The organism is Williamsia sp. Y721 (assembly GCF_059683565.1).
Genome location: NZ_JCASNH010000002.1, coordinates 744754 through 972776 on the forward strand (window position 1 = coordinate 744754; position 228023 = coordinate 972776).

Below are 228023 nucleotides of genomic sequence, written 5' to 3' on the forward strand. Positions count from 1 at the left end.
CATCTGGCATTCGTTTGTCGATGTGGAGATCTACCGCCACAAGGCGCAGGTCCTGGCCGGGCACTGCGCCGCAATCGGACGCGATCCGAACGAGATCGTCCGGTCGAGCGAGTTGTCCGCGGCCGAAAACCCCGAGGCCGCCATCGCGCTGGCCGAGAGCCTCGCCGATGAGGGCGTCACACTGTTCACCATCGGAGTGAACGGCCCGGATTACGATCTGTCGCTGGCCACCAAGATGTGTGCGTGGCGAGATCGGCGCAACGGCGCGTAGCGTCGGCAAACCCCGCAAGTCGATTGCCCACCCCGGTCATGCCGCGGGTGGGCATTCTTCGGCGATAATGGTCGACAAACGTCAGATGAGGATGCCGCTGCGGCATCTCAAATGGCCCGGCAAGTCAGGTAGCGAGGTGGGTTTGCGGTGACGTACTGGTCGACATCGCAGGCTCGCCTGTTGCCTGAAGCCGAGTTCATCGCCGCCATCGGGCAGTCTGTCCAGGCCGCGGCGCCTCCCGGGGCCGTCGGCGCGAGGATCTGTTTCAGCTTCGCCGGAACCGCGACGCGGTACACGCTCACCTACTTCGGTCAGGTGCCGCCAACCCCGGTTCCGGCGCCGCCGGTTGCGCTGGAACTGGCCCGAGATCTGCGGGTGGGCCGCTACCAGGCCGGGCACGACGCGGCGCTCACCATGGAGATCACGCTGAGCGCCGCCCCACCGGTGGTTCACTACGATCACGGTGAGATGGGACCCATCGATGCGGGCCTGATCTTCGACCCGGACTCCTATCGGGATGATCTGCTCCGATACCCACGGACCGCGCCGCAATGGCTGATCGATTACGTCGGTGGCATATCGTTGGCGCAGTTGTTGTCAGGGACGTACTTTCCGTTCCCTGCCCCGGGTTCGGTGCCTACGCACGCGACCGATCCTGCGTCTGCGGTGGCCATCGCACTCGATTTCATTCGCGCACGGCGGGTGAACTTTGTCGGCCACAATCTGTATTCCCTGACCGCGCAACGCATTCAGGCGGGCTGGCGGGTCTTCACCCAGGCGCCCTCCGACCCGGCTCGGGCCGGCGGCCAGATGCGACTGATCTTCCTCGTCGCCGATGACGGATTTGTCGAGATCCCCACGCCGGCAATGACTCCCGACGCGAACGAGTTGGCCTTCACCCAACGTGCATTCCAGCGCGCACATCAGGCGAACCAGGTGCCCTCCGCGCCGACCCCGGTGCAGTACGGCGGTATTGCGGTCGCGAATCGAGGCGAACCGGAGTCCACCGCGGATGTGCCGGGTGCACGCGAGGCCCAAACGGCCCGAGACAACCTGTGGCGCAGCGTCGGGCACGTGTACGAGTCGCTGCTCGCGCCGCTTGACGCCGGAGGTGTGCTCTGGCCGGGCGGTACCCGGGCCTTCCGGGCGGTGCGGCGCGATCGAACCACGCTGCTCGCCACCGACGGACTGTCGGCACCAAGTCTGACCGGCGGTGGAACCAGTACCGCTTATGGCCCGGTGGCGGGTGGCTCGATGCTCGGTGTGGGAGCGGAGTTCTTCCTGGAGTCGATCGAACCGGGGCTCCGGGCCGACGAGAGTGCCCGTGAGCACTGGCTTTTCGGGGTGCTGTCGGCGGTTGCGGAACGGGCGGCCACCGATGGTTCCGATTTCGTCCGCTCGATCACGGCCGCACCCGAGGCGGTGTACGTGGAACTACCGGGCCTGACGGGCCCGCGGGAATGGCTGGTGAACGGCACCGCCGGCGTCCTTCTGGGCAACAAGGGGTGGGGCGCGCCAAGCGGTTTCGACACCCCGCTCGGCCACGTCGCGCTGATCACCGTGACGGTCCTGCGGGCCAGTGAATCGGTGACCACGTCGGCCTGGCCGTCGGCGGCCGGTGAGATCTTCCGACAACTCAATGCCCGTCGGGTCGGGCACTATTTCGACCCGGACCGCGTCGCGATCTATTAGGCGCGCACCCCCCGGGACGTCAACGCACTGGCGTGAGGCGCCCGTCGATCATCTCGACGACCCGATCGCAGTGGGAGAGGACGTCGTGATCGTGGGTCACCATGATGGTGGCAACGTTTGCGCGGTGCGTCTCTTCGGCGAGCACCTGCACCACCTCGTGGCTGCGCTTACGGTCGAGCGCGGCGGTCGGTTCGTCGACGAGTAGCAACGACGGCTCGGTGACGAGTGCCCGGGCGATACCCACCCGCTGTCGTTCGCCACCGGACAACTGACCGGGCCGCTTGTCGAGGCGGTGACTCATACCGACGGCCTCCAGCAGCGGGAGGGGATCGCGACCGGGACGCCCGGTGATCGTGGGCATCAGTCGCAGTTGATCGAGCGTGGTCAGCGACGGCACCAGGTTGGCGGTCTGGAATACGAACCCGATGTGGTCGCGGCGGATCTTCGTCAGCTTCTTCGCCGGAACCGTGCTCAGGTCGGTACCGGCCAGGTGAACCGAACCCGTGGTGGGTACCGTCAGCCCGCCGGCAACCGCGAGCAGGGTCGACTTGCCGGACCCGGAAGGCCCGACAATCGCAACCAGCTCGCCGGGTGTGACCTGTAGGTTCACGTTGTTCAGGGCGGTGATCGAACTGTCGCCGTCGCCGAATGTCAATGTGACGTCACGGAGTTCGAGGCCTGCGGTGCGAGTGGTGGTCATCGGTTTTCCCCCAGGGCGGTGAGTGGATTGATGCGGGCGACTCGGATCACTGCGACGGCCGCGCCGAGTAGACCCAGGACGATCAGCAGGACAGCGCCCTGGAGAATGGGCCCGGTTTGCATGGAGAAGGGCATCCCGGTTCCGCTGAGGCCGGATCCGAACCCGACCCCGATGCCGACTCCCACGGCGACAGAGCCGAGAAGGACAAATGTTGCCTGCAGGATGCTGTCCCTGAGCAGGTACGGCGTCGAGGCACCGAGTGCGCGTAGGAGCGCAAGTTCTCGCGTACGTTGCACGGTCCAGATCGTGAAGAAGGCGCCGACCACCAGCGCGGAGATCGCGTAGAGGAACACGGTGATCATCGACATGGTCATCGTCTCCGCCGCGTATCCGGGTGAAGAATCGAACGAGTCCTCGAGGCTCTTTGACGACGTGCCGGCCGCGGTGTCACCGGAAGCCAAGTCGGGCAGCTGGTTCGAGGTTCCTTCGATCGCGACCACACTGGCCTCGTCGTAGATTCGAGGGTCGAAAGAGCCGTCGCTGTTGGCGCCGCCGCTGTTGATCTCCTGCCAGGTGGTCAGGGGGACATAGGCGATGTCGACGTGGCCGAATGTGCGCTTGTCCGAGGTGAATCCAACAACATTGAGCTCGGTGCCGATGCGATCGATCGTGATGCGGTCGCCGATCTCGACACCCTCGTCGCGGGCAGTTGAGCTGACGATGATGTCGTTTGGTCCGGCGATGGCGGTGCCCTCGGCGGCGTCGGGTTCGAGAAACGAACCGGGAGTCACGCCGAACAGTGTCAGGTCGACGGGCGTGCCATCACTGTTGTGCGCATTGACAATCGAGTTGCCCATCAGTTCGGCGTGTTCGACATCGGGCTGCTGCGCCCACGTCTCGGCCTGCGTCCGGGTGACAACCGACCGGGAGAACGCCGAGTCGGCCTTCGTGCCCTGGGCGAATGCAAATGCCTGTACCGGGCTGCGCTGAAGGCCGGAGACACCATCGTCGACCAGGCCCGTGGACAATCCGGAAAGAATCACCATGAGGACCGAGATCAACGCGACGACCGCCCCCATCAACAAGAACCGGGTCCGGGCGTAGATCAGTTCGCGAATTGCGAGGAACATCGGAAAACTCCTTGCGGGTGAGCACCGACAAACGGCGGCTCATATTGCCGTCGACCAGTCGGGTGACGTGGGCAGTCGGAGCAGTCCGTCCGGGGCCCTTCCCGCACTGTCGATCCGAGAACGCGGCGTCCGAATTGTTCCGTCGAGCCACCCTACTACGGGCGGTAGTACTCGCTGGGGCCGGTTCTACCGTTCACTCGTCGGACGGTTTCGACCGGTCGCGGGTACGGAGTGCCTCGCGGATGGCGTCGGTCTGGGCGGCCAAGAAGTCTCGGGCGACGCGGGCGCGGTTGGCGACCATGTCGAATCCGTGGAACGCGCCAGGGATCACGATGAACGTGCAGGGCACCCCGGCTTCTCGCAACCGCTCGGCATAGGTTTCGTCTTCCTCGAGGAAGAGATCGAGTGATCCGACGCCGATCCACGCCGGGGCCAGACCGGTCAGGTCAGTGCGGCGGGCGGGGACCGCAATCTCGGGTGAGGCGTCGCCGAGGTAACTGTCCCAGCCGTACCGGTTGCTCGTCGCGTCCCAGAGCCGGTGGTTCTCATCGGGCGTGACCGAGCGGTTGTCGAGCATCGGGTAGACCAGCAACTGCAGCATCGGGGTGATCCCGCCGCGGTCACGGGCAAAGGCCGCAACCGTCGCGGCCAATCCGCCACCGGCGCTGGCACCGGCGACCACGATCCGGTCGGCGTCGACCTCGGGTCGTTCGGCAAGCCATCGGAGCGCGGCGTAACAGTCTTCCGCGGGGATGGGATAGGGGTGCTCCGGGGCGAGCCGGTACTCGACAGATGCCACCGTCGCGCCAACGGCGTCGGCGAAATGTCTGCAGGTGGCATCGTCCTGGGCCGCGGTGCCGATCACCATGCCGCCGCCGTGGATCCACAGGACACCCGGTCCCGGGACCGCGGCCGGTTTTGTCGGCCGGAACAACCGCACGCTCACACCCGGTGCAATCTGGTGGACGGTGGCGGCGGAACTGCCGCGGATCAGTTTGGACAACCACCGGATCGCCGGAACCGTCCGGGGCCCGACCAGGTGCTGCGGTACCAACAACGAGTGCAGGCGCAGGTCAGGGTCGAATGCCTCGCGATTTCGGATCCGGTTGATCATCATGTCGGATGCTATCCGGGCTCGGCCTCCGAACGTCTCGGTTTCGGCGTAACCCCCGTGACCGTCGACGCGGCAACGCCTAAAGTCGTGGGCATGACCATCCAGACCCCCGAAGCCAATCGCGACCTGATCAGCGTGGACGTCCCGACACACTGGTACAACCTGGCAGCGGAGTTGCCCGAGCCGATTCCGTCGCATCTGCATCCCGGCACGAAGGAGCCGGTGGGCCCCGACGATCTCGCGCCGTTGTTCCCGTCGGGACTCATCGCGCAGGAGGTGTCGACGGAGACCTACATCGAGATCCCCGAGCCGGTTCGCGAGATCTACAAGATGTGGCGGCCCTCGCCGCTGATCAGGGCCCGGCGTTTCGAGGAGGCGCTGAACACCAAGGCTAGGATCTACGTGAAGTACGAGGGCGTGAGCCCGGTCGGTAGTCACAAGACCAACTCCGCAGTGGCCCAGGCCTATTACAACTCGGTGGACGGCGTCACCCGCCTGACCACCGAAACCGGTGCCGGTCAGTGGGGTAGCGCGTTGGCTTTCGCGGGCGCGCTGTTCGGCATCGACGTCGAGGTGTGGCAGGTCCGGGCCTCCTATGAGTCGAAGCCCTACCGCGGTTACCTCATCGAGACGTACGGCGGGACACTGCATTCGAGCCCATCGGAGCTGACCGAGGCCGGCCGCGCAATCCTGAAGGCGACACCCGATACCACCGGCAGTCTCGGGATGGCGGTCAGTGAGGCAGTCGAGGCGGCGGTGAAGGATCCCGGTGCGCGGTATGCGCTCGGTAGCGTTCTCAATCATGTTGTGCTGCATCAGAGTGTGATCGGGCTCGAAGCCGTCGATCAGCTCGCCCTGGTGGAGTCCGGCGGCGCCGACTACGTCTTCGGTTGTGCCGGTGGTGGTTCCAACCTGGCCGGCCTGGCGTTCCCGTTCATCCGCGAGCAGATCCACGGCCGGTCGAATCCGAAGATCATCGCCGCGGAGCCGTCCGCCTGCCCGTCGATCACCAAGGGTGAATACCGCTACGACCACGGCGATGTCGCGGGTCTGACGCCGCTGCTGAAGATGCATACGCTGGGTATGGACTTCGTGCCCGATCCCATCCATGCCGGCGGCCTGCGCTATCACGGGATGTCACCGGCACTGAGCCACACCGTCGAACTCGGATTCGTCGATGGCATCGCGATCGAGCAGAAGGACGCGTTCGCCGCAGGCGTTCTGTTTGCCCGGACGCAAGGCATCGTGCCCGCACCGGAATCGACCCACGCGATCGCCGCAGCCGTTGACCGCGTGCGTGATTCGGACAGAGAAGAGGTCATCGTCATCGGGCTGAGCGGACACGGCCAACTCGACCTGCCCGCCTACTCGGCGTTCTTGAACGGAACGATGTAGCAATCTGGTGGTCCGCGGGCGGGGCTACCGGGTCGGAACGACCACACCCCGTCCGCGGATCTTGCCTGCGTGGAGTCGTTCGTACGCGACAGGTGCGTCGGCCATGGAGAACTCCTCCACCGCGATCTCGATCGCGCCCCGACGAGCCAGTTCGACGACTTCGATCAGTTCGGGCCTCGTGCCCCAATTGACCACCCGCACCGAGACATCGAAGGGAACGGTGAGGTAGCCGACCGGTACTGCGCCGGTGCTCACGCCGACCATCGCGATCTCGCCGTCAACGGCTATCGATGCCTGCGCGAGGTCGGCGGTGACCTGTGCACCGACGAAATCGAAGGCGGCGTCGACCCCGCGTCCACCGGTGATGTCGCGGATGCGGCCGGCGGCCGCGGCGTCCGATGCGAAGGCGTGGTCGGCTCCGAGTTGCACTGCGTGCTCGATACTCTCGGGGGCGATATCGACCGCGATGATCCTCGCTTGTGTGAGCGCTTTGAGGAGTTGTACACCCACGTGGCCGAGTCCGCCGACACCGATGACGAGCGCTGTGGTGCCCGGTACCAGCTTCGAGATCGTCGGTTTCACAGCGTGATACGGCGTCAATCCGGCATCGGTGAGCGAGACGCTGGAGATGGGATCGAGTTCGCCCAGCGGCACCAGATGACGGCTGTCGTCGACAATCATGTATTCGGCCATTGCGCCAGGCCGGTAGATACCGGGTGCCTTGATGCCGTGAATGCAGTTGTTCTCGCTGCCCTGCGAACACGGATAGCACAGTCCGCAGCCCCAGGGTCCGTAGACGAGTACGGATTGCCCCACTTCGACCCCGGTGGCCCCCGGCCCGAGTGCTTCGACGATTCCGGCGCCCTCATGTCCGAGTGTCAGCGGAAGTGGTTGAAACGCATACTGATCCGCAGGAGTCGACATGATGAACTCATCGGAGTGACAGGCTCCGGCGGCGGTCATCCGCAGGAGTACCTCGCCGGCGCCCGGTAATGGCTTGTCGATCTCGACGACTTCGGGCCGGGCTCCGATTTCACGGTATTGCAAGGCTTGCATGGTCGTAGACCTCTCAGTCGACTTCCTCGCCGATCCACTTGACGAGCAAGTGTTGGATATGCCGGAATCTGACTTCCTGGTACCGGGCCAACAGGCGTTTACCTGGATCTACGCCGACTTCAAGGCCTTGGTGCACCTTCGACATATTGTAGGCGTCTGGTCGCACCATTCGATTGTGTTCGACAAAGGTCAAACGCCAAGAGCCGCACACCTTCGAAAAGGTGTGCGGCTCTTGGTTTGTGTCAGTTGCCGACCGGGTCTGGTGACCTCAGATCAGGCGTCTGCACCGATCCCGATTCTGCTTGTCAGGAATCGGCCCCGATGATGAAGGCTTCGAGCTGCTCGCGCGCGACGTCGTCGGCGAGCTGCTCCGGCGGGCTCTTCATCAGGTAGGCCGAAGCCGGCAGGATCGGTCCACCGATGCCACGGTCCTTGGCGATCTTGGCGGCGCGCACGGCGTCGATGATGATGCCTGCCGAGTTGGGGGAGTCCCAGACCTCGAGCTTGTACTCGAGGCTCAGCGGAACGTCACCGAAGGCGCGGCCTTCGAGGCGGACGTAGGCCCACTTGCGGTCATCGAGCCACGCGACGTGGTCCGAAGGTCCGATGTGGACGTTCTTGTCCTCGATCTTGTTGGCCAGGGCACCGGTCAGGTTGGAGGTCACAGCCTGCGTCTTCGAGACCTTCTTGGACTCCAGGCGCTCACGCTCGAGCATGTTCTTGAAGTCCATGTTGCCGCCGACGTTCAGCTGGTACGTGCGATCGAGCGTGACGCCACGATCTTCGAACAGCTTCGCCATGACGCGGTGGGTGATGGTGGCACCAACCTGGCTCTTGATGTCGTCGCCGACGATCGGAACACCGGCGTCGGTGAACTTCTTGGCCCAGACCGGGTCGCTGGCGATGAAGACGGGCAGTGCGTTGACGAACGCGACGTTGGCGTCGATGCAGCACTGTGCGTAGAACTTGTCGGCCTGTTCGGATCCGACCGGCAGGTACGAGACGAGTACGTCGACCTTGTTGTCCTTGAGGACCTGGACCACGTCGACGCCGTCGCCGTCAGCCTCGGTGATGGTCTCGCGGTAGTACTTGCCGAGTCCGTCCAGGGTGTGCCCGCGCAGGACGTTGACGCCGGTCGGCGGCACGTCAGCGATCTTGATGGTGTTGTTCTCGCTGGAGAAGATGGCGTCCGAGAGGTCGAAGCCGACCTTCTTGGCGTCCACGTCGAACGCGGCGACAAAGTTGACGTCGCGGACGTGGTACTTACCGAACTTCACATGCATGAGGCCGGGAACGTTGGCGTTCTCGTCGGCATCCTTGTAGTACTGCACGCCCTGGACCAGGGATGAGGCGCAGTTTCCCACGCCAACAATCGCCACGCGAATTGAATTGTTGTCACCCATGGTCGGGTTCCCCTTCTTTGTGTGGTGTTACTGAGGTTGTTTCGGGTTCTGCAAAGACCGTTTCCGAAGGCAACGGTCCGGGATTCCTCGACGTCTCAGTCGAATCCTCGGTCCGTTCCGAGCCCTCGGCGGCGATGAGCTCGTTGAGCCAGCGGACTTCTCGTTCGCTCGACTCGAGACTCAACTGATGGAGCTGCTTGGTGTAACGATCGACTGTGCGGTTCGAACGACCGACAGCCTCTCGGAGACCCTCGCGGCGTTCTTCCACTTGCCGGCGCCGACCCTCGAGGATTCGCATGCGAGCCTCGGCGGGAGTCCGGCTGAAGAATGCGAGGTGCACTCCGAAGCCATCGTCGGTGTAGTTCTGCGGGCCGGTGTCTGCGAGCAGTTCGGCGAACCGCTCCCGTCCCTTCGGGGTCAATGCGTAGACGCGACGAGCGCGTCGCTTCAGAGTTCCCGGTGCGCCCGAATCCTCAGCGATCAAACCGTCTGCCTGCATTCGGCGCAGCGACGGGTACAGCGATCCATACGAAAACGCGCGGAATGCGCCGAGCAGGCCGGTGAGCCGCTTGCGCAGCTCGTAGCCGTGCATCGGAGACTCGAGGAGCAAGCCGAGTACTGCGAGTTCGAGCATATTCGGTCACACCTCCATCCGACGTGTTTCAGAAACCTGTAAGCCTGATGCTACACACGTATGTATCGCGCCGATATAACCGGTACCCTAAAGTGTGCTGACCTGCGCAATCGTGTGTGGAACCGGCCTCCGAGCGGGCCGAGACCATCGCGGAAACGGACAAGTTCGGCACGGTCGACGACTATTTCGGACCGCTCGATGAACAGACCGTGGACTGCACTGAAAGTGACATCGCCGGACAACCACGACCGCGTGCTGGTCGGAGCCACGTACTCTTGACGAGTGCCGATGCAGCGACAGGTGGTGGACTACGCGTTACAGCGGAAGTCCCGGCTGGCCGAGGTCTACGCCGGGCGTACCGGTGTGGCCGAGGTCTGCGATGCCAGCCCCTATCTGCTGCGGGCGGCCAAGTTTCATGGGCTGACCAGCTCGGAACGATGCCCGATCTGCCGAAAAGAGCAGGTCACGATCGTTTCGTGGGTGTTCGGCGAGAAACTTGGACAGGTTTCAGGTTCGGCCCGTACAAATGAAGAGATTCAGCGCCTGGCAGCGAGCCAGGAAGAATTTTCGGTACATGTGGTGGAGGTGTGCCGCACGTGCAGCTGGAACCATCTGGTCCAGTCGTACGTGTCGGGATTGCCACCGCGACCGCCCGTACGGCGGACCCGTCGGGTTGCCGGCGGACGGGCATCGAACGACACGACTACCGGTGGATCCGCGAAGGCGGACGCCGATAAAGGCCCAGCAGGAATGGGCACTGAAGGTATGGAGAAGTATCTGTGAGCAACGGCCCTGACGGACCGAATCGATCTGGTTGGACCACCGGCAACGGTGACGCCAGGCAATCTGCGTCCCCCGGTCGGAGTCCGGTGCAGAAGAAGCGCGCGTGGCAGAAAGCCGTCGCGTGGATCCTCGGGCTCGGTGGTGCACTGGTGCCCGGCTTCGCGCTGGTGATGGGGGCAGTGTTCCTTGTCACCTATGCCGATGTGGCGGTGCCCGCCCCTGGTGACATCAAGCAGAGTCAGATCGCGACGGTGGTCGATACCAACGGGGGCGAGATCGCCAGGATCGTGCCGGCCGAGGGCAATCGCACCGATGTCCCCATCGAGGACATCCCGCTGGTGCTCCAGCAGGCCGTCATCGCCGCCGAGGACCGCGAGTTCGAAGAGAACGCGGGTTTCTCGATCAGCGGATACGGCCGTGCCGCGCTCGGCAAGATCACCGGCAACGAGAGTGCAGGCGGTGGGTCGACGATCACCCAGCAGTACGTGAAGAACGTGCTCACCGGCGACGAGGCCAGCTACCAGCGCAAGTTCCGTGAGTTGGCGATCTCCACCAAGATGGCCAACGAGTGGTCCAAGCCCGAGATCATGGCCGCCTACCTCAACACCATCTACTTCGGTCGTGGCGCCTACGGTGTCGCAGCGGCGTCAAAGGCTTACTTCAACAAGGACATCCGTGACATCACGTTGTCCGAGTCGGCAGTGCTCGCCAGCTCGATCCGGTCCCCTTCGTACTACGACCCGGCCACCAATCTCGAAGCAGCGCAGGTCCGCTGGCAGTACGTGCTCGACGGAATGGTCACCACCAAGGCGATCACCAAGGACGAGGCTGCCGCCCAGCAGTACCCGAACGTGGTCGAGCAGCAGGCGCAAACCGGTGATCCGGCCAGCGATGGACCCAACGGGCTCATCAAACGGCAGGTACTCGCCGAATTGGGTGGCCTCGACATCTCCGAAGACGAGATCCGTACCGGCGGCCTGAAGATCAGCACGACCATCGACCCGCAGGTGCAGGCCGCAAACGTCGACGCGGCCAACGGTTCGCTGGACGGTGAACCGAAGGATCTGCGGACCGCGGTGGTATCGGTCGATCCTCGAACCGGCGCTGTGCGGGGCTACTTCGGTGGCAACGACGGCAACGGATTCGACTACGCGCAGGCTGATCTGCAAACGGGTTCGTCGTTCAAGGTCTTCGCGATGGTGGCCGCCCTCGAACAGGGCATCCCGCTGTCGAAGACATACAGTTCGGCGCCGTTCGAGTCCGGCGGTGTCACCATCAACAACTCTGATGGCACGTCCTGCGGTACCTGCAACCTGGCCACCGCGATGAAGATGTCACTCAACACGGTCTTCTATCGGCTGATGATGGACCTCAACGGCGGACCGAGTGCTGTCGCCGATGCCGCCCACCGCGCCGGTATCCCGGAGACCCGGCCCGACGGCACCCCGACTTTGGAGAACCAGGACGGCACCGGCGTCGAAGGCGGTGTGGTGCTGGGACAATACGACTCACGTGTCATCGACATGGCATCGGCGTATGCGACCCTGGCGGCATCGGGGATGTACCACACACCCCACTTCGTGCAGAAGGTCGAGAACTCGCAGGGCGACGTGCTCTTCGAGCGCACCGACGATCAGGGTGAACGCCGACTTCCAGCCGAGGTCGCCGACAACACCACGGCCGCACTCGAACCCGTCGCCGCTTACTCCAACGGCAATGCGCTCGATGGTGGTTCGCGGCCGTCGGCCGCGAAGACCGGCACCACACAGCTCGGTGACACCGGCATGAACAAGGACGCCTGGATGGTCGGCTACACGCCGCAGCTGTCCACCGCGGTCTGGGTCGGCACCGACGCCGGCACCGAGTTGGTGAACTACAACGGCTCCACGATCTACGGTTCGGGACTGCCCGCGCAGATCTGGCGCACAGCCATGAACGCCGCGCTCGACGGCCAGCCGATCGAGGACTTCCCGAAGCCGGCTGCGGTGGGTGGCATTTCGGGCATTCCGTATGAGGCCCCGCCGACGTCCTCGGCGGCCACCTCCACCCGCAGTACGGCTCCGACGACCACGGAGCCGGAGACGACGACGTCTCGGCCGGGTGTGACGTTGGCGCCGGGCATCGTGATCCCGCTGCCCGGTGGCGGTGAGGCCAGTGAAGAAACCGAGACCGAACCCGAACCCGAATCCGAGGCGGAACCCGAGTTGCCGTCTGAAGAGGCCGGGCCGCCCACCAGGAATCCGTAGGCGGGGGTCCGTGGCTACCGACGGGGATCCGGGGGGCTCTGCGGTGCCGACGGAACATCAGGGGCCGGAGCAGGACACACACGCCCAAGACGTGGACCTCGCCGACGCGAAGACGACGGAAGCGTTGAACCTGTTCGATGCACCTGCGGAGCCGGCGACGGATCGCCGTGAGGTGACCACCCGCGAGCTGCCCAGCCGCACCGATCCCATCGTCGCGCCGGGCAGCATGGTGATCGGTGGCCCGATCGGCCTGCACGCGGTTGTCGGCCGGAGCCGAACCTGGACCCCGGTTCGGGTGTTGATGTTGATCGCTCTGGTGTTCCTGGCGCTCGGTTGGTACGCCAAAGCCGGTTGCCTGCAGCAGGCCCCGGACTCCGAGACCGGGGTCATGGGCCTGGACTGGGACAACCACCGGCAATACACCGCAATGTGTTACGCCGACACGATTCCGCTGTACAGCGCCGAGCGACTCGACGAGGGCGCGTTCCCGTACAAGACATCCTGGTATGAGGATGACGGGTCCGGCGGTCAGCAGCAGCGGTTCATGGAGTATCCGGTCCTGACCGGCATGTTCATGTACGCAGCGGCGCAGACCGCGCACGGTTGGGATTGGGCGCACGACAACTGGGGTGTTCCCGGGGCTCTGAATGTGGTCCTGTTCTTCAACCTGGTGGCGCTGGGCTTGGCCCTGTGCTGGTTGGTGACCATCTGGGCGACGGCCCTGACTGCGCAGCGACGGGTGTGGGCTGCGGCGCTGGCCGCGGCATCGCCGCTGGTGATCGTGCACATCTTCACCAATTTCGACGCCATTGCCATCGCCGCGCTTTCGGTTGCGATGCTGGCGTGGTCACGGCGAAACCCTTGGCTCACAGGCATTTTCCTGGGCATCGGCATGTCGGCGAAGCTGTATCCGGCGTTGTTGCTGATCCCGTTGCTGGTGCTGTGTCTGCGCGCGGGCAAAGTGCGCGACTTCCTGGTGACCGCGGCGTTGACCGTGGCGACGTGGCTGTTGATCAATCTGCCGATCATGATCACCCACTTCCGCGGCTGGACCGAGTTCTACCGGTACAACTCGGACCGCGGTACCGACCCCGACACCCTGTTCAATGTCATCTCCGCGATCACCGGCTATCAGTGGGGCAATCAGCCCGGCCAGTCGCCGACTCTGCTCAACGCCATCAGCATGGGCCTGTTCATCCTGGTCTGTCTTGTGGTGGTGTTCATCGGATTCCAGGCCCCGATGCGTCCGCGCCTGGCGCAGTTGATGTTCCTGACGGTGGCCGGGTTCCTGTTGGTGAACAAGGTCTGGAGTCCGCAGTACTCACTGTGGCTGGTGCCGCTGGCGGTGCTGGCTCTGCCGCACACCCGAATCCTGTTGGGCTGGATGCTGATCGACGCTCTGGTGTGGGTGCCCCGGATGATGTGGTACCTGTACAAGGAAACCGATGACGGGCTGCCCGAACAGTGGTTCCTGTCGGCGGTGGTGATCCGCGATATTGCCGTGATCGCCCTCTGCGCGATGGTGATCTGGCAGATCTATCACCCAACCGCAGACCTGGTTCGACGTGGCCGTGGCTGGCGCAGCGTCGTGGTCGACGATCCCGGCGGCGGCGTTCTGGACAACGCGCCGGATCGGATGCCGTGGCCACGCAAGCCGAGCAAAATGGCTGCCCAAGAAAGTGATCCGCCCACCGAAGCGTTCGAGGTTTCGCGGGCTTGACCGCGGCGGCGTCATCCCAGGACGCGTTGCTCCAGAACCTTCTTGGCCGCGGGCCAATCCTCGTCGGTCATCGCGTATTGGGCCGTGGTGCGCCACAACGACGGCCGCGGTCCGTTCGAGCGGGTTTCCTCGGCGGGTCCCGGCAGCGGCCGGTGTTTGCGTAGCAGCCCTTCAAAGGTGGTACCCAGTTTCGCGATCCCGGCCCGCGACTGGGCGTTTCGTTCGTCGGTGTGCCAGACCACCCGGACCGCACCGAGTTCCTCGAAGGCCCGTTGCAGCAGCAGGAGTTTGGCCTCCGGGTTGACCGCTGTGCCCTGGACCGCAGTCGAATACCAGGTGTGGCCGATGGCGAGCGTCCAATTTGCGGGCTCGACGGCGTAGAAACTGGTGGATCCGACGATCCGGTCAGAGTCTTGGCCGATCACAGCGAACGGCACCCGATCGGGGGTGTCGAGCGCGGTCTGGATGTATCGGGTGGCGCTGTCGGTGTCGGTCGGGACCGTCGTCCATCGGTAGGCTTCCGGGCGATCGACGGCCGCATACAGCGCGGCCGCGTCCGACAATGTCAACGGGCGCAGGGTGACCCGGGTTCCGGTCAGGGTGGGTGTCGCGAACCAGCTCATGCCGGAACGGTAGTCTCCGGGACCTTCTCAGGTGAAGTGATTTTCGGCGGCACCCGCAAGGGCGCTCCGACAAAGTGGTAGATCAGGATCAGCAGACACAGCGCATGCGACCAGACACCGAGCTGCACGCCACCCATCACCCACCAGGTCATGTCGTCGCCGCGGGTGAGGATGCCGAACATCCGGAAGATGGTGAGATCGAGTGCGACATCGCCGATCAGATAGAGAACGATGATCCGCCAGTCGACGGCGAGCAACACGAAGAAGGGCAAGATCCACAGTGTGTACTGCGGCGAGTGCACCTTATGGAAGAGCATGAACGCGGCCAGCATTGCCGCGCTGGTCCCGATCCATGGGAAGACGTTGCCGCGCTGCCAGTGCCGGACACCGAACCACACGGCCGCCGCCATCCCGACGATGATCAGCAATGGTGAGGCCACGCCGACGAGCGAGTTGTAGAGACTGTCCGGATCGTTGGGTCCGTCGCCGGTCAGATGTCGAAGGCCCCAGTACCAAATGGAGTTGGTGTCCACGTCGGCCTTGCGCTTGCCCTGGAACGACAGCGAGGCCTTCCAGCCTTCGAAGCCCGCGACCATGAACGGCAACTGGACGGCGACAACCGTCGCGATCGCCACCCCGACCACGCCGCCTGCGCCCTTCCAATCGAGATCGGCCTTGGCTGACTGTTTGGCACCGATCGCCCGGGTCAGCACGAAGATGGCCAGCGGTAAGACAAACAGTCCGGGATAGATCTTGAGACAGAACCCGATCGACAGGACAAACGACGTCCACAAGGCGCTGGTCCGCAGCGACAGCCACGGCAGTCCGGTACGGGGATTGATCCGCGCGCCGAAGATCATGATCGCCACCGCGACCACGGTGGTGGCGACGACCGGCAGCTCCCAGTTGTGGAACGCGTAGAGAATCAGTGCGGGTGTTGCAGCCCACAGCAGCACCCACCAGCGCGCCAGCAGGGCGAGAAGGATGACGATCAGGACACCGAACGGTGCGATGAGCAGAGCCGACTGGAGGAGGAAGTCGGTATCGGTGTGTGCGCCGCTGGCGCCGATGTACATCAGCAGGCCCGACAGCACCGGGTATTCGACAACGCCGCCGTACAGCACGCCGTTCTCGGTGATGCCGCCGTGGATGAACGGGAAGATGTGGTTGTTGATGTCGCGGCCGACCCAGAGGAATTGCAGGTCGGAGTAGCACGGCATGAGGATTTCGCCGGTCCCCACCGGCCAGTGGGCGCTGCGTCCGGACGCGTCAAACGGCGCTCCGCCGCAGGTGGCCTTGCCCAGATAGCCGAGCCACATGAACAGCGAGCTGATCACCAGCGAGATGAGCAGGATCAAAACCAGTTCGCCGCGACCCGAACTCAGGCGCACGCGCCAGGATGGTTTTTCGGGGGTCGTCAGCTCCCATGTTGAAGGGACCGGCGGCGAAGGCATGGGCTACAGGGTAGGAGATGGGGTGCCGCGTTGCCGTTGCCACCCATGGGGGTCGGGAGGATTTCGCTGGTCAGCGTCATCTGGGGTACCCTGGCTCGGTTGCCGACGCAGGCGACCCTCCTGCCACGGAACGTCCGTGGCCTACCTAGTCCATAGGAGGTGATGAGGTCTTATGCGTCATTACGAATTGATGGTCATTCTTGACCCCAACCTGGATGAGCGAACTGTTGCTCCATCGTTGGATACTTTCCTCAATGTGATTCGCCAGGATGGCGGAAATGTTGCAGGCGTCGATGTCTGGGGCAAGCGCCGTCTTGCTTACGAAATCCTCAAGCACACCGAGGGTATCTACGCAGTCGTCGATCTGAACGCGGAACCGGCCACGGTTACCGAGCTCGATCGCCAGCTCAAGCTGAACGAATCGGTGCTCCGCACCAAGGTGATGCGCGTGGACGAAAAGGCCAAGGTGCGACGGGCGAAGATTGCTGCCAAGTTCGCTGCCAAGGCTGCGGCCAAGCCGCCGAAGGTAGCCAAGTAGCTACCTGGTGTTCCAAGAGAACCAAAAGTTCTCCGCGAACGTCCTAGTGCGTGTCGGTGCCGAGTTCTAGGCTCCCCTCAACAAGGGGCTCGCTCGGTGCACATCGACCCCAAACCACTGCGCAACCGCAACTGATCTCGGGAGATACACATGGCTGGCGATACCGTCATCACCGTCGTTGGAAACCTGACAGCCGATCCGGAACTACGGTTCACACCGTCCGGTGCCGCTGTCGCGAACTTCACCGTGGCTTCGACGCCGCGGACGTTTGACCGGCAGACCAATGACTGGAAAGACGGCGAAGCGCTGTTCATGCGGTGCAACATTTGGCGCGATGCCGCGGAAAATGTTGCCGAGTCTCTCACCAAGGGTTCGCGGGTGATCGTGTCCGGCCGGCTCAAGCAGCGGTCGTACGAAACCCGTGAGGGTGAGAAGCGAACGATAGTGGAACTAGAGGTCGACGAGATCGGTCCCTCACTTCGCTACGCCACCGCAAAGGTCAATCGGGCCTCGCGCGGCGGCGGCACAGGCGGAGGTGGCGGCAACTTCGGGTCCGGCGGCAGCGGCGGCGGTGGAAACCGTGGCAGTGGCGGCGGAGGTAACTCGAGTGCAGCTGCATCGAACGACGATCCGTGGGGCAGTGCTCCCGCGAGCGGATCGTTTGGTGGCGGGGACGACGAACCACCGTTCTGACGAACATTTCCAGACACCCATCGGGATGAAACCCGAGCCGTCTGAACATTTTTTGGAGTAAGTACACATGGCTGGAAAAGCTAAAGGCGGACGGAAGGTCCGTGGCGCAGAAAAGGTTGTCAAGGCCAAGGCCTGCACCTTCTGCAAAGAGAAGAACCTACTGATCGACTACAAGGACACCGCGCTGCTGCGTCGTTTCCTGTCGGACCGTGGCAAGATCCGCTCGCGTCGGGTCACCGGTAACTGCGTCCAGCATCAGCGTGACGTGGCCATCGCGGTGAAGAACTCGCGTGAAGTTGCCTTGCTGCCCTTCACTTCGACCTCTCGATAAGCGGAAAGGACCAAGAATATGAAACTGATCCTCACCGCAGAGGTTGAGAACCTGGGCGTCCCCGGCGACACCGTCGAGGTCAAGGATGGCTACGGCCGTAACTTCCTGCTCCCGCGTGGACTGGCGATCGCTGCCACCAAGGGTGCAGAGAAGCAGGTCGAAGGCATCCGTCGTTCACGGGCTGCCCGCGAAGTTCGTGGCGTCGAGCACGCCAACGAGATCAAGCAGGCCATCGAAGGGCTTTCCGAGGTCAAGCTGGGCGTCAAGACCCACGACTCCGGCAAGCTGTTCGGTTCGGTGACCGCCAACGATGTTGTCGGCGCCATCAAGACCGCTGGTGGACCGTCGCTCGACAAGCGGACCATCGCACTGCCCAAGGGGCACATCAAGGCCACCGGTAAGTACCCGGTTGTGGTCAGCCTTCACAACGACATCGTTGCGAAGTTCGACCTGACCGTGGCTGCTGCCGAGTAGTCAGCTTCTGTCTACGACAAACCCCCGGCCCTTTGGGTCGGGGGTTTGTCGTATCTCCGGGTATTGCGACTACGGGATCAGACGGTGCAGAGCGGCCGGATCTCGTTCGAGCCACCGGTGGTCGGTGAGGTCAGGATCAGGCAGGCGTTATAGCCGTCGTCCTCGGCGACCTTACGGATCTGCTTCCAGCCGTCGGCGCTGATGTTCGGTTCCCGGGACAAGACGAAGGCCGACGTGCGCGACGGGTTGCCGACAAACGCCCACGAGTAGTCGTCGGCGATATGGGAGACAACGTAGTTGGTGGGTCCGCTCTTCGACTCCTGCGTCGGCACACCGGGGAAGCTGACATGCAGCTGCGCGCCGGTGACGGGATCGTTGACGCGGGCGTTGCCGACGATCCGGTTGTCGCCGCCGGTCCAGGTGATGCAGGTGTTCTCGACCCGGATGTTCGATGCGTCGATCAGTTGGTAGTTGGCCTTGGTGTCGCGGGCACAGATGAGGTTGAACGGCTGTGGGAGTGCGGCGACCTGATTCCAGGTGCCGAGGTAGCGGGCGGTGTCGAGTTTGGCCACGGGCTTCAACGGCGGCGGCACGGAGCTGATGTCTGCGGAGGCCGGTGCGGCGAGGGCGAGGGCAAATCCCACTGCCAGGGCGCCTGCCACGAGTTGAGTGATGCGACGAGTCGAGAACGTCATGGTTGTCGTCTCCTACTTCGGTTGCGGTTCTGACACAGGTTGTGGACGCGCTTGTGTATCCACATTGCCGGGCCACCAGATTCGAGGCCCGATCAGACTGAAGAGCGCCGGGATGACCACCGTGCGCACGAGGAAGGTATCGAGCAGGATGCCGATGCCGACGATGATGCCGAGCTGGGTGAGTGTGATCAGCGGGAGGATGCCCAGCACGCAGAACACGGCTGCCAAAACGATTCCGGCACTGGTGATCACGGCACCGGTGGAGGCCACCGCGCGGATGATGGCGTCGCGGGTCCCGTGCCCGGGGGTCTCCTCGCGGGCTCGGATCACCAGGAACATCGTGTAGTCGATGCCGAGTGCGACCAGGAAGAGGAACGAGTACAGCGGCACGTTGTCGTCCAGGGCGGGGAAGCCGAAGACGTGCTCACTGATGAGACTGCCCAGACCGATCGCGGCGACGGTGCTCAGGACCGTGGTGGCCACCAGGACCACCGGCGCCACGAGGGCTCGCAGGAACACGATGAGGATGACGAACACCACGGCGAGGATCAGCGGAATGATCAGGAAGCGGTCATCTTCCGCGGCATTGCGGGTGTCGAGTGCCTGGGCATCGGAGCCGCCGACCAGCGCATCGGAGTCCGGGACGTCAGCGGTGGCCGAACGTAGATCGTCGATGATGTCGAAGGCCTGCTGGGATGCCGGTGCGGCATCGATCACCACCGACCACTTGGTCCATCCGGTCTCGGACCGGCCGTCCTCGGACGCCGACACCACACCGTCGGTGGCATCGAGAACACCCTGGATCTGTTGCGCAGTAGCGGTTTTCGCCACGACTGTCGTCGGGTCGGCCTCGCCTGCCGGAAAGTGTTGCGCGAGTGCGTCGAATCCTTCGACAGAGTCGGCACTCACCCGGAACTGCTCGGTCTGCGACAGACCGATCTGGGCGCCGGCCAGACCCAGTGAGCAGGCGATGAGCACGGTCAGGGCGACCGCCAACACCTTTATCGGGTGGCGGGAGACGCCGCCTGCGATCCGGAACCACAGACCACCCTCGGTCGGAATCGGGTCGCCGACCTTGGGGATGAATGGCCAGAACAGCCGAGTTCCGCAGAGCGCCAACAGCGGTGGCAGTACCAGGAGCGCGAAGAGAACAGCGACCACCAGGCCTGCAGCGGCCAGGGCGCCGAGGCTGCGGGTGCTCGGCAGGGTGGCGAGCAGCAGGGTCAACAACGCCAACACAACGGTGGCGTTGGATGCCAGGATCGCCGGGCCCGCGTGACGGACGGCGTGGTGCAGGGCCACCCGGTGATCGGGTTCGGTGCGGAGTTCTTCGCGGTACCGAGATATCAACAGCAGGGCGTAGTTGGTACCGGCACCGAAGACGAGCACGCTGGTGATCCCGGCGGTGGATCCGTCGAACGACAGGCCGGTGAGTTCGGCCAAGCCGGTGCCGATCGAGTTGGCCACACGGTCGGCGAAGGCGACGACGATCAGCGGTATCAGCCACAGGATCGGTGAGCGATAGGTGGCGATGAGCAGTATCGCGACCACCAACGCGGTCACGGCCAGCAGGGTGATGTTTGCGCCTGAGAAGGCGTTGGCGGTGTCGGCACCGAAGGCCGGGCCGCCGGTGACATAGGTCTTGAGGTCGGCAGGCAGGCCGTTGTCGGCCGCACTGCGGAGTTCATCGACGAGGTCGGTGAGTTTGAAGCCGCTCAAGTCGGTGTTGACCGGGACGATGGAGATCGCGGCCATCCCGTCGGGTGAGGTGATCACCGGCGGACCGGCCGGGGTATCGGCAGGTACGGAACGGTCGATGGCGAGCATGCGCTGGTGTGCAGCCGCCACAGCTTGCTGATCGGCGGGGGTGAGGGGTGCGCCGTCCGAGCGCACTGTCACCAGGACCGCGGGCGCCACATTGGAGTCGGGGAACTCTTCGAGGAGATCTTTGACCTGCGCCGAATCGGCTGAGGTCGGCAGCGACGTCGGCGCCTCTTCGGCCGAATCGTTACCGCCGATCAAACCCATCGCGCCACCGGCAAGGATCAACACGACCAGCGCGACCAACCACGACCGGCGACCGGTCACGAGGGCAGCGAAGTGGTCCCAGCGGGTGCCAGAATGGATGGACTTGTCGATAATCGCCATTGCAAAACCGTCTCATATGTTCAACTATTGAGCAACTAAAGTATCTCGTGTCGAGATGCTTTGACCGGAAGAAGGAACTTGTGTCCGAGCAACCGCCATCTGAGGATCCGCGTGCTGCGCTGGAAACTCAGATGTCCTCTGACCTGCGGCTGCTCAACGCCGAATCGGACCGGATCACCAGGGTTTTCGCCGGGCAGAACGATCTCAGCGCCAACGACTTCCGGGCATTGCTGCACGTGATGGTCGCCGACGCTGACGGTGAGCCGCTGACCGCCGGGGCGCTGGGCAAGCGGATGCAGGTGTCCGGGGGCGCGGTGACGCACCTCGTCGAGAGAATGATCGCGACCCAACACATCCGGCGGGCACCGCATGAAAGCGATCGACGGAAAGTGATGCTGCACTACGACGATCACGGCATGTCCGTCGCACGGGAGTTCTTTGCGCCACTCGGCCGGCACATGCGGGACGCGTTCGCGGAGTTGCCCGACGCCGATCTCGAGGCCGCACATCGGGTCTTCGCGGCGATGGTCGCTGCCATGGAGGCCTATCAAGATGACCTCGAAGATCCGAAATAGGCTGGTGCGCTCGCTATTTGAGAAAATATTGTCAGCGTTGGTCTGCCGGTAGGAAGCGCGGATCGGAGTTCTTGTCATGGCGAGTGTCACCTGCCGGGTAGACGAACTTGAACCAGGTCTGCGTGACCGTGAACGCGCGGGGACCTGCGACGCAGGTGACACCGACAGGGCTCACGGCGCAGGTTGATCCCTCGACGGTGATCGACTGGCCGATGTCGAGGAGTGGCGCGCGGAACCCGCCGGTTGGCGTGGTTCGGTAACTGGTGTCGGCCGGGACCCAGTAGGGGCCTTCTTGCCCGCCGGAGATGGCCACCCCGACATTCCCCGGGGGTGCGGTTCGCGGATGTCCGCTGCAGCCGTTGAATCCGTAGCCCGGGCCCATCGCACACGTGCGACCGCTGGGGGTGACAAAGAAGGTGCGCCCGTTGTCGTTGTAGTCGGGGGATCGGTACGGCGATGGATCGATCGCTGCGTAGCCGGAGAGGTCCGGCACTTGGTGATAGTCGGAAGATGGGGCGGCCGATGCCGTCGAACCCGTTGTCAGTAGTACCGCTGTCGCGGCGCCTGCGATGATTGCTCCCAGTATTTTCCGCACGAGCGCCTCCCCTTGAATGAACCCCGACACCTCATTCCACCACTATTGGGCTGGTCACGTGGCCAGGTTCGGCGGCAAGCAAAAACGATCGTGAAGATCACTTTTGATAGGACGCAAAACCTGTCGGGTGTTTGCACCACAGTGGCTTCCGCTTCATCTGTGATTCATCGTGAGCTAAACCGAACACGCCCGAAATCGGACATCTCGGGACACGCCGCGAGAACGCTATCCACAGTAACTAAAAGTATTGAACAGCCCCTGAGCTGCGATGATCGCAAATCCGATCTCAGTTATCCACAAGTTCCACACAGGGCGCTAACAAGATGTGGCGGATGGTGCACAGCTGGCTAACAGGCTGATCCACAGGTGCATTTGGCCGGATCCGCACCAGCCCTTAGTGTCTGCCGGAGTGTGTCGAATCGAGTCGGCTTCGGCATGGCAGATCCGGGATGTCGGAGCGGCCTGCGAGACTTGAACCGAACAAACTAGCGAAGGGGTGGCATCTTGGCCGTCGTTGATGACCGCGGATATGCTCAACCTCAGGATCAGGCGCCACCGACCGAAGATTTTGGTCGTCAACCCCCGCAGGACATGGCTGCGGAACAGTCCGTTCTGGGCGGAATGATGCTCTCGAAGGACGCCATTGCCGATGTCCTCGAGAAGCTGCGCCCGGGTGATTTCTACAAGCCTGCGCATCAGGCCGTGTACGACGCGATCCTCGACCTGTACGGCAAAGGTGAGCCGGCCGACGCGGTGACCGTGGCCGGCCAGCTGGACCGAATGGGTGAACTACGTCGAGTGGGCGGTGCGCCGTACCTGCACACGCTGATCTCCACGGTTCCGACCGCCGCCAATGCCGGCTATTACGCCGAGATCGTCGCCGAGAAGTCGATCCTGCGCCGACTCGTCGAGGCAGGCACACGCATCGTGCAGTTCGGTTATGCCGGCTCCGATGGCCAGGATGTCGCCGAAGTGGTCGACCGTGCGCAGGCCGAGATCTACGAGGTGACCGAGCGCCGCACCACCGAAGACTATGTCCCGTTGGAAGAGTTGCTGCAGCCGACGATGGACGAGATCGACTCCATCGCGTCGGCAGGCGGAATGTCGAAGGGCGTGCCGACCGGGTTCCACGATCTCGACGAGCTGACCAATGGGCTTCATCCCGGCCAGATGATCATCGTCGCGGCACGACCCGGTGTCGGTAAATCAACGCTCGCCATGGACTTCTTGCGGTCGTGCTCGATCAAGCACGGCATGGCCAGTGCCATGTTCTCCCTGGAAATGAGCAAAACCGAGATCGTGATGCGGTTGCTCTCCGCCGAAGCGAAGATCAAGCTCGGCGACATGCGCGCCGGCCGGATGAGTGACGACGACTGGACGCGGCTGGCTCGCCGGATGGGTGAAATCTCCGAGGCGCCCCTGTTCATCGACGACTCGCCCAACCTGACGATGATGGAAATCCGCGCCAAGGCAAGGCGGATGAAGCAGAAGCACGATCTCAAGCTTGTGGTCATCGACTACATGCAGCTGATGTCGTCGGGTAAGAAAGTCGAATCCCGCCAGCAGGAAGTTTCCGAATTCTCCCGAAGCATCAAGCTTTTGGCGAAGGAGATCGAAGTTCCGGTGGTCGCGATCAGCCAGCTGAACCGTGGTCCTGAGCAACGTACCGACAAGCGGCCGCAGGTTTCCGACCTTCGTGAATCGGGATCGCTGGAGCAGGACGCCGACATGGTCATCCTGCTGCACCGGCCCGACGCCTTTGAACGCGACGATCCACGTGCCGGTGAAGCGGATATCATTGTGGGCAAACACCGTAACGGTCCGACGGCCACAATCACCGTCGCTCACCAGCTGCACCTCAGCAAGTTCGTGGATATGGCGCGCGGCTGATTGTTGCCGCCATCGGGAAGTGTTGAGACCGAATAACGCAAACTGGTAAATGTTGAGACTGTGGGCCGGTGTCAAGTCGATTGTTGAGACTAGTGCAGGCGTGTCGCGCAGGGTGTGTCGCGTTAGTAGACCCCGCTGGACCGGATCTGATTGAAGCGAATCGTCAACGCCGTCTCCCTCACAGCGACTCATACGATGGTGCATTCGGCGGGACGGCTGGCCTCTAGCGATGAGGGTGCGCTGTCGCTCCGGTGATGATCAGCTTGTCGAGTTGCGACCGTCGGCAGGAATTTGGCCGGCAATCCGCACGGTGTGTTCCTGCCGTACTTGCCGATACTGCCGCGGACCTGACTCCAGCATCGGTGTTGGATAACGGCTGCGGCGAAGGCAGGGAAGCACTCTGGCCCGCAGGTGGGGGATGGGCGGTCACAGCCGTCGATGTCTCCGCCACGGTGCTCGAACGCGCCCGCACCCAAGCTGCCGAACGTGGCCTGACCGCAAACGTGACCTTCGAGAAATGTGATGTTGCACAGTCTTTTCCGGAAGGACCTTTCGATCTGGTGTCCGCCCAGTACTTCTACACCACGATCGACATCCCGAGAGAACGGGTCCTTCGCAGAGCAGCAGCGACCGTCGCACTGCACGGAGTGCTAGTGATCGTCGATCATGCCCCGACTGCCCCTGGTCATGGAACCAAGACCGCGACATTCATTCCCCGACAGCGCAAGACACTCTGACAGAGCTCGCCCTCGTCGACGATCACCGGCAGCCGGTTCGCGTCGAAGCAGCACAGCGAGTCGCATCAGGACCTAGCGGGCAGACGGCGGCCACCGTAACTGACAACATCATTGCGCTCCGCCGTAGCGATCGTCAGAACTTCAGTCTCACAATCGATTTCTGAAAATACCGAAAGGAAGTGAAGCGGTCGCCGCCCGCGGCGGCGTGGCATGGTTTCGCGATGTGTGCAGGCGGATCTGTAGCGGGCGCAGTCATCGTGACGCGCCCGCAGTCGCGACGAGGATGCCATGGTGATGTTGCGTCGCTGATTGCGTGCGTCATTCCCAAGGGGTGGTCGCCCATCCCTGTGGCGTCCCCGCCGCAGTTGTCAGGCGGGAGCGGGAGAATCCTCATCTATCTTCACAGCGCGCTCGAATGCTACGTAGCGAGCGAAGTCTGTGCCGACCCGCTTGGTAGAGGCCTCGTCAGGCTCGACGTACGCCCACGCAACGTCCGTCGGACCGTCGACAAGCGAGTAATACTCGGCCTGCCCTTTCCATGGGCAGGTGTGCGTTGTCTTGCTGACTTCCAGCACCGACCAGTCAATGGAGTCGGGGGGAAGATATGGGTTCCCCTCGATCGTCACAACGGCGCTGTTGTCGGCTGTCGCGATGATCTGATCACCAAGTGTTGCTCTCAATTGTTTTTCCTCATCAATCGAGTGCGTGTTTCAGGCCTGAACGAACTGTTGGCGGTCCACAGAAGATGGTTCGACCCACATATCGTGGGGATATCCCAAGGTGGGTGCGCTGACCCTGTCCAGCACTTCGAGGTGATGTGCCGGAATTTCGAGACTGCTGGCCGCGAGATTGGAGGTGAGTTGGCTCACGTTCCTCGGGCCGACGATGGGGATCACGCCCTTGGACATAGACCACCGGATCGCCACCTGCTCAGGCGTTGTATCGACTTCCCTCGCCACGACCTCAATAGCATCGAGGATGCTGCTCGTCGTGGAGTCATCCTCGGTGTGTAGAAACTGGCTGATCGAGCTTTGTGCTCGGCCAGTACCGCCGCGGCGGTACTTACCCGTGAGCAGCCCGCCACCAAGAGGCGAATAGCCGAGTACGCCCAGCCCGAAAGCCTCCGCCATAGGCATCAGCTCTCGGTCGGCGCTACGTTCGACCAGGCTGTACTCAGCCTGGATTGCGACTAGCGGAGCCCAACCATGTTGTTGCGCAATGGTCATCCCGGTGGCGACGCGCCAGGCAGGGAAACTGGAGAGCCCTGCGTACAAAATCTTGCCGGCTCTCGTCAGGTCGTCGAATGCACGCAGTATCTCTTCGATCGGTGTGGATGTGTCGGAAACATGCGCCCAGAGCACATCTACGCGATCGGTGCCGAGACGCCGAAGGCTGTGCTCGAGCGACTGAACCATTGCCTTTCTGCTGTTGCCGGTCAATTGCAGGCCGCTACTAGCGGAGGAACCCATGGTGTATTTGGTGGCCAGAACCACGTCCTCGCGATCGGATGCGATGATGTCGGACAAGAACTCTTCGGCTTCGCCTGCCTGGTAGTTCGAAGCGCTGTCGATGAAGTTGCCACCCGCTTCCCGATATTTGTCATACATCGCCTTGGCCTCCGGTGCATCAGCACCGTGGCCCCAGCCCGTGCCGAAGTTGCCCGTCCCTAGCGACACCTCCGAGACACGCAACCCAGATCTTCCGAGAAATCGGTATCGCATACTTTGTCCACTCCTCACTCCGATCGATGCGTGGGTGTTCCCCGCACGCATGGCGGCTTGTGCCGCACTCATGTCAATCATCGGAGCCGTCTGTCGTAGTGTCTATAATGTGCAGTCCAGTAATCGTTACCAATCGTCCGGCAGCGAGGTCGCCCTCGATATCCACGACCCGATCAGAGATGTCCTAGCGCTTGCGCGGCCGCAGACCGTGGTACCCGTCCCGCTCCACGCCAAGGCGCCATGGGGGGCTCGCTTCTCTCCGTTTCCGCACATCAAGCTGGGAGTGGTCGTCGAAGGAAATTGCTGGTTGTGTGTCGACGGTCTGGATCCGGTATTTCTGGCCGAGGGGGATTTCTATCTTCTCGGCAATCCGCCGACGTACGGTATCGGAAGTTCTGCCGAGGCAGCTCAAGCTGTCGGGTCGCCTCTTTCACTGCGCGGAAACTCGGAGGCTACCCGACTGGAAGTCGGTCAACGGGATATCACGTACACATGCAGTGTCAACTTCGAATTTCGTGAGACCGACCCGTCGATGTTGTTTGCATCGCTCCCGCCAATCGTAGTTGTCAGAGCGAATGAATCGGACGGGAAGTTGCTGTGGAATATTGCAACCCTCCTTGTGAACGAAATCGAGCTGCACAAGGCCGGACGGCCTCTTGTGCTCGACAACCTGGCACAGATCCTCTTGGTGTACATGCTCAGGGCCCACGCCGGTACGTCTCACAACCCTTTGGGATGGCTTGCAGCTGTTGGTGAAGACGGCATTGGGGCCACATTGCGTGCAATGCACGCGGATCCGAGCCGCCGCTGGTCGCTGGAAGATCTCGCCGAGGTCGCAACGATGTCGCGCTCGTCTTTCGCCGAGACTTTCAAGGCGAAGGTTGGCGCCCCGCCATTGACTTACCTGATTGAGTGGCGGATGCAGTTGGCGCGCTCGGCACTACGCACAGAGGAATCACTGTCGTCGATAGCCGCGGCCATCGGCTATCAATCAGAAAGTGCCTTCAGTACCGCTTTTAGTCGTACCGTCGGCACATCACCTCGTGCCTTCCGGAACGCGTTGCGTGCAAACCCAAAGACGGCAGCCGGAGACAGCGTGCTCCATTGAGCTCTCTGTCGCTGCAGTGGGAACCTGGGGATGCAGTGAACCTGCCAAGACAATGCCGATCTTTCTGTCTAACAATCTTTTCCGTGCCGCGGCGGGTCCGAGCAGTACACGTCATGTGGTCCGTTCAGGAGGCAGGAGAAGCGGCGTCGTCGGCCGAGTCGATCCAGGGTGTTTCCCGGGCTGGATTTGGTGGCGGATCCTATTGTGGCTGTGGTCTCGCACTTGGCTTCTCGCTGAAAGGCGGCGGCTCAAGCGTTGCTGCGATTCTCGGGGTCATACGGTATCGGGTCGCGCGAACCGGCCAAACGTCGGACGTCACATAAAGATTCGGACTCCACATTATGGACCGCACCGACTGTCTCGGCGTCTGACGCTAACCGTCGGGGTGGGAGCGTGGCGATGTGTCAGCCCGCACGTGCGCGCGCATTCCCTGCGGACCGAACAGGATGAGCAACTCGACAACACCGCCGTCGGCAGTGCCCAGCCAGTGGGGCACGGACGTGTCGAACTCGGCCGCCTCACCGGCCGGCACCACCATGTCGCGATCGCCGAGCACCAATCGCAGTCGGCCATTGAGGACATAGAGCCATTCGGATCCGTCGTGAGTCTGTGGTGTTGGTTCACTCGGGGTCGACTCGGCCGGGATGATCATCTTGAACGCCTGCACCCCTCCCGGACGCCGGGACAAAGGTACGAAGGTCATTCCGAAGCGGCGGATCGGTTTGAGATGGATCCGGGGGTCGCCGATGCGCGGTCCTCCGACGAGGTCGTCGAGCGGGACGTCGTAAGTACGCGCAAGCGGTAGGAGCAGGTCCAACGTCACCCGGCGCTGGCCATTCTCGAGACGAGACAGCGTGCTCTCCGACACGCCCGTCCTGATCGCGAGGTCGGCCAGGGTGATGCCACGATCCCGTCGCAGCGCGCGCAACCGCGGTGCCACCGAGTCGAGTACGTCGTCCGTTTCGCTGTTCATGCTTGCATCTTGCCAAAGCTGCAAGATCTCGTGCCAGTTCGTGATCGTTCCGGTGAGACTGGAGGCCCATAACGAAGGAGTCATGATGAGCGCCTCCGATGCGACATCTTTCTGGGACGGCGTCTACGCTCGCCGATTGGCAGTGAACGACCCAGAGCCCAATGTTCAACTCAAGCAAATAGTTTCGGGACTCGTGCCGGGATCGGCATTGGATCTCGGCAGCGGCAACGGTGGCGACACACTGTGGCTTGCCCGCCAGGGGTGGCGCGTAACCGCCGTGGACATCTCGGCTGTCGCGGTCGCGCGCCTTGTCCAGCTGGCGGTATCGCACGGCGTCGGTGACCGGGTCAGTGCCGAGCGACATGACCTGTACGAGTCATTCCCTCAGGGAACGTTCGATCTGATCACCGCTCACTACCTGCACACCTCGTTCGATCTCGACCGGGCGAAAGTCTTCCGCGTTGCCGCGCAAGCGTTGCGTCCAGGTGGGCGGCTCCTGGTCGTCGACCATGGCTCGACAGCGCCGTGGTCGTGGAACCAAGAACCCGGTCAGCAGTATCCGAGCCCGAGCGAGGTGGCAGCGAGTATCGATCTGGATCCGGCCGGGTGGACGGTCGAGCGAGCTGCCGCACACCGCCGGATCGCAACAGGACCGGACGGGAACAAGGCAGAGGTCACCGACCATGTCCTTCTCATCCGCTGCACGTCGTGATCTCGTCAAAACGCTTTGAAAGAAAGAAGTCAATGAACGCCGTTCGACCAACACCATTGCACCGCCCCTCTCGAGCCGCGCGCGTCGTGGCGGGCCTCGTTTTGTCCCTTCTGCTCGCGATCAGCACCGCGGCGTGCTCCGCATCGGCTGACGATGGAGTCGCACCTCACGCTGCTGTGACCCAGGGCGACCCGGAGTTCGAGAAGGCCTTCCGGCACGAGTTCGCGGACGTCGACGGCGTCCGAATGCACTACGTCACCGGTGGCAGCGGCACCCCCGTCGTGCTCATCCACGGCTGGCCGCAGACCTGGTACGGCTGGTGGGACATCATGCCCGCGCTCGCTGAGCACCACACCGTCTACGCAATCGACCTCCCCGGCCTCGGTGACAGCACCGGCTCACCGAGGGGCTATGACAAAGCGACGCTGGCCCAGTACGTGCACACACTGATCGCCGATCAATTGGGAGTGCGCGATGCCCGCGTCATAGGCCACGACATGGGTGCCGCGGTCGCATTCCAATACGCCGCCCAATTCCCTGATGACACAGCGAAACTCGGCTACCTTGATCTTCCGCTACCCGGTCCCGCGATCGACGGACAGACTTACCGCTCGTTGAGCTGGCACATCGCTTTTCACAATCAGCCACGAGTCCCTGAGGCGGTGGTCGACGACGATGTCCGCGACTACCTCGCCTTGTTCTATCCGCAGGTTTCTTTCGGGGGCTCGGCCTTCGGTGGTACCGCCGATCGATCTCCCTTCTCCGACAGCGAGATCGACGAGTACGCGCGTACCTACAGTAGGCCAGGTGTTCTGACAGGCGGCTTCGAGTTGTATCGGGCGTTGGACCGAGATGTCAGCGACACCATGGCGGCAACACCCACGCAGGTTCCCACTCTGATCATGGCCGCCCAAGGCCAGATCGACGCGATTCGGGCCACCGCGTCCGCGCGGATGAGCAACATCGTGCACGCAGTGGACGTACCGAACGCAGGCCACTGGCTCGCCGAGGAGAACCCCCAGTTCGTCACCGAGGAACTGCTCCGCTTTCTCGCCGGGTGAGAGTGATCGCGCATCCGGCCACCTGGATACTGTCAGGTGGCCGGATGGCTACCGGCCCTCCAGCTCCTGGCCGGCCAAGCTGGACCCGATGGTGTCTTGAAGCGAATCGCAAGCGGCCACCGCGCCTTGACTACGAAGCGGCGGCGTTGTCAGCTCTTCGGAAGAATGACCCGTTGGTCGTACTCTCGACTGCAGTGCGGCTTCGGTCGTAAATTGCCTGTGCGGCAACTTGTTCGGCCCGGTCACTCAGTGTCGGCGGCAGCCGCCCGGCCTCCGGTGCTACCCGTCGATCACGTCGAATTCGTTGCCCTCGGGGTCGGCGAGCGTCGCCCACCGGATACCCAGGTCGACATCGTTCAGTTTGGTTGCGCCGAGGGAGATGAGTCTGGCGATTTCGGTGTCGAAGTCGGTGGTGGTGAGGTCGAGGTGCATCCGGTTCTTCACGGATTTGCCTTCGGGGACTCGGTGGAAGCTCATCCGCGGGCGGTTCGTTCCTGGTTCGGTCGGGAGTGAGGCGTGGTCTGCGCTGGCTCCATCGGCGACGGCACATTGCAGGACTTCGCCCCAGAAGGTGGCGATTGCGTAGGCGTCGTGGGCGTCGAAGCTGACACCGAGTACGTTGCTGGACATAATATTTGGTTTCCTATCGCGAGTTCTGTCGGTTAGAGCACGGGGATCAGGGGCGTGTCGAGCGTGGTGCGGTCACCGTCGTAGCCGCCCGCGAGTGCGGCCGTCACATCTTCGTGTGGTGTCCCGAGCCGGACAGCGCTGACGTCGTCGAGGCGCTGATAGTGCTCTTCGCTCAACTCCAAGTCGAGCGAGTCGAGGTATGCCTGCAGCTGTGACAGGGAGCGTGGGCCGATGATCGGAATCAGTGCGGTGTTCGCCAGTGTGGACCGACGGCGTAGCCACGACATGGACACCTGAAGGGCGGTGCTGCCAATCTCGTCGGCGATGGCCAGCACGGCGTCGAGTACTGCCGCGTTGTGCCCTTTGTCCTCGACTCCACCGGCCTGAGCATTGAGCCGACCTGTCTCGCCGCGTCGGTATTTGCCGGTGAGTAGTCCACCCGCCAACGGTGAATAGAGCAGCGCGCCAAGGCCGTGGGCCTGGGTCATCGGCAGTAGTTCCCGCTCGGCAGATCGTTCGGCGAGGCTGTATTCGGTCTCGATGCCGATCAAGGGTGCATGATTCTTCAGTTCGGATCGTGTTGCGGCCCCGGCTATCCGCCAGGCAGGGAAGTTGGAAAGCCCGCCGTGCAGGATCTTTCCGGATCGGATCAAGTCGTCAAAGGTATCGAGGATCTCGGCGACCGGCGTGACACCGTCCGGGAAGTGCGGCATGAACACGTCTACGTAGTCCGTCTGGAGTCGGCGAAGACTGGCCTCCAGAGAGCGGATCATGGTTTTCCGGCTGTTTCCAGTTGTGCCGGGGCCGGAATGGTCTTGTCGGAGACCTGTGTATTTGGTGATCACCACGAAATCGTCTCTATCGGGACCAAGCAGTTCGCCGAGGACGGATTCGGCCCGCCCGCCCTGGTAGACGTCGGAGGAGTCGAACGTGGTGCCGCCCGCAGAGACGAAGGCGTCGAAGATCGTGCGGGAGGCATCGGGTCGGTCAAGGGTCTCGACTGCACCGAAGGTCGAGGTGCCGAGGGCATATTCAGACACCCGAAGGCCGCTGTGTCGAGAAAAGGCTTTGTAGCGCATGGTGGGCTCCAGATGGTGTTCGGTACGATCTGATCAACGTACCAAAATAAAACGAGGGGTCACTCTTTTATGCCGAAGGTCACCCAAGCGCACCTCGACGCGCGACGTCAACAGATAGTGGACGCCGCCCGCGTTCGGTTCGCCAGCCATGGGTTTGCGCGAACGTCGATGGCAGACATCGTCGCTGAGACCGGCCTGTCCAACGGGGCGATCTACCGCTACTTCCGAAGCAAAGACGAGATCGTCATTGCAGTCTGTGAACAGGCGAGTGGCGCACTTCCGGACGCACTCACCGCCGAGGCGGTGCGGGAGCTCCTCGAGCACATGCGGACAATGTCTCGAGAGACCGGCCATGCCCGACTGGTCGCCCAGATTTACGCCGAAGCCGCGCTGTCGCCGGCATTGGCGGACGTGGTTCGTGCCCAACTCGATGAGCTGCGGACGGCGATCGCTGAACTCATCCCTGACAATCACCCGGGTGATCCGGCTCAGATCGCCGAAGCTTTTGTCGCAGTTCTCGTCGGCTACAGCGAACAACTAGCTGTCCGAGGCGATGTCGGCTCTGAGCCTTTCGGCGCCGCATTGATGGCGATTCTCGAGCACGGTACGTCTTGAACCCTGAGGAGGCAATCGAACTGATGGCGGTCACTGAACCCAACCTGGTCGCCGGGTTCACCGATGTCACATTTCGTTGGTACAGCGATGTTCCCGTGGTCGTCTCGCTTCATCTGACCGGTTATCCCGGCACCACCATCCACGGTGGCATCGGACTGACGCTCACCGAGCCGGGCGTATATGCGACGACGGTCCGACTTCCGGACGACGCGTGTGTGAGTTACGGTTTCCTGATCTTCGAATCCGTTGAAGCGCAGCAAGAAATGTCGATCTATCAGGTCCTCGACAACCTTGTCTGCGACCCGAGTAATCCTGATGTGATTCGCCGTCCATTCGGTATGCTCGGCTCGTCGTCGGTGCTGGAATTGCCGGGTGCGATCAAACACCCGGCTTGGTCGGCCTCTGCTAGCGACGGTGGGACCGAGGGTGAATCGGTCTATTCCATAGTCGAATCGGGTCGGGCGCTGACGATTCTTCCCGGTGATGTGGATGGACCACTCTTGGTGATGTTCGACGGAGACCTGTGGGCCGACTCCGAATTCGGCTATCGCAGCGCAATGACCCAGCGCAACAAGGATGCAACCGGACCATCGCCGACCGCCATCCTCGTCAGCACACCCGACCGGCGCATTCTCGACAAGCGTGCGTTGATGACGCAATTGTTGACGCGGGAAGTACTTCCGGCACTCGAACGAGCCGGAATCAGATGGAAAGGGATCATCGTCGCCGGCCAAAGCTACGGTGGCCTGGCTGCGGCTGGTCTTCTCATCGACCTCCCCGACCTCGTCGACGCTGCGATCGTACAGTCGGGGTCCTTCTGGTTCGACGAAGAGAGCGAAACACGCGACTACGAGCGACCCGGGACGCTCACTCGGTCGCTCAAACGCATGGCCGGTACCCGCACTTTCACCAATCGCGTTGTGGTGCAGGTCGGAAACATCGAGGGCGCGATGGTCGATCAGTCACGGTGGTTCGCGGACGCGGCGAAGAACGCCGGAGGTGATGTGCACTTCGAAACCTACTCCGGTGGACACGATTACGCGTGGTATCGCCACGCAATCCTCGACGCGATCGACCGTCTGTGCCCATGACCGCACCGGTCACCGAGGCAGCGGTGTGAGACCGATCATCCGGCGGTCCGACGAGAAGATCCACCCGTCGTCGTACCGTTCGGTCGCACTACCCGAGAGGAATGTTTCGGGATCGGGGTCGATGGCTGTGAACGGCGCGGTCCACACCACCTTGCCGGTGCTGACGTCGAAAGCCGTCAACGCGATCCCATCGGTACCGACGATCACACTGCCGCCGGCCGCAGTCGGGTTGAAGTGTTGGGAAGTATCGTTGTGCCACAACTGTTTTCCTGTTCGCAGGTCGATACCCGTTTCCGTCTCGACTTCGCCCGACGTGTCACGGAGGTAGGCGATGTCGCCGACGACGGCTTTCGCGGTTCCGTACGCGCCCTGGCCGTTGGCTACGAGATCAACGTTGGTCCAGAGTCGATCGCCGGTGGAACGGTCGTACGCGGAATCGCCCAGCAGAATCGGGGCATCGGAGCCTGACGTGTGTTCGAGGATTGGGCTCTGCAGGGCGGAGGTCGTCGCGGTGGCGAGTACCTCTCCGTCGGGGCCTCTGAGTAGCTGCTCGGAAATGGTGTCGTAGGACTCGCAATCGGTGTTCGCCTGCGCCACAACACCACCGGATTCGAGACTCGCGGCGTACACGCAGTTGTCGCCGTTGCTCCACAGCTCGCTACCCGACTCGGCATCGAATTGCGCCATCGTGTTGCTGATCCGCACGAGGCCGACGCCGTCCGTCACAATCAGCGTGTCGGGACCGAACACGTCCTCCCATCCGCCTCCGATGTCGAAGCTTTGCGACCAGTTGGCGGAAACGTCATCGAACGTACCTGAATGGACCCGCACATCGTTCTCCTCGGGACTGCCTTCGACGATGAAGAGGGTGTCCGAGGTGGTGGTGAGACCAAAGATCGATTCCTCGATTGATCGCCTGGCCGTCTCGCCGGATCCGGTGTCATAGCTGACGAGCTCGTACCCATCATCCATTGCATAGCAATAGATCTTGCCGCCGAGCGGTTCCTCGCTGCATTGCTGGAGATCGGCGGCGGGAGCCTCCCAGCGGACGGTCCCATCGTCGGGGTCGACGCCTATCATGACGGCTTCGTCGAGGGTGTATCCGTCGTTGGGGATGCCGGCAATGGTCACCAGGGTGCCTCCCGCAAGGATGAATCCAAGGAGACCGGAGTCGTACGAGGATCCCCCGCGCGGGTCGGAGAAGTCGGCAAACGGCCGGCCGAGATACTCGGCGGCATCGAGGGACCAGGCGAGTCCGGGCGTTTGCGCGGTCGTCCCGGTGATCTTCTTGACCGATGCCTGCGTGTGGTGGTCCACCAGCACAAACCCCGCTGCGGTGAGGGTCACGACGGCAGCCGCGGCGGCAGCAACGAGTTGCCAGGTGCTCTTGTCGGGCACGTCTACAGTTCCAATCCTGGTGTGAGTGCGATGGATTCGAGCTCATTGAACGAGAGCACCTGATCGGATGTTGCCGCACTGGAACTGACTGAGATCCTCGTCCCGGCAGGTCGCGTCACGATGACCGAACTCGACATCTGCATCGTGGATTCCTCTGGCTTGTTCATCGGGGAGGCTGAATGGAAGGACCGCTCGGTCTGTACAACGGTCCCGTCAGCGAGTGTTCGCAGCGTCTTCTGGGAATCGGAACCCGGAACCGGGCGCTCTTCGACGGGAAGCGGCTGACCTCCGGCGAATGAAATCTCGAGTCCCGCATCGGGATCCGCAGTGCACAGGGTGTCGTTCCCGCCGGGTTGCAAGGGTCTCAGCTTCGGCCCGCCTAGATCGATTGTCGCGAGGATGGCGTCGAGCTTGCGTGCCTGCTCACGAGTAACGGCGGGGCCGTTGGCCTCGGAGTAGCCATAACATTCCTCCGGCGGGGCCAGGGTCCCAGGCGGAACGACAGTGCTGATACGGAGCCGCGGATCGCTGACGATACGTACCAGATCATCTGTGGTCAAGGGGATTTTGCCGCTGTGCTCCTGTTGTGTCGCTCCGGAGTTGTCGGTGGAGCTCGCGTGGATCAGCGACCCGTCCGCCACGTATGCCTGCGCCGACCGACTGAGGGTACGAACACCATTCACTTCCCACCAGGTGTCGTGCACATCGACCACCACGCCGTCAGGCAAGGTGCGACGCTCGTCGAGATACCCTGCCACACAGGATGGAATCGGCGCTGAGCCTTGCTGCACTTGGACGGTCAGGCTGCCCCTGGCATCATCGTTGACCACCGATCCCGATGCAATGGTGCTCCCTTTGGGTTCGGCGTCAGAGTCACCGAAGTCCATGATCGGTTGAAAGACGAGCGACCGTTCCGGACTCGCGAACTCGATCTCTGCACTGTCAGGCAATGTCTCGGCCACCGCGTTCGACATCGCGGTCGCCTTCGGGCCGTTGAACCAAGGAAATTTGGGGTTGTCATAGGTCTGCTCGTCGACTGAGGAGACCGAGAACGCGCTGTAGCCACCGGACTCGTCAGGTTGTTCGACGACGTCGCATCCAGGGATCTGTGCCGTCAGGTCGACAGGTTCTTCCACCATGTCGTACTCGACGGGCGCAGTGGGTTCGGCCTCTGTGGTCGACGTGGGCGGAGCCGTCGTCAATTCCGGTTCGCGCTCAGGTTGCAGAAATCCTGCCAACACGATCCCTAGCGCGAGGACGGACACGATGACCAGCGCGAAGGTCCACGCTTCCTTCCTACGCGAAGAACTCTCGTCGTCCATCGGTCTCCCCCCGATCGTGGCCGCTACAGAAGCCATGTCGTCCAGACCAGCACGTTCGTTACTCGACGCCAGATCGGCGGGTTGAAGGGCGTCAGTCGAGTAGCCGACTACACGCGCTTTGGGTGGCGTGCAATGTCAGTCTGGGAATGGAAGCCCGCCAGGCGGCGCCAGTGAACTTGCCGCACACAGAAGTGCATGGAGGACAGATGCCCGATCCCAGCCACACCTCGACCACCACTGCCCCGCCGAGGGACGTCTCCAACGCTGAACTCGTCCGGTGGTCATTGGGCCGCCTCAATGCCCAGGACATCGAAAGCCTGCGTGGTTTCTGGACCACCGACACCCTCGTGGAGTTCCCAACCGGCACGTGTCGTGGAGCCGACGTCATTGCCGCCTACTTCGAGCAGGTCTTCGCGGCCGTGCACGACTTCGACATGGAGGTCGTGTCGATCGCCGAGGCCGGCAAAGATGTTCTGGTCCACTGGCATTTGACCGGTCGTCACGTTGGTACCTTCGTCGGAGTGGCCGGAACCGGGCGGTCAATCGACTTGGAGGGTTTCGACCACTTTGTCATCGCAGATGGGAAGGTCGTCACCAACACGGTGCGCTACGACCAGATGGAGTTTGCTCGCCAGATCAAGATGATGCCGCCCGATGGATCGATCGCGGATCGCGCGATGAAGGCCGCCTTCAACGCCAAAACTCGTGTGTCGGGAATGGTTCGTCGTCGCTGACCGCGATCGCAGCAGCCTTCACCTGGGTCATGGCACTGGTTTCGGAAAGTGCTGCGGTGGAACAGGGTCGGATCGACACAGGAGTGGGCGTCGTCGCTGTATACGATGTTGACCCGCATCACCGCGATGTTGTGGTCGCCAGCGAGAACGTCCTGATCGATCAACACGTTCATCCAGACCACGCCAATTCGGGTGCGGTGGTGGTGCGAGCGGGGGTTACATTCTTGCCCCTGTGCGGATGAGCGGAATTCGATTGGCGCGGGACCTCGACGGCGCGGTGGAGTTACATCACCTCCGCTACTTTCGGATTATGTTCTGCGGGTGGTCGATTCGCAATAAGTCCAGTCTTGGGATTGACGCCTGACATTGGGAAGTAACCCGACTAGACGAGCTGGAGCTCGTCCTGACACAGTTAGTTCGCGAGAAACGTTCGACTTCGCCGCATCGGAATTGATAAAATTGTTCGGATGACTGGGCGGTGGCCATTGACCGGCCGTGCTGAGGAGCTCGAAACGATCAGTGCGGCGATGCGGCGTGCGCGTGGTGGTGGGGTGGTTCTGGCCGGGTCACCTGGCGTCGGCAAGACGAGGCTGGCAGACGAGCTTCTGACCATGTCAGAGCGGCGGCAGATCGTTCGCCGGGTAGTTGCCACCGAGTCCGCACGATCTCTCCCGCTAGGTGCCTTCGCCGAGTGGTTGCCGACTGACACGTCCGACTCCATGCATGCTGCCCGTGCTGTGATCGAGGTCTTGGTGGGGCGGAACCGAGGCCCGTCGGTCGTGGTCGGGGTGGACGATGCGCACCTCCTCGATGACCTGTCTGCCTTCGTGGTACATCAACTTGTGTCGCGGCGACTTGCCACGGTGGTCCTCACCATCAGAAGTGGCAAATTAGCGCCGGACGCTGTTTCCTCCTTGTGGAAAGACGGATACCTAGACCGGTTTGATGTGCAACCGCTGTCGAGAGCAGAAACGATCCGCCTTCTTGAATCCGTGTTGGGTGGTTCGCTTGATCCCAGTGCTGCTCAACAGATGTGGCGAATTACATGCGGGAATGTTCTCTATCTACGTCACTTGGTTGAGCAGGAAGTCGATGGGGGACGCTTGCGCCTGACCTCTGGTGGATGGAGTTGGGAGGGGGGTATCACTGTCGCCGCGAGTGTGAGCGACTTGATCGTCAGCGAGATGGGCACGTTACCTCCGGACATGGTCGACTTGATCGACATCCTGGCCGTTGCTGAGCCACTGAACATCGCGCTGCTGATTCGCCTGGTGGATGCCGAGGTAGTGGAACAGGCCGAAGAGCGTGGTCTCGCCACTATAGAACATGGGCAGTCAGGCGACGCCGTGCGACTTTCGCACCCAATGTATGGAGAGGTCCGTCGCGCTCGCGCCGGCACCTTGCGGCTACGACGCATACGAGGGCGGATTGCGGAACTCCTGGAAAGCTCTGAGGACAGCGGGTTCGATGACATCCTGCGGTTTGCGTTGTTGATGTTGGAGTCGGACCGAAAACCTGATCCCGCGATCAGTTTGGAGGCCGCAACTGAAGCGATACTGGTTTCGGACTATCATCTCGCCGAGCGCTTTTCGCGCTCGGCTGGAACAGGCTATGACGCCAAAATGGTCCACTTGCTCGCATTGATGCAACTCTGGCGAGCGGAGGATGTTGAGAATGAGGTCGTACATTTCGAATCGTCGGATTTGAGTGACGATCAACGTGCACATCTCGCAGTCCTCCGCGCGCTCAATCTTCTTCTGATGCTCGGCCGCCCGACGGAAGCGCGCGCGGTGCTGGATGGCGCCGTAGTCCAGGGCAATAGCGCCGAGGCAGAGGGAGCGCTAACTGCGGTTCATGCGCTTCTCCATGCGACGCAGGCCCGGCCGGGCGAGGCAATCGAGACTGCAAACGCCGCGCTGGTGTTACCGCAACCATTCGCGTCGAACGGGATCGTGGCGTTGTGCGGGCTTCTCACAGGCCTCGGGGATCGCGGCCGGATGAGTGAAATGCGCAGTGCTGCAATGCGTGGCTACGAGATCGGCCAACATTATTGGCTTGCGGCATCACTGCGTTTCTATCTCGCGGATCTGCACATACGGTATCTGCTCTACGCGGGGTACACCGCGGAGTTGGAGGAGGTGATCGGCCGGATCTCCGGTCAATTCGTGGATGTACCTGGCAATGTGCAGGTCTGGACGGCCACCTACCGGGCGCACGCGGCACTCGGTAGAGGTCGTCTGGATTCAGCGCGAAGGTTATTCGGACAGGTCCTTGCGGGTCGGCAGGCGAGCGGAGGCTGGGAGTACCGGTACCAACATGAACTGGCTCAGACGTTGGCAATGTTAGGGGAGAGTTCTGATGCGATAGAGATGCTGAGGAGCTGCACAGAGGAGTTCCCGCAGTCGTCGGTGGTCGCGGCGCCGCAGTTCCTATTGTCTGAAGCTTGGGTGACCGCCTCGGCTGGGATGGTCACCGAGGCAATCGGAATTGCGCGTTCTGCTGGGGAATTGGCGCGTAAAAGCACTCAGATCGCACCCGAGGTGGTTTGCCTGCAAACCGCGACCCAATTCGGCGACGCTACTACCGCCGAGCGGTTGGCGGAATTGGCAACGCTGGTCGAAGGGCCGCGAGCGCCCATCGCTGCCGCGTACGCGGCAGCGATGGGCGCCGACGATGCTGAGGCCCTGAACGCTATATCCGTACGCTTCGAGGAGATGGGCGACCGGGTGGCGGCGGCAGATGCCGCAGCCCAAGCTGGCACAGTCTTCGTCCGGGTAAACCGACGAGGATCGGCGACCATTTGTCTCGAACGCGCGCGACGACTGGCAAGCGAGTGCGGTGGCGCGAACACACCTGCGCTGCGTCATGCGGGAGCTCCACCGAACCTGACTTCGCGGCAACGAGAGATCATCCACCTCGTGAATGAGGGTTTCACGAACAAACAGATCGCAGACCGCGTGCACCTGTCAGTCCGAACGGTCGAGGGACACCTCTACCGCGCCGGGATCAAGACCGGCGCAGGCAGCCGGATTGAGCTGGGCCACACCCTGAGGGGTGATTGATCGAATCAGGATCTGTTCTGATCCAGCCGCATGCGAGGGCTGGCAGCTACCGTCCCGCAGTCTCGTTCGAAACCGATTGGAGCTCAACCGAACCACATGTGGAGCAATGACCTTCGACGATTCACACTGACGACGCCGGATTGGGCGACCCCAACCGGTTGATGCCCGGTGTGTCGTAGGTTGTTGCGATCAGCAAGGCGCATGTGGTTATCAAGACTGACGCTGACTCCGAGATCAAACCTGTTCTGCAGGCGGTGAATGCCTCCAAGTTACTTGCACCGCTCGTGCGGACTGCCGGATTGGCAGGTCGGTTCCGACGGCGTCCTGGGGATATTTCCTGATCGTCGGAAATGTCTGGTGGCTGGGTTTGCGAAGCAGGTGCGACCCCAGCTCTACCGGTGCAGACTCGATTCAGGCAGACGACAGGAGTTCGGCAGCGCATATGGACGTGATCAACGAATTCATCAGCGCTCAGGCCAGCGCGCTATGGGTGTATCCGGTGCTGTTCGCGTTGTGCGTCATCGACGGGTTCTTTCCGCCGCTACCGAGCGAATCGGTCTTGACGACCCTGGCGTCGTTGTCCGGATCCACGGGCCGGCCATATCTATGGTTGATCATCCTCCTTGCTGCCTTGGGCGCGATCATCGGCGACAACATCGCCTACACGATCGGCCGACGGGTCGGCGTGGATCGCTTCTCGTGGATGCGCAAACCCAAGGTGCGTGAGGCCCTCGGCAGGGCGCGTCACGGGCTCGACAAGCGCGGCGCGGTGATCATACTGACGGCCCGATATGTTCCGGTTGGTCGCGTTGCTGCCAATATGACCGCAGGTGCGACGCACTACCCCCGGAAGAAGTTTGTGCCCCTGAGCATCATCGCGGGTACCACGTGGGCGTTGTATTCGGGGCTGATGGGCCGGTTTGTCGGTGACCTTTTTGACAAACAGCCGCTGCTCGGTGCGGTCGTGTCGATCTGCGTCGCGTTGGCGGTGGGCGTGGTCCTTGATCGCGTGATCAGGAAGATTCGCCAGTGGCGCAATCCTGAACCCACCGAATCCGATGTCGAGCACCCCCACAAAGGCTCCGGCTGACCCGAACAGGGCCCAGATGGAACATGGCCCGGTTTCGATGCGTGGTACTCGCGGAGTGTCCCGTTGAGCTGAATTTATGTGGTCCCCGCCACATCCTGGTTCCTAGTCTCGGTTCATCCGAGGAAGGGATCCGGAAAATTGCAGTCTCTCGCCTGCCATACCTGTGACGCTCGCGTGTCCATCGCGAAGTACAGCCCCGCTCACACGAGCCTTCAATGGACCGCCGAGGCCTCCCAGACGTGCCGGGAGATGGCCGCGGCCGCTTCCGTCGATTCCGGTGGCTATCTGCTGCGCTGTGAAGCCCTCGACCGCACGGTCGACGAAGCAGTGAAAGAAGGCAAGATTCCGATGACCACGCGATCTGAGCCGCCGGTCTTGCCCCTTGCCGCAGAAGAAGTCTTCACCCGCCTCCGGTGACCACCGTTCCCGTTCTGCCTGTTTGACCTCCCTACACACCCCATTTGGAGAACCTCATGACCGTCGAGCAAGAACGTATCGAGATCCGAAACATCGACACCGGCACCAATCCGACACGTTTCGCGCGTGGCTGGCATTGCATCGGATTGGCAAAAGACTTCCGAGACGGAAAGCCACACCAGGTCAAGGTCTTTGGTACTGATCTGGTCGTATTCGCCGACTCCACCGGCAAGATCAACGTGCTCGACGCCTTCTGTCGACACATGGGTGGCAACCTCGCCCGGGGTGAGATCAAGGGTGACGCGATCGCCTGCCCGTTCCACGACTGGCGCTGGAACGGCAAGGGCCGTTGCGAGTCGGTTCCTTACGCTCGTCGCACCCCCAAGGTTGCCCGGACGAAGACCTGGACCACGATGGAACGCAACGGCGTTCTGATGGTCTGGAACTGCCCGCAGGGTTCCGAACCGCCTGCAGAGCTGTCGATTCCGGAGATCGAGGGCTACGAGGACGGACAGTGGAGCGACTGGACGTGGACGACGATCCACGTCGAGGGATCACACTGTCGTGAGATCGTCGACAACGTCGTCGACATGGCCCACTTCTTCTACGTGCACTACCAGATGCCGGAATACTTCAAGAACGTCTTCGACGGACACGTGGCCGGACAGCACATGCGCTCGTACGGCCGTGACGACATCAAGACCGGTGTGCAGATGGATCTCCCTGAGGCGCAGACGATCTCAGACGCCTTCTACTACGGCCCCTCATTCATGCTCGACACGATCTACACCGTCGCCGATGGCTCCACCATCGAGTCCAAGCTGATCAACTGCCACTACCCGGTCACCTCGAACTCGTTTGTCCTTCAGTTCGGCACCATCGTCAAGAAGATCGACGGGATGACCGACCAGCAGATGGCCGACATGGCAACGCTGTTCACCGACGGTCTCGAAGAGCAGTTCGGGCAGGACATCGAGATCTGGAAGCACAAGACGCGTATCGAGAACCCGCTCCTCACCGAGGAGGACGGGCCCGTGTATCAGCTCCGTAGGTGGTACAGCCAGTTCTACGTCGACATCGAAGATGTCACCCCAGACATGACCGAGCGCTTCGAGTTCGAGGTCGACACCACTCGTGCACTGGAGAACTGGCACAAAGAAGTCGAGGAAAACCTCGCAGCTCCCCAGGAGTGATGCCACGCCTGTCGGCCCTGCCACCGGATGGTGGCATGGCCGACAGGTCAGTTGACGCGGTGGCGCATCCCGTCGACGAACACGGTGATCACGGTGCGGGCGAGATCGGCCAAGGTCTGCTCGGGGCTCGGCCGAAACCAGCGTGAGGCGTGCCAGAACGAGTCGTAGAGAAGTTCTTGAAAGACCTTGGGGTCGATGTCGGTGCGCAGGTCACCGGCGGCAACGCCTTCGGTGATGGCATCACGCCAAGCAACCTCCATGGTGTCGGCGGTCGCCGCCATATCGGCCTCGACCACGCGTTCACGCATGTACTCGCCTTCACGTCGCCAGATCGACGTGGCGCCGTGGTACTGCTCGCTGGTCTCGAGCGCGATCACACCGAGCGCCACCAGGCGCTCGACAGGCGGTAGCTCGCGCGCCAGTACGTCATTGCATCGTGCCGACAGATCTTCGATGTACTCGCGGATGAGCTCGGTGACGATTGCTTCCTTGGAGGGGAAGTAGTGGTACAGCGCGCCCGAATAGACACCCACCGCTTCGGCGATCTCGCGAATGGTGGTTGCGGACACACCTTTTCGAGCGAAGATCTCGGCCGAGCGGTCGAGTATCAGCTTCCTGCGTTCTTGCGGATCCACGGTGGTACCCCTGTCGGATTCGGGCGTCGGGTGCCCATGGCGCTGATTGTGCCATAGCCATTGATCAAACGATCAATGGCTCCGGTTGTCCAAGTGTTCTGAAGGAGTATGCATGACTACTTCTACTGGTGGTCGTCCTTTACAGCCGGCCGTATTGGACGGCCAAACCGCCATCGTCACCGGTGCCGGGCAGGGGATCGGGCGTGGCATCGCTCTTGCGTTGGCAGCGGCCGGAGCGCAGGTGGCGGTGGTCGGCCGCACGGAAGCCACCATCGGTGCCGTGTCGGAGGAGATCATCTCCCGCGGCGGTCGAGCGGCGGCGTTTGTCTGCGATGTGACCGACGGTGGCGCAATCGAAGCACTGGTGCCTGCGGTCGCCGAAGAGTTCGGTGGAATCACGTTGCTGGTCAACAACGCTCAGAGTCCGGCACCGGGATTGCTGCTGGACATCGACGAGGCGACGTATCGAGAGGGCATGGAATCCGGTCCGACCGCGACGTGGCTCATGATGCGGGCCTGCCATCGATATCTGAAGGGTGGCGGTTCGATCGTCAACCTTGGATCAGCGGCCGGTATTCGGTGGAATCCTTCCGGTACCGGTGCCTACGCGGCGGCGAAAGAGGCGGTGCGGGTGTTGACCCGGACCGCGGCGTGCGAATGGGCGTCCGACGGAATCCGTGTCAATGCGCTTCTGCCGCTGGCCAATTCCCAGACGATGGAACAGTGGGCGCAGCACGAACCCGAAGCTGCCGCGGAATATCTCCGCACGGTCCCGCTCGGGCGGTTGGGGGATCCAGAGGACGACATCGGTCCTGCCGCGGTGTTCCTGTGCAGCGACGCCGCCCGATACATCACCGGTCATACCCTGGCCGTCGACGGCGGGCAGGCGCTCGTTCGCTGACGGCGTGTGGCCGGGCCGCTCATCCGGCTTGTCGTACAGATCCGTTCTCGCCCAGGGCCTGCCAGATTGCCCGCGCTGCTGCCCGAACGGGAGTCGCCAGGGTGACGGTGTCGACTCTGTTGACGGGCCCGGTGACCGACAGGGCGCCCACGCAGGTCCGGGCGTTGCCGATCGGGGCGGCCACGCACGCAACGCCGGGCACCGAATCTTCGCGTTCGTGTGCCACGTTGCGCTGCCGAATGTGGGCGATCTCGTGGCGTAGCCCGACGCTGGTGCCCGCCGCCTTCAAGGACGCCACTGCCGATCGATTGCGCATCGGATCAACGCCGGAGTGTGCGATGAGCGCTTTGCCCAGTGCGGTGCGCAGAGCGGGTTGCCGCCCACCGATCCGGGACGGGAGTGCAACCGGGCCACAGCCGACTTTGTCGAGGTAGCGGACGTCATTGCCGTCGAGGACCGCGAGGTGAACGACGAGCCCGGTGGTGGCGTGAAGTTCATGCAGAACCGGGTGCGCGGCCCGGTGCAGGCTGTCTTGCTGTTGGGCGAGCGCGCCCCACTCGAACATCGTGCGGCTCAGAACGTACGACTGCCCGCGCCTGCTCACCCAGCCGAATTCGACCAGTTGGGACAGCAGCCTGTGAGCCGACGAGCGCGGTAGGCCTGTGCGACAGGACAACTGGGACAAGGTGAGCTCGTTACCGTCACGGAACTCATCGAGCAGACCTGCCACACGGTCGATGACAGCCGGGGAAAAGTCGTCGCCGTTTCTCACGTAAACCTCCATCGGTCAGCAGGCCGGGGCTGTGGCCTACAAGCGCGTGGCAATCGTATTGATCAAGCGCTCAATCAATGTGGATATGACGATAGCAGGACTGTGACGTGGGTCAAACTGAATTGGTGATGTGCGTCTCCACCCATGCGCTTTCGGGTGCGGATTTGTGACGCGCGGGGCTCAGATGGAGAGCGTCGAGGCCACCAGGTCGGCGGCCCGGGTCAGGTCGCGGACGGCACCTTCCGGTGTTCGTCCGACCCGTCCGGTCAAAGAAAGCGCGGCGATCTCGCCGTGGTGCGCATCGAAGGCGACGGCAACACTATGCACTTGCTCGCCCCCGATACCGTCGAAGATGCGTTCTTCAGCGGCGGGCTCACGGCCGTCGCGGTAGGCCAAGAGGGCGACGCCCTCGGTGGTTTCGTGTGCGGGCCGGCGTTGCCCGACATGGGTGGGAAGGGCGCTCGCCGCCCATCTGCCGCCGATCTTTTCGAGGTAGAGCAGATCGTCGCCCTCGAGAACTGCCAGGTGAACTGCCATTCGGGTGTGCTTGTGCAGTTGGTACATGCTCGCGCGGGCGGCCTGGTGGATCCGGTCATGACGCTGCGCCAGGGATCCGAGTTCGGTCAGCTTCGGGCCCAGGTGATAGCTGGTTCCACTGCGACTTATCCAGCCGACCTCTACGAGTTGCAAGAGCATTCGGTGGGTCGACGATCGCGGAAACCCGGTGCGTTCGGCCAGTTCGGTGAGCGTCAAGCTGTCGGATTCTCGAAACGGCTCGAGCAGCAGAAGTACTCGCCCCATCACGGTCTGGGGTCGTTCGTGGTCTGTGGGGGGCAAGGGCGCTCCGAGGCAAGAGGTACTCATTGATTGATCGGACAATCAATGACGGATGGTACTGCAACGCTGTTTGAGCGGCGAAAGGGTTCTTCGCTCTCAGGTGGGCGGATGAACGCAGAGAAGCACCGCGACGAGTGTCCCGGTGCTTCTCTGTTGAATGGGTTCTGACCTGCGGTGAGAGGGGGTCAGCCGGCTGTCGGGACGAAGGCTTTCAGCGGCTCGGAGCCGGACTGATCATGGCCCCAGTAGGCGTCGGCGGTGATCTCCTCGGACGTGTAGAACCGTTCGTCGACGAGCATGCCTTCGGTACCGAACTCGAGATCCCAGCCGCCCGGAGCCCGGACGTAGAAGGAGATCATCTTGTCGTTGGTGTGGCGACCCAGCGTCGACGAGATCGAGAACTTTTGCAGGTTGACCCGATCGAGCGCCTGGCCGACTGCGTCAAGGGTGTCGACCTCGGTCATCAGGTGTACCAGGCCAGGCGCTTCGGTCGGCGGGGCCGGACACAGCGCGAGGCTGTGGTGGCGCTGGTTGATGCCGAGGAATCGCACCCGGGCCAATCCCTCCTCGTCGAGCCGGATCGAGCCGCGGGGCAGGAATCCGAGTACCTGCGTGTAGAACTCGTACGACTCGGCGAACTTCGCGGTCGGCAGCACCACGTGGCCGAGGCCGTGTCCGCCGGTCACCCAGCGGCCGGCAAACGGCGTCACCACCGGGCTGTGGTCGAGAACGGGACCGTAGAACACTTCGAGGCGGGTTCCGGCCGGGTCGTCGAACGCGATGACCTGTTCGGCATCGAGATACGAACTCTCCTTGCGCGACAACATCTCAACGGTGCGCCCGGACTTCTCGACGGCCTGCTGTACCCGCTCGAGTGCGAACTCGTCACGCACCTCCCAGCCGACGGCCAGTGCCTTGTCGGAATCGCCGGGGAGCACCGAGATGCGCGAACGCCGTTCGTCGACTCGGGCATACAGCGCGTCCGGCTCGGGGCCGCTGCCGACGGCCATGCCGAGGCCGTCGATGAGCAGTTCGCGCCAGCGCGCCAGGTCCTGCGTCTGGATTCTGAGGTAACCGAGACCCCGAAGTTCTGTCATGGCTTCCGTCCTTGAAATATGAAGAGGGTCAGATCATTGCGCGGTATGCGCCCTGCGGGTCGCCACCGAGCTGGGCGAGTGCGGCAGCGTGGTAGGTCATGCCGGGTACGTGGATGGCATGGGTGAGACCGACATGCGCATCCCGCCAGAACCGTTGCATCGGGGTCTTCGTATGCACCGCTGCGCCACCGGCACGTGCGAATACCTCGTCCATCGCACGCACCGCACGCCATGCGGCCGCGATCTGGGTACGTCGGCCGATTGCGCGTTCCTCGAAACCGATTTCTTCGCCGCGGTCCGTCTTGTCCCAGAACCGGTCCACCGTCTCGAGCAGAGACAGCCGGGCAGCGGAGATCTCGGATGCCGCCTCGCTGATCGCGAACAGGACGTACGGGTCTTCCTTGATGGGGACGCCGGTGACCTGGACGCGTTCCTTCTGCGCTGCGATGTAGCAGGCCAGCGCGCCCTCGGTCATGCCGATCAGTGATGACGTGATGCCCAGGGGGAAGATGCAGGAGAACGGGAAGCGGTACAGGGTCTCGTCGTGTCCCGCGTGGCGCCACCCGTTGCCGCTGAGCACGATGTCGGCGTCGAGCGTTCGGTACTCCGGTAGGAACGCATCCTTGACGATCAAATCCTTTGAGCCGGTGCCCCGCAGGCCGATGACGTTCCAGCTGTCCTGGTCGATCTCGTAGTCCGAACGCGGCAGCACGACGTGCAGAACCTTGTCGGTGCGGTTGCCGTCCTTGTCGCCGACGGCAGCACCGATCATCACCCAGCCGCAGTGGTCGGTGCCGGACGAGAACGACCAGCGTCCGTTGAGGATGTACCCACCGTCAACCGGGACCGCGACACCCATGGGCGCGTACGGCGACGCCATCCACATGTCGTTGTCCTCGCCCCAGATCTCTTCCTGGGCTTTGGGATCGAAGAATGCGAGTTCCCACGGATGGACGCCAACGATGCCGGCGACCCAGCCCGTCGCACCGTCCAGAGCGCCGAGTGCCATGGTGGTTTCGGCAGCCTCACGCGGGTGCCCCTCGAAGCCGCCGTATTCCTTCGGCTGGAACATGCGGATGATGCCGGAATCTCGCAGGTGCTTCGCGGTCGTGTCGGTGAGCCGCATCAGCGACTCGCCTTCGGCGGCGCCCGCGCGGATCTCGTCCGCGTGCTGCATGATTCTGTCCAATACCTGGCCCATGGCGTGACTCTTCCTGGAAATTCGGCCCATGACGAGCCGGAGATTGCGTGGGGATTTCTCCACGGAACTGACAAGACCTGCACGCATTGTGCGGGTGTGGTGTGACCAACATTCCCAGCGAGACAGTGATGGTGCACCTACGTTTCCGTTGAGCGGGACGCCTGGGGTGCGGTCGGGTCGATACCGGTAGAACGAGATGTACCGGCATCACCTGTGGATGCCTGCATCTTCCGGAAGGACTGACATGACCGACACCGCAGACCTGGTGGCTTCCCTGCTCGAGCGCGTGCAGACCCTCGAAGACAAGGCGGCGATCCACGAAGTGCTCACCGCCTACGGCCCGGCTGTCGACGCCGGTGACGCCGATGCGGTCGGTCGCCTGTGGGCGGACGATGCCGTCTACGACATCGACATCCGGGTGATGGAAGGACGCGACGCGATCACCGAGATGGTGCGCACCAGGCCCCACCAGGACTACATCAACGAGGGCTGCGGCCATCTTCTCGATCCCGTCCATATCCGCGTCGACGGCGACACCGCGGTTGCGACGTGCCACTCGCTGCTTCTGCGCCGCAATGTTGGCGAGGATTCGTTTCGGGTCTGGCGTGTCACCGCGAACCGCTTCGACCTCGGACGAATCGATGGTCGGTGGCTGATCCGTCGCCGCACTGCGCGATTGCTCGACGGCAGTGCCGGGGCCCGCGAGTTGCTTGCCCGCGCTTCGCAGGGATGAGCTCGCGGAAGTAGACCATCCGACCTCCACTCAGTGGAAGCTGTTGGTACACACCGATTTGTTGCTGATCTGACATCTCGTTCAGCGGAATCGTTGCTGTGGACGGTGGTAGCGCCCTGGCAACGTCATGGCCCATGACTGCAGACGTGAGCTACGAACAGAGCCGACAGGAACTCGAGACGAGCCTCGGAGTCCTTCGCTACCACGAGGCCGGTGACGGACCGCCGCTGTTACTGCTCCACGGATCGGGCCCCGGGGTCACCGGATGGCGCAACTACCGCGGAGTGCTCGCCGAGCTGGCGGAGCATTTTCGTTGCCTGGTACTGGAATTCCCCGGTTTCGGTGTGAGTGACCCGGTCGACGGACACCCGATGGTGATGGCCGAATCGGCTGTCGGTGTGTTCCTGGACGGACTCGGTCTCGGGGCCGTCGACATCATCGGCAACTCGATGGGTGGCATCGTCGCAACGAAGGTCGCGATCTCCGAACCCGAGCGGGTCGGCAAGCTGGTCACCATCGGCGGTATGGGCAAGAACATCTTCTCGTCGGGACCCAGCGAGGGCATCAAACTGCTGATGGAGTTCACCGACAACCCGACGCGGGAGGGCCTGATCCGCTGGCTCCTGTCGATGGTTCATGATCGCGGACTGGTGACGCCGGAACTGATCGACGAGCGCTGGGAGCTTGCGACCGAGCCCACCACGTTGGAGATCGCCCGACGGATGTACAGCAGCAAGGCATTTGCCGCGACGATCGCGGCGAACAACTCCGCCGACGCGGTGCCGTACTGGGCGCAGCTGCAGAAAGTGAAGGCCCCGACTCTGCTGACCTGGGGCCGCGACGACCGGGTCAGCCCGGTGGACATGGCCGTCCTACCGATGCGCGACATCCCAAACGCCGAACTTCACGTGTTCCCGAACTGCGGGCACTGGACGATGATCGAGGCCCGCGAGGCCTGGCTCTTTGCCGTGCTGGCCTTCCTGACACGGGCGTAGGCGTTCGTCCTAGGTGCCGAAACCTGTTGCAGCTACCCCTGATCGAACTATCGATCAGGGGTAGCGGCGTTGTACCTGGAAGCAGTGACCGTTCTCAAAACGGTAGTGCCCAGCAGGAGGACCCGAAATCGTGGCCGACTGCAACGTCGACCGGTTCGACCTGTGTAGGTTGCATCCCCTGGAATGCCCGAATCTCATGCGGTCCCGGGCCCAGCGGTGTCCACAGGATTTCGACGGTCCTGTCAGCCGGTACCGGCGAGAGGCGGCTGAAGGCTGCAGGGGCACTGTCCCAGAAATAGACGAGGTCGGTACCGGGGTCCGCGGCGATTGTGACCTTGTAGGTGCAGCCGGAGCCGTGCTGCGCCGATGTACCGAAGCTCGGGCCCGGCGCGACGGTGATCGCGCGAACGTCAGCTTGCGCGTCCGGTGCGGCCAGAGCCAGTCCGCCTACCGCAATTCCTATCGCAGCGATGCTGATCCATGCGTTGCGGCGACGTGCTGTGTCGGTACTCAATTGTGTTGTGGTAGAGGCATTTCCTGTAGCCATGATGATCGCCTTTTCGGATAGTCGTTCTGCGGTCGTTTGATTCGCAGTACGTCAAGGCTCGGGGTGGCCTCCCCGGAAACCGCGAGTAGTCGACTACCTCAATTTTGCGATCGTTCGTATCTTCGCTGGGCGCAGGGTGTTTCGCCTCAGTCGAGTACCGACAGGTCTGCCCTTTCAGGATTGCCTGAAAGGGCAGACTTTGTGTTCACCGGTGGCGAACGCAACACCGTGTGGAAATGCTCTAGTCGACGTTCTGAACCAGAGCGATCGCGAATCCATCCCAGCCCTTGACGCCCACCGTCTGTAGCGCGGTGGCATCAAGCCGAGGGTCGGTGGCAAGGAGATCGAGTACCTCACGACTGGCCACCACCCGTTCGTCGTCCTGGGTCGGATCGGCGATGGCGCCATCACGGACGACGTTGTCGATGACGATGACCGTGCCCGGCCGCGACAACCGCAGCGCGGCACGCACGTAATTGCTGTTGTTGGGTTTGTCGGCGTCGATGAACACCAGATCGAACGGGGCGTCCGCGGGGAGCGTGGGCAGGATGTCCAACGCTGCGCCGACCTTGATCTCTACACGTTCGCCCACCAGTGCCCGGTCGACGTTGGCCCGGGCCACCTCGGCGTGGTGGGGCTCGTATTCGAGTGTGAGGACGCGTCCGCTGCCGCCAACTGCCCGCGCCAACCAGACGGTGCTGTATCCGCCGAGTGTGCCGATCTCGAGAATTCGCCGGGCACCGATCGCTCGTGCGAGCAGATGCAGGAACTTGCCCTGGACGGGTGCGACATCAATCGTCGGTAGCTGTGCGTCGGCATTGGCTTCGATGACGGCGTCGAGGGCCGGATCATCTCCGATCAGGACATTGCTCAAGTACAGGTCGGCGAGGGCCCAGTTCTCGGTCATGTTTTCAGTGTGCCGCTTCACGAAAGGGTTTGCCCATACTTCTGGCCAGACTGCGCGTAGGTGTACCAATCGCTGAACTAGGGTTGGCAACAAGTTCCTGGGAGGTGCGCATTGTCGGACTCGGCGAATGAGAATCCCGCTGCTGCGCGCCGGGGGCGCCCCGCACGGATCAGCCGTGAGGTCATCATCCGAGCCGCACGCACCCTGCCGTTGGACACCATGACGATGCAGGCAGTTGCCGACGTGTTGGGCGTCGATCGCAAAGCTCTCAGCTACCACGTGAACGATCTCAACGGCTTGCGTGAGCTGGTCGCGTTCGATGTGTTCGAGTCTGAATTGAGTGGGGTGGAACTGCCGACCGGCGCCGACTGGCGCGAAGTGATCCGCCGGTATGCCAGTGCCGTGCGCGACGCGGTTGTCACGGTGGGTGCGCTGGCGATGTACATCCGACTACCCGGCTCCGGCGGTGTGCGCACCTTGGCTCCGATCGAGCGGGTCTTGCTGAGTCTGGTCGATGCTGGTTTCGGTCTCGATGAGGCGGGCCGGATCCTCGCGTTGTTGACCGAGGTGGCCTACTCGACCGGACGGGATACGTTGCAGGCCACCGACAGCAAGATCCATCCCGACGTACCCGATGTGGCCCGCACCTTGATGAGCGCCCCGGACACGGATTTTCCGGTGCTGCGCAGTCTGGTCGCGGCGAGGCAGAGTGCGGGATCCGACGACGGCCAACTCGAGTTCGATCTGGCCGTGATCATCGCGGGTCTGGAGAGCCGCCTGGCTGCGATCGGTTCCTCCGCCTGACCCAGTTTTCCCCGGCCGGGAAAAAGTTTCGGAAAAGACGCCGCGACGTGTCTCATGCCGTGTAGGCATAGGGAAACCGCCGGACCTGAATCGAGGCAGCTATGCCACAGAAGAACGCCACACCGCACCGCGTGGTCCAGTGGACCACCGGAAACGTCGGACTCGAAGCCGCGAAGGCGATCGCCGCAAACCCCACACTCGAACTCATCGGCTGTTTCGCCTGGTCCCCGGACAAAGTGGGCCGCGATGTCGGCGAACTCTGCGGGATCGGGTCGTTGGGAGTCACGGCAACAAGCGACGTCGAGCAGCTGTTGGCGCTGAAGCCGGACGTCGTGGTCTACAACCCCATGTGGATCAACGTCGACGAACTGGTCACGATCCTGTCGTCCGGCGCCAACGTCGTCACCTCGGCGTCGTTCATCACCGGACACAATCTCGGGGAGGGCAGGGACCGGATCCTGGAGGCCTGCGAGGTCGGCGGATCGACGATCTTCGGCTCCGGTGTGAGTCCGGGCTTTGCTGAACTCCTGGCGATTGTCGCGACGAATGCCTGCGATCGGGTCGACAAGGTCACCATTGCCGAAGCCGCGGACACAACCTTCTACGACTCACCCGACACGGAACGGCCGGTGGGATTCGGCACCCCGATCGACGATCCGAATCTGGCGCCGATGGCCGCCAACGGAACCGCGGTCTTTGCCGAGGCGGTCCGTCTGGTTGCCGACTCGCTCGGCGTCGAACTCGACGAAATCGTCTGTGAGGCGGAGTATGCGCACACCACGGCCGACGTGGATCTGGGTTCGTGGACGATCCCGGCGGGATGCGTTGCCGGCGTGTATGTGAGTTGGCAAGGGCGCGTGGGTGATACGACATTGATCGACGTAAACGTGAGGTGGCGCAAGGGCCAGACCCTCGAACCGGACTGGCAGATGGGCGCCGAGAGCTGGAAGATCACCATCGACGGTCGTCCGACGGTGAACATGAGTATCGGATTCCTGCCGCCGCCGTACTACGAAGCCGAAACCATGGCCGACTTCCTCAAGCTCGGGCACATCATGACCGCGTTGCCGCCCATCCATGCGATTTCTGCCGTTGTCGCCGCTGCCCCGGGGATCGCCACCTACAACGATCTCCCGTTGACTCTTGCCCGCGGTGTGGTGCCGCGCAACGTCACCGCGTGAACCGATTCGCCGACCCGCGCGTGAGCAACTACTCTATTCTGGTAACAGATGTAGTCAGATAAGGGGTGGGGCGGATGGGGACCAGTGACCGGCGGATGTCGCGCGACGAGATGGACCGGATCGACAGCAGCTTTTTCGGCAAGTCGCTGCTGTCGATGGGGCGGACGATGAGTACGGCCAACGTGATCATGCAGCTGGCCAATCCGGCCGTGGGTTACGGCGTTGCCCGTAGCAAGGTCGAGAGTGGCCGGCTCGATCTGCATCCGGTCAAGCGGGCGCGCACCACGGGGGCCTATCTGGCAGTGGCCGTATTCGGGAATGCCGACGACCGCAGGCGCTTTCGGCAGGCGGTCAATCGTCAGCACGTGCAGGTCCGTTCGGATGACAGCAGTCCCGTCGAATACAACGCAATGAACGTCGACCTGCAATTGTGGGTCGCGGCCTGTCTGTATGTCGGATGGGAGGACATTTACGAGAGAGTTCACGGTCCCTTGACCGGCGTGGACCTCGAGACGTTCTACCAGCAGGGCAAGGTCTGCGGCACCACGCTGCAGATGCCGGCAGAGGTGTGGCCACCGACCCGGCAGGCGTTCGAGGAATTCTGGCACCGGCGATCGGCTGAGATCTCGATATCCGACGAGGTCCGCGAGTTCCTCCTCGGCATCGCGAACTTCGACTATGCGCATCCCGCGATCAAAAAACGTTATGGCCAGGTCAAATACCGGCGCACCATCGGATACCTACCACCGCTATTCCGTGAGGCGATGAGGGTTACGTGGACGGCTGCGGATCAGGAGTGGTTCGACGGCTACATCGACGATCTCGTAGAGCGTGAGCGACGTAAACCATTGTGGCTGTCCCAGTTGGGCTTTCGCCTACTTCTCTGGGATGCGCGGGTGCGGTGCCGTTTCGGGCGCCCGCTGGTCTAGGAAAGATGGGTTCTCGTCCGATGACGTAGGGCGGTCCGGACGTCGGGGGTACGTTGGCGGGTAGGACTGTTCGACGTCGACGGGAGTGCCGGAAATGCGTTCGATTGTCAGAACCGCCAGCGCGGTCACCATCACGGCTGTGGTCGGCTCGATTGCATCGAAAGACACCGACTCGCGTTGGTATCGCCGATTGTCGAAGCCGGCGTTTCAGCCCCCGGCGGTGGTGTTCCCGATCGCGTGGACGGCTCTGTATGCCGATGTTGCGATCAGTTCGGCGGCCACGATTGATGCGCTGAACGACGATATGCGCCACATCGACGCCGCTGCCTTCGAACGCGCGCTGGTCGCCAATCTGATACTGAACGGCGCCTGGACCTGGGTGTTCTTCAAGGCGCACCGCACCGGTGCCGCGACCCTGACTGCCGCGGCACTTGCCGCGAGCAGTGCAGACCTGGTCCGCCGTGCGGCGCCGGCATCGTCAACGGCGGCGGTCGCACTGGCGCCTTATGCCGGATGGTGCGGCTTTGCGACAGTGCTGTCCGCCGCGATCTGGCGCCTCAACCGCTGAAGCTCCGGGCCGGAGCTCAGATGAGGCCTTGCGCGATCATCGCGTCGGCAACATGTGTGAATCCGGCGATGTTCGCCCCGGTTGCGTAGTTTCCGGGGACGCCGTAGTCATCGGCGGTGTGCAGGCACGTGTCGTGGATATTGCGCATGATCGCGGCAAGACGCGCCTCGGTGTGCTCGAACGACCATGAGTCCCGCGACGCGTTCTGCTGCATCTCGAGCGCACTGGTCGACACACCACCGGCATTGGCGGCCTTGCCCGGCGCGAACCGGACGCCGGAGTCGGCAAACAAGCGGATCGCCTCGGGTGTGGTGGGCATGTTTGCGCCCTCTGCGACGATGGAGCAACCGCCGGTGATGAGTGCCTTCGCGTCGTCGGCCTGGAGCTCATTCTGGGTTGCGCAAGGCAGGGCAATATCGACCGGCACATTCCAGATGGTGCCGTTGGTGCTGAATGTGGTTCCGCTGCCACGGGTTTCGGCGTACTCGGCAATACGCCCACGCTGATTCTGCTTGATGTCTTTGAGGAGGTCGAGGTCGATGCCCTTGTCGTCGACGACGTATCCACTCGAATCCGAGCACGCGACCACGGTGCCGCCGAGCTGGTGGATCTTCTCGATGGCATAGATGGCGACGTTGCCCGACCCGGACACTGCAACACGCTTCCCGTCGAACGACTCACCCGCGGCCTTCAGCATCTCTCCGACGAAGAACACGGCGCCGTACCCCGTGGCCTCGGTACGCACCTGAGAACCGCCCCACGACAAGCCCTTACCGGTCAGGACGCCCGATTCATACCGATTGGTGATGCGCTTGTATTGGCCGAAGAGGTAGCCGATCTCGCGGCCGCCCACTCCGATGTCGCCGGCGGGGACATCGGTGTGTTCGCCGATGTGCCGGTAGAGCTCGGTCATGAACGACTGGCAGAACCGCATGACCTCGGCGTCCGACCGGCCCTTCGGGTCGAAGTCTGAACCTCCCTTGCCGCCGCCGATCGGTAGGCCGGTGAGGGCGTTTTTGAAGATCTGTTCGAACCCGAGGAATTTGACGATGCCCAGGTAGACGCTGGGATGAAACCGCAGACCACCCTTGTACGGCCCGAGTGCGGAGTTGAACTCGACCCGGAAGCCGCGGTTGATCTGGACCTGCCCGGCGTCGTCGGTCCAGGGCACGCGAAAGATGATCTGGCGTTCGGGCTCGCAGAGCCGCTTGATGATGGCGGAGTCGGTGTACTGCGGATGCCTGGCAACCACGGGGCCGAGACTGTCGAGTACCTCTTTGACGGCTTGGTGGAACTCGCGCTCGCCCGGGTTGCGGGCGATCACTTCGTCGTAGAGATCCTGCAGTTTCGTGTCGATCATCGGAATCGTCTGGCTCCTTCGTGCTCCGAGCACCGCGAGATGTTCGCCCGCGGTGTCAGTAGCCGTCAACAGTCAGACGGCACCGCCCGTCAGCCTATCGATCGACAGATAAGCGGCGGCCGGGGGTGACGGATCAGACAACTCCTGGTCAGGGCGCGATGAAGCCTCCGACACCGGGAAGTGATGGCTGACCTGCGTTGGGATAAGCCCACGATCCGGTGATGGCCGCGGAGATCACCACCGCGCCCGAGCCGGTGTAGACGGTTGATTCGACAGGTGTCGGATCAAGGAAGTACGGGCACAGCTTGACCGTCGTGGTGCCTGCGGCGCCGGTGCCCAGGTTCCGGTAGGTGACCCGGACCAGGGATCCGGCTGCGTTGGTCGAGCAGGTCGAGGGGCTACCCGGTGCGCTGAAGGTGGTCTGGCCGGGTGCCGGAGAAGACGCGTTGACCGATACGAACAGGGGGCCGGGCACTGCCAGTCCGCTGACCTGTAGTCCGAGCGCGGGGATCTGGTAGACGGACACGGGAGCTGCGGTCAGGGTGGGGCCGGCAGGTGCGGCCGATGCGGCAGGAGCCCCGGCCACGGCTAGTCCGGCAGCGGCGAGCGCTGCGCCTGTCAACATCGATATTCGTTTCGCAATGCGCATGATGTTCCCCTTCGGATAGTTGGCTTTATCCTCCTATCGAAAAGGTGATTCGGTTGTGTTACGGGCGACAAGGATTCCGTTATCGCGGGAAATAGACGACCTGATTGGAAAACAGGGAATCGGGGACAGAGATATGGTTTGCCGCCGCGACAACTCCGATCCAGGTATCCAGATTCGCGCTGCCGTATTCGGTCTCGCACAGAGTGTGGAGCGTGTCGCCGGCAACATGGGCGCGCCGGTTCAGCCCGGGCCTGATCAGCACCTGGCCGAGGGTGAGAGTTGCATTGAGCGGCAACTGATTTGCATGTGCCAGCATGATTCGCAAGTGGTCGTCGCCATACCAGCGGAATGCGAGCTCGTGCAGGGTGTCGCCGGTGACAACCGTGTGGTGGCCGGAATTGGCGAGGTCGGGTATGAGTAGCCATGACCCCGGCTGAATCTGCCGTTGCGCGACACCGTTGATCATCTCCCAGATCAATTGTGTGCCGGTGTCGGTGGTGCCGTAGTAATGCTGCGTGATCGCCTGCCGGGCGGCGGAGCTGTCGGGGGTCGAGAACCGGTGGCGAAAAGTCAGGTAGGGAACCTCTAGTTGTTGCCCGATGCTGATGGCGTTCGGGTCGGCGAGATGATTCTGGCGGGCGATCACCGGGTACAGGGTGCCGTCGCCGTACTCGTGCTGCGCAATGGCGAAGAGGGTGTCACCGGGTTGGACGTTGTAGGTCTTCATGGTTTCCTCGCTCGTCGGCGTGTTGTGGGTCCGGATGGGCCTGATGACAACTCTCGTCGCAGGGACTCGGCGTGTCATGCGTACTCGACTTTCCGATTCGGTCACCTCTGGTAGAGGGCTCCTCTCGCAAATGAGAATGACGTTCTGATAGCCTGCAGCAAGTTGCGCATCACTACGTCGAAGGGCTTTGCGAACCATGTCGGACAATCAGCTGGAGTCGTTGGCCTCCAATGCCTTCGAGAACCGCACCGTGCTCATGTCCGGTGGCAGCCGCGGTATCGGTTTGGCAATTCTGCTCGCGCTGGCCGCGCGGGGCGCCAACATCGTGCTGCTGGCCAAGACCGATGTGCCACATCCCAAGTTGCCGGGAACCATCCACACGGCGGTCGACGAGATCACTGCGGCAGGCGGAAAAGCCGTCGGAGTGGTCGGTGACGTACGTGTCGATGACGACGTGCAGCGCGCGGTGGCAGCTGCTGTCGAGACCTTCGGTGGCATCGACATCCTCATCCACAACGCCAGCGTCATCAACGAGGCCGGGACCGCTGACCTGCCGCTCAAGCGTTACGACCTGATGCAGGGCGTCAATGTCCGCGGAATGTTCTCGCTGACCCAGGCGGCCCTGCCGCATCTGGCCAAGTCGCCGAATGCGCAGATCCTGTCCATCGCGCCCCCGCTCAACATGTCGCCGCACTGGCTGGGCAAGTTCCCCGCGTACACGCTCTCGAAGTATGGGATGACGGTGTTGGCTCTCGGCTTCGCGGCGGAGTTCGCAGATCAGAAGATCGCCAGCAACTGCCTGTGGCCAGAGACGACCATCGCCACCGCCGCGGTCAAGAACCTCCAGGCAGATCCCGAGGCCGCACTGCACGCGCGTGAGCCCGAGGTCATGGCCGATGCCGCCACGCTGATCTTGGCGCGGCCGCCGCAGGCCACCGGTGAAGTCCTGATCGACGCCGACGTCCTCAAGGGCGCGGGGGTCACAGACCTTTCAACATACGGCGGCACCGAACCCCTCGACCTGGACTTCTACATCGACGCCTGAGTGGCGGACGGCTGAGCCGACTCAACCGACAACGATCCGCGCGATCTCGGTCGCCTGCTCCTGCAGGGTCTCCCGGAGTTCTTGCGGGCCTTCGATCTCGACAGCGATCAGGGCATCGTCCACACACACGGTGAGCTCACCTTCGGCATCGGTCGAGTTCCCGAAATCGCCTGGCTGCCACCAGGCTTGATTGCCGAGGCCGGCGACGGGGGTCACCGGGTGGATGTGGTCGGACGGCTCGATACATTGCACTGTGTTGTCGCTGAACTGTTCTGCAAACGACAGGTCCAGATCGACTTCGATCGTGTTGGCATCGGTTTCTGATTCGACGGATTCGAAGCTACACCCGACGGTTTGGTAGTTGATGTCGTCGATGGTGCTGTTCGCGCCGCTCGACGGTACCGGCGTGTCGAACTCGGTACCGAAGATCTGCGTCAGATCGTCGGAGGTCAGACCCGCGCAGTCGGCGCGAAGGTTGCCCTCGCTGACGGGAGCCGCGGTCGCGTCGGCGGATTCCGGCATCGGTGGCGGCGATTCGGTCGTCGTCGACTGGATCGGTGATTCGGTCGTACTTCGGTCCGACGATTCGTCGGAGTCGTCGGAACACCCGGCCAGCAGGGACACCATGACCCCGGCCGCGAATATCGCTGCCACACTTCGTCGCATGCCACGCTCCTCACGTCCGGTTCCTTCGTCGGCCTATGCGCCTGCGACATTAGGCGAGCGCGGCGGCGGTGGGAACGCAAATCGCACGATGTCCGGCATACGCACGACGTGCGGGTAACCTCGCCCTATTTCGCCGCTCGCGTATCGGGCGTCCGGAATCACGTTGGGCGCGTGGGTCTGGAAGATCTGGTCGTCGGCAAGCCCACTGAGACGTCGAGCCAATAGATCTCGGTCAGACCTTTTCGAAGACCGCGGCCAGACCTTGGCCGCCGCCGATGCACATGGTCTCCAGGCCGTACCGGGCGTCGCGACGCTGCATCTCGCGGGCCAGTGTTGCCAGCATCCGGCCGCCGGTCGCGCCGACGGGATGGCCGAGCGAGATACCCGAACCATGCACATTGGTGCGCTGATGATCGTCTGCGCCGAACTTCCATTCCCGCATCACGGCGAGCGCCTGTGCGGCGAATGCCTCGTTCAGTTCGATGAGGTCGATGTCGGAAAGCGTGAGTCCCGCTTTCGCGAGCGCCTTCTCGGTTGCCGGGACCGGCCCGATGCCCATCACCTTCGGTTCCACGCCGGCCACACCCCACGACACCAGCTTGACCAAGGGGGTCAGACCCAATTCGGCAGCCTTTTCGGCGGTGGTCACGATGCTCAGTGACGCGGCGTCGTTCTGACCGCTGGCATTGCCCGCCGTGACAGTGGCATCGGGATCCTGCTTGCCCATGAGGGGGCGCAGCTTGGACAGCGACTCGACGGTGGTGTCGGCGCGCGGATGCTCGTCGGTGTCGATCAGCTGCTCACCGGATCGGGACGGAACCGACACCGGCACGATCTCTTCGGCCAGGATGCCGGCCTGCTGTGCGGCGACGGCTCGGGTGTGCGAAGCGACCGCGAGTTCGTCCTGTTCGAGTCGGCTGATGCCGTATTCGCGGCGCAGGTTCTCGGCGGTCTCGATCATGCCGCCTGGCACCGGGTAGAAGCGACCACCCGCGGTCGAACGGGCCCGAACCAGGCTGTCGTGCATCGAAATACCGGACCGTGCGCCGCCCCAACGCATGTCCACGGAGTAGAACGAGGCGTTGCTCATCGATTCGGTGCCGCCGGCCACGACGAGTTCGTTGTCACCATTTCCGACCTGGAACGCCGCCTGGATGACAGCCTGCAGGCCCGATCCGCAACGACGGTCGATGTGCATGCCGGGAACCGTGACCGGCAGGCCCGCGTCCAAGGCCACCACCCGGCCGATCGCCGGCGCCTCACTGTTGCCGTTGCAGTGACCGAGGATGACGTCGTTGATCTCGCCCGGTGCGATTCCGGTCCGCTCCAGCAGACCCTTCATCGCGGCAACACCGAGATCGACTGCCGTGAGCGACTTGAACATTCCGCCGTAGCGGCCGATCGGGGTGCGAATCGGCTCGCAGACAACAACCTCGCGCATGTGCTTTCCCTTCCCCTTTTCAGACCCATAATGCAAGGTGGACCCATGACCTTCTGCACTGTGCCTACCGCCCGATGAGCCCGGAGAGCAAACCCCAGGCGTTACCGTTGGCGGGTTTACGAATCATAGAGGTATCCAGCTTCGTCGCAGCACCCCTTGCCGGAATGACCTTGGGATCGCTTGGTGCCGAAGTGATCCGCGTCGACCCGATCGGCGGTGCCGCGGACTACCGGCGCTGGCCGGTGACCGAGGACGGCGAGTCGATCTACTGGGCGAACCTGAATCAGGGAAAACGGTCGCTGGCCGCGAACTTTCGTGATCCCGAGGCGACCGCGCTGATCCGGGAACTCATTCTCGAAGCGGGAATTGTGGTCACCAACGCGGCGGGGCGGGACTGGCTCGACTACGACGAGTTGGCGCGGGCCCGGCCCGATCTGATCCACGTACAGGTGCTCGGTCGCGCGGACGGGCGCGGCGCAGTCGACTACACGGTCAACGCGGCGATGGGCTTTCCGCTCGTCACCGGCCCGACTGCCCTGGGAGCACCGGTCAACCATGTACTGCCGGCATGGGATGTGGCCTGCGGGTTGTATGCGGCCCTCTCGGTGACGGCAGCGGTGCATCGGCGTGCGAGCACCGGAGAGGGGGCGCAGATCGTGTTGCCCCTCGAGGACGTCGCGTTGGCGACGATCGGTCACCTCGGCTACTTGGCCGAGGTGCAACTCGGTGGACCGGACCGGCCCCGGGTGGGCAATTCTGTGTACGGCACCTACGGAAGCGATTTCCGCACCGCTGACGGCGAAACGATCATGGTTGTCGCGGTGACGCCGCGACACTTCCGCGACCTCGCCGAGGTCACCGGAACCGCCGACGCCGTAGCCGCATTGGAAACGGCACTGGGCGTGGACTTTCGCGAAGACAGTGATCGATTCCGCCATCGCGACGTCTTGAGTGGTCTGTTCTCGATCTGGTTCCGGGATCGGACCATCGATCAGGTGGAGAAGGAGCTGAGCGCTACCGCCGTGCTCTACGAGCGCTACCTGACGTTCGCGCAGATCGCGGCCGATCCCCGCGTCACCGACAATCCGATGTTCCAGCAGGTCGATCAGCCGCGTATCGGCTCTTATCTCGCGCCGACGACGCCGATGTCGATCGACGGACGGTACCCGGCGGCCCGGCCTGCCCCTGCCAACGGGGATGACACCGCCTCCGTGCTCATCGAGTGTCTTGGTCTGAGCGAGAACACAATTGCAGACCTCGAGACCCGCGGGGCCATCCGCGTGTCGACACCCATCACCCAGAAGGAAACGTAGATGACGCGCCTGGCGCAGACGCACGACCTCACTGAGGTGCAGGCCGATATCCTGTCCACCGTCCGCGATTTCGTGGAGCGCGACATCATCCCGAATGCGCAGGCCCTCGAACAGTCCGACACCTATCCACAGGCGATCGTCGACACGATGCGCGAGATGGGCCTTTTCGGGCTCATGATCCCGGAAGAGTATGGCGGACTGGGTGAGTCGCTGCTGACCTATGCGCTGTGCGTCGAGGAGCTGGCGCGGGGTTGGATGAGCGTGTCCGGCGTGATCAATACCCACTTCATCGTGGCCTACATGATCCGACAGCACGGAACACCGGAGCAGAAGGCGCATTTCCTTCCTCGGATGGCGACCGGTGAAGTGCGCGGGGCTTTTTCGATGTCTGAACCCGAGCTCGGCTCAGATGTGGCCGCGATCCGTACCCGCGCCCAGCGATCCGGCGACGACTACGTCATCAACGGCCAGAAGATGTGGCTCACCAACGGTGGTAGCTCCACCCTGGTTGCGGCGCTCGTCCGCACCGACGAGGGTGCCGCGAAGTCACACGAGAATCTGACGACCTTCCTGATCGAGAAGCCCGCCGGATTCGGTGAGGTGTCACCGGGTCTCACGATTCCCGGCAAGATCGACAAGATGGGATACAAGGGGATCGACACCACGGAGCTGTTGTTCGACGACTACCGGATCTCCGCCGACATGGTCCTCGGCGAGAAGCCGGGCCGCGGCTTTTATCAGATGATGGACGGTGTCGAAGTTGGCCGGGTCAATGTGTCGGCCCGCGCCTGCGGGGTGGCGATCAGGGCTTTCGAGCTGGCCGCAAGGTATGCCCAGCAGCGCAGCACCTTCGGCAAACCCATCGCCCAGCACCAGGCGATCTCGTTCTCCCTGGCGGAAATGGCCACCAAAGTCGAAGCGGCCCATCTGATGATGGTCAACGCGGCCCGGCTGAAGGACTCCGGTGAACGTAACGACGTGGCCGCGGGGATGGCGAAATACCTGACGAGCGAGTACTGCTCCGAGGTGACGCAGGCCAGCTTCCGTATCCACGGCGGCTACGGATACTCGAAGGAGTACGAGATCGAACGCCTGATGCGGGAGGCGCCGTTCCTGCTGATCGGTGAAGGCACCAGTGAGATCCAGAAGACGATCATCAGCAAAGGTGTGATGCGCAGCTACGCGTTATAGGGGTCAGTGCGCGTCAGCGAGCTCTCGGTGGGCTGCCCTCCGGATCCGTCGTCGGCCCACAACCAACCGATACGTTTTCTCCAACAACGATGTTCGGGTCCGCTCGGGATCCATCAGCTCGTTCTCGGCGAAGGGGCTGTCCTCGCCGTCGACGATGTCGTGATCGAACTCGACCAGGGTCTTGCCGTCGCCGCGCATTGCGTCGATGGCGGCGCCGAGTCCGGAATGGTTGTCGATCGCAGCCTGGAGTTCGTCGACGTCGATGTCGAGGTGTTCGCTCAGCAGCCGATCCCGGACCCCGCGGATCGCGATGCGGTTCTCATTCGATTCGGGAAGGTCGGGATCGATCTCGACGGCGAGGTCACATTCGCTGTCGAAGCCCATCGACCGGTTGTTGAGATTGGACGACCCCACGCGCAGGAGACGGTCATCCATCACCAGGACCTTGGCGTGCACGTATATCGGCTCCCCGCCCGCGGTCACCGGATGGTATGCGCGAAAACGCTTTTCGGTGTCGGCCTGCCACAGGAACTGGAGGAGGCGCTGGCGGGCACCGTCCATCGCCTGCTGTTCGAGCCAGCTGTCGGCATGTCGGGGCAGGACGATCACGATCTCGGGCCCCCCGCTTTCGCGCAGGCGCTTCTCCAGGGCCTCGGCGATGGTCCGGGACGCGAGGTACTGACTCTCGATGTAGAGGTAGTCCCGAGCGGCGGCTATGGCTGCGAGATAGAGAGATTCGATCTCGCGCACCTCGTCCCGGCCCGGGATCTCCGGCAATGTCCGCGCCACGGCCACGTCGACCGATTCCATGGTCGGGATCAGTGTGTCGGGCCAATAGTTGTCCCCGACGTCGGTGACCTGTTCGAGGGTGCGCCCGGTTGCTGCCAACCATCGGGCCCGTGCCATCTCGCCGACCACCCGGGCCGCGTCCCCGTCAACAGCGGTGGTCGCGTCGTGCCAGGGCCCATACGTCTTGCCGTTGGGCTGGGTGCGCCGATCGTTCTGATCGAGGTGGTCGGAGGTGTCCCATCGGTCGACGGTCATGTCGATGCCGCCACAGAACGCGATCTGATCGTCGATCACCAGGATCTTTTGATGATGTGCCGCGCCAACCGGGTGCACCAGATCGTTCTCGAACTGCAGTGCGGGGTCGGTGAGCCAGTTCTGAATGAAAACCGGCGCCATCCCCCTGTTGATCGCACCCAACCCCAAACTCCACTTGAGGAGGTTGATATTGAGCCCGGGTCGGTTCTGCGGCAACCACTTCAGGAAATCGCCGAGAGCATTGGGACCGTCGAGGGTCTGCCCTTCGGGCTCGAACTGGATCCGGGTGTCAAAGTCCCATCCGATCAGAATGATTCGGCTGCGTGCCTGTAACATCGCGGCCTTTGCATGCCTGAAGTAGTCGGCCGCGTCGACGATCACCGCGAGTCGATCGGCCTCGGCGATCTTCCAGCAGGTCTCATCGGGCACAAGCACCGGCTTGTCACTGCTCACGGGGGACCCTCGGCTTCTTCGACGGATTAGCGTTCTAGAAAGTAGCACGTTGGGTTGTACGCGCTGATTAGTCGAACAAACATTCGACATGCGGCGGCATCGCAGGTAGACTCATGGCAAGATTTCGATCAGATGTGCTGGGGGGCATGATGACTGACGATCCATCTGATGACGTGACGGTTGATTCTTCTTCGGTTCCGGTGTTGGTGGCCATGTATCTCGAGTTGGAGTTGTTGCTCGCTGATATCAATGATTGTTCCTCGTCGGATATGTCTGACAGTGAGCTCAATGAGCTTGTGCGGGTGCATGAACGGATCTCCCGCAAGGTCGAGTTCACCGGTGTGCGGAATTTGCTGCGGGTGTCGGACCGCTCGTCGTTTACCAAGGCGGGGTATTCGTCGTTGTTCGGTTTCGTGCGGCAAGAGTTGCGGTTGACCAAAGGGCAAACCTCCTCCCGGATCCGTGGACTGGAGGCCGTCGGACGGTTTCATACGATACAGGGGCAGGAGTTGGCGCCGAAATGTCCTGCCGCTGAACAGGCCTGGTCGAGAGGTTTGATCGGGGCAGCGCATATGGATGTGATGTTGGATGTGCGCAAACACATCCCGTCTGCTTCCGATCCGGCGGTGTATGACGTGGTTGATCACTGGATGACCGAAGAAGCGGTCGGTCAGGACCCGACGCAGTTGGTTGCGTCGGGCCGGCAAGTCCTGGCGCGGGTCGATCCCGATGGCCGGTTGACCGACGACAGCGATCGAGCCCGCAAACGTTCAGTGGGAATCGGCGATCAGGGTGTGGACTTGATGGCGAAAATCTCGGGCACGCTAGATCCGGAAACCTTGGCGTTGTTCAAGACCGTGATGGACGTCTGGGCCGCGCCCGGGATGAACAATCCGGCCGACCCGAACTCGCCGACCGGCGCGAGCGATGATCCGAAACAAGATGCCGAGTTGATCAAGGCCGCGGCCGAGCGCGATACCCGTTCGACGAGCCAGCAACATCACGATGCGTTGAAAGCAATTCTGAAAACCATTCTGGCGTGCAACCTGCTCGGTAAGTCCCATCGGGGTTTGCCGGCTCAACTGATCATCACGATGACCAAAGAGCAGCTCGACGACTGCGCGGGTATCGCGAAAACGGCTTCAGGGGTGGATATTCCGGTCAAGGAAGCGTTGAACCTGTCGGCCCGCTCCGACAAATACCTCGCCGTCTTCGCCAACCACAGCGCCGAGGTGCTGTATTTCGCCCGGGCCAAACGCACCGCGCAGAAAGGCCAGCGTTTGGCGATGTTCGCCCGGGATCGCGGTTGCTCGCACCCGGGGTGCACCAATCCGGCGACCTGGGCGGAGATCCATCACCTGATTGCCTGGATCAACGGTGGTCTGACCGACATCGATCTGATGGGATCAGCCTGCCCGCCGCATCACAAGCTCGTCGGCGATGGCCCGGGCCAGTGGCAGACGGTGATGATCACCGAAGGGCCCGACAAGGGCAGGGTCGGGTGGATACCCCCGGCAAGTGTGGATCCGGAACGCAAACCGAGAGTCAACCGTGCCCAGCATGTCAACGAAACCTTCGCAGCGGCCTGGCAAAAAGTCCTCGGCGACCGCCAGGCGGTGTTGGCCGAAAAGTTGGCGGAACTGACCAGCGACGTATCTGACCTCCCACCTGATTCTGGCACCGACGATCCCGAGTCCGTCGAATAGCATTGCAGGTAAGTGTGTTCAGAGATCAGTGGTCGCGTATGGCCGCGGATCGAGCCTGCGTTCAGCGCTCGCTGTCGAGCATCGCCATATGGGCTTCGTCGTAGCGCCCGCCGGCAGCGGCGTCAGCAGGGACGGCGGCCTCGATGGTGTCGAGTTCCGCCTTGGTGAGGTTGAAGTCAAGGGCGGCAAGGGAATCGTGCAACCGTGTCACCTTCTGGGTGCCGATGATCGGGACGATGTCGTCACCCTGGGCGAGTACCCAGGCGATCGCGAGTTGTGCGACGCTGACACCGCGCCGGTCGGCGATCGTCGCGAGTGCATCGACGAGTTCGAGGTTCTTGGTCAGGTTGTCGCCCTGAAAACGTGGGGTGTGCGCTCGATAGTCGTTGGGGGCGAATGTGGTTCCGGCCCCGACCGAGTTGCTCAGCAGGCCGCGCGCCAACACGCCGTAGGCGGTGATTCCGATACCGAGTTCACGGGTGGTCGACAGTATTCCGGATTCGATACCGCGGGACATCAGCGAGTACTCGATCTGCAGGTCGACGATGGGATGCACTGCCGCAGCGCGGCGAATCGTGTCGATACCCACCTCGGACAGGCCGATGTGGCGGACATAACCGGCGTCGACCATCTCGGCGATGGCGCCGATGGTCTCCTCGATCGGGACGGCCGGGTCGAGGCGGGCCGGGCGGTAGATGTCGATGTGATCTACCCCGAGCCGGGTGAGCGAATACGTGAGGAAGTTCTTCATCGCAGCCGGTCGGGTATCGAACCCGACGAATTCGCCGTCGGGAGAACGGAGTCCGCCGAACTTCACACTGAGCTGCACGTCGTCGCGATCACGTTCGCGCAACGCCCGGCCGATCAGCATCTCGTTGTGACCGCTTCCGTAGAAGTCGCCGGTGTCGATGAGGTTCACACCTTCATCGATCGCGGCGTGAATGGTGGCGATGGACGACGCGTCGTCGCTGGGGCCGTACATACTGGACATGCCCATCGCACCGAGGCCGATGCGGGAGACCGATGGTCCTGTTTTGCCGAGGGTTACCTGTTGAATGTTCATGAGCTCAGCCTGGACGGTTTGTGCGGCCGGTGGCAGAGACCGGTTATCGGGGGATCGCCGGTCCCTGGCTCGCGAGGCCGCGAACGGGCAGAGTTGTCCTCGTGAGCACACGTATGGACCGCGACGAGCTGGCCGACTTCCTGCGTCGCCGCCGCGCGGCGCTCGTCCCCCGTGACGTGGGACTGCCCGAAGGCGTTCGCCGTCGCACACCGGGACTTCGTCGTGACGAGGTGGCCGTCCTGGCCGGCATGTCGACCGACTACTACACCCGGCTGGAGCAGGCCCGCGGCCCGCACCCGTCGACGCAGATCGTCGCGTCGATGGCGCGCGCTCTGCGACTCACCGACGACGAACGAGATCACCTCTACCTGCTGTGCGGACATGCGCCGCCGCCCCGCGTCGGTGGCGATTCCCATGTCGGTCCCGGTCTGTTGTACCTACTCGACAAGCTCGACGACATCCCGGCCTGCGTGATCTCAGAACTCGGCGAGACGCTGGCACAGAACCGGATGAACGTGCTGCTTGCCGGCGATCGATCGGCAGTGACCGGACTGGACCGCTTCTTCACCTGGCGTTGGTTCACCGATCCGCAGGCCCGCCGGCGTTTCCACCCGGAGGACTGGCAGATGATGGGTCGCAAGCACGTCAGTGACCTGCGCGCGATCGCCGCCAAACGGGGCGACGACGCGGTGGTGATGGAACTGGTGGGGGCACTGCAGGCCGGTAGTGAAGAGTTCGTCGAGCTGTGGTCGGAACATCGGGTGGAAATCCGGACCAGTGCCGTGAAAAGGTTCATCCACCCCGAGATCGGTGAGATCGCCGTGCAATGCGAAACGCTGGTCACCCAGAACGCGGACCAACATCTGCTTGTCTACTTCCCACAGCCGGGCACGCCTGCCCGTGAACGTCTCGAATTGTTGTCGGTGATCGGCACCCAGGCCATGACCGGAGGCCGTTGACGCCGGTTTGTCGCATTTCTTCAAGACGCGGCCGCTGATCGTGGAGAAGACTCGATGGCATGACCAACTCAACTGTTGACCTACTCCGGCCGGTCCTGGCCGATCTCGCGATCGTCGTCGCGAACACCGACGGCCACGACACCGCACCTACGCCGTGTACCGAACTCGATGTCGCACAGCTGCGCAACCACGTTGCGGGCTGGCTGACCACGTTCGCGGCCGGATTCGCCGATGCCGATGGCCGGGCACAAGCCGGCGGTGCCGAGGTTCCACAGGCTGCGGTGCCTGCCGCCGAGGTGATCGGTTCGGCGGCAGCACAACTCGACGCAGCCGTGCGAGCAGGCGCCGACCAGCGTCCGCTCTACCTCGGCGAGAGCCCGATGCCGGGGGACATGGCGATGTCGATGATCCTGTGGGAGTACGTGGTTCATGGCTGGGACCTCGCGGTGGCAACGGGACAGACATGGGACCCCGCACCCGAGGCCGCGGCCGCGTCGGCGGCCTTTGCGCCCAACATGCTGACCCCGGACTATCAGGGTCCCGGCAAGACTTTCGGCCCGCGGGTCCCGACGGCCGACGATGCTTCGGACCTCGATCGACTACTGGGACTCTCGGGCCGCGACCCCTCCTGGCAACCACCGCGCTGAGCGTGCGGACATCCGGGCCGCTGACCGGGCGGCGGTAGAGTCCTGGGGGTGAGTACCCCATTGACTGCACCTGTTGTTGCCGCCGGACTCGTCGGCGGATACGCCACCGCCCGATACAGCGGGCGTCGTGAACTCGGCGGCGTCGTGCTCGCCGCGGCAGGCGGCTGGTGCGCCACCCGGTGGTACCAGGAGAAAGGCCCGGTCGTGGCCGGATCGCTGCTGGCCGGCTACCTGGTCGCCTTTGGTGCGTCGCATCCGCTGGCCAAGAAGATCGGTGCCTGGCCGTCGGTGTTCGCCGTGACCGCAGCGGCCGCAGGCGCGGCCTACGCTGTCGCCGATCGCTGAGCAGACCCACCGACAACGTGATGAGCCGCTGATGTCGGGCATCACGATCGCCGTTGTTGTCATTGCAGTACTGGTGCTGGCGATTGCCGTTGTGGCGCTGCGGGTTCGGACCCGCCCGACCCTGACGACACCCGCCGAGCGGGCAGTACACGCGACCCTGCACACCGCGTCACTGGCAGCCCGGCCCTTGCGGCGCGGTTTGAATGCCGACTCGGCCGCGGAGGCCGCGCCGCATCTGCAGAGTCTGACCGCTGCCGACGCACTGGGCATTGCCGACGCCGACGGTGTGGTCCTGGCCTGGACCGGATCTCACGAGCGGCTGGCAACCGAGTTCGCAGACGCTGCAGTTCGAGCCGCGGCCGAAGGGCGCCGGATCCTCATCAAGGCCTCTGAACTCGACGAACCCGGTGTCCGGGCGCTGATCGTGCAGCCGATGCCTGCCGACGGCACCGGATCGGTGGGTGTGATCGGTGTGGTCACCAGAAACCAGCCGGGACCGGGCATGCTGTCGGCGATCACCGAAGTGGCCCACTACGCAGGTAACCAGATCGAGTTGGCCGACCTCGATGCCTCTCGTGCCCGTCTGGACCGGGCCGAGGTACGTGCGTTGCGGGCTCAGATCAGTCCGCATTTCATCTACAACGCGTTGGGCACCGTGGCGTCGTTTGTGCGGACCGACCCCGATCAGGCCCGCGAGCTCATCCTGGAGTTCGCCGACTTCACCCGGTACTCGTTCCGCGCTGCCGGGGAGTACACCCTGCTTGCCGACGAACTACGCAACATCGACCGTTATCTGACGCTGGAACGGGCCAGGTTCGGGGGGTCGCTGTCGGTCAAACTGCAGGTCTCTCCCGAGGTCCTCAACGTGGTATTGCCCTTCTTGGCGTTGCAGCCGCTGGTGGAAAACGCGGTACGGCACGGTATTTCGAGTAAGCCGGAAGGCGGGACGGTCACCATCGTCGCGGCCGACGAGGGTACCGATTGCGTGATCAGCGTCGAGGACGACGGCATCGGGATGGATCCGGAAATCTTGCGGTCCGGTGATCTCGACGCGATCGTCACCGGGACCGGCGGACCCAGCGCCACCGAGAACGCACACGTGGGTCTGGCCAACGTCGATGACCGGTTGCGCGCGGCGTTCGGTAACGACTACGGACTGGTGGTCGAAACCGCGCCCGGCGCCGGAACCAAGGTGAGCATGCGGGTACCGAAGTTCCGGCCGGGGATCTCGGTCTGAATTCGCGCCCAACCTCGGGGTTGACTTCGAGTGCGCTCTAACTCTTACGCTGCGTTCTATGAAGAACGACGAAGCGTCGACCGACGTTGATCCCCAAAGTCTGACGGTCGCCCAGATGGCGCTGGTGACCGGTGTATCGGCGCATACCCTTCGCTACTACGAACGTGCCGGGCTGATCGAATCCGTCGGCCGAAATCCTGGGAATCAGCGCCGGTATTCGGAGGCGGATGTGGAGTGGGTGAAATTCCTGCTCCGACTCCGTGAAACCGGGATGGCGATCTCACGGATGCGTGTGTACGCCGAGCTGCGTGCGCAAGGCGCCGGGACTGTCGCGACCCGGCTCGAGTTGCTCGAAGTCCACCAAGCGGGCCTGCGAGAACAGATTGCGACCCTGCGGCAGCACGAGAAGGCACTCGAATCAAAAATCGCGATCTACCGCAACGACCTGGCCGCCGCGTCCGGCGACCGAAACGACAACGATGCAGGAGACACCCATGAATGACACCACCACGCGCGAACAACGGTACGACCATGGACGATCGGTGCTCGACGCGATCGACGGACAAGCCGGTGTGAACGTGATCGATTCCCTGAAAGATGTTGCACCAGAACTCGCACACCAGGTCGTGGCATGGGGGTTCGGTGACATCTACTCGCGACCCGGTCTCGAACCGCGCGACCGCCAGCTCGTCACCCTCGGCATGCTCACCGCGCTCGGCGGATGCGAGCCGCAGCTCGACGTCCACATCAATGCATCACTCAACGTCGGTCTGTCGCCGCACCAGATCATCGAGGCGCTGCTGCATTCGGCTGTCTACTGCGGATTTCCGCGCGCGCTGAACGCCACCCTCACTGCGAAGAAGGTCTTTGCCGAACGTGGACTACTGCCGATCTCCTGATCGAGTCGGATCCGATGTCAGCTCGAGACACTGGATGTTTCGCTCGTTTGGTTGCGCTCGGCCACGATCTTCCTGATCGCAGCCTTCTGGACCTTGCCGCTGGGCGTGCGGGGGAACTCGTCGAGTTGGTGAAGCTCCTCGGGCCACTTCTGTTTTGCCAGACCGGATGTGGTGAAGTGCGCCCGTAGGTCGTCCAGCGTGGGCATCGCCGCGCCCGGCTTGAGTCGCAATACCGCGGCGGTGTGTTCACCGAGTCGGGCATCGGGTGCGGAGACCGCCGCTGCTTCGGCGACACCGGGTAGTCCGAGAAGCTCCTCTTCGACCTCTTGCGCGCTGATGTTCTCGCCACCGCGGATGATGACGTCGTTCTTGCGGTCGGTGATCGTCAGACTGCCGTTCTCATCGAGGATCCCGATATCGCCGGTGTGATACCAGCCGTCGGAGTCAAAAGCGTTGGCCGTCAACACGTCATCGGTGTATCCGATGCAGAGATCGGGGCCGCGGGAGAGTATCTCGCCGTCGGGTGCGATCTTCAGCTCCACGCCTTCGAGCGCGCTGCCGTCGGTCTCCGTACGTTTGGTGACCGAGTCGGTCGTTTTCGATCCGGTGATGGAGGGGTGTTCGGTGCTGCCGTAGGAGCGGTAGGCGGTGACGCCGAGTTCGGTCAGCCGGCGGGTGAAGGTCAACGGGACGGTGGCGCCACCCAGGCCGGCGTAGGGCATGAACTCCAGATGCGCGGCGGTGAAGTCGGGATGATCGAGCACACTGGTCACGAAATATGGTGCACCACCACCAACTTTCAGCTTCCGCTCGGTCATCAGCCGGAGCACCACGGCCGGATCCCAGACGTCGATCAGGTGAATCGGATATCCCTCCAGAATGGGGATCAGAAACGCACTGACCATTCCGATGAAGTGACCGATGGGCGCGCCGGTGATCTGCGGTTGCCCGTCGCGTGGCCAGCGAGCGGCCAGCTGCCGGGTTTCACAGACCAGGGTCTGGTGACTGTGGATCACACCCTTGGCCTTACTGGTGGTTCCGGACGTGAACGCGATCAGCGCAGGCGCGGCCGGGTCGGCCTTGACGATCCCGGCCATCGGCTCATCCGCGAGGAGTTCGTCGAAGTTCGCTCCGACAACACCGACGACCGGGACGTCACGATAGAGGTCCGGCTCGTAGGTCATCTTCCCGAAGCCCTCGGCGGTGATCACCACCTTGGGCTTGGTGGTGGCGATGATGTGGGCCATCTCCTTGGGGCCGTAGAAATGGACCACGGGCACGATGACCGCACCGAGGAACGACGTCGCCCAGAAGGTGGCGCCGGCCTCCATCCAGTTCGGCAGTTGCGCGACGACCACGTCGCCTTCGCCGACGCCGCGATCACGGAGTCCGGCGGCCAGCCTGCGGGCGATCAGCTCGACATCGGCAAAGGTCCCCACGTACGGGTGGGTCGCGGAGTGCACTTCGAATGCGAGGTGGCCGCGGTCGGCCAATCCGTGACCGGCCAGTTCGCCGATGGTTTCTTCGGTCCACCAACCGTCGTCTCGGTACCGTTTTGCCAGTTCGTCGGGGATATGTCTCATCGAGTGCTACTTCCTGACGTGTCGATACTCAAGTGCGACCCGCATCTTGACAGCGGGCGATTATGACGTAGATCATACGAAGCAAGCTAGGTTTTCAAAATGGAGAATAGCGTTTCCGCGCTGTCTTGATGGTGCGAATGCTGTTCTGGAATCAGTTGGTTTCGCAGCGAGGAGTTGTCAGGTGGAGATCCAAGAAGTTGTCGACAGGCTGGAAATCGAGCAGCATTTGACGAATTACGCGAAGGCGGTCGACTCCGAGGATTGGGATTTGTGGCGCTCGCTCTATACCGAGGATGCGCGCGTCGACTACTCCGCCGTCAGCGGCCCGACGGGCAATCCGGCGGAGATCTCGGCCTGGCTCGAAGCCTCGATGAAAATGCTGCCGATGAAGCAGCATTTCATCACCAATATCGATTACACGATCACCGGTGATCGCGCGGAGGTGCGGGCCATGTTCTACAACCCGATGATCCTGCCCGGTCAAACCGAGAAGAGTGACTGTGGCGGCTGGTATCGCCACAAGCTGGTGCGAACGTCAGAAGGATGGCGTACGTACGACTTCCAGGAAGAGGATGTCTGGTTCAGTGCCACCATGAGGGCAGGGGCGGAGGCGCATCACGCTGCGTCGCTGAAGAGCTGAAACGTCGTGGGTGAACTCGACAACACGGTCGCGCTGGTCACGGGTGCGGCACGAGGGCAGGGCCGTAGCCACTGTGTGGCGTTGGCCGAAGAGGGCGCCGACATCATCGCGATCGACATCTGCGCCGACATCGACTCCATTCCGTATCCGCTGGCCACCAAAGAGGATCTCGACGAGACCGCCCGCCTGGTCACCGAAAAGGGCCGCCGGATCTCGACGTATACCGCTGACGTGCGACAGCTGGCCGACCTCGAGGCTGCTGTCGCGGCCGGCGTCGCGCAACTCGGCGAGATAGACATCGTCGTCGCCAATGCCGGTGTGGTCGCGCTCGGGGTCGCCGATCCGAAAAACGAGCAGCTCTACCGCGACATCGTCGAGACAAATCTGTTCGGGGCGTGGAACACGATCGCGGCGACCGTGCCGTCGATCATTCGTAAAGGCCGGGGCGGATCGATCGTCCTGACCAGTTCGGTCCAGGGCCTGATCGGACGCGGTGGTGACGGGAGTGCGGCCGTGTTCGGATACGCCGCGTCGAAACACGGGATCGTTGGCTTGATGCATTCGGCGGCAAACGCGTACGCGGCGCACAACATCCGCGTCAACACGGTCCATCCCACCGGGGTTGCGACACCGATGGTCATGAACGAGTACATGGCCAAGATGCACGCGGAGCAGGGCAGTCCGTCGTCCATGGGCGGGAACATGCTGCCGGTACCGATGGTCGAAGCCGAAGACATCACCAACGCTGTGATGTGGCTGGTCAGTGAGAAGGCCCGATACGTCACCGGCGTCGCGTTGCCCGTGGATGCCGGATGCTCGGCCATGTAGTTTCGCCGCGTTGGTGGGCTCGAGGAGGAGCGTACGTGGCACGATAGACCCCGTTGTGTCACAGACGAACAAGGATTCCGCGCCCACGAAACGGCCGGCACTGACAGTGCTGGCCGTCGACGACGAATGGCCGGCGCTCGACGAGCTCGCCTATCTGCTGCGGGCCGAGGACGCGGTGGCCGAGGTGCTGACGGCCGGTGACGCGACCACCGCATTGCGGTTGATCAAGGATCGTCCCGACAGCATCGATGCGGTGTTCCTCGACATCAACATGCCGGGCCTCGACGGACTCGAACTGGCCGGGGTGCTGGCAGCTTTTGCCAACCCGCCTGCCGTGGTGTTCGTGACCGCGCACGACGACCGGGCGGTGGCCGCGTTCGACCTCGGCGCGCTCGACTATCTCCTCAAACCGCTACGAGCGCAGCGTCTTGCAGAGGCGGTCCGGCGGGTGGTCGAGCAACGGGAGACATCCGATTCGGATCCAGGCCCGCAGCTCGGTGTCATCGAAGATCAGGACGAGGTGATCCCGGTCGAGATGGGCGGTTCGACCACACTGGTCAATCGTTCGGACGTGGCCTGGGTGGAAGCCGAGGGTGACTACACCCGGCTGCACACCCTTACCGGATCGCATCTGGTTCGTATCCCCATCTCGGCGCTCGAAAGCCGTTGGGCACGCGCCGGATTCCTGCGTGTTCACCGTTCGTACCTGGTGTCGTCGTCGCTGGTCACCGGTATCCGCACGGTTGGATCCGGCATGGTTGTCCTCCTCCGGCCGGGCCCGAACGCGGCGGTGGTGGAGTTGCCGGTGAGCAGGCGGCACACCCGGGAACTCAAAGACCGCCTTGTCCGTAGCCCCAAACAGGATCGGCTCACGCGATGACGACGGCCGGAGACGACGCGCCGCGCGCGCGGGAGCGGGTCGTTCTCGCAACGCGGCGAGGGGCGCGCACCGTCCGTACCCGGGTGGAGGTCCAAGAGCAGACCGAGGTCGGCGACGCACTCATCCGTGGGCTGATGCGCGCACAACTGGGGCTGGCGTTGCGGCTGGCCGCGCCCACCCTGCTGCTGCTGTGTTCGATACCGGTGTTGATGAAGATCTTTCCGGGACTGACCGAGGTGTCGATCTTCGGGATCCTGTTGCCCTGGTGGATCCTTGGATTTGCCGTGTACCCGCTGCTGCTCGGCGTCTGCTGGGTCTACAACCGTCTCGCCGACCGAAATGAAGAAGAGTTCGGCGACCTGGTCGACGACTGAAATCAGATGCAGACGATATCCGGACAATCGGTGCCGATCCCGACACTCATCGCACTGGTTGTCGCAGCGGTGGCCACCGTCGCCATCGGGGCCTACGGAGTCCGCCTGGCCCGCACGACATCCGACTTCCTGGTCGCCTCCCGCAGCGTCGGACCCAAATGGAACGCCGCGGCCATCTCCGGCGAGTATCTCTCTGCTGCCTCATTTCTTGGCGTTGCCGGACTGATCGCGAAGTACGGCGCGGACGCACTCTGGTATCCGATCGGTTTCACCGCAGGTTATGTCGGCCTGTTGTTGTTCGTGGCCGCTCCGCTCCGCCGGTCCGGCGCCTACACCGTCCCTGATTTTGCCGAATTCCGGTTGCAGTCCAGGCGTTTACGTAAGCTGGCGACCGCTGTCGTGGTCCTCATCTGCATCCTCTACATGGTTCCGCAGTTCCAGGGCGCGGGTCTGACACTCAACATCTTGCTGGGTGTTCCACCCTGGGTGGGCGCGGTGGTGGTCGCGCTGATCGTGATCGCCAATGTTGTTGGCGGCGGGATGCGTTCGATCACCTTCGTCCAAGCTTTTCAGTACTGGCTCAAACTCACCGCCATCGCGGTGCCTGCCGTTGTCCTGGCGATCCACTTCTACGGCACCGGTGATGATCAGGGTTCCGAGGCGCCACCGACGGTGTCGACGGAAACGACTGTCGACGTCACGACCGACGTTGTCGTCACCGTGGCAAACCCATTGCAGGTGAATGTGTTCGGGGAGGTCGACGACGTCGCCGTGTCCGGGCCGCTGACACTGCGGCCGGGTGAGCACTCGTTGAGCGCCGGGACCGAGCTCGAACTCGCGGCCGGATCGGCCGTACCGGTGGTCTCCGGTGCGCCGTCAACGCACAGTGAATGGGCCACCCCTGGATGGGGTTTCGGTGGCGAGCACCCGATGTTCCAGGTCTTCTCGCTGATCATCGGGATCTTCCTGGGCACGATGGGTCTCCCGCACGTGCTGGTGCGCTTCTATACGAATCCGGATGGCAGGGCCGCCCGGGCGACCTCGCTGGCGGTGGTGGTTCTGCTCGGGGTGTTCTATCTGTTCCCCACCCTGCTCGGTGTTTTCGCGCGTTTCTGGGTACCGCAGCTGCTCATCACCGGGGCATCGGACGCCGCTGTGTTGTTGCTGCCGGGCTCGGTGTTGTCGGGCATCGGTGGCCAGTTGCTGGCGGCGCTGGTGGCCGCAGGCGCCATCGCAGCTTTCCTCGCCACGTCGTCCGGCCTGCTCGTCAGCGTGGCCGGTGTTCTGAGCACCGACGTATTGCGCGGGCGGGTCCGAGACTTTCGGGTCGCCTCGGTACTGGCCGGTCTGGTGCCGCTGCTGCTGGCCGTGGGGGTGACGTCCATCGACCTGTCCCGAACGGTGGGTCTGGTGTTCGCTGTCGCCGCCTCGACGTTGTGTCCGTTGCTGGTGCTGGGCATCTGGTGGCGCGGACTCACCGCGGTGGGCGCGGCGGCAGGACTGATCGTCGGTGGTGTTGTCGCCGGTGGCGCCGCCCTCGCGACGTCGGTCGGCGGTGTCGATGACGGCCTGCTCGATGGCTGGCCCGCTGTGCTGATCGGTTATCCGGCGGCCGTCAGTGTGCCGCTGGCGTTCGTCACGATGGTGCTGGTCAGCAAGTTGACCGCGGATCAGGTTCCGGCTGATGTCGGGCGGCTTCTGACCCGCCTGCACGCCCCCGAAGGTCTGGGGGTCGGGCGCGATCGCGAGGTGGGTCTCGACCACGGGGAGGATCGCTGAATGTGGCGGAGCAGTCATGAGTCCAGCCGTTGTCACCGTACGGCCAGGCCGAGAGGGAACGTCACGCCGGTGAGCTCTTCGGAGGCGGTCCACAGGCGTTGCTGGACCCCCTCGTCGTGCGAGTCGGGGCTGGAGCTGACCAGCTTCGGATTTCCGCGAATCTCCCCGAAGCTGCTGGGACCGTAGTACTGCCCGCCGACGACAGTCGGGTCGGTGGCGGCGCGCAGGGTGGGCAGGGCACCCATGTCGGGCTTCTGGGTGAGCAGTGGTGCGAGCCAGGTGACGGGCAGGCGGAGCGCGGTGGGCGTGTTGCGGACGAGTTCGGTGTTGGACACGCCGGGATGGGCGGCGACCGCGACGGTGGTGCCATGCGCCGCGAGCCGGCGCTGCAGTTCGTACGTGAACATCAGGTTGGCGAGTTTGGACTGGCCGTAGGCGGCCACGCGGCTGTACGAGCGCTCCCACTGCAGGTCGTCGAAGTGGATGGCGGCCCGGATGCGGTGGCCGGTACTGCTGACCGTCACGACGCGGGAGCCGGGGACAGGCAAGAGCCGGTCCAGCAGCAGGCCGGTCAGGGCGAAGTGTCCGAGATGGTTGGTGCCGAACTGCAACTCGAAGCCGTCGGTGGTGGTCTGTCGCGGCGTGTACATCACACCCGCGTTGTTGATCAGGAGGTCGATGCGCGGGTGGGCGGCGCGCAGGTCTGCCGCAGCGGACCGGATCGAGTCGAGGGACGTCAGGTCGAGGGACTGGACAGTGACATCGCCGGTGATGCGGGCGGCTGCCTGCCTGCCCTTCTCGATGTTACGGACGGCCAGGACCACCGTCGCCCCGCGTTCGGCGAGCATCCGCGCGGTCTCGAAGCCCAGCCCGGTGTTGGCGCCGGTCACGATCGCCACCCGGCCGTGCTGCTCGGGAATGTGTTGGTCGTTCCAGTTGCTGCTCATGACGTGCTCCTTAAGAAACCATCGGTCTGTTGTGGAACAAACATAAAAGACCAGCGGTCTCCTGTCAAGGGACCGACGGTCTTTAATTCCTCCCAAAGGACCGGTGGTCTTTAAGCTAAGGTCAAACCGTGACTTTTCAGCGGGCACGCAGCGAGGAGCAGCGCGAGATCCGCCGCCGGGCGATCCTGGACACGGCGGCGGCGATGCTCGACGAGATGCCCGTGGCCGAGGTGAGCCTCAACGAGCTCAGCCGGCGGGTGGGCCTGGCCAAGTCGAACGTCTTGCGGTATTTCGAGTCGCGCGAGGCGGTCCTACTCGAACTGCAGGACGCCTTCCTGGAGAGCTGGCTCGCCGAGGTGGCGGACGAATTGGCCGCGGGCGTCGAGGCGCAGGCGACACCGGACGTGCGAGCAGGTCAGCTCGCCGAGATCCTCGGCCGGTCGCTGTCGGAACGAGTGGTGCTCTGCCACCTCTTCGGCGCGCAGGGTGCCGTCCTCGAGCGAAACATTTCGGTCGAGGTGGCCAAGCAGCACAAGCGTTCCTTCCTCACCAGACTCGTTGCCATGGCCGATCTCATGCGTAGTCACCTGCCAGAGCTCGGCGACGGCGCGCAGATGTTCTGCTTTATGAGCCTGATCTCGGCGGGCGCGCTGTCGACGTACGTCCCGATGCCACCGAGCCTCCTGGCCGCCTACGCGGACGAACCCGCCCTTGGCGTACTTCACCCGGAGCTACACGAAGCCCTGCGGTCCTCCTTCACCGCGATGCTCGTCGGCGTGCTGCCGCGCGCCTGAACGCCTGGGACCTTGTGCGTGCAGCTCGAGACTGACCGTTTTGTCGCTCAGATCGACAGCTCACCGTGTGACTGCAACCACCCCATATTCATGTGACCTGGACCTCAATAACGTCTGCTGACAGATTCTCTCCTGCTCTATGTCGTCGTCGCCACGTACGCGCACGACTTCATGACCAATAAAGTGCGGGCAACACCAACATCGTTCTCGGGCAGTTTGTTTCGACGTTTGTAATCACGGCCGCATACGTGCGATGTAGTGCCGCAACAACTATGGTGATCGCACTAGGTAAATGAAGTGGAGTCCGTCGGCTTGAGAACCGCGGTCAGATAATGGGTGCCTTCGGGGGTTGGGGTGAGCCGACCGTAGCGGTCTTGCAGATCGGATTGACTATGAATGATTGTCTGCCAGTTCATGTGGTCGAGCTGGCTGGTGGTGTCGCGGTCGGCGCCTACAGTGGCCGGATGACTGCTCAATACATCCTGATGATCAGTGGCAGCGTCCGTGAGGGCTCAGTTAACGCTGCGGTGGTCGCGACGGCGGCCGCGGTGGTGCCCGAAGGCACCACCGCGGTGACATACGCCGGGCTGACGGATCTGCCGCACTTCAACCCCGACCTCGACAACGACTCTCCGCCGCCGGCCGTGATCGAGCTGCGTCGCCTGATTGACGAGTCGACTGCGCTGCTGTTCAGCACACCGGAGTACGCCGGTGCTATGCCGGGGGCGCTGAAGAACCTGCTGGAGTGGACCGTCGGCGGTGTGGAGACGACGCAGAAGCCAACCGGGTGGATTAACCCGTCAGCGATCCACAACAGGTCCGTCGGAACGTACGCGTCGCTGCGCACCGTGCTCGAGTACACCGACGCTCGAATCATCGATGCAGCCTGCGTCAACGTGCCGATCCCGCGAGCGTTGATCGGTGCGGACGGTCTCGTGGCCCCGAGCCCCGAGCGTGAGGCGATCCGCAGCGCCGTGGCTGCGCTCGTCGCCGGCACCTAGAAACGTTCCGATCGCGTCGGCAGTTCCCACGCGGCTGATCCCGGTTCGGGGCGCGGCCGCTTACCGTTCGTCGCTCAGAATCGACCGTTCGTCGCACAGTTCGACAGCTCACCGTGTGACTGCGACCACACCATATTCATGTGACCTGGACCTCAATAACGTCTCCTGACAGGTTCTCTCACTCGTTTATGTCAGGAGTCTCCCGTGACCACATCAGACCTGAGCCCGGATAGGTCGCCCGAGCGGCCGACCCCGGACGCGCAGGCGTTCATCGACATGCAGGCAAGTCCGGAGTTCCAGGATCTGCGCCGTCGACTACGCGTGTTCGTCTTCCCCCTGACGGGCTTCTTCCTGGCCTGGTACATGCTCTATGTCCTCGTCGCCACGTACGCGCACGACTTCATGGCCACCAAAGTGTGGGGCAACATCAACATCGGCATCATCTTCGGTCTCGGGCAGTTCGTCTCGACGTTTGTCATCACGGCCGTATACGTGCGATTCGCCAATCGTGACCTCGATCCTCGCGCCGCGGCCATCCGCGAAGAGCTGGAAGGACCGGTCAAATGACCATTCTCGCCGCGGATACCGCTTCGGTAGGTAACCCCGCACTCAACATCGCCATCTTCGTGGCATTCGTTGTCATCACCATGACGATCGTGATCCGGGCCAGCAAGACCACCAAGAAGGCGTCCGACTTCTACACCGGTGGCGGCCAGTTCTCCGGACCGCAGAACGGCTTTGCGATCGCAGGCGACTACCTGTCGGCCGCATCGTTCCTCGGTATCGCAGGCGCCATCGCCGTCTACGGTTACGACGGCTTCCTCTATTCGGTCGGCTTCCTTGTGGCCTGGTTGGTGGCACTGCTCCTCGTTGCCGAATTGCTGCGAAACACCGGCCGGTTCACGATGGCCGATGTCCTGAGCTTCCGACTCCAGGAACGTCCGGTCCGGATGGCCGCGGCGCTGTCCACCCTGACGGTCTCGCTGTTCTACCTGCTGGCCCAAATGGCCGGTGCCGGTGGACTTGTCGCGCTGCTGCTGAACATCGACGGCAAGTCCGGTCAAAGTATCGTGGTCGCCGTGGTCGGCGTCCTGATGATCGCCTACGTCCTCATCGGCGGCATGAAGGGCACCACCTACGTCCAGATGGTCAAGGCGGTTCTCCTCATCGCCGGTGCGGGCATCATGTTCTTCCTCGTGTTGTTCGCGGTGAAGGGCAACTTCTCGCAGTTGATCGCCGATGCACAGGCCACCGTGAGTGGTTCGGCAAACGAGGCGGTGGCGAGCCGTGACATCGCTGCTCCCGGTGCCAAGTACGGCATCAGCGAGATGTCGAAACTCGACTTCATCTCGCTGGGCATCGCTTTGGTTCTCGGTACCGCTGGTCTGCCACACGTCCTGATGCGCTTCTACACGGTTCCGACCGCCAAAGAGGCGCGTCGCTCGGTCACCTGGGCGATCGGACTCATCGGTGCCTTCTACCTGTTCACCCTGGTTCTCGGTTACGGTGCCGCGAAATCGGTTGGCCCGGACAAGATCCTCGCCGCACCGGGCAAGGAGAACTCGGCCGCGCCGCTGTTGGCCTTCGAGCTCGGCGGCACTATCTTCCTGGCCGTGATCTCGGCGGTGGCCTTCGCGACCATCCTCGCCGTGGTCGCCGGACTGGCGATCACCGCGTCCGCCTCGTTTGCCCACGACATCTACGCCAGTGTCATCAAGCGCGGCAAGGCATCTGAGGAGCAGCAGGTCCGGGTTTCTCGGATCACCGTAGTGGTCATCGGCATCGTCTCGATCGTGCTGGGCATCCTGGCCATGGGGCAGAACATCGCCTTCCTGGTGGCCCTGGCCTTCGCGGTGGCCGCCTCGGCCAACCTGCCGACTCTGCTGTTCTCGTTGTTCTGGAAGAAGTTCAACACCACCGGTGCGCTGTTCAGCATCTACGGCGGCCTGATCACCTGCATCGGCTTGATCGTGATCTCACCAGCTGTCTCCGGCAAGGCGACCTCGATGTTCCCCGATGCCAACTTCGACTTCTTCCCGATGTCGAACCCGGGCATCGTCTCGATCCCCGCCGGCTTCCTGCTGGCCGTGATCGGCACCTACGTCGGACGTCGCAAGCAGGAGAACGCAGCGAAGCAGGCCGAGATGGAGGTTCGCTCACTCACCGGAGTCGGCGTCGAAAAGGCCGTCTCGCACTAACCTGAAAACCCGATGATGTGCGGTTTTGGCGGTCCCGTCCTGGGAGTTTGTTCGCCAGAACCGCACATCATTGTGTTAAGCCGGTGTTACTTGGGTACTCGGGAGCGATGAGTACTTACACGACCACAAATCCGACCACTGGCAAGACTGAGCGGGAGTTCGAGAGCCTCACCACGGCGGGTGTCGAAGACGTACTGAGCCGTTCGATGGCGGCCTATGAGCCGTGGCGGGCCACCAGTCCGACCGAACGCGCCGCAGCACTGGCCCGGACTGCTGACCTGTACGAACAGCAGGCCGACAAGCTGGCGCAGGCCATCACCACGGAGATGGGTAAACCGACAAAACAGGCGCTCGGCGAAGTGCAGTTGGCTGCGGCGATCTACCGCTACTACGCAGAGCACGGGCCGGACCTGCTCAAGAGCGAGAAGCTCGATGTGGGCGGGGCGGACGAGTCGATCGTTCAAAAAGAACCGGTCGGTCCGCTCGTGGGTGTCATGCCCTGGAACTATCCCTACTATCAGGTTGCCCGTTTTGTGGCTCCGAACCTGATGGCGGGCAACACAATCATTCTCAAACATGCGTCGATCTGTGCCGGGTCGGCTCAGCTGATGGAAGAGAAGCTGCACGAGGCCGGCGTACCGACCGACGCGTATATCAACGTGTTCGCATCCAGCGACCAGGTTGCCGACATGATCGCCGATACTCGCGTTCGGGGAGTGTCGTTGACGGGCAGCGAAGCAGCGGGAGCCTCCGTCGCCGAGACGGCGGGGCGGAATCTGAAGAAGGCGGTACTCGAGCTCGGTGGGTCCGATCCCTTCATCGTTCTGGAGACCGCCGATCTGGAGAACACGGCGCGGACCGCGGCCAAAGGGCGATTGTCGAACGCAGGCCAGGCCTGTAACAGTCCCAAGCGTTTCATCGTGCGCGACAAAGACTTCGACACATTCGTCGCGACGGTCACCGCGGAGTTCGAGTCGGCCACCGTCGGTGACCCCTCACATCCCGACACCGTGGTCGGGCCGCTGTCGTCTGTCAATGCCAGGGACACGGTGGTCGATCAGGTCAAGAAGGCCGTATCGCAGGGCGCCAAGTTGCACACCGGCGGTGAAGCGGTCGATGGAGATGGCGCCTTCATGCGTCCGGCCGTGCTGACCGGGATCACCAAAGACATGGACGCCTACTCCGAGGAGATCTTCGGTCCTGTCGCGATGGTCTACTCGGTCGCGTCGGAAGACGAGGCTGTGAAGCTGGCCAACGATGTCGACTTCGGCTTGAGTGGTTCGGTCTGGGGTTCCGACCTCGACAAGGCCCGCGACATCGCCGATCGCCTCGAGGTCGGTATGGCCTACATCAACGAGCACGGAACCACGCTGCCGGGCTTGCCATTTGGTGGCGTCAAGCGCTCGGGATTCGGACGCGAACTCGGACGTTGGGGAATGGGTGAGTTCGTGAACACCCGCCTTCGCCGGACCTCCAGCCGCTGACCGCTCTCGCAGATGGGTGGACCGGTCAGCCGACGATGTCGGCCACCGCTTCGGCGATCGCGAAACAGGATGTGAGCCCGGGGGATTCGATGCCGAACAGGTTCACCAACCCGGCGACTCCGTGCTGTGCCGGCCCCTGGATCAGGAAGTCGGCGGCCGGTTCGCCCGGGCCGGAGAGTTTCGGCCGGACACCGCAGTAGGCAGGTGTGAGGGCGTTGTCCGGTAGTCCCGGCCAGTATCGGCGTATCTCGGAGTAGAAGCTGTCGGCTCGGGTCGGATCGACCTGGTAATCAACACGGTCCACCCATTCGACGTCCGGGCCGAAACGGGCCTGGCCACCGAGGTCGAGTGTGAGGTGTACGCCCAGCCCGCCGTCGACGGGAATCGGATAAATCAGCCGGGAGAACGGCACCTTGACACCGGTCGGGGTGTAGTAATTCCCCTTGGCGTAGTAGCGCTTTGGAAGGTGCTCGGCAGGGTAGCCATCGATCTGGGCCGCTACATCCCACGCGCCCAGACCGGCGCTGTTGATCACGGTGCCGCAGGCGATCTCGGTGTCATCAATGGTCAGGATGATCGACGAATCCTTGCCTGTCCCGCGCACAACCGACCCGCCCATCACCGTGCTGCGCAGCACCGTGGTCGCGCCGGCTTCTTCTGCGTCGCGACGCAGTGCAGTCATCAGGCCATGGCTGTCGATGATCCCGGTGGAGGGCGACAACAGTGCCTGTTCGGCCTGCAAGTCGGGCTCGAGGTCGGCGAGTTCATGCGACTCGATCAGACGAAGATCGTTGACGCCGTTGGTCTTTGCGGCAGCTGCGATACCCGCCAAGCGGTCTACCTGATCGGGATCGGTTGCCACGATGAGCTTGCCGATCCGCTGGTGGCCAACACCGTTGTCGGCGCAGTATGCGTAGAGCTTGTCTCGGCCGGTCGTGCAGAAGCGGGCCTTGGCGCTGCCTGCGGGATAGTAGATACCGGCGTGGATGACCTCGGAGTTACGTGAGCTGGTCTCTGACCCGATCAACTCGGACCGTTCGATGATGAGGACCTCACGCCCGCTGCGGGCGAGTTGCCGGGCGATGGCCAAGCCGATCACGCCGGCGCCGATCACCACACCATCGACATGCTCCACCGCTCACCCCCAGACCTCGTCGAACGCAGATGCGCTCGATGCGCACTGACGCATGGAGCGTATCCGCGGACGACTCAGCGAGCAGCGGTTGTGGACCCTTCGATGTCAGTGGTGTCGCCGGGCAGCCCGACCGGGGACGGCGGGGCTGTGAAGCGCGGAACGAACGCCGTGAACGCAAATGCGAGGAGCGCGGTTCCGGCGGCCAGCAGCATGGTCACCTTGAATGCATCCGCGGACGGCACGTCGAACCCGCCGGACGAGATCGTCATCTGAGCCAGGATCACGCCGACGATGGCGCTGGCGAAGGATGTTCCGAGTGAGCGCATCAGGGTGTTGAAGCTGTTGGCCGCGCTGGTCTGCGACATCGGGACGGCACCCATGATCAGCGCGGGCATGGCGCCGTACGCCAAACCGGTGCCGATGCCGATGATGATGCCGACGATGATGATCTGCCAGATGGTGCTGAGGGCAAAGGCCCCGAGGACGTATCCGGCGGCGACAACAAGGGCACCGATCATCAGCGTTGTCTTGGGGCCTCGGGAGTTGGTGATCCGCGCCGACACTGGGGCCGCGAGCATCATCACCACACCGAACGGCGCCATCGCCAGGCCGGTCATCAGGGTGGATTGGCCCATCCCGTACCCGGTGCTCTCGGGTAGCTGGAGAACCTGCGTCAACACCAGGGTCATCGCGAACATCGCAAAGCCCAGGGCGACCGATGCGAGGTTGGTGAACAGCACCTGACGACCGGCGGTGACGCGGAGGTCGACGAGTGGCAGCTTGGTCCGGAGTTCCCACCATCCCCAGAGCGCGAACGCGACGACTGAGAGCGCTGCCAGCGTCAGGGTCGTGCCACTGGTCCAACCCAAGTCGGCGCCCTTGGAGATCGCGAGCAGTAAGGCGATCAACGCGGTCGAGAGTGATGCGGCGCCAACGTAATCGAAGTTGCCGCCGCTGCGGACGTCAGATTCGGGAACGAACACGACGACCAGCACGGTGGCAAGTACGGCGAGTGCCCCGGAGATCCAGAAAAGGAAGTGCCAGTTGGCATATTCGGCGATCAGGGCCGAGATGGGCAGACCGAGCGCGCCGCCGATGCCGAGCGATGCGCTCATCATGGCCACCGAGCTCGCCAACTTCTCTTTGGGGAGGGCGTCGCGCATCAGGCTGATCCCCAGCGGGATCACCGCGCCCGCCAGACCCTGCAACACCCGTCCGAGAAGCAATGGGATCAGGCTGTTGCTCAGCGCAGCGACGACGGAACCGAGGACCAGGAGCATCAGGCTCAGCAGCAGCAATCGGCGCTTGCCGAACATGTCTCCGAGCCTGCCCATGACGGGCACTGCGACAGTGCCGGTCAGCAGGGTGGCGGTGACGGCCCATGCGGTGTCGGACGGTGACGCATCGAGGAGTTTGGGCAGTTCGGGGATGATCGGGATCATCACGGTCTGCATCAGGGCTGCGACCACACCGGAGAAGGCCAGGATCGCCACAATGGGCCCCGGTGACGGGGCTTTGGCGGTATCGCCGGCCACAGGAACGTGCATGTAACGCCTCCAGAGAGATTCAGGTTCGTGGCGCGCGATTACTAAAGCAGCCGACTGATTGAACTTAAAGCGTATGACTCAATCGGTCAATGAACCTGTAGGTGATGCACCACACAGCCAGAAAGGGACGGGATAGACTTTCGCACTAGTCACGACAGTGATGGAAAGGCTTGTCACTCAGGCCTGGTGGTGGCGATTCGCGAACGAAAGTGAACATGACTGCATCTGAGCGACCGCGTGTACTGATTGTCGGCGGCGGTTTCGGTGGATTGAATGCGGCGCGAAAACTGCGGCACGCCGACGTCGACGTCACCCTGCTGTCCCGCGGAACGAGTCATGTCTTTCAGCCGCTGCTCTACCAATGTGCGACGGGCGTGCTGTCAGAGGGCTCGATCGGCAGTCCACTGCGACATCTGTTGCGGCGGCAGAAGAATACGCATGTGGCACTGGGTGAAGCGACTGCGATCGACGTCGACACCAGGACGCTGACGGCCTGCCGAAGCGATGGGTCGATGTTCGATCTGCCCTATGACCACCTCGTGGTCGCCGCCGGGATGCAGCAGTCCTATCACGGACATGACGAGTACATCGATTGGGCGCCGGGCATGAAGACGCTGGACGACGCCTTGACCATCCGCCGCAAACTGGTCACCGCATTCGAGATGGCCGAGTCACTGCCGACCGCCGAAGAACGAGCACGCTGGCTGACCTTTGCCGTGGCCGGTGGTGGACCGACCGGTGTGGAAATCGCCGGTCAGATCCGCGAGTTGGCTCTGCATGCGCTGACCAACGAGTTCCGGTCGATCGATCCCTGCGAGGCGCGGGTGCTGCTGTTCCACAGCGGTGACAGGGTTCTGCCCTCCTTCGACAAGAGGCTGTCGAAGAATGCGCAGCGCACGTTGGAGCGGGTCGGTGTCGAGACCCACCTCGGGGTTCATGTCACCGAGGTCGGTCCCGGTTATGTCGAGACGACCACCAAGGCGGAGCCGAAAACCACGAGTCGGTATGAAACACAGACCGTCGTCTGGACCGCCGGTGTGGAGGCCGTGCCTTTCGCCAAGGCGCTCGCCTCGGCGCTGGGGGTCTCGCAGGACCGGTCCGGGCGCATCGCCGTCGAACCAGACCTGACGGTCCCCGGACATCCGAACATCTGGGTGGTCGGCGACCTGATGTCCCGCGACGAGTTGCCCGGTGTGGCAGAGGTCGCGATGCAGGGCGGACGGTATGCAGGCAAGCTGATCGCTGCGGACGTCGCATCGGGTGGCAACGCCACCCGGCCACCGTTCAAGTATCGAGACCTGGGCAATGCGGCGTACGTTGCGCGGGGCCACGCGCTCGTTCAGGCCGGGCCACTTCATCTTTCGGGACGGCTGGGTTGGTTGTCGTGGGGGGTCATCCACATCGTATTCTTGGCGGGAGCGCGCAATCGTATTGGCACGCTGCTGAACTGGGGTGCGACGCTGGCCACCGGATCGAGGCGCGAGCGCGCCGTGACGTTCGGCGACTCGCGCATCGCACGGAACACGTACTTCACCAACGCCAGGAAGAACGTGAGCTGACCGGACGCTGAACGAGGTTCGGGCACAGTGTGACTCAGAGTGCCGCGGTACCCATCGTCGCCAGCATCAGTACGAACAACAGCCATCCGGCGCCCTGCCAGATCGTCCAGCTGCCACCCTGCTTCCACACCCGGTAGCCCTTGATGAACGCGCCGATGCCGCCCAGGACCAGTATCGCGGTTGAACCCGCACCCCAGAGCAGGTTGGACGGGTCGATCAGAAGGTCCGCAACCAGCCAGATTGCGGCCAGGAGGATCACCACGACGACGTATTTGGCAGCGGCCCGGAATGTCGGGGGATCATTCCAGCGCTTCTCGACGTCATTGGTCACGGTTGCGCCTCCCTCTCTGTGAACTGCACGGTGCCTCACTCTCTGTGAACTGATGTCGAAGTGGTACCCGGGATGACCCGATTTCATGCAATCGACTCAGGCTCGGCAGGCGGACCAGGCAACTGCGCGCTACTTTGCACAAGCAACTACATCCACCAACGCCGGGAGCCATCAGTGTCAGAGCAGATCGTCGACAAGAACGCCGCCGGACTCGATGTCCGGCAGTACCACATCGGGGTGGCACCGGGTGAGGTCGGAACAGTTGCGTTGCTGCCGGGTGATCCGTTCCGGGTGCCCTTTGTCGCAGAGTTCCTGACCGATGTACGTGACATCGCCCATAATCGCGAACACCGGACGATGACGGGTTACTACAAGGGCAAACTGATCACCGCGACCTCGACGGGGATGGGTTGTCCGTCGACTGCCATCGCGGTGGAAGAACTGGCCAGGGTCGGTGTCACTTCTCTTATCCGCGTGGGGAGTTCGGCGGGCCTACAGCCGGGGATCGCGCCGGGTGATCTTCTGATCAGTGAGGGTTCGTTGCGCAATGACGGAACCACCGCGGCGTATGTTCATCCGGGTTTCCCTGCGGTCCCGGACATTTCGATCGCAGCAGAACTACGACGAGTTGCCGAGGCCATGGCGGCGCAGCGCGGCGGTTTCCGGGTGTACTCCGGCATCAACGCCACCGACGATGCCTTCTACGCGGAAGGCCCGGAGTGGATCTCCCAGTTGTCGCAGATGGGAATCCTCAACGTGGAGATGGAGAGTTCAGCGCTGTACGTCGTCGCGAAGCTGCGGGGGCTGCGAGCCGGCATGGTGTGCGCTTGCTCGAGCAACCTCGTCGACGGTGTCAGCGTCTACGGAGATCAGAAGGCCGCTCTCAAGGACGGTTGGATGCGCAGTATCGAGGTGGCCCTCGATACTGCTGTTGCGCTTGACCTTTGACGGGCAGGGTGACCCGGTGCGGCTAGCTTTCCGGCCGCGTCGGGTACTTCGCCATGAGATCACGGGCCGCCTGCTTGTCGCCGTTCATGGCGACCACCAGATCGTCGATCGAGTTGAAGTTCTCCATGCGGCGCACCAGAGTTGTCAGCTCCGCGATCGCGTGGGCGCCGTACAGATCTTCTTCGAAGTCCATGACGTAGGCCTCGACCGTGCGGGTGCGGCCGTCGAATGTCGGATTGTTGCCCACGGAGATCAGTGCGGGCAGGTACGTGCCCGGGCGTAGGCGGCCACGAGGCGGCTCACCTTCTGCTAGACCGAACCAACCGAAGTAGACTCCGTCCTCTGGGATCCGACTCTCGTCTTCGGTGCGGATGTTCGCGGTCGGGAAGCCCATGGGCGCTCCGCGTCCCTCGCCACGCACGATCTCGCCCGCGGCGTAGCCGAGAAGTTCGTCGGAGTTGCTGGTCACTGCACTATCCCTTCGTGGGGTCACAAGTCGCGGGTCGGACACCGCGTGGTGCGGCGACCAAATGCTGCCTTCGAGCGTAGACGTGTCCGTGCGGGTACCGGTGATCTGGCTGTCGAGATGTGGGGGGTTTCATCCCGCGGAAGACCAAAACTCGCGTCGACTCAAACCCGTGGCTAGGTTGTCGTGGTGACATAGCGTTTCACCTACGGCTGCAGAATCGCTGGTCTACGGCCGATGACCCCCCCGCCACGATGAAGTCTGGAGTTGAGCGCGTTGTCTGAAGCTGGATCGTTGAAGGTCTCGGTTGTTGTCGGAAATCCCAAGCCGCAGTCGCGGACCCGGACGGTCGCCGAAGCACTGGTGCCGGCGTTGCTCGAGCCGGGATCGTACGAGGTCGAGGTCATCGAACTCGCCGACCTGGCAGATGAGTTGTTCCAGTGGGGCTCGGAAAAAGTCACGGCAGCAAAGACTTCGGTCGCGTCCAGCGATCTGGTCATCTTTGCCACACCCACCTACAAGGCCTCGTACACCGGACTGTTGAAGGCATTCCTCGATCAGTACGGCACCGACGGCCTCAAAGGTGTGGTTGCGATACCCGTGTTCACCGGTGGAGACCTGACGCATTCGCTGGCACCACAGACAACGCTGGCACCCCTGCTCCTGGAATTGGGTGCGGCGATCCCGGGCCGTGGCCTGTACTTCGTCATCGACGACCTGCCTGAACTCGGCAACTTCATCGCGCAGGCGGCCGCCGACTACGCCGCCGTGTTCACCGCCCTGTCGTCGGTGGCCGGTTCGGTCCGTCCGGCCCGGAAGACTGTTCAGTAGCGGGGTGCCGAGGGCTGATTGCCCTCGGTTGCACTGCCTACTTCGTTCCCAGGTGGGACGATCGACGATGTGTCCGGACTCGAAGCGGCCCCCGGGGTCAAAGCGGCCAAGAAGATCCCGCCTCATGTTGTGGTGCTGTTCGGTGCCACCGGCGATCTGGCACGCCGAAAACTGTTGCCCGGCTTGTTCCATCTGTTCATGTCAAAACTGGCGCCACCGATGCGAATCGTCGGGACCTCGCTCGATGACATCGACACCGAGGAGTTCCGGGCGGTCGCGGTCGAGGCCTGCAGCGAGTTCTCCAGCCGGGTCTTCACACCCGAAGCAGCGGCAGAGTTCGCCGAGACCCTGAGCTATGTGCCGCAGGGTGCAGGCGCTGAAGCGCTCGCCGCACAGGTGCGGCGGGCGCTTGCGGTGCTGGGAACCGACGCCCACATGCTGCACTACTTGAGCGTGCCGCCTGCGGCCGCGATGGCAGTGCTCGAGATGCTGCATGAAGCGGATCTGGTCAAGAAGTCCCGCGTGATCATGGAGAAACCGTTCGGTACCGACCATGACAGCGCTGTCGCGCTCAATGCCTCGATCCACAAGTGGTTCGGGGAGGATCAGATCTTCCGTATCGATCACTTCCTCGGTAAGGAAGCGGCCCAGAATATTCTGGCCTTCCGGTTCGCCAACGGGTTGTTCGAGCCGATCTGGAACCGGAACTTCATCAACTACATCCAGATCGATGTGCCCGAGAAACTGGCGCTCGAAGGCCGGTCACACTTCTATGAATCCACCGGCGCGTTCCGGGACATGGTGGTCACCCATCTCTTTCAGATCCTCGCGTTCGTTGCGATGGAACCACCGACCGCGTTGGCACCCGGACCGATCGGTGAGGAGAAGAACAAGGTCTTCCGGTCGATGCTGCCGCTTGATCCCCGAAACGTGGTGCGCGGTCAGTACACCGGCTATCGCGATGAACCCGGTGTCATCGCCGAGTCGCAGACCGAGACCTTCGTGGCGCTCAAGGCCGAAATCGACAACTGGCGGTGGGCCGGGGTGCCGTTCTACCTGCGAACCGGTAAGGGGTTGGCCGATGGACAGCGCATCATCTCGATCGCGTTCCACGAGCCACCGAAGAGCATGTTCCCGGACGGATCGGGTGTGGGGCAACAGGGTCCGGATCACCTGACGTTCGATCTCGCCGACGAGTTCAAGGTGTCGCTCTCGTTCTACGGCAAAAAGCCGGGACCGGGCATGAAGCTCGACAAGCTGAGTCTGCAGTTCGCGATGCACGAAACCGAGCAGGCCGACCTGGTGTTGGAGGCCTACGAACGTCTCATCCTCGATGCGATGAAAAACGATCACACACTCTTCACCACGGCGGAAGGCATCGAACGGTTGTGGGATGTCTCGGCACCGCTGCTGAACGATCCACCCCCGGTCCGCAGTTACAGTCAGGGTTCCTGGGGACCCAACGCGATCCATCAGCTCATCGCACCGCACGCCTGGCGGTTGCCGTTCGAACGGATCTGGCGCCACAAGAAGGAAAGCTGACGGTGTCTGACCATCAGTTCTCTTCAGCCGCATACTCTTTCATCAGTACGCGTTCCTTGGTGACATTCGGGTACCAGATCCTGACGACCACCGCGCCGACGAGCACAACGAGGATCGCCGAGGCGTAGGCCAGAAAGTCGCCGTCCACAAACGCTTCTCGCGCAGCCGACAGGATTTCGGTGGCGTTGTCGGGGTAGCGTTCCGCGAGGTCCTCGGCACTGGAGAACGATTTGGTGAGCGCCGCCTGAGTCTGATCGGTGATGCTGTCTGCATCGGGCGATCCGGCGATCTGCTTCGACAGGTCGTGCGCATAGCCGGCGGTGAGGATCGCACCGAGAATCGATTGCATGATCGCCCCGCCGAGATCGCGCTGCAGGTCTGACATGCTCGAGGCCATTCCGGCTCGCGACAGCGGAACAGAACCGGTCAGCGAACGCGACGCCGGCGTTCCCGCGATACCCACCCCGACACCTATGCAGACGTAGACCAACGCGACCTGCCAGTAGTGCGCACTCTCGCTCCACATCGTCATGGCGAAGACCATGCCGAGACCGATGAACGCGAATCCGACCAGCAGTGTGGTGCGCGATCCGAGGTTCTCGACCATCCGCGCCGACAGGGGAGCAACGATCACCATGGAGGCGGCGGCGGGAAGAACCGAGGCGCCGGCCGCGAGGGTTGAGTACTCCAAAACGTTTTGCAGGTACTGCTGCCCGATGTACATGGCGCCCATCAGGGTGCCGAACACCACGATGCCGCCGATTGCGGCGACCCAGAAAGTCGGGCGGCCGGCGATCTTGAGGTCGAACAGTGGGTTGGCGGCGCGGTGTTGTCGGAAGAAGAACGCGATGGCTGCGGCCAGTGCGATGGCCGCCAGGATTGCGGTGATCGTCCCGGCGCCTGCCATCGGGAGAAAGTTCAGCGCCAGCACCATGGCGCCGATGAAGGCGATGGACAGGACGCCGCCGAGGTTGTCGACGGGGTCCGTGGAGTCACCGTTGTCACCGGGTACCAACTTGAGTGCAGCGATGAGCGCGATGACGGCGAGCGGCAGGGTGACGAGGAAAACCGAGTGCCAGCTGAACACCTCGAGCAGCCCGCCGGACAGGACCGGACCCAGTGCGGTGATCGCACCGCCGAGCGCCGACCAGGCCGCGATGGCCTTGGTGCGGCTCGGGCCCTGCCACAACGCGGTGATGATGGCCAGGGTTGTCGGATAGGCAAGGCCCGCCGCGATACCGCCGAGGAGGCGACCGGCAAACAAGATCTCGATGTTGGGGGCCAGTCCGGCGATGAGTGATGCCGGAATCGACAGGCCCATGCCGATGATGAGCATCCGCTTGCGGCCATGCCGGTCGCCGAGGGCTCCGAAGTACAGAACCGAGGCAGCCAGGCCGAGGGAATAGCCGACGGCCACCAGGTTCAAGCCGGTGGCGCCGGCGTCGAAATCCTTACCGATGTCCGGCAGGGCGACATTGGCGACAGCGAGATTGATGTTGGCAACACCGGCAACCAGAATCAGTGTTCCGAGCACAACGTTCGCGCGCGGAGGGGCTTTGTCGGCAACCGCTGTGGTCAAGGGTCCTCCTCCATCGGCGGACGCGCAGCATGAGTACTGAATCGAGTGCTGAATGCGTCAAGCCGTCAAAGAGTATCGCGAATCAGTCGCGCGGCCTGGGCTAATCGACTTCAGCGCAGCGCGCTCGCAACGATATTCGCGAGCTCGAGCGGTGCATCGCTCTGCACCGAATGCCCGGCACCGTCGACGGTGAAGACCTCCATGCCGGGCCGATGCCGCCGCAATGTGTCGACGTCGTCGTCGGCGACAAACGGCGAGAGGCCACCGCGGACGAGCGTGATCGGAGTATTGCTGTCGGACAGGTCTTTCCACAGCGGCTCGGGTTCGATGGACTTACGGAACCGGTCGTAGCGCCAGCGCCAGCGTCCGTCGTCGGTCTGCCGGGTGTTGTGGATGACACCACGCCGGATCGAAGATCTGGGACGGTTCGGGGCGGCCGCGGCGGTGAGGTCGATCAGCTCATCGAGATCGTCGAACGTGTCCGGGCCACTGACCAACGCAACGGTGCCACGCTCCTTGTTGCTGAGGTTCTCCACCCGTTTGGGTGATTCCGGGCTGACATCGACGAGGACCGCACGCTTGACCAATCCCGGGAACCGGGCGGCCACCGAGATGGTCGTGAGTCCACCGAGTGACATCCCCACCACCAGCTCGGCCTCCGGAGCGAGGGCACGAATCACCGGTCCCACGGCTTGGGCGTTGACATGGGGGCGGTAGTCACCGTCCTCGCGCCACTCCGAATGGCCGTGACCCGGAAGGTCGATGGCCAAAGCCGGCACCCCGAGCGCAAGCAGAACGCTGTCCCAGGTGTGGGCATTCTGGCCACCGCCGTGGAGCAACACCACGCGCGGCGACGCGGTGCCCCATCGCAGGGCACTCACGGTGCGGGTGTCGACAACCGTGTCGATCCGGGTCACCGGTGGGAGCGGATCAGATTCCAGGCCAAGCTCTTCGGCGTTCTCGGGCAGCAGGTCGAACTCAGTGGGCATCGGTTGTCCTCTTCCGGTCTGGTCTGCAGAGAAGACTACGGACCAGACCGTGGCGACAGAGGTGTTCCGGCGCAAACAGTGCCCTTTTGCGCAGGCGCGCGAGAAATTCCGGCCGGAAGGAGGCAGGTCAGTCGGTGCGGTTGCGCAGTTGTTCGACCCAGTCCGTGGGCACGCGGCCTGCTGGTCCGGGTGTGGACTGGTCGGCGGGCCGAGAGTGTGGGGGAGCGAGCTCGGGTCCGTCGTAATAGTCGTTGCTGGAGTAGTCCCAGAACCAGTCCTCGCCCGGTTCAAATGACTGGATGATCGGATGCCCGGTCTGCGTGGCATGGGCGGACGCATGACGCGAAAGGGAATCGTCGCAACATCCGATGTGTCCGCACGCCGCGCATCGACGGAGATGAAACCACCAGCCTCCGGTGTTGTCGCAGTCGAGGCAACCCGGCCCGCTTGGGGGCACCTGGGGATCGATGGATGGGGTCGTCATAGATCCCATCCAAGACCAGCTTTGCCGATAATGCACGCCGTGCAGCGAGATCGATTGTCGACAAAGGGTTTTGATCAAGCGTGGGTAGGTTCGCCCTCGCGACGGGCGAGCATTTCGAGTTCGGTCTGGGTACGTGTGGACGTCGGCCGGCGAACGGCATCGAGGGGCGCGTACGGCGAGGTGTGGTTCTGGTATGCCGCAATGATTCCGGCCACTACAGCCGGTCCGATGATCACCAAAAGTTCCATGGCAGTAACTATCCGTTCAATAACTTCCTGCCAACAGTGGCGGAATTGCCAGCCTTGGCAAAGTTTCTGCCAAGGCCTGTATGGGCGAAGGTTGTGCAGGTCAGGACAGTGTTGCTGCGATCAGTGCGCTGCGGCAACTGATTTATTGCGGTCTGCTCCCGCGCATCAACTCGAGCTCGCCGAGGTAGGCCGCTGTCGCAATGAGCGGATGCGCCTCGTCGACGCTCAAGCCGTTTTTCTCGTGGTCGGCGCGAAGCGCGGCGACCAATGCGGCCGCGATTCGGCTCAGGTGGTCCTCGGTGTTGACGGTTTTGACGGTGTCGACGGTGTCGACTTGAACCCGGGCCGCTTGGATGTCGAGGACCGTGCACAGGTTCGGCCCGGTTGCCGCCGGGTGTGAGGTGGGTGTGAGGTCGGCGATGGAATCGGCGACGGTGCGTAGCCGGATGGATCGTCCCAGGGCGCTCACCATCGGCGTACGACGTTCGACGGCCGATCCTGTTTCGGAAAGGTATTGGCGCGCTGCATCATCGGCTGCCCGGTAAGCAATTTGGCTTTCCGTGCGCATCTCGGCGACCGTGGTTTCGGTAGCGGTAGTCGAGCCCGTGATCATCCTGACAGTGGCAGCTCTGAGATACCGCGTGTGGACGGATATTGAGTCGTTGATGGCGGCGCGGGCCGTTGCCGCGATGCCTCGCGGCCACATCAGGATTCCCGCGACGACGGCAACGGCGCAGCCGATCGCCACGTCTTCGACCCTGATCAGTCCGATCTTCCAGCCGCTGGGACCCAGCACGTTGAAGAGGGTGACGATGAATACCGTGAATGCCGCCTGACCCGCGGTGTAAGAGATCATCTTGGGGATGTAGGCAGCGCCGAACACCGCAATCGGCAACACGATCCACAGGGCGATCTCACTGGTGCCAACGGCGGTGATGATGAGCGCTCCGACGAGAAACCCGACCGCAGTACCGAGAATTGAACGCAGCACATTCGAACCCGTCGCCAGTGCGCTGGTGCGCAGGACTGACAGGGCACCAAGGACCACCCAGAAACCGTGTTGCACAGGCACTATCTGTATGAGGGCGACAGCGGCCGCGAGTCCGACGCCGGTGCGCAACGCATTTCGAGCGATCACCGAGTTCTTGATCAAGGTCGACGAAATCGACATACGCGTCGACTGATACTCGGGTAGCACCGAATCTGCTGCCCCGGTGGCTGGTAACTGTCGGCCGAGAATCTTCTGCAACATCGGTCGTGCGTCGGCGGCCGATGCCCACGCCACGGTGCGGCCGATCAGTGCGATGGTGCTGCAGCTGGTGTGGATTTCGAGCAATCTCACGCCGTCCGCCTCGGCTTCGGCGTCACTGGGATCGGCGAGAATGGTGTCGAGGTTCGTGCCGAAACGGGTGCGCATCAACGACCTCAGGTGGTCGGCGGCGTCCAACAGCTCACTGCGCTCGTCGAATTCAACCTTTCGGCCGTCTGCGGCAAGTATGTCTGCCGCCAGCTGCAGCACGCGGACGGAAGGCCCACGCAGGTCATCTGACAGCTGCACTTTGCGCCGGATCACCTGAGTGGTCAGCCATTCGAGGTCGTCAACCACCCTGATGATCGCCCGACTGCCTGCAGACAGGCCTGCGGGCCGGGCATTGGAGCCGAGGTAGGCCTGTCGTAAACGATCCATCAGAGTGTCGACGTCGACTGTGGCCGGTTTCGTCGCGGTCGTGTCGGGACCACGTGCCAGATACTCCGCCAATCCACCGCACACCAGGCGCGCGCGTTTACGTAGTTCGTCATGGTGGCGCGGCGGCAGCAGGAACAGGGCTGCCGGGACGCAGAACACGACGGCAAGAGTCCAGCCCAGCAACCGATCCGGCAGCTGGCCCGCGGGGTTGGCGACCGGAACGACAAAGAGCAACAGGGCAGATCGCTGGGCTGCCGAGAAACTGGAACCGAGGATTGCGGTAGACGACACCGCCACGCCCACCACGAACATCGACAGCGCGGCCAGCCATCCGGGCTCGGCGAGCACCGTGGCAGCACAGATGAAGGGATAGCCCACCACGGCCAGACCGCCGTAGCTCACTGCACGCCGGGTGCGATTGCCCGGAAAATCGACGAGAATGAGGAGCGCAACCGAACCGAAGATCGCGAACAGTGAGGTTTGCGCGTCCCCGAGCTGCATTGCGACCGCAGCGGCGACCGGAATGACCAGCGCCGATCGAATCGCGCGTCGTAGCGCGTCGAAATCGGGATCACGCCTACCTGCTGCAGCGACGAACCTCGTGCGGAGCCGGCGGACGGGCATGCCCATTTTCGAATCCTAGCCGGATGCCTTGGCCCCCCGTGGCGAACTGATTGGGGCCGATGTTCTCGTGAACGCCTCCACCGCTGTCCCTGATCAGTACCGTTGGCAGTGCGAGGGATTGATGCCATCGAACGACTTCCGTCCAACGAAGGATCGAGGACCGCCAATGAGCGAGAACGTCTATCGAGTCACAGAGATCGTGGGAACATCGATGTCGAGTTCCGACGATGCGATCAGAAAAGCCATCGCGAGGGCAAACAAGTCGCTACGTAATGTCGACTGGTTCGAGGTGGTCGAGACCCGTGGGCACGTCGAGAACGGTGAAATCGCCCATTTTCAAGTGACTTTGAAGGTCGGGTTCAAGATCGAGGACTGACCCGGGTCGAGAGCGCCGGACCCGGGCGTCAGTGTCCGGCGCCGAGATTTCCGGAGAGACGTTCGAGCCGCTCCAGACTCGGACCGGCGAGTCCGACGATGGTGGCTTCCTTGCCGCGATCACGGTACTTCCGCAAGATGGCATCGAGGGCGGCGACCGTCGAGGCATCCCAGATGTCCGCCGCGCTGAGATCGATGACCACGGTGTCGGGATCGCCTGCGTAATCGAACCGGTAGACAAGATCGTTGCTGGAGGCGAAGAACAGCTGGCCGGTGACGCGATAACGCCGGATCTCTACGCCATCTTCGGTGATCTCCGTTGTCGCCTCGACCCCGGTCAGGTGGGCCACCCGGCGCGCGAACAGAACCATGGCCGTGAGCACCCCCAGGACGACGCCGATCGCCAGGTTGCTGGTCGCAACGGTGGCCACCACCGTCACCAGCATCACGAGCGTTTCGGGGAAGGGCATCAACCGCAACGTGCGGGGGCGGACGCTGTGCCAGTCGAACGTGCCGACCGACACCATGATCATCACGGCCACCAGGGCGGCCATCGGGATGACGCCGACGATGTCGCCGAGCACCACCACCAGGATCAACAGGAAGATTCCGGCCAAGAACGTCGACAGCCGCGTGCGGGCGCCCGACTGTTTGACGTTGATCATCGTCTGGCCGATCATCGCGCAACCGCCCATGCCGCCGAAGAATCCGGTGACGATGTTCGCCACACCCTGACCCCAGCTCTCACGGGTCTTGTTCGAGTGGGTGTCGGTGATGTCGTCGACGAGTTTGGCGGTCATCAACGACTCCATCAACCCGACCAGCGCCATGGCCAGTGCGTACGGCGCGATGACCGACAATGTATGCCACGTCCACGGCACATCGGGCAGAAGGAGTGACGGCAACGAATCGGGCAGGGCGCCTTCGTCTTCGACCGTCGGGACGTCCCAGCCGACTGATGTCACAAGCACCGTGAGCACCACGATCGCAACGAGCGGTGACGGGACAACCGAGGTGAGGCGCGGCAGGAAGACGATGATCGCGAGACCCGCCGCCACCAGTGGATAGACCAGCCAGGGGATGTCGTCTCCGAACAATTGCGGCAGCTGTGCGCTGAAGATCAGGATGGCCAGCGCGTTGACGAAGCCGGTCATCACGCTGCGCGGGATGAACCGCATCAGCTTCGCGATGCCGGCCAGGCTGAGCACGATCTGCAGCAGCCCGGCGAGAAGGACCGTTGCCAGGAGGTAGTCGAGGCCGTATTCGTCGACGACCGGTGCCACCACCAACGCGACCGCGCCGGTGGCTGCCGAGATCATCGCCGGACGACCACCGACCACCGAGATGGTGACGGCCATCGTGAACGAGGCGAAGAGGCCGACCCGTGGATCGACCCCGGCGATGATCGAGAACGAGATCGCCTCGGGAATCAACGCGAGTGCGACCACCAGACCGGCGAGGATCTCTTTGCGCAGCTGCACCGGACTGCGGAGCAGTGAGCGGACCGTTGCCGGTGGCGTCTGCGAATGAGCGGTCTTCACTGCGCTGGGCACGGGGAGTTCACCTTCTGGTCCTATGGCCTGGTCCTACGGCGGGGGATAGCACGGCGCGACTGGTCGACCCCGCGATTGTTACCCGAGGTCAGCGCCGTCGGACTGTAGGAACCTACCGATCTGACCGCTGTGCTGCCAACTCAGACAACGCTTGACCTGACGTACGTCACATTGCCAGATGAGTGATGCGGCCTGCGGTGACCGTTGCCGCGACACCGAGGTTGCGCAGCACCTGCGCCGCCTGCGCGGTGGTCTCGGCCGGCTGCAGCGGATCCTCGTCGAGCAGCACCACATCGCCCCGGTTGCCTGCGGTGATGGTCGACTGGCCGCCGGTACTGGCCGCCAGGGCCTGCGCGGGTGTGAGTGATTCGGCCGGATTCCATGGGTCCTCGCCGTCGCGGCCGCGATGTACCGCCGCCGCCATCGCCAGCCGAGGGTCGAGGATCGAGACCGGGGCGTCGGACCCCAGGACAAGCTGAACACCACCATCGAGCATCGACCGCAGGGCAAAGCAGCGATCGCCGCGGTCGGGCCAGCATCGGTCGGCGACGTCGCGGTCGTCGAGAAGGTGTGCCGGTTGCACACTCGCCCGGATGTCCAACGCCTTCATCCTGGGGATGTCGGCGAAGCGGATCAGCTGCGCGTGCTCGATGCCGCCGCGAGCGCCGGTGGCCTCAAAAGCGCTCAGCGCCTGATCCACTGCGGCATCGCCGATGGCGTGCAACGCGATGCGGAGTCCGCCGGCAGTGCCACGGGCCAACAGCTCGATCAACGTCTCGCGATCGTAGATCTGTTGTCCGCGCGGATATTCGAGCTCATGAGCGTCGGCGTAGGGCTGGCAACAGTGTGCGGTCCGGGTGTTGAGGGAGCCGTCGGAGAAGATCTTCAACGGACCCATGGTCAACAGGTCCGAACTCTCCATCAGCCGATCCCCGGTCCTCAGTCCCGCGGCGAGCACGTCGTCGAGTGTGGTCGCGTACGTGACGGGCGCGACCCGCAGCTGATCGATCCCGGCCGCGAAACGCTGCGGCCATTCGCGATGTCCGGCCGCCATCTCGAAGTCGACTATGCCGACCACGCCGCGGCCCGCAGCCTCGTCGACCGCCGCGCGGACAAGCGAGTCGACATCATTCGAGGCCGCCGACAACTGCGCGAGCGCCGGTTGCAGGTCGAACCACTCGCCTTCAACCAGCTGTGTATCGCGCGGTGGAATGCCCAGTAGTGCAAGCGCTTTGCTGTTGAGCCAGCCGGTGTGCACGTCGCCGCTGGACAGGATGACCGGGTGGTGTCCGCTCACGGCGTCGAGTTCGGCGACGGTGGGTTGGGTGGGCCACAGTGCGGTTCGGAAGCCGAAACCCAGGAGAGCGCGGCCCTGCCACGGCCCGGGCAGTGTCTCGACATGGTCGGCGATGATCCGGGTTACGTCGGCCGCACAGGTGGCGGCGGAGACGTCGATTCGCGCTCTGGTCTGAGCCCACATCGACATGTGCACGTGCTGATCCCACAGTCCCGGAATTGCCCATCGGCCGTCGGCGTCGAGCACCACGTCCTCGGATCCGGGGCGCAATCCGGGTGCGACCTCGGTGACCACACCATCGGTGATCCTGATGTCCACGGGTGAGTCGGTCGCCGCAGGCGTGCGGACCGGTACCAGTCGTGCGCGCCGGATGAAAGTCGAAGAGGCCACGAGAGATCACTTTCCAGTAGGAGCATCCGCGGCGCAATGTGGGCTCGGACTCCGTGGTGTCATTCCGTGGCTGCCGCGTACCGGCGTGCCAGCCGCGCACAGGCATCCGCGAGTTCCGGCGGACCGACAACCTCGAAATCGGCGTCGAACCGGCCGATCCCGGCAGCCAACGCGGTCCACGACCACGAGCCGATCTGCAGACGGCAACGATCCGGGCCGAGATCTTCGACGGTCCCGTCTTCGACAAAGGGCGACACCGTCGTTGCCGGGAGATCGAGCAGGACCTCACCCTGACACGGCCAGGAGTTCGCACCGCGCGACCCCTTGAAACGGGCAGCCACGAACGCGCCCACATCGCCTCCGGGTATCTCCCGTGCGCCAAACCGCGGGCCGGTCGGAATTCGTGGGGTCATCCGGTCGATGCGGAAGGTCCGCCAGGCGTCACGATCGAGGTCCCACGCGACGAGGTACCAGCGGCCGTCGTGGCTGACGACGTGATGGGGCTCGGCTCGTCGCGGTGGCATGACCTCGGCATCCGGGGTCTGGTTGGTTCGGTAGTCGAATCGCAGGACTTCGCGGGCACTCACCGCGGGGCTGACCGCGAGAAGGGTGTCCGTATCCAGCGGCGCGGCCGGACCGGTGGTCGTCCGCGGGACGGCGGTGACCTGCAGGGTGTCGATGCGCCCGCGTAGTCGTGCAGGCATGACCTGTCGGACGGTGGCAAGGGCCCGCGCGGCCGCTTCCTCGATGCCGGGCGTGGTGGCGGACTGCAGCGTGACGGCGATGGCCACGGCCTGTTCGTCGTCGAACAGCAGCGGCGGGAGTTCGGATCCGGCGCCCAGTTGGTAACCGCCGGCGGGACCCTTGATCGCGTCGATGCGGTAGCCCATCTCCCGCAGGTTCTCGATGTCCCGGCGCATCGTGCGACTGCTGACCTGCAGTCGCTCGGTGAGCTGCGGGCCTGCCCACACCCGCCTGGTCTGGAGCAGCGACAGCAGCGCCAGGAGTCGAGCCGAGGTTTCAGCCATGAGAGCCATCTTGCCGGAAGTAGTGGACATTATGTGTCCACTACTGGTGTGACTCTGGTGTTTGTCAAACACAGCGCAACAATCAAGGAGCAGAGAATGTCGATCACCGTCACCAACCACCTGAACTTTCGCGGCGATGCCAAGGCGGCACTGGAGTTCTATCAAGCCGCATTCGGTGGAGAACTCACCGCAATCAGCTACTCGGATGCCCACAACGTCCAGGAACCGGCAGAAGCCGAGCAGATCATGTGGGGTCAGGTCCAGGCGCCGAACGGTTTTCATGTGATGGCCTCCGACGTGCCGTCCGCCATGCCCTACGACGCCGGACTGAACGCGCACTTCGTGTCGGTGCGCGGCCGGGACGCCGACGAGGTCACCGCTTACTGGAAGGAACTCTCCGCAGGGGCGCACACCGTCGTCGATCTCGGTCCGGCCGCCTGGGCTCCGCTGTACGGGATGCTCGTGGACAAGTTCGGTGTCACCTGGGTTCTCGACGTCGAGGTCGACTACCCGGCAGGCTAGTGAATCTGGTGCCGCCAATACTTGGACGTCCTATAAAGTTGCGGCATGATCGCCAACCCCCGTTTCAGTACCGTTGATGGAGTTCTGCGCCGGACCGCAGCGCGGTTTCCCGACCGGACCGCGCTGCGATTCGCTGACCGCACCTTGTCGTACGCCGAGCTGGACAATGCGGTGACCAGGGCTGCGGGTTATCTGCGGTCACTCGGCCTGAACTCCGGCGACCGGGTGGCGGCCTACGGCACCAACTCTGACGCCTACGTCATCGCCTTTCTGGCCTGCGCCCGCAGCGGGCTGGTTCATGTGCCGGTGAACTACGCGCTCAAAGAAGGCGAGTTGTCGTACCTGATCGGTCAATCGGGTAGCCGTGCGGTCCTGGTGGATCCGGCGTTGCGCCAGAACCTCGGTCCCGTTGTCGATGCGCTCGACATCGGGCAGGTCATCACCCTGCGCGACGAGGACGGATCGCTACTCGACCGCAGCGCGGCGGGGGATGTCCCGGAGATCGACTGGGAGGTGGCCGACTCCGACCTCGTGCAGCTTCTCTACACCTCGGGCACGACGTCAAAGCCCAAGGGCGCGATGATGACCCATGGAGCGATGGTCCACGAGTACGTGTCGTCGGTGATCGCACTCGACTTCGATGAGTCCGACAACCCGCTCATCGCGATGCCGCTGTACCACTCGGCCGGGATGCATGTGTTCATGCTTCCAATGCTTTCGGTCGGCGCGACGATCAGCCTGATGGAGACGCCGGACATCCCGGAGATCCTGCGCCGCATCGAAGCCGAGAAGATCGGATCGCTGTTCCTCGCGCCGACCGTGTGGGTACCGCTGGCCGGGCACCCCGACCTCGATACCCGCGATCTCTCGTCCCTGCGCAAGGCCCAGTACGGGGCATCGATCATGCCGGTCACCGTGCTGAACCGGTTGCGTGAGCGCTACCCGGACATCAAGTTCTACAACTGCTTTGGACAATCCGAGATAGGCCCGCTGGCTGCTGTCCTCGGACCCGACGACCACGCTGACCGGCCCGCGTCCTGTGGCAAGGCGGTGTTCTTCGTCGAGACGCGCGTTGTCGACGCCGAGGGCAACGATGTTCCCGACGGTACGGCAGGCGAGGTCCTCTACCGTTCCCCTCAACTGTGCCAAGGCTATTGGGAGAACCCCGAAGCCACCGAAGAGGCATTCCGCGACGGTTGGTTCCACTCCGGCGACCTCGTCACCCGTGACGAGCAGGGCTACCTCACCGTGGTCGACCGCATCAAGGACGTCATCAACACCGGTGGGATCCTGGTGGCCTCACGGGAGGTCGAAGACGTGATCTACACACATCCCGGCGTCGCCGAGGTCGCCGTGATCGGTACCCCCGACGAGAAGTGGATCGAGGCGATCACCGCGGTGGTGGTGCTGCGGCCCGATGCCGGCGACGTTGCGCCGGAGGTGTTGATCGCCCATGTGAAAGAGCGGATCGCACCCTTCAAGGTGCCGAAACGTGTTGTCATCGTTGATGAACTGCCGCGCAACCAGAGTGGCAAGCTCCTCAAACGCGAATTGCGTGCGGGTCTGTAGATCGGCCGCGACACATCGAACAAAAGCACACGTTCCAGTCATAATCACACGTCGCAACGTGTGCTTATGACTGGAGTGTGTGCTTTTCTCGTCAAACCGTGATCCGTAGGCTGGTGTGCATGGCCAGAACCATTGCAACCAATAGTCACGTGGAACTCACCGAACTGCTCGATTTCGTTCGTCCAAGGCACAAGATGCTGCTCAGCACGGTTCGTGCAGACGGAACGCCGCAGTTGTCACCGGTCAGTGGTGGCGTCGATCCGCAGGGTCGCATCGTGATCGCCACCTATCCGGGACGGGCGAAGACCGTCAACATCAAGCGGAACCCCGCGGTCAGCGTCTGCGTGCTCTCGGATGAGTGGAATGCGGCGTGGGTACAGGTGGACGGTACGGCCGAGGTGCTGGACATGCCGGAGGCCGAGGACGCGCTGGTCGACTACTTCCGCAGCATCGCCGGTGAACATTCGGACTGGGATGAATACCGCGCCGCGATGAGGCTCCAGAACAAGTCGCTCATCCGCATCACGCCGACCCGATGGGGTCCCCTGGCAACCGGTGGATTCCCCGCTGACGTCGCCGAGAAGCTGGACGCTCAGGACGGCTGAGGGGCCAATGCGTCGAGAGGCGCGCTCGGTACGTGGATCCAACCCTCGCGCCGGGCGATGGCTGCGTGCTCGGCATCGGGCAATACGGTCAGGCCGAGGGCGGCGGCCCGCGCGATGAGGGCGGTGATCACCGCGTCAAAGGCGTCATCGCTGGTGGTGCACAGCGCTCGACAGGGTCCGAGGTCGAGCCATGGAGCCCGGACCTCGAGTTCGTCGACCAGGGCGGCCAATGACACCTGTTGCGGGCGCCCCTTGTACCGGTTGTGCTGCAGGTTCCAGGTTTTCAACGCCGCAGCGGGGTATGCCTCGACCGCGGTTCCGTTGATCCGGCTTGCGTCGAAGTCGGGGCCGTCGAGCGACGCCAGCAACCGAACCGCCCGCAATGCCACGTACGCGATGCGATCGGCGGACACGCTCAGTGGGATCAAACCTGTTGTCGCACGAACCCATTCGTCGGTTCGGCGGGCCACGAAACGGGTCACGCCGGGATCTGCGAACAGCGCCCGTTGTCGCGGGACATCACCGACGTGCTGGGCGGACACCACATCGACAAACGCATCGGGCCAGCCGAACGGAGCATCGATACCCACCTTGTCGGCACCGGGTACGGCCGCCAGGATGTCCGCATCGGTGACAATCGTCTGCACGGCACTGACCGACGCGCCGGCACCGGACCACTCGATCGTCGCCATCGCCGTCCGATTCGGTTGGGACGCAAGGTCGATTCCGAGGGTCCGCATCGCCGGTCAGTCGGTCGGGGTGGCGTCGAAGACTTCCTGAACGACAGCCATGGCCGACAACGCGGCCGGGGCACCGCAGTATCCGCTGCAGTGGATGACGGCCTCGGTGATCTCGGTGCGGGACAGGCCGTTCTTCAATGCGCCGCGGACGTGGCCGGCAAGTTCGCCGTGTGCTCGCAGGGCGGTGAGCAGTCCGATGTTCAGCAGGCTGCGGTCGCGGCGCTCCAGGCCTGGCCGCGACCAGATGCCGCCCCAGACGAGGTCGGTGACCGCCGTCTGGATCGCCTCGGATTCGGTGCCTTCGGTACGGGCCAGGGCGCGGTCGACGAACTCGTCACCCATCACTTCCCGGCGGATCTGCATTCCTGGTTCGAATCGGGAGTTCTCGGTGGTCATGGTGCTCCTTGCCGGGTCGAACGTTCAGGGTCGAACGGGATGTCGCGCAGCCAATCCTGCCATGCGGACCTGTCAGGGCCGGATGCCCACGTACACACCTTCCGGGCGGAATCGAAGTCGCGGTTCGTTGTACTCCTCGATGGCGTGTGCCACCCACCCGGCGATCCGCGACAGGGCAAAGATGGTCTCGGCGGCGTCCGGTGCCATGTCGTAGCGCAGGGCCAACGCGGCAAGTGCCATGTCGGAGTTCATGAATCCGGCGCCCGACTCGTCGAGCAATGGTCGAAGAGCGGTGATGGTCGGCATGACCTTGCGGTTGCCACCGGAGGCCGACGCGAGCGCGGTCAACAGGGTCTCGGCGCGTGGATCCTGGTGGCTGTAGACAACGTGGCCGCAGCCGGGAACGCTGCCCGACGCCTCGAGTTCCGTCGACAGGGCAGCTGCCGGGTCTGATGTGGCCTCACGTAGGAACCGGTAGGCGAGGGTGGCGGCACCGCCGTGCAGCGATCCGTCGAGCGCTCCGAGACCGGAGGTGACCACCGAATAGATGCTGCCGCGGGAACTGGCGGCCACCCGGGCGGCCACGGTGCCCGCGGAGAGGTCGTGATCGGCGAGCAACACCATTGCCATGTTCAATAGCCGGATCCGCTGACGGGTGGCGGTGACGGGGCTCAGTCGTGGCCAGAGCCGCGCGGCCAGGGAGTCGTCGAGGGGCGGCTTGTCGGTCAGTGGCGGGAGAACGGCCACACTGTTGGCCAGGATGCCTGCGGCTCGTGCGCAGACCGCGGCAGGGGAGATCTGATGGCGCAACGCATCTCGTGATCCGAGGACGTCGACGACCATCTTGATACAGTCCACACCGCGGCCGGTGGCCGGCTGTAATGCGGAGATTTGCCGGAAGACTTTGGCAGGAAACAGGTTCACATCCCAGTCCGCGGTGTGGCCCCAGAGCAATTCGGCGACGGTTTCGAATCGGCCGGCATCGGCCAGGACCGCCGCGTCACGGCCCCGATAGTACAGGCGGTCGTTGTCCAGAAGTGTTATCTGCGTGCGTATTCGCTCGACGACCCCGGCCGGTGGACGGGTTGAGGATCGGCGGGCGACCGCGTCCACCTCGTCGACGGCGAATACGCTCCCGCCGACACCGTCGATGCGGGCACTGGTCAATGTGCCGCGACTGGCGTAGGCGTAAACCGTCTGCGCCTTGACTCCGAGGATGCGGGCAACCTGCGCGGTGGTCAGGTAGTCCCGGCCGTCGTGGCGCAGTGGGGTGGGCCAGCGTCGTCGATGTCCGGTGCGCCGGGATTCAGCTGTCATCGTCGGACCTCCATGTTGATTCGATCAACATTGACACAGATCAATATCGGGCCGAATGTTGCTGTACCAGAAGAACACAAAACAAGATCGGAGGCATCAATGTCCGTCATTGTTGCGCCACCCGGATTGAGCAACGTCGTCGTGACCGATACCCGCGTCGGTGACGTCCGCGGTGACGAGGGCTTCTACCAGTACCGGCAGTACTCGGCCATCGAACTCGCCCGGACGAAATCGTTCGAGGAGGTCTGGTACCTGTTCGTATACGGTCGGCTTCCAGATTCTTCCGAACTCGCGGAGTTCGTGACCCTCACCCGATCGTTGCGGGCGATACCGGACGAGTTGGGATCGCTGCTGCGGACCGTCGCCCTTGCCGGCACCGAGCGGCAACTGCTGGCCGGACTCCGGACGGTGCTCTCGGCATTTGCGGCGACACACCAGATCGCGCCGATGTGGGACAGCGGTCCGGAGCGGCGCATCGCTGATTCGCTGGTGGTCACGGCGATCACGCCGACGATTCTGGCTGCCCTGTACCGAATTCGTGCCGGTGAGGACCCGGTCGAACCGCGTGATGATCTCTCGGTGTCGCAGAACTGGTTGTACAGCCTGACCGGTGTGGATCCGACGCCCAGTGCTGCCCGGGCGGTGGAGCAATACATGATCGCGACCATCGATCACGGCTTCAATGCGTCGACCTTCACCGGCCGGGTGATCGCCTCCACCGGCGCCGATGTGGTCTCGGCCGTCTGTGGTGCGATCGGCGCGTTCTCCGGTCCACTCCATGGTGGGGCACCTGACCGTGCGCTCGATGCACTGGACGAGATCCGCGAGATGGGCGACGCAACCGCCTGGGCCCGAGAGCAACTCGCGCACCGCAGTCGCATCATGGGTTTCGGTCACGCCGTCTACCGGACGGTTGATCCACGGTCAGAGATGTTGCGCGACATCGCATTGTCGCTCGGTGGCCCGCTGGTCGAGTTCGCGGTCCAGGTCGAGAAGGACGTGGTCGCGGTGCTGGCCGATGCCTACCCCGACCGGAACCTCTACGCCAATGTGGAGTTCTATGCCGGGGTGGTGATGGACCGCTGCGGTGTGCCGCGGGAGATGTTCACCCCCACCTTCGCTGTCAGCCGGGTGGTCGGCTGGTGCGCGAATATCCTTGAGCAGGCCGAGGATCGCAAGATCATCCGTCCCATCGCCCGCTACGTCGGACCGCCCGTGGTGTGATTCAGCGCGGGGTCAACGGCATGATCGAACGAACGGTGCTGCTGCGCAACCAGAGGCCTGCCCAGATGATCACACCGACAACAATGGGAAAGAAGGCCCCTGCGGCAAACCCTTCCTCGGACACCATCAATGCGGTGACAGCACCACCGAGGTAGCCGGTCAGCAGTACTGCTCCGAGAATCGAAGTCCGTGGAAAAAGATATAGCGCAACGCATCCGAGCAAGACGAGACCCATGGCGGTGGCGTCTCCATCGGTGAAACCGAGATCGTACGTCGCATCCTTGACGCTCTGGGGCATCGCCAGGTGCGACACGGCGTCCACGAGTAAGAGGGCGGAGACAATCGCGGTGACCACCCAACCGGCGATCCGGGCCGAGCGGCCGAGCGAGGGGGTGTTGGACGCTGGGGAACTGGGACGTGTGGTGATGGTCATCGGGTACTCCTGGCTTGGTGGGATGTTGTGTAGTGAGACCACCTACGTCGGAGAAAGTAATCGAAAGACAAGAATTGCCTGCTCAGGCGGGCAAGTTTGGCGCAGTGGGCGCTAGGAGGCGCCGGTGAACGGCGCGGCGAACCAGCAGCCGACGGGTTGCTGGTTCTCCGGGTCGAGTGCGTTGAGGACAAAGGTTGCGGCACGACGTGATCCGGCGATTCCGGTGTGTTTGGAGAAGTCTTGCGAACAACCGTCCTGGACAACGATGTTGGTGGAATTGGGAGCAACCACGCTGCCGCTTGTGTACGGCACAACCAGTTCGTCGTACCGGGTCATGATGTTGGTGTAGGTGACGCCAGGGTCGAGGATGCCGCCGGCCTGGAGTGTGCGCAGCATGTCTGAGCCGGTCACCATCTGCAGGCAGGCGCCGCACAGCGCGCCGACGGTGATCTCTTGAAACCATCCGAGCCCAAGCAGTGTGGTGTACATGTTCAGCTCACTCGCGGCCGCGACGGTGGTCCCGTTCCAGAGCGGGGCCAACGACACATACTTGTCGACCTTGCCGGCTCCGTCGAGGAACTTCAGCCAGTACGTCGGCATCAGCGTGCCCTGAGAATGTCCGACGATGTCGATCTTCTCGGCACCGGTCGCCGCCAGCACGCGATCGACAAAGGTGGCCAGTTCGGCAGCGCTGTCCTGTATCCGGTCCAGCCCGCCGATCGCGCTGAGCGGCCACGGCACCACCGGTAGATTTCCGTAGGTCAACGCGAAGACGCAGTAGCCGTTGTTGGCGAGCAGCGGCGCGTACGTGCCCCAGTTCGTCTGGGCTCCACCGCCGGTGCCGTGGACGAGTACGACCGGCCGCGGGTGTTCGGGCGAGGGCTTGCAGTCCCAGTCATTGCTGCCGGGCAGCGATCCGCCGGGGTTTGCGAACTCGTTGGGGATACCGGAGAAGAAGTTGTATGTGACCGGAAGCGGATCCTGTGCGCCGGCCGGCCCCGCTCCCAGACCGGTGAACAGGGCGAGTGTCGCAGCGACGAGAACCACTCCGACTTTGCGTACGTTCTGCATCCCGACCCCCGCCGGTCATCGCAACCGAACCAGTTGTTGGATGAAAAAATAGTCGTCGGGCGACGTTCGGGGACGCGTTTTCGGCTCTGATCACAAGCCGTGACCAGATCGAGTCAATTCAGTCCGGGTCGGCCGTCCCTACTGTGGGGAGAGCACGGATTCGCCGATGAGATGGAGCAAACATGACCACAGCAGTGACCGGAGCAACGGGGCATCTGGGAGCCCACGTCATCGCCGAGCTCCTCAGGCGCGGTGTCGGACCGGCCGAGATCGTGGCTGTTGTCCGCAACGCGGACAAGGCGGCAGACCTCGTGGCCAAGGGCGTGCACGTACGGGTTGCTGATTACTCCGACCTGGCAGCACTTCGGGCAGCGCTCGAAGGCGTGGACAAGCTGCTGCTGATTTCCGGGTCCGAGATTGGACAGCGGATCGCGCAGCACACCAACGTGATCGAGGCCGCCGAACTCACCGGCGTACAGCTGATCGCCTATACGAGCATCCTCAACGCCGATACCAGCGGAACTGTGATGGCACCCGAACACCTGGCCACCGAGCAGCGGTTGACCGAATCCGCGGTGCCCTCGGTCGTCCTGCGTAACGGTTGGTACTGGGAGAACTACTCTGCCGCGATTCCGCAGGCAATCGAATTCGGCAAGCTCTTCGGTGCAGCAGGAGAAGGCCGGGTCGCGGCCGCCACGCGCGCCGACTACGCCGCGGCCGCCGCCGTTGTGCTGACCTCCGACGACGATCAGGGTGCCAAGATCTACGAATTGGGCGGCAACGACCGCCTCACCTACACAGAGTTCGCCGAGGTGATCAGCGATGTGTCGGGTAAGCCCGTCGAATACCAGGACCTTCCCGAGGCCGACTATGCCGCGCTGCTGGCCGGTGCCGGCTTGCCCGAGCAGATCGCAGCGATGCTCGCCGGCTCGGACGCGGCCATCGCACGCGGTGAACTCGACACCGATTCCGGTGATCTGCAGTCGCTGATCGGTCGTCCGTCCACTCCTGTCGCGGACGCGATCTCCCCTGCCCTCGGTTAGGCTCCCGGGACCGATGAGTTCGGTCGCCGTTCGCAGTCTGTCTTGCAAGCGGTACTCACAGACAGACGAAAGGTCGACAAAAATGTCGCAGCTGGTCCGGGTTCAGAATTTCGGCGTGTCGTTGGACGGCGTCGGCGCGGGTGAGAACCAAAGCATCGATCAGCCGTTCGGAGACGGAGTCGATCCCAGGGATCTGCACGCGTGGGCCATGGCCACCGCCGGTTTTCCAGGTCGCACCGGCCCCGGGGGTACCCGTGGCCTCGACGACTACCTGATCCGTGACTTCGAACGCAATATTGGCGCCGAGATCATGGGACGCAACAAGTTCGGGCCGGAGCGTGGGCCGTGGCAGAACCACGAATGGCAAGGATGGTGGGGCGATACGCCGCCCTTTCACACCCCGGTATTCGTTCTGACCCACCACGAGCGACCGTCGTTCACGCTGGCCGACACCACCTTTCACTTCATCGATGCGTCGCCGGCCGAGGCACTGGATGAGGCCAAGGCAGCTGCGGACGGCAAGGACGTCCGTATCGGGGGCGGGGTGAGCACCGTCCGTGAGTTTCTCGACGCCGATCTCATCGACTCGATGCACGTCGCGGTCGCACCGATCACGATCGGGCAAGGCCTGCGTCTGTGGGACACCCCGCAAGAACTCGAAGACCGGTTCTTCCTCGAAACCGTGCCCAGCGCAAGCGGAGTGACCCATCAACTGTTCTGGCGTCGGTAGGCCCATCCGTTCTGGCGCCGCTCGGCGATCAGCGCACGATGCGGGCGTACAACTCGGCGAGTTCGTCGACGGCCTGGGCCACATCCATTGCCGCGGAACCTGACCGGCGCAGTGCCGCCGACAACTCGGTGGTGTCGAGCTCGGACAGCACATCGAGCTGGGGTGGATGGGGCAACGCGGGCATCTGCCTGCCGTCGCCGTAGAAGTCGACCTCGGTCATGACCGCCGGCGGGGGCGCTGTTTCGGTCTCCGCATCGGCGGGAGCATCACGCAAGTGGGCGAGCAGCAGGGCCAGGTCGGTGCCCATCACGGTGAGCAGCGTGGATGGTTCCTTGTCGATGGCGGCGGCCAGCTCGTAGCTGACGGCGAGCAGGTGGATGCAGCGGTCGGCTGCATCGGGGCAATTGCAGTCGACGCGGATGTCGGATGCCTCGGTGGGGATCACCAGCGATCCGAGGGTTTCGGGTTGCCGACCACGCGTGACCGCGACCAGGTCATCGGTCTTGCCCTGTTGGCGTAGCAGCGACAGGACGGTGGCGGGATCTGCCGGGCCGGTGGTGATCGTCACCTCGAACGGATCGAGCTGGCTACCCTGGACCAGTGCTTTCACCTGGCCGGACCGCACCACCAGGTCGATGACCACACGGTCACGAAAGTAGGTGCGTGCCTTGGTGATCTTGCGTGCCTCGGCGGTTGATTCCACGGCCAGCAGGAACGCCTTGGACCACGGCGTCAGACCGTAGCCGCGCTGCGGCGCCTTGGGTGTGCGGCTCATTCGCCCACCGCCTCGTCGCTCAGGCGCATCAGGTCATAGAGTTCGTCGTCCGCGGTGTTCGCGAGCCAACTCTCGCCGGTGGAGACGGTCAGCTCGGACAACTCCCGCTTGTCGGCGATGAGCTGGTCGATGCGTTCTTCCAGGGTGCCCACACACACGAACTTGCGCACCTCCACCCGACGCTGTTGCCCGATCCGGTATACGCGATCGGTGGCCTGGTTCTCGACGGCGGGATTCCACCAACGGTCCAGATGCACAACATGATTGGCGGAGGTGAGATTCAGTCCGGTGCCACCGGCCTTCAATGACGCCAGCATGATCGCGGGCCCATCGGGGTCGGAAAACTCCGCGACCATGGTGTCACGCGCGGTGCGGCTCAGTCCGCCGTGCAGGAACGAGAACTCTTGGCCGATCCGATCGGAGAGCCACGGCTGCAACATCGTCCCGAATGCGGTGAATTGCGTGAACACCAGCGCTCGCTCGCCGTCGGCGATGATGTTCTCGAGGATGTCCGCCAGCAATTCGATCTTGCCGGAACGATGTTCGTTGCGGCGCATGATCGGTGAACCGTCACCGAGATAGTGGGCAGGATGATTACAGATCTGCTTGAGTCGCGTCAGTGCCGCGAAAACCGTTCTGCGCCGCTCACTCCCGGCCTCCTTGGTCTCACCCCTGCCCAGGGCTTCCATCAGATCATCGATGACGGCGCGGTACAGGCCCGCCTGTTCGATGGTGAGATTGGCGCGGACCGTGAGCTCCGCTTTCTCGGGCAGGTCGGAGATCACTGTCGGATCTGACTTGACCCGTCGCAGGATGAACGGGGACGTGACGGCGTTCAAGCGTTGTACCGCCCGCGGATCACGCTCTCGTTCAATGGCTTCGGCGTACCGGGATTTGAAGGTCGAGGCGGTGCCGAGGAGTCCGGGATTGACCAGATCGATCACCGACCGCAGATCTTCGAGTCGATTCTCGACCGGGGTGCCGGTCAAGGCGATTCGATGTCGGGCCTGAATCGTTCGAACGGCCTTTGATTGTGCGGTGGCGACATTCTTGATGTGCTGTGCCTCGTCGACCACCAGCCGGTCCCAGGTCTTGGAGCTCAACAGCTTTCGATCACGGGATGCGATGGCAAACGTGGTGATCACGATGTCGGCGGCTGCTGCGGCGGCGACGAACGGCGGCCCGGCCTGCCGTCCGGGACCGTGATGGATCAGCACTGACAACTGCGGGGCGAACCGGGCGATCTCCCGCTCCCAGTTGCCGACCACCGACATCGGGCAGATCAGCAGCGTCGTTCCCGACCGATCTGCCTGGGCGTCAGGGGTTTCACGCTCGCCACAGATCAACGCCAGGACCTGAATTGTCTTGCCCAGACCCATGTCGTCGGCGAGTACCGCTCCGATGCCCAACGAGCTCAGATGGCGCAGCCACTCCATGCCGCGCTGTTGATAGGGCCGCAGTTCGGCGCGCAACGATTCCGGCGCGGCGAGCACTGGCGGTGCCATGCGCCCACGGCGTTTGATCTCGTCGAGCCACGACAAACCCTCGACCCGGCTGACCGGGACCGGGAGCTTGTCATCACCGTCGGTCACCAGGGCGAACAGTTCGCCCATGTCGGCGGGCTGACCGGACTCGGCCAGCGCTTTCTGCGCCTGGATGAACGCCGCCGTGCGGGACAACGCGGCGTTGTCGGCCCGCACCCATTTGCCCCGGACCTTCACCAGGTCGCCCTTCTGGCGGGCCAGCGCGTCCAACTCAGCGGCGTTGAGCACGTCCTCGCCGAGCGCCAATTGCCATTGGAAGTTGCGGATCTCGTCGAATCCCACCACGACCGACCGCTGCGGCGTGCCACCTTCTTGCTTGCCCCGCAGCGTCAGCGTGGGCCGGACATGTGCGATCGAGCGAGGCAACAGCACTTCGTATCCGGCCTCGGCAAGTGCCGCGACGCCGGTGTCGAGGAGTTCGAGCACGACGTCGGTGGTGAGCAGGAAATCGAGCGAATAGTGGTCGTGGCGAGCGGCCTTGAGCGTGGGAAAGGCCCGGACCGCGCCTGCGACCTCAGTGGTGACCTGATCGATCTCGTGGGCGTCGAGTCGCCGTAGCTCCACGGGTTCGTCGGGGCGGTCGACGGTCCGACGGCAGACCTGCAGCCGCCACCTGGTCGGATCGCCTTCGCTGTCCTCATCGCCCTCGTCTGGTTCGTTCAGACGCAACACCAGAGCTGATTCACCGAGCCGCAGACCGTCGGCCCATTGCGACCAGGCCGACGCGGCGGCCGTCGCCTTGTCCGCGGACATCGGCGGCGCATCGACGTCGGGTAACAGGGTTCGGACAAATGCGGATCGGACGGCATCGGGTTTGATGTCGCGGCAGCTGGTGCGGCAGAGATGGTCGGTCATCTCACCGCAGAAGTCCATGATCGCGTCGGTGTCACCGTTGGCGAGGACCACGGGTGGGGCCGCCGCGATCGCCGTGGACAACCAGGTGCGCCAGGGGGTGGTGGCCAAAGGTGCCCACCGGACAGTCCACTCGCCGGCGACCCGGTTCACAGCGGGCGTGACCGAACCCGATCGGACAAATCGTTCGGTGGAATCCAGCAGATAGCGGTAGTAGCGCAGTTCGCCGCCGACGATGTCGTCGGGTTTGATGGCCTCGAGAAGTTCACATGCTGCCGCCGGTCCCAGCGTCACCGAGGCGATGTCGCGCCGGTCATCGGCGCCGGGCCCGGAGACCGTGATGGTGCGCCGCAGTGACCGACCACCGACAACGGTGTCGAGTGCCGGCGGCAGGCCGTCGGGTACGTGCTCGGTGCACGGCTGCCCATCGGCGTCGGTGAACCACAGGGACAGACCGACCCCACCGCGCCATAACGCGTGGGCCGCCGCTGTCTGAGTCACCCGTTCATGGTGGCACGCGGATGTGACAGCCCCGGCATCGCGCGACACCGGTTCGGCTACTGCCGCGGACAACTCACACAGAACAGATTTCCCTCTGGATCGGACATCGTTGTCCATTCCACCCACGGGACCTCGTCGAGTACGTCCCATTCGCGAGTGGCGCCCAGGCCGAGAAGCCGGTTCACCTCTTCTTCACGGTGCCCGGCCGCGGTGCTGAGGTCGAGATGGATACGGCCCTGGGCCGGTGGGAGATCGTCGACCTTGTGGAAGAACAGCGGAACTCCACCCGTGGGTGCCGAGACGTAGACGTAGTCGGGGGTTTCACCGGCGATCTCGCCGCCCATCACCGCGATCCAGAACGCGGCGAGAGCCGCCGGGTCGGTGGCGGCGAAATTGACGCTGCCGATGGTCAGGGTGGTGGATTCGTCGGACATGGGGCGAGCGTACGACAGGCCTGTGACAGCGACCGATGTGTACGCAACTGCTGACTTCGCGGAATGTTGACGACAACCGGCGTAGTTGTAGAGGGCATGACGGAACTCTCAGGCAAGGCCGCAACTCTGCTCGAACTCCATCAACCAGGAAACCCGGTGATCCTGCCGACGGTGTGGGACGCGTGGTCGGCCAACCTGGCCGTATCCGCGGGATTCACCGCACTGACCGTTGGCAGCCATCCGGTGTCGGATTCGATCGGCAAACCCGACAACGAGGGCATCACCTTCACCGAACTGACCACCCGCATCAAACAGATCACCGACGCGGTCGACGTGCCGATCTCCGTGGACATCGAAGCCGGCTACGGCGAAGACCCGAAACGGCTGATCGACGGACTGATCACCGCAGGCGCGGTGGGACTCAACATCGAGGACACCGTCCACAGCGAGGGTGGCCGTCTGCGGGAAGCGCAGGAACACGCAGACTTCGTGGGCGCCCTGCGCGCGGCGTCCGATGCCACCGACGTCCATGTGGTTATCAACGCCCGGACCGATCTGTTCCTCAAACAGGTCGGCGACGAGGCCGACCGCGTCGACCGGGCGATCGCCCGCCTGAAACTGGCCGCCGACGCCGGCGCCGACGTGCTCTACCCGGTTGGCTTCCACGAGGACGCGGTGCAGAAACGGCTCGTCGACGAATTGCCACTGCCGGTCAACGCCATCGGGCATCCGGTGAACAACAACAAGGCCGCCTTCGCTGCGCTCGGGGTCGCGCGGGTCAGTTTCGGTCCGCTGTTCCAGATGGTCCTGGCCGTGCGGGCCGACGAAGTCCTCGCGCCCTGGAAGTGATCGGGCGCGGTCGACGGTGATTCGGGCCCGCTCGGCGGGCTTTGCGACACCGTCGGCTGCGAGTGATTCATGACAGCGGTGGCAAAGTGTGGGTGTGGAACTGACACTGGTCTTCGTCCTGGCAGTCATCGCAATCGTGGGCGTAGCGGTGTTTTCGGGACGGCTGGGTGTCGCGGCACCGTTGTTGCTGGTGATCGTCGGGGTCGGCCTGAGTTTTCTGCCCGGGGTTCCGGACGTCGAGATTTCACCAGAACTCATTTTGGCGGGTGTGCTGCCGCCGCTGTTGTACGCGGCAGCGGTCAACATGCCGGCCCAGGATTTCCGGCGGAACTTCAAACCGATCACGGCGCTCGCGGTCCTGCTGGTCGTCGTCACCACGCTGGGGACGGGTTGGTTCTTCCACGCCCTGATTCCTGACCTGGGTTGGCCCGCGGCCTTTGCCCTCGGCGCGGTGATCAGCCCGACCGACGCGGTCGCGGCAACCTCGATCGGTAAGAAGTTGGGGCTGCCCTCGCGAGTGGTCGCGGTCCTCGAAGGTGAGGGATTGGTCAACGACGCCTCGGCGCTGGTGTTGTTGCGGTCCGCGGTGGCAGCGCTCGGCGGCACGGTGACGCTCTGGGGTGTGGCCGGCGATTTCGTGTTGGCCGTGGTGATTGCCGTGGCGATCGGGGTGGTTGTCGGCTACGTCAATGTCCGCGTCCGCGGTCTGCTCGACGACCCGATCCTGACCACCGCCATCTCGTTGGTCGTGCCGTTCATCGCCTACTTACCCGCCGAAGAGGCCGGGGCCTCGGGTGTGTTGGCCGTCGTGGTCGCGGGGTTGGTCACGGGCCATCGGGCATCGCAGCATCTGGGTGCACAGGACCGGCTCACGGAGGCGGTCAACTGGCGCACGCTCGCCTTCCTGCTGGAGGGCGCGGTGTTCCTGCTGATGGGGCTCGAGCTCAAGAAATCGATCGAAGATGTCCAGGACAGCTCGTTCAGCACCTGGCACGCGGTCGGCCTCGGACTGCTCGCCGCGGCCATCGTGATCCTGCTGCGGATCGCCTTCGTGGCACCGATGGTCGCGCTGTTGCGCCGCGACACCAAGCGCGCTCACGAGTCGATCCCACGCCTGGACAAAATGCAGGCCAGGCTCGACGCCCACGAACCCGATGACGCGTTCACCGAACGACGGCTGCGCCACATGCAGACCCGGATGACGCGGGTCTCGGCCGACGTCGCCTTCAAACTCAACGAGACCCTCGGATGGCGAGGCGGTGTGGTGCTCGGCTGGGCGGGTATGCGCGGCGCCATCACCGTTGCCGCCGCACAGACGCTGCCGTCGGACACCCCGCACCGTCCGCAGCTGATCCTGATCGCCTTCGTGGTTGCCGGCACAACGCTTCTGCTGCAAGGTTTCACACTGCCTGCGGTGATCCGGATGGCGAAGGTCGCGCCCGATGATCAGGACCGGCTGCGCGGTGAATACGAACAGCTGGTCGCCGAGCTGAGGGAGGCCGCCGCCGATGCACTGCGTGATCCGGCAGTGATCGGCACCGGTGAAGACAGGGTGTCAGAGACAGTCATCGACATGGTTCGCAACGACAGCATCATCGGACGGGGGCGCGTCCAGAGTGACACCGAGGTCGAACAACGCGGACGTGACGAGTACTTCCGGGTTCGCATGGCGGTGCTCGTTGCCGAACGAAAGGCGCTGCTCAGAGTCCGCAATCTGGGGTTGTGCAGCTCGCAGGCACTGAACCATGCTCAGCATCTGCTCGACCTCGAAGAAGCACGGCTCGAACAACTGAACATCGAGGAGTCCGACTGACCTCGGCCGGGTTGCTGGCATTGAAGGGCTCAATAGTATTGGTGGACAATATAATGCGTCGTGCAAGATGGAGGATGTGGTCGCTCGGTTGCTGAGATGGCTTTCATCTCAACCGATCACGACGCGTTTGATCCGATCGTCATCGGGTCCCGCGCTGCCCCGACCGTCGGTGTTGTTGGTGAGAAACCACAGGGAACCGTCGGGCGCCACCGCCACATCGCGGAGTCGGCCGAACTCGTCGACGTACAACTCTTCGGCCGTGGACGGAGCAGCAACCGGAATCGCACGCAGCCGTTCACCTTTCAAGTTGGCGACGTAAATCGTGTCCCCTGCGATGGTCATGCCACTGGGGCTGGCGTCGTCGGGCCGCCATTGCTGAACCGGATCGGTGTAGACGCTGTCCCCGACCTGTTCACCGACGCCCTCGACCTGGGGCCAGCCGTAATTGCCGCCGGGTCGGATGATGTTGAGTTCGTCCCACGCGTCCTGCCCGTACTCGACCGAGAACATGGTGCCATCGTCAGACCACGCCAACCCCTGTACATTTCGGTGCCCGAGCGACCACACCGGACTCCCTGCGGTCGGGTTGTCGGCCGGCACCGTGCCGTCGGGGTTCAGGCGCAGGATCTTGCCCGCCAGGCTCGACGGATCCTGGGCACTGGGCCGGTCCTGCGCATCGCCGGTGGTGATGTAGAGCTTGCCGTCCGGGCCGAACGCGATGCGTCCGCCGTTGTGGGTACGCCCACCCGGGATCCCGACCAGGACGTCGGTGGGTTCACCGAACCCGAGACCGCCCGCCGATCCGGTCAGCGGGTACCTCACCACGCGGTTGTCGCCGTCGCTGCCGGTGAAGTAGACGTACAGGTCGCCGTCGTTGGCCGCCAACCCGAGCAGGCCGCCTTCACCGGCGGGCGCGACGTCGCGGACGGTCCCGACCACGCGGGTGCCATCGCCGACGATCTCGAGGATGTCGCCGGTGTCGCGTTCACTGATCAGCGCAGCACCTCGGGTGAACACGATCGACCACGGTGCGTCGAGGCCGGTCACGACGTCTTCGGGCGTGCCCGGGTATCCGATCTGGGTCGACGTCTGGGCTGACGTCGTCGACGATGGGCTCGGGGGTGCGGTGTCTGCGCTCTCGCCGCTGCACGACGCGATCAAACTCGCCCCGGCAACGGACATGAGTACTCGGACGGTTGTGCGCACGACGACCTCCCGGAAGATCAGTAGCTGGCGTTCGGATCGACCAGTGCCAGCATGTTGTCGCCGCCGGCAGCGAACCGGCGCAGGTTCTCCGCCACCCAGGGTGCCAGGGTCCGGGTCAGGCCCGACGACGGGTTCGCCACGTGTGGCGTGATGATCACGTTCGGCAGATCCCACAGCGGATGGTCGACGGCGGGTGGTTCCGGATCGGTGACGTCGAGGGCCGCGCCTGCGATCTCACCGGTGTTCAGAGCGGTGTACAGGGCGGTTTCGTCGACGAGGGGTCCCCGTGCGACGTTCACGATCCAGGCGTGTGACGGCAACGCGGCGAGGGTGGTCGCGTTGATCATGTGCCGGGTCTCGTCGGTCGATGGCGCGGCCAGGACCACGTGATCGCACCGCGACCACACCTCGTCGAGGCGGCTGGACGGCAGCGTGTCGATCGCCCCGTCAACCGGTCGCCCGGAGTGGTTGACGGCCAGCACATCTGCGCCGCAGGCCCGCAGGCGTGGGATCAGCGAGCGGGCGATTCCACCGGCACCGATGATGGCCACGGTGGAACCGTGCAGCGAACGGACCGCGGTGTCGATTGCGTCTTTGTCCCAATGTCGCTGCACCGCAACGTTGATCTGACGGAGTCCGGCCAACAGCAACGCCAGGGCGTGTTCGGCGACGTTCTCGGCATAAAAACCCGAGGCATTGGTCCAGATGCGTTTGTCGTCGAGAAGGCCTGCGTTCAGGAATGATTCGATCCCGGCCAGTCGCAGTTGCACCCACTCGATGTGGTCGGGCAGGGGCGAGGGGAAGCCGTCGACATTGCCGGTCCAGACCAGAGCGCGGGCATCGGCGAGGTCGACGATCTCGCCGCCTGCCGAGGTGATCGCCTGTGCCAGATGCTGATCGTGGTCGGGGATCAGGGCGACCGGAACGGGTTCGGTACTCATCATCCTTCTTTCAGCTTGCGGGCAGCGCTCGTGGCGAGTTCATCGGCGATCTCGTTGTAGTGGTCGCCGGAATGGCCTTTGACCCATCTCCACTCGACCTCGTGCCTGTCACATTGTGCGATCAGTTCACGCCACAATTCACTGTTCTTCACCGGCTTCTTGTCTTTGGTCAGCCAGCCGTTGGACTGCCACCCCGACGCCCACTTCATGATTCCGTTGCGGACGTAAGTGCTGTCGGTATACAGAATCACCGTCGACGGTTTCTTCACAGCCTCGAGCCCCTTGATGGCTGCGGTCAACTCCATCTTGTTGTTGGTGGTGTCGGGCTCGGAGCCGGAGATCTGCTTCTCGTGTTCCTTGTAGCGCAGGACCGCACCCCATCCGCCCGGTCCCGGATTGCCCAGGCAGGCGCCGTCGGTCGAGATCTCGACGGGAGTTGTCATGGTGTGATCGTCTCTGACATGGCAGAAAGGCTACCGTCGGCGTAGCACTACTCAACGCAGGAGGTTGGCCGTGGCGGTGTTCGACGTTCGTGCTCTCGAGGTACCTATCGTGGGGGCTCCGATGGCGGGTGGCCCGAGTACTCCGCAGCTGGCGGCAGCTGTCACCGAGGCCGGTGGGCTCGGCTTCCTCGCCGGAGCGTTGCTGACGGCGGACAAGCTCGCCGACGACATCGCAGTGGCGCGCTCGCTGACATCCGGACCTCTCGCGGTGAACCTGTTCGTCCCACAGCCGAACGTCGGTAAGCCCGCGGAGATCGCTGCCTACGCGGAGGAACTCGGGGCGTTGGCCCGGCACTTCGGCGTCGACCTCGGCGAGCCCAAATACACCGATGACGACTACGCGCAGAAGGTCGAGGTGCTCCTCGACCTGCGGCCCGAGGTGGTGTCGTTCACGTTCGGCTGTGCCGACGTCGACGACATCAAACGATTTGCAGACGCCGGGGTGGCCACCCTCGGGACGGTGACAACGCAGGCCGAGGCGCAAGAGGCCGTCGCCCGAGGTGTCGACGGTCTGGTGGCGCAGGGTCCGGGGGCAGGCGGCCATCGCGGCACCTTTGATCCGTTGGCGCGGCCGTCCACCGATTCGCTGGAAACACTGGTGGTCGCGGCCCGGGCGATCAGCGATGTGGTGGTCGCGGCCGGCGGTATCAGCACGCCTGAGGCTGCCGCGGTGATGCTCGGTCTCGGTGCGGTCGCTTCGCAGGTCGGCACGGCGCTGCTGCTCAGCGATGAAGCCGGAACCAACCCGGTCTCACGGGCCGCGCTGCGCGATCCGCAGTTCACCGCAACCGCTGTGACCCGCGCATTCTCCGGGCGATATGCGCGCGGCCTCCGCAACCGGTTCATGCAGAATCACGAACAGACCGCGCCCCTGGCGTATCCCCAGGTCCACTATCTGACCGGGCCTCTGCGTAAGGCCGCGGTCCGGGCCGGTGATCCGCACGCGACAAATCACTGGGCGGGTACCGGTTTTCGGGACATCCGCCCGGGTTCGGCCGCCGACATCGTTGCAGATTTTGCTGGTCGTTGACTATTGCCCGTCAATGGAGCCCGCGGTTCCGCCGAGGGCGTGGCCACGGTTGATCTCGTGGCCGTGCTCGCCGGCTTCGTAGACCGCGGCCTGTTTGCGCAGTTCCTCGGTCTCACCGATCGGTTCTGCGTCTTCGAAGGGGAACGTCATCAAGGCCTCGCTTCGATTGGAGTGCTGCCTCCACGCTAGTCGCGGAACCGTTTGATCGCATGGAGGTACCGGATCGCCCGTCGGTGTGCCGGTACCGCGCAGGTCAACGCTCTTGAGCAGTATGCCGTCGCATTCCCATCCCGCGAGACACCGCAAACGACGCGCACAGGATCAGGATCACCTCGACCACTACGACGATCCACGTCGAGGTGACGGTGGAGAAACCCAACCACCACGCGCTGAACACCCCGGCCGCTGTCGCGAGAATCGCACCGACAGGGAGCACAACTGCCGTCGCGCGCGTCGTCGGCTTCGTACCCGGAGCACCGATAGCCCCTAGCGAGAAGTGCACGGCAGCGAGCGCGAGGGCATACGCGAACATTCCGGTGACCGCGTAGAGCTCGAGGGGTGAGAGACCACCGGGTGGCTCAGCTCCGGTCGTCAAAGGGATGAGCGCGGGCAGTAGACCGACGGTGCATCCGAGAAGCCCCGCCAGCACGGTGAGGCCGACGCGAGTACCCGCATCCACCCGGACGCCGACCAGGTGCAGCACCGCACCGGTGACGAACCCGATCACCGCACCCACCGCACCCGCCGTCACGTAGCGCTGGGATTCCGAGGTGATGTGATCATCGGGAAAGGACGTGGCCCCGATGAAATCCACCACGTACCCGCTACCGCCGCCCGGACTCGACAGCCCCTGGTACAGCGCCGCCCCCAGTAACGCGACCAGACCACCCACGACCGTCAGTGCAAAACACAGTCTCCCCATGGGCCATATCCTGTCACTGGTTTCGAACCCAACGCTGCACGATGAGAGATCAGGTCCGGGCCGGACTTTCGTCCTGGACGCGGTGGGTCCGCACCCACGGATAGGTCATCAGGGCCCACACGATGAGGATCAGGATGGTCGCGGTCAGCACATACAGCGGCCAGGGTCCCAGCACGTCCAGCAGGGTCGCCGTGTCGGGTTTCCGGTTGAGGAATCCGTAGTTGGTGCCTGCGATGCGGTTGAAGGTGAACGTTGTCACCGCCCAAGCCGCTGTGACCAGGACCGCGATCCGGTAACTGCGCCACTGTGGCCGCATCCGCAGACCCCAGGTGAGATAGATCGCGGCCCAGACGACGAGAAGGTGGATCCCCCAGAACGTGAGGAACTCGTAGTGGGGGAAGTCCGGGCCGGTCAGGACCGGTGAGATCAACGCCTGCGCGCTCAGCACCAGCCCCCAGTAGTAGGTGAGGGCGAAAGCCCAAAGTGCCTGCGACCACAGCGCGTACGCCGCCGCCACCGTCGCGAGGTCGGTCAGACGCAGCGGCACAGACCCGTCGATGCTAGGCGGGAACAACGAATAGATCAGCGCCGCACCGTAGATCGCGGCGGTCGTAACGGCCAGGGCGCGGCGTAGCCGCCGCGCCTGCGCATCGCTCTGTCGGCGCCCGAGCCAGACGAGCAATGCGGCGACCGCGACGAACAGTGCGACCACTGCCCAGTACGACGGGCCGTAGGCCGCGAACTCCCTTTGTGCGGTGAACAATCGATCACCTCCGCCGTTGTCGTCCTCCGACCCCGCACCGGCTTTCGCCACCCACTCAGTGCGGAGTGATCTCGATCAGTATTGCGGTACCGTCCACAGATAGTGTCCGTTCGCTGTGATGGATGAGGAGGCAGTCGTCCGGGTGTGCGACGAGATCGCCCGCCGAGATGCTTCCGGTGATCACGAACATTCCGGTGATCACGGCGGGATCGGTGGTGAAAGGCCGGCGGCCGTGACCGGGCAGTGGCGACACGGCGATGTCGGTGGAGTCATGCTGCGCCATCACGTTGAGTGCCCGCGTGTGTCCACGCGGATGGCACTGCGGCGCACTGTCGTGAGCGAACCGATAGGGCGTCAGTGGATCGACTTGGACGGTTGATCCCGAAAAGTCCAGCATCACACCGTGTTCGCCGATGACGGTGAAGATGCGGTCGAATCCTTCGAACACCGAGAACGTGGTCGCCGCGCCGGGCAGATCGGCGACACTGATACGCCAGATCGGTGTACCCGAGGCGTCGGCCAGAAGCGCGATCTCCTCTGTGATTCCAGCCCCGTTCTTCCAGGGCACCTGGACGCGATCGGTTGACTGAACGAGCATGATTGCCATTGGCTGACACCGGCTTTCTGATTCTCGAGTTGTTGGCGTGTATGAATATTCGGCCGTCCCGCGTCAGGTGGGGCGCAGCAGTGGCGGGTGAAGCAAGGCGGCGCCGCCGACGGTGTAGAGCGCGGCGGGGCGCCCACCGTCGCGGCCGGTCATGGCTCCGGTCGCCCGGACGAAATCCGGGGCGCCGGTCACCTTGCGATGGAAATTGCGGGGATCGAGTGTTCGGCCCCAGACGGTCTCGTACACCCGGCGCAGTTCGGCGACGGTGAACTCGGGCTCACAGAATGTCGTGGCCAGTGGGGTGTATTCCAGCTTCGACCGGGCGCGTTCGACACCGTCGGCGAGGATCTCGTTGTGGTCGAACGCCAATGACGCTCTGCCGCCTGATGTTGTGTCACCGAGAATTGTTTCGACCGGGTGCAGGGCTGCGTTGGCAGCGTCGGATCCGGCCACCGGTGCCGGCGTGTGCGGCGTCAGTGCCAGGTATGCGGTGCTGATGACCCGGCCGCGGGGGTCGCGGTCCGGGCGACCGTACGTGGCGAGTTGTTCGAGGTGGACGCCGTCGCGTCCCACTCCGGTTTCCTCGGCCAGTTCCCGGTAGGCGGCGTCGGGTAGGTCTTCGTCGTCGTGGATGAATCCGCCGGGCAACGCCCACTCGCCGATGTGCGGATCGATGCCGCGGCGGACCAGCAATGCGCACAGCCGGCCATCGTGAATGGTCAGGACCACGAGGTCGACGCTGGCCGCGGCGTTGAACCAGAAGTCGGAAGCCATGCGCCCATACTAATCGTCATCTTGACGATTAGCGACCAATGGGATTATCGTCAATCTGACGACAACAACAGATCGTCGAGAACGAGCAACAGAGGAAGGCCGGGTCATGGCTGACATCAAACGAGCAATGTTCCTGCGTCACATGCGGTGCGCGCCGAACATGTACATCGAGCACACGGCAAAGGCGAAGCTGGTGCACTCGGGGCTGGCTCAGGCGTTCTGGTTCCGGCCGCTGAACGCGTCGGTCAGTGAGGTCCCGGTCGATGACCAGCAACTCCCGCTGTTGTTCCACGCTCGCACCGTGGACTTCCAGGACCTGACCGTCCAGGCCACCGTCACCTACCGGATCGTCGATCCGCACACCGCTGCCGGTCGTATCGACTTCGGAATCGATCCCGACGAGGGGGTGTGGCGGGCCAGGCCGCTGGATCAGCTGGCCGGCCTGCTCACCGAATCGGCTCAGCAGCACGCGCTGGACCTGCTGGCAGGCACGCCGTTGCGACAGGCCCTGGCCGACGGTGTGACGCCGGTGCGCGAACGCGTCGCGGCCGGGTTACTCGCCGACCGGAGACTGGCCGAGACCGGACTGGAGGTCGTCGATGTCCGGGTGGTCGCCCTGCGGTCAGAGGCGGAGATGGAACGGGCGCTGCAGACCCCACTGCGGGAACAGGTGCAGCAGGAAGCCGACCGGGCCACCTATGAACGACGTGCGGTGGCGGTGGAACGGGAGCGCACGATCACGGAGAACGAGCTGCAGAGCCAGATCGAACTCGCTCGCCGCGAGGAACAATTGGTGGACCAACAGGGACGCAATGCCCGCAAGCGGTCAACGGAGGAGGTCGCCGCAGAGAAGATCCGCGCGGAGGCCGACGCGCAACGTCAGGAGTTGCTGGCACAGACCCAAGCAGAAGCGACCCGGGTGGTCGGCATGGCGCAGGCCGAGGTGGATGCCGCAGCGCTGACGCCGTACCGCGACCTGGATCAAGCCATCGTCCTGGGCCTGGCTCTGAAGGAACTGGCCGCCAACCTGCCGGAGATCGGAACGCTGAACCTGACGCCCGATGTGCTGACACAGGTCCTCGGTCGGTTTGCCGCCGAACGCAATTGACAACGCACCTACCCGCGAAAGGAAAGAACGATGGCACTGGCACCACGGGCGGTGGTCGTATACCGCCGCACCGAACTCGACGAACTGCTCGCCAAGCACGGCACCCGTGGCCAGGCCGCGTTCTTCCTCAACTCCCGCGGACGCAACATCGCCGGAGTGCAGGCCCGCCACGATGCGGTCCAACTCGCCCGCACCCGGGTGGACGCGGCGATACCGGTGGACTGGCGCCGCGGGATGGTTGAGCGAACCGACCTGAGTCGCTTCGTCTTCGGTGAAGAAGATGTTGTTGTGGTGGTCGGTCAGGACGGGCTGGTGGCCAACGTTGCGAAGTACCTCGACGGTCAGCCGGTGATCGGGGTGAATGCCGAACCGACTATGAATCCCGGTGTGCTGGTGAATCATCGAAGCCAGGATGTCGCGGAGCTGCTGCGCCGGCCGGAGGCGCTCGAGCGCGTAACGCGGTGCACCATGGTCGAGGCCGAACTCGACGATGGTCAGGTGTTGCGGGCACTGAACGAGATCTACATCGGACACCCAACCCACCAATCGGCCCGCTACCGCATCGAACTCGGCACGGCCCGCGAACGGCAGTCATCTTCCGGGGTGCTGGTGGGCACCGGGACCGGGGCCACGGGGTGGTGCCAATCGGTGTGGCTCGAACGTCGCAGCAGGCTGGTTCTGCCGACCCGGCCGGCGCCGGCCCTGTGCTGGTTCGTCCGCGAGGCCTGGCCGTCACCGGCCACCGGCACCGACCTCACCGAGGGGTTACTCGACGACGGTGAGGAACTCGGGATCGTTGCCGAATCCGATCTGGTGGTGTTCGGAGACGGCATCGAATCCGATGCTCTGACGGTCTCCTGGGGCCAGCGGGTCACCGTGCGGCGAGCGAGGGCGTCGCTGCGGCTGGTGAATTGATTGTCGGCGACGCTGCGTGCGTGCATGGCGCAGTTGGTAATCGCGATTGAATGAGGGATACTGCGAACTGCGTTATGCGTTGCCAGGTCTTCGCTACGGAGTTGTTGTGCAAGCGTTGAGATCTTCTCCCGCTCACTCCGGCATAGTCTCCGAAACTGGGCTCTGCCTGCTACCCGGGCGGTCTCGGCATCTATTCCTAGCCGCGCCGCAACCGCGGTGCCCAAATCGTCCGGTGTGGGAGCGGCGAGGGCCATATCGACAAACTCATGATATTCGCTTGAACCTATTCCAGAACCTCGAGCTGGGGGAGTTGGCTGGCAATTCCGGGTCCTCGCTCTCATTGCGGTGTAGTTGACGTTATTATCCGACACTGGCGAAATATGTTGTAAAACAGATACTTTCGACATCAATATTGGAACGTACCTTGAAAACGGCATCCGGGGGCGGCGCCCGATCGCTCACGCTACGGGTCGGTGTCGTTCACTGGTGTCTTCTGGCACTCCACCGTCGACGACGCCCACGCGGCTGGGATTCGGTGGCGGCAGCGGCTCACTATTCTCAGCTTTCCTCGGGCGGCGGAACCTTCCTGAGCATTGCCGCTTCCAGTTGGCCACTCTCAGGGTCAATCACCAGGCTCCAGTGCCCGCCGAGTATCTGCACGAATCCCCAGTGACACAGGCCTTCTTGTGCGGTTGCTGCGAGGTAGTCCTCGACACCGACCCTTATCTCGTTCGCTGTCTGGTCAAGGCTTTCCGCACTGTCGTGCAGGCCTGCGCGTGTCATCTCCACGATAACCGCGTAGGGGCGGGTGAATGTCGGGAGCTCGGCAGCGAACTGGGCGAGCGCAGGTGTTGACCGGTTGGTCTCGCTGAGCGCGACCAGTTCATCGAGATGCAGGGTCACCACGTGCGGCGGCGGCGGTGGGAACCCCCGGAAGATGCCGTCCGCGTCCACTGAGTCTGCAAATGAGCGAAAATCCATGTTCGAGATAGATAGATTGTTTTCCACCGACGGCATCTTGGCCGGGACGACACGGAAGGTTCGGCCGGGTTCGTGGCCGTATTCGGGACGCCCGGCATCGATGGCGAGGATGGGCATCTCGGTATGGGTCATCGAGACCGAGTCGGCGATGAACGCGTAGTAGGGCGGTTCCTCTCCGATACGAGCAACCAGTTCAGCAGCGGTGAGACCCTGGTTGTCGCGGTTGTCGACACAGGTGAGCCCCGCCTGGAACAACGAGTAGTCGTCGGAACCGCTGTCCACGGGATCGATAGCAGCAAGCGCAACGGCCCGCCACCTCGCGTCGTCACTGAAATCCGTACGCACAAGCAGCGAAACATTGCCATTGCCGTGCAAGTAGTCGTCGAGGTTCCTGCCGGTACCGAGAAGTTCGACGATGGCGGCTTCTGTAGTTTTGGCGTGGCGGGCCGCGACAGCATCTCGGATCCGTTCGACCGGCCCCGGTGGCTCGGGCAGCGCCAGTGAGCCGAGGATACGGTCGGCGTCCCCGTCGGAGATCTCGGAATAGGAGCGCAGTTCGACTGTCCACGGACCGACCTGCGATCGGGCGCGCGGGGCGTAGAACTCCATCGAGAAGTCCACGGTGGGCTCGCCGACCTCGGTCAGCCACCGCCGGATGGCGAATTGGGTAGAGCCGACTGTCACCGAGACGTCGAGCGCACCCGAGAGTGGGTCGCCGTTGGCCGGCGATGCGTGGATCTGTGTCGGAGCCCAACCAATGGTTGTCCGGGGCATCGCCGCGACCTCACGCATCTTCTGCTCGTAGTCGAGTTGGTGTTGCGATGCGATTTGCTCCCCAGATTCGATGGTCGGGCCGTCCCAGGTGAAGAGCGCGGCGTCGAACTCCTCGTCGAGGACGGGATCAGACATCTCGACCCACTGCGGGCCCTGACTCCACAGGAGTGTGACGCCGAGTTCTTTGTCGATGACCACCCGGATCGGTGTCCCGCCATGCAAATACTCGAAATGCAATTCCCATCCTGGCCTGCCACGAACCGCGGCATCGGTGACACCGCTGGGTTCACCGACCTGCGGCTGGATCATTGGGTCGGGCGCAGGCCACAGTCGATGCGCGGTGAACAGCATATGGGGGGACAGGCCGATCGTCGCGACCGCGCGGTTCGGCGACTTCGAGGTGTGCACGGCGACACCGTCGTCGCCGAAGCGGTACTCGTCGGATTCGTTTTCGATGTAAGACGGTGTCCCGTCGGCGTTCTCGATCCGCCACGACATCGGCGGAGCAAACCATACGCGAGTCGTTTCGCCGTCGCTGGAATGCACCGCTGCGCGTTGCGTTCGGCCGATCGTGCTGTAGGTCAGTCCTCTGATTTGTGGCCATGATGTCATGCCCGTCAAAGTATCTGCCGTTCTGAGAGGTGGCTAGACCCCGCTTTTGAGCACCCCAATGCTGGTGTCACCAAGACTGGGTTCTTTTCAAACGCACCAAGTGAGTTGCGACCCGCGATACCCGCATCAGACCCCGACCGAGGTGCCTGCACCACACCCGACGTAGATGATCACTGGCATCCCCGTGAATCACTCGGCCGTCTTTGCGGTGGTTCATTAAGAGCGGCATAGGGATCGGAGATCAGTGACCACTTGATATGCGCGGGTGGGGGGTACAAGGTGCACTATCGTCGAGAAATGAACTTTCACCGCGTCGTCGCCATTGCGCTGTTGACCGTCACCATCGCAGTATCGGCAGGCTTGGCGCCCGCCGCAGTGTCCGCGGCCCCAGCGTCACACGCAACACTGCAGACATCGATCACCCTGCAAGTACCCGGCCTGGTGTGGGGAATCGGTGGCGCCGGGATCGCGCATCCGCGAGTGTTCTATGGCCACGGCGAGATTTACCCGTACCCCGTTGGTTACGGATACCGCTATCACTGGCGCAACCTGACCACCGGATCCGCCGGCACCATCTACGACTACCCACACCGCCGGAACACGATCCGCACCGGCGCCGGTCAAATCCTCGTCACCGGTGAGTATTTCCCGCAGCCCAACATTTACGCCAACACTCCCGCCGCTGGCACTTTTTACGTCAACCCATAAACGACGGCTCGGGCCCGCGGTTGCGGTCTGGTTGATTGCCTCAAATTCTATTGGGTGAGGCGTTCGATCTGCGCTGCGGCGCTTGCGGTGGTAGGTCCGTTCGATCCAGCTGACGATCGCCAGCCGCAATTGCTCGCGGTGGACCAGCGTTGCCGATCGAGGACGTTCTTCTGAAGAAGAGTGAAAACGACTCCATGGCCGCGTCGTGTCGCAAAATACAGGACCGAAATTGTCGATATCGCCAAGTTACCAAACACTTCCGGCTGTGGTCGAACGATTTGGGTACGCAAGGGTCTCGACAGCCGAGCAACCAGCTCAGTTGCGAGCGACGCACCGACGGTTGCGGGGTGTGTGTGCCGGTTCTTCAGGAGGTATGAGCCGGTACGAGTTTGGGGATCAAACGGACGAAGATGACCATCCCGACCACTTCGACGAGGGTCTGGGTGACGACAACAACGGCGGCCACCTCGAATCCGGCAGGCAATGCCAGCGCCAGTGGCATCACCACCAGTGAGTTGCGGGTGGCCCCGCTGAACACCACCGAGCGTCGACCGGCGGTGTCGAGTGAGAACAGCGCGGCCACCAGTGCCCCGGCACCGGCCATGACGATCAGGAAGGCCACGTAAACCGGAACCACGGCAACAACATTCCTGTAGTTGCCGTCGAGTTTGGGCAGCTGGGAGCCGACGACCGAGAACAGCACCACCGCCATCAGCGGGACCATGGTGGCGGTGGCCGCGACTTCGAGTCGCCGAATGATCGGTGTGCGCCCCGCCGACCACTGGGTGATCCAGGCCAGTGCCAGCGGGATGACGATCAGGAACAGGAAGGCCTGGGCAAACGGCCGGAACTCGACCGCGTCGGTGAGATCCGATCCCATGAAAAGCCGTAGGTAGAGCGGCAGTAGCGCCATCTGGAGCAACAGCAGGAGCGGTGTGGCCGCTATCAACCGCCGGCGGCTACCGCCGGCCAGACCCGCGAACACGATGACGTAGTCGACGCACGGGCACAGCAGGACCAGTAGAACACCCACGCGCACAGCCTGTTCGGAGGGCAAGAAGGTGAACAGGGCGCCGACCACGACGGGTACCACCGCAAAGTTCACCACCAGTAGGGCGGCGACGAAGCGGTGGTCGCGTAGTGCACGTCCGAGGTCGGTGGCCGGAACCTGAAGGAAGGTCACGTACAGCAGGGCGCCCAGGGCCGGGTTGATGACGGTGGACAGTGCAGAACCGGATCCCGGTGCCGCCCAGGCCACTGCCGCACCGGCGGCGATGGCGCCGAGGTAGATGGCGACCTGATGCCGATCCAGCTGACCGAGAAGTCTCGATGATGACTCGGACAACTCGTCGACTCCCGTGCTCGGCATGTGGCAGCGATACTTCAGTGGACGCCTTCTCGTGCCATCTTCGCAGACCAACCTGTGATCCTATGGCGACCGCTGTCTTCGACGCGCACCCTCCGCTCATCGCGGCGCGCGGCACCGTTCACCTGGTGTTAACGCCAATAGCTGTAATCGGCTCGAATAACGTCCCCGATATGCGAAATGGGCTGCCGCCAAGCGATAATTGGACACATGGCCAAAGCACACGACAACCTCGATGACCAGCCCGCGGACATCCTGGGCTTCGCGCGCCGGTGGTATCCCTTTGGCGGTGGATCAGCCGAGGACATCCTTGTGGAGTTCGGTATCACCGAGCACGAGTACTTCCGACGACTCGGTGCGGTGCTCGACACACAATCATTCGATCCGGGCGACGACGAGATCGACGCGATCCGGGTGATCGTCGCAGCGCGGCTGAACCCCGAGACCCACTAGCGTCGGGCCACACCGCGTCGGGCGGTCCGGGTCAGAGTGCTCGCGCGATGATCGTCTTCATGATCTCGTTGGTGCCGCCGTAAATCCGCTGCACCCGTGCGTCTTCGTACATCCGGCCGATCAGGTACTCGCGCATGTAGCCGTAGCCCCCGTGGAGCTGCACGCAGCGGTCGACGACCTCGCAATGCCGGTCGGTGAGCCAGTACTTGGCCATGGCGGCGGTCGTCGGATCGAGTTCTCCGCGCAGGTGCTGCTCGACGCAATGGTCGAAAAAGACCTGGCTGGTGAGTGCGATCGTCTGGCATTCCGCCAGTTCGAAGGCGGTGTTCTGGAACTCGAAGATGCTGTGACCGAAAGCCTGTCGTTCCTTGGTGTAGCGGACTGTCTCTTCGAGCGCGCGTTTCATCGCTCCGGCCGACTGGGCGGCGATGATGAGTCGTTCCTGTCCGAGCTGGGTCATGAGCTGTGCAAAGCCCTGACCCTCCTTGTCGCCCAGCAGGTTTGCCACCGGTACCCGCACATCGGTGAACGACAGTTCGGAAGTGTCGGCACCGTGCTGGCCGACCTTGTCCAGGACGCGTCCGACGACGAAACCGTCGCAGTCGCGGGTGTCGACCAGGACCAATGACACACCCTTCGCGCCGGCCTTGGGATCTGTCTTGACCGCCAGGACGATCACGTCGGCCGTGGAACCGTTGGTGATGAAGGTCTTCGATCCGTTGATCACATAGCTGTCGCCGTCACGGATGGCGGTGGTGGTGATCGCCTTGAGGTCGGAGCCGGTGCCCGGCTCGGTCATCCCGAGTGCGCCGAGCAGCTCGCCCCGTGCCATCTCGGGCAGCCAGGCACGCTTCTGCTCTTCGCTGCCGTACTCGTTGATGTAGTGGGCGACGATCCCGCTGTGGATGCTCAACCCCATCGCGAAGTCGCCGGCGTAGCCCTGGGCCTCGAGTACCGCGAAGTCGTGGGCGAACGTGCCGCCACCGCCGCCGTACTCCTCCGGGATCGAGCACAGCAGCAGGCCGAGTTCGCCGGCCTTGCGCCACACATCGCGATCGACGCGGCGCTGGTTGTCCCAACGCTCCGCGTGGGCCATGACCTCCCGCTCGAAGAATCCGCGAGCGAGATCGGAGACGGCCTGAACCTCGTCGTCATACCAGGACGGTGTGTGGTTGATCATCGTTGTTCTTTCTGCGGTGAAATAAGCGGAGTGTGTGGCAGCCCGCGGTCGGCAGCGACGACACTACCCGCCGCGCGCGATCACCCCCGGTGGCGGGTGGTCGGCCTGTGAAAGTTCTTGTGTTGCACGCAATCAACGCCGGTAATCGGTGGCCGTGAGGCGGTTGTGGCGGGTGGTGCAATCGATCGCCTGCGCAGTATCGCAGATGTCGCATTTGATGTCACCGGTTGCGTTCAGTGAGGTCGCCGACCGGGCGTTCCCGCGACGATGAGTATTAGCCTGGCGGTCAGGGGAGGGGTTCGAACACATTCAATTGATGAGAGGCCTCATGAGTATCGAGTCAGTCCCAGCCACCGTCGACGTTGCCTGGCTGCGCGCCCATCTCGGCGATCCAGATCTCGTCGTGGTCGATTCCACAACGCATCTACCGATCCCGAAAGATGGTCCCTACGTACCGGAGTCGGGTCAGCAGACCTACAACGCCGAGCACATCCCCGGAGCGCTGTTCGCTGATCTGCTCACCGCGTTTGCCGACCCCGCCAGTGACCAGGCGTGGACCGTGCCGAGTTCGGAGCAGTTCGCCGAGGCCGCCGGAGCGCTGGGCATCGGCACCGGCGCGACGGTGGTCGTCTACGACCAGTCGCAGGGATTTTGGGCAACCCGGTTGTGGTGGCACCTGCGCCTCGAAGGTTTTGACAACGTCACCGTGCTCGATGGTGGTCTGGCGGCATGGAAGGCGGCCGGACACGACACCACCGACGCCCTGTCGGTCCCGACACCGCGCACCTTCGTCCCGAATCGGCGCCCTGAACTGCTTCGTTCCACCGATGACGTGTTCGCGGCGATCGACGACGAGTCGACCATCATCGTCAACGTCCTCGACGAGGCCACCTACCGCGGTGAGACCACGAACTACGCCCGCAACGGGCACATCCCGGGCAGCATCAACCTGCCAGTTTTCAACGTCCTGGACGTGGAGAACGGTGGCTTCAAGCCGGTCGAAGAGTTGAAGGCAATCCTCGACGAGGCGGGTGTGCTCGACACCGACAAGAAGGTGATCACCTACTGCGGTGGCGGGATCGCGGCCACCGGGGTCGCCCATGCGCTGGCGCAGGCAGGCCGCCTCGACGTCGCCATCTATGACGGATCGATGACCGCGTGGGCCGCCAACCCGGACCTGCCGCTGGTCCAGGGTTCGTCACTGCGCTGATCGAGACGCCGGGGGGTCACGGCAACGGGTAAGTCAGCGAACGACCAAGACGGAGCATTCGGCGTGGTGGATGAGGCTCTGGCTGACCGAACCGAGAACGGCGCCTGCCATTTTGCCGTGACCCCGGCTTCCGACCACCACCAACTGCGCCTCCTGCGACAACATCTTGAGGCCCTTGGCCGGGCCGCTGTCGGTGTAGACCTTGTGGATGTGCGCGCCGGGGAACTCCTTGCGCAGGGGTGCGAGGAGTTCGTCCATCTTCTCTTCCTGATTGGACTTCAACAGGTTCATCAGATTCCAGTCGACCGGGCCTTCGCCATATCCGAGTCCGATCGCGGCACCGGTTTCCCACATGTGAGCCACCGTCACCGGTGCGCCCAGGGTGTCGGCGACATAGAACGCCGCACGCATGGCCCGGATGGAATTCTCGGATTCGTCGACGCCCACCACCACCGGCAACGGTTTGCCGGTGCGGGTGGCCTCGGATTCGCGCCAGACCAGTACGGGGCAGTTCGCCTGATTGACGATCCGGATGACGTGGCCACCGAGCACCAGATCGCTCGCGGCGTTGTGCCAGTGCGCGCCGACAACGATCAAGCGCGCGGTCTCCGAGCTCTCGGCAAAGACGGTTGGCACGGATTCATTGACGATCCGGCGGTCGATCGTCAATTCGGGGTGGCGTTCACGGACGACGCTCTCGGCATCGTCGAGCTTCTTGTTGCCGTCGGCGGCGAGTTCTTCGGCCAGTGACTCCGGGCTGAACACCATCGCGTTCGCGAAATACCACTCGAGCCGGGGGATGGCGTGAAGCAACTGCAGTGGAGATCCGCTGCGGGCGGCAAAATCCGCTGCCCACCGTGCGGCGCCCAGGGAGCCCTCTGAACCATCGATCCCGACAACTACCGGTGCGCTGCTTGCCTCGGCGTTCATCCCACGTCCTCGTCTCTCGCGTCACTGCCGCACCACTGTCGTTCGGGTGCCCGGTTCGGTTCGAACTCTATGCCGGGGTGCGCGAGGTATCAATGAACGGCGGTCGAGCAGCATATCCAGGGAGTGCGACACCCTGGCTCACCGCCGATGCCGCGCCTAAGGTGAACGCAGTGAACAAACAGGGAGAACTCGGGGCCTACCTGCAGGCCCGACGCGCCGCGGTGACCCCCGCAGACGTGGGGATGCCGGGGTCGACCGGACACCGGCGGGTGGCCGGGCTCCGTCGCGAAGAGATCGCCACGCTCGCCGGGGTAAGTGCGGACTACTACGCGCGTCTGGAACAGGGGCGCGAGAGACATCCGTCGGCGGCCGTGCTGAATGCGTTGGCCAGAGCGCTCCGGCTCGACAACGGTGGGAGAGAACACCTTTTCCGGCTTGCCGATGTCGCCTTTCATCCAAGCCCGGTGTCCAGACGCGCACGGCCGTCACCAAAACTGCAGATCATGCTCGATGCCTGGACCGACACACCGGCGATGATCATCAACGACAGACTCGACGTCCTGGCCTCCAATGCACTTGCCGACGAGCTGTATTCGCCGTTCGAGAGTTTCGACAACGTGGCGTTGATGGTGTTCCTCGATCCGGCCGCTCCGACGTTCTTTGCCCGGTGGCATCTTTCGGCCGAGACCTGTGCGGCCAACTTGCGAACGGTGATCGGCAGAGACGGATCCGACGCAGAGCTTCGGGATCTGCTGGAACAGCTGCTCGCCAACACCGAGTTCCGTAGGTACTGGAAGCGACATGAGGTCCGGGGTAAGACGTCGGAGTCCAAACACTTCGTGCACCCGGATGCCGGTGAATTCAGCCTGGATGTCCAGGTGTTCGACATCCGGGAAGCACCTGGGCAGCAACTGATCGTCTATACCGCGGACCCCGGTACCCCGGCCCGCGACGCCCTTCGTCTTCTGGGTGCCCTGGCCGCGACCCGTTCGCAGGCAGCCGAACCCGGATCCCGTCGCAGCTGACCGAGTCCGACCGCTGTCTCAGGCTAGGTGTGCTACTCCTCGGGTCGATAAGTCCTGGTACGCAGATGATTCCGCGACCATCATGGTAATCGGAATCAAAAATCCGTACGAGACAGGGACTTAACTGATGGACAAGATCGTTCTCATCACCGGCGCTTCCAGCGGAATCGGCGAGGCAACCGCACTGCACCTGGCCGAACAGGGCTGCACCGTTGTGCTGGGTGCCCGACGGATCGACCGCCTGCACACACTCGTCGAACGGATCGAGGCATCCGGCGGCAGAGCCGCCGCGCACACCCTGGATGTGACCGACCGCGGTGACGTTCAGACTTTCGTTGAGGCAGCCCACGCCGAATACGGTCGGGTGGACGTGCTGGTCAACAACGCCGGAGTGATGCCGTTGTCTCCCTTGAGCTCCGGCAAGGTCAACGAGTGGGAACGAATGATCGATGTGAACGTGCGCGGGCTGCTGTATGGCATCAACGCGGTGCTTCCGGTGTTCACCGAGCAGCGCAGCGGGCATGTGGTGACCATTGCTTCGGTTGGTGCTCATCAGGTATCGCCCACCGCGGCTGTCTACTGCGGGACCAAGTATGCCGCCTGGGCCATCACAGAAGGTCTTCGGCAGGAGAGCGAACCGTGGCTCCGGGTATCCACGATCACCCCGGGCGTGGTCGAATCCGAGTTAGCCTCGACGATCACCGACAAAGGCGCACAGGAGGCGATGGCGGTATACCGGGCCAACACCATTGCGCCGTCGGCCATCGCCCGCGCGATCGGGTTTGTCATCGACCAGCCTGACGATGTCGATGTCAACGAAATCGTGGTGCGTCCGGCCGCGCAGCGGTAAGGCGAATCGCGGTCTGGGTGTTTAACCCGCACGGCGTGCGCAACGCGTTGTCTTGCAGAGGATTTGTCTCGCCTGGGCCCCAAGTCCATTACTCGAACAAACATTCGACACAGTGCTATTTCCGAGGTACTCTGGTTGAAAGCGTTCGATCAGATGTGCTGGGGGGCATGATGACTGACGATCCGTCTGATGAGGTTCCGATTGATCCTTCTTCGGTTCCGGTGTTGGTGCGCAAGTATCTCGAGTTGGAGTTGCTGCTTGCCGATATCAACGATTGCTCGTCGGCGGATATGTCTGACTCAGAAGTCAATGAGCTTGTGCGGGTGCATGAACGGGTCGCCCGCAAGCTTGAGTTCACCGGGTTACGTCACCTGTTGCGGGTTTCGGATCGGTCATCGTTTACCGAAGCGGGGTACTCGTCGCTGTTCGGTTTCACGCGTAGCGAGTTGCGGCTGACCAAAGGCCAAACCATGTCGCGGATTCGTGGGCTGGAGGCTGTGGGCCGGTTTCACACGATGCAGGGTGAGGAGTTGGCGCCGAAATGCCCTGCCGCTGAGCATGCCTGGTCCCAAGGCCTGATTGGCGCCTCACATATGGATGTGATGCTGGATGTGCGCAAACACATTCCCTCAGCTGCCGATCCGGCGGTGTATGACGTGGTCGATCACTGGATGACCGAAGAAGCCGTCGGCCAGGATCCGACCCAGTTGGCTGCGGCTGGCAGGCAAGTGCTGGCCCGGGTCGATCCCGATGGCCGGCTGACCGATGATTCAGATCGGGCACGTAAACGTTCGGTGAGTTTGGGTGATCAGGGTGTGGATCTGATGGCGAAAATCTCCGGCACCCTCGATCCGGAAACCCTGGCCTTGTTGCGGACGGTGATGGATGTGTGGGCGGCGCCGGGGATGAATAATCCGGCCGATCCGAACTCGCCGACCGGGGCCTCCGATGATCCGAAACAGGATGCAGAGTTGATGAAGGCTGCGGCCGAGCGTGATACCCGCTCGAAGGGCCAACAGTGTCACGACGCGCTCAAGGCGATCCTGAAAACGATTTTGGAGTGCAACCTGCTCGGCAAGTCGCATCGGGGGTTGCCGGCGCAGTTGATCATCACGATGACCAAAGAACAACTCGACGATTGTGCGGGGATCGCGAAGACGGCCTCAGGAGTGGACATTCCGGTCAAAGATGCCCTTCACCTGGCGGCCCGTTCGGACAAGTATTTGGCGGTGTTCGCCAACCACAGCGCCGAGGTGCTGTATTTCGCCCGGGCCAAACGCACCGCGCAGAAGGGTCAACGGTTGGCGATATTTGCCAGAGACCGAGGCTGCTCGCACCCCGGCTGCACCAATCCGGCGACCTGGGTAGAGATCCACCACCTCATTGCCTGGATCAACGGTGGTTTGACCGATATCGATCTGATGGGCTCAGCGTGCCCGCCGCACCACAAGTTGGTGGGCGATGGTCCGGGCCAGTGGCAGACCATCATGATCACCGAAGGCCCCGACAAAGGCCGAGTCGGCTGGATACCCCCGGCAAGTGTGGATCCAGAACGAAAACCGCGAGTCAACCGTGCCCAGCATGTCAACGAAACCTTCGCAGCGGCCTGGCAAAAAGTCCTCGCCGACCGCCGGGCGGTGTTGGCTGAAAAACTGACGGAACTGACCGGAGCTGAAGCTCGGACACCGCCGGAACCGGACATCGACAATCCCGATCAGATCGAATGACCGCTGGTTCGAGCAGGTTTCAGAATTCACTGCACGGGCAGCGCCCCGACCGTCAGGCCGGGGCGCTGTTGATTCTCGAGGATTGCGGCTACTCCGCCATCGCGTCGGACTCGTCGTGGATGACCTCTCCCTTTGCTCCAGGTAGGAATGAGTATGCAAGGCAGACGATTCCGAAGAACAGGTAGCCCAGCGCGACTTCAGGGGCGGCGTTCCATGCGATCTCCGGTGCGTGGATGAGACCGATGAATGACAGCACGGCGCCGACCGCAGAAGCGATGGCGGCGTACAGGAATTTCTTGTCGATGATGAAGGTGACCATGGTGCCCAGCACCAGGCCCACCAGAACCGCACCCTCGCCGAGTACCTTGAGGCCTTCGTAGACCACACCCGCCTCGTTCAACGCGCCCATGCCGACCTCGCCGGCACTGGTACCTGCGGCAGCCAGGGCATTGTCGATGAGCCCATGGGCCCACTGAGCGAGGTTGGGCAAGATCGCGGCGACCACCGCGATGGCGTGGATCCGTGGAACCGCCTGGAAGGCCTGCGCGCCGATCAACAAACCGATGTACAGCAGAATCGGCACGATCGCCGGAACCGGTAGCAGCGCTTCGAGTATCCCGAACAGTCCAAGGAAACAGAGCAGGCCGATCGCCAAACCGCTGGCCAGTGAGTAACTCGCCCGACCACCTGCGTCCTTCCATCCCGGATGACCGATGTAGACCGCCGGCGGGAAGGGTGAACCGAACCCGGCTCCGATGCAAGCGCCGGCACCATCGGCGAGCAGGACGCTACGCAGGTTGTAGTTGTCTCCCGCGGCAGCTGCGCTTTCCACGTTGCTCATCGCTTCGGTGAAGTTGTAGATACCGAGGGGAATTGCGGTGCCGAGCAGTGGCGCGAGGTCGGCCAGCCCGTCGAACAGCATGTCGAATCGTTGGTCGGGAATGCCCAGTGCGATGTTCTCGACGGCGTCGCCGACCGCCGGTGCATCCATGAATCCGCCGGCCCAGCCGATGGCGGTACCGACGAGTAGCGCAGCCAAGCCGACCGGAACATTGCCCGGCAGACGAACATTGGTGAAGAATCCGATCAAGATGATCGCCAGCACCGGCAGGCCGATCCATGCGGCCTCCCACATCTGGGCGGCAGGCCGCATGGAGATGAAGGTGATGGAGATACCGGCCAGGGTGCCCAGCATCGCAGCGCGTGGCGTGATCTTGCGGATGTACGGGCCCACGAAGGCGCCGATCATCACGATCACACCGATCATGAATGCCCATGCCAGACCGGCCTGCCAGGCCGCGACGGCGTTGTCGGTGCTCAGGTACACCGGCAACATCACCACGAACACGACGATGAACATGTGCGGAACGCTCGGGCCGTAGGGCAATGCGGTGACGTCGGTGCGATTCTCCTTGCGGCCCAAGCGTCGTGCCAACCACGTGTAGTAGAGATTGCCCAGGATCAGGGCGACGCCGAGGGCGGGGAGCACGGTACCGAAGACGTCGCCCTCGTTGACGCCGACGACGTAGATCAGGAGTCCGGTGAGGGTCAGGACGTTGACGAGGATGTTGAATCCGAGGCCGAAGAAGGCGTTGGTATCACCTCTGGTCCACCAGGGGATGGTGACGGGTCCGTCCGGCGCGGCAGGGACAGGGGTCTTTTCGTTGACTTCAGTGGTCATGAGTGCTGGTTCCTTCAGCCTCGGGAGGCAGGTGCGGGTTCCGACTTGACGGGTAGATCGGCAATGGCGGGGATGACCGCCGCGGAATCGGCGACCCAGCCGAAGATTCCACCTTGCGCGCAGATCATTTCCAGCCCGATGCGCTGGAAGTCTGGGAAATATGAACCAACACAGTCAGATACGACCAGACACTCGTATCCGCGATCGTTCGCCTCCCGGGTGGTGGTGTGCACGCACACCTCTGTGGTGACCCCGGTGACCAGTAGTTGGGTGATGCCCGCATCGGTGAGGACCTGCTGGAGTTCGGTGGCGTAGAAGGCGCCCTTGCCTGGCTTGTCGATGACCACCTCACCGCTGACCGGGGCGAGTTCGTCGATGATGTCGTGGCCGTATTCGCCGCGGATCAGGATCCGCCCGTACTTGCCCGGATCGCCGATCCGCTTGGATGGCGCCCCGCGGTTGAGTTTCGCAGGCGGACAATCGGATAGATCGGGTTCATGGCCTTCGCGGGTGTGGATCACCAACAGGCCGGCGGCCCGCGCGGCGGCGAGGAGATCGGCCAGGGGCGGTACCACTTTGAGGAGCATGTCCACGTCATTGCCGAGGCTCTCGCCGAAGCCGCCGGGCAGGATGAAGTCGCGTTGCATGTCGATCACGATCAGCGCGGTCTTCTCGGGTATCAGGGTGAACGGCCCGGGTGAGGCCTTCTCGACAGTGGATGCGGTCATGAATTCTCCCTCGTGGATGTGGTTGTTGTGGAGAGGGTTTGCCGCACATCTGCGGGCAGCTCACTGGTGTCGCGGGGTTCGTCGAGAAGTCTTGCGGCCAATGCCAGTACGGTGTCGTCGGACAATGCCGGACCGAGGATCATCGCGCTCAGCGGACGGCCGTCGGCGACAGTACCTACCGGTACCGCCACTCCGGTGAGGTCGAGCAAGTTGCCGAAGTGGGTGTAGTGACCGAGGACGGTGTTGCAGTCGATGGGCCGTGCCAAGACTTCATCGACGGTGAACGTGGTCCCGATGGTGGGCACGATCATCACATCCATGTGCTCCCAGAGGCGGGACACCTGGGCCTTGAGTTCTTGTAGCTCCTGCTGTGCGGCGAATGCGTCTACGGCGGTGTACTTCTCACCGCTGCGCAAGATGTCGCGGACCACGGGATGGATCGAATCGGGATGGGCGGCCAGGAAGTCTGCGAACTCGACGAGTCGCTCGGCGACCCAGGGGCCGGCGTAGAGCAGGGCGCCCGCGGCGAGGAACGGTGCCAGTGGTGCGGCAACCACATTCTCGCTCAGCGTGATTCGTTCCCGAAATGCCAGATGGGCGTCCTGCATGAGGGTGTCGCCGAAGAACTCCAGCTCATCGGCGGCCGGCAGTCCGACCCGGATCGGGGCGCCGCTGTATCGCGGGCCGCGGTCACGGGACCAGGAATCGTTGTCGTCGCGGCCGATCATCACAGCGAGGACGCGATCGGTGTCGTCGATCGATCCGGCCATGACGGTGATGCAGTCCAACGACTTACAGGCCGGGACCAGGCCGACGGTGCTGATCAGCCCGCGCGAGGGCTTGAACCCGACCACACCGTTCAGGGCTGCAGGCACCCTCCCCGAACCGGCGGTGTCGGTGGCCACGGCAAACGGCACCTGCCCGAGCGCAACGGCGAGCGCCGACCCGGAGCTCGACCCGCCGGAGATCATGTCCCGGCCGTAGACACTGCGCGGCACCGTATGTGGCGTGCGGGTGCCATTGAGCCCGGTGGCGAACTGGTCGAGATTCGTTTTGCCCACGTACAGGGCGCCGGCATCGAGTAGCCGCTGCACCGTCGGTGCGGTGGCGTCGGCGACGTACGCGTAGTCGGGGCAGGAGAGGGTCGTCGGGATGCCTGCGACATCGATGCTGTCCTTGACGCCGAAGGGCACACCGTAGAGCGGAAGCGTGCGGGCGCCATGGCGTTGTTCGATTTGTTCGGCGGCGGCGAGGAGTTGGGCGCGCGGCACCGTCGACAACCAGGTGCCGTCGTCGCCACGGGCCGCGATCGCGTCGGCGACTCTTGCGGCGGTCTTGGTGGGTGAGCCGGTGCCACTTGCGTGCGATTGCAGGATCTCCGCCACCGATGGGCCGATGGAAGGTCCTGCCGCCGTGAAATCGAAAGTCATAATGTCGATTGTCGACAGAATGGTGGCAACCGCGGAACGGCTGCGTATCGATTGTGTTAGCTGTTGCTCTCCAGGTCCAGATAATCGAGCTGACCGTGGTTCTTCGCGGCCGCGACAGCTATCCGCGGATCGTTTGTTTCCAGTGCCTCGAGCACGTGCTGGTGGCGACGGATTCCGTCGGCGGGGTCGTGTACGCGGGCTTCGCTGCGCAGGTTGATGGCCATCGGGAGTTGGAGCTTGAGCAGGATCGGTTCCATCGCGATGTCGAGTTGACGGTTGCCTGCCAGCCCGACAACGGAGGCGTGGAACCGGCGGTGCGCATCGTCTTTCTCGAGGTCATCGTCGCGGTCGGCGGCGATGCGCATGTCCTCGAGCGCCTCACGAACCGGATCGAGGTCCTTTTCGAGGTCGGCCAGCGGGAGTGCGGATTCGATGGCGTGCCGCTCCAGGACGTGCCGCAGCTCGAACAGTTGCAGGATGTCCTGCGGTGACCACGCGGTGACCCGGGATCCGCGCCGCGGTAGATGCTCGACCAGCCCCTGCTGCCCGAGCAGTCGCAGTGCCTCGCGCAAGGGCGCCCGGCTGATGCCGAGGCTCGCGCACAGTTGTTCTTCGACGATCTTGTCTCCGGGTTTCAACGCCCCGGAGAGGATCGATTCCCGGATCCGGCGACCTGCGACATCCACAAGGCTGACGGGAAGTCCTTGTTCATCGAATGACCTGCTTGGCACAGCCACAAGTGAGCCTCGTCCTTCCGCCACGGGGAATCCATTGAGATTCTGTCGACAATCCTAAGCACCGCGATGCCGACCTCGCATGGTTAGCGGATGTAATGAAGGTGGATCACTGGCCGTCGGTGGTGCCTTCGGTGCCGCCGACCGCGTGATCGCGCTCGTCATCGGCCGCGTGTTGCGCGGCGTTGTATGCGTCTTTCTCTTTGGCTGTCCTCTCGGTCTCGCCGAGGGGCTCTTCGTTCTCATGGGGAAAGGTCATGCCCCGAGCATGCCCGAATCGCCGATGTCACAAACGTGTCGAAAATACTTACCTCAGACGTCATCGCCGGGGGCTACCCGCCACGGGCAACATGGTTTTCACCCACGAAGAACACCCTCAGATGAAGGAGAAACCGATGACCGAAACCATTCACAACACACACGAAGCAGCAGCGTCCGCGCTGATCGATCAGTACCTTGCCGCGTGGAACGAGACCGATGCGTCCGCTCGGCGAGATCTGATCAGCGCACTCTGGGCCGAGGATGGCGTCTACACAGATCCACTCGCCTCGGTGAGCGGTGTGGACGCGATCGATGCGGTGATCGCCGGCGCCCAGGAACAATTCGCGGGACTGCAGTTCGTCCGCGGCGATGTCCTCGACACCCACCACAACATCGCCCGTTTCACGTGGGAGCTGGTGCCGGAGGTGGGCGCGGAGCCCCTGGTGGTCGGATTCGACGTGGCGGCCGTCGACACCGACAACAAGATCACCAGCATCTACGGATTCATCGACAAGATGCCCGGGGCTAGCTAGTGCCCCTAGGTGATGCTGACGCCGCCATCGACGACGATGGTCTGGCCGGTGACGTAGCCACCGGCTGGTGAGGCCAGCCAGATTGCCGTGGCGGCCAGCTCTTCAGGATCGCCGGTGCGGCCCAGGACCATTCGGGAAGCCATGGATTCGAGGTAGCCGTCCGCGTACGAGTCGGTCATTTCCGATTCGAAGAATCCCGGTGCGATCGCGTTGACCCGGATGCCTTTTCGGCTACCCCACTGCTGGGCCAGATCGCGGGTCAGGCCCGAGATGGCGGCCTTGCTGGCCGAGTACGCAGCTTGTGGGAGACCGGCGGTGGTGATGCCGAGGATGCTCGAGATGTTGATGATCGAGCTTCCCGGCGTCATCACCCGTCCGCATGCCTGGGCAGCCCAGTACGAACCGTTCAGATTGATGTCGATGACCGACCGGAACTGTTGCGGTGTCTCCCTGGTGGCGGGGAACGCGGTGCCGACCCCGGCGTTGTTGACCAGCACGTCGACCTGTCCGAACTCGGCCATCGCGGCGTCGACAAGAGCGCCGGCCTGGTCCGGATCGGCGATGTCGGTGACCACGGTCAAAGCAGTGCCGCCTACTGATTCGACGAGTGCAGCGGTCTTTTCGAGTTTGTCGGCACGACGCGCCGCGAGAACGACTCGGGCGCCGGCTTCGGCGAACGCCTTGGCGAACGCGACACCCAACCCAGATGATGCGCCGGTGACGATCACGACCTTGTCGTCGATCCGGAAACGGTCGAGCACGCTCATGGTTTCACTCCTAGCGGGTCGATGGTCCGGCCTGATCATAGGTGCCAATGGTGACCGAGGGTCGATAATGCTTCACAGACGACCATGCGAGGGATGTGAACGATGACCGGCGAGCAGCGCTACTTGTTCGGGGACCTGTTGCGGCAGTGGCGAATCAACAGGAAGGTTCCGCAGCTGGAACTGGCATCGGTGGCCGAGGTGTCGGCGCGGCATCTGAGCTTCTTGGAAACCGGCCGTTCGGCGCCGAGCCGGACGATGGTGCTGCGGCTCGCCGAACACCTCGATGTGCCGCTGCGGGAGCAGAATCAGTTACTGCTGGCGGCCGGGTACGCACCGACCTATGGGGAGTCATCGCTCGACGGTGACCGAATGATGATGGTACGCAGCGCATTGCGCCAAGTCCTGACCGCGACCGAGCCCTATCCGGCCCTGGCGGTCGACCGACACTGGAACCTGGTGGACGCCAACGCGGCAGTGGCTCTGTTCACCCAGGACGCTCCCGACGACCTGCTCGAGCCGCCATTCAACGTCCTCAAATTCAGCCTGGATCCCCGTGGACTCGGCGACCGGATCGTCAACATCGGCCAGTGGCGCCGCCACCTGTTCGACCGTTTGGACCGCCAGATCAAGGTGACCGGCGACCCTGTCCTGATCGAGCTGCTCGCCGAGTTGCAGGGCTATCCGTTCACCGACGACATGGACGAGGATCCGGCACTGTCCGGCGACGTCGCGGTCTATCTACGGTTGCGCGTCGACGACAAAGAGCTCCTGTTCTTCAGCACGGTGACCACCTTCGGTACCCCGCTCGACGTCACCGTCGACGAACTGAGTGTCGAGAGCTTCTACCCGGCCGACGACAAGACGGCGCAATATCTTCGGAGCCTGTGAATCTCGATCAGCTGGGGGTTCGGGTGGAATGCATCCGCGTACGGTGTCGTTGTGGGACAAAGATGAGAGGTGGATCACATGACCAAAACTCGATTGATACCCGACGACACCCATCCGATCACCGTGGAGCCCAGCGCCGGACAGGTCCGGATCCGGGCAGGCGACATCATCGTCGCCGACACCTCCAGGGCGCTGATACTTCAGGAAGCGGACTATCCGCCGGTCGCCTATGTGGCGCTGGATGCAGTTGACCAGTCACTGCTCCGACGTAGTTCGACGAAGACGCACTGCCCGTACAAAGGCGACGCGTCCTACTACGACCTCGTCACCCCGGACGGCGTGATCGAGGATGCCGCCTGGTCTTACGAGGAGCCGTACGACGCCGTCTCTGAGATCGCCGGGCATCTCGCGTTCTACCCGGACAAGGTTGTCATCACGGTCTCCTGATGGACGAACTCAGGGGCCAAAGGTAGCGACCAAACAAAATCGGCCGCGATTCGGAAAGTTCCGAATCGCGGCCGATTGTTCAGGTATTGATCTGGCGGAGTGTCAGACCCCGAGTGACGGAGCCAGCGTGCCGTACCAGGATTCCTTGAGGCGGTCCGCCCAGTAGGTCCACCAGTGCACACCCTCAGGGGTGATGTGGGTCTGCGGATTGACGCCCGCTGCCCGCAGGCTGGTGACGTAGAGCGAGCTGCTGATCGAAGCGGCGGTCTCCAGTGGCACCATCTGCGAGAACTTCACCGGATCGAACGCCGCGCTGGTCGGATTGAAGATCGGATCGGTACTCAACGCGCCGGATCCCGAGGAGACGTAGACGCGCTTACCGCGCAGGCTGGCAGGGTTCAGCGACGGATCGTTCTGGGTCCACGCGCCACCGGGCCAGACGCCCCACATGTTGACGGGATTGCCGCCCATCTCGATCACCGAGGCTGCGATGCCCTGGGCAAATCCGGGCAGGCTGACGGTCGGGTAGCCGCTGTACGAGGCGACTCCCCGATAGAAGTCCGGGTGCTTGCTGGCCAGGTTGAGCGCCGAGGTACCGCTCATCGACAGACCGGCGATCGCGTTCCGACGATTGTCGCTGCCGAAGTTCGACGCCATGTACGCGGGCAGTTCGCGCGTCAGGAAGGTCTCCCACTTCTGGCGGCCCAGGGTCGGGTCGTCCTGCTGCCAGTCGGTGTAGAAACTTCCGCCGCCGCCGAATGGGATCGCGACATTGACGTTCTTGCCGGTGAAGAAACGCTCGATATCGGTCTCGATGAGCCAGCCGTTGTTGTTGTTCGGCGCGCGCAGGCCGTCGAGGAGGTACAGCGTCGCGTGGCTGCCACCACCGTCCGCCGAGATGACCTTCACGGGGATGGTCTTGTCCATCGAGGCGGAGTAGACCCGAACGGTCTGTGAAGCAGCCGCAGCAGTGCCTGGATTGGCAGCCACGGAGACTGCTACTCCGGCAACAAGGGCAAGTGAGCCGGCAATGATTTTCCGCCAGGCAGTCTTTGCTCGCATCAGTTTCCTTTTGTACGTCGTTGTTGAGGCAATCCGAACAGCACAGGATTGACCGCGACCGCCGAGCGGCCAGGCAAGATAACAGCAAGATAACAGGAGAAAGCGTGGTATGCACATCACTCAAAACGGACTCGGGCCTCGCTGATTCTAACCAACAACATCCCGATCAATGGCGGGAAATTAAATGTCGAAGATCAAAAATCAAGTTCAAATGATGCGGATGCCATTCGGCGCCCATTAACTTGTAAGGCCAGCTCATGACCACCGGGGTAGAAGCGGCGCGTGGTGATGGGCGCAAACGAATGTGACTTCGCAATCGTGATTTGTTCGTTTGGCGCGATCGATTTGCCTGCCAATTTGAACACCTTGTGGGCGATTGTGCCGTTGGCCTTGCGGAAGCCGATGCTGTAATCGATCACCACGTCGACGGGCTCATCGCCGGTGTTGTGGACGATGGCACGAAGTGTTTGTTTGCCACCGACCCGAACCAGCGGATCGATGTCGAACTCGGTCACGGTGATCGTGGCCGGAGCCGCGAAACCGAGCAGGGCAAGGGCGTCGGGGTCGCCGCGTTTGATCAGCGTGCGCAGTGCGTGCCGGACGAGTCGTTCGGTGTTGTCGTCGGGGTCGGCCAGCCATCGACCGGCAGTGTGCACGACCACGTCGGCGTGCTGCCTGCTCAGATCGTTGAGGTGGTTGGCGACCGAGCGGCGTACGTAGTCGCTCGGATCGCGGTAGAGCGCATCGATGACGGGCGCGGTCGCCTCGGGGCGCTGCATCAGAGCCGGCACCCGCCTGGCCCACGGCAGGTATTGACGCGTGCCTTCGCTGGCGAGCCGGCGGACGTGTTCGTCTTTCGACGTTGTCCACCGGACTGCGGCGGCCAGCGTGCGGTCCGTGTCGGCGATCAGCATCGTTCGCAGTGCGAACTCGGCGGTCAGACGCGAGGTCAGCTTTCTCAGCAGGACCAGGCCGGTGTCGAAGGCCTTGCCCGTGCCTGCCTCGGTGGACCGGACCGCAACCGCTTCGGTGATCGGCCAGACCATCCAGCCGGTGCAGTCGGGTTGCGCGATCAATGTGTTGATCGCGGCCACGAAAGCATCGAAGTCGTCCGGGAGGTCGACGATCAGTGCATCACGCACCAGATCCGACCGGGCCTTGAGCGCCATCCCGTCGAATGCTGCCGAGGTTGCCTTTGTCTCGGTGGCGCGATGTCCACCAAGGGTGAGACATCGCGCCAGCCCGGCCACGGCGTCGGGCCCGAGTAGTTCGTCGGCGAACGGCATTCGGCCACTTTACCGATGGTGTCGGACAATGCCTTTGCCTGTTGATACCGCCGTCGCGTCGGCGCGGCGCTGGCTACCGGTCGGCGGTTGCTTGCGTGACCGGCGGCTGGTCGGCAGTCGACGTGACCGGTTCGTCGTGGGCAACCGTTGTGGCCAAAGGCTTCTCGATCACGAAGCACAGCAGGATCGCTCCGACCACGCACAGTGGGCTGATGAAGAGGAAGACCGGCATCAGTGCATCGTTGTACGCGTTGACAATCGGGTCCCGTACCGAGTCCGGAAGGCCGTGGACGATGGCCGGGGTCAGTGATTTCGCGCCGTCGCCCGTCGCGGTGACATCGGCGGGAATTCTGCCGACCAACAGCTCGGCGAGGCGGGACGCGAAGACACTGCCGACCAATGCCGCTCCGAGTGAGGCTCCGATCTGGCGGAAGTAGTTGTTGGCGGCCGTCGCGGTCCCGACCAGGCTGTACGGGAACGTGTTCTGCACGATCAGGATGATGATCTGGAAGCTGATACCCAGTCCGCCTCCGAGGATTCCGAGGCAGACACAGATCATCCAGGTCGGGGTCGACAGCGCCACCTGCGACATCAGGAACAGGCTCAGTGCGATCAGCAGTGAACCGGCAATCGGCATCGCCTTGTACCGGCCGGTGCGTGAGACGAACCGCCCGCAGGCAATGGAACAGACCGTCATCGTCGACATCATCGGGACCATCAGAAGTCCCGCGTGGGTGGAGCTGACGCCGAGTGCCATCTGCAGGTAGGTCGGCAGGTATGAGATCACGCCGAACATACCGATTCCGCCGAACAAGCCGCCGACCGTGGTGAGGTTGAAGTTGCGCTGCCGAAACAGTGCCATCGGCAATATCGGTTCTGCGACACGGCTTTCGACCAGGATCACGGTGATCCACGCGACGATGGTGCCGATCACCAGACCGATGATGGTCGGCGACGTCCATTCGTACTGCGAGCCGCCCCAGCTGGCGATGAGCACGACTCCGGTCGTCGCAAGGGTGAGGACGGCCATGCCGAGGATGTCGATCTTACGTTTGACGCGAGTGATCTTCGGGGGGTGCAGGAACGCGATCGCCGTGATGATCGCAAGCGCGCCCAGCGGCAGATTGATCCATAGCGTCCAGCGCCAGCCGGGGCCCTCGGTGAGCCATCCGCCGAGAAGAGGTCCGGCGACGGAGGAGACCGCGAAGACGCCACCCATGATCCCCGCGTAGCGACCACGGTCGCGGGCCGGGACCACGTCGGCGATCGTCGCCTGGGCGAGGACCATCAGACCGCCTGCACCCAGGCCCTGCATGGTGCGGGCGACGATGAGCGTCAACATGTTCGGGGCGAGTGCGCCGACGATCGATGCCCCGGTGAAGATGCTGATCGCGATGATCAGCAACGGCTTTCGACCGAACTGATCGCCGAGCTTGCCGTAGATGGGCATGGCAACCGTCGACGCCAGGATGTACGAGGTGATGACCCAGGACATCTGGTTGGTGCCGTGCAATTCACCGACGATGGTCGGCAGCGCCGCGCTCATCACGGTTGTGTTCAACGAAGCGAGCAGCATTGCCACCAACAGCCCGGCGAACATCAGCAGCACAGAGCGGTGCGAGGCCTGCCCTTCGGTGTCCGGCGTGCGAACCGACGGGACATCGACTGCCATCTAGGCCTCCTCGAGAATGGTGGTGAACGACTGGGCGGCCCTGTGCACGAGTTCGTCGGGCGCGATGTCGGCCTCGGGCTCATTGAGCAGCCAGTCGATTGCGATGCGGACCACGGATTGACCCGCGGTCACCAGGATCTGGGCGGTCGCCTGGATATCGACCGAATGATTGCGGCGTTGCCACCGGCTGGATTCGGCGAGCCGGGTCTCGACAAGTGTTCGGGCGAGGTGGCGGATCTGGTCGGTGTGTGCGAGCCGCATCCGGGCGAGGTCGGGGTGGCGGTGCATCAGTTCGACGCGCACCCGGCGGCCACCTGCACCTCCGGCCGTCTTCTCGAAGACGTCGAAGAGGAGCAGTGCGACCTTCTCCAGCAGGTTGTCGTCGTCGCCGATCACAAAGGCCGCTGCGGTGCCGTCGTCGATGAACGGGGCGCGGAGTCCGAGGATCGCGTCTTCTTTTGTGGGGAAGTAGTTGAAGAACGTGCGCGGCGAGATGTTGGCTTCGTCGGCGATCTCTTCGATGGTCACTTTCGACAGGTCGGTCTGCGCCATGGCTGCAGCTGCCGCGGCCTGGTGGATGGAGGCCCAGGTGGCGGCACGCTTTCGATCACGCAGCGATTCCTTGTGTGCTGTAACCATCTAAATAACTTAGCCAAAAATTGCACGACTGCAAAATTGCAGAAGTGCAATTCCGATGATGTGCTGTTTTGGTTGTGCTCACCTGGGCTTTTGTTCGCCCAAAGGGCACACTATCGGGGTGCGGGGGTCAGCCGATCTGCTTCTTCAGGGCGTCGAGAACGGCGGCGTCTTCGATGGTGGAGGGGACGGTGTAGTCCTCGTGGTCGGCGATCTGGCGCATCGTCTTGCGCAGGATCTTGCCTGACCGGGTCTTCGGCAGACCGTTGACGACGGTGACATCACGGAAGGTGGCCACCGCACCGATCTCGTCGCGCACCATCTTCACGAGCTCGGACCGCAGGGTGGCGTCGTCGATGTCGGCACCTTCTTTGAGGACCACGTATCCGCTGGGACGCTGACCCTTGAGGTCGTCGTGGATCCCGATCACCGCACATTCGGCCACGGCGGGATGAGCGGCCACCACGGCCTCGATGCTGCCAGTGGAAAGGCGGTGTCCGGCAACGTTGATCACGTCGTCGGAGCGTCCGAGCACAAAGACGTAACCGTCCGCGTCGATGTAGCCGGAGTCGCCGGTCAGGTAGTAACCGGGGAAGGTCTTCAGATACGAATTGTGGTAGCGCGCTTCGTCGTTCCACAGACCTGCGAGCGTTCCGGGCGGCAGTGGCAATGCGATGACGATGTTGCCTTCGCCGCCTGCCTCCACCTTCTTGCCCTCGGCGTCGACGATCTCGACCCGGAAACCGGGAACCGGCACCGTCGGTGAGCCGGCCTTGATCGGCATCGGTTCGAGGCCACGGAGATTGGCGGCGATGGCCCATCCGGTCTCGGTCTGCCACCAGTGGTCGACAACAGGCACACCGAGGACCTTGGTGGCCCACTCATAGGTGTCCGGATCGAGACGTTCGCCGGCGGCGAAGAGTGTCTGCAGTGTCGAGATGTCGTGATCGGCAAGGAGTTTGGCATCCGGGTCCTGCTTGCGGATGGCCCGGATGGCGGTGGGTGCGGTGAACAGGGCCTTGACCTTGTAATCGTCGATCACCCGCCAGAAAGCTCCGGCATCCGGGGTGCCGACGGGCTTGCCCTCGTACATGACGGTGGTCGCGCCGATCAGCAACGGTGCGTAGACGATGTAGGAATGTCCGACCACCCATCCGACATCGGAGGCGGTCCACCACACGTCGCCGGGCTTGATGTCGTAGATGTTGGCCATCGACCACGTCAGCGCAACCGCGTGTCCGCCGTTGTCGCGGACCACGCCCTTGGGCTTTCCGGTGGTTCCGGAGGTGTAGAGGATGTAGAGCGGATCGGTGGCCGCAACGGAAACAGGCTCTGCCGGAGATGCTTTCGCGGTCAGCTCGTCCCAGTCGTGCCAGCCTTCGTGGTCGGCGGCGCTGCCTTCGATCTGCTCGCGATTCTTGACGATGATCGTCGCAGGCGGCTCCGCGGACAGCTCCAGGGCCTTGGCGACCATCGGCAGGTACTCGATGGTGCGGCCGGGTTCCAGACCGCCGGAGCTGGTGATCAGCGCAACGGGCCGCGCGTCGTCGATCCTGGTCGCGAGTTCGGGACCGGCGAAGCCGCCGAAAACCACCGAATGCACGGCGCCGATGCGGGCGCAGGCGAGCATCGCGATGGCTGCCTCCGGGATCATGGGCATGTACACGATGACCCGGTCACCGGCCTTCACGCCACGTTCGGTGAGAACCCCGGCGAAGGTCGCGACCTCGTCGCGCAGTTCGGAGTAGGTGTACGTGCGGGACTCGCCGACCATGGCGGAATCCCAGATCAGGGCGGTCCGATCACCACTGCCTGCCAGTACGTGCCGGTCGAGGGCATTGAAGCTGGTGTTGAGGGTGGCGCCGGGAAACCAGCGGTAGGCGCCGTCCGGCAGCGTTTCGAGGGCGGCGGTGGGGGCTTGGTACCAGTCGACTGCTTCGGCTGCGTTGAGCCAGAACCCTTCGGGATCATCGGCACTGCGAGCAAACGTCTCCGCATACGAAACCATCGCCACTGTCCTCTCACGCGTCAGGGCGCAGCGAGAGCCGAGGAGCGTCGTCGCTGTGCCCGGTTGATCACCTTGACCAACACGCCCTGGCGCGGCGCGAACAGATAGATGACCGCAAACGCCAGGCCCTGAGCCAATACCACCATCGCACCGGGCGCCACGTCCAGGTAGTACGCATAGTAGATCCCGAGCACGGCGCAGACGCAGGCGAGGATCGGGGCGATGACGAGCATCCGGTTGAAGCGGTCGGTGAGCAGGTATGCCGACGCCCCGGGGATGATGAGCATCGCGACGACGAGCACCACACCGACAATCTGCAGTGCAACAACACAAGTCAGTGCCAGCAGTCCTAGCAGCAGAGCGCCCAGGCGCCGAGGCGAGAGGCCGATGGCGTGGGCGTGGGTGGGATCGAAGGCGAACAGTGTCAGGTCGCGACGCTTGAGGGTCAGGATGATGACGGTAACGATGGCCAGGCCGATGATCTGCCACAGATCGGACTGTGACACCCCGAGCACGTTGCCGAACAGGATGTGGTTGAGATCGGTCTGACTCGGGGTGACGGAGATCAGCACCAGGCCGAACGCGAAGAGTGTCGTGAAGACGATGCCGATCGCCGCGTCCTCCTTGACCCGGCTGGTGTCGCGCACCACTCCGATCAGCAGCACCGCTCCCAGTCCGAAGATCAACGCGCCCACCGCAAACGGGGCGCCGACGATGTATGCGAGCACCACGCCGGGCAATACGGCGTGCGACACCGCATCACCCATCAGGGACCAGCCGATCAGCACGATCCAGCAGCTGATCATCGCGCAGACGGCGGCCGCGACCGTGGTGGCCAACAGCATGTTGACCATGAAGTCCTCGGCGAGGGGATCGAGCCACCAGTCGACGATCATCATGGCGCGACCTTTCCGTCGACGATGTCCATCCCGAATGCCCGGGCGAGAACGCGCGGCCGCAAGACCACGTCGGGTGAATCCTGCACGAGGACGGTTTTGTTGAGCAGGACGGCTTCGTCGCAGAACGTCCCGAGTGAACCGAGGTCGTGGGTCGAGACAAGGATCGTCTTCCCCTCGGCCGCCAGTTTGACGAGCAAGGTGATGATCGTGGCCTCGGACTTCTTGTCGACGCCTGCGAACGGCTCGTCGAGGAGCAGGATGTCGGCCTCCTGGGCGATGCCGCGGGCGACAAATGCACGCTTGCGCTGTCCGCCGGAGAGCCGCCCGATCTGTCGATCGGCCAGCTCGGTCAACTCCACCTGCTCGAGCGCGTGTGCCACCGCTTCCTTGTCGGCCCTGCTCGCGCGCCGGATGAAATTCTGATGGCCGTACCGGCCGGTCATGGCGACGTCACGGACGGAGACGGGGAAGGACCAGTCGACGTCCTCGGATTGCGGGACGTAGGAGACCAGGCCCTTGCGTCGGGCCTGCGCCGGTGTACCGCCGGAGATCGACACGGTGCCCGAATCCGGTTTGACCAGGCCCATGATCGATTTGAACAGGGTCGACTTGCCCGACCCGTTCATGCCGATCAGACCGCAGATGCGCCCCGGGGCGATGGTGATGTTCACGTCCTCGAGGGCGTGGACCTCGCCGTAATAGACGCTGACCCCGGAGATGACCAGTGCCGGTGGACCGGTGACGGCCGCTGGGGGCAGGTCTGCGTCCGCTGCCCGTGGCAACGATTCTTCGGCTGCTGCCGTCATTGGTTTCCACCTTGGGTGAGGGCGCCGAGGATGACGCCGGCGTCATGCCGGATCAGGTCGAGATACGTGGGCACGGGTCCATCGGATTCGGAGAGCGAGTCGACGTAGAGAGTCCCGCCGTATCGGGCATCGGTGGCCCGTTCGACCTGCCGCATCACCGCGTCGCTGACGGTCGATTCACAGAAGACGGCCTCGATGTTGTTGTCGCGGACGAACTCGATCGTCGACTGCAGCTGTTTGGAGGTGCCCTGCTGCTCGGCGTTGACCGGCCAGATGAACTTCTCGCGCAGACCGGTGTCCCGGGCCAGGTAAGAGAAGGCACCCTCGCAGGTGACCAGGGCGCGGCTCGTCGCAGGTACGTCATCGAGACGATCGACCATCTCGTCGTGGATCTGCTGAAGCTCCGCCTTGTAACGGTCGGCGTTGGCCCGGTAGTCGGCGGCGTTGTCGGGGTCGAGATCGACGAGCGCATCGGCGATGTTGTCGGCGTAGATCTGCACGTTGAGCGGCGACATCCACGCGTGCGGGTTCGGTTTGCCCGCGCCGGCATCGGCGCTGATGGGCATGTCGGTGACACCTTCGCTGGCAACGACGTGGGGTGCGTCGAGCCGATCGACAAACCGCTCGAACCAGGCCTCGAGGTGCAGTCCGTTGTCGATGATGAGGTCTGCCCGGGTGGCGCGGCGCATGTCGCCGGGGGTCGGTTCGTAGCCGTGGATCTCGGTGCCGGCTTTGGTGACCGACTCGACGCGGATGTTGTCGCCTGCGACGTTGGCCACGATGTCCTGGAGCACGGTGAACGTGGTCAGCACGGTCAATCGGTCATCGTGACGGTCGACTTTGCCCACGCAGGCGCTCAGCGTGACCACCGCTGCCGCTGCCAGCAGCACGCCGGTTGCGCGGGCGAACCCTGCGTGAATTCGCATTCTCACATCGTAGAGTTCGGCGACCCGAACTTTCAAGTTCAAGCAAACGAATAGGGCAGGCTAACCAGTCGATCGGGTGGGGATTGCCAGGATCTCCTGAGCCCGTCGGTGGACGATGTTCAGCGTGCGTTCGGCCGCGGCGATGTCGCCGGGATCAAGTGATGTCCACAGTGGTGCGGTCAGTTCGGTGATCTCCTGTTTGATTGCCGAAATCTTTGCGTTGCCTGCTTCTGTGAGTCGGTTGCCTGCGACGAGTCCGCGCTCTGTCAGGCCCGACAGCAATGCTCCGGGGTTCGTGAAATGGGACCCGTTCTGAATGAACTCCGCCAGGGTCCCGGTGTCCGGGGTTCCGGAAGTACCGAATTGTTCGGCTAGTCGAAGGGTGACCCACTCGGGCTCGGTCAGGTTGTACGGGGTCAGGGCCCGCCTGAGCAGGGCGCCAAGGGCCTTTTCGGTCTGACCGATGAGCTGGGGTCCGAATGCGATCATGACTCCTCCTTAATCGTTGGTGCGACCAACGATAGCAATCCGTTGGTCCAACCAACAAGTTGGTACGGTGGTCGCCATGGTGAAACGACTTGATGAGCGAGCGACATGGCTGGTGAGTCGGGCGCAACTGCGAGGACAGACGCTGCTGCGAGATGCGTTTGAACAGGCCGGAGCCAGGCCGTACCACTATCGAATACTCGCTGCACTCGATGAAGCCGGTTCCTCCAGCCAGGCTGATCTCTGTCGGATGACGGGGCTTGATCGCAGTGACGTATCCGGGGCGATCGAGTTCTTGTCGGAGGCCGGGCTGGTCCTTCGTGAACCCGATCCGTCGGACCGGCGTCGCAACGTCGTGTCCGCGACGAAACCCGGACGAACGGAGCTGCGGCGACTCGATGCGGTGCTCGACGGTGTCCAGGCAGAATTTCTTGCGCCACTCACCGAATCGGAACGACAGGTCTTTCTCGGTCTGACCAACCGGCTGGTGGATGGGTCGACCTAGACCGGGTTCGATACAGAGACCTGGGGTTCAACGAAGAAACGCGGCCGCGAGGTCGGGCCATCGCCGCAACTGCATGGGCGTATCGGCGATGACCAACTCGGCGCCGGGAATCACCTCGACCAGGTGCCGTGCGGTCGACAGTGGATGACCGGCATCGCCCGACCAGGCCAGGATCAGCGTCGGTAGATCCAATGTGGCCAGGGCGTCGCTGTCGGGTAGGTCGGAGAGCGCGGCGCCGCGCAGGATCGATGGCAGCAGAGACTCCGCGACCTCCGCCGCGGGAGGAGTGGGATCGAGGTCGGAATAGATGTGTGGCTGCGTGGCGGCTGCGCCGGCCTGCTCGTAGGCGGCAATGCCGGAACGTTCGATCAACGCTGCGCTGTCGAGGTACCCGCGCACATACGCTGCGCGCACCGGGCCCATCGTGGGTGGGGTGGTGAGCACCAGGCGCCGAAACCGCCGCGGATCCGTGGTGGCGGCATAGAGCAGCGTGGCGGTGCCCATCGATGCCCCGAGCCCGTCGACCTGTTCGCCGCCCGAAATCTGGTCCAGCAATGCCAGCAGATCCAGGCCCAGCTGTGGCCAGGTGTAGTGCTCGGGCTCGGGGTGGCCGGTCGAACGGCCATGACCGCGGGCGTCGTATCGGATCAGCCGGTGTTCGGCGGTCAGTGGCGACCAGTCGAACACCCCGGCCTGTTCGGATCCGTAGCCGCTCGAGGCGATACCGTGCGCCCAGATGACGGTGGGGCCGTCGCCGGACTCGGTCCAGGCGAGGTCGGCTCCGCGGACTGCGGCGTGGTGGCTGGTGCGTGATTCAGATGTCATGGACGCCTCGATGTTTCGGATGCCGTGGACTGCTGGTCTTGGGACGCCAGGGACACCAGGTCGCGGGCGGGTCCCCGGAGGCCGGATCCCCGGGGCCAGATCGCGCGGAGGTCCCGCGGCATCGACACGTCCTCGACCTCGATCCGGGTCAGCCGTCCGTCGATGAGTTCCTGTGCGACAGACAAACTCGACAACACCGCCGGGGAGTCCGAGCCGAGTACCGCTGCCTTGACGGCGGCGACGGAGTTGAGCTCCAGCAACGGATCGGCGACCTTGCCCAGTGCCGACTCGAAGGTCACGCGGGTGCCCGATCCCGGTTCACGTTGCACCAGTGGGGTTTTGCGTAGCTCGGCTGTCGAGATGGGTCGCCCGCGCCGCGCCCACGGGTGATCGGGATGTGTGATGACCACCAGTTCGTCGCGGGTGACGGTCAGCGCCTCGAGTCGGCTGTCGGTATCCGGACCCTCGATGAATCCGACATCCACCGAGCCGGACAAGACCTCGCGCGTGACATCGGCAGAATTCATGGGTTGCACCCGAATCCGGGTGTTCGGGTGGGTTCGGCGCAACGTAAGGGCCCAGCGGGGGATGAGGTACTCGGCAACGGTCATGGACGCGGCGACAGTCAGCGACGCACGTTTGCTCCCGAGCAGTGAATCGACGCCTGCCGAGAATCGTTCTGCCGCATCGAGCAGTTCGGAGGCCCACTCCAGGACGGCAACACCCTCGGCGGTGAGCTCGGTTCCGCTGGGGGAGCGGCGGAACAGGACGATGCCCAATTCGCGCTCCACCGAGTGCACCCGGGCGCTGATCGCCTGCTGGCTCAGATTCTGTTCTCGCGCCGCCGCGCTCATGCTGCCCCTGCGGGCCACCGAGACAACCACATCCAACGCGGACAGATCGGGGACTCGCGCAGGCAACACCATCCGGTCGAGGGTACAAGCACAGCTTGTATCGGGACAAGGGCAAGCCGTCTACCGCGCAGGCGTCGCTCGCCGCAGGCTTGATTCATGACACCGAACTGGTTTGCCGCAATCATGGGCACGGGCATCGTCGCGACCTCCGGCGTTGCGCTGCACTCGAGCGTCCCCGGATTCAATGCGCTGACCACGGCATTCTGGTTGCTGGCGGCGGTCGGACTGGTGGTCGCCTCGATCCTGTTCCTGCGGGGCGGTCCGGCGCGGCACGCCGCCGACCCGGCGATGGCCCACTTCTACGGGGCGCCGGCGATGGCGCTGTTGACCGTGGGTGCCGGCACCATCGAACTCGGACCTCAGTTCATCGGCGAAGCTGCGGCCGTCTGGGTCGGTGCACTGCTGTGGCTGGCGGGTACAGCCGCGGGGATCTTCACAGCCGTCTGGATCCCGTTCCGGATGATCACCGGAACCCAGAGCGCAGAGTCGGGGGCGATGCCCAGTTGGTTGCTGCCGGTCGTGCCTCCGATGGTGTCGGCGGCCGTCGGATCGCTACTGATCCAGCACATTTCGGCCGGTCAGCTGCGGATGAGTGTGCTCGCCATTTGCTACGGGATGTTCGGGCTGAGCCTGCTCGTCGGACTGCTGACCATCGGCATGGTGTACTCGCGACTGGTTCACCGTGGACTTCCCTCGGCGCAGGTCGCCCCGACGATGTGGATCATGCTCGGTCTGATCGGACAGTCCGTCACTGCCGCAGTGCTTTTGGGGGAGCGGGCATCGCTGGTTTTCGTCGGCGATCAGGCCTCGATCGCCGACGGACTCCGTATCCTCGGAATCGGCTACGGGCTGGTGATGGGCGGGTTCGCGGTCTTCGTCTTCATCCTGGCGGTGTCCATCACGGTCCACAACGCACGGCAGGGTATGAGTTTCACCCCGGCCTGGTGGAGCTTCACTTTTCCCGTCGGAACCTGCGTCACAGGGTCGTCCGCTCTCGGATTCGACGCCGGTTCGGTCCTGCTCCAGGTCATTTCGGTGTGTCTATACGTACTCCTGCTGGCAGCCTGGGGAATCGTCGCCTTCCGGAGCGTCGCGTTGGTCGCCGGTATCCGGCCGACAGGGACGACCGGTCCGCTCGCGGTACCGAAGGCTGCGGTTCAGCGCACCCAGCCTGCCGGGGTCCGTCAGATGGCCGGATCGTCCGTCCGGTGATGGCATCCGCGAGACTCTTTGCGCGCCAATGCCGAAGCGATCACGAGCTGTGCGGTCAAGGTGAGTGCGGCGTCCTCGTGGTCGGTGACGTCGCGGGGGCGGCGCACCGGGGCTGATTCGAGTCGGTCGGCGAGTGCACTCAGGCCGATCTGATCGCGGCTCAGGGCAGCGTGCGTGGACATCTGATCCTGGAGTTCCTGACGAGTTGCGATCCGAACCGGGGAAGTCGGTCTCGAATCCGGTTCCGCCAGCGTGATGCCCACCCGCCCGGCGGCAGCCTGCGCCACCCGCCTACCCATCACCAGTCCCTCGAGTAAACTGTTGGACGCCAACCGATTTGCTCCATGTAGGCCGGTTCGTGCAACTTCGCCTGCGGCGTACAGGCCGGGCACTGTGGTAGCCCCTGCAGTGTCGGTGACCACGCCACCACACAGGTAGTGGGCGCCGGGGACCACCGGGATCAGATCGACCGCGGGGTTGATGCCGATCTCGGCAATTCCGGCGGTGACCGTCGGGAACCGCTCGGCGACACCGGCGATGTGGCGGGCATCGAGATAGACGTGCTCGGCGTCGGTGCGGGTCATCGCCGCGCTCACCGCGTCTGCCACCACGTCGCGTGGCGCGAGGTCGCCGAGTGGATGAACGCCTGCGGTCACCGAATTGCCTTGGACATCAACGAGTATCGCGCCCTCGCCGCGCAACGCCTCACTGATCAGGGTTCGGCGCCCCCGGACTCCCGGCCGGTACAGCATCGTCGGATGGAATTGGATGAATTCCATGTCGACGACCGCCGCACCCGCCGCATGGGCCAGGGCGATGCCGTCGCCGGTTGCGCCGAGTGGGTTGGTGGTGGCTCGGTACATGTGGCCGACGCCGCCGGTGGCCAGCACAACGGTCGGTGAGTACACCTCGGTGCGGACTCCATCGCCGGAACCGATGGTCAGGCCGACGGCAATTCCGTCGGCACTGAGCAGGATCTGCTGGGCGTGCGTGTCGTCGAGCACCCTGATCTTCGGGTGTGACAGTGCCTTCTGCGTCAGTGCCCGCTGCACCTGGGCGCCGGTGGCGTCACCGCCGGCGTGGATGATGCGACGAACGCTGTGGCCACCTTCGCGGGTCCGCAGAAATCGACCATCCGCGCCGACATCGAACTCGGCACCCCAGCCGACCAGCGCGGAGACTGCCGCGAATCCGTCGCCCACGATCGATTCGGTGGCGACCGGATCGGTGAGTCCGGCTCCGGCCACGACGGTGTCGCGGGTGTGGAGCGCGGTCGAGTCCTCGGTGTTGTGGGGCTCGACCACGGCGATGCCGCCCTGGGCGAAATAGGTGGCGGTACCGGGTTCGCGGTCGCCGGGATGCCAGCCGCGCCCCTTGTTGATGACCAGGACCTCCAGGCCGGTCTCGGCTGCGCTCACCGCCGCGGTGAGGCCGGCAACACCGGCCCCGACCACGACCAGATCAGTGCGCAGCGCCGCGTCGGAAACCATGAGTGAAAAGTCTATCCGTCGAGGTCATGACCGACAGATCAGGGTTTGACCAGCGATATCCGTAGCTCGTCGAGCGGCACCTCGGTGCCGTCCGGCGTGGTCAATCCGGCTTTCACGGGTTCACCGGTGACGTCGGAGATCAGGTCGAGCGGGTGGCCCTCGGGCTGGAGGTATTTGTCGCCCCACTGCATCAGCCCGAAGACGACGGGCATCAGGTCGGTGCCCATCTCGGTGAGGTGGTACTCGTACCGGGTGCGCTGCCCGGGCTCTTGATATGGGGCCTTCTCCAGGAGTCCGGCGTCGACGAGCCCCTTGAGGCGTGCGGAGGCCACTGCATCACTGACCCCGACCCGGCGCGCGAACCCGTCGAACCTGGTGGTGCCGTACATCGCCTCACGCAGGATCAGCATCGCCGTCTTGGTGCCGACCACATCGAGGGCGCGCGTGATCGAGCACCGATTGCCGGGAACCCAGCGATCGAGGTCGGCCAACTTGTCATCCAGAACGGCTACCATGACCCCAAATATACGCCCCCTGACTAGGGCTTATCAGAGTCAGGCGATTCTGGTCCGGACTCAGGTCAGCTCAGCACCAAGCAGAACGGATGGCCGACGGGGTCCAGATAGACCCGGAAGGTTTCGAATTCCTGCCCCTCGACCTTGGTTGCGCCTGCTTCGAGAACCCGGGGTTCGGCGTTGTCGAAGTCGGAGACCTGGATGTCGATATGGACCTGCTGACTTCCGTTCGGGTCGGGAAATGTCGGTGGTACGTAGCTCGTCGACCGCTGAAACGTCAGTTTCGCCTTGCCGAGGCCGCAGTCCAATTCGACCCATTCCGGATCGCTGGTGTCGAGGTCTCCGCCGAGCACTTTCTGGTAAAAACTGGCCAGTTCCACCGGATTCGGACCGTCAAGTGCAATTGCTTTCACGAAACCGATCATCAGTACTCCCAACTCGTGTGTCGAACTCGCGACCACTACCACTTGAGGACAAGATGGACATGTGGCGGGAGAATTCGATGTGTGTTGGTCAACGGTAATTGCTGCCACCGACACGCATGCCGCCTTCGACGACGCCCCGGACAATGGATGGGTCCAGCGTTGCCGTCTGGGCTTGGGACATCCCGGAATCCACGCGTCCGATGCGGGCGTGGGGCCACGCGACGGCTTTCGACTGTGGCTGCAATGGTCGGACGACGACGACGACCATCGGTTGACCGAACTCGAACCCTGCCCGGTCCTCGACAGCACAGAACTGGCCTGTGTTTTTTTCGCCGGCCACGGCGGACCGCACCGGTACATCCCGACGACATCGACGCCGCGGTTCGGCTCGCACTATCGGCCCGACACCACCGTGAGTGTGAACGGGTTGAACCGATCGGGTTCGGTGGCGACCGCGGAAGATGCGACCCAGAGCGCACCTGACGTTCCAGAGCCCCCGAGCGCACCTGAACCCGTCCCGGCCCTGGAGGCGCTTCCCGAGCCGGAAACGCGCAGTCCGCGGCATGAATCGACTGATCCGACACCCGAGGCGGTCGATGTCCCAGTCGGCACCGGTCGCCGTTCCCGGCACTCCGATGAGCCCGCGGACGAGGTGGAATGGACGGGAGGCCGCGCTGCCGACCGGACGCGCGCGGTCGATGACGTGCTGCTCGATCTCGTCGACCTCCTGTCGGAGTTGGCAGCGGCCATCAAGGCGCGACGCGAGTCCTGACCTACCCCGATCCGCTGTCGATCGACAGGTAGATCTCGTCGACGGGAATACCATAGGGGGGTATGGTAGTTCTGTTGGTAGGCGACAGGAGCAACCATGACCGAAGAGCATCAGCACGGCTACATTCACCGCAAAGAGGACTACCTCAAGCGACTGAAGCGGATCGAAGGCCAGGCGCGTGGACTGCAGCGGATGGTCGAGGAAGAGAAGTACTGCATCGACATCCTGACCCAGGTGTCCGCGATGACCAAGGCGCTGCAGGCAGTGAGCCTCGGTCTGCTCGAAGAGCACATGTCGCACTGCGTCATCGATGCCGCCCGTGAAGGCAATGAGCAGGGGCAGGCGAAAGTCAAAGAGGCCACCGAGGCGATCGCCCGGCTGGTCCGTTCATAGAGGGGAAGTATGAGATGAGTGTCGAAACCTACCGGGTGGTCGGAATGACCTGCCAGCACTGCGTCGCGTCGGTCACCGAAGAAGTCGGAGAGATCCCAGGGGTGGACCGAGTTGACGTCGATCTGGACACCGGAGCACTGAATGTCCATGCCGCACAACCCGTTGCGCGCGAGAAGATCGAAGAGGCGGTTGTCGAAGCCGGATACAGGTTGGGCTGAACGCATGACCACCACAACACCCGCGCATATCGATCTCGAGATCGGCGGCATGACATGCGCGTCGTGCGCCAATCGGATCGAGCGCAAGCTCAACAAGCTCGACGGTGTGGCGGCCACGGTCAACTACGCCACCGAAAAGGCAAGTGTCAGTTACCCCGGATCTGTGGACACCGCGGACCTCATCGCCGCTGTCGAGGCGGCCGGCTATCACGCCAAGGTGCCGGAACCGACCGGCGCAGACCGCACCGACGACGACAAACCTGACCCTGAACTTCGCACCCTCCTGCACAAGACCCTGGTCAGTGCGGCCCTGTCGATTCCCGTGATCGCGATGGCGATGATCCCGCAGCTACAGTTCGACAACTGGATGTGGCTGTCGCTGACATTGGCTGCGCCCGTGGTTGTCTGGGGTGGCTGGCAATTCCACCGGGCGGCCGCGATCAACGCCCGCCACGGTGCCGCCACGATGGACACGCTGGTCTCCGTCGGGACGTTGGCAGCCCTGGGATGGTCGCTGTATGCGCTGTTCTTCGGCGCGGCCGGTGATCCCGAAATCGCGCACGGGGCCATGGAGATGGCCTCCTCCGATGGCACGGCCAACATCTACCTCGAAGCCGCGGCCGGTGTCACCACCTTCATCCTCGCGGGGCGCTATTTCGAGATGCGGTCGAAGCGGCGGGCCGGCAGTGCCCTGCGCAGCCTGCTCGAACTCGGCGCGAAAAGCGTCACCGTCCTCGTCGGAGGACGCGAAAAGCTGATTCCGATCGAGCAACTGGCGGTCGGAGACCTGTTCGTGGTGCGACCGGGCGAACGCATCGCCACCGATGGCGAGGTCGAAAGCGGCTCGTCCGCAATCGATGCCTCGATGCTCACCGGCGAATCAGTGCCGGTAGAAGTCGAGCCCGGTGACTCGGTTGTCGGCGCAACGGTCAATGCAGGCGGCCGGATAATTGTGCGGGCCAAGCGCATCGGGAGCGATACCCAACTCGCTCAGATGGCACGGTTGGTTGAACAGGCGCAGACCGGTAAGGCGCAGGTCCAGCGTCTGGCCGACCGGATCTCGGGGGTATTCGTCCCGATTGTGATCCTCCTGGCGCTCGGTACCCTGGCGGTCTGGCTCGGCTTGGGCTACGACGCCACCGACGCGTTCACCGCTGCGGTCGCGGTACTCATCATCGCCTGTCCGTGTGCCCTCGGTCTTGCCACTCCCACGGCACTGATGGTCGGCACCGGACGTGGCGCCTCGATGGGCATCCTGATCAAGGGCCCGCAGATCCTGGAATCGACCAGGCAGGTCGATACGATCGTGCTCGACAAGACGGGCACCGTCACCACTGGTCAGATGACACTGACCGAGGTGGTGGTGGCCGACGGCGAAGACGTCCGGCAGGTGGCACTGCGGGCGGGCTCGGTCGAGAATGCCTCGGAGCACCCGATTGCCAGGGCGGTTGCCGCCGGCGCCGAGGAACGGGTCGGTGACCTGGCCTCCGTGTCGGACTTCGCCAACACCGCAGGGCTCGGCGTCACCGGCGTCGTCGACGAGGTGTCGGTATCGGTCGGACGGCCGCAGTGGCTGATCGAGCGAGGCCTCGGCCTCCCCGATGAGCTGGCGTCGGCCATCGACGCGGCTGCCCGGTCCGGCCACACCGCGATCGCGGTGGGTTGGGACGGCCGAATCCGCGGCGTGCTGGTGGTGTCCGATGTGCTCAAACCGACCTCGGCGCAAGCGGTTGCCGAACTCGTCGATCTGGGCCTGACCCCGATCCTGCTGACCGGTGATCACGAGGCGGTGGCGAAAACCGTTGCAGCGCAAGTCGGCATCGACACCGTCATCGCCGGTGTGTTGCCCGAAGCGAAGGTTGACGCCATCAAAGACCTCCAGGCACAGGGAAAGACCGTCGCGATGGTCGGTGACGGTGTCAATGATGCTGCTGCCCTGGCGCAGTCCGATCTCGGACTCGCGATGGGAACCGGGACCGATGCCGCGATCGAGGCAAGCGACATCACCTTGGTGCGCGGTGATCTGAGAGCTGCCGCGGATGCGATCCGGCTGTCGCGGGCCACCCTGCGCACGATCAAGGGAAACCTCTTCTGGGCCTTCGGCTACAACGTCGCCGCGTTGCCGCTCGCCGCTGTCGGGCTGCTCAGTCCGATGATCGCGGGTGCGGCGATGGCACTGTCGTCGGTGTTCGTCGTGGGCAACAGCCTGCGGTTGCGCCGATTCCGGTAGCCACGGTCGGTTTTCATGGGCGTCTGACAAGGCCGCTCGCCGTACTCACAGACTTGCTCCCGTAGCGCGGGCAAGCGTGAGAATGGCGAGCGGCTTTGGCCTTTGGGGAATGTCAGCGGCCTTGAGCCGGATTGGGGATCCGGTCCAGCTCTGGTTCTTCTGCACCCTTGTCGAAGACCAGCGGATAGAGAACGCCTGCGATGATCGCGCCGACGATCGGTGCCACCCAGAACAGCCACAACTGACCCGGCGCTCCGTTCCCGTTGAAGAACGCCACACCGGTGGATCGGGCCGGGTTCACCGAGGTGTTCGTGATCGGGATGCTGATCAAGTGGATCAGGGTCAGGGTCAGGCCGATCGCGACGCCGGCCAAACCCGCCGGTGCCCGCGTATCGGTGGCGCCCAGGATGACGATGACAAAGATTGCGGTCAGCACAACCTCGGCGATCAATGCGGCCCATAGTTCGTAACCGGCCGGGGAATGGTCCCCGAATCCATTGGCGGCCATATTTCCTTCGGCTTCGAAACCATCTCGCCCGCTGGCTATCGCGAGGATGATCGCGCCTCCGGCGATACCTCCGATCACCTGGACGATGATGTATCCCGGAACGTCTTTCCATTCGAAGCGTCTGGCCAAGGCCGCACCAATGGTCACCGCCGGGTTGAAGTGGCCACCCGAGATGTGGCCGAGAGCGTAGATGCCGGTCAGGACGGTGAGGCCGAAGGCGATCGACACACCGAGGAAACCGACACCCACTTGGTACATCGTTCCGGTGTCGTCGTCCTGGGCGATGGATTTGGCGGCGAAGACTGCGGTACCGCAGCCGCCGAGTACGAGCCAGAAGGTGCCCAGCCCCTCGGCGGCAAGTTTTTGAACTGTGGTCGGAGTGGCCATTGGATCAAACCTCCAGGTGTGGTGATGATCATGGGGTAACTCGCACGATGCAACGGGCCAAGCGTCCACAATGGGCTTTACGGGCGTACATCGCCGTTACTATCGGTAATTATCACCACTGCGGCATGAACTGTCTGCTCGGTTGAATATTCGATGTGGCTCGGACTGGAAAATGCCTGCAGGATCATGACGCGAACTGGGAGAAGTGGCTGATGAGCAACCTTGTCGAGGGTCCGGAGATCGACTGCGCATCAGCCCCGTCAACCGATCACCATGTGCAGATCCTGACCTCGCGTGAGGTTCCGTTGGGTGGACCACGGGCGATGCTGGTTCATCGGACACTCCCGCAACGGGCGCGATCCCTCATCGGCGCATGGTGTTTTGCCGACCACTATGGTCCGGCGAACGTGCGGGACACCGGTGGCATGAACGTTCCGCCGCATCCGCACACCGGGCTTCAGACCGTCAGCTGGTTGTTCTCCGGCGAGATCGAGCACCGCGACAGCCACGGCATTCATGCGATGGTCCGGCCGGGCGAGGTCAATCTGATGACCGCGGGACACGGGATCAGTCATTCGGAGGTGTCGACGCCGCAGACCTCCGAACTCCATGGCGTCCAGCTGTGGGTGGCGCTGCCCGCCGACGCCAGGGATACCGGCCGCGGGTTTGACCACTATGTGCCCACACCGCTGTATGTCGACGTCGGCCGGATCAATGTGTTCATCGGAACGCTGATGGGAAGAACGTCGCCGGTGAAGACGTTCAGTCCGTTGCTCGGAGCTCAGATCGACCTGGATACCGGTGCGATGCTGACGATCTCGGTCGATCCGGAATTTGAACACGGTGTGCTCGTCGATCAGGGCACGGTCAGTGTCGACGGCGTCGAGGTGGCACGAACGGAGATGGCCTACATCGGAACCGGGCAAACCCAGTTGACGTTGCAGAGCTCTGACGACCAGCCGTCTCGGGTGATACTTCTCGGTGGCACACCATTCAACGAGGATCTGGTGATGTGGTGGAACTTCGTCGGCCGCAGCCATGACGACATCGTGACGTACCGCGAGCAATGGGAGCAGCGCTCCGATCGATTCGGTGAAGTGGCCGGGTACGAGGGACCGGTTATCCGCCTGCCGGCGCCCGCGTTGCCCAATGCGAGGATCAAACCACGTCAGGAGCCGTCGCGATGAGTTGGAATATCCGAGCAGCACAGGCAGTTTCAGCTGTCATGACCAACAACAGCGGGGCCATCACAGACAAAACCGGCGCATCGGTCACGGTGGCCGACGACCCGGGCGAACATCGATACATCGTCACGGTCGGTGGTGAGCGTGCCGGTCTGGCGGCCTATGCGGATCGAACCGACGATGGCGGTGTGGCGCAACGGGTTTTCTATCACACAGAGGTGGCGGAAGCCTTCGGTGGTCGAGGGTTGGCCACCATCCTGGTCAAGGAAGCGCTCGATGATGCTCGCGCGCAAGGCAAAAAGATCGTCGGCGTCTGCCCGCTGGTCGCGGCATTCTTGAAGAAGCATCCCGAATACTCGGATGCCACGAACAAGGTGACCAAGGAGATCTTGGATTGGCTGCGCGCCTGACGAGGGTCAGGACATCCCGACCAGTCGTAGGAGCGCCGTCGATCCGGCGGCAGCCAACACCACGACCACAAATGGCACCCTTCGCCAGGCCAGTACGCCGCCGACGGCCACCCCGATAATTCGTGCCGGACTGGATATCTCGCCCGCCTCGATGAAGGTGGCGGTGGCGACCAGTGCGGTCAACAGGACCACGGTGCCGATCGCGGTGAGCTGTTCGAACCGTTCGGGGATGGTCCATCGTCCCGCCAGGACGGGCCCGGCAAAGCGGAACGCGAAGGTGCCCAGTGCCAGTGCCGCGATCCCGAGGAGGAGCGCGGGTGTGCTCACGCTCATTTCGCCACCGCCTGCTGGGGGCGGCGGATCGGGACCGCAAGGACAACTGCGGAGAGCGCCAACAGGATCGGGATCCCGGCGGGCGTGAACGGCGATGCGGCGACCGCGATGACGGCGCCGGCGCAGGCTGCCTTACGGGTGGTGTGGTCCCGAAGGCTGGGCAGGATCAACGCCAGCAGCACAGCGGGAAACGCGGCGTCGAGACCAAAAGCGTTGGTATCACTGAGCATGCTGCCGCCGATGGCACCCACAACGGCGCCGAGGTTCCAGGAGGCGAACAGACCTGCGCCGCAGGCCCAGTAGACCGCCCGTCGCCTCTCCGGGTCACGCTGCGCGATGGTGAACGCCACGGATTCGTCGATCATGAGGTGGGCGCCGACCAGACGTGAGGCGATCGACTTGCCGAATACGTCGCCGAGGGAGAATCCGAACAGGATGTGGCGTGCGTTGGTCAGGAGTCCGGCGGCAACCCCGGCGAAGATGCTCCCGCCTGCGGCGATGATGGCCACGAAGGCGAACTGGGCGGCGCCCGCGAACACCACCACCGACATCAGCAGCGGTACCCAGATCGCGAACCCGCTGCCGACCGTGATCGCGCCGAACGACAACCCCACCACCGCGATCGCAGCACAGACCAGTGCCACATCTCGGGCCAGTCCACGGTCAAGTGTTCGCCATATCGAACGCATGGCTTTTATAGTGGGCTCTTCACCCTGTGTTCGTCAACCCGAACGAACGGTAGTGTCAGTCGAACGAAGTTGTTGGTTATGCCGAACAGTCCGAGGGGAACCACATGACCGGCGCACCACTGCAGGCCATCGCCACCGCGCTGCAGCGAGAACGCAAGCGGACGGGACTCTCGCTGGCCGAGGTCGCCCGCCGGGCGGGTGTCGCGAAGTCGACGTTGTCGCAACTGGAGGCGGGCAACGGCAACCCGAGCGTGGAAACGCTGTGGGCACTGAGCACCGCCCTCGAGGTGCCGTTTGCGCTACTGGTGCAGCCCCCGGCCCCACGTGTCCAGGTGATCCGATCCGGCGAGGGGCCTGCCCTGTCGTCCGAGCGGTCGGACTATGTGGCGACGCTGCTGTCGGCCTGTCCCACCTACGCCCGCAGGGATCTTTATCTGATCACCGCGCAGCCCGGAGAACCCCGCGATTCCGACCCGCACATGTCAGGCGTCGTCGAGCACGTGGTGCTGGTGTCCGGCCGAGCGCTGGTCGGCCTGATCGACGAACCGGTCGAACTCGGGCCGGGCGACTACATCAACTACCCGGGCGATGTTCGGCACACCTTCTCGGCGCTGGAGCCGAACACGGTCGCGGCGCTCGTTTCCGAACACACCTGAAGCCGTGTCGCCATCCTTCCCATTGACCTAAAGTAGAACAAGTTCTAATTTAGCTGGATGTAGTTGGTTCTTCTGGTTGGGACTGAAGGGTCGAATCGCGGGGTGCTCACCTCGGCGTCGCCCGCGGGAAGAGTGAGTGAGGATTGCGCTGATGAAGGCTGAATTGCCCGAGGTGGTGGCCGTATCGACGGTTGACGAGTGGTCCGATGAGGTCGACGTGCTCGTCGTCGGATGCGGAGTCTCCGGCGGTAGTGCCGCGGTCGAGGCGGCAGCCGCCGGAGCCCGGGTGCTGGTTCTCGAGCGGGCGGCCGTCGCAGGCGGAACCTCGGCGATGGCCGGTGGACACTTCTATCTCGGTGGTGGCACCGCGGTGCAGAAGGCGACCGGGCACGAGGATTCGGCCGAAGAGATGGAGAAATACCTGCTCGCTGTTTCACGTGAACCCGAACCGGACAAGATCCGCGCCTACTGCCAGGGAAGTGTCGAGCACTTCGACTGGCTCGAGTCGCTCGGCTTCGAGTTCGAGCGCAGCTACTACCCGGAAAAGGCCGTGATCCAGCCCGGAACCCAGGGCTTGATGTACACCGGCAACGAAAAGGTCTGGCCCTTCTGCGAGCAGGCCGTTCCGGCGCCGCGCGGTCACAAGGTTCCGGTCGAAGGCGACCTGGGAGGGGCAGGCATGGTCACAGACCTGCTGGTGAAACGGTTGGCCGAGATCGGCGCGGAAATCCGGTACGAGACCGGTGCCCGCAACCTCGTGGTCGATGAGAGCGGTGACGTCGTCGGAGTGCGGTGGAAGCGTCTACAGGACACGGGGTTCATCAAGGCCAAGGCGGTGATCATCGCGGCGGGTGGTTTTGTGATGAACGAGTCGATGGTCGCGGAGTTCGTCCCGCAGATGTCCGAGAAGCCCTACACGCTGGGCAGCACCTACGACGACGGGTTGGGTATCCGGCTCGGGGCGTCTGTCGGTGGCGGACTCAAACACATGGATCAGCCGTTTGTGACCGCTCCGGTCTATCCGCCGTCGATCCTGTTGACGGGCCTTGCGGTCAACAAAGATGGCCATCGATTTGTATGCGAGGACTCCTATCACTCGCGGACGTCGGCATTCGTGATGGAGCAGCCGGACGCGGTGGCCTACCTCATCGTCGACGAGGCACACATGGAACGGCCGGAGTTTCCGCTGGTGCCGTTCATCGACGGGTGGGAGACCATCGCGGAGATGGAGTCGGCGCTCGGGATCCCCGAAGGAAACCTGCAGGCGTCGATGGCCCGATACAACGAATATGCCGCACGCGGGGAGGATCCCGATTTCGGTAAACGTCCCGAGTGGCTGGCACCTCAGGACCACGGGCCGTGGGCGGCGTTCGACATGTCGCTGGGCAAGGCGATGTATGCCGGGTTCACCATGGGTGGCCTGGCAACCTCGGTCGACGGTGAGGTGCTCACCGAGTCGGGTGCGACGATTACCGGTCTCTATGCGGCCGGGGCCGGGGCCGCCAACCTCGCGCAGGACGGTAAGGGCTACGCCAGTGGGACCCAGCTCGGTGAGGGATCGTTCTTCGGCCGTCGGGCCGGCAGGCACGCCGCGACCCGCTAGACGCTTCCACAACTACGAAGACGCTCCACATGCAGTTCTCTGCAGGTGGAGCGTTTTTGTCTACCTGGGGTGTGTGGGGGCGGCGTCAGGCGGCTGTGGCGAGCTGCTTGCGCAGCGCACGAGCGAACATCTGCCGGAAGGTCACGAACCGGACGCCGGTCGCGATCAGGTTCACTGTCATCAGGATGACCAGTTCGAGCTGGCTCGACGGGTGTTCTGAGATCTCGTGCAGGACGAACAGAGAGAACGCGGTCAACGCCCAGCCGAAGCCGAAGACGGCGACACCCTGGATGTGATGGGTGACCAGCTGCGCAGAGCCCCGCAGCCGGAACGTGAAGGCGCGGTTGGCGGCGGTGTTGAGGACGGCCGCGACAAGCATGGAGATGAAGTTGGCGGCCTGCGCGCCGACCAGTCCGTGCAGCGTGAGGTACATCAGGGCGTATGCGGTGGTGCACATGATCCCGACCGCAGAAAAACGCAGGACCTGCATCGGCAGGGGCCTGCGCATGAACTCGACAAGAGTTCCTCGCCGGGGAGGATCGGTTTCCGCCGCAGCGGTTTCGATCTGATCTCCAGGGACCGGGCCTACCGTCACAACGAACACGATATGGGAGGACACCGGAATTCGTGGTATCGGCGGGCGAAGTTGTCGGGCGAACTGTGGAAACTTGATGTAAAGAGACGCAAGGCCCGGGCCGGAGCGGCCGGTCGGGGGTGTAGCCGCCCCGGCCCGAGTTCTTGATCTACCTCACTTGGTGAATGCCTGGTCGCAGGGGTTATGCGGCCGGGGGCATCAGCACCGTGTCGATGAGGTAGACGGTTGCGTTGGCGGTTTTCACGCCGCCGCAGATCACAGAGGCGTCCTGGACCGTGAGGGTATCGACGGGACCGGTCACGGTGACCATCTGGCCTTCGACGGTCTCGTGGTCGCCGACGATCTCGTCAGGCGACAGCTGCCCGGGCACGACGTGGTAGGTCAAGATCTGGGTCAGGGTGTCGCTGTCGGTCTTGAGCGCTTCGATGGTCGCCGGATCGATCTTGGCGAAGGCGTCGTCGGTGGGCGCGAAGACGGTGAACTCGCCACTGTTGAGGGTGTCCACCAGATTGACGTCCGGGTTGAGCCCACCGGAGACCGCAGCGGTCAGTGTGGTGAGCAACGGGTTGTTGGCGGCCGCGGTGGCGACCGGTTCGGCGGCCATGCCGTCAACGGAGCCTGCGCCGGTCGGGTTGGCCTCGGCGTACGCTGCACAGCCCGGGCCGACCAGGGTGGCGGCTTCTGCCGATGTACCTGATTCGCTGGGCATCGCGGACGTCGTCATCGGCGCCGACGTCATCGCCGAGGCCGTGGTGCTGTCCGACGAGGAGTCGGAACTGTCGTCCGAACAACCTGCCACGAGGCCGATTGCCAGGCCAACGCTCGCCACGGTCACTGCCAGTCGCTGAATTCGTTTGAGAGCCATCTTCGCTGTCCTTATCCATAACGTCGGTCATGTATGCGCGGCGCCGGCCACGTGTGGCATCTGTGGCGCCGATCATTTGTCGGTCACGGCAGGTTCGGAGCTGGTCGGTGGGCGGATGGGTGCAGATGAAGGAATCTTGTGATCGAGCCCTCAGCCATCCGAAACGCCGATGGATACGAATCACCTCCCGACAAAGGAAGATTGAAAACTCCTGAGAGGCTAAGGAATTGCGTATAGCAGCGGTGGCACGCCACGGGCTCGCCGGCCTGGTGGCGGCAGGTGCCGGGCTCGCTGTCGGGGAGTTGACGGCTGCATTCGTTTCCTCCTATGCCTCGCCCTTCTATGCCGTGGGATCGTTCCTCGTCGATCGCGCTCCCGCTTCGATGCGGGAGTTCGCCATCGAGACATTCGGAACCAATGACAAACCGGTGTTGTTGTGGGGCATAGGGTTTGCCGTGGCAATCCTGTCGGTGGTGGCCGGCATCGTCGAGCGGCGCTCTGTCCCTGCCGGTTCGGTGTTGATCGCGGCCTTCGGAATCTTCGGCGTGATCGCGGCACTGCACCGGCCCACGTCGGACAACTGGTATGCGCTGCCCTCCCTGCTTGCGATCGTGGTTGGTGTTCTGGTGTTGCGTTACCTCCGGGGCTTTCTGTTCAGCGGGTCGCCCCAGGGTCGGACTGCGCAGGGTCCTGCGGATCGCGACGAGGCGAATGCGGTGGGGTCCGGTGAGCGGGCGCCGTCGCGGGAGGGCTTGTCGCGTAGGAGTTTTGCGATCTCAGCCGGCCTGATCGTGGTGATCTCCGGTGCCGGCGCTTTCGTCGGTAGGCAGATCTCGACGATGGGTGACGTCATCGCCGACCGCAAACGCGTGCGGCTCCCGCGGCCGGCCAGTGTGGCCACGCCGATTCCGTCAGGCGCGGAAGTCGGGGTCGAGGGCGTGACCCCATTTGTCACCGCAAACAACGACTTCTACCGAATCGACACCGCCCTGCAGGTCCCGGCGCTGACCACCGGCGACTGGCGGTTACGGGTGCACGGAATGGTCGAGCGCGAGTTCACTCTCACCTGGGACGACCTGATGGACATGCAGGCAACCGAACGAATCGTGACGCTGACGTGCGTCTCCAATGAAGTCGGCGGCGGTCTGGCCGGGACGGCCGACTGGGTCGGATACCCGATGAAGGCGATCCTGGAACGGGCGGGTGTGCGCGGCGACGCCGATATGTTGTTCTCCACGAGCGTCGACGGATGGACGTCGGGCACACCTCTCGAGGCGGTGATGGACGGCCGCGACGCGATGCTGGCGATCGGCATGAACGGCGAGCCGTTGCCACTCGAGCACGGATATCCGGTTCGGCAGGTGATTCCTGGGCTGTATGGCTTCGTCTCGGCGTGCAAGTGGGTCGTCGACTGGGAGGTCACCAGGTTCGACAAGGCGCAGGCGTACTGGACCAAGCGCGACTGGGCGCAGAAGGCTCCGATCAAGACCGCCTCGCGCATCGACCGGCCGGCCGGATTGTCGCGGCATCCGGTTGGCGATGTGGTGATCGCCGGAACCGCGTGGGCACAGCATCGCGGGATCGCCGAGGTCGAGGTCCGGGTCGATGACGGTCCGTGGAACACCGCGACGCTGGCGACGGAGTACTCCGATGACACCTGGCGGCAGTGGTATTGGACCTGGCCGGCCACGGCCGGGCAACACACCATCTACTGCCGTGCGACCGACAAGACCGGACAGGTTCAACCCGAGGAACGGGTTGCACCGATACCTGATGGCGCCACCGGTTGGCACAACCGAGTGCTGCGGATTGCGTAGGTGTTCTGATGACTATCGCTACTGTCATGGATGTGACCGACCGAATTCCCGAAGCGCGGGTAGACCTCGCCGATCTGTTGATCCGGACGGCCGGCCACGATCGATCGGCTTTTGCCGACCTGTACGACGCGACGAGCGCCCGGGTGTTCGGGTTGATCCTTCGAGTTCTACGAGATCGTGGTTATGCCGAAGAAACGCTGCAGGAGGTGTACCTGCAGGTGTGGCAGAAGGCCGAAGGGTTCGATCCCGCCTCCGGCTCCGCGCTGAGCTGGATGATGACCATCGCGCACCGGCGCGCAGTTGACCGCGTTCGCAGCGAGGAAGCAGCCAGCAGGCGATCGACCGACTACTCGGTATCCAATCTGGAACTGCCAAGCGACAGCGTGGCCGAGTCCGTGGTGTCCCGTGAAGAACGTGATGACGTCGTGTTCTGCCTGGGTAGCCTGACTTCGACGCAACGTCAGAGTATTGAGCTGTCCTACTATGGGGGCCTGACATATCGGCAGGTAGCAGAGCGACTCGATGCAGCTCTCCCGACCGTTAAATCACGTATCCGCGACGGCCTCCGTCGCCTGAAGCAGTGTCTGGAGGCGAACCCCCATGGCTGAGCACAGTTGGCTCGACGAACACATCGAACTGTTCGCCCTCGGGGCTCTGGAAGCGGATGAGGTCGACCGCGTCGAGCGTGAGATCGCCGAAGCGCCCCTCGCCGATCGGCAGCGGTACCGCGGGGAGATCACCAGCACCCGCGAGGCGCTGGCTTCGCTGTCGGCCGAGTACGCCACCGCGCCGCCACCGCGGATCCGCGGACTGTTGTTGGCCGAGTTGCCGCAGCGCGAGGCGGCACCGGAGTCCGATGAGCCGAAACAGGCGCCCGACACCGAGTCACGATCGAATGTGGTTGACATCACATCGCGTCGTCGGCGGGCGAGTATCGCCGTCGGTGCGGTCGCGGCGGCACTGATATTGATCATCGGCGGAGTGATGGTCGGCCGGGTCACCGCCCCGGACGCCGAGGGACCAGTCGCGCAGGGTGACCTGGACAAGCAGATCAGTCAGGTGCTGGCGGCGCCGGACCTGCAGATGAAGCAGGCCGACATCGGTGATGGTGCCAGCGTCACCGTCGTGGCGTCGCGCGACGAGAACAAAGCGGTTGTCCTGGCCGACGGGCTGCCCCCGGTCCCAGCAGGCCAGACGTATCAGATGTGGCTGATGGGGGAGGATCATGAGCCTCTGTCGGTCGGGCTGATGCAGGGTTCACCGGGCCGTCAGGCCGTCGCCGTCGACGGGTTGTCCGGGTCGGACGAGTTCGGTGTCACGGTCGAACCCGAGGGCGGGTCATCAGCGCCGACAGGCGACCCGGTCGTCGCAGTCACTTTCTGACACCGCCGGGCGCCCGAACACTCCAGGCCGCCTCGGTCACTCGCAGATAACTGCGCAACCGGATAAGAGCCTTTAATGGCACGGTTGTGTAACTGAACTGTGTTCAGTTACACACTGCCCCTGCCCATTTGATCATGCTATGTTCCAACGCAGTGATGTGGCGCACGTGAGTCGTGTGCCACATCGGCCATTTGTGGGCAGGCGTCGGACGAAGGTGTCACCGACGAACCGCCCAACCCCATGACAAGGGAGCTTCTATGAGTGTGGGTGTCGTGCGCGAAACGACGGAGGGGGAACGCCGGGTTGCGCTGGTTCCGAAGGTTGCCGCCACTTTGGTGAACAAGGGTGTATCGGTGGTCGTGGAGTCGGGCGCAGGTCTGGGCGCGTTGATCCCGGACGCGTTGTATGTGGCCGCAGGTGCCTCGATCGGCGATCCGTGGTCGGCAGATGTGGTGGTGAAGGTCGATGCACCCACTGATGCCGAGATCGCAAAGTTGTCGTCGGGTTCGTCGTTGATCGGCTTTTTGAACCCGCGTAATGCCGAGAATCAGATCGGTGCTTTGAAGTCGGCGGGTGTGCAGGCCTTCGCTGTCGAGGCGATCCCACGTATCTCGCGGGCACAGTCGATGGATGCGTTGTCCTCGCAGGCCAACGTCGCCGGCTACAAGGCCGTGATCTTGGCGGCAGAGCGCTCGACCCGGTTCTTCCCGATGTTGACCACTGCCGCCGGAACGGTGAAGCCGGCCACGGTACTGGTGCTGGGTGTGGGTGTGGCCGGGTTGCAGGCGCTCGCGACCGCAAAGCGGTTGGGTGCTCGGACAACCGGCTATGACGTGCGTCCCGAGGTTGCCGAGCAGGTGAAGTCCGTTGGCGGGCAGTGGCTCGATCTCGGGATCGACGCGGCCGGTGAAGGCGGATACGCTCGCGAGCTGACCGAAGACGAACGCGCACAGCAGCAGCGGGCTCTGGAGAACGCGATCAAGGGTTTCGACGTGGTCATCACGACCGCGTTGGTGCCGGGTCGTCCGGCGCCGCGCCTGGTGACGGCCGGCGCGGTGGAGGGCATGAAGCCCGGCAGCGTTGTGATCGACCTGGCCGGTGAGACCGGCGGCAACTGTGAGTTGACCGAACCGGGCCAAGAGGTGATCAAACATGACGTGATGATCTGCTCACCGCTCAATCTTCCGGCGGGTATGCCCGAGCACGCGTCCGAGCTGTATTCGAAAAACATTCTTGCGCTGATCGAGTTGATGCTCGGCGAGGACGGCAAGATCATTCCCGATTTCGACGACGAAATCCTCGCCGCGGCCTGTGTCACGCGCGAAACACAGAAGGCAGGTGCCTGATATGTATTCGGGACTTCTCGCGAATATCGCGATTCTCGTGCTGGCCGGGTTTGTTGGCTTCGCGGTCATCTCCAAGGTGCCCAACACCCTGCACACGCCATTGATGTCCGGCACCAACGCCATTCACGGCGTCGTTGTCCTCGGTGCCCTGATCGTGTTGGGCCGCTTGCCCGATGATGCTCCGTGGGGTGTGCGCATCATCGCTTTCGTCGCGTTGATCTTCGGAACCCTGAATGTGGTGGGCGGCTTCTTGGTCACCGACCGCATGTTGGGAATGTTCAAGAGCAAGAAGGCTCCGCTGAACGAAAAAGATGCAGCCGGGTCGTCTGAGGGAGTCCAGAAGTGAACAATCTGGTCAATATTCTTTATATTGTTGCGTTTTCGCTGTTCATTCTGGGTTTATCGGGCCTGACCGGGCCCAAGACCGCGGTCCGCGGTAACTGGATTGCTGCTGCCGGCATGGGGTTGGCGGTGATCGCGACGTTGATCGAGATCCGCGATACCTACGCCATCAACTGGATTCTGATCGTGGCCGGTCTGGCGATCGGTGTGATCTTGGGTGTGCCGCCTGCCAAGCGCACCAAGATGACCGCGATGCCACAGCTGGTTGCTTTGTTCAACGGTGTCGGCGGCGGCACGGTCGCGTTGATCGCATGGGCCGAGTTCATCGAGACCGCAGGGTTTTCCGAGTTCAAGCATGGCGAATCACCGACCATTCACATCGTGATCGGATCGCTGTTCGCGGCGATCATCGGTTCGGTGTCGTTCTGGGGTTCGTTGATCGCCTTCCTCAAGTTGCAAGAGTTGATGAACAAGAAGGTCGAGAAGGCATTCGTCAAGAACGCCAAGATCTTCCAGGTTGCGAACATCGTCCTGTTGTTGGTGGCGCTCGCGGCGTGTGTGTTCATCGGCGTCAACGCCAGCCCGGGTGAGGGCAGCTCGCAGTGGTGGATTGTGCTGGTGCTGGTTGCTGCCGGTGTGATGGGTCTGTTCGTGGTGTTGCCGATCGGCGGCGCCGATATGCCGGTGGTGATCTCTCTGCTCAACGCATTGACCGGGTTGTCCGCTGCGGCAGCGGGTCTGGCGTTGAACAACACGGCGATGATCGTGGCAGGCATGATCGTCGGCGCATCGGGTTCGATCTTGACGAACCTGATGGCCACGGCGATGAACCGGTCGATCCCGGCGATCGTGTTCGGTTCGTTCGGTGGTGGCGGAGCGGCCGGGGTTGCCGGTCCGGCCGGTGAGCAGGGCACGGTCAAGGCCACCTCTGCCGCTGATGCGGCCATCCAGATGGCGTATGCCGGGCAGGTGATCGTGGTCCCCGGTTACGGACTCGCAGTGGCGCAGGCTCAGCACGCTGTCAAGGACATGGCCTCGATCCTGGAGGAGAAGGGCGTAGAGGTGAAGTACGCCATTCACCCGGTCGCCGGTCGTATGCCCGGACACATGAATGTCCTTCTCGCCGAAGCTGATGTCGAGTACGACGCGATGAAGGAAATGGACGACATCAACGGCGAGTTCTCGCGCACCGATGTCACCCTGGTCATCGGCGCCAACGATGTCACCAACCCGGCCGCGCGCAATGACCCGTCATCCCCGATTCACGGGATGCCGATCCTCAATGTCGATCAGTCCCGTTCGGTGATCGTCCTCAAGCGCGGTATGGCCTCGGGTTACGCCGGTATCGACAACCCCCTGTTCACGCTGCCGGGTACGTCGATGTTGTTCGGGGACGCCAAGAAATCGGTGGGCCTGATCATCGAAGAACTCAAAGCGCTGTAACAAATGGGCTGCGGCCCACAGCTCCACCCGAATTCGCACCGCCCACCTGAAACCTCAGGTGGGCGGTGTGAATTCACGTGGGTGGCGGGTCAGAACCAGCCGGGATCGGTGTCGAGGGTGGTGCGGTCCAGTGCTGCCAGCAGGTCGAATTGCGGGTTGGTCTTCGGTAATTCATAGCGGCAGAAGTACTGGGCACGCTCTCCGGCGCGATCGATCGTGGCGGTGATGTCGGCAAGCGACGATCCTGCCTGCGGCTCTGACAGGCGCATGGGCCGATTTGTGGCTCGTTCTGATCGGACTTCTTGTTATGCGGGGCAAAGCATTTGACGGCGATGTCGGTACACAGGTCGAGCATGCCGTCGAACGTCTCCCGCGAGTGCTCTGAAAACCGGCGGGGAAACGGTCATAGAGGTCCGTCCGGAGGTGCCCGTGAAGTGGGTTCGCTCAGTATGGTCGATCCTCGATCGCCGGCGTCTGGTGGGTGAAGTACCAGGTCACAGCTGCGTTGATGGCGGTGATGGAAGGTGTTGCATCGTCGATCACCACGTAGGTCGTGGAACTGATGGGTGCACCGTTCAATGCACACTCGTACGCCATACGTTGGCCCAGTTGCCTGGTTGCCCGAATCGCAGCTCGTGACGACGCTGCGTCGGACGTATCGCAGAGTAGGAGAACGCGCGCCCCTGATACGGTGCTCGCCGCGTCGACCACGACCTCGGTGAGACGGTCTTCGGCGGCCTGGCGGACCACGTATTCACGCCACCTGCCGAACCCTCGGCGCCGGGGCGTGGCCGGGGTGTTGGTGGTGACGATGACAAGTGCTTCGCCCGCCTCGGGTGTCAGCAAATCGCGGGGATCATCGGTGGCGGTCACGCCGTGATCGGCCAGCGCGCGGCGGACAGCCGCGTTCAATCCGCCGGAGGGTCCCACCAACAACACCGGTTCGTGGTGAGGTCGCTGCAACGGTCCACCGGGTATACGGGGAGAGACTGCAATCTGCATGATTCCCCCTTCGGGGATAGGGGCCGAATTCCGTGGCGTTCGAGATTGCCTAGGCGGTATAGGGCGTGTTTGCGATAATTGTTGCGGTGCAATGTCTTCCGGTTGGCAGAAGAAACCGGCAGTCGTCACCGAGTCGGGCTCCTCGAATCGCCCGCCCGAGTGGCGATTCGGGTGAGCACACCTGCAGCCTTCCGGTCTCGTGTTCCTCGGGCATCCCGAGCAGGAATGTGTCGGTGTCGGAATGATCGTGGTCGAACTGGACTGTCACGATCGAGCCCGGCTGTACGGTGCCGTCGTCTGTGGTGGTCGTTGTTGCGGTGGCCAGGACGGCATGAGTCCGCGCGATTCGGGTATTGACGTGATCCAGTGCTCCGACCGCTCGGTGATATGCGTCATTGTTGTCCAGATCGCCCATGTTCCGATGCTTGATGAGGTCGGCAGACGCCGCATCGCGTTCTCGATAGAGTTGTGCCACTTCATTTTCGAGACGCTCGCGCGTGGCAGCGCTGATCCAGGACGGATCGGTGGTGGTCATGATGGGTGTTCCTTAGTGGTTTGTTTTGTGGCGCCCGGAGATCGCGATTCTCGGGTGTGTTCTGCGCAGCGGCCCGACGTCCAACGGTGGATATCGCTCCGTGATCGCCTCGTGTGAGGCGCGGTCGGTGGCGGCGTTCAAAGTCAGGATCCACGGCACGCATTCTTGTGCCCTGTCGCCGTGTGAGCGCTGCGACGCCAGGTCGGCGAGCGCGTCGTTGGCGATGCTCTCGACCTTTTGCGCCGTCAGGCGTCCGGTCGGATCGTGGAGTCCGTACCCGATGTCTTGCGTCTGGGGTGGGGCGAGGGCCAAAGTGCCGTTGAGGCGTTCCCATTGGCGCCGCAAGAGTACAGAATCTGTTTGCTGCACTAATTGGTAGCGCTGTACTCGTTCGGGAAGCGTAGAAGAAACGACGTCGGCGACGTGGTCAAAAAAGCGCTGGGCCCGCCGGGGTGTGGCACACACCCGAAAGCGAACCTCCATCAGTACCGTTTTCACGGCGCATCCTCACTCCTTCTCCGATCGCACTCGGTCCAATGGACTCTAGCCCATAAAAAAATAAAAGCCAGTCCGGTCAATTTGTCCCGGATCAGATCCTGAAATCTACTGTGTTGCAGTCCCACAGGACAGTATGGAGAAACTTGACCTTCCTGTGGGCTTGGCTATGGTCTGGAGGTGAGCGGCCTGATGGTCGCTGATGTGCTACGGACCACAAGGAGATGTCGATGGCGACTGAAAAGAAGACAACGGCGAAGAAAAAGCGAATTGCAATGAAAGCGCAGCGCGAAAATAAAAGGGTGGCGGAAAGTGGATCTATTATGCGGAAGCGCAAAAATGCCTGACGCGCCCAGTCGTGAGAGAACGCTTACGGAAATGCTGACCTCATTGCATGAACACTTTTCGGCCACTGCTTGCGGGAGGGATGAGCCGGAAGAATATCGGCGTGGGCATGGCGCGGGTATGGGCTTTGCGCGCCTGTGCGTCCTCGACCAGCTCGCCGGGGCTCCGACAACACCACTCGTCGAACAGAACCCGGCCACACGTCACCGCTGGGAGCTCGCGGCATTGCAGATCATCGAGGGTCGCCTCGATCAGGAACGAGGCAGCGGTGTCCCGCCCGGTGTCGCTGAGTACAGCGTGGGTTACCAGGCCGGGATATCGACGGCCCATACATATATCGGCCTGGCGCACGACGCGCTCGAGCTACGCGGCCGATCATTAGAGGGCGGCAAGCTGAGATCAAGCACCTGCTGAACGCTCAGCCGCGGGACAACTCGTCGATGCACACGGTGATGGCGAGGATGAACGCCTGATCTTCGTTCGCGGCGATCTCCACACCGTAGGTATCCCGGAGCCGGAACCACTTCTTGGAGATCGTGGCGATGGTGTCGCCGTCGCGTTCGATCTCGTACTCATGGTCGACGAAGTTGCCCTTGGCTTTGAGGTCCGGCCCGGAATCCGGATCGATCGTGTACCGATCCCGGATCCCGAGCATGGCCTTGTGCACGGTGGCCTCTGAGTCCCCACGTTGGATATGCATCTTGTCCCGGACGCTGAACTTGCGTTCTTGAATCTTCGCGAGTTCGGCGCCCCGGCTGTCTTCGAGGATGAATGTCTGCCGGAAGCGAATCGCCTTGCCGTTGACCTTGAAGACCTTCTCTCCGGCGCTGTTCTCGATCCAGTAGTCGTCGCCGATGGACAGCAATTTCTCGCGCATCTGGTAGCGGATCGCGGCAGGTTTGTCTTCGTGAGAACGGTTGAACAGGCCCATGACAACCGATGGTGCCCGGACGGGGTGTTTCCGGCATCACCCGATGTGGATGAGGTCAGGGGCCGATGGGCGGGGGCGTTATCGAGCTGAGACCGCTTGAATGTGGTCCCGTGGCATTGAGCGCCTATTGTGGCCAGTGTGACAAGTGGTGCGCGTGTGGCGCGAGTGAATAGAGCGCTGGTGGCCGCGGCCGCTGCCATCGGGATGTCGACCGGGGCGGTCGCGCTGATCCCGACCGTCATGAACGCGCCGACCGCGGTGTCGCCGGTGATGTCCGGGACGGACACGGCGAACCTGTACAACTCTGCCCAGCTCCAGTTCCGCCGCGGTGAGGTGCCGTTGGGGCTCAATGCACTCCGACAGCTTCTGGTGGCCAGCCCCTCCGACACCGATGCGCTTGCGCTGCAGGCGATCTGGTCCGACTACAGCGGTGATGCACGGGCGACCCAGGCGGCACTGGCCGCCCTGGGGACCTATGATCGCGCCTTGCAGGGACGGATTCGCGAGGTGCTCGCCGGCATCGGCCGCGGGGTGGTCGTTGGCCCGAATCCGGTGCCGGGCCTGCATGGGAAGACGACCGGGATCGTGGTTCTCGGAGCCGGCCTGAACCCAGACGGAACACCCACCGCCGAGACGGCCAGCAGGCTGTTCGCCGCCTGGAGCCAGGCGATCGTCGCCCACGAATCTGCGGTGATCATCTCCGGGGGCGCCAACGCCCGCGGACAACGCGAGGCCGACGTGATGCGGACCTGGCTGGTTGACCACGGTATCGCCGCTGCCCGTCTCCATGTCGACTCAGCAGCCCACTCCCTGGCGCAGAGTGCGGTGGCCTGCGCTGCAATGGCCAGGGCGCTGAGCCTGGCGAATGTGGTGGTGGTGACCTCACCGGATCAGGTTCGGCGCGCTGCGGCCGACCTGGTTGTCGCCGGGATACCGGTGGTGTCGGCGACCACGTCGACCCGAGAACTGATCGGCAACCTGTCCGTGCCCGCGAAAGTCGATCAGCGGGACATCTACATCGATGCGACCGACATCCTCGGCCTGCCGTCGGACCGCATCAAGGCGGCCCGTTCCGCCGCATGATCGCGGCGTCTCATCACTGAACCGAACGGAAGTGGCTGATCACACGGCCATCGGCGTATGTGTGGAACGCCAACCCGGCAGGCTGTGTCTCGTTGACCACATCGGCCCCTTCGAACGGCAGATTGAGGGTCGAGGACACGCCAGGGGCCAGGCACAGTGGCCGTCCGGCAAAGGTGGTCACGGCGCCGGTGTGGGCGTGTCCACACATGAACATGGTGATGTTCGGATGCCGCTCGACCAGTGCGGCCAACCGCTCTTCCCCGGTCTGCCGGATGGTGTCCATCATCGGCATCTGCAGCACAACCGGCGGATGGTGGAACGCAACGAACACCGGAACCTGCGGTCCGGCCGCGGATATCTGCTCGTCCATCCAGGCGAGGGTCTCGTCGGTCAGGTAACCCCCGTTCTCGCCGGGGATGGAGCTGTCGCAGATCAGGAACAATGTGCCTGCGATCGTCCGAGAGAAATTGAGCGGCGCGGTGTGGTCGGTACTGCGCAGGGAGAGCTCGTCGGCCAGGAAGGTCTGGTTGAACTCGTCGCGGGAGTCGTGATTTCCCGGGCAGATCAGGGTCGGCAGCGGACTGTGCAGCGTTTCGCCCGCTTCTTTGTATTCGGAAGCCAGACCGTTGTCGGTGATGTCGCCCGTCACCAGTAATGCGTCGATGCCGTCGGCTCTGGAATTGATGTAATCGAGCACAGCTTGGATCCGGTCGCGCTTTGCGGCGGTTCCGTTGAAGTGAAGATCGCTGATGTGCGCGACTACGAGCACGTGGACTCCTTTTGGTGCGGCTGTGGGTTCCCGCGGGGCGCAGGGCGGCCATCGGAACCCGTAAATACCGTAGCTCGCTCGAAGATTCTGGGCACGTGCAGCCGTGCTGCCTTCCTGCTCTCAGAGGTCGCCGGGTAGCTTGTCCCGGCGGATACCGCGCCAGGAGGGGTGACGTAGGTGACCCGTGCTGGTCCAGTCCATGAACCTCACATCGGCAACGAGTTTGGGCAGAACCCACACCGCGTCCATCTCGACGGGGCGATCGAGGTGACCCAGGAACGGTGAAGTCTTGCGGCGCAAGGGCTCCAGCTCGGCGAGCAGGGCGTCGAGTTGGGAATCTGTGAATCCGGTCCCGACCCGGCCGACGTAGCGCAGCCCGGTCTCCTCGGGCAGGCCCATCAACAGTGAGCCGATCCGGTTGCTGCGACCACCTTTGCCTGGTCGCCAACCGCCGATCACCACCTCGATGTCGCTCCAGTTCTTCTGCTTGAGCCACGTCTTGGAGCGTCGGCCTTGCTGGTAGGTCGAGTCGCGCCGCTTGGCGACAACACCTTCCCATCCGCGCTCACGACTGTGGGCGATGGCATCCGACCCCGGTCCGGGCAGAAGGGGTGGAACCTGCACGGGCGCATCGGACGAGAACGCCTTGCCGATCTCCTCGAGCAGTGCGCGCCGGTCCTGCCAGGTGTGTCGAAGCAGCGACGAGCCGTTGAGATACAGGATGTCGAACAGCAGGAGTTTGACGTCGAGGTCTCCGGAGTTGTTGCGGCCGGCGAGCTGGGTGAAGTTGGTGCGTCCCTGCTCGTCGAATACCACCATCTCACCGTCGAGCACCACATCGAGCAGTCCCAGATCATCGGTGACCGTGTGGATCTGGGGGAAGTCCGCGGTCATGTCGATGCCCGAACGTGACGTCAACCGGAGCTTTCCATCGATGTAGCGCAACAGAATTCGGTAACCGTCCCATTTGCCCTCGAAGGCCCACTTGTCGTCGGTGAAGTGCTCGATGGTCTCGTCGGTGGCGAGCATCGGCCGCGGATCACGCAGACTGTCGGGCATGATCGGGCGTGCTTCGTCGGACATCAAGTGGGCCAACCAGTTCTTGTCGCCGGTCTTGATCAGCGCGTAACGGCCCTGGATGCGTTCGCCGTGCAGCCGGACGATGATCTCGCTGTCCCGCCACTTCTCGGTCTCGTAGGTACCCCGATCCCAGATCTCCACATGACCGCCACCGTATTCGCCGGACGGGATGTCACCCGAGAAGTCGGCGTAGTCGATCGGGTGATCCTCGGTCTGGACCGCCAGTCGATTCTTGTCACCTTCCAGCGGAAGGTTTTTGGGGACCGCCCAGGACACCAGGACACCGTCACGCTCGAGGCGGAAGTCGTAGTGCAGGCGACGGGCGTGATGCTCCTGGATCACGAACATGGGTTCGGTACTGCGATCGGCATCGGAGCGACTGTCCCCGAACGGCTCCGGGGTCTTGCGCTCGTCGCGTTTGCGGCGGTACGCGCCGAGATCGACGACCGGTGTCGCCGGTGATGTCGGTGATGTCGGTGATGTCGGCAGTGGCTGCGCTGCCGACGTGTTCTCGAGATCGGCCAGCAGGTCACCGTACGTGTCGATCCGGTCGGCCATCTCATCGAACAAGATATGCCGGATATCTTTGTCTTCCAGTTCTTCCCAGAGTCGCGGTGCGGCCACGCAGGGCTGTTCGCGGCCGCGCATCGAGTAGGGGGCCAGGGTGGTCTTCGACGCGCTGTTCTGGCTCCAGTCCACGAACACCCGCCCGCCTCGCACCGATTTGGTCATCTGCGCGGTCACCAGATCGGGGCTCTCGGACTGCAGCCCGGTGGCTATCTGCTTGGCAACCTTGCGCGCGGAATCCGATGAGATCACCGTTTTCAGCGTGAAATACACATGGATGCCCTTGGATCCACTGGTCACCGGGAAACACGGCAGGCCGATGGCGTCGAGCATCTCCTTGACCCGCAACGCGACCTTCGCGCAGTCGAACAGCGACACATCGGGACCCGGATCCAGATCGAGCACAACTCGATCGGTGAGCCGGTCCGCCTTGTACGACGCGTCGTCCCGTCCTGGCGAGTTGGCGAGGGTCCATTGCGGGACATGCAATTCGAGTGCTGCCTGCTGAGCCAGCCAGACCAACTCGGCCCGAGACGACAGCACCGGGTACACCACGTCCCGATCACTGTGCCCGAGCCGTGCCCGGCCAATCCATTTCGGAGCATGGTCAGGCAGGTTCTTTTCGAAGAACGGAGTGGATTCGACGCCGTCGGGCCACCGTTTTCGGGTCACCGGCCGGTCGCGGATGTGCGGCAACATCACGTCGGCGATCGCGCTGTAGTACTCGATGACCTGGGCCTTGATCGTGCCGGTCGCGGGATAGATCACCTTGTCGAGGTGGGTGATGGCAATGCTGTGTCCGTCGACCTCGAGTGTGTCGCGCCTGGGCATGCCACGACTTTTCATCGCCGCAGGGGGCTGCGTCAAATGCTCAATACCTGCACAATGGCGATATGCGTTCGATTTGGAAGGGCGATCTCAGCTTTGGCCTGGTGAATGTGCCGGTCAAGGTCTACTCCGCGACGGAGAGCCATGACCGTACGTCGCACCAGGTCGATTCGAAGGACGGCACCCGCATCCGATACCGCAAGGTTCGTGAGGGCACCGACGATGAGGTCGAGTTCTCGCGGATAGCCAATGCGTACGAGAGCGACACCGGTCAGACCGTGGTTCTCACCAAAGATGATCTGTCCGAACTCCCGGTGCAGCGCAGCCCCGAGATCGCGATCACCGACTTCGTGCCGATCGACCAGGTCGACCCGATCTATTTCGACAAACCTTATTACCTGGAGCCGGCGAGTAAGTCGCCCAAGGCATACGCGCTCATGCGCGAGGCCCTGAAGAAGACGGACCGGCTGGCCATCGCCACGTTCACGCTCCGGAACCGTACGCGACTGGCGGCGCTCCGAGTGGTCGGTGACGTCCTGACGTTGCAGACCCTGCTGTGGCCGGACGAAGTACGGGAGGCGGCGTTCCCGTCTCTCGACGAATCGCCCGACCTCAAGCCGCAAGAACTCCAGATGGCCGCCTCGCTCATCGAGTCGATGTCGGGCGACTTCGACCCGACCCAATATGAGGACACCTATCAAGAAGAGCTGAGCAAGCTCATCGAGGCGAAGGCCGAGGGGACCGAGGCGTTCACCGGACCGGAGACCAAGGACGAGGAGGAGGGCGACGACTCGGAGGTCGCCGACCTGCTCGCGGCGCTGCGGGCGTCGGTGAAGGACCGCGGTGGGTCGTCCACGGACGACGACGACGAGGGTTCGGCGAAGAAAGCGCCCGCAAAGGCGGCGGCCAAGAAAGCCCCGGCGAAGAAGGCCCCGGCGAAGAAAACGGCCGCGAAGAAGACCGCAGCGAAGAAGGCCCCGGCCAAGCGCAAGGCCGGCTGAGCTTCGGCGCCCTACGCCCCCGGTCGGGGTTTCTGGCAATCTGGACAGATCGACCAACACGAGCCAGTCCCTGAACGCGACGCCACCGTGCACACGCGCAAGAACACCCGAACCGGGCGCCGGGTCACCGCAGTGGAAATCGCGGAGGCCGCCGCCCTGGCCGACGTCGCCGCGGCGATCTGTGTGCTGAGCCGGGTGTTGCCCATCGGCGGCGCCGCGGTCCTGGTCGCGTCGGTACCGTTTGCCATCCTCTCCGGCCGCAGGCGCCTGCGCGTGAGCCTGCTCGGCGCGATGACGGGCTGGGTCGTCGCATTCCTCTTCGGTGGGGTGACCGCGGCGAACCTGGTCGGCTCGGCGGCGGTCTTCGGCATCCTGTCCGGGACCGCGCTGCGCCGCGGATGGAAGTCGCCCCAGGTCGCCCTGAACACGTTTGTCTTCATCGCAATTCCGTCCGCGGCGATCGCCACCGGACTCATCGCCGCACTGAGCGACTACCGCGAGTTCATGTTCACCCAGATCCGCAATGGCTGGCGCGGCGCCGAGCGGGTCATGAACAACGCCGGGCTCGAGGGACTGACCGACGTCATCGGCCCGGTGATCAACTGGTGCATCGACTACTGGTGGATCGCCATACCGGCGTTCGGTGTTGTCGGGGTGACGTTCTCCGGGCTCGCGGTCTACGTCGTGCACCGCAGGCCCCTGCCGCCCATGATCGCCAGACTCGGTGCCCCGCATGTCGAGGAGAAACTCGACGAGTCCGGACCTGTTGCGCCGCTGCCGATGCGGCTGGACGGTGTCGGGGTGCAATATCCGGGCGCTCCGGTACCGGCCATCTGGGATGTCTCGCTGCAGCTCGACGCCGGTGAGGTCGTTGCGGTGACCGGACCCAATGGTGTCGGCAAGTCGACGCTCGCGAAAGTCGTCGCCGGGCGGGCACCCACGACCGGAACCGTCAGTCGTCCCGGTGCGGTTGGTCTCGGCAAGCCCGGTGGCACTGCTGTCATCAGCCAGCGCCCCGAGACCCAGGTGCTGGGCATGGTCGTCGCCGACGATCTGGCCTGGGGCAATCACGACCTCACCGAGGCCCAGATGAACAAGCTGCTCGACCGGGTGGGTCTGAGCGGGATGCTCTACCGCGAGACCAGCACCCTCTCGGGTGGTCAGCTGCAACGCCTGGCCATCGCCGCCGCGCTGTCGCGGGAGCCTGCCGTCCTCATCAGCGACGAGTCGACCGCGATGATCGATCAGGAAGGCCGGACCTCGGTGATCGAGGTCTTCCGCGAACTGGCCGACGCCGGGGACACCGCCGTCCTGCAGATCACGCACGACGTCGACGAGGCAGCGTTGGCCGATCGGGAGATCGTCCTCGACTCGTCGCACCGCGAGGTCTCCACCGAACTGCTCAACCCCAGCCGTCCGGTGGGGCACATCAACGGCGCCAACGTCGCCCTCTACGACGTCGGGTTCGCCCATGACGCGGGAACCCCGTGGCACAACCAGATTTTCAGCGGCCTGAACCTGCGGATCGAGGCGGGATCGGCCGTGCTGATCACCGGACCCAACGGTGCCGGAAAGTCCACATTGGCAAGGGTTCTGACCGGCTTGCAGAAACCCACGTCAGGACAGGTGATGCTCGACGGGGAGCCGGTCCGCAACGGCCGCGACCATGCCCTGCTCGGATTCCAGTACTCCAGACTGCAGCTGGTGCGCTCGCGGGTGCGCGCGGACATCAAGGATGCCGCAGGCGTCGACGACCTGGCGGTGAACGTCGCACTGATCGAGCTCGGGCTCAATCCGGCGGTGCTCGGTGACGCGCTCGTGGATCAGCTCTCGGTCGGGCAACAACGCCGGGTTGCATTGGCCGGTCTGTTGGCCTGCAAGCCCCGGTTGCTGGTGCTCGACGAACCACTGGCCGGGCTCGACACCCCGGCCCGTGCCGCGATGGTCAGGGCACTGCGCCGGGTGAAGGCCTCGGGCACCACATTGGTTGTCATCTCTCACGACGTCGGTGAACTCGCCGACCTCGTCGACCGCACCGTGGTGGTCGACGAGGGCACGGTCGACGGAGCGCCGGTCAAGCCCGCGCCCGACCCGTCGGAGGTGAAATCAACCGCCAACCTCGCCAATGTTGTTCGCACGCTGCCACATTCCTCGCCGGCCCGGAGACTGTGGGTCGGCACCAAGCTGCTGACGCTGGCTGCGGTCGCGGTGATGTTCATGCTCGAACCGACCTGGCTCAGTGTCGGGGTCGGGGCCGGCATCGCAATCGGCTGGACGCTGCTCGGCAAGGTTCCGCGCGCCGCACTGCCACGGTTGCCGAAGTGGCTGATCGGCATCACCCTGTTCGGTGGATGGATCACGGCGCTGGGCGGTGACGAACCGTACGTCACGGTTGCCGGGGTCGAGTTCGGACTCGGCGGCGCGATCTACTGGGGCATCCTCATCTGCATGACGGTGCTGTCGCTCTATTGCGCATTGCTGTTCTGCTGGACGACACCGATGGTCGAAATACCTTCGTTTGCGCAACGATTGGTCGGTTGGGCGGCACGCATCGGTATCCCGGCCCAGTCCGCCGCCATGTCGGTGGCCCTCGCGCTGCGACTGTGTCCGTTCATGATCAGCGACTTCCGGACTCTGTTGCAGACGATGTCGCAACGCAAACCCGACCATCGCCAATCGATGGGCGAGCAGATCAACGGCTGGATATCCTGCCTGACAGTCGTCTGTTCGCTGGCGGTACAGAACGGCCGGGAGCTCGCTGCGGCCGTCGAAGCCCGTGGTGGAATCGGATCGGTGGCCCGATCTGATCGGAGTCCAAGACTTATCGACCTTCTGGTGCTTATCGTGGTGTTCGGATCGGTTGGCATGGTCATCGCACTGGGTTGACCCTCGGATGACAGCTCAAGAGCGGATCGATCCGAAGTCGACGACGACTGGGAGATTTCCGTATGACCGCACAGTCAGCATCAGATATCCCCGACGAGGATGCCTTGTTCACCGACGTCCTGATAATCGGGGCGGGTCTGTCGGGGATCGGCGCCGCGTACCGCATCAAGGAACGAAACCCGGGACTGAGCTACGCGATCCTCGAACGACGCAGCCGGATCGGTGGCACCTGGGACCTGTTCCGATACCCGGGGATCCGTTCGGACAGCGACATCTTCACCCTCAGCTACCCGTTTGAACCCTGGACGCGGCCGGAGGCGATCGCGGACGGTGACCACATCCGCGAGTACCTCACCGATACCGCGCGTCGGAATCGGATCGACCAGCACATCACGTTCGACACCCGGGTCAATTCGGCCGACTGGGATTCGCGAACCGACACCTGGACCGTGCACGCCGAGCAGGATGGCGCCGACGTGACCTACAGCTGCCGGTTCCTGTTCTTCGGGACCGGCTACTACAACTACGACGAGGGATACCGGCCGGTCTTTCCCGGTGAGGACGAGTTCACGGGGCAGATCATCCACCCGCAGTTCTGGCCAGAAGATCTTGACTACGAGGGCAAGAATGTGGTCGTGATCGGTAGTGGCGCCACGGCGATGACACTGGTTCCGGCGCTGGCGCAGCAGGCTGGGTCGGTGACGATGCTGCAGCGTTCACCCACCTATGTCTTCTCCGGACCCAGGGTGAACCGAGCTGCCAACGTTGTTCGTAAGGTGTTGCCACGCAAGGTCTCACATGCGCTCATCCGGTACTACTATGCACTGTTCGCCTGGTTGCTCTTTCGATTCTCGCGCCTCGCACCTGGCGCGATGGCCAAGTTCCTGCACAATATGGCCGTCCGTAATCTGCCGGACGGCTACGACGTCGACACCCATTTCAAGCCCAGCTACAACCCGTGGGATCAACGAATGTGTTTGATTCCCGAGGCGGATCTGTTCACCATGATCACCGATCAGCGAGCAACGGTGGTCACCGATCACATCGCGTCATTCGATGCCGACGGTATTGCACTTGTCTCGGGTGGACACCTCGACGCCGACATCATCGTCATGGCCACCGGCCTGCAGCTACAAGCACTGGGCGGTGTCGTGGTCAGTGTCGATGGGGCCGAGATCAAACTCAACGACAGATTCGTTTACAAGGGCCATCTGCTCGAAGACGTGCCGAACCTGGGCTGGAGCGTCGGCTACACCAATGCCTCGTGGACGCTGCGATCCGACATGACCGCGCAGTCGGTGGCAAAACTGTTGGCGCATATGGGTGCGAACGGATACACACACGCCTATCCCCATCGAGGAGATGAGGCACTCGCCGAGATACCCGCGTTCGATCTGCAGGCCGGATATATTCTGCGATCGCCCCACGTGCTGCCCAAATCGGGAACCCGCCGACCCTGGCATGTGCGCCACAACTACGTCCTGGATGCGATCGATCATCGTTTCGACCGGATCGAGGAAGCGATGGTATTCGGCCGGGTGAGCGACCCTGCCACGGTCGAGGCCTGACCGGGCGACTACTGCGTTCGTCGTAGCGAAGGTGCGTTGGCGAAACCTGCTGGCACGCCGCGGCTAAGCTCCATCCATGGTGAAGTTCAATGTGCTCCTGGGGCTGGTGGCTGCGGCCGGTGTGCTCACGCTCGCGGCTGCGGTCAACCGGCACACCGTGTGGTGGTTTGCGGTTGCGATCGTGGTCATGGTTTTGCTGGTTGCCATCTACGACGTTCTTCAGAAGCATCATTCGATACTTCGGAACTATCCCGTGATCGGGCACATGCGGTTCATGCTCGAATCGATCCGGCCCGAGTTGCAGCAGTATTTCATCGAGCGGAACTACGATGGCCGTCCATACGACCGCAATGTTCGATCATTGATCTACCAGCGCGCCAAGGGATTACATGCCGAGGCCGCCTTCGGTACCGAACGTGAGATCACCGAACCGGGATACGACTATCTGCTGCACTCGATGGCGCCGGTGCCGATGGCGCAGACCGTCCCGACGGTGCGCCTCGGCGGACCCCAGTGCGCCCAGCCGTACGACGCGCCCCTGTTCAACATCTCGTCGATGAGTTTTGGTGCGCTGTCGGCAAATGCGGTGCGCGCGATGAACAAAGGCGCGGCTCTCGGTGGATTTCTTCACGAGACCGGCGAAGGTGGACTGACCGCGCACCATCTCGAATACGGTGCACCGCTGGTGTGGGAGATCGGCTCGGGGTACTTCGGCTGCCGAACCGTCGACGGGAGCTTCGATCCGCAGCGCTTTGCCGAGAAGGCGGGTCTGCCCAACGTCAAGGCGATCCTGATCAAACTGAGTCAGGGTGCCAAGCCCGGTCTCGGTGGTGTGCTGCCGGGTTCCAAGGTCACCGCGGCGATCGCGCAGGCCCGTGGTGTGCAGCAGGGTGTCACCGTGATCAGTCCACCGGCGCACAGCGAGTTCACCAGCCCGATCGAATTGATGCACTTCGTGGCCGAGCTCCGCCGCCTGTCCGGGGGAAAGCCGGTGGGCTTCAAGCTGTGCGTGGGTACCCGCACGGACGTGCTGGCGCTGTGCAAGGCGATGCTGCGCACCGAGATCGCGCCCGACTTCATCACCATCGACGGGGCCGAGGGTGGTACCGGTGCGGCGCCGCCCGAGTTCGCGGATCATGTTGGTACACCGTTGAATCTGGGTTTGATGATGATGCACAACGCGTTGGTGGGCACCGGCCTGCGGGGGCGGGTCAAGATCGGTGCCGCGGGCAAGATCGCCGGCGGTACCGACATCGTGAAGGCTCTGGCGCTCGGCGCCGATTTCACCAACGCTGCGCGCGCCATGATGATGGCGGTCGGTTGTATCCAGGCGCAGGCATGCCACACCAACAATTGTCCGGTGGGTGTGGCCACGCAGGATGTCCGCCGGGCGCGGGCGCTCGATGTCGAAGACAAGGGTGACCGGGTCTTCAATTACCAACGCGCAACGGTGGAGTCGGCGAAGCAGGTGCTGGCTGCGATGGGTTTGACCAGCTTCGACGACCTCGGGCCCGCGGTGGTGATGCGCCGGGTTGGTCACTCGACGGCGGAGTCGTTCGAGGACCTGTTCGAGTGGCTTGATGAAGGTGAACTGATCCGTGGCACCGACCGCGCGGAATGGGAGCGTGACTGGCAGCGGGCCGATCCGGAATCCTTTGCGGTACCTAAGATCAGGACCGCATAGACAGCGATTCGCCGGAGTCCGGGACGATCAGGTGCTGATCTCGTCGATCAGGCCCCAGTCCAAAGCTGTTGTGGCATCGATGGTGTCACCGCTCAGCACCAGATATGCGGTGCGCCAGCGGCCGATTCGTCGGGGGATGCTGACGGTACCGCCTGCCCCGGGTATCAATCCGAGGGTGAGTTCGGGGAGCCCGAAGACCGTCGCCGGGTGGGCGGTGACGTGTCCGCAGACCGCCGCCATCTCCAGTCCGCTGCCCATCGTGGCGCCGTGGGTGTAGGCCCGCAGGTTTTCGCCGAGTCGATCGCGCAACGTGTTGAGAAGCAGCGCCGGGCTGAAACGGGTGCGGGCCAGATGGGCGGCCGCCGGATCGGAGAAGGTGCCGAACTCGGTGAGATCTCCTCCGCTGCAGAATGATTTGCCATTTCCCCGGAATTCCACCCCGGTCACCGTCGGGTCGCTCAGGGCAACGGTGAGGCCGTCGATCAGGCCGGCGCGCAGGGTGTTGCTGAAAGCGTTGTGCCGCTTGGGCTGATTGAGCGTGACGACAACAACATCGCCTGCCCGTTCGAGGACAACGGGCTGTGGCGGATCGGCCAGACCGCGTGGTCCCTGCGCGGCCAGCCAGTCTCCGAACTCGCGGCCGGCCTGCAGCGTCGAATAGGCCAGCGACTCGGTCATCAGCCCGCTGAAGGTCTCGGTGTTCGATTCGCCTGCCCGCAGCACGTCGTCGCAGACCGCCGCCGAGACCGGCCGGTCGGCCAGTCGCTGCGTCAGTGTGGCGATCGCCGCCGGTATCGAGTCGACGGTGATGAAACGGCGATCGTGCGCAGGCGCCTCCGTGAGGGCAAAGGTGGAACGGCCGACGAGACGTTCAGCCTCATCGGAGATCGGGCCGCCGCCCGAATCGATGGCGATCAGGCATCCGGGGACCAATTCCTCGGTCGATCTCCGCGGATCGGCCAGATCGACGAAGACCGGACCCTGGTGGTCCGACGCCGTGTGCCCTCGTACGCCGTGCAGTTGGGACACGCGATCTCCTTTGTCGTCGGCCACCTGATCGGTCTCACCGTACTGCGACACGCGAAACAATATGTGATCTGGCTCTCTCCATCGTTTATCTGACGGGCTGACGGGTACGCCTCTTGAGGACGCTCAATATCGATGCCCACCAATCCTGAGGAGACTGATATGAGCCTTTCCACCAGCACTCTGCGCAACCAGCTGCGGACGTTGTTGACCCTGACCAATACCGAGATCCAGGTGGCAGAGACCCGAACCGCCCAGGCACGCACCGAAGCGGTACGCCGGGAACTGTCCCAGAATGCCGCGAACGGTCGTATCCGTGCCGTCGCGATCGAAAAAGCCATCCGTGAACTTGGCGGACTGCCCGATGTGCTGCGCCCCGTCTTCGGTCGGCTGGCAGCAACCGCGAAGGCCGTTGCCGAACAGGTCCAGCCCCTTGATGAGGCGTTGCTCGGCGACCTCGCCCTCGAACACCAGTTGCTCGACCGGGCGAAGTACGTGAAGGCGCTTGCGACCTCCGAGGGTGAAGCCGAGATCGTTGCACTTGCCGAGCGGCTGATCGTCGCCCACGAGGCAACCGTCAATTGGATCACCACGCTCCTGGCCGAAGAGGCCATCGGTGGCCCGGTGGCATTGCGACGCGGTCCGTTGCAGGCCGCGAGCGGCACCGCCTTGCGCGTTGCCGGTATCCCCGCGACGCTGACCGCGCGTGGTGCCGAACGTGTTGTCGACGCGCTCCGCACTGCGCCCGCCCGGTTCGGTGGATTCGTCGACAAGACGCAGGAGACCGGCGAGGCCGTATTCAAACTCGCCACCGATGCCGGTCACGACGCCGTCGGACGGTTGAGCTCGACCGGTGATGCGGCTGCGAAACAGGTGGGCGAGGCCGCCGAGCGTGCCGCCGACATCGGAAAGACCGCCCGCAAGACCGCTCGGGCAACTCGGGATGCGGCGCTCGACGCCGCCGAAGACACTGCTCGGGCACAGGGCGCCGTCGGCGCTGCGGAGGCGGTGCACGCCGTCCGCGAGGCCGCCGGGGTGGTCGATCCCGCCGACCTACCGATCGACGACTACGACTCACTGAACGTCAACGCGGTGATCGTCCAACTCCGGGAACTCACCAAGCCGGCTGACATCCGGTCGATCCTCGCCTACGAAGAGGCACACAAGAACCGGCAGGGCGTGGTGTCCGCTGCCCAGACCCGGCTTGCTGCCATCGCGCAGGAAGTCATCGGTGTGAACTGATCTGATCGGTCGCTCACCCAACGCCAACTCGCCGTCACCGAAATCCCAGGTGGCGGCGAGTTCGTGCGTCAGGTCCGGGCGAAAACGACTGGCGTACGGCGTACCCAATCGGGCACAGTTGGTTGGTGACCGCACCATCTGGCCTACCCCGGGCGCTGAAGCCCTTCGCGCATCAGCAGTATCGACTGCTGTGCACGGGGCTGGTTCTGGCGATGTTCGCCGACGGGATCTGGACGGTCGGTGTCGTCTGGCAGGTCATCGGGATGGGCGGCGGGCCGGGACAGTTGTCGATTGTCACCGCGGTGGCCGCCGTCGGCATGGTCGCCTCGACACTGCTCGGCGGTGTGCTCGCGGATCGGATGTCGAAGCGCACCATCCTCATCGCGCTGGAGGTGGTCAAACTCATCGCGATCGGCGGTGTCGGTGTGCTGGCACTGTCCGGGACGATCACGCTGTGGCATCTGGTGTTGGTGTCGCTGATCGGTGGTGTCACCACCGGGATCTATTACCCGACGTACTCGGCGTTGATCCCGTCGTTGGTACCGCGGGAAGAACTGATGGCGGCCAACGGTATCGAGGGTGTGTTGCGGCCCACCATCTTTCAGGCTGCTGGACCGGCCCTCGCGGGCGGGCTCATCGCGATGTCCTCGCCAGGGGTGGCGATCGTCGGGTCGGCGGTGGCCTCGGCGCTGTCCGGGGCCTTCTACCTCCTGATGCGTCCGACGCCGCCGAGCCATGAGCCCCGCGCCAAAGCCGACCTGGTGCGCGGGACCGTCACCGACATCGCCGAGGGGTTCGCCTACATGTGGCGCACGCCCTGGTTGCTGGCGACCCTGCTGTACTCGCTGGTCCTGGTGTTGATGGTGATGGGGCCGATCGAGGTACTCGTGCCATTCGCCATCAAAGAGCGTGCAGGCGGTGACGCCGGCGACCATGCGATCGTGTTGGCGGCCTTCGGGTTCGGAGCCGGACTGGGTGCGATCATCCTGGCCTCCATGCCGATGCCCCGCCGCTACCTGTCGGTGATGTTTGTGATCTGGGGTCTGTGTTCGGTGCCGTTGGTGGCGGTCGGGCTCGCCACGGAGCTGTGGGCTTTTGTTGTCGCCGCGTTTGTTCTCGGCATGGCATTCGACGGTCCGATGGTCCTGTGGGGAACGTTGTTACAACGGCGGGTGCCACCGCACATGCTCGGCCGGATCTCGAGCCTCGACTTCTTCGTCTCGATTGCGTTGATGCCGGTGTCGATGGCCATCGCTGCTCCGGTCAGTGAACTGATCGGTCTGACCGCAACATTTGTCATCGCCGGATTGGTGCCGGTTCCGTTGGCCGTGATCGCGTTCTTCGCGTTCCGTCTGCGCGACGACGAGATCGCCAATCCACTCCGTGATACCCCGAGCGTCGAAGAACTCGTGCCTGCGGGCGGAGGGACGGAAGGGTCGTCAGATCAGGAACTTCCGGGCACCCGCCTCGATCAGGCGGGTGAGGTCGTTGATGATCGGTGACCCCAATTTCCAGTACTGCCAGAACAACTGGATGTCGACGTGGTGATTGCCGAGCTTCTTGACGGTCCCGGCGGCGAGTGCGGGTTCGATCTGGGCGGCGGGCACGGCACCCCAGCCGGCGCCCAACTCGACGGCACGGTGGTACTCGACCGACGCGGGCACGTAGGTCACCGGCGGGTCGACGTGCTTGCGGGTGAGTCGATTGAGGAGATCGAGCTGGATGGTGTCCTTGCGGTCGAAGGAGACCATCGGCGCCCGGGCGAGATCGGCGGCCCGTAGTCCGTTCGGAAGCCAGGTTTCGATGAACTCGGTGGTCGCGACCGGTAAATAGCGCATGGATCCCAGTGGCAGCACCGTGCATCCGCGGACTGGCCGTGGATCGGACGTGATCGCGCCGACCGCCTGCCCGGCGCGCAGGAAGCCGGTGGAGTGGCTCTCGTCGTCGCGCAACACCTCGACCGCCACCGGATGCAGTTGCTGGATCTGGGCGACCACCGGTAGCAGCCAGACGGAGATCGAGTCGGCGTTGGCGGCGATGGGTAGATGTATTCGCGGCACATCACGCCAGTCTTCATGTCCCTCTTCGGGTTTGCCGGTCAGGGCCGCCACCGCCTCCAGTCGGAGCAGATCCCATTGCGCGGCCAGGCGCAGCAGGATTTCGCCGTCCGGTGTGGCCCGGGCAGGTTTGGTGCGTTGCACCAGGACCACACCCACGGCGGTCTCGAGTGCCTTCATGCGCTGGCTCACCGCGGACGGGGTCAGATGCAGAGCTGCCGCCGCGGCGTCGAAGGTTCCCTCGCGGACCACCGCGGACAGTGTCTGCAGGCCCTCGCTGCTGATGTCCATCATCAGTAACTCTAATGGTTCTTGAAAAACATTCGCTGGATTCAAGCCGGTCAGGGACTTAGCGTGGCCTGGTGAGCTTTGTGGTTCCCGCAATGGCGGGTCTGTTGACCGGTGCCGGCCTCATCATCGCGATCGGTGCGCAGAACGTTTTTGTGCTGCGCCAAGGGATCAGGCGTGAGCACGTGATGTCGGTGGTGGCGATCTGCACCGTGTCGGATGTGGTGTTGATCCTGGCGGGTGTGGCCGGACTCGGTGCTGTGGTCGCGGCATATCCGCAGGTGGTCGACGTGGCCACGGTGGCAGGGGGTACTTATCTACTGGTGCTCGCTGCGTTGGCCGCACGCCGGGCGATGCGACCCGGTGCGATGGAGGTCGCAGGTGGAACCGCTGCGGCGGGGCGTTGGGCCGCGGTGGGGACCGCGATCGCGTTGACCTGGCTCAATCCCCACGTCTACCTCGATACCGTCATCACGTTGGGAGCCGTTGCCAACAGTCATGGTCCGCAGAGCAAGTGGGTGTTCGCGGCCGGTGCATGCGTGGCGTCGTTGCTCTGGTTCGCGGCGTTGGGCTTCGGGTCGTCCCGCCTGGCACCGCTGTTTGCCAGACCCCGCGCCTGGCAGCTGTTGGATGTGGTGGTCGCGGCGGTGATGGGAACGTTGGGGGCCGTGCTGATCCTCAGTGCGGCATTCTGATGGTCACGGATTTCGGTCATACATTTCGCGAGCGACGAGTTTCTGACTACTGTCGTTCTCAGAGTCTGTCCGCTGGGGATCGTCGAAGGTGTAGTGAGGTGGAGATGAACAACGACAATGCTGTTGCCACGTTCTTTGAACTCAAGGAAAGCCAGGCCGTCAGCGATCCCGCGCTGCTCGACGAGCTGTGGGCCGGTCTCGAGCCGATCGGTCGAGACTTCATGATCGGCGCCTGGTCGGGTGGTGAATTGCCCAGTGGCCACGCCATGGACGGTCAGCTCGAGCTGGTCAACTGGCATGGAAAGACCTTCGACAGCTACCACGACGTGAAGCCGCTCGTCTGCCGCGACGAGGATGGGAATCTGTACTCGAACAAAGAGCTGGGCAAGGGTGAGGCCAGCCTCTGGGCGGTGGAGTTCCGCGGCGAGACCACGGCGGCGATGGTCTACGACGGGCAACCCGTGATCGACCACTTCAAGAAGGTCGACGACACGCACGTCATGGGCATCATGAACGGCAAGACCAGCCTGGTACGCGAGCGGCACTTCTACTTCTACCTCGTCCGCGAGTGACGTCCGCAGGGATGAAGGGCGCGGTCGCCGCGGTCCTTACCGAGGTCGGTGGCACGCCGCAACTGCAGGAGATCGCGCTCAGGGAACCGGTCGGTGCCGAGGTTCTGGTGCGGATCGATGCGGTAGGGATCTGCCATACCGACATCTCCCTGGCGGCGCGGTGGCCTGCCAAGCGCATGCCGATGGTGTTCGGTCACGAGGGAACGGGTGTGGTCGAGGCTGTCGGACCGGACTGCACGCTCTCGGTCGGTAGCCGGGTTGTGTTGACATTCAACAGCTGTGGGAACTGCCACAGCTGTGCGGCGGGTGCCCCGGCATACTGCGTGCGGTCAACCGCTCTGAACATGCGTGGCAATGGCGGCGACGCGCTGAACCGGCGCGGTGAGCCGGTCATCGGCGACTTCTTCGGGCAGTCCAGCTTCTCCACGTATGCACTTGCACACCAGCGCAACACGATTTCGATCGGCGACGAGATCCGCCCCGAACTCGCAGCGCCCCTGGGATGCAGTGTGCAAACCGGTGTCGGCGCCGTTCTCAATGCACTGTCACCGGACGGCGGTCAGGCGATCGTCGTGTTCGGTGCCGGTGCTGTCGGTCTTTCCGCGGTGATGGGCGCCCGGATAGCCGGCTGCGACATCATCGTCGCGGTGGACCCGAAATCCGAACGACGCGCGCTGGCAACCGATCTCGGAGCTACTCACGTGCTGGATCCGGTGGGGTCGGAGGTTGTCGCCGAACTTGTCGAGATCACCGGTGGCGGCGCCGACCACGCGCTGGACACCACAGCGTTGCCGTCGGTGTTGTCGGACGCACTCACCGCGCTGCGTCCCCGTGGACAACTGGGCATCGTGGGGCTCGGTGTCCCCATTGCAGACCTACCGGTCGGGCTGATCATGGGCAGGGGATTGCGGCTACGTGGTGTCGTGGAAGGTGACAGTGTGCCGGAGCAGTTCATCCCGGAACTGATCGGGCATCACATGCGAGGTGATCTTCCGCTCGAAAAGCTGGTCACCACATACGAATTCGACGATTTCGGGACCGCATGGAAGGCGGCCTGTACCGGTTCGGCCATCAAGCCGGTACTGACCATGCCTGCCTGACACCCCCCGATCCGAGCCTGACGTCCCCAAACGCTCCGGAAATACGAAGACGATCCACAAATACGTGGATCGTCTTCGTATAACTGGAGCGTTTGGGGGTGGGGGATTGGCGGTCGGTCAGGCGGTGTCGGTCATCTGGGTGACGAATCGTCCCGGTGTACGGCCGTACTCGCGTGCGAACGCGGACACAAACGCAGGCACACTGGCATAGCCGACCAGATGGGCGACCTCGGTCACCGAACTCGTCTCGAGGAGAACAACCGCGGCCTCGAGTCGAATCTTGGTGCGCCACTGCGAGAACGGGATCCCGAACTCGCGGACGAAGTCGCGTTGCAACGTTTTGGTGCTGGTGTGCAGTCGGGTGGCCCACTCGTCGAGCCGGGTCTGGTCGGAAGGATCGTGCAGCAAAGTGCTGGCGATCGTGTCGGCAAAACCTGCACTGCGGCTGACCGGCGTGCCGATCGGGTGTCTCCCCGCAAGGTCGCGATGGACCTCGCCGAGGCCGGCCATGATCAGCGCCCGTGCCGCCAGCGCGTCGTCTTCGTCCTGCCCTGGCCGGGCGATCTGCTCGATCAGGCGACGGGCCGCAGCATTGGTCGACACCGCTGCCACCCGCAGGTCTCTCAGATTTGCGGGCGTCTCGCGCAGGCACACGCGGTAGACGATCTGCTTGCGGGAGGCGAACACCTCGTGGGTGACGCCGCGCCTGGCCCACAGTGCTTCTTTGTTGCCGATGAACTCTGTCCGGTTGGCATGGCGAACCGACAGCATTCCGTCCGGCGTCCAGTACAGCTGGTGGACGAAGTCGCTGCGAGATCTCGCGATCTCGAGGGCGCCACCCGATGCGTACTTCAGGATCCGGATCCCGGTGGTGGGTCCCAGACCGTACCCGTATTCCTCAACCCACAACGGGTCGGCGGCGGCCCCGAAAACGCTGGGTGCCGCGGAGCGATCGAACTGTCCTCCGAGCGTCACGAAGTGTCCTCTCAAAGTAGCCGTGAGGTAGCCATGTAAGGCTAACCTCAGCTGGTGTTCGGGTGCGGCCGTGGGGTCCGCATCACGATTTTCCGCGTAGTAGAAGGAAGTGCAGATGTCCGCTCGTACGAATTGGCAGAGCCTGGGCGTGGTCGCCATCTCGGCCGGCCTGGTCCTGGGTGCCGCCGCATGTGGCAGCGACGATTCCAGCTCCGATAGCGCCGAGACCAGGGTCTTTGTCGCCGACAACGGGGATATCACGATCCCGGTGGAGCCCGAGCGCATCGTTGCGACCGGCTATGCGGTCCCGGCACTGGTCGAGTCGGACGCACCCCTTGTGGGCATCTCGACCTGGGAGCGCGGCACCGACCTGATGTCTGACGAGGATCTGGCCGAGTACAACGAGCTGGAGAAGGTGGCAGGCGAATCCGCCGCCGAGACCAACTACGAGGCGATCGCGAATGCGCGGCCGGACCTCATCGTGATCGGCGTACCGAAGCCCGCCCTCGGCGACATCGACATGGCGCGACTCGAATCGATCGCACCGGTGGTCGCGATCACCCCAGGCGTGCCCTCGGCGTGGCGAGAGATGACGGCCCGTCAGCTCGACGCCGCAGGTGAAAGCGAGACCTATGCGGTCGACAAGGCGGCCTACGAAGAGAAGGCCGCTGCGCTCAAAGAGAAGTACGCGGGTGTGCTCGGGTCGCTGAAGTTCGGGCATGTCGGAGCATACGGCGACTCCGCAGCCGGTGACTTCATGCGGGAATTCGGCGGATCGTGGGGCACGAATGTCGCCCAGGACATCGGCGTGAGCTACTACGGAGAGGTCAAAGAGAAGGGCAACGGCGCAGCTGCAGTCTCGGAGTATCCGTCGATCGAGGAGATTCCGGCCAGCCTCGGCGACGCCCAGGTGATCACCTACACCCTCGGGGATGACGGTAAGCCGAACGCAGAAGTCCAGTACGTCCTCGATTCGCCGCTGTTCAAGAATCTGCCCGCTGTCGCGGCGGGTCAGGTCTACGGCTTGCAGTACACCGAGGCCGCAACCTACGCATCTGCGATGCAGACCCTCGACGCGATCGACGCAGCGTTGGCACCACTACTGGAGCCGGCACCGTCGGCGGCCCCTGCTGCATCGTGAGGACAAGCCGCGTAGATCCGGCCGAGCGCGTTGCCGCCCATCACCGATCCGGAGATCGCTTGGCGCGCATCGGATACCCGATCGGCATTCGCACGGTCACCGTCAAGCGCCGGACAATGGTGTCGCCGGGCATGCTTCGCCTGACACTTCAGGGTCCGGCCCTGGCCGGGTTCCACACCTATCAGGCCGATGACCATGTGAAGGTCATCTTCGCGGACGCCGACGGCACAGTGCGGATCCCGACCGAGAACGCAAAACAGGAGCTGGACTGGCCGCTGCCGTATCCGGCGACCAGGAAGTACACGATTCGCCGGTTCGACCCGCAATTGCTCGAACTCGACCTCGACTTCGTGGTGCACGAAGGCGGCTTGGCATCGGATTGGGCGGCGGGCGTCGCGCCGGGTGATCCGGTGGTGGTGGCCGGACCGCCCGGGGCCCAGACTTTTCCGCACAACTATGACCACTACGTCTTTGCTGTCGACGCCACCGCCCTGCCTGCTGTGGCGCGCTGGCTCGACGAGTCACCGCAGGATGTATCGGCCGATGTGGTCGTCGAGGTGACGAACCCCGGTCACCAGCAATACCCGCTGGCGACGCGGTCCGGTGTCCGGGTGCGGTGGTTGATCCGTCCGGCGGGCTCATCGTTGCTGGCGGACACGGTCAACGCGCTGGATCTGCCGCCGGGTCGGGTATTCCTCTTTGCCGCAGGCGAAGCCGGAGACATCAAGCCGCTGCGCAGTCGACGTGATCTCGACAAGCTGATCACCGGCTACTGGAAACGCGGTGTCTCGGACGAGGACGTGGACCTCGATGAAGATGACGAAGACCACGACCACGACCATCACGACCACGACCACGACCACGACGATCACGACCACGACGATCACGACCATGATCACGACCACTAGTTCGGTTCGGACTGTTCGAGCGCGGGCGCGGGTGTGACAACCACGGTTGCCACGGCGCGTCCGCGTCGACGTCTGAGTAACACCGCCATCATCGGAACTCTGCTGCTGGTGTTGCTTCTGTTGACGGTGTTGAGCCTGTGCGTGGGGGCACGTACCACTGCGCCGGGCGAGGTCTGGGCGGCATTGACCGATTACGTCGGTACCGACGACAGCCACATCGTCGTTCGGGACGTGCGATTGCCGAGGACCCTACTGGGCTTCGCGGTCGGGGCAGCGCTCGGCACATCCGGCGCATTGATCCAGGCGATGACGCGAAATCCGTTGGCAGAACCGGGGATTCTCGGTGTCACGGCAGGCGCCGGATTCGCGTTGACCGTCGGTGTTGCCCTCTGGGATGTCCAGGGCCAGATCCCGATCGTGGTGCTCTCGTTCTTCGGCGCGCTGATCGCGTCCGTTGCCGTCTATGCGGTTGGGCGGACCTCCCCGCTGCACCTGATCCTGGCCGGGGTGGCGCTGACCGCGGTGCTGTCGGGCATTTCGTTGGGCCTGCGCCTGATGAAGCCGGACGTATTCGACCGCTACCGTTTCTGGTCGGTGGGATCGCTGGCAGGGCGTGAGCAGGCCGATTTGATGATCCCGATTCTGATCATCGTCGGATGCCTGATCGCGGCGATGATGATGACACGCTCGCTCGACACCCTCGCGCTTGGTGAGACCGTTGCGCATTCGCTGGGTACCAGGGTTGGGCTGACCCGCACGATCGTTGTGCTCTTGGTGACGATGCTGGCGGCGGTGGCGACCGCGATCGCCGGGCCGATCGTGTTTGTCGGGCTCATCGTCCCGCATCTGGCGCGTCGCCTGGCTGCCGGGTCGGTGCCCCGGTTGATCGGCTACTCGATGCTGGTTGGACCGATCCTCCTGGTCTCGGCGGATATCATCGCCCGGTTGTTGCTGCCGACCGGGGAGGTTCCGGTCGCGATCGTGACCGCATTCCTGGGTGGACCGATGTTGATCTGGGTTGTCAGGAAGTTCGGAGCGATGACGCTGTGAGCGCGATAGTTCTCCGCACCGGAAAGTTGACACTACGCGCCGAGCGACGTGGTGTGACCGCTTGTGTGACCCTGACTGTCCTCGCCGTCCTACTCGCTTTCGTCGGGCTGAGCTACGGCAGCGACTGGTCTTCGCCGGCCACGGTGCTGCAGGCATTGGTCGGGCGTGGCGACGAATGGTTTGTCATCACCCACTGGCGGATGCCACGAGTCGTTGCCGCACTGGTCTTCGGTGCTGCGCTCGGCTTGGCAGGGGCCATCTTTCAGAACCTGACCAACAATCCACTCGGCAGCCCGGATGTGATCGGCCTCGACGCCGGGGCATACACGGGTGCGCTGGTTGCGATCACGGTGCTCTCGGGGACCTCGGGTGAGTTGGCCGTGAGTTCTGTGATCGGAGGCCTGGCCACCGCGGCCCTCATCTACGCGTTCTCACTCGGATCCGGGCGTGGCGGCGTGACCCTCATCGTGGTCGGCATCGCGTTCAATGCCATGCTGACAGCGGTCAATTCGTGGATCATCCTGCGTGCCGACCTCGATGTGGCGATCGCTGCGACGGGCTGGAGCGCCGGGTCGATCAACGGGGTGGACTGGGATGAGCTCGCTCTACCGGCAGCCATCATCGCCGGGATGGTGCTGGTACTCATGGCGGTTTCATCACCGATGCACCAGTCGACGTTGGGCAACGATCTGGCCGTCACCAGTGGTGTGCAGTTGAATCGGTTGCGGCTGTTGCTGGTTGGGGCCGGTGTCGTCCTCACCGCAACTGTGACCGGGGTGGCCGGACCGATCGTGTTCATCGCGTTGGCGGCGCCGCAGATCGGGCGCCGGCTTGCCGGGTCCGCGGGCGTGGCGTTGATTCCGGCCGCGTTCACCGGTGCGGTGCTGTTGCTTGCCGCCGACCTCATCGCGCAGTTGTTGTTGGCGCCGGTGTCGTTGCCGGTGGGTGTGGTCACCACCGCCATCGGCGGAACATACCTGCTCTGGCTGCTGGTCAAAGAGGTCAAGAGCGCACGAAAAGGATTGGGACAGTGACAGTTGACAAGGCGACCGGGCCGATGGCCGGGACCAAGCCGTCCCGACTGCGGGTGCGTGGCGTGACACTGGGCTACGAGGGGCGAGTCGTGTCGACCGGTCTTGACCTCGATATCCCGGACGGCGCGTTCACCGCGATCGTCGGCCCCAATGCCTGCGGCAAGTCGACACTGATGCGCGCGATGGTGCGGCTGCTCAAGCCGGTCGACGGTGTCATCGAATTCGACGGGGCCGACGTCAATTCACTCAAACCCAAATCGGTGGCCCGGCAGATCGCTTTTCTGCCACAGGATCTGGTGGCACCGGAGAACATCACGGTCCACGGGCTGGTGCGCCGTGGTCGGTTCCCGCATCAGTCGGTGCTGTCGATGTGGTCCCCGGATGACGAGGAGGCGGTGAACCGCGCGATGGATCAGGCTGGTGTCACCGACCTCGCCGAGCGACAGGTTGGCCAGTTGTCCGGTGGTCAACGGCAACGTGTCTGGATCGCGATGGTGCTCGCGCAGGACACGTCCTACCTCCTGCTGGACGAGCCCACGTCGTTCCTGGACATCACCCATCAATACGAGCTGCTCGAGCTCTGTTCGTCCCTGCGGGATTCGGGCCGGACAATCATCACGGTGCTGCACGACATCAACCAGGCCTGCCGATTCGCCGATCACCTGGTTGCGTTGTCGGGTGGCCGGATCGTCGCGCAGGGTCGGCCCGAGAACGTCGTGAACGCCGACTTGATCAGGGAAGTCTTCGGCCTCGACGCTGTGGTGGTGCCCGATCCGGTGACCGATCTACCGATGGTCGTGCCCAAACGCCTGCGCTGACCCGACCACCCCAACTGGTGCAGGGGCCCGGGGGTCGGGGTCAGCTGGCGACGCGGACCAGGGCCTTGCCGAAGTTGCGTCCAGTGAGGAGTCCGCGGAACGCGTCGAGTACGTTCTCGAAGCCGTCGGTGACGTCTTCCCGGTACTTCAGCGATCCGTCGGCGACCCATCCGGACGCCTCTTCGAGGAACTTCGGCGTCTGTTCGGCGGCGAACTCGGTCTGGATGAATCCGCGGATGGTCAGGCTCTGGGCCAGCACGATCCCCATCAGCTGTCCGGTCCGGTCCGGGCCCTCGGGAAGTGACGTCAGGTTGTAGTTGGCGACGAGTCCGCAGACCGGGATCCGGCCGTAGAGGTTCATCCGGGGCAGCACTGCGTCGAACACCGCGCCGCCCACGTTCTCGAAGTACACGTCGATGCCGTCGGGTGTGGCTGCGGCCAACTGCTCGGCGAAGTTGTCGGCGCGATGGTCGACCGCGGCATCGAATCCGAGTTCATCGACCAGGTAGGCGACCTTCTCGGGGCCGCCTGCGATGCCGACGGCGCGTGCCCCCTTGATCTTTGCGATCTGGCCGACGGCCGATCCCACCGGACCCGCCGCGGCCGCCACCACAACGGTTTCGCCGGGTTGGGGTTTACCGATGGTCAGCAGCCCCGAATACGCGGTGAACCCGGGCATGCCGAGGACTCCCAGTGCGGTGGAGGGCGGATTCGTCTTCGGGTCGAGGAGTCGCAGTTGCTTGGCGGGCTCGACCGAATGGGTTTGCCAGCCCCCGTAGCCGAGCACCACATCGCCCGGTGCAAAACGGTCGACGGTGGACTCGATGACGCGGGACACCGTTGCGCCGACCATGGTGTCGCCGATCTCCACCGGCGGTGCGTACGATTTCGCGGCACTCATCCGGCCGCGCATGTAGGGATCCAGGGAGAGGTAGAGCGTCTGCAACGAGACCTCACCGTCCTGTGGCTCACGCAATGGAAACTCCTCGAAACGGAAATCGGAGTCCTTGGGCTCACCGTGTGGCCGCGCGGCCAGCACGATACGGGTGGCGTTTGTCATGTGTCTCCTCATCGAGATCGACCGTGTACCTCCACCGTGCCCCTGGTGCGGTGTTCCGTCAATGGCGCCATGTTCCGTCACCCATTGTTCTGGTCGACCCGGTGTCACTACGGTGGAGCGATGAGCAGCGACCCAACAGACTCGGCAGACGGGGCGAATTCGGTGGGCCGGGCCCGGCAGAACACCATCTATTCGAACGGCGTCTTCGGCCGAAAACCTCAGGTACCAACCAATTTTGAAGCGCTCGAACGGGCTGCGAAGAAGAAGATGTCGCCGAAGGCCTGGGCCTACGTGGCCGGTGGCGCCGGTGACGGTGGCACGATGTCGGCAAATCGCAAGGCCTTTGACCGGTGGGCGATCGTGCCCCGGATGCTGCGGGATGTGTCGAAGCGGACATTGACGACCGAACTCTTCGGGCAACAACTGCCTGCACCGATTCTCTTCTCGCCGGTGGGTGCCGGTGCATTGGCACACCCGCAGGCCGATATTCACATCGGACGTGCCGCTGCCGAGCTCGGCGTTCCATATATCTTCTCCAGCCAGGGCAGTGTGCCGATGGAACAGACCGCGGCCGCGATGGATGAGGTCGCCGCCGGTGCGCCACGGTGGTATCAGCTGTATTGGTCGACCGACGAGGACCTGGTCGACAGCTTCCTGAATCGGGCCGAAAAATCCGGGGCCGCAGCCATAGTCGTAACTCTGGACACCACGATGCTCGGCTGGCGTCCCCAGGATCTGAATCTGGGATCGTTGCCATTCGCTCAGGGGCTCGGGATCGACCAGTACACCTCGGACCCACGGTTCGTCGACATCGTCCGGGAGCGGATCGCGGCAGCGCTCCCGCGGGAGCGACCGCAGATCACCGTCGGTGCCATCAAATCTCTGGTCTCGATGGCCCGCAATACCCCGGGAGGTGCTGTGCGCAACCTGCTTTCGCCCGTCCCGCGGGAATCGGTGCAGACGTTCCTGGAGATCTATTCACGCCCGTCGCTGAGTTGGGCCGATATCGCCGGACTTCGTGAACGCACCTCGCTGCCGATCGTCCTCAAGGGCATCCTGCATCCCGACGACGCCCTGCAGGCCGTTGACCTGGGGGTCGACGGGATCCTGGTGTCCAATCACGGTGGCAGGCAGGTTGATGGGGCGATCGGATCGGTCGACGCGCTGGTGGACGTCGTCGCCGCGGTGCAGGGGCGCGCAAAAGTGTTGCTCGACTCCGGAATTCACGGTGGTGCCGATGCATTCAAGGCGCTGGCGCTTGGCGCCGACGCGGTCTGCGTGGGGCGGCCTCACATGTACGGTCTGGCCTTGGCCGGGGCCGATGGTGCCCGCGATGTCGTTGCCAACATCATCGCCGAGCTGGATCTGACGCTGGGATTGTCGGGCCACACGAGCGCCGCTGATCTGACACCGGCGTCGTTGAAGAGAGTCATCTGACGTTTGCGCCGGGCCTGGCCGGTCGCGCGTCGCCGCGGTCAGGTCAACGAGCGGCCCGTCCGGATCCGGCGCCGGACGTCCCACAGGTACGCGTTGAAGGGGAAGGCGCGCAACGGCTTCGGTAGCCGGGTCGCAACGGACCTGGCGAGCTGGTTGTGGATGTCGAACACCCGCTGGTTCCGATCGGACCAGGCCAAGCCCATCTTGTCGCGGAACTCCGGCGGCAGGAAGCCGGTGGTGAGGAACATTCCGTAACCGCCGATCACGAAGGAGAACGGCCGCGGCAAGAACTCGAACTTGGAGATGGAAAGAAGGAGCTCGCGGATCGTGTCGTCGATCTCGAGTCCGGCGACGGTGGTGTCCCAGTACTCCTGGAAGTCGGCGCGGGTCGCGGGCCACATGTCGCGGGACATCTGCAGCGTGGTGCCCATCAGCGCACCCTGCTGATAGGCCTGTTCGGTGACTGCTTCGGGATCACCGTAGAGGTACTGCATGTCCTCCCAGCCCTTGTACAGACAGGCGGCAACCCACAACTGCAGGTTCGGGTCGAAGGCGTTGTACTTCACCGGACTCGAGGCGCTCGACTTGACCTGGGCGTGGGCGTGGCCGATCGCCTTGCGGTAGGCCTTGCGGTCCGCAGGTGTCCCGTTGACCGCGACCGCGAGGTACGACAGCGTGGTGCGGGCCCGTTTGAGTGGGTGCTTGAACAGGTTGCCGGAGTCGACCTTGCTCTCCGCGACCCCGTAACCGACCGCAGGCAGCGCAAGTTGCATGATCACATTTGCCGCACCGGCGAGGGCCGAGATGCCGGGCATTTCGAGCAGGTCTCCGGAAGCGCTGTCAGTCTCGTCCCGGGTCCATGTCGGTACCGGTATCTCCGTAGAGCGTGCGCTGCTTCCATCGATGATCCCAGACGTCATTGTCTGCCCTTCTCGCAATGAACATTGTGACTACGTGCGTTGTCGCTTTGATTCAACCGATCCGTTGACCGAAAGTCAATGGCCTGGAACACGAGGTGACAAGATGGGGGGATGGCTGACCCCTTGCGCCCATATGGTGGCGAAAACGGAGCAGACCGGGTGAAACGGCGCCGGGCAACCTTGGTGGACGCAGCATTGGACATCCTCGGGTCGCCCGACGGCGGGTTGATCAGCGTGCGCGGGGTCTGTCGGCAGGCCGGTCTGACGGCCCGGTATTTCTACGAGAGCTTCGAGGATGTCGACGCGCTGGTCGCGGCCACGTACGACGAGGTCGTTCTCGACATCGCGGCGGCCGCGCAAGAGGCGGTGGTGGCAGGTGGCAGATCGACCCGCGATCAGATCGCGTCGGTCGTGCGGGTCATCGTCGACCGGATCGATGCGGACCGTCGGCGCGGGCGGGTGTTGTTCTCGCAGACCCTGCTGAGCGGAAAGCTTGCCAGTAAACGCAATGACACCATCCTGATGTTCGCGACGCTGACCATGCAGAACTCGGGCGCCGAGGACAACGGGCCCGAGGTGCAGGGCGCTGCCCATTTCTACGTCGGCGGGTTCGGGCAGGTCCTGTCCGCCTGGATCGACGGCGGGATCAACTGCAGCACAGACGAACTCGTCGATCTATGTGTCACGATGATGTACGGTGCGGTGTCGGAGTTGCTTCCGCAACGGGCCGATCAGCACCACTGAGTCTGCGGTTGTTCCAGCGGTCGAAGCCGATCCACAACAGCAGGCCGAGGGTCGAGACAACGATCCCGATCACGCACAACGTGCCCCAGCCGCCACCTGCATAGGCAAATCCCGAGCAGACCGAACCGGCAACCGCGCCGGTGAAATACGTGACCATGTAGGCGGTGGTCACCCGGCTGCGGGCTTCGGGAGCCAGTGTGTAGATGGCAGTTTGGTTCGACAGCTGTGAAGCCTGCGCTCCGAGGTCGAACACCACGAGTCCGATGATGAAGGCGGCCAACGGGGTACCGGGCCACGCCAGCAGCAGCCAGCCCGCGATGGTGACGAGCCACGCCGACGTTGTTGCCAAACGCAGATGTCCGCGGTCGGCGAGCTTACCGATCAGCGGTGCACCCGCGGCGCCGGCGATCCCGGCCAACCCGAAGGCGCCGATCGCAGATTCGGAGTAGTCGAAGTGCTCACCGCGGTTACCGGACAACAGGAACGCCGTCGACGTCCACATCGCGCTGAATCCGAACATCGTCAGAAATCCCAGCGCCATCCGCTGGCGCAGCATCGTCTCGGTGCGGACCATCCGGGCCACCGACAGCAGCAGTTGTCCGTACGGCTGATGTGGCCGTGCGGCATCGGGGGGTGCCATGAAATACACGACCACCGCCAGGGCCGCCATCAGTGCGGCGCAGACGAACATCACCGATCGCCAGCCGCCGAACTCGGCGATCACGCCGCTGACCAGGCGGGCGAGCAGGATGCCCATCAGTAGTCCACTCATCACCACACCCACCACGCGGCCGCGATCGGAGGGCAGTGCCAGTGCTGACGACCAGGGGATGACGAGTTGCGCGGTGGCTGCGCTGATCCCGACCAGGATCGATGCCGCGAACAGTGCGATGAATCCGGGAGCCAGTCCACTGACCAGCAAAGCGCCGGCGGACGCGGCCATCATGCTGGGCGCCAGCAACTTTCGATTCCACAGGTCGCCAAGCGGAACCAGCAGGAGCATGCCGATGACGTAGCCGAATTGCGCGGCGGTCACCACCAATGCCGCGGTGGCGGTACTCACGGCGAAGTCCGCGCGGATCTCGTCGAGGACCGGTTGCAGGAGATACAGCGACGAGACGGACAGACCGCAGGTGAGCGCGAACAGGAGTGTCAGTGACGAGCTGATGCCGACGGAACTGGGCCGGGGCGAGGTGGGGTCGGCCTGCATCCAGTCAGCTTGCCGGATCATCTGCGAGGATCACCAATCGGGCTCGCGTGCGTCGGTGCGTGTGTATGGGGGCAGCGGCGCGACAAGCTAGGTTGAAACCCATGAACTCCGGGGTCGATCCGACGTCGCACGCCAGTGATGACGGTGCGCGGAGCTCCGGTGCGTGGCGGCAGTACGGGGACGAGGAAGACCTCCCGGTCCCTCTCGCTGCTGCGCTCGCGGCGTTCGCCGAGCACGGCTACCACGGCACGTCGGTGCGTGACATCGCTGCTCGCGCCGGTCTGAGTGTGCCGGGCCTCTATCACCATTACCCGTCCAAGCAGTCGCTGTTGCAGGGACTGCTCGAACGGACGATGAGCGACCTCCTGGACCGTTCGGAAGCCGCGCTGGCCGAAGCCGGGCCTGCACCCCTGGAGCAGTTCGACGCGGTGGTCGAATCGCTCCTGCGATTCCACATGTACCGCCGGGCGCGGGCGTTTGTCGGTTCCACCGAGACCCGGAGCCTCGAACCGGACTTCCGTCTGGAGTACATCGCCCTCCGCGACCGCCAGCAACGGATGGTGGACAACATCGTCGAGGCCGGCGTGGCGACGGGGGACTTCGTGTGCCCGTATCCCAAGGATGCGGCGCGGGCCGTCGCGACCATGTGTGTGGGTGTTTCGACGTGGTACCGGCCACGAGGACGCCTCGGTCCCGACGAGTTGGTGTCGCGATATCTGCTGATCGCACGGCAGATGGTTGGGGTCATGCCCGGGACGCAGTGAACCGGACGGCTTGACCGCCCCGGTGCAGGCATGGCACGGTGATCCCCAACTACCGAACGATCGCTCGGTCGGGCCGGGGTTCCGGATCGTCGAGCACCGCGCACAAGGAGGTGCCCATGGCGATTCAGCTTTCCTACGATCCCCAGGTCGAGGACATCATCAAGAAGACGAACGTCTTCGTCCGCGACCACGTGCTGCCGATCGAGGACGAGTTCGCAGGCGACATCACGGCGGCCGGTGGCGACGAGCGCCGCCTGGAGATGCGCGACCGTGCCCGTGAGGCAGGTGTCTTCGCACCGCACGCCCCGGTTGAATACGGCGGTCTCGGATTGAACATGTCGGACCGCGCGCCGGTCTTCGAAGCGGCCGGCTACTCGGTCTTCGGGCCCATCGCCCTGCACATCGGCGCCCCCGACGAGGGCAACGTGCACATGCTGGCCCACATCGCCTCGGGCGCGCAGAAGCAGAAGTACCTCGCACCGCTGGCCGCCGGTGACCAGCGGTCGGCGTTTGCCATGACCGAACCCGCGCCCGGTGCCGGTGCCGATCCGTCGGCCCTGCGCACCGCGGCGACGAAGGTCGACGGCGGCTGGAAGATCAACGGCGACAAGTGGTTCATCACCGGAGCCGATGGCGCCGGATTCTTCATCATCATGGCCCGCACGGCCGGCGCCCCCGGCGATCGCGGCGGGGCAACGATGTTCCTGGCCCCGGCGAGTACTCCGGGTATCACCGTCGGGCGCCACATCAACACGATCGACCGGGCGATGATCGGTGGGCATTGCGAGGTCGCATTCCGTGACGTATTCGTCCCCGACGAGGACGTCCTCGGTGAGGTCGATGAGGGCTACCGCTACGCGCAGGTCCGTCTGGGGCCGGCTCGGATGACCCACGTGATGCGCTGGATGGGTAGTGCCAACCGGGCGCACGATGTCGCGCTGAACTACGTCGCACAGCGTGAGGCGTTCGGCGGCAAGCTCGGCGACCTCGGCATGATCCAGAAGATGGTGGCCGACAACGAGATCGACCTCGCCGCTGCTCGGGCGCTGCTGGTCAAGGCCTGCTGGGCCCTCGATCAGGGTTCCAACGCCGGCGATGAGACCTCGATTGCGAAGACGTTCGGCGCCGAGGCATTCTCCAGAGTGGTCGACCGTTCGATCCAGATGTGTGGCGGCATGGGCGTTTCCGATGAGTTGCCGCTGGCCCGACTGCAGCGTGAGCTCCGCCCGTTCCAGATCTACGACGGCCCGTCCGAGGTGCACCGGTGGGCCATCGCCAAGCGTGCCGTTGGTAAGACCAAGAAGGCCATCGCCGCCGGGAAGGCATCATGACCTCGCTGCCCGGGATGGACGTTGCCAAGCTCCGCACGTTCCTGATCGAGCGTGGTGTTCCGGTCGCAGGTGATCTGGCGGTCGAGTTGATCAGCGGCGGGCGGTCCAACCTGACATTCTCGGTCCGGGATGACAACTCGCACTGGGTTGTTCGGCGCCCACCGACCGGTGGACTGACGCCGTCGGCGCACGACATGAACCGCGAATGGACGGTCACCAACGGACTGCAGCACACTGCGGTTCCGGTCGCAGTCACCGTCGCCTTCGACAAGGAAGGTGACGCGCTCGGTGCGCCCTGCACCGTCGTCGAGTTCGTCGACGGTTCGGTTGTGCGTAGCGCCGACGACCTCAAAGCGCTGCGCGACGATGATGTCGAGCGGAATGTCGACGGCCTGATCCAGGCGCTTGCCGACCTGCATGCGGTGGACTACCAGGCCGTGGGTCTCGGCGAGTTCGGTCGGCCCGACGGGTTCGTGGCCAGGCAGGTCAAGACCTGGGCGCGCCAGTGGGAACACGTCAAGACCCGCGAACTCGACGATGTCGCCAAACTGCATGCGGCACTGAGTGAAGCGATTCCGGCGCAGACGTCCAACTCGATTGTCCACGGTGATTTCCGGGTCGACAACACGATTCTCGACGCGAATGATCCGGGCAAGATCAAGGCCGTGGTCGACTGGGAGATGTCGACGCTGGGCGATCCGCTCACCGACGTGGCCCTGATGTGCGTCTACCGCGCACCGATCTTCGACGCGGTACTCGGCATGGATGCGGCATGGACCAGCGATCGCTATCCGTCGCCGGATGACCTCGCCGAGCGGTACGCAAAGGTGTCCGGTCGCGAATTGTCCGACTGGAACTTCTATCTGGCACTGGCGAACTTCAAACTCGGTGTGATCGGTGAGGGCATCACCCACCGGGCGCGCAGCGGGTCGTCGTCCGGTGACGGTGCCGAGAGTGCCGCTGCCGCAACGGGCGAGTTCATGGCTGCCGGCCTGCGGGCGATCAACAACAAGAGCTGAGGGGGGTTTCGGTGGTCGAGCGGGACAAGGGTCGTAAAGTCGCGTTGGTGACCGGTGCCTCACGGGGTATCGGCGCCGAGATCGCGTCGAGGTTCGCGGCCGATGGCTGGGATCTGACGATCAGCGCGCGTAGTCCGGAGCCGTTGCGGGAGCTGGCAACCCGGCTGACCAATACATTTGGTGGACGCGTCGAAGTGGTGACCGCGGACGCCGCCGACGAAGAGCAGCTGACGCACCTGGCCGCGATGCACGTCACCGAATACGGTCGTCTCGATGCGCTGGTACTCAATGCCGGTATGGGCCAGAAGGGTCCGATCAGCGATCTACCCGCCCGCCGTTTCGACAAGTTGTATCAGGTGAACGTGCGATCGGCGTATGTGCTGCTGCAGACGCTGCTCCCGACGTTGCGCAACACCGCCGAATTGGCCGGGGCCGCAAAGGTCATCGCCATCGCATCGATCACCGGAGTTCATCCCGAACCGGAACTCGCGGCATACGGCGCGACCAAGGCCGCGCTGATCTCGTTGTGCGAGACCTTCAACCTGGAGGAGTCGGGGCGGGGTGTCTCCGCATCGACCATCTCTCCCGGGTACGTGAACACCGACATGTCGTCCTGGACCGCGATCCCGCCGCAGGAGATGATCACCGCGGCCGATGTCGCGACGATCGCGATGGCGGTGACCCAGTTGTCTCGGTACGCGGTACTTCCCGGTGTGGTGTTGACCCGTCCGGGTAACAGCCTGGGCCGGGCCTGACCTTCGAAACCGTCTGTGGCTCAGGGAGCATCGCGCAGCGGACGGTAGTTTGCGTGGAAGATGCGTTTCCCGAACCGGCGGAGCACGACGTTGCGAATCATCGGCGGCAGGTTGCGTGCGTGGTCGCGGCGGTGGGTCTGCGCGAGAACCCAGTCCGTCCGCGGTCGGCGGCGCTGTTCGAATGCCGCCAGTGCCTCGGTGATATTCGTTGCTGCCGTCAGGGATTCGGTCAGGACGATGGCGTCTTCGAGAGCCATCGCGACACCCTGGGCCATGTTGGGGGAGGTCCCGTGGGCGGCGTCGCCGATGAGCAGGACGTTGCCACGCGACCACCGGTTGAGCACGACCTCCTCGACCGGCCCGGCATGCACCGCTTCCGGGCCCCTTTTGTCCAGCGCATCGAGCAGGGTCGGGACCGGTTCGGCATAGTCCGACAGCACATTTCGCAACGGAACCACCGGATCGCTGATCGGCCCGTCGCAGTAGCAGTACACCTGACCCTGGCCGATCGGGATCATCAGGAATGCCGAACCCGGCCCGAGCCGCACCGACCACAGTCCGGGCGGGCCGTCCCACTCCGTCAGGAAGCGGTATGCGTACTGGCCGACCGGCGTAGTCGCGTCGACATCGAAAACTTTGCTGCGAACCGTGGAGTGCACACCGTCGGCGCCCACGACGAGGTCGTAGTGGCCGACATGGCCCGCTGTCGTTCGCACCGTGATGTCGGTTCCGTCCGAATCAATCGTCTGTGGTGAGTCACCCCAGCGAATCGGCACATCGGCGACCCTGTCGATCAACACTCGGTGAAGGTCGGCCCGGGGCATGGCCAGGCACGACCCGATCCCGTCCCAGAGTTCGCCGACATCGACGTCGAACAGCAGACGGCCACGGTGATCGGCGGTGCGCTGGCGATAGATACGAACGGCGAGGCCGGCCACCTGGCGCGCGAGTCCGATGGTCTCGAGTGCGCGAACGGTGTTGCCCAGCAAGTAGATTCCGGTGCCTTCGGGTACCGGGATCGGGGCTCGCTCGATGATCTCGACGGCCGCGCCCCAGTCATGCAACAAGCGTGCGGTGGCAGGACCGGCGATACCGGCGCCGACGATCAGGACACGTACTCCGTCACCGTGCATGGTGACCACCTCCGTCACCGCATCAGCACACCGGGACCGGGTTCGTCAGAAAACGGTGAGGTCGACGTCTTGTCCGACAAGTATCGCACCCGCCGTCGTGAGGCTGTCGAGCTTTACGAGGAAATGCTGAGTGATCGCATGAACGTCGCGCAGCCTGCGCTGGAGTGGATGTTCGGAGTACAGCGAGGTGCCACCCCCGGCCGTGTAAGCGGTGTCGACCACCTCGACCGCACTGGCCACCACCCACGTGCATGCGGCGCGCAGGTGTGCCCGGAACTCGGGCGTGAGCTCGTCGTCGGCCAGCGCGCTTGCCCAGGCGGCGTCGGCATCGGAATACAACAGGGTCCGCGCCGCGCGTAGCTTGGCATCGGCGACGCCCAGTTGGTGCTGGAACAGTGGGTTGGCGGCCAGCGCAGTCGGGCCGAGCAGCGGCACCTTCGTCGTGGCCAGGTCGACGATGTCGGACAGTGCCCCGGCGGCGATACCGACTGCGACACTGGCGATTTCCAGTGCGAACACTGCTGGTGGGGGAAGGCGCAGCAGCGGTTCGTCGAGACACGGCTCGTCGACCATGATGAGGCCGGTACGCTCGGCAGGGACGAGCGCGTCTCGTACCGAGAAATGGTGGCTGCCCGTGCCGCAGAGCCCGGACGCGGTCCAGGTGTCCTCGATCTCGACCTGTTCGGGCGAGAACACAACCAGACGGATCTGCGGAACCGAGCCCTGCGAGCCGTCGCCCTCCATGCAGTTGCCGAACAGCCAACGGGCGTCCTGGCAACCACTGGCGAAGGACCAACGACCGCTGACCCGATAGTCGTCACCCTCGCGCACCGCCGTCCCGCTCGGGTTGAAGACGCCGACGATGACCTGCGGTCCGTCGGCGTAGAGGGCGTCGAAGGCGGCCCGCGAGAGGTGGCTCACGTCGAGCCAGCCGCTCGAGGCGATCGCCACCGTCCAACTCGTCGACCCGTCGGCTTGCGCGAGTGCGTCGAGGACTGTCAACGCCGAAGGCAACCCGATGTCGAGACCACCGTGGCTGTGGGGCAACAGCATTCGAAAGCATCCCAGGGACTCGAGCGACGCACGCAGGTCGTCGGGCAATCGTCGGGCCGTCTCGATCTCGCGGGCACGATCGGTTATGGACGGCGTCATTGCCCGTACGCCGTCGAGGATTGCGGCCGCCTCGAGCGACGGCGGCCGGGCGGCGTCGATGGCGGACATCACGACACCGCGCCGGTCGAGGCGGTGGTGGCACTGAGTTGCGCCAGCAACCCGGCGACGTCGACCACACCCCAGCGTTCGGCAATCTTGCCGTCGGCCACGCGCCAGATCTCGATACTGCGCACCATCACCTCGGTACCGGATGCGGGAACCCCGAGCATCTCGCCGGTATGGATCGCGCCGACCGCGGCATTCTCGACGACCGTGTCGCCGGCCGATCGGTACTCGTCGAGCAGCATCTTCCGGTCGGAAAGCCCGTCATTCAGCAAGGCGATCGTCTGCCGCATGCCCTCCCGACCGGTGTCATGCCCCGGCATCGGGTCGTGGTTGACGAAGTCCTCGGCGAAGATCTCGTCGATCACGCCGAGCCGGCCGCCGACGCATCCCTGTGTGGTGAAACGCCGTACGACGGCGATGTCCGCGTCACTCATGATGTCTCCCGTGGGTTGGTGGTGTGAACCAACCGTACGAAGCCCGCAGCGTGTCCACATCGGACAAATCACTGATTTTTGACCCCGGTGCGACTAGGTGATTCTGCGGAGGAACGCAGTCACCGCGTGGAGGCCGGTCAGATGAGGTCGTGCCGATACGCGTAGGCCGTGGCGGCTGCCCGCGACGACAGGTCCAGTTTGGTGAAGATGCTGCTCAGATGGGAGGCCACGGTCTTCTCGCTGATAGCGAGGTCGGCGGCGATCGCTCGGTTCGTTGCGCCGGTGGCCACGAGCGCGAGTACCTCCAGTTCGCGGGGGCTCAGTCCGCACGCCGACCCCTGCCGCGCCGACGTCGCGGTCACCTCGAGTCGGACGAGGTCGGTGGCCGCACGAAGCTCGGCGAAGATGGCGTGGGCCACCGCGAACTCCATCTCGGCGCCCTCGGAGTCACCGAGCCGGTGACAGGCACGCCCGATCAGCACGATGGCCCGGGCCCGTTCGTACGGCACGCCCAGATCGCGCCAGCCCGCGACGGCGCGACGCAGGGCGATCAGGGCCGCTTCAGGCGACCCGTCGGCGAGGAGTACGGCGCCGGTCGCGTGGTCGGCGGCGGCGCGCAGGAAGGCTGTGCTCCACATGGCGGCGAGCGACGCCAGTTCGTCGGCGCCGGCGCGGGCGGCGAGCGCGTCACCACCGGCCAGGACGATCTCGACATAGCCGGCGAGCAAGGCCGCCCGCTCGGGCGGTTGCGTGGCCTCGGCCAGTGCCCTCCGGATCGCCGCACCTGCCCCGTACACGTCACCTTGGGCCAGGCGCAGCAGCGCCAGCCCCGGATGCGGTTGCCGACCCTGGCGGTTCGCCTGCCGGTAGGCGACCTCTGCGGCGGCCGACTCCCCGCGCAGTCGGTGCAACTCGGCCCGCAGATACAGCGATTCGCCGACAGCCGGGTGACTGAACAACCGGTCGAATGCTCTCTCGGCCTCGTCGGCGGCGTCGGACCACTCGCCGTGCAGCATCATCATCTCGGCGCGGTGGACGAGGCACTGACCGTGGTAGAGCACCAGTTCGGGTTGGTTCTCGCACCAGCGGTGAAATGCCGACGTCCATTCCTGCACGCGCCGGAGGTCGAAGAGTTCATGACAACCGTCGATGGCTGTGCAGTAGATGTCGCCAACGGCGATCGGTGAAACCTGCTGTGCGGCAATCGTAACGATTACCTCGTCGAGCAGAGTGACCCCTTCGGCGACCTCGCCGTGATTGATCAGGCATCGTGCCACACAGACCCGCGCGAGTGCGACCAGCTCGGGATCGTCGAAATGTTCGCCGCTCGCGCAGGCCTCGAGAAAGCCGCGATGAGCACCGTCGGTGTCGCCTTCGAAATACATTCTCACCGCGGCGAGATAACGCAGGAAGCCCCGCTCCACACTGTGGATGTCCGCATCGTCGAGCAGCCTCTGCGCGTGCGCGACCCAGCCGCCACCGCGGGCCAACTCGCCGCGATTTATCAAACCGAACGCCAGCCACGCCGCACAGCGCACCGCCCGGACAACATCCCCGGAGGCGAGCGCGCTCTGATGCGCACGCTCCCACACGCCCGTGCTCTCTTCGTATCGTCCCGTGAGATACGCGGCGACAGCGAGGCGTTCGAGATCATCGACGCCAGGCGGCGCGTCGTCGGCAGCCGCGGACAGGTACTTGTACGCCGTCTCCCAAGCGAGCCGGCCGAATGCTTCACCGCCAGGATTCCCGACGCCCACCATCACTTCAGTATGGACCGCTCGCCTACTCGCAGACGCCTGATGCGGGACAACTGTCAAAGCATCCAGGAGGTGGCAATGCGTGAGTCAGGCAAGTAGACACAATAGGTGCCTGTCCGAATGGCACGATCGAAGTGCTCCCCGAGTGCTGGGTGGTGTTGATGAATGCGGCGCATCGCATAGCGGACCGCCCGGGTCACGCCGACTCGGGCGCGTTCCGATGCGGAACCGGCACGCCGGCTACGCCCGCCCAAACCCACTGCGCGCGACAGTTCGCGGATGAGGAAGTCGCGTTCCGCCTCTGCCTGGACGACGCGTCCGCTGTCATTCAGGAGTCGCGCCTCATCTAGATCGTCATCGATCTCAACCAGCCGCCGACGGTAGGCGTTCTTGGCCTGGGCGTCGAGCAGTACACCCGCGTCGCCCCACCCGGAAGGCGTCAGCTCGGGATCCGGCGTACCGATCGCGGACACCTGCATCTCATTCGTCACGAGGTCGAGCACGTGGAACTCCCGACCGGGATGGGCGAGGAGCCGCGCGAGATAGTGCAGACCTTTCAGGTCACGCAGCGTAACGGTGTGTTCTCCGAACGAGATGGACCAGTAATCGCCTTGCCGGCGAAAGACATTGGGGTCTTGCAGATGATCGCTGACCTGACGCGCCTTGACTTGCGAAAACGCCGGCGACGGCGCTTCGCGATGTGCGTGTGCGAGCTCTGTGCGCGCCAGAGCCGTCTCGTGAGGAGCCCCCACGACGGTCCACAACTGGACGGCGGCTTCGAAGGCCTGCCGGGCACCCGCCACGTCGCCGCTCGGTAGCCGCACGCGGCCGTCTGCCATTGCCGCACTGGCCGCCAATGCCCTGCTCTCGAACAATTCGGCCACGCGCGCAAGTTCGTCGGCCGCGTCGCGTGCACCGACGAGGTCTCCGGCCGCCACCTCGATCTCCACCCGCGCGGCCAGCAGTGGTGCCCGGCGCAGGTCGGTGTTCGGGGGCAGTTCCTTGGAGGGGACGGTCAGCGGATGATCCAGTGCCTCTCGGATGGATGCTGCTGCCAAAGCCACGTCGCCCTGAGCCAATCGCACCAGGGCGAGTCCCGGCTCCGGATCCCACCCGGCCTCACGAGCTGCGAGAAATGCGTCTTCGGCACCTCGGAGATCTTTCATCTGGAAGCGTATGAGGCCCAATTCAGTGAGGGGCCAACCTAATTCCCGTTGAAGGTATGGACGGAGTTCCGCGCAGGCCGCCAGGGCCTCACGCTCGGCTTCGTGGCTATCCCCACGCAGTCGGAGGATTTCGGCACGGTGGACGCGGCAGCGACCATGGATACTGCCGATACCGTTCCCGGGGAGCCACCGCTCCATTGCCTCCGTCCACTCCTCGGCGAGGTCGTGCTGAGCGAGCCCTTGGAGCATGCACACCAACTCGCAGTAGACCATCCCTGTCGATATGGCATCGAGTTCGCCAGAAATAGTGGCCACCGCTGCTTCGTCGACGAGTTCGAGGCCCCGGCGGACGTCACCCTCCAGGATCACGGCGTGTGCCTCCGCCACCCTGCCGATAGCGGCCGCGACCGGGTTGCAGATCGATCCCACGATGACAGCCCGGCCTGCCCATTCGTGGGCGGCGTGGACGTCGCCGATCATGAGGCGCTCGTAACTCTTGATGACCGCCAGCCATGCGTGGATCGGCGTCTCGTCGTGACCCACGAGGAGTCGCTCCGCTCGCCTGACCCACCCACGGATCGGCGCCATCAGCGCGGTGTCCATCAGCAGGTGAAGGGCGATACGCGCCGCCGCGCCTGCGGCCGCGATGGGGTCGCCGATGCGCACAGCTTCGGCATGCGCACGCTCCCAAGCCGTGATCGTCACGTCCAGATGGCCGGTGGCGTACGCGACTTCGGCGAGCAACCCGAGGTCGTCCACCGAAAGTCTGGAGCGCGCGTCCGCGCCGAGGAACAGGTCGTAGGCCCGTATCCAGTCACCGCACGAGGCTGCCTCTCGCGCCTGCTCGATCTGCGCCGCATCAGCCGTGTCGTCCATCGCTCACCTGCCCGCAGGCCTGCCCGTTTGTCCGCCGGCCTGCCGTAACACCGAGGGCTACCGCGGTAACAGTCTTCCTCACGCATGGAGGTTGACACGTCCGATCCGGCCAATCGGACGACAGTCCCAACACACCCCATCCGGCCGTGGAAACCAAGGAGAGAGCGATGAACACCAACATGACGCAACTGCCACGATCAGGCAGGGTGCACACCAACGGGCAGGACCTGTACTACGAGACCCATGGCAGCGGACCTGCGCTCCTTTTGGTGATGGGAATCGGATACGACTCGTCGCTCTGGGCGCTGGCACAGGTTCCGGCCCTGTCCACCGAGTTCACGGTGGTGACCGTCGACAATCGCGACGCCGGCCGCAGCTCACAAGCGGACAACCCGTACAACGTTGCAGACATGGCCGATGACCTCGCCGGTCTGCTCGACGCGTTGCAGATCGCGCGAACCCATGTGTTGGGGTTATCCATGGGCGGGATGATTGCCCAAGAGTTCGCCCTCCGGCATGCGGACCGGCTGGATCGGCTGGTGCTCACCGGGACCGGTGCAGCGCCGGCACGAAGTGCGGTCGATCCGATCTGTATCTGGCGCTGGGTCAAGGCGAACGACGCGACCGGGGAGGTCTTCGGCGGACAACAGTTGGCCGCGTTGTTCTCCACGGCCTTCCTGCGTAATCACGACGCGGTCCAGGACACCGTCGCACTGTTGGCTGGCAATCCGTACCCGATGAGTCCTGAGGCGTACGCGCGCCAGTCCGATGCCTACCTTAAGTTCGATGCCCTCGATCGGTTGGGCGAAATCACCGCCCCGACCCTGGTCGTTGTGGGCGAGCAGGACTTGTTGACCCCACCTTGGATAGCGCGCGAGGTTGCCGACGCGATCCCCGGAGCACGGTTCGAGGTCATTCGAGGCGACGGATCCTCGCATGTGGTGCCGATCGAGCGCCCCGACGACTTCAACCGCCTCGTGACTGATTTTCTTGCCGAGTGAACGGCCGCCACAGTGTCGCGCAGGAACGAAAAGCCTGCGTCGGTCAGGGCCGGTGTGGATCAGCTTGGGTAACGGCCTCGGCTTGCCGGATGATCTTGGTCGCCATGGCGTCGTAATACTTTCGGCGGACCGGCAACATCGCATACCAATAGCCGCGGCCCACCAGGCCCCGCGGATAGAACACCGTCCGCAGCTCGAGGCGCGATCCGTCATCGGTGGCGCGGACGCGTATGTCGAGCCAGGCCTTCCCGGGCACCGGCATCTGCGAGGTGAGCCGCACAAGCGTTCCGGGCTCGGTTGATTCGACCTTCCACTGTTTCAGGTCGCCGCCGACGGATTCGGCAGCTTTCCAGAGTGTCGCCGGGTCGGTGGCGGTGTTGCCGGAACGCGTGTCTGTGCATACCTGTTCGCCCGCCCACGTGGGATCAGACGGAATCGGTTCTGATGGAGGCGTTTTCGATGAGGCATTCGACCACTCGACTTCGACTTCGCCGCGGTTGACGCGGGCCAGCGCCAGCTCGACCGCAGTCCGATACGGTGTGAGTCCGCCGTTCGGTGGCGGGATGACCGAGTCGACATCGTGCTCGGAAGCCACCGCGTCATGCTCCAGGGATTCGACGAGAGGGCGGGCCAGCCCGCCGGGAATCGGTGTCACGGTGCCCACCCATCGACTCGCGAGTGTTGGTGTGAGCAGCGGCAATACGAGGATGCGTCGTTTGGCGAGGCCCGCCACCTCGGCGTATACGTGCATCATGTCGCCGTATTCGAGGACGTCGGGGCCGCCGATATCCCAGGTCCGGGATTCCGGCACCGGGGCGGTTGCGGCTTCGACGAGGTAATGGAGGACGTCGTTCACCGCGATCGGCTGGATCTTGTTGTGCACCCACCGGGGCGTGGTCATCGCCGGTAGGCGCTCGGTCAGGTGCCGGATCATCTCGAACGACGCCGAACCCGAGCCGATCACCACGCCGGCCTGCAGCACGATCGTCTCGATGCCGGAGTCCATCAGGATCTCGCCGACCTCGGAGCGTGAACTGAGGTGCTCTGAGAGCTCGACGTCGGCGGGATGTAATCCGCTGAGGTAGACGATGCGACTCACTCCGGCGACCTCGGCCGCCGCGACCACGTTGCGGGCCGCGCGCTGCTCTTCGGCCTTGAAATCTTTGGTCCCGCCCATGGAGTGAACCAGGTGATAGATCACGTCGGTGCCATCGAACGCCTCGGCCAGTGACGCCGGATCGGACAGGTCTCCCTTGAGCACCGTTGCGCGCTCAGCCCACGGCGCACCCTGGAGCTTGTCCGGTGTTCGCGCCAGCACCCGGACATCGTGCCCGCGTTCGATCAATCGTGGTGCCAGGCGCCCGCCGATGTATCCGGTGGCGCCGGTGACCAGGATGTTGCGGGCCTGCGTCGGTTGCGGCTGCATATCCGCAGTGTGCCCAGCGCAGCCGCAGGCAAACGTTGATCAGCAATCACCCGCGCTGCCGGTCAGCGCATGGTCATCATCGGCCGGGTGCCTTCGGTGTCGTCGTCGATGTCGGCGTGGGCATGATCGTTCACCGACATGACGTTGATGCCCGAGCTGCCCACGAGGAGTTTGGTGATCGATGCGTTCACCATCGTCCGGGAAACCGCGGGCCAGTTTTCCGGGCTGATGCCCCAGAGGTCCGCGATCACCGCGCCGATGGTTCCGGCGGACGACGCCGCGATCGCCACCTGGCCGGGTCCGGCGTGTTCGGCGATCTGGGCCAGGGCCTCTCGAACACCGTCGCGGTACTTCGCATACGAACCGTCAGCCGCATTCGCCCACTCGATCAACGCGCCGTCGAGGTTGCGCTGGAACCCGCGCTGTGCGGAGGCGGCCTCGGGTGCGTTGCCGGTGGGCGGCACGTGGGTCTGGGCGAGACGTTCGAGGTCGTACTCGTTCCAGCCCGGGTTCACCACCGGTTCCGGCGCCGCGCCGCTCGGGAACTGCGCGACGATCTCCTCGATCGTCTCGAGTTGGCGCGCAAGGTTTCCCGACACCGTGAAGTTCACCTTGCCTGCGCGGGCGGCAAGCGTCCTGCCGACGTTGCGGGCCTGCCTGCGGCCGAGTTCCGTCAAACTGCCGTACCCGTTTTCGTCGACGCCGGCCTGACCGTGCCGAACCAGATAGATGACACCCATGGCACTCATCTTGCAGGTAACGGTTGGTGATCAACGTGCTGGCCCACGTGAGTTCCGGTGAAATATCCGCAGTCCGCGATGTTGGATTGCAAGACGTTGTGCCTGGACCGCCACGTTTCAAGACCGGCCAATCGGTCATTCGCGCCATGAGTGGGTTGCGTCACTAGGATGGGCTGGACCCTGACGAACACGATTGGACAGAGCCCTGATCAACCAAGTGATGGAATCCGACAACCAGGTGGTGCGTCGCGGCCGGACCACCCTCTCAGACGTACAGCAGATGCTGCAGGACGGATCGTGTTCTGTCCTCTCACTGGACATCTTCGACACGGTGTTGTGGCGGCGGGTTCCGCGGCCGACCGATCTGTTCGCCGTATTGGGTGAGCGGCTGGCGCGCGAGGGCGCCTTACCGTCGTGGGTCGACGCCGCCACATTCCGCCGGATGCGGATCGTGGCCGAATCAGATTCGCGGGAGCGACGGGGAGCACTCGGCCCCGAGGTGTCGATCTATGACATCTGGCGGGAGATGCCCACCGCGATCATGGCGGCAGGCGACATCGACTTCTACGTCGAGGCCGAGATCGCCGAGGAATACCGGACCCTGGTGCCGGACCTCGACATCGCGTCGGTGATCAACACCGCTCACACGCACTCGATTCCGATCGTTCTGGTGTCCGATACCTACTTCCTGCAGGAACATCTCGACCGCTTCCTCGACCAGCCAGGCCTTGAACCGCTCAAGTCAGCGAGGTTCTTCCGCTCGCATGAGCACGGTGTGGACAAGGCTGAAGGTCTGTGGAAGATCGTGGTCAAGGCACTGGGTGTGGTGCCCAGCCAGATCGTGCACATCGGCGACAACAAGCGCCCGGATGTCACGGTGCCCGGCAAGTTGGGTGTCCGGACCGTGCACTTCACTCGAATCAGCGAGCGATACGAGCCGATCCTGCGCCGCGAGCGCAGTCC

224 protein-coding genes and 3 pseudogenes (2 of these 227 only partly in view) are annotated in these 228023 nt (G+C 63.8%); 115 read left to right on the top strand and 112 right to left on the bottom strand.

Annotated features, from left to right (window positions below; genetic code table 11):
- Positions 1-271, top strand: the end of a protein-coding gene (locus AC56PL_RS12220; protein WP_497153977.1) for an LLM class F420-dependent oxidoreductase. It extends 524 nt beyond the left edge of the window; 271 of the gene's 795 nt are visible here — the last part of the coding sequence; its start codon lies off the left edge, out of view; it ends in the stop codon at positions 269-271.
- A gap of 147 nt (positions 272-418) precedes the next feature.
- Entirely contained in the window at positions 419-1963 is a 1545-nt protein-coding gene (locus tag AC56PL_RS12225) for a hypothetical protein (RefSeq protein ID WP_497153978.1), read from the top strand.
- 19 nt (positions 1964-1982) lie between these two features.
- On the opposite strand, the gene AC56PL_RS12230 is transcribed toward AC56PL_RS12225, so the two are convergent.
- The 3 genes from AC56PL_RS12230 to AC56PL_RS12240 all read right to left on the bottom strand — a co-directional run bounded on the left by AC56PL_RS12230 (position 1983) and on the right by AC56PL_RS12240 (position 4907).
- The gene (locus AC56PL_RS12230) at positions 1983-2663 is read right to left on the bottom strand and encodes an ABC transporter ATP-binding protein (protein WP_497153979.1); all 681 of its coding nucleotides are present in this window, start codon (positions 2661-2663) and stop codon (positions 1983-1985) included.
- Positions 2660-3793: an FtsX-like permease family protein gene (locus tag AC56PL_RS12235; RefSeq protein ID WP_495513948.1), complete on the bottom strand. Its 1134-nt coding sequence runs from the start codon at positions 3791-3793 to the stop codon at positions 2660-2662. Before AC56PL_RS12235 ends, AC56PL_RS12230 begins: the two co-directional genes overlap by 4 nt.
- A gap of 193 nt (positions 3794-3986) precedes the next feature.
- On the bottom strand, positions 3987-4907 hold the full coding sequence (locus AC56PL_RS12240) for an alpha/beta hydrolase (protein WP_497154297.1): 921 nt from the start codon (positions 4905-4907) through the stop codon (positions 3987-3989).
- A gap of 93 nt (positions 4908-5000) precedes the next feature.
- Here AC56PL_RS12240 and AC56PL_RS12245 point away from each other — a divergent pair, with 93 nt between their 5' ends.
- Positions 5001-6302 carry a TrpB-like pyridoxal phosphate-dependent enzyme gene (locus tag AC56PL_RS12245; RefSeq protein ID WP_497153980.1) on the top strand — a complete coding sequence of 434 codons (1302 nt, stop codon included), beginning with the start codon at positions 5001-5003 and terminating at the stop codon, positions 6300-6302.
- A 24-nt stretch (positions 6303-6326) separates the two neighbouring features.
- On the opposite strand, the gene AC56PL_RS12250 is transcribed toward AC56PL_RS12245, so the two are convergent.
- From AC56PL_RS12250 to AC56PL_RS12260, 3 genes are all read right to left on the bottom strand, one after another.
- Complete coding sequence (locus AC56PL_RS12250) at positions 6327-7358, bottom strand: alcohol dehydrogenase catalytic domain-containing protein (RefSeq protein WP_497153981.1); 1032 nt, start codon at positions 7356-7358, stop codon at positions 6327-6329.
- Positions 7359-7663: 305 nt separating this feature from the next.
- Positions 7664-8761, bottom strand: coding sequence for an inositol-3-phosphate synthase (locus AC56PL_RS12255; protein ID WP_495513951.1), 1098 nt, complete (start codon positions 8759-8761; stop codon positions 7664-7666).
- Positions 8754-9395 carry a helix-turn-helix transcriptional regulator gene (locus AC56PL_RS12260; protein ID WP_495513952.1) on the bottom strand — a complete coding sequence of 214 codons (642 nt, stop codon included), beginning with the start codon at positions 9393-9395 and terminating at the stop codon, positions 8754-8756. The genes AC56PL_RS12255 and AC56PL_RS12260 overlap by 8 nt, the downstream gene beginning before the upstream one ends.
- A gap of 288 nt (positions 9396-9683) precedes the next feature.
- On the opposite strand from AC56PL_RS12260, the pseudogene AC56PL_RS12265 reads away from it, so the two are divergent.
- The 3 genes and pseudogenes from AC56PL_RS12265 to AC56PL_RS12275 all read left to right on the top strand — a co-directional run.
- A pseudogene (locus AC56PL_RS12265) lies at positions 9684-10073 on the top strand (DUF5318 family protein); the annotation flags it as partial.
- A gap of 101 nt (positions 10074-10174) precedes the next feature.
- A complete protein-coding gene (locus AC56PL_RS12270; protein WP_497153982.1) occupies positions 10175-12424 on the top strand; it encodes a transglycosylase domain-containing protein in 2250 nt (749 codons plus the stop codon).
- Between the two features lie 91 nt (positions 12425-12515).
- The gene (locus tag AC56PL_RS12275) at positions 12516-14144 is read left to right on the top strand and encodes a glycosyltransferase family 87 protein (protein WP_497154298.1); all 1629 of its coding nucleotides are present in this window, start codon (positions 12516-12518) and stop codon (positions 14142-14144) included.
- An 11-nt stretch (positions 14145-14155) separates the two neighbouring features.
- Here the strand turns inward: AC56PL_RS12275 and AC56PL_RS12280 are convergent, their stop codons facing one another.
- Entirely contained in the window at positions 14156-14767 is a 612-nt protein-coding gene (locus AC56PL_RS12280) for a GNAT family N-acetyltransferase (RefSeq protein ID WP_497153983.1), read from the bottom strand.
- The gene (locus AC56PL_RS12285; RefSeq protein ID WP_495513955.1) at positions 14764-16221 is read right to left on the bottom strand and encodes a hypothetical protein; all 1458 of its coding nucleotides are present in this window, start codon (positions 16219-16221) and stop codon (positions 14764-14766) included. The genes AC56PL_RS12280 and AC56PL_RS12285 overlap by 4 nt, the downstream gene beginning before the upstream one ends.
- A 172-nt stretch (positions 16222-16393) precedes the next feature.
- Here AC56PL_RS12285 and rpsF point away from each other — a divergent pair.
- From rpsF to rplI, 4 genes and pseudogenes are all read left to right on the top strand, one after another.
- Positions 16394-16669 (top strand): annotated as a pseudogene (rpsF, locus tag AC56PL_RS12290) (30S ribosomal protein S6); the annotation flags it as partial.
- Positions 16670-16909: 240 nt separating this feature from the next.
- A complete protein-coding gene (locus AC56PL_RS12295; protein WP_495513956.1) occupies positions 16910-17452 on the top strand; it encodes a single-stranded DNA-binding protein in 543 nt (180 codons plus the stop codon).
- Between the two features lie 67 nt (positions 17453-17519).
- On the top strand, positions 17520-17783 hold the full coding sequence (rpsR, locus tag AC56PL_RS12300) for a 30S ribosomal protein S18 (RefSeq protein ID WP_020106984.1): 264 nt from the start codon (positions 17520-17522) through the stop codon (positions 17781-17783).
- Between the two features lie 18 nt (positions 17784-17801).
- Positions 17802-18257 carry a 50S ribosomal protein L9 gene (gene rplI / locus AC56PL_RS12305; RefSeq protein ID WP_495513957.1) on the top strand — a complete coding sequence of 152 codons (456 nt, stop codon included), beginning with the start codon at positions 17802-17804 and terminating at the stop codon, positions 18255-18257.
- A 77-nt stretch (positions 18258-18334) separates the two neighbouring features.
- Here rplI and AC56PL_RS12310 read toward each other — a convergent pair whose 3' ends face one another.
- Both AC56PL_RS12310 and AC56PL_RS12315 read right to left on the bottom strand, forming a co-directional pair.
- The gene (locus AC56PL_RS12310; protein WP_497153984.1) at positions 18335-18952 is read right to left on the bottom strand and encodes a lipocalin family protein; all 618 of its coding nucleotides are present in this window, start codon (positions 18950-18952) and stop codon (positions 18335-18337) included.
- A 12-nt stretch (positions 18953-18964) separates the two neighbouring features.
- Positions 18965-21100, bottom strand: a complete 2136-nt coding sequence (locus tag AC56PL_RS12315) for an MMPL family transporter (RefSeq protein ID WP_497153985.1) — start codon at positions 21098-21100, stop codon at positions 18965-18967.
- Positions 21101-21231: 131 nt separating this feature from the next.
- Between AC56PL_RS12315 and AC56PL_RS12320 the strand changes: the two genes are divergently transcribed.
- Positions 21232-21675, top strand: a complete 444-nt coding sequence (locus AC56PL_RS12320; RefSeq protein WP_495513960.1) for a MarR family transcriptional regulator — start codon at positions 21232-21234, stop codon at positions 21673-21675.
- 31 nt (positions 21676-21706) lie between these two features.
- Here AC56PL_RS12320 and AC56PL_RS12325 read toward each other — a convergent pair whose 3' ends face one another.
- Positions 21707-22270, bottom strand: a complete 564-nt coding sequence (locus AC56PL_RS12325; protein WP_497153986.1) for a hypothetical protein — start codon at positions 22268-22270, stop codon at positions 21707-21709.
- Between the two features lie 504 nt (positions 22271-22774).
- On the opposite strand from AC56PL_RS12325, the gene dnaB reads away from it, so the two are divergent.
- Both dnaB and AC56PL_RS12335 read left to right on the top strand, forming a co-directional pair.
- Positions 22775-24160 carry a replicative DNA helicase gene (gene dnaB, locus AC56PL_RS12330; RefSeq protein WP_495513962.1) on the top strand — a complete coding sequence of 462 codons (1386 nt, stop codon included), beginning with the start codon at positions 22775-22777 and terminating at the stop codon, positions 24158-24160.
- Between the two features lie 254 nt (positions 24161-24414).
- Positions 24415-24897, top strand: coding sequence for a class I SAM-dependent methyltransferase (locus tag AC56PL_RS12335; RefSeq protein WP_497154299.1), 483 nt, complete (start codon positions 24415-24417; stop codon positions 24895-24897).
- A 368-nt stretch (positions 24898-25265) separates the two neighbouring features.
- On the opposite strand, the gene AC56PL_RS12340 is transcribed toward AC56PL_RS12335, so the two are convergent.
- Both AC56PL_RS12340 and AC56PL_RS12345 read right to left on the bottom strand, forming a co-directional pair.
- Positions 25266-25577 (bottom strand): DUF427 domain-containing protein, encoded by a 312-nt coding sequence (locus AC56PL_RS12340; protein ID WP_497153987.1) that lies wholly within the window; start codon positions 25575-25577, stop codon positions 25266-25268.
- 30 nt (positions 25578-25607) lie between these two features.
- Positions 25608-26573, bottom strand: a complete 966-nt coding sequence (locus AC56PL_RS12345) for an aldo/keto reductase (RefSeq protein WP_497153988.1) — start codon at positions 26571-26573, stop codon at positions 25608-25610.
- Positions 26574-26727: 154 nt separating this feature from the next.
- Here AC56PL_RS12345 and AC56PL_RS12350 point away from each other — a divergent pair, with 154 nt between their 5' ends.
- Complete coding sequence (locus AC56PL_RS12350) at positions 26728-27726, top strand: AraC family transcriptional regulator (protein ID WP_497153989.1); 999 nt, start codon at positions 26728-26730, stop codon at positions 27724-27726.
- Between the two features lie 373 nt (positions 27727-28099).
- On the opposite strand, the gene AC56PL_RS12355 is transcribed toward AC56PL_RS12350, so the two are convergent.
- Positions 28100-28699: a helix-turn-helix domain-containing protein gene (locus tag AC56PL_RS12355; RefSeq protein ID WP_497153990.1), complete on the bottom strand. Its 600-nt coding sequence runs from the start codon at positions 28697-28699 to the stop codon at positions 28100-28102.
- 85 nt (positions 28700-28784) lie between these two features.
- On the opposite strand from AC56PL_RS12355, the gene AC56PL_RS12360 reads away from it, so the two are divergent.
- Complete coding sequence (locus AC56PL_RS12360) at positions 28785-29411, top strand: class I SAM-dependent methyltransferase (RefSeq protein ID WP_497153991.1); 627 nt, start codon at positions 28785-28787, stop codon at positions 29409-29411.
- An 86-nt stretch (positions 29412-29497) separates the two neighbouring features.
- Positions 29498-30472, top strand: a complete 975-nt coding sequence (locus AC56PL_RS12365) for an alpha/beta fold hydrolase (protein ID WP_497153992.1) — start codon at positions 29498-29500, stop codon at positions 30470-30472.
- 279 nt (positions 30473-30751) lie between these two features.
- Here the strand turns inward: AC56PL_RS12365 and AC56PL_RS12370 are convergent, their stop codons facing one another.
- The gene (locus AC56PL_RS12370) at positions 30752-31102 is read right to left on the bottom strand and encodes a VOC family protein (RefSeq protein ID WP_497153993.1); all 351 of its coding nucleotides are present in this window, start codon (positions 31100-31102) and stop codon (positions 30752-30754) included.
- A 32-nt stretch (positions 31103-31134) separates the two neighbouring features.
- Positions 31135-32142, bottom strand: coding sequence for an aldo/keto reductase (locus AC56PL_RS12375; protein WP_497153994.1), 1008 nt, complete (start codon positions 32140-32142; stop codon positions 31135-31137).
- A 108-nt stretch (positions 32143-32250) separates the two neighbouring features.
- Here AC56PL_RS12375 and AC56PL_RS12380 point away from each other — a divergent pair, with 108 nt between their 5' ends.
- On the top strand, positions 32251-32796 hold the full coding sequence (locus AC56PL_RS12380) for a TetR/AcrR family transcriptional regulator (RefSeq protein ID WP_497153995.1): 546 nt from the start codon (positions 32251-32253) through the stop codon (positions 32794-32796).
- A 23-nt stretch (positions 32797-32819) separates the two neighbouring features.
- Positions 32820-33887 (top strand): alpha/beta hydrolase-fold protein, encoded by a 1068-nt coding sequence (locus AC56PL_RS12385; RefSeq protein ID WP_497153996.1) that lies wholly within the window; start codon positions 32820-32822, stop codon positions 33885-33887.
- A gap of 9 nt (positions 33888-33896) precedes the next feature.
- Here AC56PL_RS12385 and AC56PL_RS12390 read toward each other — a convergent pair whose 3' ends face one another.
- Both AC56PL_RS12390 and AC56PL_RS12395 read right to left on the bottom strand, forming a co-directional pair.
- Positions 33897-35285 (bottom strand): outer membrane protein assembly factor BamB family protein, encoded by a 1389-nt coding sequence (locus AC56PL_RS12390; RefSeq protein ID WP_497153997.1) that lies wholly within the window; start codon positions 35283-35285, stop codon positions 33897-33899.
- A 2-nt stretch (positions 35286-35287) separates the two neighbouring features.
- A complete protein-coding gene (locus AC56PL_RS12395; protein WP_497153998.1) occupies positions 35288-36607 on the bottom strand; it encodes a hypothetical protein in 1320 nt (439 codons plus the stop codon).
- Positions 36608-36813: 206 nt separating this feature from the next.
- Here AC56PL_RS12395 and AC56PL_RS12400 point away from each other — a divergent pair, with 206 nt between their 5' ends.
- From AC56PL_RS12400 to AC56PL_RS12420, 5 genes are all read left to right on the top strand, one after another.
- Positions 36814-37341 carry an ester cyclase gene (locus AC56PL_RS12400; protein WP_497153999.1) on the top strand — a complete coding sequence of 176 codons (528 nt, stop codon included), beginning with the start codon at positions 36814-36816 and terminating at the stop codon, positions 37339-37341.
- Positions 37342-37808: 467 nt separating this feature from the next.
- Positions 37809-40403 (top strand): helix-turn-helix transcriptional regulator, encoded by a 2595-nt coding sequence (locus AC56PL_RS12405; RefSeq protein WP_497154000.1) that lies wholly within the window; start codon positions 37809-37811, stop codon positions 40401-40403.
- Between the two features lie 442 nt (positions 40404-40845).
- Positions 40846-41493 (top strand): DedA family protein, encoded by a 648-nt coding sequence (locus AC56PL_RS12410; protein WP_497154001.1) that lies wholly within the window; start codon positions 40846-40848, stop codon positions 41491-41493.
- Between the two features lie 174 nt (positions 41494-41667).
- Positions 41668-41910, top strand: a complete 243-nt coding sequence (locus AC56PL_RS12415; protein WP_497154002.1) for a hypothetical protein — start codon at positions 41668-41670, stop codon at positions 41908-41910.
- A 56-nt stretch (positions 41911-41966) separates the two neighbouring features.
- The gene (locus AC56PL_RS12420; RefSeq protein ID WP_495513981.1) at positions 41967-43103 is read left to right on the top strand and encodes a Rieske 2Fe-2S domain-containing protein; all 1137 of its coding nucleotides are present in this window, start codon (positions 41967-41969) and stop codon (positions 43101-43103) included.
- A 47-nt stretch (positions 43104-43150) separates the two neighbouring features.
- Here the strand turns inward: AC56PL_RS12420 and AC56PL_RS12425 are convergent, their stop codons facing one another.
- Complete coding sequence (locus tag AC56PL_RS12425; protein WP_497154003.1) at positions 43151-43738, bottom strand: TetR/AcrR family transcriptional regulator; 588 nt, start codon at positions 43736-43738, stop codon at positions 43151-43153.
- A 112-nt stretch (positions 43739-43850) separates the two neighbouring features.
- Here AC56PL_RS12425 and AC56PL_RS12430 point away from each other — a divergent pair, with 112 nt between their 5' ends.
- Positions 43851-44639, top strand: coding sequence for an SDR family oxidoreductase (locus AC56PL_RS12430; RefSeq protein WP_495513983.1), 789 nt, complete (start codon positions 43851-43853; stop codon positions 44637-44639).
- Between the two features lie 19 nt (positions 44640-44658).
- On the opposite strand, the gene AC56PL_RS12435 is transcribed toward AC56PL_RS12430, so the two are convergent.
- The 4 genes from AC56PL_RS12435 to AC56PL_RS12450 form a co-directional block, all read right to left on the bottom strand.
- A complete protein-coding gene (locus AC56PL_RS12435; RefSeq protein ID WP_495513984.1) occupies positions 44659-45411 on the bottom strand; it encodes an IclR family transcriptional regulator domain-containing protein in 753 nt (250 codons plus the stop codon).
- A gap of 180 nt (positions 45412-45591) precedes the next feature.
- The gene (locus AC56PL_RS12440) at positions 45592-46248 is read right to left on the bottom strand and encodes an IclR family transcriptional regulator (protein WP_497154004.1); all 657 of its coding nucleotides are present in this window, start codon (positions 46246-46248) and stop codon (positions 45592-45594) included.
- A gap of 185 nt (positions 46249-46433) precedes the next feature.
- Positions 46434-47345, bottom strand: a complete 912-nt coding sequence (bphC, locus tag AC56PL_RS12445) for a biphenyl-2,3-diol 1,2-dioxygenase (RefSeq protein ID WP_497154005.1) — start codon at positions 47343-47345, stop codon at positions 46434-46436.
- 28 nt (positions 47346-47373) lie between these two features.
- A complete protein-coding gene (locus AC56PL_RS12450; RefSeq protein WP_497154006.1) occupies positions 47374-48546 on the bottom strand; it encodes an acyl-CoA dehydrogenase family protein in 1173 nt (390 codons plus the stop codon).
- A 244-nt stretch (positions 48547-48790) separates the two neighbouring features.
- Between AC56PL_RS12450 and AC56PL_RS12455 the strand changes: the two genes are divergently transcribed.
- Positions 48791-49279, top strand: coding sequence for a nuclear transport factor 2 family protein (locus AC56PL_RS12455; RefSeq protein ID WP_482142707.1), 489 nt, complete (start codon positions 48791-48793; stop codon positions 49277-49279).
- 134 nt (positions 49280-49413) lie between these two features.
- On the top strand, positions 49414-50274 hold the full coding sequence (locus AC56PL_RS12460; protein ID WP_497154007.1) for an alpha/beta fold hydrolase: 861 nt from the start codon (positions 49414-49416) through the stop codon (positions 50272-50274).
- A 94-nt stretch (positions 50275-50368) separates the two neighbouring features.
- On the opposite strand, the gene AC56PL_RS12465 is transcribed toward AC56PL_RS12460, so the two are convergent.
- Positions 50369-50788 carry a hypothetical protein gene (locus AC56PL_RS12465; RefSeq protein ID WP_495513988.1) on the bottom strand — a complete coding sequence of 140 codons (420 nt, stop codon included), beginning with the start codon at positions 50786-50788 and terminating at the stop codon, positions 50369-50371.
- A 274-nt stretch (positions 50789-51062) separates the two neighbouring features.
- Positions 51063-51728 carry an O-methyltransferase gene (locus tag AC56PL_RS12470; RefSeq protein WP_497154008.1) on the bottom strand — a complete coding sequence of 222 codons (666 nt, stop codon included), beginning with the start codon at positions 51726-51728 and terminating at the stop codon, positions 51063-51065.
- Between the two features lie 111 nt (positions 51729-51839).
- On the opposite strand from AC56PL_RS12470, the gene AC56PL_RS12475 reads away from it, so the two are divergent.
- From AC56PL_RS12475 to AC56PL_RS12490, 4 genes are all read left to right on the top strand, one after another.
- Positions 51840-52532, top strand: a complete 693-nt coding sequence (locus AC56PL_RS12475; protein WP_495513990.1) for a TetR/AcrR family transcriptional regulator C-terminal domain-containing protein — start codon at positions 51840-51842, stop codon at positions 52530-52532.
- A 101-nt stretch (positions 52533-52633) separates the two neighbouring features.
- Positions 52634-53713 carry an NAD(P)H-dependent amine dehydrogenase family protein gene (locus AC56PL_RS12480; protein WP_497154009.1) on the top strand — a complete coding sequence of 360 codons (1080 nt, stop codon included), beginning with the start codon at positions 52634-52636 and terminating at the stop codon, positions 53711-53713.
- A gap of 74 nt (positions 53714-53787) precedes the next feature.
- Complete coding sequence (locus tag AC56PL_RS12485) at positions 53788-54642, top strand: oxygenase MpaB family protein (protein WP_497154010.1); 855 nt, start codon at positions 53788-53790, stop codon at positions 54640-54642.
- Positions 54643-54736: 94 nt separating this feature from the next.
- A complete protein-coding gene (locus AC56PL_RS12490; RefSeq protein WP_495513993.1) occupies positions 54737-55210 on the top strand; it encodes a tryptophan-rich sensory protein in 474 nt (157 codons plus the stop codon).
- 16 nt (positions 55211-55226) lie between these two features.
- Here the strand turns inward: AC56PL_RS12490 and gdhA are convergent, their stop codons facing one another.
- From gdhA to AC56PL_RS12505, 3 genes are all read right to left on the bottom strand, one after another.
- A complete protein-coding gene (gene gdhA, locus AC56PL_RS12495) occupies positions 55227-56570 on the bottom strand; it encodes an NADP-specific glutamate dehydrogenase (protein ID WP_495513994.1) in 1344 nt (447 codons plus the stop codon).
- A 148-nt stretch (positions 56571-56718) separates the two neighbouring features.
- Complete coding sequence (locus tag AC56PL_RS12500) at positions 56719-57219, bottom strand: hypothetical protein (RefSeq protein ID WP_495513995.1); 501 nt, start codon at positions 57217-57219, stop codon at positions 56719-56721.
- A gap of 79 nt (positions 57220-57298) precedes the next feature.
- Positions 57299-57946 carry a LysM peptidoglycan-binding domain-containing protein gene (locus tag AC56PL_RS12505; protein ID WP_495513996.1) on the bottom strand — a complete coding sequence of 216 codons (648 nt, stop codon included), beginning with the start codon at positions 57944-57946 and terminating at the stop codon, positions 57299-57301.
- Positions 57947-58142: 196 nt separating this feature from the next.
- Between AC56PL_RS12505 and AC56PL_RS12510 the strand changes: the two genes are divergently transcribed.
- The gene (locus AC56PL_RS12510; protein ID WP_495513997.1) at positions 58143-58991 is read left to right on the top strand and encodes an SDR family oxidoreductase; all 849 of its coding nucleotides are present in this window, start codon (positions 58143-58145) and stop codon (positions 58989-58991) included.
- Between the two features lie 21 nt (positions 58992-59012).
- On the opposite strand, the gene AC56PL_RS12515 is transcribed toward AC56PL_RS12510, so the two are convergent.
- Both AC56PL_RS12515 and AC56PL_RS12520 read right to left on the bottom strand, forming a co-directional pair.
- Positions 59013-59657: a hypothetical protein gene (locus AC56PL_RS12515; RefSeq protein WP_497154011.1), complete on the bottom strand. Its 645-nt coding sequence runs from the start codon at positions 59655-59657 to the stop codon at positions 59013-59015.
- 232 nt (positions 59658-59889) lie between these two features.
- Positions 59890-61098: an acetyl-CoA C-acetyltransferase gene (locus AC56PL_RS12520; protein WP_497154012.1), complete on the bottom strand. Its 1209-nt coding sequence runs from the start codon at positions 61096-61098 to the stop codon at positions 59890-59892.
- A 74-nt stretch (positions 61099-61172) separates the two neighbouring features.
- Here AC56PL_RS12520 and AC56PL_RS12525 point away from each other — a divergent pair, with 74 nt between their 5' ends.
- Positions 61173-62411: a CoA transferase gene (locus tag AC56PL_RS12525; RefSeq protein WP_497154013.1), complete on the top strand. Its 1239-nt coding sequence runs from the start codon at positions 61173-61175 to the stop codon at positions 62409-62411.
- Entirely contained in the window at positions 62412-63602 is a 1191-nt protein-coding gene (locus AC56PL_RS12530) for an acyl-CoA dehydrogenase family protein (protein ID WP_495514002.1), read from the top strand.
- Between the two features lie 3 nt (positions 63603-63605).
- On the opposite strand, the gene AC56PL_RS12535 is transcribed toward AC56PL_RS12530, so the two are convergent.
- On the bottom strand, positions 63606-65099 hold the full coding sequence (locus tag AC56PL_RS12535; RefSeq protein ID WP_497154014.1) for a phospholipase D-like domain-containing protein: 1494 nt from the start codon (positions 65097-65099) through the stop codon (positions 63606-63608).
- A 146-nt stretch (positions 65100-65245) separates the two neighbouring features.
- On the opposite strand from AC56PL_RS12535, the gene AC56PL_RS12540 reads away from it, so the two are divergent.
- The gene (locus AC56PL_RS12540; protein ID WP_497154015.1) at positions 65246-66805 is read left to right on the top strand and encodes an HNH endonuclease signature motif containing protein; all 1560 of its coding nucleotides are present in this window, start codon (positions 65246-65248) and stop codon (positions 66803-66805) included.
- A 61-nt stretch (positions 66806-66866) separates the two neighbouring features.
- Here the strand turns inward: AC56PL_RS12540 and AC56PL_RS12545 are convergent, their stop codons facing one another.
- Positions 66867-67868: an aldo/keto reductase gene (locus tag AC56PL_RS12545; RefSeq protein WP_497154016.1), complete on the bottom strand. Its 1002-nt coding sequence runs from the start codon at positions 67866-67868 to the stop codon at positions 66867-66869.
- Between the two features lie 113 nt (positions 67869-67981).
- On the opposite strand from AC56PL_RS12545, the gene AC56PL_RS12550 reads away from it, so the two are divergent.
- The 6 genes from AC56PL_RS12550 to AC56PL_RS12575 are packed head-to-tail and all read left to right on the top strand — an operon-like array spanning position 67982 to position 71955.
- The gene (locus AC56PL_RS12550; RefSeq protein ID WP_497154300.1) at positions 67982-68827 is read left to right on the top strand and encodes a helix-turn-helix transcriptional regulator; all 846 of its coding nucleotides are present in this window, start codon (positions 67982-67984) and stop codon (positions 68825-68827) included.
- A 59-nt stretch (positions 68828-68886) separates the two neighbouring features.
- Positions 68887-69474 (top strand): TIGR03086 family metal-binding protein, encoded by a 588-nt coding sequence (locus AC56PL_RS12555; RefSeq protein ID WP_495514006.1) that lies wholly within the window; start codon positions 68887-68889, stop codon positions 69472-69474.
- A gap of 48 nt (positions 69475-69522) precedes the next feature.
- Positions 69523-69819 (top strand): hypothetical protein, encoded by a 297-nt coding sequence (locus AC56PL_RS12560; RefSeq protein ID WP_497154017.1) that lies wholly within the window; start codon positions 69523-69525, stop codon positions 69817-69819.
- A gap of 31 nt (positions 69820-69850) precedes the next feature.
- Positions 69851-71056, top strand: coding sequence for a histidine kinase (locus AC56PL_RS12565; protein ID WP_495514007.1), 1206 nt, complete (start codon positions 69851-69853; stop codon positions 71054-71056).
- 58 nt (positions 71057-71114) lie between these two features.
- The gene (locus AC56PL_RS12570) at positions 71115-71558 is read left to right on the top strand and encodes a MerR family transcriptional regulator (RefSeq protein ID WP_497154018.1); all 444 of its coding nucleotides are present in this window, start codon (positions 71115-71117) and stop codon (positions 71556-71558) included.
- Positions 71551-71955 (top strand): carboxymuconolactone decarboxylase family protein, encoded by a 405-nt coding sequence (locus AC56PL_RS12575; RefSeq protein WP_497154019.1) that lies wholly within the window; start codon positions 71551-71553, stop codon positions 71953-71955. The genes AC56PL_RS12570 and AC56PL_RS12575 overlap by 8 nt, the downstream gene beginning before the upstream one ends.
- 17 nt (positions 71956-71972) lie before the next feature.
- On the opposite strand, the gene AC56PL_RS12580 is transcribed toward AC56PL_RS12575, so the two are convergent.
- Complete coding sequence (locus AC56PL_RS12580) at positions 71973-73538, bottom strand: AMP-binding protein (protein WP_495514010.1); 1566 nt, start codon at positions 73536-73538, stop codon at positions 71973-71975.
- A gap of 181 nt (positions 73539-73719) precedes the next feature.
- On the opposite strand from AC56PL_RS12580, the gene AC56PL_RS12585 reads away from it, so the two are divergent.
- From AC56PL_RS12585 to AC56PL_RS12605, 5 genes are all read left to right on the top strand, one after another.
- Positions 73720-74178 carry a nuclear transport factor 2 family protein gene (locus AC56PL_RS12585; RefSeq protein WP_497154020.1) on the top strand — a complete coding sequence of 153 codons (459 nt, stop codon included), beginning with the start codon at positions 73720-73722 and terminating at the stop codon, positions 74176-74178.
- Positions 74179-74184: 6 nt separating this feature from the next.
- Positions 74185-75006 carry a mycofactocin-coupled SDR family oxidoreductase gene (locus tag AC56PL_RS12590; protein WP_497154021.1) on the top strand — a complete coding sequence of 274 codons (822 nt, stop codon included), beginning with the start codon at positions 74185-74187 and terminating at the stop codon, positions 75004-75006.
- Between the two features lie 106 nt (positions 75007-75112).
- Positions 75113-75886 carry a LytR/AlgR family response regulator transcription factor gene (locus AC56PL_RS12595; RefSeq protein ID WP_497154301.1) on the top strand — a complete coding sequence of 258 codons (774 nt, stop codon included), beginning with the start codon at positions 75113-75115 and terminating at the stop codon, positions 75884-75886.
- The gene (locus AC56PL_RS12600; RefSeq protein ID WP_497154022.1) at positions 75883-76260 is read left to right on the top strand and encodes a DUF485 domain-containing protein; all 378 of its coding nucleotides are present in this window, start codon (positions 75883-75885) and stop codon (positions 76258-76260) included. Before AC56PL_RS12595 ends, AC56PL_RS12600 begins: the two co-directional genes overlap by 4 nt.
- A gap of 6 nt (positions 76261-76266) precedes the next feature.
- Complete coding sequence (locus tag AC56PL_RS12605; RefSeq protein ID WP_497154023.1) at positions 76267-78039, top strand: sodium/solute symporter; 1773 nt, start codon at positions 76267-76269, stop codon at positions 78037-78039.
- A gap of 32 nt (positions 78040-78071) precedes the next feature.
- Here AC56PL_RS12605 and AC56PL_RS12610 read toward each other — a convergent pair whose 3' ends face one another.
- Positions 78072-78986, bottom strand: coding sequence for an SDR family NAD(P)-dependent oxidoreductase (locus AC56PL_RS12610; protein WP_497154024.1), 915 nt, complete (start codon positions 78984-78986; stop codon positions 78072-78074).
- 128 nt (positions 78987-79114) lie between these two features.
- On the opposite strand from AC56PL_RS12610, the gene AC56PL_RS12615 reads away from it, so the two are divergent.
- From AC56PL_RS12615 to AC56PL_RS12635, 5 genes are all read left to right on the top strand, one after another.
- The gene (locus AC56PL_RS12615) at positions 79115-79780 is read left to right on the top strand and encodes a TetR family transcriptional regulator (RefSeq protein WP_495514016.1); all 666 of its coding nucleotides are present in this window, start codon (positions 79115-79117) and stop codon (positions 79778-79780) included.
- 464 nt (positions 79781-80244) lie between these two features.
- On the top strand, positions 80245-80781 hold the full coding sequence (locus AC56PL_RS12620; RefSeq protein WP_495514017.1) for an NAD(P)H-dependent oxidoreductase: 537 nt from the start codon (positions 80245-80247) through the stop codon (positions 80779-80781).
- A gap of 204 nt (positions 80782-80985) precedes the next feature.
- Positions 80986-81348 carry a DUF485 domain-containing protein gene (locus AC56PL_RS12625; RefSeq protein ID WP_497154025.1) on the top strand — a complete coding sequence of 121 codons (363 nt, stop codon included), beginning with the start codon at positions 80986-80988 and terminating at the stop codon, positions 81346-81348.
- Complete coding sequence (locus tag AC56PL_RS12630) at positions 81345-82979, top strand: monocarboxylic acid transporter (RefSeq protein ID WP_497154026.1); 1635 nt, start codon at positions 81345-81347, stop codon at positions 82977-82979. Before AC56PL_RS12625 ends, AC56PL_RS12630 begins: the two co-directional genes overlap by 4 nt.
- Positions 82980-83086: 107 nt before the next feature.
- The gene (locus AC56PL_RS12635) at positions 83087-84463 is read left to right on the top strand and encodes an NAD-dependent succinate-semialdehyde dehydrogenase (protein ID WP_497154027.1); all 1377 of its coding nucleotides are present in this window, start codon (positions 83087-83089) and stop codon (positions 84461-84463) included.
- 25 nt (positions 84464-84488) lie between these two features.
- Here AC56PL_RS12635 and AC56PL_RS12640 read toward each other — a convergent pair whose 3' ends face one another.
- Positions 84489-85598, bottom strand: coding sequence for an NAD(P)/FAD-dependent oxidoreductase (locus AC56PL_RS12640; protein ID WP_497154028.1), 1110 nt, complete (start codon positions 85596-85598; stop codon positions 84489-84491).
- 74 nt (positions 85599-85672) lie between these two features.
- Positions 85673-87145 (bottom strand): MFS transporter, encoded by a 1473-nt coding sequence (locus AC56PL_RS12645; protein ID WP_497154029.1) that lies wholly within the window; start codon positions 87143-87145, stop codon positions 85673-85675.
- Between the two features lie 215 nt (positions 87146-87360).
- Between AC56PL_RS12645 and AC56PL_RS12650 the strand changes: the two genes are divergently transcribed.
- The gene (locus AC56PL_RS12650) at positions 87361-88704 is read left to right on the top strand and encodes an NAD(P)/FAD-dependent oxidoreductase (protein ID WP_497154030.1); all 1344 of its coding nucleotides are present in this window, start codon (positions 87361-87363) and stop codon (positions 88702-88704) included.
- Positions 88705-88738: 34 nt separating this feature from the next.
- On the opposite strand, the gene AC56PL_RS12655 is transcribed toward AC56PL_RS12650, so the two are convergent.
- Positions 88739-89035 (bottom strand): hypothetical protein, encoded by a 297-nt coding sequence (locus tag AC56PL_RS12655; protein ID WP_495514024.1) that lies wholly within the window; start codon positions 89033-89035, stop codon positions 88739-88741.
- A 174-nt stretch (positions 89036-89209) separates the two neighbouring features.
- Between AC56PL_RS12655 and AC56PL_RS12660 the strand changes: the two genes are divergently transcribed.
- Positions 89210-89983, top strand: coding sequence for a phosphorylase family protein (locus AC56PL_RS12660; protein WP_495514025.1), 774 nt, complete (start codon positions 89210-89212; stop codon positions 89981-89983).
- Positions 89984-90005: 22 nt separating this feature from the next.
- On the opposite strand, the gene AC56PL_RS12665 is transcribed toward AC56PL_RS12660, so the two are convergent.
- Positions 90006-90452 carry a riboflavin kinase gene (locus AC56PL_RS12665; protein ID WP_482136374.1) on the bottom strand — a complete coding sequence of 149 codons (447 nt, stop codon included), beginning with the start codon at positions 90450-90452 and terminating at the stop codon, positions 90006-90008.
- Positions 90453-90725: 273 nt separating this feature from the next.
- Here AC56PL_RS12665 and AC56PL_RS12670 point away from each other — a divergent pair, with 273 nt between their 5' ends.
- Entirely contained in the window at positions 90726-91280 is a 555-nt protein-coding gene (locus AC56PL_RS12670) for an NADPH-dependent FMN reductase (protein ID WP_497154031.1), read from the top strand.
- Positions 91281-91349: 69 nt separating this feature from the next.
- Positions 91350-92822 (top strand): glucose-6-phosphate dehydrogenase, encoded by a 1473-nt coding sequence (zwf, locus tag AC56PL_RS12675; protein ID WP_497154032.1) that lies wholly within the window; start codon positions 91350-91352, stop codon positions 92820-92822.
- 13 nt (positions 92823-92835) lie between these two features.
- Here the strand turns inward: zwf and AC56PL_RS12680 are convergent, their stop codons facing one another.
- The 5 genes from AC56PL_RS12680 to AC56PL_RS12700 form a co-directional block, all read right to left on the bottom strand.
- Positions 92836-94401, bottom strand: coding sequence for an MFS transporter (locus AC56PL_RS12680; protein WP_495514028.1), 1566 nt, complete (start codon positions 94399-94401; stop codon positions 92836-92838).
- A gap of 110 nt (positions 94402-94511) precedes the next feature.
- Positions 94512-95390 carry an alpha/beta fold hydrolase gene (locus tag AC56PL_RS12685; RefSeq protein ID WP_497154033.1) on the bottom strand — a complete coding sequence of 293 codons (879 nt, stop codon included), beginning with the start codon at positions 95388-95390 and terminating at the stop codon, positions 94512-94514.
- A gap of 127 nt (positions 95391-95517) precedes the next feature.
- On the bottom strand, positions 95518-95874 hold the full coding sequence (locus tag AC56PL_RS12690; protein WP_497154034.1) for a UBP-type zinc finger domain-containing protein: 357 nt from the start codon (positions 95872-95874) through the stop codon (positions 95518-95520).
- A gap of 74 nt (positions 95875-95948) precedes the next feature.
- Positions 95949-96122, bottom strand: coding sequence for a hypothetical protein (locus AC56PL_RS12695; protein ID WP_495514031.1), 174 nt, complete (start codon positions 96120-96122; stop codon positions 95949-95951).
- A gap of 142 nt (positions 96123-96264) precedes the next feature.
- On the bottom strand, positions 96265-98439 hold the full coding sequence (locus tag AC56PL_RS12700) for an FUSC family protein (protein ID WP_497154035.1): 2175 nt from the start codon (positions 98437-98439) through the stop codon (positions 96265-96267).
- A gap of 160 nt (positions 98440-98599) precedes the next feature.
- Here AC56PL_RS12700 and AC56PL_RS12705 point away from each other — a divergent pair, with 160 nt between their 5' ends.
- Complete coding sequence (locus AC56PL_RS12705; RefSeq protein ID WP_495515977.1) at positions 98600-98809, top strand: dodecin; 210 nt, start codon at positions 98600-98602, stop codon at positions 98807-98809.
- 28 nt (positions 98810-98837) lie between these two features.
- On the opposite strand, the gene AC56PL_RS12710 is transcribed toward AC56PL_RS12705, so the two are convergent.
- From AC56PL_RS12710 to AC56PL_RS12720, 3 genes are all read right to left on the bottom strand, one after another.
- Positions 98838-100361 (bottom strand): SulP family inorganic anion transporter, encoded by a 1524-nt coding sequence (locus tag AC56PL_RS12710; RefSeq protein WP_495514033.1) that lies wholly within the window; start codon positions 100359-100361, stop codon positions 98838-98840.
- A gap of 166 nt (positions 100362-100527) precedes the next feature.
- Complete coding sequence (locus AC56PL_RS12715) at positions 100528-102048, bottom strand: amidohydrolase (RefSeq protein WP_497154036.1); 1521 nt, start codon at positions 102046-102048, stop codon at positions 100528-100530.
- Positions 102049-102107: 59 nt separating this feature from the next.
- Complete coding sequence (locus AC56PL_RS12720; protein WP_497154037.1) at positions 102108-103076, bottom strand: helix-turn-helix transcriptional regulator; 969 nt, start codon at positions 103074-103076, stop codon at positions 102108-102110.
- A 96-nt stretch (positions 103077-103172) separates the two neighbouring features.
- Between AC56PL_RS12720 and AC56PL_RS12725 the strand changes: the two genes are divergently transcribed.
- From AC56PL_RS12725 to AC56PL_RS12735, 3 genes are all read left to right on the top strand, one after another.
- Complete coding sequence (locus AC56PL_RS12725) at positions 103173-103598, top strand: VOC family protein (RefSeq protein WP_497154038.1); 426 nt, start codon at positions 103173-103175, stop codon at positions 103596-103598.
- Positions 103599-103643: 45 nt separating this feature from the next.
- The gene (locus tag AC56PL_RS12730; protein WP_497154039.1) at positions 103644-105167 is read left to right on the top strand and encodes an acyl-CoA synthetase; all 1524 of its coding nucleotides are present in this window, start codon (positions 103644-103646) and stop codon (positions 105165-105167) included.
- Between the two features lie 119 nt (positions 105168-105286).
- Positions 105287-105772, top strand: a complete 486-nt coding sequence (locus AC56PL_RS12735; RefSeq protein ID WP_497154040.1) for a PPOX class F420-dependent oxidoreductase — start codon at positions 105287-105289, stop codon at positions 105770-105772.
- Here AC56PL_RS12735 and AC56PL_RS12740 read toward each other — a convergent pair.
- The 3 genes from AC56PL_RS12740 to AC56PL_RS12750 all read right to left on the bottom strand — a co-directional run bounded on the left by AC56PL_RS12740 (position 105760) and on the right by AC56PL_RS12750 (position 108225).
- Positions 105760-106512 (bottom strand): DUF429 domain-containing protein, encoded by a 753-nt coding sequence (locus AC56PL_RS12740; RefSeq protein WP_497154041.1) that lies wholly within the window; start codon positions 106510-106512, stop codon positions 105760-105762. The two genes, AC56PL_RS12735 and AC56PL_RS12740, sit on opposite strands and share 13 nt — an antisense overlap.
- 6 nt (positions 106513-106518) lie before the next feature.
- Complete coding sequence (locus AC56PL_RS12745; protein WP_495514040.1) at positions 106519-106908, bottom strand: carboxymuconolactone decarboxylase family protein; 390 nt, start codon at positions 106906-106908, stop codon at positions 106519-106521.
- A gap of 72 nt (positions 106909-106980) precedes the next feature.
- Positions 106981-108225: a citrate synthase gene (locus AC56PL_RS12750; RefSeq protein ID WP_497154042.1), complete on the bottom strand. Its 1245-nt coding sequence runs from the start codon at positions 108223-108225 to the stop codon at positions 106981-106983.
- A 99-nt stretch (positions 108226-108324) separates the two neighbouring features.
- Between AC56PL_RS12750 and AC56PL_RS12755 the strand changes: the two genes are divergently transcribed.
- Positions 108325-109449 (top strand): citrate/2-methylcitrate synthase, encoded by a 1125-nt coding sequence (locus AC56PL_RS12755; protein WP_495514042.1) that lies wholly within the window; start codon positions 108325-108327, stop codon positions 109447-109449.
- A gap of 1 nt (position 109450) precedes the next feature.
- Here AC56PL_RS12755 and AC56PL_RS12760 read toward each other — a convergent pair whose 3' ends face one another.
- A complete protein-coding gene (locus AC56PL_RS12760; RefSeq protein ID WP_497154043.1) occupies positions 109451-109882 on the bottom strand; it encodes a DoxX family protein in 432 nt (143 codons plus the stop codon).
- Between the two features lie 111 nt (positions 109883-109993).
- Complete coding sequence (locus AC56PL_RS12765) at positions 109994-110953, bottom strand: esterase/lipase family protein (protein ID WP_497154044.1); 960 nt, start codon at positions 110951-110953, stop codon at positions 109994-109996.
- Positions 110954-111135: 182 nt separating this feature from the next.
- On the opposite strand from AC56PL_RS12765, the gene AC56PL_RS12770 reads away from it, so the two are divergent.
- Both AC56PL_RS12770 and AC56PL_RS12775 read left to right on the top strand, forming a co-directional pair.
- Positions 111136-111996, top strand: coding sequence for an SDR family oxidoreductase (locus AC56PL_RS12770; RefSeq protein WP_497154045.1), 861 nt, complete (start codon positions 111136-111138; stop codon positions 111994-111996).
- A gap of 82 nt (positions 111997-112078) precedes the next feature.
- Entirely contained in the window at positions 112079-112726 is a 648-nt protein-coding gene (locus tag AC56PL_RS12775) for a dihydrofolate reductase family protein (protein WP_495514046.1), read from the top strand.
- A gap of 28 nt (positions 112727-112754) precedes the next feature.
- Here the strand turns inward: AC56PL_RS12775 and AC56PL_RS12780 are convergent, their stop codons facing one another.
- Genes AC56PL_RS12780 through AC56PL_RS12790 form a run of 3 tightly spaced genes read right to left on the bottom strand, consistent with a single transcriptional unit; the run spans position 112755 to position 116832 of the window.
- Complete coding sequence (locus tag AC56PL_RS12780; RefSeq protein WP_495514047.1) at positions 112755-113501, bottom strand: SWIM zinc finger family protein; 747 nt, start codon at positions 113499-113501, stop codon at positions 112755-112757.
- Positions 113498-116398 (bottom strand): DEAD/DEAH box helicase, encoded by a 2901-nt coding sequence (locus AC56PL_RS12785; RefSeq protein WP_497154046.1) that lies wholly within the window; start codon positions 116396-116398, stop codon positions 113498-113500. Before AC56PL_RS12785 ends, AC56PL_RS12780 begins: the two co-directional genes overlap by 4 nt.
- A gap of 56 nt (positions 116399-116454) precedes the next feature.
- Entirely contained in the window at positions 116455-116832 is a 378-nt protein-coding gene (locus AC56PL_RS12790; RefSeq protein ID WP_497154047.1) for a VOC family protein, read from the bottom strand.
- A gap of 96 nt (positions 116833-116928) precedes the next feature.
- Between AC56PL_RS12790 and AC56PL_RS12795 the strand changes: the two genes are divergently transcribed.
- Positions 116929-117681 carry an isocitrate lyase/phosphoenolpyruvate mutase family protein gene (locus tag AC56PL_RS12795; protein WP_495514050.1) on the top strand — a complete coding sequence of 251 codons (753 nt, stop codon included), beginning with the start codon at positions 116929-116931 and terminating at the stop codon, positions 117679-117681.
- Between the two features lie 94 nt (positions 117682-117775).
- Positions 117776-119494: a cation:proton antiporter gene (locus AC56PL_RS12800; RefSeq protein WP_497154048.1), complete on the top strand. Its 1719-nt coding sequence runs from the start codon at positions 117776-117778 to the stop codon at positions 119492-119494.
- A gap of 108 nt (positions 119495-119602) precedes the next feature.
- Here AC56PL_RS12800 and AC56PL_RS12805 read toward each other — a convergent pair whose 3' ends face one another.
- Genes AC56PL_RS12805 through rnhA form a run of 3 tightly spaced genes read right to left on the bottom strand, consistent with a single transcriptional unit; the run spans position 119603 to position 122084 of the window.
- A complete protein-coding gene (locus AC56PL_RS12805) occupies positions 119603-120676 on the bottom strand; it encodes a PQQ-dependent sugar dehydrogenase (protein WP_497154302.1) in 1074 nt (357 codons plus the stop codon).
- A 41-nt stretch (positions 120677-120717) separates the two neighbouring features.
- Positions 120718-121641, bottom strand: a complete 924-nt coding sequence (locus AC56PL_RS12810) for a D-isomer specific 2-hydroxyacid dehydrogenase family protein (RefSeq protein WP_497154049.1) — start codon at positions 121639-121641, stop codon at positions 120718-120720.
- The gene (gene rnhA, locus AC56PL_RS12815) at positions 121641-122084 is read right to left on the bottom strand and encodes a ribonuclease HI (protein ID WP_482136346.1); all 444 of its coding nucleotides are present in this window, start codon (positions 122082-122084) and stop codon (positions 121641-121643) included. The genes AC56PL_RS12810 and rnhA overlap by 1 nt, the downstream gene beginning before the upstream one ends.
- 70 nt (positions 122085-122154) lie before the next feature.
- Between rnhA and AC56PL_RS12820 the strand changes: the two genes are divergently transcribed.
- Positions 122155-123174, top strand: a complete 1020-nt coding sequence (locus AC56PL_RS12820) for a nitronate monooxygenase (protein WP_497154050.1) — start codon at positions 122155-122157, stop codon at positions 123172-123174.
- On the opposite strand, the gene AC56PL_RS12825 is transcribed toward AC56PL_RS12820, so the two are convergent.
- From AC56PL_RS12825 to AC56PL_RS12845, 5 genes are all read right to left on the bottom strand, one after another.
- On the bottom strand, positions 123175-123324 hold the full coding sequence (locus AC56PL_RS12825; RefSeq protein WP_482136344.1) for a hypothetical protein: 150 nt from the start codon (positions 123322-123324) through the stop codon (positions 123175-123177).
- Between the two features lie 103 nt (positions 123325-123427).
- Positions 123428-124096: a hypothetical protein gene (locus AC56PL_RS12830; protein WP_497154051.1), complete on the bottom strand. Its 669-nt coding sequence runs from the start codon at positions 124094-124096 to the stop codon at positions 123428-123430.
- Between the two features lie 49 nt (positions 124097-124145).
- A complete protein-coding gene (locus AC56PL_RS12835; RefSeq protein ID WP_497154303.1) occupies positions 124146-124859 on the bottom strand; it encodes a YwaF family protein in 714 nt (237 codons plus the stop codon).
- A gap of 55 nt (positions 124860-124914) precedes the next feature.
- Positions 124915-125457 (bottom strand): HutD family protein, encoded by a 543-nt coding sequence (locus AC56PL_RS12840; protein WP_497154052.1) that lies wholly within the window; start codon positions 125455-125457, stop codon positions 124915-124917.
- Between the two features lie 72 nt (positions 125458-125529).
- A complete protein-coding gene (locus AC56PL_RS12845; RefSeq protein WP_497154053.1) occupies positions 125530-126240 on the bottom strand; it encodes an NUDIX hydrolase in 711 nt (236 codons plus the stop codon).
- A gap of 106 nt (positions 126241-126346) precedes the next feature.
- Between AC56PL_RS12845 and AC56PL_RS12850 the strand changes: the two genes are divergently transcribed.
- Positions 126347-127348: an SPFH domain-containing protein gene (locus tag AC56PL_RS12850; RefSeq protein ID WP_495514057.1), complete on the top strand. Its 1002-nt coding sequence runs from the start codon at positions 126347-126349 to the stop codon at positions 127346-127348.
- 30 nt (positions 127349-127378) lie between these two features.
- Positions 127379-128263 (top strand): diacylglycerol kinase catalytic domain-containing protein, encoded by an 885-nt coding sequence (locus tag AC56PL_RS12855; protein ID WP_497154054.1) that lies wholly within the window; start codon positions 127379-127381, stop codon positions 128261-128263.
- Positions 128264-128821: 558 nt separating this feature from the next.
- Here AC56PL_RS12855 and AC56PL_RS12860 read toward each other — a convergent pair.
- Complete coding sequence (locus AC56PL_RS12860) at positions 128822-130630, bottom strand: DUF6924 domain-containing protein (protein ID WP_497154055.1); 1809 nt, start codon at positions 130628-130630, stop codon at positions 128822-128824.
- A 297-nt stretch (positions 130631-130927) separates the two neighbouring features.
- On the opposite strand from AC56PL_RS12860, the gene AC56PL_RS12865 reads away from it, so the two are divergent.
- The gene (locus AC56PL_RS12865; protein ID WP_497154056.1) at positions 130928-131338 is read left to right on the top strand and encodes a hypothetical protein; all 411 of its coding nucleotides are present in this window, start codon (positions 130928-130930) and stop codon (positions 131336-131338) included.
- Between the two features lie 21 nt (positions 131339-131359).
- On the opposite strand, the pseudogene AC56PL_RS12870 reads toward AC56PL_RS12865, so the two are convergent.
- Together AC56PL_RS12870 and AC56PL_RS12875 are read right to left on the bottom strand one after the other, a co-directional pair.
- Positions 131360-131523 (bottom strand): annotated as a pseudogene (locus tag AC56PL_RS12870) (IS3 family transposase); the annotation flags it as partial.
- Positions 131524-131702: 179 nt separating this feature from the next.
- Positions 131703-132707: a bile acid:sodium symporter gene (locus tag AC56PL_RS12875; protein WP_497154057.1), complete on the bottom strand. Its 1005-nt coding sequence runs from the start codon at positions 132705-132707 to the stop codon at positions 131703-131705.
- Between the two features lie 207 nt (positions 132708-132914).
- On the opposite strand from AC56PL_RS12875, the gene AC56PL_RS12880 reads away from it, so the two are divergent.
- Complete coding sequence (locus AC56PL_RS12880) at positions 132915-133157, top strand: DUF3263 domain-containing protein (protein WP_497154058.1); 243 nt, start codon at positions 132915-132917, stop codon at positions 133155-133157.
- Positions 133158-133188: 31 nt separating this feature from the next.
- Here the strand turns inward: AC56PL_RS12880 and AC56PL_RS12885 are convergent, their stop codons facing one another.
- On the bottom strand, positions 133189-134337 hold the full coding sequence (locus AC56PL_RS12885; RefSeq protein ID WP_495514063.1) for an acyl-CoA dehydrogenase family protein: 1149 nt from the start codon (positions 134335-134337) through the stop codon (positions 133189-133191).
- Positions 134338-134665: 328 nt separating this feature from the next.
- Between AC56PL_RS12885 and AC56PL_RS12890 the strand changes: the two genes are divergently transcribed.
- A complete protein-coding gene (locus AC56PL_RS12890) occupies positions 134666-135547 on the top strand; it encodes a sulfurtransferase (protein WP_497154059.1) in 882 nt (293 codons plus the stop codon).
- 33 nt (positions 135548-135580) lie between these two features.
- Here AC56PL_RS12890 and AC56PL_RS12895 read toward each other — a convergent pair whose 3' ends face one another.
- Entirely contained in the window at positions 135581-136477 is an 897-nt protein-coding gene (locus AC56PL_RS12895; RefSeq protein ID WP_497154060.1) for a universal stress protein, read from the bottom strand.
- Between the two features lie 170 nt (positions 136478-136647).
- Here AC56PL_RS12895 and AC56PL_RS12900 point away from each other — a divergent pair, with 170 nt between their 5' ends.
- The 3 genes from AC56PL_RS12900 (at position 136648) to AC56PL_RS12910 (ending at position 140079) form a co-directional block, all read left to right on the top strand.
- Positions 136648-137502, top strand: a complete 855-nt coding sequence (locus AC56PL_RS12900; protein ID WP_497154061.1) for a helix-turn-helix transcriptional regulator — start codon at positions 136648-136650, stop codon at positions 137500-137502.
- A gap of 127 nt (positions 137503-137629) precedes the next feature.
- Positions 137630-138352, top strand: coding sequence for an SDR family oxidoreductase (locus AC56PL_RS12905; RefSeq protein WP_497154062.1), 723 nt, complete (start codon positions 137630-137632; stop codon positions 138350-138352).
- Between the two features lie 35 nt (positions 138353-138387).
- Positions 138388-140079 (top strand): HNH endonuclease signature motif containing protein, encoded by a 1692-nt coding sequence (locus AC56PL_RS12910; protein WP_497154063.1) that lies wholly within the window; start codon positions 138388-138390, stop codon positions 140077-140079.
- Between the two features lie 88 nt (positions 140080-140167).
- On the opposite strand, the gene AC56PL_RS12915 is transcribed toward AC56PL_RS12910, so the two are convergent.
- The 5 genes from AC56PL_RS12915 to AC56PL_RS12935 all read right to left on the bottom strand — a co-directional run bounded on the left by AC56PL_RS12915 (position 140168) and on the right by AC56PL_RS12935 (position 144911).
- Positions 140168-141760 (bottom strand): SulP family inorganic anion transporter, encoded by a 1593-nt coding sequence (locus tag AC56PL_RS12915; protein ID WP_497154064.1) that lies wholly within the window; start codon positions 141758-141760, stop codon positions 140168-140170.
- A gap of 14 nt (positions 141761-141774) precedes the next feature.
- Positions 141775-142488, bottom strand: a complete 714-nt coding sequence (locus tag AC56PL_RS12920) for a cysteine hydrolase family protein (protein ID WP_497154065.1) — start codon at positions 142486-142488, stop codon at positions 141775-141777.
- Positions 142485-143918 (bottom strand): allophanate hydrolase, encoded by a 1434-nt coding sequence (locus tag AC56PL_RS12925; RefSeq protein ID WP_497154066.1) that lies wholly within the window; start codon positions 143916-143918, stop codon positions 142485-142487. The genes AC56PL_RS12920 and AC56PL_RS12925 overlap by 4 nt, the downstream gene beginning before the upstream one ends.
- 56 nt (positions 143919-143974) lie before the next feature.
- Positions 143975-144655: a GntR family transcriptional regulator gene (locus AC56PL_RS12930; protein ID WP_497154067.1), complete on the bottom strand. Its 681-nt coding sequence runs from the start codon at positions 144653-144655 to the stop codon at positions 143975-143977.
- A 106-nt stretch (positions 144656-144761) separates the two neighbouring features.
- Positions 144762-144911: a hypothetical protein gene (locus tag AC56PL_RS12935; RefSeq protein WP_497154068.1), complete on the bottom strand. Its 150-nt coding sequence runs from the start codon at positions 144909-144911 to the stop codon at positions 144762-144764.
- 136 nt (positions 144912-145047) lie between these two features.
- Here AC56PL_RS12935 and AC56PL_RS12940 point away from each other — a divergent pair, with 136 nt between their 5' ends.
- Complete coding sequence (locus tag AC56PL_RS12940; RefSeq protein ID WP_495514070.1) at positions 145048-145446, top strand: nuclear transport factor 2 family protein; 399 nt, start codon at positions 145048-145050, stop codon at positions 145444-145446.
- Between the two features lie 5 nt (positions 145447-145451).
- Here the strand turns inward: AC56PL_RS12940 and AC56PL_RS12945 are convergent, their stop codons facing one another.
- Entirely contained in the window at positions 145452-146213 is a 762-nt protein-coding gene (locus AC56PL_RS12945; RefSeq protein WP_495514071.1) for an SDR family oxidoreductase, read from the bottom strand.
- Between the two features lie 102 nt (positions 146214-146315).
- Between AC56PL_RS12945 and AC56PL_RS12950 the strand changes: the two genes are divergently transcribed.
- Both AC56PL_RS12950 and AC56PL_RS12955 read left to right on the top strand, forming a co-directional pair.
- The gene (locus AC56PL_RS12950; protein WP_497154069.1) at positions 146316-147101 is read left to right on the top strand and encodes a helix-turn-helix domain-containing protein; all 786 of its coding nucleotides are present in this window, start codon (positions 146316-146318) and stop codon (positions 147099-147101) included.
- Between the two features lie 78 nt (positions 147102-147179).
- A complete protein-coding gene (locus tag AC56PL_RS12955) occupies positions 147180-147548 on the top strand; it encodes a DUF427 domain-containing protein (RefSeq protein WP_497154070.1) in 369 nt (122 codons plus the stop codon).
- A 102-nt stretch (positions 147549-147650) separates the two neighbouring features.
- Here AC56PL_RS12955 and AC56PL_RS12960 read toward each other — a convergent pair whose 3' ends face one another.
- The 9 genes from AC56PL_RS12960 to AC56PL_RS13000 all read right to left on the bottom strand — a co-directional run bounded on the left by AC56PL_RS12960 (position 147651) and on the right by AC56PL_RS13000 (position 157332).
- Positions 147651-148610 carry an alpha/beta hydrolase gene (locus tag AC56PL_RS12960; protein ID WP_497154071.1) on the bottom strand — a complete coding sequence of 320 codons (960 nt, stop codon included), beginning with the start codon at positions 148608-148610 and terminating at the stop codon, positions 147651-147653.
- 194 nt (positions 148611-148804) lie between these two features.
- On the bottom strand, positions 148805-149896 hold the full coding sequence (locus AC56PL_RS12965; protein ID WP_497154072.1) for a DNA alkylation repair protein: 1092 nt from the start codon (positions 149894-149896) through the stop codon (positions 148805-148807).
- A gap of 73 nt (positions 149897-149969) precedes the next feature.
- Positions 149970-151568 (bottom strand): DHA2 family efflux MFS transporter permease subunit, encoded by a 1599-nt coding sequence (locus AC56PL_RS12970; protein WP_495514076.1) that lies wholly within the window; start codon positions 151566-151568, stop codon positions 149970-149972.
- A complete protein-coding gene (locus AC56PL_RS12975; RefSeq protein ID WP_497154073.1) occupies positions 151569-152207 on the bottom strand; it encodes a TetR/AcrR family transcriptional regulator in 639 nt (212 codons plus the stop codon). It abuts the gene before it with no gap.
- Positions 152208-152334: 127 nt separating this feature from the next.
- Positions 152335-154212 carry a propionyl-CoA synthetase gene (locus tag AC56PL_RS12980; RefSeq protein WP_497154074.1) on the bottom strand — a complete coding sequence of 626 codons (1878 nt, stop codon included), beginning with the start codon at positions 154210-154212 and terminating at the stop codon, positions 152335-152337.
- A 20-nt stretch (positions 154213-154232) separates the two neighbouring features.
- Positions 154233-155111, bottom strand: a complete 879-nt coding sequence (locus AC56PL_RS12985; protein WP_495514079.1) for an iron chelate uptake ABC transporter family permease subunit — start codon at positions 155109-155111, stop codon at positions 154233-154235.
- Positions 155108-155917: a metal ABC transporter ATP-binding protein gene (locus AC56PL_RS12990; RefSeq protein WP_497154075.1), complete on the bottom strand. Its 810-nt coding sequence runs from the start codon at positions 155915-155917 to the stop codon at positions 155108-155110. Before AC56PL_RS12990 ends, AC56PL_RS12985 begins: the two co-directional genes overlap by 4 nt.
- A complete protein-coding gene (locus AC56PL_RS12995) occupies positions 155914-156843 on the bottom strand; it encodes a metal ABC transporter substrate-binding protein (RefSeq protein WP_497154076.1) in 930 nt (309 codons plus the stop codon). Before AC56PL_RS12995 ends, AC56PL_RS12990 begins: the two co-directional genes overlap by 4 nt.
- A 60-nt stretch (positions 156844-156903) precedes the next feature.
- Positions 156904-157332 carry a winged helix DNA-binding protein gene (locus tag AC56PL_RS13000; RefSeq protein WP_497154077.1) on the bottom strand — a complete coding sequence of 143 codons (429 nt, stop codon included), beginning with the start codon at positions 157330-157332 and terminating at the stop codon, positions 156904-156906.
- Between the two features lie 76 nt (positions 157333-157408).
- Between AC56PL_RS13000 and AC56PL_RS13005 the strand changes: the two genes are divergently transcribed.
- Positions 157409-157834: a MarR family transcriptional regulator gene (locus AC56PL_RS13005; protein ID WP_495514083.1), complete on the top strand. Its 426-nt coding sequence runs from the start codon at positions 157409-157411 to the stop codon at positions 157832-157834.
- 27 nt (positions 157835-157861) lie between these two features.
- On the opposite strand, the gene AC56PL_RS13010 is transcribed toward AC56PL_RS13005, so the two are convergent.
- Entirely contained in the window at positions 157862-158659 is a 798-nt protein-coding gene (locus AC56PL_RS13010) for an alpha/beta fold hydrolase (RefSeq protein ID WP_497154078.1), read from the bottom strand.
- Positions 158656-159585 (bottom strand): LysR substrate-binding domain-containing protein, encoded by a 930-nt coding sequence (locus AC56PL_RS13015; RefSeq protein WP_495514085.1) that lies wholly within the window; start codon positions 159583-159585, stop codon positions 158656-158658. Before AC56PL_RS13015 ends, AC56PL_RS13010 begins: the two co-directional genes overlap by 4 nt.
- 84 nt (positions 159586-159669) lie before the next feature.
- Between AC56PL_RS13015 and AC56PL_RS13020 the strand changes: the two genes are divergently transcribed.
- On the top strand, positions 159670-160785 hold the full coding sequence (locus AC56PL_RS13020) for a TDT family transporter (protein WP_497154079.1): 1116 nt from the start codon (positions 159670-159672) through the stop codon (positions 160783-160785).
- On the opposite strand, the gene nadB is transcribed toward AC56PL_RS13020, so the two are convergent.
- From nadB to AC56PL_RS13035, 3 genes are all read right to left on the bottom strand, one after another.
- On the bottom strand, positions 160758-162275 hold the full coding sequence (nadB, locus tag AC56PL_RS13025; RefSeq protein ID WP_497154080.1) for an L-aspartate oxidase: 1518 nt from the start codon (positions 162273-162275) through the stop codon (positions 160758-160760). The genes AC56PL_RS13020 and nadB overlap by 28 nt on opposite strands.
- 38 nt (positions 162276-162313) lie before the next feature.
- On the bottom strand, positions 162314-162790 hold the full coding sequence (locus AC56PL_RS13030) for a winged helix-turn-helix transcriptional regulator (RefSeq protein ID WP_482136305.1): 477 nt from the start codon (positions 162788-162790) through the stop codon (positions 162314-162316).
- 65 nt (positions 162791-162855) lie between these two features.
- Positions 162856-163215 carry a VOC family protein gene (locus AC56PL_RS13035; protein WP_495514088.1) on the bottom strand — a complete coding sequence of 120 codons (360 nt, stop codon included), beginning with the start codon at positions 163213-163215 and terminating at the stop codon, positions 162856-162858.
- Positions 163216-163276: 61 nt separating this feature from the next.
- Between AC56PL_RS13035 and AC56PL_RS13040 the strand changes: the two genes are divergently transcribed.
- The 4 genes from AC56PL_RS13040 (at position 163277) to AC56PL_RS13055 (ending at position 166828) form a co-directional block, all read left to right on the top strand.
- Positions 163277-163987 carry a hypothetical protein gene (locus AC56PL_RS13040; protein ID WP_497154081.1) on the top strand — a complete coding sequence of 237 codons (711 nt, stop codon included), beginning with the start codon at positions 163277-163279 and terminating at the stop codon, positions 163985-163987.
- A gap of 96 nt (positions 163988-164083) precedes the next feature.
- A complete protein-coding gene (locus tag AC56PL_RS13045) occupies positions 164084-164380 on the top strand; it encodes a metal-sensitive transcriptional regulator (RefSeq protein WP_497154082.1) in 297 nt (98 codons plus the stop codon).
- Positions 164381-164394: 14 nt separating this feature from the next.
- Positions 164395-164598 (top strand): copper ion binding protein, encoded by a 204-nt coding sequence (locus AC56PL_RS13050; RefSeq protein WP_495514091.1) that lies wholly within the window; start codon positions 164395-164397, stop codon positions 164596-164598.
- 4 nt (positions 164599-164602) lie between these two features.
- Complete coding sequence (locus tag AC56PL_RS13055) at positions 164603-166828, top strand: heavy metal translocating P-type ATPase (RefSeq protein ID WP_497154083.1); 2226 nt, start codon at positions 164603-164605, stop codon at positions 166826-166828.
- 112 nt (positions 166829-166940) lie between these two features.
- Here the strand turns inward: AC56PL_RS13055 and aqpZ are convergent, their stop codons facing one another.
- A complete protein-coding gene (aqpZ, locus tag AC56PL_RS13060; protein WP_495514093.1) occupies positions 166941-167723 on the bottom strand; it encodes an aquaporin Z in 783 nt (260 codons plus the stop codon).
- 212 nt (positions 167724-167935) lie between these two features.
- Between aqpZ and AC56PL_RS13065 the strand changes: the two genes are divergently transcribed.
- Together AC56PL_RS13065 and AC56PL_RS13070 are read left to right on the top strand one after the other, a co-directional pair.
- Positions 167936-168910, top strand: a complete 975-nt coding sequence (locus AC56PL_RS13065) for a pirin family protein (protein ID WP_497154084.1) — start codon at positions 167936-167938, stop codon at positions 168908-168910.
- Between the two features lie 38 nt (positions 168911-168948).
- Entirely contained in the window at positions 168949-169317 is a 369-nt protein-coding gene (locus tag AC56PL_RS13070) for a GNAT family N-acetyltransferase (RefSeq protein ID WP_495514095.1), read from the top strand.
- Positions 169318-169323: 6 nt separating this feature from the next.
- Here the strand turns inward: AC56PL_RS13070 and AC56PL_RS13075 are convergent, their stop codons facing one another.
- Together AC56PL_RS13075 and AC56PL_RS13080 are read right to left on the bottom strand one after the other, a co-directional pair.
- Positions 169324-169650 (bottom strand): AzlD domain-containing protein, encoded by a 327-nt coding sequence (locus AC56PL_RS13075; RefSeq protein WP_495514096.1) that lies wholly within the window; start codon positions 169648-169650, stop codon positions 169324-169326.
- A complete protein-coding gene (locus tag AC56PL_RS13080; RefSeq protein WP_497154085.1) occupies positions 169647-170339 on the bottom strand; it encodes an AzlC family ABC transporter permease in 693 nt (230 codons plus the stop codon). Before AC56PL_RS13080 ends, AC56PL_RS13075 begins: the two co-directional genes overlap by 4 nt.
- Before the next feature lie 104 nt (positions 170340-170443).
- Between AC56PL_RS13080 and AC56PL_RS13085 the strand changes: the two genes are divergently transcribed.
- Complete coding sequence (locus AC56PL_RS13085) at positions 170444-170995, top strand: helix-turn-helix domain-containing protein (RefSeq protein ID WP_495514098.1); 552 nt, start codon at positions 170444-170446, stop codon at positions 170993-170995.
- 151 nt (positions 170996-171146) lie between these two features.
- Positions 171147-172598 (top strand): FAD-binding protein, encoded by a 1452-nt coding sequence (locus AC56PL_RS13090; RefSeq protein WP_497154086.1) that lies wholly within the window; start codon positions 171147-171149, stop codon positions 172596-172598.
- A gap of 85 nt (positions 172599-172683) precedes the next feature.
- Here the strand turns inward: AC56PL_RS13090 and AC56PL_RS13095 are convergent, their stop codons facing one another.
- Positions 172684-173193: a GtrA family protein gene (locus tag AC56PL_RS13095; protein WP_495514100.1), complete on the bottom strand. Its 510-nt coding sequence runs from the start codon at positions 173191-173193 to the stop codon at positions 172684-172686.
- A gap of 181 nt (positions 173194-173374) precedes the next feature.
- Positions 173375-174058 carry a fasciclin domain-containing protein gene (locus AC56PL_RS13100; protein WP_495514101.1) on the bottom strand — a complete coding sequence of 228 codons (684 nt, stop codon included), beginning with the start codon at positions 174056-174058 and terminating at the stop codon, positions 173375-173377.
- Positions 174059-174285: 227 nt separating this feature from the next.
- Here AC56PL_RS13100 and AC56PL_RS13105 point away from each other — a divergent pair, with 227 nt between their 5' ends.
- The 6 genes from AC56PL_RS13105 to AC56PL_RS13130 all read left to right on the top strand — a co-directional run bounded on the left by AC56PL_RS13105 (position 174286) and on the right by AC56PL_RS13130 (position 180389).
- A complete protein-coding gene (locus AC56PL_RS13105; protein WP_497154087.1) occupies positions 174286-175875 on the top strand; it encodes a molybdopterin-dependent oxidoreductase in 1590 nt (529 codons plus the stop codon).
- 26 nt (positions 175876-175901) lie between these two features.
- On the top strand, positions 175902-176483 hold the full coding sequence (gene sigK, locus AC56PL_RS13110; protein ID WP_495515980.1) for an ECF RNA polymerase sigma factor SigK: 582 nt from the start codon (positions 175902-175904) through the stop codon (positions 176481-176483).
- Positions 176476-177258, top strand: coding sequence for an anti-sigma factor (locus AC56PL_RS13115; protein WP_497154088.1), 783 nt, complete (start codon positions 176476-176478; stop codon positions 177256-177258). The genes sigK and AC56PL_RS13115 overlap by 8 nt, the downstream gene beginning before the upstream one ends.
- A 257-nt stretch (positions 177259-177515) precedes the next feature.
- The gene (locus AC56PL_RS13120; protein WP_497154089.1) at positions 177516-178604 is read left to right on the top strand and encodes a Re/Si-specific NAD(P)(+) transhydrogenase subunit alpha; all 1089 of its coding nucleotides are present in this window, start codon (positions 177516-177518) and stop codon (positions 178602-178604) included.
- Position 178605: 1 nt separating this feature from the next.
- Positions 178606-178950 (top strand): proton-translocating transhydrogenase family protein, encoded by a 345-nt coding sequence (locus AC56PL_RS13125; protein WP_495515981.1) that lies wholly within the window; start codon positions 178606-178608, stop codon positions 178948-178950.
- The gene (locus AC56PL_RS13130) at positions 178947-180389 is read left to right on the top strand and encodes an NAD(P)(+) transhydrogenase (Re/Si-specific) subunit beta (RefSeq protein ID WP_495514105.1); all 1443 of its coding nucleotides are present in this window, start codon (positions 178947-178949) and stop codon (positions 180387-180389) included. Before AC56PL_RS13125 ends, AC56PL_RS13130 begins: the two co-directional genes overlap by 4 nt.
- 89 nt (positions 180390-180478) lie before the next feature.
- On the opposite strand, the gene AC56PL_RS13135 is transcribed toward AC56PL_RS13130, so the two are convergent.
- The 4 genes from AC56PL_RS13135 to AC56PL_RS13150 all read right to left on the bottom strand — a co-directional run bounded on the left by AC56PL_RS13135 (position 180479) and on the right by AC56PL_RS13150 (position 182271).
- The gene (locus AC56PL_RS13135) at positions 180479-180658 is read right to left on the bottom strand and encodes a hypothetical protein (RefSeq protein WP_497154310.1); all 180 of its coding nucleotides are present in this window, start codon (positions 180656-180658) and stop codon (positions 180479-180481) included.
- 175 nt (positions 180659-180833) lie between these two features.
- A complete protein-coding gene (locus tag AC56PL_RS13140) occupies positions 180834-181391 on the bottom strand; it encodes a hypothetical protein (protein ID WP_495514106.1) in 558 nt (185 codons plus the stop codon).
- A 49-nt stretch (positions 181392-181440) separates the two neighbouring features.
- Positions 181441-181926 carry a GreA/GreB family elongation factor gene (locus tag AC56PL_RS13145; RefSeq protein WP_495514107.1) on the bottom strand — a complete coding sequence of 162 codons (486 nt, stop codon included), beginning with the start codon at positions 181924-181926 and terminating at the stop codon, positions 181441-181443.
- A gap of 12 nt (positions 181927-181938) precedes the next feature.
- Positions 181939-182271 (bottom strand): hypothetical protein, encoded by a 333-nt coding sequence (locus tag AC56PL_RS13150; RefSeq protein WP_497154090.1) that lies wholly within the window; start codon positions 182269-182271, stop codon positions 181939-181941.
- A gap of 615 nt (positions 182272-182886) precedes the next feature.
- Between AC56PL_RS13150 and AC56PL_RS13155 the strand changes: the two genes are divergently transcribed.
- Positions 182887-183180, top strand: coding sequence for a hypothetical protein (locus AC56PL_RS13155; RefSeq protein ID WP_497154091.1), 294 nt, complete (start codon positions 182887-182889; stop codon positions 183178-183180).
- A 4-nt stretch (positions 183181-183184) separates the two neighbouring features.
- On the opposite strand, the gene AC56PL_RS13160 is transcribed toward AC56PL_RS13155, so the two are convergent.
- Positions 183185-183697, bottom strand: a complete 513-nt coding sequence (locus AC56PL_RS13160) for an LURP-one-related family protein (protein WP_495514110.1) — start codon at positions 183695-183697, stop codon at positions 183185-183187.
- Positions 183698-183853: 156 nt separating this feature from the next.
- Between AC56PL_RS13160 and AC56PL_RS13165 the strand changes: the two genes are divergently transcribed.
- Positions 183854-184780: an ElyC/SanA/YdcF family protein gene (locus AC56PL_RS13165; RefSeq protein WP_495514111.1), complete on the top strand. Its 927-nt coding sequence runs from the start codon at positions 183854-183856 to the stop codon at positions 184778-184780.
- 13 nt (positions 184781-184793) lie between these two features.
- Here the strand turns inward: AC56PL_RS13165 and AC56PL_RS13170 are convergent, their stop codons facing one another.
- Positions 184794-185549, bottom strand: coding sequence for a metallophosphoesterase (locus AC56PL_RS13170; RefSeq protein ID WP_495514112.1), 756 nt, complete (start codon positions 185547-185549; stop codon positions 184794-184796).
- Positions 185550-185669: 120 nt separating this feature from the next.
- A complete protein-coding gene (locus AC56PL_RS13175) occupies positions 185670-188027 on the bottom strand; it encodes an ATP-dependent DNA ligase (RefSeq protein WP_497154092.1) in 2358 nt (785 codons plus the stop codon).
- 62 nt (positions 188028-188089) lie between these two features.
- On the opposite strand from AC56PL_RS13175, the gene ku reads away from it, so the two are divergent.
- The 4 genes from ku (at position 188090) to AC56PL_RS13195 (ending at position 195163) form a co-directional block, all read left to right on the top strand.
- Positions 188090-189025: a non-homologous end joining protein Ku gene (gene ku, locus AC56PL_RS13180; RefSeq protein WP_497154093.1), complete on the top strand. Its 936-nt coding sequence runs from the start codon at positions 188090-188092 to the stop codon at positions 189023-189025.
- 87 nt (positions 189026-189112) lie between these two features.
- The gene (locus AC56PL_RS13185; protein ID WP_497154094.1) at positions 189113-191911 is read left to right on the top strand and encodes a DUF2232 domain-containing protein; all 2799 of its coding nucleotides are present in this window, start codon (positions 189113-189115) and stop codon (positions 191909-191911) included.
- Positions 191912-191973: 62 nt separating this feature from the next.
- Entirely contained in the window at positions 191974-193479 is a 1506-nt protein-coding gene (locus AC56PL_RS13190; RefSeq protein WP_497154095.1) for a flavin-containing monooxygenase, read from the top strand.
- Positions 193480-193555: 76 nt separating this feature from the next.
- A complete protein-coding gene (locus AC56PL_RS13195) occupies positions 193556-195163 on the top strand; it encodes an FMN-binding glutamate synthase family protein (RefSeq protein WP_497154096.1) in 1608 nt (535 codons plus the stop codon).
- Positions 195164-195190: 27 nt separating this feature from the next.
- Here AC56PL_RS13195 and AC56PL_RS13200 read toward each other — a convergent pair whose 3' ends face one another.
- Positions 195191-196096, bottom strand: coding sequence for an enoyl-CoA hydratase/isomerase family protein (locus tag AC56PL_RS13200; RefSeq protein WP_497154304.1), 906 nt, complete (start codon positions 196094-196096; stop codon positions 195191-195193).
- Between the two features lie 255 nt (positions 196097-196351).
- On the opposite strand from AC56PL_RS13200, the gene AC56PL_RS13205 reads away from it, so the two are divergent.
- Positions 196352-197431 carry a ferritin-like domain-containing protein gene (locus AC56PL_RS13205; protein WP_497154097.1) on the top strand — a complete coding sequence of 360 codons (1080 nt, stop codon included), beginning with the start codon at positions 196352-196354 and terminating at the stop codon, positions 197429-197431.
- Between the two features lie 125 nt (positions 197432-197556).
- The gene (locus AC56PL_RS13210; RefSeq protein WP_495514120.1) at positions 197557-198933 is read left to right on the top strand and encodes an MFS transporter; all 1377 of its coding nucleotides are present in this window, start codon (positions 197557-197559) and stop codon (positions 198931-198933) included.
- Here the strand turns inward: AC56PL_RS13210 and AC56PL_RS13215 are convergent.
- Complete coding sequence (locus tag AC56PL_RS13215; RefSeq protein ID WP_497154098.1) at positions 198871-199779, bottom strand: LysR family transcriptional regulator ArgP; 909 nt, start codon at positions 199777-199779, stop codon at positions 198871-198873. The two genes, AC56PL_RS13210 and AC56PL_RS13215, sit on opposite strands and share 63 nt — an antisense overlap.
- Before the next feature lie 68 nt (positions 199780-199847).
- On the opposite strand from AC56PL_RS13215, the gene AC56PL_RS13220 reads away from it, so the two are divergent.
- From AC56PL_RS13220 to AC56PL_RS13230, 3 genes are all read left to right on the top strand, one after another.
- Positions 199848-200471: a LysE family transporter gene (locus AC56PL_RS13220; protein WP_495515982.1), complete on the top strand. Its 624-nt coding sequence runs from the start codon at positions 199848-199850 to the stop codon at positions 200469-200471.
- Between the two features lie 104 nt (positions 200472-200575).
- Positions 200576-201043, top strand: coding sequence for a DUF4334 domain-containing protein (locus tag AC56PL_RS13225; protein WP_497154099.1), 468 nt, complete (start codon positions 200576-200578; stop codon positions 201041-201043).
- The gene (locus AC56PL_RS13230; protein ID WP_497154100.1) at positions 201040-202143 is read left to right on the top strand and encodes an NAD(P)-dependent alcohol dehydrogenase; all 1104 of its coding nucleotides are present in this window, start codon (positions 201040-201042) and stop codon (positions 202141-202143) included. Before AC56PL_RS13225 ends, AC56PL_RS13230 begins: the two co-directional genes overlap by 4 nt.
- A gap of 117 nt (positions 202144-202260) precedes the next feature.
- On the opposite strand, the gene AC56PL_RS13235 is transcribed toward AC56PL_RS13230, so the two are convergent.
- On the bottom strand, positions 202261-203118 hold the full coding sequence (locus tag AC56PL_RS13235; protein WP_497154101.1) for a helix-turn-helix transcriptional regulator: 858 nt from the start codon (positions 203116-203118) through the stop codon (positions 202261-202263).
- Between the two features lie 115 nt (positions 203119-203233).
- Between AC56PL_RS13235 and AC56PL_RS13240 the strand changes: the two genes are divergently transcribed.
- From AC56PL_RS13240 to AC56PL_RS13260, 5 genes are all read left to right on the top strand, one after another.
- On the top strand, positions 203234-204259 hold the full coding sequence (locus tag AC56PL_RS13240) for an ABC transporter substrate-binding protein (protein WP_497154102.1): 1026 nt from the start codon (positions 203234-203236) through the stop codon (positions 204257-204259).
- A gap of 59 nt (positions 204260-204318) precedes the next feature.
- The gene (locus AC56PL_RS13245; protein WP_497154103.1) at positions 204319-205167 is read left to right on the top strand and encodes a siderophore-interacting protein; all 849 of its coding nucleotides are present in this window, start codon (positions 204319-204321) and stop codon (positions 205165-205167) included.
- A gap of 33 nt (positions 205168-205200) precedes the next feature.
- Entirely contained in the window at positions 205201-206217 is a 1017-nt protein-coding gene (locus AC56PL_RS13250) for a FecCD family ABC transporter permease (RefSeq protein ID WP_497154104.1), read from the top strand.
- Positions 206218-206282: 65 nt separating this feature from the next.
- A complete protein-coding gene (locus tag AC56PL_RS13255; RefSeq protein WP_497154105.1) occupies positions 206283-207251 on the top strand; it encodes a FecCD family ABC transporter permease in 969 nt (322 codons plus the stop codon).
- Complete coding sequence (locus AC56PL_RS13260; protein ID WP_497154106.1) at positions 207248-208069, top strand: ABC transporter ATP-binding protein; 822 nt, start codon at positions 207248-207250, stop codon at positions 208067-208069. The genes AC56PL_RS13255 and AC56PL_RS13260 overlap by 4 nt, the downstream gene beginning before the upstream one ends.
- 40 nt (positions 208070-208109) lie before the next feature.
- Here AC56PL_RS13260 and curA read toward each other — a convergent pair whose 3' ends face one another.
- Complete coding sequence (gene curA, locus AC56PL_RS13265) at positions 208110-209129, bottom strand: NADPH-dependent curcumin/dihydrocurcumin reductase (RefSeq protein ID WP_497154107.1); 1020 nt, start codon at positions 209127-209129, stop codon at positions 208110-208112.
- 120 nt (positions 209130-209249) lie between these two features.
- Here curA and AC56PL_RS13270 point away from each other — a divergent pair, with 120 nt between their 5' ends.
- The gene (locus AC56PL_RS13270; RefSeq protein ID WP_497154108.1) at positions 209250-210566 is read left to right on the top strand and encodes an alpha-hydroxy-acid oxidizing protein; all 1317 of its coding nucleotides are present in this window, start codon (positions 209250-209252) and stop codon (positions 210564-210566) included.
- Between the two features lie 38 nt (positions 210567-210604).
- Here AC56PL_RS13270 and AC56PL_RS13275 read toward each other — a convergent pair whose 3' ends face one another.
- Positions 210605-211486: an oxygenase MpaB family protein gene (locus tag AC56PL_RS13275; protein WP_495514131.1), complete on the bottom strand. Its 882-nt coding sequence runs from the start codon at positions 211484-211486 to the stop codon at positions 210605-210607.
- A 111-nt stretch (positions 211487-211597) separates the two neighbouring features.
- On the opposite strand from AC56PL_RS13275, the gene AC56PL_RS13280 reads away from it, so the two are divergent.
- Entirely contained in the window at positions 211598-212230 is a 633-nt protein-coding gene (locus AC56PL_RS13280; RefSeq protein ID WP_497154109.1) for a TetR/AcrR family transcriptional regulator, read from the top strand.
- On the opposite strand, the gene AC56PL_RS13285 is transcribed toward AC56PL_RS13280, so the two are convergent.
- A complete protein-coding gene (locus tag AC56PL_RS13285) occupies positions 212169-213461 on the bottom strand; it encodes an MFS transporter (RefSeq protein ID WP_497154110.1) in 1293 nt (430 codons plus the stop codon). The two genes, AC56PL_RS13280 and AC56PL_RS13285, sit on opposite strands and share 62 nt — an antisense overlap.
- Before the next feature lie 80 nt (positions 213462-213541).
- Between AC56PL_RS13285 and AC56PL_RS13290 the strand changes: the two genes are divergently transcribed.
- From AC56PL_RS13290 to AC56PL_RS13305, 4 genes are all read left to right on the top strand, one after another.
- On the top strand, positions 213542-214204 hold the full coding sequence (locus AC56PL_RS13290; RefSeq protein ID WP_495514134.1) for a TetR-type transcription factor C-terminal domain-containing protein: 663 nt from the start codon (positions 213542-213544) through the stop codon (positions 214202-214204).
- Positions 214205-214320: 116 nt separating this feature from the next.
- Positions 214321-215535 carry an acyl-CoA dehydrogenase family protein gene (locus AC56PL_RS13295; protein WP_497154111.1) on the top strand — a complete coding sequence of 405 codons (1215 nt, stop codon included), beginning with the start codon at positions 214321-214323 and terminating at the stop codon, positions 215533-215535.
- Positions 215532-216554, top strand: coding sequence for a phosphotransferase family protein (locus AC56PL_RS13300; protein WP_497154112.1), 1023 nt, complete (start codon positions 215532-215534; stop codon positions 216552-216554). Before AC56PL_RS13295 ends, AC56PL_RS13300 begins: the two co-directional genes overlap by 4 nt.
- An 11-nt stretch (positions 216555-216565) precedes the next feature.
- Positions 216566-217309 (top strand): SDR family NAD(P)-dependent oxidoreductase, encoded by a 744-nt coding sequence (locus AC56PL_RS13305; RefSeq protein ID WP_497154113.1) that lies wholly within the window; start codon positions 216566-216568, stop codon positions 217307-217309.
- A gap of 20 nt (positions 217310-217329) precedes the next feature.
- On the opposite strand, the gene AC56PL_RS13310 is transcribed toward AC56PL_RS13305, so the two are convergent.
- The 5 genes from AC56PL_RS13310 to AC56PL_RS13330 form a co-directional block, all read right to left on the bottom strand.
- Positions 217330-218442, bottom strand: coding sequence for an FAD-dependent monooxygenase (locus AC56PL_RS13310; RefSeq protein WP_497154114.1), 1113 nt, complete (start codon positions 218440-218442; stop codon positions 217330-217332).
- 45 nt (positions 218443-218487) lie between these two features.
- Entirely contained in the window at positions 218488-219663 is a 1176-nt protein-coding gene (locus tag AC56PL_RS13315) for an acyl-CoA dehydrogenase family protein (protein ID WP_497154115.1), read from the bottom strand.
- Positions 219663-220094, bottom strand: coding sequence for an ester cyclase (locus AC56PL_RS13320; RefSeq protein WP_497154116.1), 432 nt, complete (start codon positions 220092-220094; stop codon positions 219663-219665). Before AC56PL_RS13320 ends, AC56PL_RS13315 begins: the two co-directional genes overlap by 1 nt.
- A gap of 137 nt (positions 220095-220231) precedes the next feature.
- Positions 220232-221854 (bottom strand): LuxR C-terminal-related transcriptional regulator, encoded by a 1623-nt coding sequence (locus AC56PL_RS13325; protein ID WP_497154117.1) that lies wholly within the window; start codon positions 221852-221854, stop codon positions 220232-220234.
- Between the two features lie 53 nt (positions 221855-221907).
- Positions 221908-223893 (bottom strand): hypothetical protein, encoded by a 1986-nt coding sequence (locus AC56PL_RS13330; RefSeq protein WP_497154118.1) that lies wholly within the window; start codon positions 223891-223893, stop codon positions 221908-221910.
- Between the two features lie 167 nt (positions 223894-224060).
- Between AC56PL_RS13330 and AC56PL_RS13335 the strand changes: the two genes are divergently transcribed.
- Positions 224061-224894 carry an alpha/beta fold hydrolase gene (locus tag AC56PL_RS13335; RefSeq protein WP_497154119.1) on the top strand — a complete coding sequence of 278 codons (834 nt, stop codon included), beginning with the start codon at positions 224061-224063 and terminating at the stop codon, positions 224892-224894.
- Between the two features lie 43 nt (positions 224895-224937).
- Here the strand turns inward: AC56PL_RS13335 and AC56PL_RS13340 are convergent, their stop codons facing one another.
- Complete coding sequence (locus AC56PL_RS13340) at positions 224938-226320, bottom strand: DUF2867 domain-containing protein (RefSeq protein WP_497154120.1); 1383 nt, start codon at positions 226318-226320, stop codon at positions 224938-224940.
- Between the two features lie 62 nt (positions 226321-226382).
- A complete protein-coding gene (locus AC56PL_RS13345) occupies positions 226383-227060 on the bottom strand; it encodes a histidine phosphatase family protein (protein ID WP_497154121.1) in 678 nt (225 codons plus the stop codon).
- Positions 227061-227280: 220 nt separating this feature from the next.
- On the opposite strand from AC56PL_RS13345, the gene AC56PL_RS13350 reads away from it, so the two are divergent.
- Positions 227281-228023, top strand: partial view of an HAD family hydrolase gene (locus AC56PL_RS13350; RefSeq protein ID WP_497154122.1) — the 5' portion only. The gene runs 1942 nt beyond the window's last position; the window shows 743 of its 2685 coding nt (coding positions 1-743); the start codon lies at positions 227281-227283; the stop codon falls past the right edge of the window.

Coding starts and splice junctions, on each gene's coding strand:
- AC56PL_RS12230 (WP_497153979.1), bottom strand. CDS start 2,663: ATGACCACCACTCGCACCGCAGGCCTCGAACTCCGTGACGTCACATTG.
- AC56PL_RS12235 (WP_495513948.1), bottom strand. CDS start 3,793: ATGTTCCTCGCAATTCGCGAACTGATCTACGCCCGGACCCGGTTCTTG.
- AC56PL_RS12240 (WP_497154297.1), bottom strand. CDS start 4,907: ATGATCAACCGGATCCGAAATCGCGAGGCATTCGACCCTGACCTGCGC.
- AC56PL_RS12245 (WP_497153980.1), top strand. CDS start 5,001: ATGACCATCCAGACCCCCGAAGCCAATCGCGACCTGATCAGCGTGGAC.
- AC56PL_RS12250 (WP_497153981.1), bottom strand. CDS start 7,358: ATGCAAGCCTTGCAATACCGTGAAATCGGAGCCCGGCCCGAAGTCGTC.
- AC56PL_RS12255 (WP_495513951.1), bottom strand. CDS start 8,761: ATGGGTGACAACAATTCAATTCGCGTGGCGATTGTTGGCGTGGGAAAC.
- AC56PL_RS12260 (WP_495513952.1), bottom strand. CDS start 9,395: ATGCTCGAACTCGCAGTACTCGGCTTGCTCCTCGAGTCTCCGATGCAC.
- AC56PL_RS12280 (WP_497153983.1), bottom strand. CDS start 14,767: ATGAGCTGGTTCGCGACACCCACCCTGACCGGAACCCGGGTCACCCTG.
- AC56PL_RS12285 (WP_495513955.1), bottom strand. CDS start 16,221: ATGCCTTCGCCGCCGGTCCCTTCAACATGGGAGCTGACGACCCCCGAA.
- AC56PL_RS12295 (WP_495513956.1), top strand. CDS start 16,910: ATGGCTGGCGATACCGTCATCACCGTCGTTGGAAACCTGACAGCCGAT.
- rpsR (WP_020106984.1), top strand. CDS start 17,520: ATGGCTGGAAAAGCTAAAGGCGGACGGAAGGTCCGTGGCGCAGAAAAG.
- rplI (WP_495513957.1), top strand. CDS start 17,802: ATGAAACTGATCCTCACCGCAGAGGTTGAGAACCTGGGCGTCCCCGGC.
- AC56PL_RS12310 (WP_497153984.1), bottom strand. CDS start 18,952: ATGACGTTCTCGACTCGTCGCATCACTCAACTCGTGGCAGGCGCCCTG.
- AC56PL_RS12315 (WP_497153985.1), bottom strand. CDS start 21,100: ATGGCGATTATCGACAAGTCCATCCATTCTGGCACCCGCTGGGACCAC.
- AC56PL_RS12320 (WP_495513960.1), top strand. CDS start 21,232: ATGTCCTCTGACCTGCGGCTGCTCAACGCCGAATCGGACCGGATCACC.
- AC56PL_RS12335 (WP_497154299.1), top strand. CDS start 24,415: ATGATCAGCTTGTCGAGTTGCGACCGTCGGCAGGAATTTGGCCGGCAA.
- AC56PL_RS12355 (WP_497153990.1), bottom strand. CDS start 28,699: ATGAACAGCGAAACGGACGACGTACTCGACTCGGTGGCACCGCGGTTG.
- AC56PL_RS12360 (WP_497153991.1), top strand. CDS start 28,785: ATGAGCGCCTCCGATGCGACATCTTTCTGGGACGGCGTCTACGCTCGC.
- AC56PL_RS12370 (WP_497153993.1), bottom strand. CDS start 31,102: ATGTCCAGCAACGTACTCGGTGTCAGCTTCGACGCCCACGACGCCTAC.
- AC56PL_RS12380 (WP_497153995.1), top strand. CDS start 32,251: ATGCCGAAGGTCACCCAAGCGCACCTCGACGCGCGACGTCAACAGATA.
- AC56PL_RS12385 (WP_497153996.1), top strand. CDS start 32,820: ATGGCGGTCACTGAACCCAACCTGGTCGCCGGGTTCACCGATGTCACA.
- AC56PL_RS12395 (WP_497153998.1), bottom strand. CDS start 36,607: ATGGACGACGAGAGTTCTTCGCGTAGGAAGGAAGCGTGGACCTTCGCG.
- AC56PL_RS12400 (WP_497153999.1), top strand. CDS start 36,814: ATGCCCGATCCCAGCCACACCTCGACCACCACTGCCCCGCCGAGGGAC.
- AC56PL_RS12405 (WP_497154000.1), top strand. CDS start 37,809: ATGACTGGGCGGTGGCCATTGACCGGCCGTGCTGAGGAGCTCGAAACG.
- AC56PL_RS12410 (WP_497154001.1), top strand. CDS start 40,846: ATGGACGTGATCAACGAATTCATCAGCGCTCAGGCCAGCGCGCTATGG.
- AC56PL_RS12420 (WP_495513981.1), top strand. CDS start 41,967: ATGACCGTCGAGCAAGAACGTATCGAGATCCGAAACATCGACACCGGC.
- AC56PL_RS12430 (WP_495513983.1), top strand. CDS start 43,851: ATGACTACTTCTACTGGTGGTCGTCCTTTACAGCCGGCCGTATTGGAC.
- bphC (WP_497154005.1), bottom strand. CDS start 47,345: ATGACAGAACTTCGGGGTCTCGGTTACCTCAGAATCCAGACGCAGGAC.
- AC56PL_RS12450 (WP_497154006.1), bottom strand. CDS start 48,546: ATGGGCCAGGTATTGGACAGAATCATGCAGCACGCGGACGAGATCCGC.
- AC56PL_RS12455 (WP_482142707.1), top strand. CDS start 48,791: ATGACCGACACCGCAGACCTGGTGGCTTCCCTGCTCGAGCGCGTGCAG.
- AC56PL_RS12460 (WP_497154007.1), top strand. CDS start 49,414: ATGACTGCAGACGTGAGCTACGAACAGAGCCGACAGGAACTCGAGACG.
- AC56PL_RS12470 (WP_497154008.1), bottom strand. CDS start 51,728: ATGACCGAGAACTGGGCCCTCGCCGACCTGTACTTGAGCAATGTCCTG.
- AC56PL_RS12480 (WP_497154009.1), top strand. CDS start 52,634: ATGCCACAGAAGAACGCCACACCGCACCGCGTGGTCCAGTGGACCACC.
- AC56PL_RS12485 (WP_497154010.1), top strand. CDS start 53,788: ATGGGGACCAGTGACCGGCGGATGTCGCGCGACGAGATGGACCGGATC.
- AC56PL_RS12490 (WP_495513993.1), top strand. CDS start 54,737: ATGCGTTCGATTGTCAGAACCGCCAGCGCGGTCACCATCACGGCTGTG.
- gdhA (WP_495513994.1), bottom strand. CDS start 56,570: ATGATCGACACGAAACTGCAGGATCTCTACGACGAAGTGATCGCCCGC.
- AC56PL_RS12500 (WP_495513995.1), bottom strand. CDS start 57,219: ATGCGCATTGCGAAACGAATATCGATGTTGACAGGCGCAGCGCTCGCC.
- AC56PL_RS12505 (WP_495513996.1), bottom strand. CDS start 57,946: ATGAAGACCTACAACGTCCAACCCGGTGACACCCTCTTCGCCATTGCG.
- AC56PL_RS12510 (WP_495513997.1), top strand. CDS start 58,143: ATGTCGGACAATCAGCTGGAGTCGTTGGCCTCCAATGCCTTCGAGAAC.
- AC56PL_RS12515 (WP_497154011.1), bottom strand. CDS start 59,657: ATGCGACGAAGTGTGGCAGCGATATTCGCGGCCGGGGTCATGGTGTCC.
- AC56PL_RS12520 (WP_497154012.1), bottom strand. CDS start 61,098: ATGCGCGAGGTTGTTGTCTGCGAGCCGATTCGCACCCCGATCGGCCGC.
- AC56PL_RS12525 (WP_497154013.1), top strand. CDS start 61,173: ATGAGCCCGGAGAGCAAACCCCAGGCGTTACCGTTGGCGGGTTTACGA.
- AC56PL_RS12530 (WP_495514002.1), top strand. CDS start 62,412: ATGACGCGCCTGGCGCAGACGCACGACCTCACTGAGGTGCAGGCCGAT.
- AC56PL_RS12540 (WP_497154015.1), top strand. CDS start 65,246: ATGATGACTGACGATCCATCTGATGACGTGACGGTTGATTCTTCTTCG.
- AC56PL_RS12545 (WP_497154016.1), bottom strand. CDS start 67,868: ATGAACATTCAACAGGTAACCCTCGGCAAAACAGGACCATCGGTCTCC.
- AC56PL_RS12550 (WP_497154300.1), top strand. CDS start 67,982: ATGGACCGCGACGAGCTGGCCGACTTCCTGCGTCGCCGCCGCGCGGCG.
- AC56PL_RS12555 (WP_495514006.1), top strand. CDS start 68,887: ATGACCAACTCAACTGTTGACCTACTCCGGCCGGTCCTGGCCGATCTC.
- AC56PL_RS12565 (WP_495514007.1), top strand. CDS start 69,851: ATGTCGGGCATCACGATCGCCGTTGTTGTCATTGCAGTACTGGTGCTG.
- AC56PL_RS12570 (WP_497154018.1), top strand. CDS start 71,115: ATGAAGAACGACGAAGCGTCGACCGACGTTGATCCCCAAAGTCTGACG.
- AC56PL_RS12575 (WP_497154019.1), top strand. CDS start 71,551: ATGAATGACACCACCACGCGCGAACAACGGTACGACCATGGACGATCG.
- AC56PL_RS12580 (WP_495514010.1), bottom strand. CDS start 73,538: ATGAGACATATCCCCGACGAACTGGCAAAACGGTACCGAGACGACGGT.
- AC56PL_RS12600 (WP_497154022.1), top strand. CDS start 75,883: ATGACGACGGCCGGAGACGACGCGCCGCGCGCGCGGGAGCGGGTCGTT.
- AC56PL_RS12605 (WP_497154023.1), top strand. CDS start 76,267: ATGCAGACGATATCCGGACAATCGGTGCCGATCCCGACACTCATCGCA.
- AC56PL_RS12610 (WP_497154024.1), bottom strand. CDS start 78,986: ATGAGCAGCAACTGGAACGACCAACACATTCCCGAGCAGCACGGCCGG.
- AC56PL_RS12620 (WP_495514017.1), top strand. CDS start 80,245: ATGACTGCTCAATACATCCTGATGATCAGTGGCAGCGTCCGTGAGGGC.
- AC56PL_RS12630 (WP_497154026.1), top strand. CDS start 81,345: ATGACCATTCTCGCCGCGGATACCGCTTCGGTAGGTAACCCCGCACTC.
- AC56PL_RS12635 (WP_497154027.1), top strand. CDS start 83,087: ATGAGTACTTACACGACCACAAATCCGACCACTGGCAAGACTGAGCGG.
- AC56PL_RS12645 (WP_497154029.1), bottom strand. CDS start 87,145: ATGCACGTTCCTGTGGCCGGCGATACCGCCAAAGCCCCGTCACCGGGG.
- AC56PL_RS12650 (WP_497154030.1), top strand. CDS start 87,361: ATGACTGCATCTGAGCGACCGCGTGTACTGATTGTCGGCGGCGGTTTC.
- AC56PL_RS12685 (WP_497154033.1), bottom strand. CDS start 95,390: ATGCCCACTGAGTTCGACCTGCTGCCCGAGAACGCCGAAGAGCTTGGC.
- AC56PL_RS12690 (WP_497154034.1), bottom strand. CDS start 95,874: ATGACGACCCCATCCATCGATCCCCAGGTGCCCCCAAGCGGGCCGGGT.
- AC56PL_RS12695 (WP_495514031.1), bottom strand. CDS start 96,122: ATGGAACTTTTGGTGATCATCGGACCGGCTGTAGTGGCCGGAATCATT.
- AC56PL_RS12700 (WP_497154035.1), bottom strand. CDS start 98,439: ATGGGCATGCCCGTCCGCCGGCTCCGCACGAGGTTCGTCGCTGCAGCA.
- AC56PL_RS12705 (WP_495515977.1), top strand. CDS start 98,600: ATGAGCGAGAACGTCTATCGAGTCACAGAGATCGTGGGAACATCGATG.
- AC56PL_RS12720 (WP_497154037.1), bottom strand. CDS start 103,076: ATGGCTGAAACCTCGGCTCGACTCCTGGCGCTGCTGTCGCTGCTCCAG.
- AC56PL_RS12725 (WP_497154038.1), top strand. CDS start 103,173: ATGTCGATCACCGTCACCAACCACCTGAACTTTCGCGGCGATGCCAAG.
- AC56PL_RS12730 (WP_497154039.1), top strand. CDS start 103,644: ATGATCGCCAACCCCCGTTTCAGTACCGTTGATGGAGTTCTGCGCCGG.
- AC56PL_RS12735 (WP_497154040.1), top strand. CDS start 105,287: ATGGCCAGAACCATTGCAACCAATAGTCACGTGGAACTCACCGAACTG.
- AC56PL_RS12740 (WP_497154041.1), bottom strand. CDS start 106,512: ATGCGGACCCTCGGAATCGACCTTGCGTCCCAACCGAATCGGACGGCG.
- AC56PL_RS12745 (WP_495514040.1), bottom strand. CDS start 106,908: ATGACCACCGAGAACTCCCGATTCGAACCAGGAATGCAGATCCGCCGG.
- AC56PL_RS12750 (WP_497154042.1), bottom strand. CDS start 108,225: ATGACAGCTGAATCCCGGCGCACCGGACATCGACGACGCTGGCCCACC.
- AC56PL_RS12755 (WP_495514042.1), top strand. CDS start 108,325: ATGTCCGTCATTGTTGCGCCACCCGGATTGAGCAACGTCGTCGTGACC.
- AC56PL_RS12760 (WP_497154043.1), bottom strand. CDS start 109,882: ATGACCATCACCACACGTCCCAGTTCCCCAGCGTCCAACACCCCCTCG.
- AC56PL_RS12765 (WP_497154044.1), bottom strand. CDS start 110,953: ATGCAGAACGTACGCAAAGTCGGAGTGGTTCTCGTCGCTGCGACACTC.
- AC56PL_RS12770 (WP_497154045.1), top strand. CDS start 111,136: ATGACCACAGCAGTGACCGGAGCAACGGGGCATCTGGGAGCCCACGTC.
- AC56PL_RS12775 (WP_495514046.1), top strand. CDS start 112,079: ATGTCGCAGCTGGTCCGGGTTCAGAATTTCGGCGTGTCGTTGGACGGC.
- AC56PL_RS12780 (WP_495514047.1), bottom strand. CDS start 113,501: ATGAGCCGCACACCCAAGGCGCCGCAGCGCGGCTACGGTCTGACGCCG.
- AC56PL_RS12790 (WP_497154047.1), bottom strand. CDS start 116,832: ATGTCCGACGAATCCACCACCCTGACCATCGGCAGCGTCAATTTCGCC.
- AC56PL_RS12795 (WP_495514050.1), top strand. CDS start 116,929: ATGACGGAACTCTCAGGCAAGGCCGCAACTCTGCTCGAACTCCATCAA.
- AC56PL_RS12805 (WP_497154302.1), bottom strand. CDS start 120,676: ATGTCCGTTGCCGGGGCGAGTTTGATCGCGTCGTGCAGCGGCGAGAGC.
- AC56PL_RS12810 (WP_497154049.1), bottom strand. CDS start 121,641: ATGAGTACCGAACCCGTTCCGGTCGCCCTGATCCCCGACCACGATCAG.
- rnhA (WP_482136346.1), bottom strand. CDS start 122,084: ATGACAACTCCCGTCGAGATCTCGACCGACGGCGCCTGCCTGGGCAAT.
- AC56PL_RS12825 (WP_482136344.1), bottom strand. CDS start 123,324: ATGACGTTCCCCTTCGAAGACGCAGAACCGATCGGTGAGACCGAGGAA.
- AC56PL_RS12830 (WP_497154051.1), bottom strand. CDS start 124,096: ATGGGGAGACTGTGTTTTGCACTGACGGTCGTGGGTGGTCTGGTCGCG.
- AC56PL_RS12840 (WP_497154052.1), bottom strand. CDS start 125,457: ATGCTCGTTCAGTCAACCGATCGCGTCCAGGTGCCCTGGAAGAACGGG.
- AC56PL_RS12845 (WP_497154053.1), bottom strand. CDS start 126,240: ATGGCTTCCGACTTCTGGTTCAACGCCGCGGCCAGCGTCGACCTCGTG.
- AC56PL_RS12850 (WP_495514057.1), top strand. CDS start 126,347: ATGGCTGACATCAAACGAGCAATGTTCCTGCGTCACATGCGGTGCGCG.
- AC56PL_RS12855 (WP_497154054.1), top strand. CDS start 127,379: ATGGCACTGGCACCACGGGCGGTGGTCGTATACCGCCGCACCGAACTC.
- AC56PL_RS12860 (WP_497154055.1), bottom strand. CDS start 130,630: ATGACATCATGGCCACAAATCAGAGGACTGACCTACAGCACGATCGGC.
- AC56PL_RS12865 (WP_497154056.1), top strand. CDS start 130,928: ATGAACTTTCACCGCGTCGTCGCCATTGCGCTGTTGACCGTCACCATC.
- AC56PL_RS12875 (WP_497154057.1), bottom strand. CDS start 132,707: ATGCCGAGCACGGGAGTCGACGAGTTGTCCGAGTCATCATCGAGACTT.
- AC56PL_RS12880 (WP_497154058.1), top strand. CDS start 132,915: ATGGCCAAAGCACACGACAACCTCGATGACCAGCCCGCGGACATCCTG.
- AC56PL_RS12885 (WP_495514063.1), bottom strand. CDS start 134,337: ATGATCAACCACACACCGTCCTGGTATGACGACGAGGTTCAGGCCGTC.
- AC56PL_RS12890 (WP_497154059.1), top strand. CDS start 134,666: ATGAGTATCGAGTCAGTCCCAGCCACCGTCGACGTTGCCTGGCTGCGC.
- AC56PL_RS12895 (WP_497154060.1), bottom strand. CDS start 136,477: ATGAACGCCGAGGCAAGCAGCGCACCGGTAGTTGTCGGGATCGATGGT.
- AC56PL_RS12905 (WP_497154062.1), top strand. CDS start 137,630: ATGGACAAGATCGTTCTCATCACCGGCGCTTCCAGCGGAATCGGCGAG.
- AC56PL_RS12915 (WP_497154064.1), bottom strand. CDS start 141,760: ATGACCACTGAAGTCAACGAAAAGACCCCTGTCCCTGCCGCGCCGGAC.
- AC56PL_RS12920 (WP_497154065.1), bottom strand. CDS start 142,488: ATGACCGCATCCACTGTCGAGAAGGCCTCACCCGGGCCGTTCACCCTG.
- AC56PL_RS12925 (WP_497154066.1), bottom strand. CDS start 143,918: ATGACTTTCGATTTCACGGCGGCAGGACCTTCCATCGGCCCATCGGTG.
- AC56PL_RS12935 (WP_497154068.1), bottom strand. CDS start 144,911: ATGACCTTTCCCCATGAGAACGAAGAGCCCCTCGGCGAGACCGAGAGG.
- AC56PL_RS12940 (WP_495514070.1), top strand. CDS start 145,048: ATGACCGAAACCATTCACAACACACACGAAGCAGCAGCGTCCGCGCTG.
- AC56PL_RS12945 (WP_495514071.1), bottom strand. CDS start 146,213: ATGAGCGTGCTCGACCGTTTCCGGATCGACGACAAGGTCGTGATCGTC.
- AC56PL_RS12950 (WP_497154069.1), top strand. CDS start 146,316: ATGACCGGCGAGCAGCGCTACTTGTTCGGGGACCTGTTGCGGCAGTGG.
- AC56PL_RS12955 (WP_497154070.1), top strand. CDS start 147,180: ATGACCAAAACTCGATTGATACCCGACGACACCCATCCGATCACCGTG.
- AC56PL_RS12960 (WP_497154071.1), bottom strand. CDS start 148,610: ATGCGAGCAAAGACTGCCTGGCGGAAAATCATTGCCGGCTCACTTGCC.
- AC56PL_RS12965 (WP_497154072.1), bottom strand. CDS start 149,896: ATGCCGTTCGCCGACGAACTACTCGGGCCCGACGCCGTGGCCGGGCTG.
- AC56PL_RS12970 (WP_495514076.1), bottom strand. CDS start 151,568: ATGGCAGTCGATGTCCCGTCGGTTCGCACGCCGGACACCGAAGGGCAG.
- AC56PL_RS12975 (WP_497154073.1), bottom strand. CDS start 152,207: ATGGTTACAGCACACAAGGAATCGCTGCGTGATCGAAAGCGTGCCGCC.
- AC56PL_RS12980 (WP_497154074.1), bottom strand. CDS start 154,212: ATGGTTTCGTATGCGGAGACGTTTGCTCGCAGTGCCGATGATCCCGAA.
- AC56PL_RS12985 (WP_495514079.1), bottom strand. CDS start 155,111: ATGATGATCGTCGACTGGTGGCTCGATCCCCTCGCCGAGGACTTCATG.
- AC56PL_RS12990 (WP_497154075.1), bottom strand. CDS start 155,917: ATGACGGCAGCAGCCGAAGAATCGTTGCCACGGGCAGCGGACGCAGAC.
- AC56PL_RS12995 (WP_497154076.1), bottom strand. CDS start 156,843: ATGCGAATTCACGCAGGGTTCGCCCGCGCAACCGGCGTGCTGCTGGCA.
- AC56PL_RS13000 (WP_497154077.1), bottom strand. CDS start 157,332: ATGATCGCATTCGGACCCCAGCTCATCGGTCAGACCGAAAAGGCCCTT.
- AC56PL_RS13005 (WP_495514083.1), top strand. CDS start 157,409: ATGGTGAAACGACTTGATGAGCGAGCGACATGGCTGGTGAGTCGGGCG.
- AC56PL_RS13010 (WP_497154078.1), bottom strand. CDS start 158,659: ATGACATCTGAATCACGCACCAGCCACCACGCCGCAGTCCGCGGAGCC.
- AC56PL_RS13015 (WP_495514085.1), bottom strand. CDS start 159,585: ATGGTGTTGCCTGCGCGAGTCCCCGATCTGTCCGCGTTGGATGTGGTT.
- AC56PL_RS13020 (WP_497154079.1), top strand. CDS start 159,670: ATGACACCGAACTGGTTTGCCGCAATCATGGGCACGGGCATCGTCGCG.
- nadB (WP_497154080.1), bottom strand. CDS start 162,275: ATGGTTTCCGACGCGGCGCTGCGCACTGATCTGGTCGTGGTCGGGGCC.
- AC56PL_RS13030 (WP_482136305.1), bottom strand. CDS start 162,790: ATGGTAGCCGTTCTGGATGACAAGTTGGCCGACCTCGATCGCTGGGTT.
- AC56PL_RS13035 (WP_495514088.1), bottom strand. CDS start 163,215: ATGATCGGTTTCGTGAAAGCAATTGCACTTGACGGTCCGAATCCGGTG.
- AC56PL_RS13045 (WP_497154082.1), top strand. CDS start 164,084: ATGACCGAAGAGCATCAGCACGGCTACATTCACCGCAAAGAGGACTAC.
- AC56PL_RS13050 (WP_495514091.1), top strand. CDS start 164,395: ATGAGTGTCGAAACCTACCGGGTGGTCGGAATGACCTGCCAGCACTGC.
- AC56PL_RS13055 (WP_497154083.1), top strand. CDS start 164,603: ATGACCACCACAACACCCGCGCATATCGATCTCGAGATCGGCGGCATG.
- aqpZ (WP_495514093.1), bottom strand. CDS start 167,723: ATGGCCACTCCGACCACAGTTCAAAAACTTGCCGCCGAGGGGCTGGGC.
- AC56PL_RS13065 (WP_497154084.1), top strand. CDS start 167,936: ATGAGCAACCTTGTCGAGGGTCCGGAGATCGACTGCGCATCAGCCCCG.
- AC56PL_RS13070 (WP_495514095.1), top strand. CDS start 168,949: ATGACCAACAACAGCGGGGCCATCACAGACAAAACCGGCGCATCGGTC.
- AC56PL_RS13075 (WP_495514096.1), bottom strand. CDS start 169,650: ATGAGCGTGAGCACACCCGCGCTCCTCCTCGGGATCGCGGCACTGGCA.
- AC56PL_RS13080 (WP_497154085.1), bottom strand. CDS start 170,339: ATGCGTTCGATATGGCGAACACTTGACCGTGGACTGGCCCGAGATGTG.
- AC56PL_RS13085 (WP_495514098.1), top strand. CDS start 170,444: ATGACCGGCGCACCACTGCAGGCCATCGCCACCGCGCTGCAGCGAGAA.
- AC56PL_RS13090 (WP_497154086.1), top strand. CDS start 171,147: ATGAAGGCTGAATTGCCCGAGGTGGTGGCCGTATCGACGGTTGACGAG.
- AC56PL_RS13100 (WP_495514101.1), bottom strand. CDS start 174,058: ATGGCTCTCAAACGAATTCAGCGACTGGCAGTGACCGTGGCGAGCGTT.
- sigK (WP_495515980.1), top strand. CDS start 175,902: ATGGATGTGACCGACCGAATTCCCGAAGCGCGGGTAGACCTCGCCGAT.
- AC56PL_RS13115 (WP_497154088.1), top strand. CDS start 176,476: ATGGCTGAGCACAGTTGGCTCGACGAACACATCGAACTGTTCGCCCTC.
- AC56PL_RS13120 (WP_497154089.1), top strand. CDS start 177,516: ATGAGTGTGGGTGTCGTGCGCGAAACGACGGAGGGGGAACGCCGGGTT.
- AC56PL_RS13125 (WP_495515981.1), top strand. CDS start 178,606: ATGTATTCGGGACTTCTCGCGAATATCGCGATTCTCGTGCTGGCCGGG.
- AC56PL_RS13135 (WP_497154310.1), bottom strand. CDS start 180,658: ATGCGCCTGTCAGAGCCGCAGGCAGGATCGTCGCTTGCCGACATCACC.
- AC56PL_RS13140 (WP_495514106.1), bottom strand. CDS start 181,391: ATGCAGATTGCAGTCTCTCCCCGTATACCCGGTGGACCGTTGCAGCGA.
- AC56PL_RS13145 (WP_495514107.1), bottom strand. CDS start 181,926: ATGACCACCACCGATCCGTCCTGGATCAGCGCTGCCACGCGCGAGCGT.
- AC56PL_RS13155 (WP_497154091.1), top strand. CDS start 182,887: ATGGGCTTTGCGCGCCTGTGCGTCCTCGACCAGCTCGCCGGGGCTCCG.
- AC56PL_RS13160 (WP_495514110.1), bottom strand. CDS start 183,697: ATGGGCCTGTTCAACCGTTCTCACGAAGACAAACCTGCCGCGATCCGC.
- AC56PL_RS13175 (WP_497154092.1), bottom strand. CDS start 188,027: ATGCCCAGGCGCGACACACTCGAGGTCGACGGACACAGCATTGCCATC.
- ku (WP_497154093.1), top strand. CDS start 188,090: ATGCGTTCGATTTGGAAGGGCGATCTCAGCTTTGGCCTGGTGAATGTG.
- AC56PL_RS13190 (WP_497154095.1), top strand. CDS start 191,974: ATGACCGCACAGTCAGCATCAGATATCCCCGACGAGGATGCCTTGTTC.
- AC56PL_RS13195 (WP_497154096.1), top strand. CDS start 193,556: ATGGTGAAGTTCAATGTGCTCCTGGGGCTGGTGGCTGCGGCCGGTGTG.
- AC56PL_RS13205 (WP_497154097.1), top strand. CDS start 196,352: ATGAGCCTTTCCACCAGCACTCTGCGCAACCAGCTGCGGACGTTGTTG.
- AC56PL_RS13215 (WP_497154098.1), bottom strand. CDS start 199,779: ATGGACATCAGCAGCGAGGGCCTGCAGACACTGTCCGCGGTGGTCCGC.
- AC56PL_RS13225 (WP_497154099.1), top strand. CDS start 200,576: ATGAACAACGACAATGCTGTTGCCACGTTCTTTGAACTCAAGGAAAGC.
- AC56PL_RS13240 (WP_497154102.1), top strand. CDS start 203,234: ATGTCCGCTCGTACGAATTGGCAGAGCCTGGGCGTGGTCGCCATCTCG.
- curA (WP_497154107.1), bottom strand. CDS start 209,129: ATGACAAACGCCACCCGTATCGTGCTGGCCGCGCGGCCACACGGTGAG.
- AC56PL_RS13270 (WP_497154108.1), top strand. CDS start 209,250: ATGAGCAGCGACCCAACAGACTCGGCAGACGGGGCGAATTCGGTGGGC.
- AC56PL_RS13275 (WP_495514131.1), bottom strand. CDS start 211,486: ATGACGTCTGGGATCATCGATGGAAGCAGCGCACGCTCTACGGAGATA.
- AC56PL_RS13280 (WP_497154109.1), top strand. CDS start 211,598: ATGGCTGACCCCTTGCGCCCATATGGTGGCGAAAACGGAGCAGACCGG.
- AC56PL_RS13285 (WP_497154110.1), bottom strand. CDS start 213,461: ATGATCCGGCAAGCTGACTGGATGCAGGCCGACCCCACCTCGCCCCGG.
- AC56PL_RS13290 (WP_495514134.1), top strand. CDS start 213,542: ATGAACTCCGGGGTCGATCCGACGTCGCACGCCAGTGATGACGGTGCG.
- AC56PL_RS13295 (WP_497154111.1), top strand. CDS start 214,321: ATGGCGATTCAGCTTTCCTACGATCCCCAGGTCGAGGACATCATCAAG.
- AC56PL_RS13300 (WP_497154112.1), top strand. CDS start 215,532: ATGACCTCGCTGCCCGGGATGGACGTTGCCAAGCTCCGCACGTTCCTG.
- AC56PL_RS13310 (WP_497154114.1), bottom strand. CDS start 218,442: ATGCACGGTGACGGAGTACGTGTCCTGATCGTCGGCGCCGGTATCGCC.
- AC56PL_RS13315 (WP_497154115.1), bottom strand. CDS start 219,663: ATGTCCGCCATCGACGCCGCCCGGCCGCCGTCGCTCGAGGCGGCCGCA.
- AC56PL_RS13320 (WP_497154116.1), bottom strand. CDS start 220,094: ATGAGTGACGCGGACATCGCCGTCGTACGGCGTTTCACCACACAGGGA.
- AC56PL_RS13325 (WP_497154117.1), bottom strand. CDS start 221,854: ATGGTGGGCGTCGGGAATCCTGGCGGTGAAGCATTCGGCCGGCTCGCT.
- AC56PL_RS13330 (WP_497154118.1), bottom strand. CDS start 223,893: ATGGACGACACGGCTGATGCGGCGCAGATCGAGCAGGCGCGAGAGGCA.
- AC56PL_RS13335 (WP_497154119.1), top strand. CDS start 224,061: ATGAACACCAACATGACGCAACTGCCACGATCAGGCAGGGTGCACACC.
- AC56PL_RS13340 (WP_497154120.1), bottom strand. CDS start 226,320: ATGCAGCCGCAACCGACGCAGGCCCGCAACATCCTGGTCACCGGCGCC.
- AC56PL_RS13345 (WP_497154121.1), bottom strand. CDS start 227,060: ATGGGTGTCATCTATCTGGTTCGGCACGGTCAGGCCGGCGTCGACGAA.